The following is a 225,534-nucleotide window of genomic DNA, read 5'->3' as shown; positions in this document are numbered from 1 at the left end:
ACGGATAGAGATGCGGGTTGCGGTAGCCAAGGCCCACCACGAAGCCGAGCGCCACCTGCCCGTTCGCCTGATGATAGAGGAAGCCGCCGCCATAGGCGTCCGTCAGCGGCCATCCCTGCGTATGGATGACGAGACCGGGCTGGTGCTTCTCGGGATCAATATCCCACAATTCCTTCATGCCAAGGCCGTAGACCTGCGGCTCGCTATTGGCGTCGAGCGCGAACTGGCGCTTGAGGATCTTGGTCAGATGCCCGCGCGCGCCTTCCGCGAAGAAAGTATATTTCGCGTGCAGCTCCAGCCCCGGCTGATAGTCGGGCTTGCGGTTGCCCTCGCGGTCGATGCCCATGTCGCCGGTGGCGACGCCCTTCACGCTGCCATCCTCATGATAGAGGATTTCCGCCGCCGCAAAGCCGGGGAAGATTTCGACGCCCAGCCCCTCGGCCTGTTCGGCCAGCCAGCGGCAGAGATTGCCCAGCGATCCGGTATAGGTGCCCTTGTTGTGCATCCAGCCCGGCGTCATCAGGTGCGGCATGCTCATCTTGCCGCTCTTGGTCAGGAACCAGTGGCGATTATCCGTGACCGGCACTTCGGCCAGCGGGCACCCGCCGGTCCGCCACTCAGGCAGCAGTTCGTCCAGCGCCCTGGGATCGACCACCGCCCCCGACAGGATATGCGCGCCGATTTCCGACCCTTTTTCCAGCACGCAGACGGCCAGTTCCTGCCCTACCTCGTTCGCAAGCTGCTTGGCCCTGATCGCCGCCGACAGCCCCGCCGGTCCCCCGCCGACAATGACGATGTCATAGGGCATCGATTCCCGTTCGCTCATTCGTCCCTCCGTTTGGGCATCGGCGGGCTGCACCCCGTTGCTTCCGATCGCCGCATTCAGCCAACCATTTACCAGCCAAGGCGATGAAGCAGCTTGACCCCCTCGTCAACCTCTGGCCCAAGGGAAAGACGATGCGGGGTTCAGGGCAGGACAATGCGGCGCTGGTCGCCGACGCCTATCTGGCGTGGTGGCAGCTTGCGGGCGTGGAATGCGCCGTCGCGGAAGCGCCGGTCGACTGGCTGCGCCCCGCGCCATCGGAAGCGCCGCCGAAAACCGCATCCCACTCCACTGCTCCGGCAGTGTCCATACCGCGCGACCTGCCGTCCTTTCTTGCGTGGCTGAAACAGGATGCGGGCCATGTCGAACGGCGCTGGCCATCGCGCCCGGTCTATCCCTCCGCGCTTGTCGATGCGCCGCTCATGGTCGTGACCGACATGCCCGATCCTGCGGACGCCGACGCCGGAACGCTTCTGGCCGACAAGGCAGGCGCGCTGTTCGACGCCATGCTACGGGCCATCGGGACGGAACGGTCCATCACCAACATCGCCTCCCTCTTCTTCGCCCGGCCGCCCGGCGGGATGGTGGAGGCTGCCGATCTGGAAAAGGCTGCGGCGCGCATGCGGGCGCATGTGGCCGCCGCCCGGCCCCGGCGGCTGTTGATCCTTGGCGACAGGACGGCCCGTGCGCTTCTGCCGACGAACGGTGACGACGCGCCCAATAGTTTACGCGGCTTTAACCATGAGGGCGGCACTGTTCCCGCGATCGCCACATTCCATCCGCGCCTGCTGCTGGGACAGCCCGCGGCGAAGGCGGAATGCTGGCGCGCCCTGCAATGCCTGATCGAGGATGTGAACCCGTGAACCGCGCCGCCCTTTACCTGACCAGCCTTGCTCTGGCCGCCGGTCTTGCGGCCTCCACCCCTGCGCGGGCCGAAACCGTCGCGGCGCTCCCGGACATTGCCTCGGCCGATGCCTCGCCGCTGCAACTCGCTGATGGCGACAAGACCCGCTACCGCGCCATTTTCTCCGCGCTTCAGGCGCAGCAGTGGACAGACGCAAAGGCGATGATCGCCGCGCTCGATCCGCAGGACGCGCTGCGCCCCGTGGCGCTCTCGGAACTCTATCTTGCCAAGGGGTCGCCCCGCGTCGAGCTGTTCGACCTGCTGGACCTCATCAACAAGGCGCCATGGCTGCCCAAGGCGGACCAGCTTTCGCGGCTGGCGCAGAAACGCGGCGCCACCCTGCTGCCTGACCTGCCGCAGATCCAGAAGCTCGTCTGGCTCGGTTCCGCCCCGCGCCGCCAATATGTCGCCGCGACGAAGAGCGACCTGCTGGCGCAGACGCTGGCGGGCCAGATCCAGACCTTCGTCAAGAATGACGATCCGGTCGGTGCCGAAGGGCTGCTGGCCGCCGGGGAAGCGGGCCTGACGCCCGAAGGCCTCACCGAGGTGCGCCAGCGCGTCGCATGGGCCTATTATATCGAAAATGACGATCTCAACGCCCGCCGCATGGCCGCCCGCGCGCTCGAAGCGCGCACGGCTGGCGACTGGACGGTGCAGGCGCACTGGACCACCGGCCTTGCCGCGTGGCGGCAGAATGACTGCCGCGCTGCCGCCCCCGCCTTCGCCAATGTGGCGGCGCTCGCGGGTGACGCCGATATGCGCGCGGCGGGCGCCTATTGGGCGTCGCGCGCCTATATGGTCTGCGGTCAGGCGGAAAAGGTGCAGGCCTATCTCCGGCAGGCGGCACGTGCCGACGAAACCTTCTACGGCCTGCTCGCGCGGGAATCGCTGGGCATACCGCTCGGCGCTGCGCCCGCCGGTCCGCGCTTCGGCGCGCTGGAGTGGCAGAAGCTCAAGGAAAGCCCCAACGCCCGCGCCGCCGTCGCCCTGTCGGCCATTGGCGAGAATGGCCGCGCCGACGAACTTCTCCGCTATCAGGCGAAGATCGGCGGCACTTCGCAATATGACGCGCTGCTGCGCCTCGCCAACGCGCTGAACCTGCCCGCGACCCAGCTTTATCTGGCGCATAACGGCCCGGCAGGGATGCAGCCGGGCAGCTTCGCCCGCTTCCCCGCGCCTGCATGGACCCCGGACGGCGGCTGGCGCGTCGATCCCTCGCTCGTTTTCGCGCACACGCTTCAGGAATCGGGCTTCCGCACCGATGTCGTCAGCAGCGCGGGCGCGCGCGGCCTGATGCAGGTGCGGCCCGGCACGGCGGGAGACGTGGGACTTTCCGATCCGGCCCGCCTGTTCGTGCCATCGACCAACATGGAATATGGCCAGCGCTACCTTGAAGCGCTACGCGACATGGGCGCGACCGGCGGCCTGCTCCCCAAGGTGATGGCCGCCTATAATGCCGGACCGCTGCCGGTGGAGCGCTGGAACACGCAGGTCCATGACAAGGGCGATCCGCTGCTCTTCATGGAATCCCTGCCCTATTACGAAACGCGCGCCTATGTGAACATCGTGATGCGCAACTACTGGATGTATCAGATTCAGGCGAAGGGCCGCGCCGATTGCCTGACCGGCATGGCGCAGGGGCTTTGGCCGACGTTCCCCACCGCCAAGGGCATGAAGCTGGTGCGCCTCAGCAAGGCCGACGGCCGCATGTCCCCGGTCGCGAGCGCGGGCGGCGGATCGGACTGATGCCGATCGACGAAAGCCGCGCCTTCCTCCCCGTCCGCATCGCCGTCCTTACCGTGTCGGACACACGCGGGCTGGCCGAGGACCGCTCAGGCGACACGATGGTCGAACGGCTGGAAAGCGCCGGGCACATCCTCGCCGCACGGCACATCGAAAAGGACGATAAATCCGCCATCGTCGCGCGCCTCCACGCATGGATCGACGATCCCGACATCGACGTGATCCTCACCACCGGCGGCACCGGCGTCACCGGGCGCGACGTGACCCCCGAAGCGCTGCGTCAGGTGCAGGACAAGGAAATTCCCGGTTTCGGCGAACTCTTCCGCTGGCTCAGCTACCAGAGCATCGGCACCTCCACCATCCAGTCCCGCGCCACCGCCTGCGTCGCACGCGGCACCTATATCTTCGCGCTGCCCGGATCGACCGGTGCCGTGAAGGACGCATGGGACGGCATATTGGCGAGCCAGCTCGACAGCCGCTTTCGCCCCTGCAACTTCGTCGAACTCATGCCCCGCCTGACCGAGCGCTGACCCGCCTCGATTGACTTTTTGTTCTTTCTATGTTCCTGTCCGCCATGGCAGCGGAAAAGGGCAGAGGCGCAACGCTCAACGGCGAAAGCCGCCGCTTCAATCTGGCGGAGCGGCAGGCGGACGGAGACTGGCTCGACGCTATCGAGGCGCTCGACGGCCCGGCTCCCCGCCGCCGCACCGAAGTCACGGTCGAACACCCCCGCACTATCCTCACCCGCAACGCCAGCCCCGACATCAGCTTCGACCAGTCGATCAACGCCTATCGCGGTTGTGAGCATGGCTGCATCTACTGCTTCGCGCGGCCGAGCCATGCCTATCACGACCTGTCCCCCGGCCTCGACTTCGAAACCAGACTCTTTGCCAAGCCCGATGCGGCGAAGCTGCTGCGCGTCGAACTGTCGAAGAAGAGCTACCACGTCGCCACCATCGCGATGGGCACCAACACCGATCCCTATCAGCCCATCGAGAAGGACTGGCGCATCACGCGGTCCATCCTCGAACTGCTGGTGGAAACGCGGCACCCGACCTTCATCACCACCAAATCCGACCGCATCCTCCGCGACATCGACCTGATCGCCGACCTCGCCCGTGACAGGCTGGCGGCGGTGATGCTCTCCGTCACCAGCCTCGATCCGGCGGTCGCCCGCACGCTGGAGCCGCGCGCGCCGCATCCGATGCGGCGGCTCGACGCCATTCGCCGCCTGTCGGACGCGGGCATCCCCGTAACCGCGAGCATCTCGCCCGTCATCCCGGCGATCACCGATCATGAGATGGAGGCGCTCATCGCCCGCGTCGCGGAAGCGGGTGCGCGCGAAGTCACCTACATCCCCATCCGCCTGCCCCACGAGGTCGCACCGCTCTTCCGCGCGTGGCTCGCCGAACATTATCCCGACCGCGCGGCCAAGGTGATGGCCATCGTCAACGATCTGCGCGGCGGGCGGGACAATGATCCGGGCTTCGGAACCCGCATGAAAGGTCAGGGCGTATGGGCCGACCTGCTGCGCACCCGCTTCCTCAAGGCGCGCAAAAAGGCCGGGTTCTCGGGCGAAAAGCTGGTCCTGCGCACCGACCTCTTCCGCCCGCCCGAAGGCGCGCAGATGCGGTTATTCTAGCTGACGAGCCGCAGCGGCGTACGCCGTGTGCGCGTGCGGTATCCGTCCGCCTTCACGTCCATCCGCTCGAAGCGATGGATGGCAAGGCCCGCTATCGTCGCAATCGCGTCGACCTGATCCGCGCCCAGGCTGTAGCTGTCCCCCAGGAACAGCCGCGCCGCCTGCGCATCGCCCAGCGGTGCGCGCAGGAACACCTCGCTCCGCCCGCCGCCAGCCTTCGCCAGCAGCGCCGCCAGCGCCTCCACCGCCGCCACCGTCTCGCAGTCCACCACCAGCTCCATGCGCGACGCGCTGGCGATGGTGCGGAACGGTTCAACCCCGCGCACGGTCACGCGCGGCGTTTCCTCGCCGGGAAGCCGGTCCAGCTCCACGATCAGCAGCGCGCAATCCCCGTCGCCCGCCAGTTCCTCGATGGCCTTGCACGCCGGTTCGTCGAAGCAGCTCGCCTGAAACTGCCCGCTCTGGTCGGAAAATGTCGCGCTGGCGTAGCGCGCGCCGCGTTTCGTTTCGCGCCAGCGCACATCCTCGACCATCGCCGCCATGATCGTCATCGACCGGCCTTCCGCATTGGGCGCGGGCATGGGCGACTGACAGATCAGGCCATAGCTTTTCGCCCCGCGCGCGTCGGCCAGATGCCGGTAGCGGTCGACCGGATGCGCCGAGAAATAGAAGCCGAACGCCTCCTTCTCCTGCGCCATGCGGTCCGCCACGGTCCAGGCCTGATGCGGCGGAATGCGCACATCGGCGTGCGGCGTCTCGACATCGCCGAACAGGCCGCCCTGCCCGCTCTCCCGCGCCTGCGCATTGCTCGAAGCGACCGACAGGATCGTCTCCGCCGCTGCATGAACGCCGCCCCGGTCCGCATGCACGCCATCGAATGCGCCCGCCGCCGCAAGGCTTTCGAGCTGCCGCCGGTTGAGCAGCCGCGGCTCGATCCGGTCGGCGAAATCGTCGAGGCTCTTGAACGGCCCACCCTTGTCGCGCTCCTCGACAAGCTGCTCCATCGCCTTTTCGCCCACGCCCTTGAGACCGCCGAGCGCATAGCGCACCGCAAAGCCCAGCCGGGGGTCTTCGCCCTCATGCGGCACCGCCTCGACCGAGAAATCCGCAAGGCTGCGATTGATGTCGGGCGGCAGGCAGGTGAGTCCCATGCGCCGCATATCGTCCACGAACACCGTCAGCTTGTCGGTCAGATGGATGTCGAACGCCATCGACCCGGCGTAGAACTCGGCCGGATAATGCGCCTTCAGCCATGCCGTCTGATAGGCGAGCAGGGCGTATGCCGCCGCGTGGCTCTTGTTGAAGCCATAGCCCGCGAACTTGTCGATCAAGTCGAACAGCTCGTTCGCCTTCGCCGCCGGTATGGCGCTCTTCTCCACGCAGCCCTCCACGAAGCGGGACCGCTGCGCGTCCATCTCCGCCTTGACCTTCTTGCCCATCGCGCGGCGCAGCAGGTCCGCGTCTCCGAGGCTGTAGCCCGCAAGGATCTGCGCGGCCTGCATCACCTGTTCCTGATAGACGAAGATGCCATAGGTCTCTTCGAGGATCGGTTTCAGGAGAATATGAGGATATTCAATCTCTTCCTGCCCGTTCTTGCGACGCCCGAACATCGGAATATTGTCCATCGGACCGGGGCGGTAGAGCGACACAAGCGCGATGATGTCGCCGAAATTGGTCGGCCGCACGGCGGCCAGCGTCTTGCGCATCCCTTCGGATTCGAGCTGGAACACGCCCACCGTATCGCCGCGCTGGAGCAGCTCGTAGACCGCCGGATCGTCCCATGCCAGCGTATCGAGATCGACATGCACGCCGCGCCCGGCGAGCAACTGCACCGCCTTCTGCAACACTGATAGCGTCTTGAGGCCCAGAAAGTCGAACTTCACGAGGCCCGCGCCCTCGACATATTTCATGTCGAACTGCGTCACCGGCATGTCGGATCGCGGATCGCGGTAGAGCGGCACAAGCTGCGACAGGGGCCGATCACCGATGACCACGCCCGCCGCGTGCGTGGACGAGTGGCGCGGAAAGCCCTCCAGCTTCATCGCATAGTCGATCAGGCGGCGGACCTGATTGTCATTGTCATATTCCGCGCGGAACTCGCTGACGCCGTTCAGCGACCGCTCCAGCGTCCACGGATCGGTCGGGTGATTGGGCACCAGCTTCGCCAGCCGGTCCACCTGCCCATAGCTCATCTGGAGCACGCGCCCCGTATCCTTGAGCACGGCGCGCGCCTTGAGCTTACCGAAGGTGATGATCTGGGCCACATGGTCGGCCCCATATTTCTGCTGGACGTAGCGGATCACCTCGCCGCGCCGCGTTTCGCAGAAGTCGATGTCGAAGTCGGGCATCGACACGCGCTCGGGATTGAGGAATCGTTCGAACAGCAGCCCGAGTTGCAGCGGGTCGAGATCGGTGATGGTCAGCGCCCACGCGACCAGCGACCCCGCGCCCGATCCACGCCCCGGCCCCACCGGAATGCCATTGTCCTTCGCCCATTTGATGAAGTCGGCAACGATCAGGAAGTAGCCGGGGAAACCCATCTGGATGATGATGTCGGTTTCGAAGGTCAGCCGGTCATAATAGGGCTGGCGCGCCTCCGCCCCGACGATACCCGCTTTCTCCAGCCGTGCTTCAAGGCCAGCCGCCGCCTGCTCACGCAGCATCCTCGCCTCGCCCTCGATGTCGCCCGCAAGGCTCGGGAGAATGGGTTTGCGCTTGGGCGCGGCGACCGCGCAGCGCTGCGCCACCACCAGCGTGTTGGCAAGCGCTTCGGGCAGATCGTCGAACAGCCGTTTCATCTCGCCCGCGGGCTTCATCCATGCATCGGGCGAACTGGTGCGGCGGTCGGGCGTCTCGACATAGGCGCTGTCGGCGATGCACAGCATCACGTCATGCGCCTCGTGGAAATGCGGCTCGGCAAAGCAGGTCGGGTTGGTCGCCACCAGCGGCAGGTCGCGCGCATAGGCGAGGTCGAGCAGCGCAGCCTCCGCCTTGCCCTCGACAGGATCGAAGCGGCGGCAGATTTCGATATAGAGCCGGTCGGGGAACAGCGCCTCCAGCCGCTGCGCATAGGCCAGCGCCGCCTCGGGCTGATCCTCCGCGAACAGTCGCGCCAGCGCGCCCTCACCCCCCGCCGTCAGCGCGATCAGGCCGTCCGTGCGCCCTGCCAGCGTTTCGATGCTGACATGGGGCACTTCTTCGACCGGCCGGTCCAGATGCGCCATCGAAACCAGCGCGCACAGATTGTCATATCCCGCCGCATCCTGCGCATAAAGCGCCAGCCAGTCGTGCACCGGAGCGGCGTTTGCGGGGCGGCCGGGGCGCAGCACGCCCAGCATCGCCCCGATGACCGGCTGCACCCCCTCATCCCTGCACGCATCGGAAAAGGCCATGGACCCGTAGAGGCCGTTGCGGTCGGTAATGGCGGCGGCGGGAAAGCCCAGTGCCCTTGCCTGTTTCGCGATCTTCTTGGGGTCGATCGCGCCTTCCAGCATGGTGAAGGAGGAAAAGACGCGAAGCGGGACGAAGGCGGCGTGAGGCATGGCGCAGTCTAGCCGGATCGCCCGATTCGACGCCAGCCCCCGCAGCGCGAAATCTGTGGGTAAACGCTCGGTCGCTTGCGCTTAACAAATTGCCAACCAGTCAGCCTTATTCATCGTGAAATCATGCGCTTGTCGACGATCACCAACTGGGCCTACGGCGCCACCGTCATCCTCACCCTCGCTTCAGGGGCGACCATGCTCATGGCGTCGGGAGCGGAAGAGCGGGAACGCGCGGCGGTCGCCCAACGCACGGTTTTCGATCAGCTTACCGCCACGCTGGAAGAGGATGTCTACCGCCTCACCGAACAGGCGCGCGGCTACGCCATCACCCGCGATCCGAGCCACCTCATCGCCTATCGCCGCGAGTTGCAGGACGAACGGTCGGTCGAACAGCGGGTCTCGCATCTCAAGGATGCCGGCGCGAACGAGACCGAACTCGCCGCCCTGCGTCAGGCGCTGCACTGGGCGGACGCGCTGACCGACGAGCAGCAGGCGGCCATCGACGCCGCGAGCAAAGGCAACGACGCCACCGCCCGCACCATCCTGTTCGGCGACGAATATGGCCGGGAACTGGACAGGGTCGCGGCGCAGGTCGGCAAGTTCCAGTATATGCTCGATCAGCGGACGAGCCATGCCGTCGAACGCGCGACGGACAGCGCGCGGCAATGGCGCAGCATGTCGGAAGTCATGCTGGGGATTACTGCCCTCCTCTTCCTGTGCGTCCTCTATTTCGTGCTCAAACAGCGCATCCTGCGCCCGGTCGTCCGCCTCAGCGATGTGGTCACCCGCCTCGCCGCGCAGGATTTCGCGGCGGTCCCGCCCGACTTCTCGCAGGTGGACGAGATCGGCGACATGGCGCAGGCCATCCGCATCTTCCGCGAAAACGGTCTGGAGCGGCAGCGGCTGGAGCATGAACGCGACGCCGACCGCACCATGCGCGACCTCCTGTCCCGCCTGACCCAGCGGTTGCAGGGATGCGCGACCGCCGGCGATCTGGTCGATGTCGTGCGCCGCTTCGCGCCGGAAATCGCGCCCGACTATCCCGGCCGCCTCTATATTCTCGACCAGCGCCGCAACGCGATGGTGCAGGCGTGCGAATGGCTTTCCCCCGCGCAGTCACAGGTCGAATTCGCGCCACTGGCCTGCTGGGCGCTGCGCCGGACGCAGACGCACCGGCCCAATGGCGAGATGATCGACATCCCCTGCGACCATCTGGCTGGCGCGACGGGGCTGTCCACCATCTGCATTCCGCTGGCGGCGCAAGGCGAGAATATCGGCCTTCTCTATTATGAGGAACCCGCGGTTTCGACCGACGAGCGGCGCGAGCGCACGGGCAAATATCTGGAGATGCTGGCTGAAAATATCGGCCTTGCCCTCGCCAACCTGCGCCTGCGCGACGCTTTGCGCGATATGGCGATGGCGGACGCGCTGACGGGCCTGCCCAACCGGCGCCAGTTCGACATTCTCTACCAGACGCTCGCCACCCAGTCACGCGTCGAGGGGCTGCCGCTCGCCTGCCTGATGGTCGATATCGACCATTTCAAGCGGTTCAACGACAGCCATGGCCATGACGCGGGCGACGCGGTGCTGCGGGCGGTGGGATCGGCGCTGGGCGATTCGTTGCGCGATGCTGGCCACGCCTTCCGCCTGGGCGGCGAGGAGTTCGTGCTGCTGATGCCGGGCTTCACTCTCGATCAGGCGCTGGAGCGCGCGAACCAGATCCGGCACCACCTCCAGAACCTGCGCGTCGAGCATCGCGGCGGCGAACTGGAGCCGGTGACGGCCAGCTTCGGCCTTGCCGCCTTCCCCGACCATGGCGCGCCCGAAAAGCTGCTCCAGACCGCCGACGCCGCCCTGCTCCGCGCCAAGGCGGAAGGGCGCGACCGCATCATGGTCGCGACCCGCCGGGAATCCTCAGCGGTCGCCTGACGCCGTTTCCAGCACGCCTTCGTGCAGCCGCACCACGCGGTCCATCTTGGTCGCCAGCCGCTCATTATGCGTCGCCACCAGCGCCGCCGACCCTTCCTGCCGCACCAGCCGCAGAAATTCGGCCAGCACAACGTCCGCCGTCCGCTCGTCCAGATTGCCGGTCGGCTCGTCGGCCAGCACCAGCGCCGGGCGGTTCGCCAGTGCGCGCGCCACGGCGACGCGCTGCTGCTCGCCGCCCGAAAGCTGGCTCGGCCGGTGATCGAGCCGATGCCCAAGCCCCAGCGCGGTCAGCAGCGTTTCCGCCCGCGTCCGCGCCGCGCCCGGCTCCACGTCGCGGATCACCTGCGGCAGCACGACATTTTCCGTCGCGTTGAAATCGGGCAGCAGGTGATGGAACTGGTAGACGAACCCCAGCGCATCGCGCCGCAACCGGGTGCGCCCGTCATTGTCCAGCCGCGCCGCTTCCTCGCCCGCGATCATGATCGACCCGTCGAACCCGCCCTCCAGCAGGCCGACCGCCTGAAGCAGCGTCGACTTGCCCGATCCCGACGGCCCCAGTAGCGCCACGATCTCGCCCGGCCCGACCGAAAGATCGACGCCGCGCAGCACGTCGATGGTGACTCCACCCTGCGTGAAGCTGCGGGCGAGGCCCGTGACCTTCAATATGTCACTCATAACGCAGCACCTGCACGGGATCGGTATTGGCGGCCTTGAACGCCGGGTAGAGCGTCGCGAGGAAACTGAACAGCAATGCCATCACGCAGATGACGCCGATCTCCACCGGATCGGGCTTGGCGGGCAGTTCGGTCAGGAAACGGATCGACGGGTCCCACAGATTCTGCCCCGTCACAAACTGGATCGCATTGACCACGCTCTGCCGGAAGAAGAGGAAGGTGAAGCCCAGCACCATTCCCGCCGCCATGCCCAGCGCGCCGATGGTGACGCCCACGGTCATGAAAATCTTGACGAGGCCGCCCCGGCTCGCCCCCATCGTCCGTAATATCGCGATGTCGCGCGTCTTGGCGCGCACCAGCATGATGAGCGAGGAAAGGATGTTGAACACCGCGACCAGCACGATGATGGACAGCACCACGAACATGGCGACCCGCTCGACCGCCAGCGCTTCGAACAGGGTCGCGTTCATCTGCCGCCAGTCGGTGATGACCGCCCGCCCGGCGACCTTGCCTGCAAGCGGCGCCAGTATCTCGCCCACTTTGTCGGGATTGACCGTCTCCACCTCGATCATGCTGACGACATCGTTCAGCAGCAGCAGCGTCTGCGCATCCTCGATCGGCATGACGACGAACGCCTTGTCATAATCATAGACGCCCACTTCGAAGATCGCCGCGACCTGATAGCTGATCTGGCGCGGCACGGTCCCGAAGGGTGTGGAGCGCCCGGCGGGGTTGATGATCGTCAGGCTGTCGCCAAGGCGAATGCCTAGATTTTCCGCCAGCCGCGACCCGATCCCGATCTTCCCGGCATTGGGCGTCAGGTCGTTGAGATTGCCCGAGAGCACCTTCCCCTTGAGCGTCTTGTTGGCGCGGATGTCGGCCACGGTCATGCCGCGCACCAGCACCGCCTCGACCCGCCCCTGAAATGTCGCGAGCAGCGGCTGTTCGATCAGCGGCGTCGCGCTGGTGACGCCGGGCGTCGCCTTCGCCTCCTTCAGCACCGACTGCCAGTCGGGCAGGCGCCCGCCATAGCCCTGCACCACGGCATGCCCGTTCAGGCCCACGATCTTGTCGAACAGCTCGGCGCGAAAGCCGTTCATCACGCTCATCACGATGATGAGCGCCGCGACCCCCAGCATGACCGCGACCAGGCTGATCCCGGCGACGAGAAAGATAAACCCCTCGCCCTTGCCCGGCAGCAGGTAGCGCTTGGCGATCATGCGTTCGTAACGGGACAGAATCATGCGGCGCGACCGGCCTTTGCGGATGAAATGGCGATGCGCCCGTCTAGAAGGCGCAGGTCATAACGGCAAGCATTGCGGAATTGTTGCATCGCCGCCACAGGGCCGGAGGCAAAATCACAGCGCCCCGATTTTGCCCGTGACAGCGGCCCGCGCCAGACATAGCAAGATCAGCGAAGCACAGGTAAAAGGCCGTGGTTCAGGGATACTGCATCCCGCTTCGAGCTTAGGGGGCTGAGAAGCGGTTGAGGCAGGCCAAGGGGGAGACGAGCAATCGTCCATTAAGCGCCCGGATCGTGAAAGCACGGTCCGGGCGCTTTTTTGCGCCCTGTCCTACAGCCGCTGCATCTGCCACCTTATGCGCGGGGCTGTTCGTCCACCCCAAAGCCCGCGCAACTTTATGTCAAAACTTGCGGGAAATATGCGAAGCTAAGGGGTAAGGGCGACACGCGACCGCCCCTCTTGAAACGAAAAAGCGTCCAACCATATCATCATCGTCCTGCCGCCAATCGGGGCCGGGCATCGTATCGCCGGACGCCAATCATGGGTCCGGCATGGATCATTTTGCTCTTTTTGGAGATGATGACATGCGTGCATTTGACCTGACCCCCTATCGCCGCTCGACCGTGGGCTTCGATCGTCTGTTCGACCTGATCGAAAACAACGCCCGCCTGCAGCAGAGCGACAATTATCCGCCCTTCAACATCGAACGCCTGTCGGAGGACCGCTATCGCGTGACTCTCGCCGTCGCGGGCTTCCGCCCCGATGAGATCGACATCACCGCGCAGCAGAACCTGCTTCAGGTCGTCGGCCGCAAGGACGATTCGTCCGCCGACCGTTCGAAGTTCCTGCACGTCGGCATCGCCAACCGCAGCTTCGAGCGCCGGTTCGAGCTGGCCGATTTCGTCCGGGTCGAAAAGGCGGATCTCGCCGATGGCCTGCTCGTGATCGAACTGGTGCGCGAGGTTCCCGAGGCGATGAAGCCGAAAAAGATCGCCATCAACGGCGGTCAACTGGTCGACATCACCGCCCAGGACCGCAGCGCCGCCTGATTGGCGAACGCAGGCTGAGGAACGGGGGCGCGACCTGAAAAGGGTCGCGCCCCTTTTGCTGCCGGGCGTTCAGGCGCACCCCTCGACATAGCCGAGCGCTGGCATCAGCCCGACATGGATCAGGGCCACCTTCCCGTCCTGCCCGATCTCCAGCCGGAGGGCCGACGATCCGTTCGGCGCATTGGGCGCGGTCAGATATTTGGCGGGCGCCGCTTCATATTTATGCGGTTCGGACCGGAAACCGGCGAACCATTTGCGCGCCTCCGCCTCGCTCGCCCCCACACCGATGCCTTCCGCCAGCCTGACGTCCAACCGCTGGCCGACCGTGATGCGCTGCACCTTGTCCCGCTCAACGATGGCGTAGACGCCGGGGTAGCGCGGCGAGGTAACGGTGCGGCATTCCCCGCCCGTCTGGCCGCCACGCTCCGCCCAGTCGCTGCCTTCGGGCACCGCTTCCCCGATACGCAGGTCGCCCAGCCCTTCCAGGCCGATCACTGTGGGCGAGGCGGATGCCACCGGAGACGCCACGGGCGCGCCATTGCTCGCCGGGGTAGCGTTGAGGCTCTCATTCACCACCTGATTCTCCGCATCGTTGGCGGCGGGCGAGCGTTCGGACGAACAGGCACAGAGCATCAGGACCGCCACGACCGGAGACAGGGCGGCGACGTTGCGAACACGGCTCATGGGAATCCCTTCCGTCAGATTTCGACCTGGCTACCCAGCTCGACCACGCGATTGGTGGGCAAACGGAAAAACTCCATCGCGCTTTCCGCGTTCCGCAGCATCCACGCGAAGATCTTCTCGCGCCACAGCGGCATCCCCGGCTTGTCCGACGCCAGCAGAGTCTGGCGGGCGAGGAAGAAGCTCGTGTCCATCATCCGGAACGCCTGCCCGCAATTGGTCACATTCTTGAGCGCGCCGGGCACGTCCGGCTCCTGCATGAAGCCATAATGCAGGACGAGGCGGAAGAAACCGCGCCCCAGATCCTCCATCTTCACCCGCCCCTCGTCCTCGACCACGGGCACATCCTTGATCTTGACGGTCAGCAGGATCACCCGCTCATGCAACACCTTGTTGTGCTTGAGGTTGTGCAGAAGGGCATGCGGCACGCCATCGGGCGTGGACGTCATGAACACCGCCGTGCCCGGCACCCGCACCGCGCTGTTGGCGGCGGATGCCACGAACACCGGGATGGGCATCGCCGCCTCCCGCAGCCGGTCCTGCACCAGCCGCCGCCCGCGCGACCATGTCGTGAGCAGGGTAAACACGATGAAACCGATCAGCAGCGGGAACCAGCCGCCGTCGGGCACCTTGGTGAGGTTCGCCGCCAGATAGGCACCATCGACGATGTAGAAGACCGCCAGCAGCGGCGCGGCATAATACCATTTCCAGTGCCACAGCCGGAACAGCACGACCGTCAGCAGCACATTGTCGATGAACATCGCGCCGGTGACGGCGATGCCATAAGCGGCCGTCAGGTTGGACGATGTGCGGAACACCAGCACCAGCAGCACGACCATGATCATCAGACCCCAGTTGATGAGGGGGATATAGATCTGGCCCGCCGTGGACGCGCTGGTATGCGATATGCGCAGGCGCGGCATGAAACCGAGCTGGATCGCCTGCTGCGTGACGGAAAAAGCGCCCGAAATGACCGCCTGCGACGCAATGATCGCGGCCAGCGTCGCCAGCACGACGAGGGGCAACTGCCCCCATTGCGGCGCGAGATTGTAGAAGGGACTGTGCAGCGCCGCCGCGCCCTCGCGGTAAAGAAGCGCACCCTGCCCCATATAGTTGAGCATCAGCGCGGGCAGGACGAAGACCATCCACGACACCCGGATAGGACTGCGCCCGAAATGCCCCATGTCGGCATAGAGCGCTTCGGCCCCCGTCACCGCCAGCACCACAGACCCCAGTGCCAGAAAGGCGGGCAACGGGTCGGTCACGAAGAACATGAACGCCCAATAGGGATTGAAGGCGAACAGGATGCCGGGCGTCCTGACGATCGAAATGACGCCCAGCGCAGCGATCGTGACGAAATAGAGCAGCATCACCGGGCCGAAAAGCGCCGCCACCCGGTTGGTCCCCAGTCCCTGTATCCAGAAAAGGCCCAGCAGGATCAGGATCGCCACCGGCAGAATCGCGGGCGCGAATTCGCTGTTGTAGACCGCCAGCCCCTCGACCGCCGAAAGCACGGACACGGCTGGCGTAATCATCGAGTCGCCGTAGAAGAGCGCGGTGGCGAACACGCCCAGCAGCACGATACCGCGCGACCAGCGCTGGGTGCGCGTCTGCCCGTTGATGAGCGCCAGCAGGGCAAGGCTGCCGCCCTCCCCCTTGTTATCGGCGCGCATGATGATGCTGACATATTTCAGCGTCACCACCAGCATCATCGACCAGAACATCAGGCTGATGACGCCGAGGATATGATCGGGATCGAGGTCGAGATGATGATGCCCGGCAAAGGTTTCGCGGAACGCGTAGAGCGGGCTGGTGCCGATGTCGCCGAACACGATGCCGATGGCGCCGACGACCAGTTTCAGCGTCGCCTTCTGCCGCGCATGGCCATGCCCGCCGGACTCGTCGTCCGGATCGGAGGGGGCTGTGTTGGGAAGGAGATCAGCCACGAATGGCAGGCCGAACGATCATGAAGCACCAGGCTGAAACGGGTATCATCCCCTGCATGCGCGGCCCCCTATCATGGCTCCCGATGCCGCGCAATCGCGGGCGCGGGTGCGCGTCATTGCGGGACAGCGGCCCCGCTGCGCAGGATGGCGTCGATACGCGCGATGGCGCTTTCCAGTTCCGCCCGGATCACGCTGTCCCTGGGCGCTCTCGCGACGAGCGGCGCCCATAGGTCGCGCGCTTCCTGCAATTGCCCGCTCCGCGCCAGCGCCAGACCGTAGAAGTAGCGGGGCGCGGCGCCCTCCGGGTCGATTGCCAGCGCGCGGCGATAGGCGAAGGCGGCGGCGGGCGACACGACTCCATCGCCATGCGCGACCAGCGCGTTGCCGAGGCCGAGCCAGAGGCTGGGGTCTTCCGGCGACGCACGAAGGCCGGACAGCAGGACATTGGCCGCCTCCTTCGTCTTTCCCTGCCGCGCCAGCCCGTCAGACAGCATCAGCCATTGCCCGGCGGGACCGAAGCGTTCGGCAAGGCCGCGCCTGCGCTCCGCCAGCTTCTCGTCAAAGCCCTCCCCCTTGGTCTCCAGCGGCTTCCTGGGCGCGCCCGGCAGATCCGCGCGCCCCTGCCACGCATAACCAGCCATGCCCAGCAGCAGCGCCGCCGCCGTCACTTCCCGCGCTGAACGGGGGATACGCCCCGCGAGCAGCAGCGCCACGAAGGCCAGCACGGCAAGACCCAGCGCGATCAGCCAGCCCGTCATGACCGCTTCCTCCCGCCGATCCGCCGCCGCACCAGAAACAGTCCCACCGCCAGCAGCAACAGCGGCGCGGCCCAGAGCGGCCACAGGATCGGCGCTGCCGTCGGTTCATAGCTCACCCAGTCGCCATAGCGCTGGACCAGCCAGTCACGGATCGCCTCGGGCTGCTCGCCCGCGATGATCCGCTCCCGGATCTGCGATCGCATGTCGCCCGCCATGCTGGCGTTCGAATCGGCGATGGACTGGCTCTGGCAGGTGAGGCAGCGGATGGTTTCCATCAACGCCTTGGCCTTGGCCTCCTTGGCGGCGTCCGGAATCTGCCGATTGGCCCACGGCGCGGGCGGCAGCGCCGACTGCGCCGCCAGCGATGGCGAGAAGGCCAGCAGGAGAAGGGCGATCAGAAGCCTCATTGCGCCGCCTTCAGTCGGTCGAGGATCATCGGCACATCGTCGGCCCGAATGTCCCCGATATGCTGGTAGGCGATGCGCCCCTTCGAATCGATGACGAAGCTCTCCGGCACACCCGACGAACCGAGCGCGATCTGCACCGCGCTGCGGGCGTCGAGACCGATGCGGGCATAGGGATTGCCATATCGCGCCAGAAAGCGGTCGACATCGGGCCGGGCGTCGCGGATCGCGATGGCGTCGATCTCCACCCCCGCCTGTCTGAGCGCCATCAGTTGAGGCGCTTCCGCCGCGCAGGGTACGCACCAGCTTGCGAAGATGTTGAGCAGGCGCGGCTTGCCCGTCGCGACCTGCGCGCTCGTCAGGCCGGGGCGGTCGCTGGCGGCGGGCGGCAGGGCGAAGGCGGGCAGGTTCTGCCCCACCAGCCGCGAATGGATGACATGGTCGTCAGGCTTGAACAGCCCGCTCGCGAAGAGGCCGACGAAGGCGAGGAACAGGACGAAGGGCGTCCAGATGAGCCATCCCCTCATACCTCAGCCCTCCGCGCCCGCCACTTGCCGATCCAGCCACGCTTTTCCCGGCCGATCAGCGCCAGCGCACCGCCCAGCGCGATCAGGCCGCCACCCAGCCAGATCAGCGTGACGAACGGCTTCCACCAGACCCGCAATTGCCAGCGCCCGCCCTCCACTTCCTCGCCCAGCACAACATAGAGCTGGCCGTTCCAGCGGGTGAGCAGCGCCGCCTCGGTCGTGGTGGTGGGGGGCGAGGCGAAGAAGCGCGATTGCGGATGGATCAGCACGGGCGCGCCGCCGCGATCGACCTGCATGTCGGCCTGAAGCGCGGTCCAGTTATCGCCCGCGACCGGCGTGATGCTGACGAAGCGCAGCGTCCAGCCAGCGGTCCGGATCGTGTCGCCGGGCCTTGCCGCGATCAGCTTTTCGGTGGTGAAGGCCGAATCGCTCGCCATGCCCGCCAGGCTGACGGCGCAGCCCAGATGCGCGATCACCATCCCCCAGGTGAAAAGCGGCGTGCGCCAGAGCTTGCGCCGCCAGAGGGGAAGAAGGCTCGCGACGCCCACGCTCCCCGCCACCACAAGGCCCAGGAAGGGCAGCAGCCCGATGCGCCCGGCGGCGAAAACAGACATGGCGACGACCAGCAGCACCGCGATGAGCACTGGCAGCGCAACCCGCCGCCCGACCAGCCGAAGTTCGTCCCGCCGCCAGCGCATCAGCGGCCCGACCGCCATCGCGACCATCAGCGCCAGCGCCAGAGGCCCGGCAACCCGGTCGAAATAGGGCGCGCCCACCGAAACCTTGTGCCCGAAGGCCTCGGTCATCAACGGATAGAGCGTGCCGATCAGGACGATACCGAGGATCACCGACAGCAGCAGATTGTTGACCACCAGCATCGACTCGCGGCTCGCCAACTGAAACAGCGCGCCTTCCTTCACCGATCCGATGCGCCAGCCAAACAGCGCCAGCGCGCCGCCGATATAGAGGGCGAGCAGCGCAAGGATGAAGCTGCCTCTTTCAGGATCGACGGCGAAAGCATGGACGCTCGTCAGGATGCCCGAGCGGACGAGGAATGTGCCCACCATCGACATGGAAAAAGCGACCACCGCCAGCATGATCGTCCAGGCGCGCAGCGAATCGCGGGTGGCCAGCACCGTGACGCTGTGCAGCAGGGCGGTCGCCGCAAGCCATGGCATCAGCGACGCATTCTCCACCGGGTCCCAGAACCACCAGCCGCCCCAGCCCAGCTCATAATAGGCCCAGTAGCTTCCAGCCGTAATGCCCAGCGTCAGCAGCACCCATGCCGCCAGCACCCATGGCCGCATCGCGCGGGCGAAGGCAGCATCGACCCGGCGCGTCAGCAGCGCACCGACCGCGAAGGAGAAGGCGACCGACAGCCCGACATAGCCGAGGTAAAGCGTGGGCGGGTGGAAGGCGAGACCGGGGTCCTGCAACAGCGGGTTGAGACCCTGCCCGTCCGGCGGCGGTGGGTCGATCCGCGCGAACGGGTTGGAGGAAAAGAGCAGGAACGCATAGAAGCCAAGGCTGATGGCGGCCTGCGCGCCCAGCGTCGCCATGTGCGTCGCGCGATCCAGCGCCCGCTCGAACAGCGCGACCGCTGCCCCCGCGACGCCCATCACCGTCACCCACAGCAGCATCGACCCTTCGTGATTGCCCCACGTTCCCGCGAATTTGTAGAGCCACGGCTTCATCGAATGGCTGTTCGTGGCGACCAGCAGCACCGACATGTCGGACCGCAGGAACAGGGTAATGAGCGCTCCGAAAGCGAAGGCGGTCAGCAGCCCCTGCGCCACGGCGGTGGGCCGCACCGCGCCCAGCAGCTCGTCCTTGCCCCCCTTCGTGCCCGAAAAAGCGAGGAAGAGCTGAAGCAGCGCCAGCGCGGCGGCGAGCCACAGCGCGGCAAGACCGGCCTCCGCGATCATCGCGCCATCCTCACCGTTCCGCCTTCATCTGGTGCGTCTTCTCGTCATAGCGCATGCCTTCCAGCTCGCGCGGCATGTAACGCTCGTCATGCTTGGCAAGCAGGTTGGTCGCGATGAAGCGCCCGTTCCGGTCCATCGCCCCTTCCGCAACCACGCCGCTCCCCTCACGGAAAAGGTCGGGCGCGATGCCATTGAAGGTGGCCGGGACCGTCGCTTTCCCGTCCGTCACGTCGAAGCGCAGCGTCACGCCATCGGGCGCGCGCTTGAGGCTCCCCTTCACCACCATGCCGCCCAGCCGGATCGCCTTGCCCGGCTCGACGCCCTTCGTCCGGATGTCGTCCGGCGTGTAGAAATAGGCGGCCTCGTCCTTCAGCGCCGACGCCGCGAGCAGCCCCGCCGCAACGATCGCGACCAGCGCCGCAAGCGCGAGGATCAGCCGTTGATGCTTGGCTTTCACCGCCCGCCCCTCATAAGTCGTCCCGCCGGTCATCGAGGGTCTTTTCCCCGCGGCGCATCGCGCGCCAGCTCCAGAGGCTGAGCCACAGGACGCAGGCGCCGGTCAGGGCATAGGCTGCAATGACGAAAGGCCAGGGGTTCATGGCTTAGCCCCGCGCCAGCCGCGCAAGCCGGGCCTCGGCCTTGTTACGGGCGAGGATGGCGCGCATGCGCATCAGGACGATTGCGCCGAACCAGAGCGTGAAGCCCGCCAGCGTCAGGCCCAGCGGCCACAGCAGCGCGCTGTCGATGCTCGACCCGCGCAATGTGATGCTCGGCCCCTGATGCAGGCTGTTCCACCAGACGACCGAGCGATTGATGATGGGGATGTTGACCGCCCCCACCAGCGCGAAGATCGCCGTCACGGTCGATATGCCGCCCTGCCCCGCCGCCTTTCCATCCCGCGCGCTGGCATCGGCAAGAGCGATATAGCCGAGATAAAGGAAGAACAACACGAGCATGGACGTCATGCGACCGTCCCATTCCCACCATGTGCCCCATGTCGGACGACCCCAGATCGACCCGGTGACAAGGCAGAGCGCGGTGAACAGCGCGCCCGGCACGGCAATCGCGCGACCCGCCACCGCTGCAAGCGGATGGCGCCAGACAAGCTGCATGAGGGCCGCGATGGCGATCCCCGTCCACCCGCCCATGCCGAGCCAGGCGGCAGGCACATGAATATAGAATATCCGCACCGTCTGCCCCTGAAGATAGTCGGCAGGCGTCACGAACAGGCCGCATATCGCCCCCGCGAGGATCAGCCCCAGCCCCGGCCAGAACAGCCAGCCGGTCAGCGGTCGCGCGATCTTCAGAAAACGGGCGGGGTTGGCGAAACGATGCATGAGGGCTGCGTGTGTAGCGATGCCCGCGCAGCAACGCCAGTGGGCCATTCGCCTATGGCCGTGCCGCGAAACACAATGTTGCGAACCGCGTTCCGCCTTTTTTGTGACAGGGAGGCGACAAAGCGGCCCCGAGTGACTATATGCGCGGCGACAGGCCACCTTGGGGTGCGCCATGAGAACGGCAACGGAACCGGTTCGCACCCATGATTACGACCAATCCTTTCGACGATGACAAGTTGCGCGAGGAATGCGGCATTTTCGGCGTCTCCCGCGGGGAAACGGCGTCCGCTATCGTCGCGCTCGGCCTTCATGCGCTTCAGCATCGGGGGCAGGAAGCCGCCGGCATCACGAGCTGGGACGGGCATGATTTCCATACCCACCGGGCGATGGGGCATGTCGCGGGCAATTTCGACCGGGACGAGGTGATTCGCGGGCTGCCGGGCGAAAGCGCCTGCGGCCATGTGCGCTATTCGACGACCGGCGAAACATCGCTGCGCAACGTCCAGCCGCTCTATGCCGAACTGAACAGCGGCGGCTTCGCGGTCGCGCATAACGGCAATATCTCCAACGCCATGAAGCTCCGCCGCGAACTGATTCGCCGCGGTTCGATCTTCCAGTCGACCTCCGACACCGAAGTCATCATCCATCTGGTCGCGACCTCCAGTTACCGGACGCTGCTCGACAAGTTCATCGACGCCCTCAAGCAGATCGAGGGCGCCTATTCGCTGATCGTCATGACGCCCGAAGGCATGATCGCCTGCCGCGACCCGCTCGGCATCCGTCCGCTGGTGATGGGCACGCTGGGCGATGCGACGATCTTCGCGTCGGAGACAGTGGCGCTCGATGTTGTGGGCGCAGACTATGTCCGCTCGGTCGAACCGGGCGAACTGGTGATCGTCACCAACAATGGCGAAATCCGCTCGCACCGCCCCTTCGGTGAGAATCATCCGCGCCCCTGCATCTTCGAGCATGTCTATTTCAGCCGCCCCGACTCGATCGTCGATGGCTCCAGCGTCTATTCGGTGCGCAAGGCCATCGGCGCGCAGCTCGCGGTCGAAAATCCGGTCGAGGCGGACTATGTCATTCCCGTGCCCGACAGCGGCGTTCCCGCCGCCATCGGCTATGCGCAGGAATCGGGCATCCCATTCGAACTCGGCATTATCCGGTCGCACTATATCGGCCGCACCTTCATCCAGCCGGGCGACAAGGTCCGGCATCTGGGCGTGAAGCTGAAGCACAACGCCAACCGCGCGCTCATCGAGGGCAAGCGGATCGTCCTCATCGACGATTCGATCGTGCGCGGGACCACGTCGCTCAAGATTGTGCAGATGATGCGCGAAGCGGGGGCCGCGGAAGTCCATATGCGCATCGCCTCCCCCCCGACTAGGCATAGCTGCTTCTACGGCGTCGATACGCCCGAGCGCACCAAGCTGCTGGCGCACAAGCTGGACATTGGCGGGATGCAGGATTTCATCCACGCCGACAGCCTCGCCTTCGTCTCCATCGACGGCCTCTACAAGGCGCTGGGCGAAGCGAAGCGCGCGGACATCCGGCCGCAATATTGCGACGCCTGCTTCACCGGCGATTATCCGACCACGCTCACCGATCAGGATGAAGCCGTAGTGCAGAACCAGTTCGAACTGCTCGCCGAACGCGTCGTCTGAACCCTGGCGGGCGGCCACCGTGCCGCCCTTCCTCCTCCGCCAATCAAGCGCCCGAGTGTCGTCGGGCTGACGGGAGCTTCATGTCCGACCTTCCCCTTTCCGGCAAACTGGCCCTCGTAACGGGCGCGAGCCGTGGCATCGGCGCTGCGACGGCGCAGGCTCTGGCGGCGGCAGGTGCGCATGTGGTGCTGACCGCGCGGACCAGCGGCGGGCTGGAAGAGGTGGAGGACAGCATCCATCAGGCAGGCGGCAGCGCGACCATCGCGCCGCTTGACCTCACCGACGGAGAAAGCATCGGACGGCTGGCGCAGGCCATCGGCGGGCGCTGGAATGCGCTCGACATCCTTGTGCTCAACGCGGCGACGCTGGGATCGCTGGCGGCGGTGCAGGCCATCGACGCCAAGGAATTTGCCCGCCTCCTGACACTGAATATCGGCGCGCCGCAGGCCTTGATCGCCGCGTTCGACGGGATGCTGAGAGCGAGCGCCGATGCACGGGTCGTTGCGCTGACATCCTCGGTCGTCGCTCCGCGCGCCTATTGGGGCGCCTATGGCGCTTCCAAGGCGGCGCTGGAGACGCTGGTCGGCGCTTATGGCGAAGAAGTGAAGAACATCTCCGCCATCCGCACCCATATCGTCGATCCCGGCGCGACACGGACCGCGATGCGCGCGCGCGCCTTCCCCGGCGAAGACCCTGCCACGCTCAAGGGACCGGAAGCGGTGGCGGACGCCATCGTCGGACTGGTGACATCCGATACCCCGACCGGCCACCGGATGCGCGTCGCGGGCTAGGCCGTCAGGCGGGCTTGACCAGCGTCACCTGCGCGACGTCGATCCCGCCGCCCAGAAAACCGCCTTCGCAATACATGAGATAATAGCGCCACAAGCCCACGAAATGCTGGTCGAATTCGGCGGGCAGAAGGCCGCTCTCGATAGCGCGGTCGAACCGGAGCCGCCACCGCCGCAGCGTTTCGGCATAGTGAAGCCCAAACCGCATCTCGTCCCGCCATTCCAGCCCCTGCGCCTCCGCCAACGTGCGGAACCGGCTTTGCGACATCAGCATGCCGCCAGGGAAGATATAGGTCTGGATGAAGTCGGCCGCGCGGGCGTAACGGTCGAAGATCGCATCGTCGATCAGGATATACTGGATCGCCGCGCGACCGCCGGGTTTCAGCAGCCGGTGGATGGCCGCAAGATAGTCGGGCCAGTAACGCTGGCCGACCGCCTCCACCATCTCGACGCTTGCGAGCGCGTCATAGCTGCCGGTGGCATCCCTGTAATCCTCAAGCAAGATGTTGGCGCCGGTGCCCAGCCGGTCGCGGGCATATTCGGCCTGCTCTGTCGACAGGGTAAGCCCCGTATAGCGGATCGCGTGGCGCTCCATCGCCTGCTCGGCAAGGCCACCCCAGCCGCAACCGATTTCCAGCAGCGAACCGCCATCCTTCAGGTTCAGCCGGTCGAGGATCGCATCGACCTTGCGCCGCTGCGCCTGTTCCAGACTCTCGATCCGGTCGGCGGGGTCTCGGAACAGCGCGCTGGAATAATGCATCTGCGCATCCAGCCAGAGCGCGTAGAAATCATTCCCCAGATCATAATGATAGGCGATGTTGTGTCGCGCGCCCGCCGGATTGTTGCGCCGCGCCCAGTGCCACAGCCGCCCCGCCCATCGCGCCGGACCATTTGCTCGCGCAGAGCGCCCCAATGCTGCGGCGTTGCGCATGAAAAGAGCAAACAGCGGAACCGGGTCGGGGCTGGACCATTCCCCTGCCGCCCACGCCCGATACCAGCCTGCCGATCCGCCGCTCGCCAGACGCACCAGCGCGCGCCAGCGATGCAGGTTGACGACGCACGCCGGTCCGTCCAGCCGTCCGCCCAGCAACCGACGCGTTCCATCCGGCAGATGCGCCTCAAGCGTGCCCTCCTCCAGTCCGGCGTCGATCCGGTCGAGCAGGCGATGAAAGAGAGGGGCGGCCCGTCGCGCCAGCCATGTCGGGCTTCCGCTCACCGGCGGGCGGCGAATGGACAGGGCGCGGCGGCCGCGACGCGGATCGGAAGCGTTCATGACGTCATTCCTGCCGCAACCGCCGCCCGGCTGCAATCACCGCTTCATATGGCGGTAGGCGGAAAGCGCTCGCTCACGGCCTTCCCGATGACCGATGATCTTGGCGGGATAGTCATCGGGCCGCGCGCCCCGCGCTTCGGGGTCATGAATCACGTCGTCGGACAGGCCAGCCAGTTCGGGCACCCATTGCCGGATATAGCCGGCGGCGTCGAACTTCTCCGACTGGGTCAGCGGAGCCATGATGCGCGTGAAGAGATTGGCGTCCACCCCGCTGCCCGCCACCCACTGCCAGTTGACGCTGTTGTTGGCGTAGTCCGCATCGACCAGCGTCTCCCAGAACCACTGCGCGCCGTGCCGCCAGTCGATCAGCAGATGCTTGATGAGGAAACTGGCGGCGATCATGCGCACGCGGTTGTGCATCCAGCCTGTCGTCCAGAGCTGCCGCATGCCTGCATCGACGATGGGATAGCCGGTCCGCCCTGTCTTCCACGCTATGAAATCGCTTCGCCCCTCGCGCAGGTCGCGCCATGGCAATGTGCCGAACTCGGCGCGGGCGTTGCGGGAGCCATAAGCGGGAAATTCGCAGATCTGGGTATGCGCGTAATCGCGCCAGATCAGTTCCTTGAGGTAGACGTCCGCCTTCTGCCCCGACGCGCAGATACGCGACCAGACATAGGCGGGGGACACCTCCCCATAATGAAGATGGGGCGACAGCCGCGACGTTCCTTCGAGCGACGGCAGGTTGCGCGCCTCGGCATAGTCACCCGCTTCGTCGAGGAAATCCGCCACATTGCGGCGCGCGCCCTCCTCGCCCGGCGTCCAGTCGTCAGCGAATGCCGATGCCCAGTCGGGTTTCGAAGGAAGGAGCGCCCATTCCTTCAGCGACTCGCTGGACGGCCACGCCGATGGCGCGCCGATCAACCGCGGCGCGGGTCTCGGGGCGGCGGGCGGCATCTGCTCCATCACGGCGCGCGAGAAGGGCGTGTAGATGCGATAAATCCCGCCCGATCCCGTCCGCACCGCGCCGGGCGGCAGCAATAGCCCTCCGTCGTGCAGGCAGAGGTCCAGCGATTTCGCCACCGCCTTTTCCGCGTTGCGCCACCATGGCTCGTAATGACGAAGGGCATGAACCCGGCGCGCGTCGACCTCCTTCGCGAGCTTCTCCAGCGCGTCGGCGCTTCTGCCCCGCCGGAGGATGAGCCGCGATCCCTTCGCGCGCAGGCTTCGGTCCAGCGCATCGAGGCTGTGATGCAGCCACCAGCGCGACGCCCCGCCAATGGCCCAGTCGCGGGGACTTTCATCGTCCAGCACATAGACCGGAATGACCGGCCCTTCCTTCACCGCGGCGAGCAACGCGGCCTGATCCGACAAACGGAGGTCCTGACGAAACCAGAGGAGGACGGGTGCTGTCATCATGGATCAATGCAGCCCCGCCCGCCCGGTTCCAACCCGCCCGTGGGGCCATATTGCCCGTCATCATCCGTCCCAAAATCGATTCGCGCGATGGACGGGAACTGCGACGCTCACTATCTGACCGGAAGCGGCAGGATCGCCGAGCGATGAACATGGGGACATGATGGCTGCCACGCCGAACGAACAGGAACTTGCATACCGGCCGTGCGTCGGCATCATGCTGGTCAACATGGATGGCAGGGTCTTCGTCGGCCAGCGGCTCGATAATGTCGTCGAGGCGTGGCAGATGCCGCAGGGTGGCATCGACGAGGGTGAGGATGCACGGGCAGCCGCTTTTCGCGAACTGGGCGAGGAAACGGGCATCGCTAGCGATCTGGTGGACATTATCGCGACGACGAAAGAGCAGCATTTTTACGATCTGCCGCCCGAATTGATGGGGAAGCTGTGGGGCGGCAAATATCGCGGCCAGCGGCAGATATGGTTCCTCGCCCGCTTTCTCGGCACCGACGAAGACGTCAATATCCAGACCCCCCATCCCGAATTTCGCGCATGGCGCTGGGCCGATCCCGACTCGCTGCCGGACCTGATCGTCCCGTTCAAGCGCAAGCTCTACCGCGACATTCTGCAGGAATTCAGGGCTTTGATCTGAGGGAATACGCCCATTTAGGGGCTTAAATTATCCGGTCACAACGGTATGACAGGCGCATGCGCATCATGCTGATACCGTTCCCATTGCTGATCGCCGCCCTGCCCTCGGCCGCGAGAGCCGACGACGCACTGTTGCCCCCGGCGGTGCGGGAGATGATGGAAGCGGCGATTGCCAACGGCAACGAAACCGACATCGCGACCGTTGCGAAGATCGCCAAACAGACCAATCCTGCGTCCGCCGACGAAATCCAGCAGATGGTCAATCGCTGGAAGGAGCGCACGAAGGAAACGCGCAACATGGTGATCCGCGAAGCGGCGTTCACGGACCTCTGGACCGGCCGCATAGAGGCGGGCGGCTTCCGGTCGACCGGATCGACGAGCGAGCTGGGCATCACGGCTGCGGCCACGGCCACGCGCACCGGCATTCAGTGGACGCACAAACTGAGCGCCACCGCCGACTATCGCCGGGCCAATGGCGTAACGTCGCGCGAACGCTACACGGCGGGCTACGAACCGCGATATGAATTCGATCCGCGGGGCTTCGCCTACGGTCTTGCACAGTTCGAGCGGGACACGTCGATTGGCTATGACGAGCGCTACACGCTTTCGGCGGGTGTGGGTTACAAGCTCATTCTGTCCAAACCCGTCGACCTGTCCGCCGACATCGGGCCTTCGGTACGTCATGCGAAATATGTGATCGGCCCGCGCGAGACCAAGCTGGGCGTGCGCGGCTCCATGGCGCTTGCATGGCGTGCTGCCCCCGCCGTGACCGTGAAACAGACGGCCTCGGCCTATGCCGAAAGCGATGTCGTAACCTTCAACACGCTGACCTCGCTAGAAACGAAGGTCACGTCGCGATGGTCCACCGCGCTGTCCTATAATGTCCAGTATGAATCGGAGACTTTGCTGTCCGACAGGAACCTCAACACGCTCAGTCGCCTCACGCTGACATATGATTTCTGAACCGCGCAATTTTCGTGCGGGGTTGAAGGGGCGCGTCCGCGTCTGATAGATCGGGTGGATGACGGATCTGCATCCCGCCGAACGACAATTGCTCGATGATGCCGCATGCGCGCCCATGCTGGCGCAGGTCGAGCGATGGTCCGCCATCAACAGCGGATCGCGCAACCTTGCCGGGCTTGCGCGCATGGCGGACGAACTCTCGGACGCTTTTTCCATATTGCCGGGAGAATTAAAGCTGCTCGATGGCGACAAGGTGGAGGTGGTCCAGCCGGACGGCGCAGTCACCTCCGTCGCGCATGGCCGGCATCTCCATCTGTCGGTTCGACCTGATGCGCCTGTCCGCATTCTGCTGACGGGGCATATGGATACGGTTTTCCCGCAGGATCATGTCTTCCAGCATCTCCGCTGGATCGAGCCGGGCGTCCTCAACGGGCCAGGCACTGCGGACATGAAGGGCGGTCTCGCCGTGATGCTGGCGGCACTGCACGCCATCGAGCGATCGGATGCGGTCACACGGATCGGCTATGAGGTCGTCATCAACAGCGACGAGGAAGTGGGTAGCCCCTCCTCCGCCGCCTTGCTGCGGCAGGCGGCGGAGGGAAAGGTCGCCGCCTTTACCTATGAGCCTGCACTGCAGGACGGAACGCTGGCGGGCGCGCGGGCGGGAAGCGGCAATTTCTCCATCGTCGTGACGGGACGCAGCGCCCATGCAGGGCGCAATCCAGAGGAAGGACGCAACGCGCTGCTGGCGGCGGCCGATCTTGCGCTGCGGCTGAAGGCGGGTAGCGGCGGCGGTTTCTCCTGCAATCCGGCGAAGATCGACGGCGGCAGTCCCAACAATGTGGTGCCCGACCATGCCGTGCTGCGCGTCAATTTCCGTCCGCGCACGCCGCAGGACGAGGCCGCCGCCCGCGCGCTGATAGAGCGAAGCATGGAGGATGTGGCGCGGGCGCATGACGTGACGCTGCATCTCCATGGCGGCTTCGGCCGCCCGCCCAAGCCCATGGACGCGAAGGCCGAACGCCTGTTCGGCCTCGTGCGCCAGTGTGGCGCGGATCTTGGCCTGTCGATTGGATGGCGCGACACGGGAGGCGTGTGCGACGGTAACAACATCGCGGCCTGCGGCGTCCCGGTCGTCGATACCATGGGCGTGCGCGGCGGAGATATCCACAGCGACGCCGAATTTCTGCTGACCGACAGCCTGCCTGAACGCGCGCAACTGTCGGCGCTGGCAATCTGGCGCGTCGCGCACGGGCAATTCCGATGATAAAGAAGAGAGGGTCAGGGTTTTGAGCTTCATCATGCGCATAGCGCGCTCGGACGACTTGCAGACGCTCTATGAGATGGCGAAACTGACCGGCGGCGGCTTTACCAACCTGCCGCCGGACCGAACCTCGCTCGCCGCAAAGCTTGAACGGACAGAGCAGGCTGTCGCGCGCACCGAAGATGCCATCGCCGATGACCTGATCGTCATGGTGCTGGAAAATACCGAGACAGGGCAGGTCCGCGGGACGTGTCAGATTTTCTCGACCGTGGGGCAAAGCTGGCCCTTTTATTCCTATCGGCTTGGTGTCCTGACCCAGCATAGCCGTGAACTGGGCCGCACCTTTCGCGCACAGATGCTGTCGCTGACCACCGATCTGGAAGGCTCGGTGGAAGTAGGCGGCCTTTTCCTCCATCCGCGCGAGCGGGCGGAGGGGTTGGGGCTGCTGCTGGCGCGCAGCCGTTATCTTTACATCCGCAACCATCGCGCGCGTTTCGGCGACAGGGTGATCGCGGAACTGCGCGGCGTCATAGACGAAGCGGGCGCATCCCCCTTCTGGGACGGTCTTGCCGGGCGCTTTTTCGGCATGAGCTTTCAGGAAGCAGATGAGTTCAACGCCGTAAACGGCAACCAGTTCATCGCCGACCTGATGCCCAAGACGCCGATCTATACCGCAATGCTGACGGACAGCGCGCGCGCCGTCATCGGCCTGCCCCACCCCAATGGCCGCGCGGCGATGCGGATGCTGGAAACCGAGGGCTTCGAGAATGCGGGCTATATCGACATTTTCGACGGCGGCCCGACGATGGTTGGACAGATCAACCAGTTGAGGACCATCGCCGCCGCACGCGACGTCACCCTGGCGGCGACGCACCAGAGCGGAGGCGACAGGATGCTGATCACTACCGGACAGCTTGCGGATTATCGCTGCACCTGGGGCTTCGTTCAGGAAAGCGACGACGGCGACTGTTCTCTCGACGCCGCCAGCGCTGCGCGGCTGGGGCTGCAACCGGGCGACAGCTTCACCATGGCGGGGCGGGCATGAGCGTCCGGGAAATCAACTTCGATGGCATCATCGGGCCGAGCCATAACTATGCCGGGCTGAGCCTTGGCAATCTGGCCTCGGCACGCAATGCAGGGGCGGTGTCCTATCCCCGCGCGGCGGCGCTTCAGGGACTGGAGAAAATGCGCGGCAATGTGCGGCTCGGCCTCGCCCAAGGTATTTTTCTGCCTCAATGGCGTCCCGATAGTGCGTGGCTGGCGCGGCTCGGCACGGATGTCGGGTCGGCGGAACCGCATATCCGCGCCGCCGCGATGTCGGCGTCGTCGATGTGGGCGGCCAATGCAGCGACCGTGTCCCCCGCCAGCGACACGGCGGACGGGCGCACGCATCTGACCGTTGCCAATCTCGTCACCATGCCGCACCGCAGCCATGAATGGCCACAGACGCTGGCGCAGTTGCGCATCGCCTTTTCCGATCCCCGCGCCTTCGCGGTGCACGATCCGGTGCCCGCACCTTTCGGCGACGAAGGCGCGGCCAATCATATGCGGCTCACGAAACGGCACGACCTGCCGGGCGTGGAAGTGTTCGTCTATGGCCGCTCGGGCGGTGCCTTCCCGGCGCGCCAGCATCTCGAAGCCAGCAAGGCGGTCGCACGCCTTCACGGGCTGGACCCCGCCCGGACGCTGTTCGCGCAACAGTCCGAGGAGGCGATCGCCGCCGGAGCATTTCATAACGATGTCGTGGCGGTCGCGAACGAGAATCTGCTCTTCACGCATGAACTGGCCTTTGCCGACAAGGATCGGTTCTACGCCGATCTGCGGGCGGCACTCCCCTCGGTTGAGATCGTCGAAGTGCCTGCGAGCGCCGTGAGCCTTGCCGATGCGATCTCCAGCTATCTTTTCAACGCCCAGCTCGTGACGCTGCCCGATGGCGGCGGCATGGCTCTGATCCTCCCGACCGAGGCTCAGGAAACGCCTGCGGTGTGGCGATGGCTGGAACAGATGGTCGAAGGAAACGGTCCCATCCGCCGACTGGTGCCGGTCGATGTGAGGCAGTCGATGGCGAATGGCGGCGGACCGGCCTGCCTCAGGCTGCGCGTCGTGGCCGACCCGGCCAATGTCGACCCACGCTTTCTGGTGGACGAGGCGCGCCTTGACGCCATCGCTGCGATTGTCGCTGCCTATTGGCCCGAACGTATCGCGCCGGGCGACCTCTGCGACACTCGCCTGATCGCGCAGATCGAACAATCGTGGTTAACGCTTGTTGACCATCTGCAGCTTTCAGGCGACCTCAAGCCCTAGCTTCGGACAGGGACGCCGGATGAGTCGCCATGAAACGGATCAAGAATCTTTTCATCATCAAGACGAAGTTCGAGGCCTTTCTCGTTATTTACGCGCTGGCCCTCGGCGCGACGGAGCGCGGCATTGTCTATATGGGCCAATATCCGGGGACGGGCGGCAAGCTGCTGGCAGCAGCCTGTTGCGGCGCGGTGTTCATGGCGGGCGGCAAGATTCTCGATGCTCTGGATTATCAGCGCGGAATGTAATCGTGAAATCGGTCCGAACCGGACCTGATAAGCCCATCCGACGGCCGGGCGATTCGGGCCGCAATGCGCTATTCCGGCTCCTGTGACGGTCGAGCGCCGCGATATATAGCGAGCAGAACGGACTATCGGCCAAACCAAGCCTTGACCAAGAGCGGCTTAGGGTCGCCCCATGGTCAGGATTTGTCGGATCACAACGGATAGCGCTTCCCTTCGTCCGCTGGGCACGGCGGGCGCGGATCAGCGTGGCAGCGTCCTCGTGGAAGCCGCCTTCGCCGTTCCGCTCCTCGTCCTGCTGCTGACCGGCATATTGGGCTATGGCTGCTGGTTCATGACCGCGCATAGCCTGCAGCAGGCCGCCAACGATGCCGCGCGGTCGGCCGTGGCGGGACTGGACGCAGGCGAGCGCCGCACATTGGTGGACCAGAGCGTCATCGCCGCCCGCAGCGCATTTCCGGTGCAGGGTGCGCAGACCATCGCCGTTACGACCAGCGAAAGTGGCGGCTATTACAAGGTCACGCTGCGCTTTCACCTCGCCAATGCGCCGATCTTTGCCGCGTTGCCGGTAGCCCTGCCGGGAGGCGAGCTTGAGCGCAGCGCCGTGGTTCGGATAACGGCCTCATGAACCGGGGTCGCCCTTCCTTGCGGTCCGACCGACGGGGCGGGATCAGCGTGCTGTTGGCAGGCTCCCTCTTCATGCTGGCGGGCGCGGCAACGGTCGCGGTCGATCTTGGATCGGTCTATCTCGCGCGGCGGCAGTTGCAGGGGGTAGCCGATGCAGCAGCGCTGGCGGGCGCGCAAAGCGGGGCGGAAGCCGCCGCACAGTTGGTCGCGCAGAGCGGCGTGGCAAACGTGCGCATGGTGTCGCTGGACAAGGGGAGCTACACAGCGGACGCCGCAATCGCCGTTGCGGAGCGCTTCCGGCCCGACCCTTTTGCTTCCAGCGCGGCAAAGGTCACGGTGACGCGCCGGGTGCCTTTATTCTTCGGGAGGCTGCTTGTCGGTCGCGACGGCGTGGATCTGACCGCGCGCGCCACCGCCGCCCGCAACGATCTCGCGGCGTTTTCGCTAGGCACCGGTCTGGCTTCCCTGAACGGCGGGTTGCCCAATATGCTGCTCTCAAATCTCGCTGGAACCGAACTCAGCCTGTCGGTGCTGGACAGCAACGGACTGCTGGCGGCCAATCTTGACCTGCTGCATGTCGCGGACGCGCTGCGGGTCCGTCTGGGTCGCGACGGGGAAGCCTATGGCGCCCTCTTCGACCGGGAAATTCCCTTGTCCGACGTGCTTGGCGCCATGGCGGACGCATCTGGGGGATCGCCGGCCGCCACCGCATTGCTGGCACTGGCAGGACGGATGCCGGGCCGGACGGTTCGGCTGAGCGACATCGTCGATCTGGGACCGGCCCGCAGCGCGACGGGCGCAGCGGGCCAGCCTTCCATCCTGCTCGACGCCTTTTCGATGCTGCGCATGATGCTGTCGCCGCCATCGGGAACGAGCGTGCCAATGGACCTCACCGTCAACGTGCCGGGCCTTTCGTCCACGCGACTGATGGTCATTCGCGGGGAGGGACAGGCACGGTCGCCTGCCCTCACCATTACGGCCAGCCGTGACGTGGTGCTTCGCACCGGGCAGATGCGGCTCTATCTCGACAGTAGCGTATCGGCGCTGCTGCCGGGCATCGCGTCAGTGCGGATACCGGTCTATCTCGAACTGGCGGCGGCGGAAGCGCGGCTGTCACAGGTGGACTGCGGATCGCCCGGCGGCGTGACACTGGCCGTCACGCCGTCACTCGGCTCCGCTGCTCTGGGCGACATCGACACCGGCGCGCTGCTGAATTTCAGCGTCGCCCCCAATCTACGGACGGCGACTTTGGCGCAGGCGGCGGGAACGCGCGTGACAGGCTCCAGCCAAATCATGCTGGGCGGCACGCAGGCCCAGAATGTGACATTCTCCACCGCCGACATAGAAGCCCGGCGGTCCAAGACCGTCAGTACGGGAGACCTGACCGGAGGCATTGCCGCCAGTCTAATGCAGCGTGCGCAACTGCGCGTCACGCTGTTGGGGATGACGGTCGATGCAAGCCCGCTGGCGAGCCTGATCGGCGGCGTGTTGGGAACCGCAGCGCCGCTGCTGGACGGCATCATCAATAATGTTACCGCGACGCTGGGTATCCGGCTAGGAACGGCGGACGTCCGGGTTCATCAGCGGCGGTGCGGTGTTGCGACGCTCGTCGCGTGAGCGAAGCACGCCGTCACGGCCGAATGCGACGATCCCGATTTTGCCGAGATGTCAGGCACCCAGCCCGTTCATCGCGGCATAGGGATCGTCCGCCGGATTGTCATACCACCGATATTCGGCCCGATTGGCGACCCAGGTTGCGGTTTCCTTGCCGAACCGCTTTGCGATCAGGAACAGCGCCATGTCCATACCTGCCGAAACGCCGGAGGATGACGTGACTTTGCCGTCCTCGACCCAGCGCGCCTTGGGCACCCACAAAACTTTGGCACTCTGGGCCGTGACCCATTTCCACGCCATCTTGTTGCTGGTCGCCCTCTTCCCATCGAGCCAGCCCGTCTTTGCAAGGACAGCCGCCCCTGTGCAAACCGTGGCGACCTGAGGCGTCACTTCGGCGAGGTGACGGATTGCGCTCAGAAACTGGGCATTGTTCACCTCGCGCCGCGTTCCCATTCCGCCGGGAATGATGACGAGATCGAGTTGGGGCGCATCCGCGAAAGCGACGTCGGCGACGAACGACAGCCCGCTGGCCGTGGTGATCGTGCCCGCCTTTTCGGCAATCGTGGTAATCTGCACACGATCCTTCAGCGCGCCAAACATCGACAGCGGCCCGTAAACATCGAGCACTTCGAAATCATCGAACAGGACCATGCCGAGCCGCAGTTTCGGACCAGCCGGAACGGTTGGCGGCGACGCGGAGATTTGCGCGGCAGCGGGTCGGGCGGCAACCATAAGCGAAAGTCCTGCGGCAGTGACGAGCAGATCTCGCCGATTCGATTTGGGAGGTTCCGAACTCATGACATGCCTCGCTCTGCATCGGGTTTACTGAAAAGCGGATTTCTGCACGGCTGCTTCAAGTCTTCGACCGACAGCCGAATCCTATGCTTCGCATGCCTCAAACGGCACATCAATTGAATGACAATAATACCTCATTTCCTGACAGGGCGCGGCACTCACATTTGCACCGGCATTCAGTCAAGGCCTTTTTCAGGTTCAGGCAACGCCCGTTCGAAACTTTCGATTTTGGCGGGATCACCTTTTCCCTTGTATCTCGGATAGGCAGGGTAGGGATAAACCGGTCGCGAAAAGGTCGCGGGCCGTGCTCCGTCGCCGGAATTCGCCCCTTCGCCGACATGCGACGCTATCATCATGTCGGGAGGGGACGCCTTTTCCACCCAATTTTCGAGGTAAGCTATGTAGTCGACCTGATCGGCGCCGGGACCGCCAGAACAATGATCGACACCGGGTAACAGGAACAGCCTCGCAAATTCGCCGGCCTTGTCCGCTCCGCCGGCCAGCCGCTGCACCTTCCTGTAATAATCAATGACTGTCTCGGGCATGGAGACGTCGCCCAATCCCATATAGATTATCATCTTGCCGCCCGCTTCCGCAAAGCGCGTCAGGTCTGGATTGCTGCTGTCGTAAAGCGACTGCATCACGTCCAGTCTCTTATAGTCTTCAGCGAAATTGAACTGCTGGACTGTCCAGTTAGCGGGGCGCGGCGGATCGGAAAAAAGATCGCCCAGCCCGTTGCGCGTAAGGGGAAACATATATGGAAGCTGCCCCTTGGCGTCGTCGAGATAATATTTCGCCCAGAGCCGCTCCGCTCCCGGCAAAGCTCCGCCCCCTGAAATTGAGCGACCCGCGGCATCGACCGGCCCGGAATAGATTTTCTCGGCTGCCTGCACCTGCGCTGCGCTGAGACAGCCAGACACCTGCCCCGCCCGGCAGGCGAGTTTGGATGGCCTGAACCTGCATTGTTGCGGTCGGGAGACCAGCCCATCCCGTATCCCGTCGTCCAGATCGCATTCGGCGAGCGACGCCCGGTTGAGCAGGTCGAGGTCCGCTCGCCGCAATATCATGCGGCCCTCCGCATCCCGATTGGCCAGCGCGCTCCAGGCGAACATCACATAGAGGTCGGAAAGCCGGATCGGAGGCGCGCCCGCGATGATCCCGTTATAGTCCCACGGAAATTTCTGCGCTTCCTGAAGAGCCTGCCGCCCTCCGGTCGAACAGCCCGAGAAATAGGCTTTCGTCGGCCCCCGACCATAATAGGCCGCGACGATGGCTTTGGCGGAAACGGTCACGACGTGCGTCGCGCGATAGCCCCAGTTGATGAGAGCCTGCGGGTTGCCACGCGCCCATTGCGAATCCAGTCCAGCGCCCTTGTGGCCCATGTCGGTGATGAGGCACGCATAGCCTCTCGCGATCGCTGGCGCGCAGGCTTCATCGTTCATGAATCCGGCGTGCCCTCCGGAACCCATCTGGATGAATTTTTCATTCCAGCCAGTCTCCGGCAGGAAAAGCCGGAAACCGACCTGAGGCGCGGCATAGCCCTCCACCACACAGAGATTCCCTGCCCCCTTCGCTGGACTGTTTCGACGAGCGTCCAGAATTTGCGAAGGCGCGTCGTCGAGCGTCGAAAGGTCGAGCTGTTTCAGAGCGGCGCATTGCTCCGCTCCGCGCGTTTCGACAACGGGGTGGAGCGAAGTTTGTGCGTCGGGCTTCGCCGACGCTGCCAACGGGATCGCCATCAGGGCAATCGCGAATTGCGTGTGCAACAGCCTCTTCATCGTCACATCACTCTCCCCGACCCATAAGCGGTCCCGCTGGCCCCTGCCCGGCGCTGCCCTAAAAGTGCGTCGTGATTCCGGACACGACATTATATGCGTCATCGACGACCAGCATCGAAGTCCATCTGTCGAACGTCGTGCAGGGATGCGAAATGCCGAGCGCCACCATGTCGCCTATCGCAAGGCTGACTTCAGCCGGAAAAGCCAGATGCGCGTGCTGGTCGTTGATGGACACGATCTCGCAGGACACGGGCATCTCCTGCATGCTGGAAGCAGACCCTGGTCTGAACGACTTCAGCGCCCTTGGCGGGCCTGCGTCATGCCCGAAGTCGCGCCTTCCCGCTCCCAATATCGCGCGTCCGGCTTCGGGCAGCGATATGACATAGGCCCAGACTTCGATCGCGGAATCCAGCGCCGGCCCGCATTGATGGTTGATCTGCTGCCGGGTCAGTCTTGCTGGCTGATGCCGTTCATAAATACCCGAGTCATGCGTGATGTAGCAGCCGCTTCTGATGATCGTGCGGCTTGGCTTTGACAGCGCCAGAGATCGAAAGGAGTCGGCAACGATGTCGAAAAGCGCCGAACCGCCGGCGGTCAGAATGATTTCTTCACCGCCAAAAAGTCCGCGACCGTCGACGGCCTGAACCACGGATGCGATATAATTCAGAAACTGGTCGGTCAGGAGTTGCGCCTCTTCCGCAGGAAGATACTGGCGAAGGCCTTCAAATCCCGCGATCCCGCTCAGCCGCAATTGAGGATATTCGCCGATCGCCGATGCAGTAGCGAGCGCATCTTCGATAGTGCGGCAACCGGCTCGGCCTCCGGCATAGCCGACTTCCAGAAGCAGGTTGATAGGGCGGAGCAATTTGCCTCTCGCGGCCGCGTCCGCCCATCGCTCGACATGCGTGGGGGAATCGACAAAGCAGTAGAAATCGACATCTTCGTTGTCCGTCAGGAACTTCACGACGAAATCCAGGTCGCGAGGCCCGACCAGTTCATTAGCCAGAAGGAACCTTGTCACGCCAGCAGCATGACCCACCCGCAACTGATGCACCGTGGAAAGCGTAATTCCCCACACCCCGTCATCGAGCTGCATCGCGAATATCTCGGGGCTGAGCGTGGTCTTCCCATGGGGGGCAAGTTCAACGCCCGCTTCCCGCACATAATCCATCATGGCCTGCCGGTTACGGTCGATCGCAGATTTCCGGATGATGGCGACGGGTAAAGGCACATCTTCACGAAGGATGTTCCAGCCCTGCTTCGACAGTTGAGCCACTTCGATCGGCTCGGACAGATGCGGCAAACCCTTGGTGATCGCGTCGAGTTTTCTGGATGAGAGGGTGGACATTATTTTCTCCATGTATGTCCCGCTCACCATATGGTATTTGTTCCTAATTGGCAACTAATGTTCCATATCAGAACATTTGTGCCGGGTAGCGATGTGAGCGATCTTCCCACAGTAAAGGCGATACACCAAACGGCCCTTGCCTTTCGCTGGATCGCTCCGCCAGGCATGCGGGCTGTCTTCATCCCGAGCGTGAATAATGTCCGCGAATAAACTGATTTGGCCATTCCGCCGCTGCGACGATATTGACTGAATAGACCATATCCCTCATTTGCAGACAATGACCAAAGTCGTCGGCATCGTCCTTTACGATCATTTCCAGCTTCTCGATGCGTCCGGCCCTATCGCGGCGTTTGAAATTGCGAACGAGATGGTGCCTGGAGCTTATCGCCTGATCACCATTTCGATCCATGGCGGGCGCGTCGGAAGCTCGTCAGGGCTTGGGGTCGACAGCATCAGTTTCGATGAAGTGGACCGGCTCGACACGGTGCTTGTCGTCGGAGGCAGTGGCGGGCCGGAAGTAGAAAAATGCCCTGAGAGCATGGCCTTCCTGCGAAAATGCGCAGCGCAGGCCCACCATCTCTGCAGCGTGTGTTCGGGCGCGTTCCTGCTCGCGGCGGCGGGCGTGCTGGAGGGCCGGCGTGTCACGACGCACTGGCGTCTGGCCGACGAACTTCAAAAACGTTACCCCCAACTCAAGGTCGAAGTAGACCGCATCTATGTGCGCGACGGCTCCATCTGGACGTCCGGTGGTGTCAGCGCCGGTATAGACCTCGCGCTTGCACTGATTGCGGACGATCTTGGCGAACAGGTCGCGCGGCAGGTGGCGCAGGACATGGTGGTCTATTATCGCCGCCCTGGAGGCCAGTCGCAATTTTCGGCCTTGGCCGAACTGAGTGGCGAGGAGTCCATATTTTCATCGCTGCTCGAATGGATACGCAGCCATTTGTCCGAACGGCTGACCGTCGAACAAATGGCCGATCATGTCGCCATGAGTCCGCGGAATTTTTCCCGAGCGTTCGCACGCGCCATCGGCGTCAGCCCTGCCAAGGCTGTTGAGCGGCTTCGACTGGAGGCTGCCCGCGAACGCGTAGAGAATTCCCGGGAACCCATCGAACAGGTCGCCGCCGCGACAGGATTTAGCGATCCCGAACGGATGCGCCGCGCGTTCATCCGTGCCTTCGGGCAGCCACCGCAGGGTCTCCGGCGCGCGCGGCATCGGGAACAGACCGACGCCTGACCGCGCAAATCCGGTCAGCCTCCCTGGCCTCGCCATTGCAGGCCCGGTTCAGCAATTCGTGCAGAGAATTGCCGCGCTGGACCTGCAATGGCAAGCTGGTGAACCGGTTCAGAAGCGCGCCTTGAGCATGACATAGCCCGAACGGGGCTGGATGGGCGCTACGACCGGAGAGAGATATTCATATGTATCGAAGCCGCGCTTTCCGCCCAGATTCATGCCGGACACCGTGATGGTATACCGACCGAAATCATAGGATGCCTGAGCATCAATGACGGCATAGCCCGGCACCGTTCCGCCGCCAGCCGCGACTGTCGGCAGCCATGTCTCGCGGCTGCTGAACGCGGTTACGCCGGCGCCGAAGGACAGACCGTGCAGCGGCCCGTTCAACACACGGTAATGCGCTGCGATACGCCCGCTATGCTTGGGCACCCGCGCCAGCCTGTTCCCTACGAGCGGCGATACCGTCAACGGCGGCGACGGAGGCACATCCTTTGTGACTTCGGCGTCGGTGTAGGCATAGTTGGCAAGGATCGACAGAGCGCGGATCGGTTCCCACGTGATGTCAGCTTCGAACCCGCGCGAGCGCTGCTCACCCACCTGAACCGCCGCGAGGAATCCCTGCTCAGGATCGGGCACGGCGACATTCTGACGCGTCAGCTTATACGCTGCTATGGTCCCCCACAGCCCTGCCTTGGGAAGCGCCAGCTTCAGGCCGCCTTCCAGGCTGGTCGATGTTTCGGGCTTTGGCTTATCCGCGCCGAAGAATGAAAACGCGCCACGGAACCCTGTTGCGTAGCCCGCGAACAGCGCCACGCCGGGCTTGATGTCGAATGTCGCGCCGACGCGGGGATTGAAATGATTGTAGGTGGCATCAATCGCCCCCACCCGCCGCCATTTCAGATGCGTGTATCGCAGCGAACCCGACAGATGCAGCGGACCATAGGTTGCCTGGTCCTGCACATAGGCTGCTGTCGTTTCGAACTTGTCCGTCTGCCCCTGAAGGAAAGCTGGGGTCGGCCCGAAAGCGTTATTGTAGACGGGGTTCGCGAGGTCGATCTCCCCTATCGGCACAAAGGTGCCCAAAGGCGAGAAGTTGAAATACATGGCGATAGTGTTGCGCGTGTGATCGTAGTTCGCGCCCACGAGCAGTTCATGCTGACCACCCAACATTTCCTTGTTGACCAGCAGGTTGGCGTCGGCCGTGGCTTCCTTGACCCGGTTCGGCAGGAATATGGGGAAGATATAATAGGTAGTCGGCTGACCGACAGGATCGGGCTGACCATAATCGGGCGACACGAAGCTGCCATACTCGTCGTAATTGTTATAAAAATAGCGGCCCGTGACCGTCAATCGCACATCGTCGCTGAACTCGTGCCGGAATTCGCCCGAGACCAGTTTGTTGACGATCGTGCTGCGCGGCTGGCCGACGGGCGCGCCCGGAAAGGCATAGCGATCAATCTGTCCGCTCTGCGCCTGCGCCGCCGGCAGACCCGAATATTCGAGCTGGGAGCGGCGATCATATCGTCCCTGCAACAGCAACTGGGTCTGGTCCCCCAGCTTGAATGACAGGCTCGGCTGGATCGACCAGCGATAGCCCTTCGCCTTGTCTATCCAGCTTTCGTTATGCTGATATTCCGCGGTAACACGCGCCGCGATATTGTCGCTCAGCGGCACATTGATGTCGGCATAGGGGTTATAGGTTGACCAGCTTCCGCCACGGATAGCGACATAACCCGCGAATTTATCCTGCGGTCGCACCGATACGACGTTGATAAGGCCGCCCAAAGGCGCGCCCGCCCCGCCGCCATAAACCGTGGAGGTCGGCCCTTTGACAACCTCAACCCGCTCCACGCCGATAAGGCTCGTGGGGTCCGCCATCGCATTGATGGTGTATGCAGGCAGGCCATCCTGGAAAATTTCCGCCGCGAACCCCCGGATAAGCGGCTGGGCCAGTGCGGATTCCTCCGGCTTGGTGGGAACGACGCCGGACACGTTCACGAGCGCATCGGCCAGAGAGCGGCGGTCCTGATCGCGGATCAGCGAACTGTTCAGAACCTGAACCGACTGGGGAACGTTGATCAATGGCGTGTTGGTGCGGGTCGCCGATCCGCCCTCATGCGATGTGTAGCCATCGCGCCGTCCAGTGACCACGATTGTCCCCGCACCCCAGCTATTGGCGTTCTCGTCCTTGTCGGCCTGCGCCTGAGCGTAACCCGCATGGGTGAGGAAGGTCGTTCCGAGCGCCAGAGCGAGGCTCAATCGAACCCCGTTCCGTGCAGAAAAGAATCTCGGCCGAAGATCTTCGTAGCGATATGACATTTGCGTTCCCCTCGTTAACTGGCCCCATTCATTCATTGCGGCTGAAACGGGCAGAGACTGCCGCGTTACCGCTACTCAAATCGCACGGAGTCCTGCCGCCCTCTCTGGAGCGTCACCAACTCCGCCGCCGACACATTTCCAATATAGTCATACGGTTGCTCACCAGGACGGCAGGTCATCCGCCCGGCAATGCAACCGCCATCATTTCCGCCCTTGTCGAGCTGTCTCCTGCACGCCGCTGACGAAATCGGACAGCATTTCGCGTGCAATCCCGAGCACCTCGGCGGGCGCCTCATCGGGCGTCCCGCTGTGCAACGGCGGGTTTGGCGCATATTCGGCAAAAAGCTGCGCTGCCTGCGCGGCGGCCAGCGGACGGAGCCGCATGACCAGCGCCAGAGCGAAATCGAGGCCCGCCGACACGCCCGCACCCGTCACCCGATTGCGATCGAAAACGACGCGCTCATCCACTTCTGTCGCGCCGAACTCCTTGAGCAGAGGCCGCCCGATCCAATGCGATGTCGCCCGATAGCCGCGCAGCAGCCCCGCGTGCCCCAGCAGGAGCGACCCCGTGCACACGCTCGTCACCCATTTCGCGCGGGAGCCACGGTCTGCCAGAAAGGCAATCAGCCTGTCGTCCCGCATCGCCGCCAGCGTGCCGCTGCTGCCGCCGCCGACGAGCAATATGTCCAGATCCCTGGGACAGGTTTCAAACGTGGCGGTCGGCAGGATCGCCAGCCCGTTTCCGCATTGCACCGGATCAAGATTGTGCGAGACGAACTGGATGTCCGCTCCAAGAAGCTTGGAGAGGAAATAATGCGGCCCGATAACATCGAGCGCCGTCATATGATCATATATGACGATGCCGATTTTCTCCGAGCCTTTCCAGTCGGGCGGGATGATGTCCATTTTCGTCTCCGGCTTGCCTTGTCCGCCTGCTGAAATCGGTGCTGCTCTTGCCGCCCCTCCGGCCAGAACCGGTGCGAGAAGGGCAAGCAGCGTTGCGGTGCGGCGATCGATGTTAATCATGTGATCCTGCGTGGCTGAATGATGAGCCGGGACGCTCATCTTCTGAAATCCCGGCTCTCATTTTGCTTTCATTTCTCGGAGTCGACGGCCTTGAAGCTCGACGCACTGTTCGGATCGCCCGACCCCTTATACTGCGCCCGCAGGGGGAAGGGATAAACCGGGCGCGTGAACTTCGCCTTGGTCATATCCAACGGCTGTGAGAACATCGGGTCCATCGGATTGTCGGAGAAGAAAGCGCCGATCATCACGTCGGGAGCCTTCCCCTGATCGACCCACTTGTCGAGATGCTCGAGATAATCCACCGACCATGCACCGACGCCGCCGAAGCAGTGGTCCGCGCCCGGCACCATGAAGAGCCGGAGGAAATCCTGCGTATTGGCACGCCCGCCCATCGTTTTCTCGACAGTCTGGTAATAGTCGATCGTGGTGAGGGGCGACGGCCCGCCGTCGGACCATCCGTGATAGAAGATCATCTTTCCGCCCGCCGCCTTGAACGCGCGCAGGTCGGGATTATCGGCCTGCATCAGGGACTGGATCAGACCCATCCGCTTGTAATCGGAGTTGACGTCGAAATCCGCGAACTTCCAGGTCGGGCCGGGATTGGGGACGAAGGCCATATACTTGAAGAATTCCTCGAAGAAGGTCTTCTTCATCAAGGGGTTGTCGGCCATGCCCAGCAGACTTACTTCCGATCCCGGCAGGTGGGCGCGGTCGCCGACGCGATCTCCGGATGCGGATTTACGCTCGGAATAGAACGCCACCGCCGCTTCGGCCTGCTCGGACGTGAGGCAGCCGGTCGTCGCGTTGGACTTGCACACATAGTCGCGCGGATTGAACTTGCACTGCCGCGCGTCGCCGATGAGGCCATCCTTGACGCCATCGTTCATGTCGCATTTGGCAATCACGGCGTTGCTGAGGAACTCGATGCCTTTCGCGTCGAACAGCGCCTTGCCGCTGGCGCTATAGAGATACTGCGACCTGAAGGCGAAGTTCAGCACGATGTCGGGATAGCTGATGCCGGGAGCGCCAGCGATGATCCCGTCGAAATCCCACGGAAAGCGCTCGGCCTCAACCATGGCCTGACGCCCGCCGCACGAACAGCCGTGAAAATAGGATCTGTCGGGCTTGCGGCCATAATAGGCGTTCACGATCGCCTTGCCGGCGAGCGCGGTGACATGCGTGGACCGATAAGCAAAGTCGATAACCGCCTGCGGATTGTTATAGGCCCATTCGGCGCCCTCGCCTTCCTGACCCTTGTGCCCCATATCGGTGGTTATGCACGCATAACCCTTCCGGAGGGGGTCTTCGCACAGCACGATGAAAGCCGTCGTGCCGCAAAAGCCGCCGCACCCGATCTCCAGGAACTTGCCGTTCCAGTGTTCGGCCGGCAACCACATCAAGATGCCGACCTGCGGCGCTATGTTGCCCGCGACTTCACAATATTGCGGCTTGTTCGACGACGCGTCGATCAATTTTGCCGACAGAATATGGGTGGGAGCATCCGGAACCTGCGACAGGTCCGTATCTTTCAACCCTTCGCATTTGATCCCCAGCGGCGTCGTTGCCTTCTGCACGGACATGTCGTGCGCTGCCCTGGCATCGCCGGGATTCAATGCGAGGGAAGCGAGGCAGATCATCGCAAAGGCGAAGAATTGCCCCATTTTCCAAATGAAACTTCTCATCAAAATTTCTTTCCTCTGCTCCGTTGTCAACGGCCGAAATCGCAGGCGCCCTGAAAAGATTATACGGCGCCTATTGCTACATCATGCGCCACTAACGCCCGCGCAAAAATGACATAGATCCCTCATTTTCGGACGCGCCAAGGCGCACGCCAGATGTCAGAACCACGTCCGTATTCCGATCACGAATTTGGCGCGATTTGCGTCTTCTCCGCCCGCGCGGGCCAAACGGGCAGTCCGGCCGACAAGTCCTTCATATTCAAAGCCAAAATAGGGCGCGAACTCGGGCACAAATTCATATCGCAGCCGCAACCCTGCTTCTACTGAGGAGAGACCGGCGCCGACATCGACCGACCGCACATCCTGCGCGGCCAAATTGACCTCAACACTCGGTTGCAGAATCAGCCGGTTGGTAATGCGCTGGTCATATTCAGCCTCGACCCGCGCGGTCAGGTCGCCGCGATCGGACAGGAACAGGGCGGCATTGACGTCAAACAAATAAGGGGCGAGACCCTCGATGCCTACCGCAAGATGCGCGCGGTCCGGCTTTGGCCGAATGTCGTAGCGGACGCCTGCCTGAATATTGAACCAGGGGTCCAGCGCACGGCTCCATAGCGCCTGCACTTCAGCGGACTCTATCGCCTTGCCTGCAGCCCCTTCCCCGCGAAATTTGGTCCAGAGCCGGTTATAGTCGCCGCCATACCAAGCGTCTCCTTCCCAGGAATATCCGTCCCGCCCCTTCTGAGCGGCATATTCCAGCCGGTCGATCAGGATCTTGCCTGTGTTCATGAAGCCGTGCTCGGCGTAGACCGAGCGACGCGCCGGCTCCATGGCTCCGGCGCCCCAAACTGCATCGGCGGCATATTCGGGACCGCTCAAAGCCGCGGCTGAAGGACCGGCGTGCGGCGGCGTCACCGCTTCTGCCTGCGGAGTGCAATGCCCCATCGCGGCATGCTCGGGCGGGCACTGTGCGTCGCCTTCTGTCATCGGCATCGACATGGCGTGATCGGCGTGCGGGCTGGAATCGGTCATGGCCTGCTGCGCGCTAACCGGGGCCGATGCGAAGAGCGCGGACAACAGGATAAACTTGCGCATCACGCCGCCTCCCCGTCATCCATCGGCCGCACCTTCACGACATTCATCATGCCTGCATGCATATGGTAGAGCAGGTGGCAGTGGAGCGGCCAGTCTCCGGGTGCATCGGCGGTGAGATCGAAGCTGGCGATGCCGCCCGGCATCACATTGACCGTGTGCTTGATCGGATGGCCATGATCCTGTCCGGTGACCAGTTCGAAGAAGTGGCCATGGATATGAATCGGATGATTCATCATGGTATCGTTGATGAGGTTCACCCTGACGCGCTCGTCGCGCTCAAGGCGGATAGGCTCGGCGCCCTCGTTCATCTTCCGACCGTCGAAAGACCACATGAAACGGCCCATATTCCCGGTCAGGTGGATGTCGATGGTTCGGGTGGGCGGTCGCTTGTCATGAAAAGGCACGAGCGGCGCCAGATCATGATAGGTCAGCACCCGGTGCGGCTCTTTTTCCAGCCCGAGGGGACGGTCGCCGGTCCGGTCGACCGGCATCGCGGAAACCATATCGACGCCGACGCCAACTTTGACAGTGGGCGGCATCAGTGATTTTTCGCGCATGCCATGGTGCATGGGCGCCGCCGGCTGGCCCGGCTTGCAATGCCCCATCGCGGCGTGTTCGGGCGGACAGGCCGCGCCGCCCATGGCGGGTGCGCCGGTCCCGCCCATGTCCATTCCGGACATATCCATGCCCCCCATGCCCATATCGCGCATCGACAGGGTGGGACGCTTACGCAAGGGCGGGATCGCGGCGGTCATTCCGACCCGCGGCGCGAGCGTCGCCCGCCCCATGCCCGAACGGTCGATCGCTTCGGCAATCAGGCTGTAGGCTTGATCCGATGTCGGTTCGACGATGACGTCGTAGGTCTCGGCGACCGAAATCTGGAATTCGTCCGTCTCGACCGGACGCACGGGCTGGCCGTCCGCCAGAACGACCGTCATCGGCAGGCCGGGAATGCGCACATTGAAGATCGTCATCGCCGACGCATTGATGAAGCGTAGCCGCACCCGCTCTCCCGGCCGGAACAGGCCCGTCCAGTTCTCATTCGGCCCATGACCGTTGATGAGGAAGCTGTAGGTGGAACCGTTGACGTCCGAAATATCGGCCGGGTCCATCCGCATCTTGCTCCAGCTAATGCGTTCGGCCACGCTCATTTCGCCGGTCGTCGCCGTCTGCTTCTGGCGATTGAAATAAGCGTCCTTCTGCTTGAGCTTCGTTATCACCTGGTGGGGATGCAGAAAGGTCCAGTCCGACAGGACGATCACATGCTCGCGGTCATAGGCCGCCGGCTCCGCGCCCGCGGGGTCGATGACGAGGGGACCGTAATGCCCCACCTGTTCCTGCAGGCCCGAATGGGAATGATACCAGTAGGTGCCTGACTGTCTGATGGGGAATTCATAGGTGAATGTCGTGCCCGGCCTGATGCCGGGAAAGCTGATTCCGGGCACGCCGTCCATCTGGAATGGCACGATCAGTCCGTGCCAGTGGATTGACGTATCCTCGTCCAGGGTGTTCTCGACATGAAGCCGCACGGTCTGCCCTTCGCGCAGACGAATGAGCGGTGCGGGCAGCACGCCGTTGATCGTGATCGCGTGCCCCGTGCGGCCGCCCACGCTGAACCGGTCATGGGCAACGCGCAGCCTTATATCCTCGCCCGCAAGCGTTGGCATGTCGGCGCGCAGGCCCGCCGACCCGGTCGTGGCCCAGGCGGGAAATTTCATATCGAACCCCAGGCCGGCGAGGCCCAAGGCTCCGGCGCGCAGCAGGCTGCGTCGCCCCAAAGTCGTGTCGTTCATGATAAATCCTGTCTTGCGACACGCGCAGCCGCCAAAGCCACGCTTGCCGTACCAATCGCGACCATTCACACGGTCGCTGCTCGGCTTCGATCAGGACAGGCGCGGAGGCGGCGTTTCGCGCTCGAGCAGGGCGTCGCCCAGCGAGGAAGCCTCCGGAACAGGCGTGACCGCAACGGATAATTTGATCCGCGCCGCAAGCTGCGGTTTGGCGACATCTTCGGCGGCGCAGGCGCCCACGCAGTGACATTGTTTGGGCGTTACGTGCTGGCTATCGTGCTTCCCCTCGCAGGGGCTGGTCATCTGGCTGGAGTTGGTCGAAGCCGCGCAGCCAGCCGCCATCGCCATGGGCGCAAAAAGCATGCCGCACGCCAGCGCAAGGCCCAGCAGCCATTGCGATAAACCGGCTCGCCTCCCGGCGATTCCGTGCCGGTTACGGCGCATAGTGCTTGTGGCGGGCTTCATCCCCATGATCTTCCGATATATCACCATAAAATTGTAGCATTCAAGCCGATATACCATCGGACCGACGCGGATGACTGGCCTGCGCATTGTTCGTCTCGCTCCATCCACGCCTTCCACCCCAAGAACCCCGGCCACGGCTCAAATTATCAGAGAACCGCGCTTTCCCGCACTTCCGCATGCCTTAGAACCCGTCCGGGGCGAGCGGCTGTCAGAGCGCCTTTGTCAAGGACGGCTTCGCCATTGACGAAAACCGCCTGAATGCCGTCCGCAGGCGCGGTCGGGTCGTCGAAGGTCGCACGGTCGATGATCTTTTCCGGATCGAGCAGGACGAGGTCGGCAAAAGCGCCCTCGCTGATCGTGCCCCGCCCTTCCAGATGGAACTTCCGGGCCGTAAGACCCGTCATGCGATGGATCGCCATTTCCAGCGAAAAGAGACCCCGGTCCCGCGCATAATGCCCGAGGACACGCGGGAACGTGCCCCAGAGCCGCGGATGCGGAAAATGGTCATGCGGCATGCCATCCGATCCGATCATCGCCAGATCATGTTTGAGCACACGATCCACATCGGCCTGATCCATCATGTAATAGACCGCGCCGCCGGGACTTAAGCGCTGCATCGCTTCATGCTCTGTCACGCCCCATTCCGCCGCGACATCCGCCAGTTCCCGGCCGACCATTTCAGGATGGGGTTTTGAACGGGTCAGCCGCACACGATATGACTTGTCGGCAAGATCCTGCAAAAGCACCGTTGAACCCGCCTCATAAGGATAGACGTCGAAGCTGACGTCCTGCTCCTGGGCGGCGCGTTCGATCCGTTTGAGCGTTTCGGTGGTGCGTCCGAAATTGCGCTTGCCCATGCATTTGTGGTGCGAAATGATGAGCGGCACATTGGCCTGCCGCGCTGTTTCAAAACTTTCTTCCAGCGATGCGTCTATCTCGTCCGCCTCATCGCGCATATGCGTGGTGTAGACCGCTTGCGACCCTTCCAGAGCCTGAAGCACCGCAACCACCTCTTCCGCCGGCGCAGCCCGGCTGGAGGGGTAGAAAAGACCCGTGCTGAAGCCGACCGCTCCGGCCTCGATGGCTTCCCGCAGCAGGCGACGCATCTCGGCGATTTCGCCTGCGGTCGCGGGCCGATCAATATCCGTCATGGCCGCGATGCGCAGCGTCGAATGCCCCACCATCGGTGCGGTGTTCACGGCGGCGGGCTTTTCTTCCAGCGCGGTCATATAGTCGGCAAAAGTTTCATACCGGAACGCGAGAGGATCGTCGGCGGCGATCAGATCGAGCGGGGACGGCGGACTTTTCGATACCAGCGGCGCCAGACTGATGCCGCAATTTCCGGTCACGACGGTGGTCACGCCCTGCGTGACTTTCGGAGCCATGCCCGGATCGCGGAGAAGCGCATTGTCATCATGGGAATGCGCGTCGATAAACCCTGGGCACAGAACGAGACCTTCGGCGTCGCGCTGCTCGATCCCCGCATATTCGCTTCGGTCCGCCAGATTGCCGATCGCGCCAATGCGGTCGCCGACGATAAGGATATCGGCGCGATAGCGATCCTTGCCGGAACCGTCGATGATGGAGGCGTTGCGAATGATCATCTGGTGCATATGGATACCCTGAAGAGTCGTCGTGATATGGGCGGAATGGACCGCCCGTTCCGTAGATTGGGGTCGATGGCTGCCACGCCCTACCGGATGCGGCTGGCTGTGATGCCGCTGGCCACGAGCAGACCGACGACGAGATAGAGCACGAGGGAAAAGTTCTGATTGGAGGCATCGAGCACTGCCCCGATCAGCAGCGGTGAAACGAAGCCGGCGATCTGGGCGCCTGTGTTGATGACCCCGAACGACCTGCCGACCGCCGTCACCGGGACGAGCAACAGGGGTAAACTGAAAAGGTTGCTCAGGCCCATGCTCAGCATCAGAAATGTTACGGTCATGAACGCCACGGCGATGCCGCCGTTCGATGCGACCGCTGCAGCATATGTGCTCGCGGCAGAGGTGATGAAGCAAAGCAGGACGAGAATATTGCGCCGGCCAACGAACAGTCGGTCGCCGGCGTAGCCGCCCAGAAGATAACCGAGCGCACCCGCCGCATAGGGCACCGATGCAAACATGCCCATTTCGGCAATGCCAAACCCGCGTGCCTTGAGCAGATAGGTCGGCAGCCAGTTCTGCAAGCCCCAGTTGACGCAGCTTGCGATGAACGTCGTCGCCAGGCACCAGCGCATCTGCGAGGAGCCAAGCACGGTTTTCCACGCGGATTCCCCGCTGCCGCCAATATCTTTCCGCTCGGCCTGATGTTTCGCCGGGGCCAATTCGGGGGACCGGCCCAGCACCCTGTAAACGGCCAGCGCCAGCAGAAAGCCGGGTGCGAGCAGGCTCAAAAATGCTCCGCGCCATCCCCAGTGCAGGACAATCGTCGTGACGAACGCCGGGGCGGCGGCGCTGCCGAGCAGCGTCGCGGAAAGAACGACCCCATTCGTTCTCCCGATCTGCTCGCGGGGAAAAACTGAGGCAATCGTCTTGGACACACCGGCAGGCGCCGGTCCCTCGCTCAGGCCGAAAAGCACCCGGACCACGATCATCGCCGCCAGCGAATGCACAAGCCCCGTCATGCCCGTGAAGATGGTCCACAGAATGACCGCGGTCAGGAGCAGACGGGCCGGACCAAATCTGTCGGCCAGAATGCCCGCTGGAATTTGCATCAGGGCGTAGCCGAAGAAAAAGGCGCTGAGCACCGATCCCGCAGCGACCGATGACAGGCCGAATTCAGCACTGATGAAGGGAATGGCCGTGGCCATGACCGCCCGGTCGAGATAGGTCAGAAAATGAGAGGCGAACAGGAGCGAGATCACGAACCCCTTGTTGAGGTTCGAGGGCGCACTGGCCGCGCTCGCTGGGCTGGATGGAGCTGCGTTGCTCATTCGGAATCAAGCTTTCCCTTGGGAATGATCGGCAGCACGATGTAGGATGGATAGCGCGGCCCGTGATGAATGGTCTGCGTGGCGATTACTGCATCGGCAGCATTGACGAGGCCGATATTGTCGGCTCCGTTATTCAGATTGCGCAGATAATAGGGATAGTAGCTGCTCTGGACGTCAATCCGGATGCGATGCCCCTTCCTGAAAACGCTTCCGGTCACGCGCCAGAAGTCGATCATATATTCATAGACTTGATCCGGAACGATCTCGCTGAGCCGGGCGGCGTTGAAAGCCCCTCCCTTTTCCGGGTCACGGTTGCGGGCGCGCATCACCCCTTCGGCAAGAAGAGCGGCATGGCCATCGGGATCGACATCGACCAGATGCACGATCCAGTCGGTGTCCCTGGCTGAGGTAGAAGCGAAGAACCGGAACTTGATCGGTCCGACGACCGCAGTATCCCGGTCGAGCGGCGGCGTCGTGTAGGCCAGCACGCTCTTGTCCGCCTCGGCCTCCCGCACATCGAGCGCCCCGTCCTCGATATTCCCACCCTTGTAAGGCGACAAGGTGGGATGGGCGGGATCGTAAATATAGCTGTCGGACCCGCCCTTACGGGGTGGCGATTTCGCCAGCACGCCGTCGCCGGACGCCGTATTCGCGCTGCCGCCGCTCGTCAGGTAGAATTTCTTCCATTGCGTGCCGGGCAGCGGCCAATCATTTGCGCTGAGCCATTTGTTGAGGCCCATGACGAACACGGAGACGGACGGCTCACGATCTATGCCGTTGTCGACACCCTTCAGATAATGGTCGAACCAGCGCAACATATAGGCGTCGAGGTCCAGAGCCGCTTGAGGACCGTAATCGACATTTCCGACTTTGCTGACCGATGTGGTCGCATGCGGCCAAGGACCGATAATCAGCTTGGGCGATTTCGCCTCCGGCGTCGCGCCATAGCGCTTCATGCCGATATAGTTCATCGCGGCACCCGGCTGATCCTCGTCGAACCAGCCCGCGACATTCAGCGATGGAACCGTGATTTTAGACCAGCTCTCCGCGCCGGTATAGCCGATGGCTTTGAAATACGCGCTGGATGAAAGGTTGCTGCGGATGACTTTCTCGAACCATGGGGCATCCAGCATGCCTCGTTGACGGTTGATTTCGAGATAGGGCGTGTGCAGGAAATCCTGCGACCGCCTTGGCCTGAATCCGCAATAAGGCTCGGACCCGATGATCTGCATCACGCGGCCCGACAGGCACGCCGACACGTCGAGAAAGACGCCTTTGAGCAGTCCTTGCTGATAGGGCAGATTGTCCATCGGATCTGGCGGCGACATGATAGGGGCGATCGCCTTGAGTGCAGGATGAGCCTGCGACGCGGTCCACCATTGCGTCCATCCTACATAGGATACGCCAATCATGCCGACGCGCGCGTTCGTCCATCCCTGCTTCGATATCCAGTCGACCAGATCGTAGCCGTCGCTTTTGTGCTTCGGGTCGAACGGGTCCCACTGCCCGTCTGAATCATAACGACCGCGCATGTCCGCAAGGATCACGGCATAGCCGCGCGCCGCATACCACCGCGCCTGCTTGATGCGCTCGGCGTCTCCCTTGGCATAGGGAATGATCGACAGCAGTGCGGGGACCGCCACATCGACGTTCGGCCGATAAATGTCCACGGAAAGCGCGACGCCGTCGCGCATCGGCACCTTCTGGCCGCGCAATTCGACAAGATGCTGAGCGTTCTCCCCGGCAATGGGCGCAGACATTTGCGCCAGCGCCGGAGACACGCCCGCGCATGCAAGAAGAAGGGGGAGGCAAATAGTGATCTTCGATAGTCGCATTTTACCTCCTCCCTTCATCTTTTCGCTTTTGCCTAGAAGCTCTTCTCTACGGAAAAGCCGATCTGCCGCGGGCGGGCCTGAGGACGGATGCCCGAGAACTGAGGCGCCAGAATCCCGAGTTCGTCGGCGAGGTTTTTGCCGAATATCGAAATGCGATATCCGTTGAACTCCGCCCCTAGGCTGGCGTCGATCCAGGTGTGCTTCGGACCGATGTTGATGACATAGCCTACGCCGCTGTCGCGGTTGGTGTTCTGCTGACGGCCCTTCCAGGTTCCGTTGATGCTGAAGAAGCCATCGACGTCGGGCGCCCATTTGAAGTCATATTCGGCGTTCGCCATCAGCTCATATTTGGGCACGAAGTCGATCGGATCGCCGGGCAACAACGGAGAACTGGGAGACGTCTTCGTGAACTTGGTCCGGGGGACGTTTCCGCTGAAGCCCAACCGCAGATCGCGGACAGGAACGACATTGAGCGCCCATTCGACACCCTTGATGTTCGCGTCCCCGGCGTTCGCATAATAGCCATAACCATGGCCGGCGTTGTCAAACCGGAAGACCGATTGCACATTGCCGATATATTTGCCGGTATAATAGGCGAGGTCGAACGTAACCCTGCCATTCAGGAACGAGGATTTGAGACCCGCTTCATAGAAGCGTGCGCTTTCCGGGGCATAGGTGGGCGGCGCGCCGAAGGCAATCGAGGCCGGGATGTTGAAACCGCCACTGCGGAAGCCCGTTGCCGTGTTGGCGTAAAGGTTGATTTCCTTGGTCAGCTTATATTTCGCAAACGCCCGGTAGGTCGTCTTTTTGAACGTGCCCTTTACGTCGCCCGTTACTGCTCCGAAGCGATCGACATCCAGCCGGCTGCGGTCCTCGGTGAAGTAACGCAGGCCGCCGCCGATCTCCAGCTTGTCGAAGAACTCGTAGGATGCATCGCCGAATACAGCCTTGGCCTTCGACGGAATGCTGGCGTGATAACCGCCATAATTTTCGGTTACGAGGGGGACCGAAGGGTCGTCCGAAATCTTGAAATAGGTCGCGATCGGATTGTTCGAATGATATTTGGTCCTCGTGTCTTTGTAGTTGACGCCGATCACCCATTTGAACGGTCCGTTGCCGTTCGACGTCAACCGGAACTCCTGCGAGAAGCTGGTCTGCTTGCCGGGGTTTGGCGGGATCAGAACTTCCCAGCCACCGCCGGCGACGGTCGGATCGCCCTTGCCGGGAATGATCTGGGAAATCCAGCCGAACGAGTTGAACACGCGCAGGTTGAAATATGACGTTGAGCTCATCAGGCTCGCAAAGCCGAAGTCGTAACTCGCCGTCAGGTTATACAGTTCGAAATCGTTATACCCGTCGGTCGGATAATCGGGGAATACCGACTGCTGAAACAGGCTCTTGTCATATGGCTGAACGGACAGAAGATTTTGCCCGTCATAGTTCAGCCTGTGGATGTTGACCAGGCCGGTAAGCGTGAACTTATCCGATGGCTTATACAAGATCTTGATCCGTGCCTCACCCAGTTCATCGCTGTTGTAGTTGTCGACGCCCGTGCTGATGTTGTCGATCCAGCCGCCGTGCTTCTGATAGGTCGCCGCCGCCCGGACACCCAGGACATCGCTCACGATCGGGATATTCAGCATACCGGAGACTTCGCCGCTTTCCGCGCCGTGGCGGGTGGCGAAATAGGTGCCCTTGATGTTACCGCTGAAGGCGCTCAATTCCGGGTTTGCCGTGATATAACGAACCACGCCGCCGATCGACCCTTCGCCGAACAGAGTGCCCTGCGGACCCTTGAGGACTTCGACGCGGGCCAGATCGAGTGCCTGAACGGCAAGACCGGCGCCATCGCCGATACGAATGCCGCCCGAAAGGGGAGCTTCGTCAAGATAGGTGCCGACCAGCGCACTGTCGCCACGGAAGGTGCTGATCCCGCGGATGGACAGCAGGTTCTGACCCGGACTTACCGGATAGACGCTGAGAGACGGAACGGCGTTCGCTAGTTCCACAATATCCTTGATCCCGCGCTTCTCGAGATATTCGCCCGACACGGCGGAGATGCTCAGCGGAATGTCCCTGAGCTTTTCCTCGCGCTTCTGGGCGGTAACGACGATCTCCGCCGTCCCTTCGACCGCAGGCGTGGAAGCGTCCGCCGCCAATGCGGGCGAAGCGCAAAGAGCCGCAACGCTGACGCAGGCCAGCGCGAGGCTTTTGAATGCAAATCCGGAACGATCCAGCAAATATTCCTCAGTCGCTCCTGACGATGAACTACCCCTGATATTCAACATCTTCCTTCCCCTTCCGACTAAAAATCAATTTAATTCAAATTGTTATTATTTGACGACGAGCAGGCGCCACCGATCTCCCGTGTTCAAAACACTCCCCGTCCGGCGGCGTCCTCAATGGTCGCATGCATGCCCCGTTCGTAAATCTGCTCCAGCCACTCGCCGACCGCCGTCACCAGCTGCGGGTGTTTTCCCAAAGTACCGAAGAGAGCATCGACCGACAGGATGGGAGCTGGGTCGCCCCTCCCTTCCTGCGCCTTGCACGCCAGCAGACCGGCCAGAGGATGCATGACCTTGATGGGCGCGCCGCTCTCGTCATGCCCGGCCACGCGCCGGCACCAAGCAGCCAGACCGAGCGCCAGCAGGTCGATCGGCCGACCGAGGCTGAGGAGATCCCGGATCGGCTCCAGCAGATAATTGACCGGCGCATCGGTATTAACGCGCTGCGTCGTGTCCCTGATGGCCGGATTGGAAAACCGGTCGATGACCGTGCGCTTGTAGAGCGGAAGGTCCACGCCCGGCACCGGCATCAGGGTCGGTCCGGTCTCACGGTCCATGAGCGCCACCATGTAGCGGCGGATCAGCGGATCGCCGACAGCATCGCCGATCAGTTCATACCCACATAATTGACCGATGGCCGCGATGGCGAGGTGGCTGGTGTTCAACAGCCTCAGCTTCATCAGCTCATAGGGCGTGACGTCATCGACGAACTGGACGCCGACCTTCTCCCAAGCCGGACGCCCCGCAACAAAGTCATCCTCGACAACCCATTGGCGGAATATCTCGGCATGAAGCACCGCCCGATCGTTCAGCCCCGTCTCGGCGCAGAAGGCGGCGATTTCATCCTGGGTCGGAACCGGCGTGATCCGATCCACCATGGAATTGGGAAAGCTGGCATGATCCTCGATCCATCGGGCCAGATCGGGGTCCACGCGATTGGCGAATGCGAGCACCAGAGATTTCAGAACGTCGCCATTATGCTGGATGTTGTCGCAGCAAAGCGTCGTGAACGCGGGCAGCCCCAGCCGCCGCCGCCGCCGATACGCCTCAACCAATATCGCAGGCGCAGTCCGCGGGTGCCCGGAATCAACAAGGTCGGCGCGGACGGCGGGGCTTTCGAAATTCAGGGCTTTGGTAGCGGGATCGAGATGATAGCCATTCTCCGTCACCGTCAGGCTGACGATCCGGGTTTCTGGCGCGTCAATCGCCGCAAGCAATTCTGCAGTCGATTCCGAAGCGTCAATCACCTCGACGATCGAACCGATCACGACGCGATTTTCTCGCGCGCCCTCGCGCTCGACGAGAGTGTATAGCCCATCCTGTCCTGCCAGCGCATCCAGCAGAACCCTGTCGGAAGCACGCAGGCCCGCGCCCTTGATACCACATTGCAGCGCCGCATCATCGACGCCCATCAGATCGTGCGTGTAGCGGGCCATATGGGCACGGTGAAAGCCACCCAGACCGATGTGCACGATGCCATGAGAAACCCGGCGACAGTCAAAAGACGGAGCCGCGAAACCCACGGGCAGGGGCGGAAAATCGGCGCGGGACAGCGTAACCGGGCGCATGCAGATTCCTAGTTGCCGACCTTGCGATGACCACAAGATCACACATGCCCAGGTTCGCGGCGACGAACATTCTCGCTGCCCTCCCCTCCGGCGTGGTCAACGATTATTGCGCGGGACTGACAATAGCCTGACGCCATTCGGAGATAAGTCGATTGCGTCTGGCGTGATCCTGAAGGCTCAGCAAAAGCGGCGTCACCCACGCCTTGTCGAGCAGGGCGTTTGCATGCGCCATCGCTATCGCGCGCGACTGGCCCGGTTGCACGAGGCCGTCGCGAGCCAGAGCGCGAGCCTCGTCTGACACCAGAAATGCCGCCAGCTTGGTCGCCGTTCCCGGCGTGCGCGCGCCGACCGGAACCATGAACGACAATGTCTGAAGCGCCTGATAATCCCGCGGAACCACAACCTCTATGCGGCTGCCCGCGCGTTGCGCCGCATAGGCGTAAGAAAGCTGCACATTATATGCGAAGCGAATTTCGCCCCGCGCCACAGCGTCCACCATGACGTTGGAACAGCAATAGAGCCGGATGTCCGATCGGCCCAGCCCTTCCAGCACGCGCCCGTACAGGGCCGCCTGACGCGAATCCGACGCGGCGAAATTATAGCCGTCGGCCGATTCGACGATGTCATATGTGCCGATGCGGTCGCTACCGGGCGGCAGTTTCCTCAGCCAGTCGAGCAGCGCGATGTGACTTGTGGGAACCCTACCCGATGCGTTGGCGGTCGATTTGGAAAAGACGAAGGCGGCCGGCTCCACGGCAAACGCCACCACCTCGTTGCGCCATTGCGCCTGTCCGGGCGCGGAGGCGCCGATGGCGGCGGGCAGAGATTGCGCGCAATTCTCATTTGCGAGCCGCATCAACTGGTCGGTGGATGCTGACAGATAGATATCAGCGGCCATCTGATTGAGATGGCAGCTATCCAGAGCCTGTTTCAGGAATTTTCCGCTGCGCGACTGGATGTAGACGATGGAAACCGCAGGATTGTGGCGCTGAAAGGCAAGAAGAAACGGCCGCATGAACCCGGCATCGACTGTCGCCGATATGACGAGCGGCATGCCCGCCTCCTTCGGCGCCGAAAAATAGGTCACATAGACATCGTCAGGCGGCGTAAAATAGCGCGTCTGGGGCGCGTTGTCGCGTGCGACAATCACGACGCTCGCGACGAAAAGCGTGACGAGAACCGCACTTAGGGCGAACAGGCCTTTCACGCCGCCTCCCCCTCATCCGGCAGGAGCGGAACGGTGAAACCGATCGAAAAAAGCCCCTTCTCGTCGCGGCCGAACATGAGTTCTCCGCCATGCGCACGCGCGATATCGGCGACGATTGCAAGCCCGAGACCGACCCCCTCGCCCTCCTCCCGCACCGCATGAAATGGCTGGACGACGCTCGGCCACAATTGTGCGGGAATACCGGGACCGTCATCCAGAACGGCTATAGCCGCATGTTTTTCTTCCGCCGTCAGCCGCACGCTCAGCAGGGATGCCGCCCCATGGAGAACCGCATTGCTGACAAGGTTCACCAAAGCCTCACGCAGGCTGATGGCGTCCCCTTCGACATAGAGTTCCTTCTCGATTGGCGCGAAATCAATGGAGATGTCGCGGTCGAGGGATTCCGGCACCGCATCCCGCAAAACCTGATGAATGAGGGATACGAGTTCCACCTTCTCGTGCGGCACCCTCTCGCTACGGTAACTGACCATCGCGTGACCGAGCAGTTGATTGGTGAGGCGGCTCAGGGTAGCGATATGCTTTCTGAGCCTTTCGACTCTCTTCGCGCGCGCGGCTGACGTCCTGTCGGTCAGGAGAAGTTCGGTCTGCGCGCCGAGCGCGGACAGCGGCGTGCGGATCTGATGAGCCGCGATGCCCGCGAAGCGCTGCAACTTGTTCATCCTGTCATGCAGCCGCCGCAACGCCTCGTTGATCGCGCCCACCAGCGCCTGTATCTCGCGGGGACTTTCGATGACGAGCGGCGCTGTATCCTGCGGGCGCCGCTCGGCCAGCGCGTCACCGATGCGGTCGAACGGCACCAGCGCCCGTCCGATCGCATAAAGCGACGCTATGAAACCCAGAGTGCCGACGAACAATATCGTCGCACCGATCTTCAGCATCAGGCGCACGACCAGACGGTGCCGTGCGTCGAGCGTCTGCGCCACGACGACACTGCACCACCCGTTGCCCGACGGGGAAGCGATGAGGCGATGTATCGTGACCGTGCGCATGGATGCGCCGGCGAAATTCCGGGTATTGAACACCGCCGCCTCGTTGCCAGGAGCCGAACTCGCCACCTTGAGGTCGGGGTAGCCATCGAGCACGCGGCCATCGGGTGCGCGCACGGCGAAAAAGAAGCGGTCGCCGGTGGATTGGGACAGCGTTTCGAAGACGGAATCGGGCGGCAGCGCGGTTATCCGCCCCTGCTCCACGCCGATTGCATCGCTCAGCTGGGTGGCGGCGCTCAACAGCAGCCTGTCATAGGCGTCCGCCGCCGCCGCCGCCGAAAATGTCCAGGCCGCCATCGTGGCGATGAAGGCGCCGACGGAGAAAACCGCCACCAGCAGCAGACGCAATCGCCCGAATATGGAATCCGGCATCAGGGTCGTGAATGAACCCGCCGCCGTCACGATTCGACTATGCGATAGCCGACGCCCCGCTGGGTCGTGATCTCCACATCGGTCCCCGCCAGTTTGCGGCGCAGGCGGGCGATCAATACCTCGATATTATTCTCGGTCGGTTCCGAATTATATCCGAATAGCTGATCCAGCAATTGCGCCTTGCTGAAAACCTGGGTCTTCCGCGCGAGAAATATTTCAAGGAGCGACAGCTCCCGGCGGGACAGGGCGAGAATCCGGTCATCGACTTTCGCCAGCCGGGCAACGCGGTCATAGACCAGCCGGCCACATCGGAGATTATTGGACCGTTCGCCTGTATGACGGCGGAGAAGCGATCTGACGCGCGCCTGAAGCTCGCGGAAATCGAAGGGTTTGACCAGATAGTCGTCCGCGCCCAGATCCAGCATGTCGATCCGGTCGTCGGTCCCGGCCCGCGCGGACAGGATCAGCACCGGCACGTCGCTGCGCCTTTCTCTCAGCCGCCGGAGCAGCTTCATACCGTCCATTCCGGGGAGCATGATGTCGAGCAGGACGAGTTGATAACTGTTTGAAACCAGCCACTCGTCGCCGACGTCGCCGCTCCGCGCCCAATCAATGCTGTGGCCCATCCTCTCGACGCTTTCGACGATTCCCTCGCCGACATCGCAGTTATCTTCTATGAGCAGGATGCGCATCGTCCTCTTCCCCCAGATCCCTTTATATCGCAATCACTCGCTCCGGAAATCCTTTACGGCACTCCTGCCGGTATGCCGCTGACGCACAGTTCCCGAACGGGTATCCGCAGGCACCCTCTCCAAACGCGCGGCGGCGCCTAGTGCAGAACCGCGTTAAACCGCGCAGCTTTATTCCATAATAAGTTCAGAACTCCGGTCCTTATCGTTCCCATCCCAATGACGCGCACAGGCCGCTATTCTGCGCCTCTATATTTATTCGCAAATGAAGCTGACCATAGCCTGTCAGCCCTTCTGTCAGGATGATGAAAGGTTTATTTTCCAGAGTCCGGACAGGTAGCGAGCCGCACGCCGAAATCTATGGAGCAGGATGTTTACTATGAAGGGGGCGAGGTGGCCGGCATTACTATCCATGGCGCTGGCGTCATGCGGAACCGGCGGCGACAAAACCACCCTCACCATCGCAATGGTGAACGATGGCGACATGGCGCGCCTGAAGAGTTTTTCGAAGGATTTCGAGGCCACTCATCCTTCCATTCGCCTGAAATGGGTCATTCTGCCGGAAAGCACCCTGCGCCAGCGCGTCACGACGGATGTGGCCATTCGCGGCGGACAATATGACGTCTTCACCATCGGTCCCTACGAGGTTCCGGTCTGGGCCAAACGGAACTGGCTGACGCCTCTCAACGATCTGGGCCGCGAATATAATGCGGACGACCTGATCGGACCGATACGGTCGGCGCTGACATATAATGGCGCGCTGTATGCAGCCCCTTTCAACGGGGAAAGCGCGATCACCATGTATCGCAAGGATCTGTTTCAGAAGGCGGGCATCACCATGCCGGCCACTCCGTCGTGGACATTCCTGATTCAGGCGGCAGCGAAAATCCACCGGCCAGAGCAGGGCGTTTACGGCCTGTGCCTGCGGGGCAAGGCCGGCTGGGGCGAAAACATGGCGCTGATCGTGTCCATGGCCAATTCCTTCGGCGCCCGCCTTTTCGACAAGCACTGGCAGCCGCAGTTCAACACCCCGGAATGGCGCAACGCCGTCACGACATATGTCGATGCGCTGCGGAAATACGGCCCCTCGGGCGCAGCAGCCAACGGATTTAACGACAATATCGCGCTGTTCGCTCAGGGCAAATGCGGCATATGGTTCGATGCCACTGTGGCCGCGCCCTTCCTGAGCGATCCCAAGACCTCGACCGTTTCGTCCAAGGTGGGCTTCGCCCCGCCGCCGGATCAGGGGCTTGGGCGGCACTCCGGCTGGCTTTGGACATGGGCGTTCGCAATCCCCGCCACGTCCCGCAAGACCGCCGCCGCCAAGGAGTTCATCCGCTGGGCGGCAGGCCCGCCCTATATCAATCTCGTCGCTCATCGGCTGGGGTGGCTTGCCGTGCCGCCGGGCACCCGCAAATCGCTCTACACCAACCCGGATTATCGCCGGGTGGCGCCCTTCGCGGACATATCCCTCAACGCGATCAAGTCCGTCGACACATCGTCGCCCACCGTCAAGCCGGTGCCCTATGTCGGCGCTCAATATGCGGCGATTCCCGAATTTCCGGGCATCGGAACGGAAGTAGGTCAACAATTTTCCGCGGCGGTGGCGGGCCAGATTTCGCCCGACGAAGCGCTGGCGGAAGCTCAGGCGGCAGCGAAACGCCAGATGGCCGCAGCAGGATATTATAAATGACCGCCTCCACCGTTTCGGGCAGCCCCGGCCGCTCCCACCTGCGGCTGTCAGGCCGCCTGCTCGTCGCACCGGCGCTCATCATGCTGCTGGTGACGTCGATCCTGCCATTCATCGTCACTGTCCGGTTTTCGCTCATCGACTACAGGCTGTTGGGACCGAAGGAGCATGTCTTCATCGGGCTTACCAACTATACGAGGCTGCTGACGGACCCCGCTTTTCTTCCGGCGCTCGGCAACAGCCTGCTGCTGATCGCTCAGGTTCTGGCGATCAGCATCGGTCTTGGCCTTGGCATCGCCCTGTTGCTTGAGCGCGTCGTGGTCGGGCGCGGGTTGCTGCGCATTCTTGTGGTTTCGCCATTTTTCGTTATGCCCCCGGTTGCCGCGCTGTTGTGGAAAAATCTGCTGATGGCGCCCGTTTCGGGATTTTTCGCCTGGATCGCATCCCTCTTTGGCCTGCAAGCCTTCGACTGGTTCGCGCGCGCGCCGCTCAGTTCCATCGCGCTGATCGTCGCGTGGCAGTGGCTGCCATTCGCCTGCCTGATCCTGCTGACGTCCCTGCAATCCTTCGACCGGGAGCAGCGCGAGGCAGCAGAACTCGACGGGGCGTCGCCCTTTGCCATTTTCCGTTATCTCGTCCTTCCCTATCTGGCCCGGCCCATCGCCATCGTCGTGATGATGGAAACGATATTCCTGCTGAGCGTGTTCGCCGAAATATTCGTGACGACCGGCGGCGGACGGGCAAGCAGCAACCTCGCGTTTCTCGTCTATTCGCAGGTCATGTTCCAATATGACATTGGCGCGGCGTCCGCCGCCGGTCTGGTGGCCGTGCTCTTCGCCAATATCCTCGCCTATTTCCTCGTAAGGGCGGTCGGCCGCTCACTGGATGCCTGATGCGCCGTCCCCGCTCTACCATAGCCTTCACAATTCTCGCCTGGTGCTGCGCGCTCGCGATCGCGTTCCCGCTGCTCTGGACGCTGTTGACCAGCTTCAAGTCGGAGCTGGAAGCCATCAGCTTCCCGCCGAAATTCCTCCATTTTTCTTGGACGCTGGCGAATTATCGCGATGTCCTGAGCGAGGGCGACTATCCCACCGCCCTCTATAACTCTCTGGCGATATCCATCGGGTCGTCCGCTTTCGCACTGATGCTGGCGGTTCCGGCGGCATGGGCCATGGCGTTCGCGCCGTCCCGGCACACGCGCTTTCTCATGCTGTGGATGCTGTCGACGAAGATGCTGCCGCCCGTGGGCGCGCTGATCCCCATTTTCCTTTTCTATCGGGACTGGGGTCTGCTCGACACGCAGCTTGGCGTCATCGTCCTTCTCACCGTCGGAAATCTTCCGATCGCGGTGTGGATGCTCTATTCGAACTTCAAGGAAGTGCCGGTCGAAATATTGGAGGCGGGCCGCATGGACGGCGCGTCGCTCTGGCAGGAAATCCTCGTCATTCTGACCCCGCTGGCGTTGCCCGGCCTTGCCTCCACTTTCTTCCTGATCTTCACCCTTGCGTGGAATGAGTCCTTCTGGACATTGAACGTCACCAGCACGGAAGCAGCGCCGCTCACGGCGTTCATCTCTTCCTTTTCCAGTCCGCAGGGACTTTTTTGGGCCAAACTTTCCGCGGCTTCGATGCTGTCGATCGCACCGGTCGTCGTCATCGGCTGGCTGTGCCAGCGCCAGCTCGTTCGCGGCCTCACCTTTGGAGCAGTCAAATAATGACCGGGAATTTCTGTCGATGAGCACCATCGTCCTGGAAGGCGTCAGCAAGCGCTTCGGGGATTATCTCGCCACCGGCGATATTGACCTCGTCATACCCAGCGGCCAGTTCACGGTTTTCGTGGGACCGTCCGGATGCGGCAAGACGACGCTGCTTCGGCTGATCGCCGGGCTGGAGGATATGGATGAGGGCCGCCTCCTGATCGACGGGACGGACATGGCGCGCACACCGCCTTCGGGCCGCGGTCTCGCCATGGTGTTCCAGTCCTACGCGCTCTATCCGCATATGACCGTGCGGGGGAATCTCGGCTTCGCGTTGAAGATCGCGCGGCAACCGGCTGGCGAAATCGCCAGCCAGGTCGAGTCTGTCGCCAGGATGCTGAATCTCGACGCGTTGCTCGACCGCAAGCCTGCCGAACTATCCGGCGGGCAGCGGCAGCGCGTGGCGATCGGGCGGGCGCTGGTTCGCCAGCCCAAGGCGTTTCTCTTCGACGAACCCCTCTCCAACCTCGACGCCGCGCTTCGGGGCCAGATGCGGTTCGAGATCCGGCGTCTGCAGCAGGAACTCGGCATCACCGCCATCTATGTGACGCACGATCAGGCCGAGGCCATGACGATGGCGGATCAGATCGTCGTTTTCCGGAACGGCCGGATCGAGCAGAAGGGCACGCCGCTGGAGATCTATCGTCGCCCCGCCAACAAATTCGTCGCAGGCTTCATCGGGTCGCCGCAGATGAATTTCCTGAACGGGATGTATGCCGATCACTATCATGCGACCACCATCGGCATCCGTCCGGAGCATCTGAAGCTCGATCCGGACGGGAGCCTGAAAGGCGCGGTGCGCACCGTCGAACATCTGGGGAATGAGGCGCTTCTGCATGTCCAGTTGCAGGACGGATCAATGCTGACCGCGCGGTGTTCCGAGGATGTCGCGGTCCCGGCGGACGGCGACATCGCATTCGCCACGGATCGTTCGTCGGTCTATCGCTTCGATCCTGACGGACGGACGCTTCCCGAAGCGGCCTGACCGGATGGAGTGCGACCGCGTCGGCTCCCGCGAATTGCGTGTGCGGGACGGTGACATCGGCGTCAATCCGTCGACGGCATGAAATGGGCGATAGGTGATGGAATCAGGGACAGAACTGTTCGGCGGCATAGAGGCGGGCGGGACCAAATTCGTCTGCGGCGTGGCGGACGCAGACGGGACAATGCTGCAACAGGTCAGGATTCCGACGACATCTCCGGAAGAAACGCTGCAGGCCGCGGCGGACTTCTTTACGGACGCCACCCGCGACCGTCCGCTGGCGGCTCTCTCTATCGGCAGCTTCGGCCCGCTGTCGCTTAAACGCGAAGCCTCTGATTTCGGGCACATCACCAACACGCCCAAGCCCGGATGGAGCGATGTCGATCTCGTCGGATATTTCCGTCGCTTCGGGGTTCCCATCGCCATTGATACGGACGTCAACGCGGCTGCCGTCGGCGAACGGCTTTTCGGCAACGGGCGCGGGCTGGACACATTCTGCTATGTGACGATCGGCACTGGGGTCGGCGTGGGCATGATTGTGGGCGGCTCGCCCCATGGCGGCGCCAATCACCCGGAGGCCGGTCATATCCTCGTGCCCGGAGCGCCGGGTGACGATGATTTCAGGGGCATATGCCCGTTCCACGGCAATTGCCTTGAGGGCGTGGCGAGCGGGCCTGCCATCCGGGCGCGCTGGGGGGTCGATGGGGCCGAACTCCCCGACGCGCATCAGGCATGGACAGTTGAGGCGGACTATATCGCATCCCTCTGCGTGAACCTCACCTATATCATGCGGCCGGACCGGATCATATTGGGCGGAGGGGTCATGCAGCGGCCTCACCTCTATGATCTCGTCCGCGAAGCGCTGGCGCAGAAGCTCGCAGGATATGATGCGAGCGTGCAGCGGCTCGACTTCGAAACCTATATCGCGCCTCCCGGCGCCGGACCGTCCGCAGGCCTCTGGGGCGCGACCGCGACATCCTATCGGCTGATCACCGGGGAATGGCCGTCCGGCTGGTCCGCGAACGACACCGATGCCGGCAATCCCCGGCGAACAGCGCTTTGAGCGAGGCCATGATGAAGAGTTCAGATGGCGGCGATACGCCTCCGGCAGCGGGCTATACCGACGAAATGCGAAAGGCGCTGGACCATCTGGCGACGCTGGGGCCGGAACCCTACGACTTCACTTACCCGCCCGATGACGACATACGCCGGGTCGATGCCGAACGGGTGTCGATCTGGAATATGGACCTGCCCGAAGTGGCCTCCATCCGCCATCTGATATTGCCGGGCGACGCCGCGATAGGCGCGGCCGATTGCGAAGCGGCTGTCTACACGCCGGAAGATGCGGGCGAAGGGCTGATATTTTTCGTCCATGGCGGCGGATGGGCATTTCAGAACCTCCAGACTTATGACCGGTTCATGCGCGTCCTGTGCAATGAAGCCCGGACCGTAGTCGTCGGCGTTCACTATCGGCTCGCTCCCGAACATCCCTATCCCGCAGCGCTTCATGACGTTGTATCGGCGTTTCGATATGTGCTGGGCCATCGTGACGGGCTGGGCCTTCCCGGTGGGCCGGTCGTCATTGCCGGAGACTCTGCGGGTGGCAATCTGGCGTTGGCCACGCTGCTCCATGAGCAGGCCGCGGGACGGGAAATGCCGGTCGGCGGGCTGTTGATCTACGGCGTGTTCGGCGCTGATTTCGAGACGCCGAGCTATCGCGAGCATGCGGACGGGCATGGCCTGACCAGATTTCATATGCAGCAATTCTGGGACTGGTATGTCCCGAATGTCGCAGACCGCAGCAATCCGGTTGCAGCGCCCCTTCAGGCGACGGACGCGCAGTTGCGCATATTGCCGCCACTGTTTCTGGTGGTTGCGGAATATGATCCGCTGGCTTCCGACACGCTTCACCTGAAGCAGCGCCTCGACGGGCTTGGCCGTTCGGACATATTGTGGAGCGAGCGGGGCGTGATCCACGGCTTCGTTCAGATGACGGCGATGCTCGAATCCGCACGGCGCGTGATGCGGGAGGCTGCAGAGGCTGCCCGGCGTTTTATGGCAGGACAATAGCGGCACGGCGTCGCCGGGCGCGGAACGACCGGGACGGGCCGTATAAGGCGCATATGAGCCGAAACCGGCTTTGGACGGAATGGCGCCCCGCGCCGGATAAACATAACGAATACGTATCGCCGTTTATACTACCATAACGCCGTCCGAAGACGCCGGGAGCCGCCTTTCGCCGAAGTCAAAGACACCAAGCGCTACCCGACGACCTGGCTGCGCAGGCCCGGTCGGCCGACTGCTAACTAAATGGGCAGGAGAGTGAGCAGCCTCTTGGAGCGGTTAGCGGCAACCGCGAACAGTGCTGCAGCGCCTGGTACGCTCGAAGAAACTGGCAGCCGCATCGTTAAGTTGGCGATACGGATGCGCGCGGCAATAGGCCAATAGATCAAGTGCGATCCCTTCTGGCCCAGAAAACGGACGATGGTACGCATTCGTCGCGGCCGTGCGACCAGTGAGATAGCCCAACACCCATTGGAGAGACGCTGGGTCGGACAGGCCATCTGGGCCAGCCTGCCGGACAAAGGCGGCGCATGTTCCTGCACCCGCGCCGGTCACATGCGGCTGCGCGATTAGACCGTTGGTCGACAGGGTCGCTGGCGAGGCACCTATTGCGAGCACCATGACTAAGTATCTCATTTTCTGCCCTTTCCAGCCGCACGACTGCGATTTTCAACGACTTCATAGCGATTTCGCTTTCTATTGACAAATATTTTGTCATTATAGTGCCGTCGAGTCGCTTCGGGATTCGGGGAGGTCAGGAATGTCATTCAACAAACCAGACGCGTATGCGGTTGACCGCAGAGAGGCTGCCTTGCCTCAGGCGCCGCCGCAGCGCCTGCGCCGGTTCAGTCGGGTGGCGACCTTGGCGCTAGCCCTTTGCATAGCTGGCGTCGGCACGACGGTTGCGCTGGCCAATCCCTCGCTGGGGGAGGCTGTCGCCGCTGCGCAGACAGGCGACGCCCGCGCGCAGTACATGGCGGGCATGATGTATCTATTCGGCCAGGGGACGCGCCGGGATATTCCCGAGGGCGCGCGCTGGTTGCAGAAAAGCGGGGAGGCTGGCCTGCCGCAGGCGATGGTGTCCCTCGCCGGTCTATATGATGTCGGTGTGGGCGTGCCCTTCGACCCAGCGCGCGCCGTTCAGTTGCGACAGCAAGCGGCACGGGCCGGCTATGCCATGGCGCGTAGCCAATTGGACGTCGATGCCCGATTGCCTGGAACGCGCGACTATCGGCGGGCCAGCGTCCTGACGGATCTCAAGCTCTATGCCGCGGCGGTGCCCTATGCGCGCCGGTCGGCAGCAGCTGGCAGTCTCGAAGGCCAAGAATTGCTGGGGCGCGCCTATCATCTTGGCCTGGGGGTCGGCATCGACAAGGTGGCCGCGTTCAAACTGTATGAACAGGCCGCTACCGGAGGCCTTGTCCAGGCCATGCGGGACGTCGCATTCATGTACCAGTTCGGCGAGGGCGTGCGCCCCGACCGCGCCAGGGCGCTTGCCTATTATGACAAAGCGGCCGCGAAAGGCAGCACAATCGCGCGGTGGGAAGCGGCCAACCTGCGCGCTGGCGGCAACGGAACGCAGCGAGGCGGCAGCGGTGGTTCAGGCGATCCTTATGCCGCTGCGCAGAGCCAAAGATGCGATGGTGCAGGCGGTCGCTGGCAAAATGGCCAATGCGTCGTCGACGGCAACGGCAACACGATCAATCCATAGGCGTCGAGCCACGCAGCAGGAGGAGGGGATCATGCAATATCGTTTTGGGACGCTGCTGTTACTGGCTGCGCTACTCGGTGGAACATCTTCGGCAATGGCGCAGACGGCCGACGAGGCCCGTGCCATAGCCGAAAAAATCAAGGCCATGGCCGCCGCGCCGGCATCACCCAATGGCCAACCGATGGAAGCCGTCTGGGACCGCGCGCCGGACGCTCCTGACGCAGGTGCCGATGCAAGACCCTATTTCGTCTCGCGTTGGGGCGGCATCGTCATACGCGGCAGGCCCAATGGCGGATTGGTCGACAGAGCCCTCACCGCGCGACATTGCGGGGCGAGCGACAATCCGGCGACCGACATCATATTCATCGGCGAGGCCCCGCCCAATATCTGCGAGGGCGTGACCGTGGTTGCGGCCAATAAAACTATTTCGCTGGAGTCGCCGGTCACGATCAAGGGGCACGAAAGCCAATATGTAAAATTGGGCACGCCCAGCGGATGGTTTGTGCTTGAATTCTTGCAGAAAATTGACGGTGTCACTCATTCCGGACTGCCCCCCGCAAGTGGTGACGCAGCCTCGGAATGGGGAACATCCTCATTGGGCGCATTTTACCGCAATGAAGATGGCAAGCACATCTTCTATGCCCCCGGCGAGACCGTGAAACTGGTCGAGGACTACAGTTTCGTTGTCGAACCGATCATGGATGTCGACGAAATATCAGCCAAGGCGGGAGCCGCGGTCATGGACAAGATCGCGAACAATATGCCTACCGATCCAACGCTTGCCAGTATCGGACAGCCAAAGCCCAAAACACCATGGGACTGGGCTTTTCTGCTGGTTTTCGGCCTGCCGCTTGCCATCATCGCCGGGCTGATATTTCGCATTCGGCGGTTCCGACGCCGTCGAGCGATTGCGGTGCCCGCAACGGGCGGTCTGCCGCCCACCATGGTTGTTGAACCCGCCGATATTCCCATCGGGATGAACTATGCCGACACGGTTGCCAAAGCCGGTCCCGCTTCGGGCGCAACACCGACAGATGGTCGTCCCAGGCAACCCGCCGGCCAGCCGCCAGACCACCTGCAAGCCTGGCGCGCCCTGCCCCCTGGCCAGCGCAAGAGCATTATCGGTGGTGCTGTGGTGCTGGCGCTGTTCGCGCTGTTCGTGATCCTGCGCCCCACCAACTTCGGCGGAGCCACCGAAACGGAAACCTTGCGCCGTGCGGTAACCGATGGCGCATGGGCACTGCACGAGGAATCGCTGGATGGCCAGCCCCAGAAACCGGACGAGGACGCCCGCATCACCTCGCCCGCGTGGAATCACCTCACCCGTTTCACGAGCGATCGGCCGGGCAGGGTGAAGGTTTTCCTCGACACATTCGTGGCCCCGACCGACGCGACCAATGCGCTGGACGGCATGCACGATGGCAAACCCGCTCAACAACTGCTGATCCCGCCGGACAGCGGGACCGCGACACCGTTTGCCGAGCCGATGGCCATGCCCGGCATACCGGCGCGCGATTTCGAATGTCGGAGGACCGCCGCCTATCTGTCATGCATGACGCAGGTTCCGCAGACCACCATCCTGCTGTCGGTGCGCGTGCCCATCACCGGGTATTCCGATCCGTCCGGCGCCGATCCCTACAAGGCGCAGGTGGTGGCAGAAGCCCAAGGCGCGATCACGCAACTCAAAGATCTAGGGATCGGCGGCGAACAAACGGGCGGCGACAAGAAATGATGGGAAGACTGACATCTGCTGCCGGCAAGCTGCTGCTAACAGCCTATCTGGCGATGGCCTTGCTCGTTGGCATCGAAAAGCATCGGGCCGATGGCACCCCCGGCTATGGCGCGGTCACCACCATGGTCGAAGGGGCAGCATGGCCGATCACTCTGCTTGTCATGTGGATACGCAAAGAATGAAGCTCAGCTTGCGCAACAATGTCGTCGGCCTTTCGGTTGAAACGCCCGAGGAACAGGCGATCTGCGCCTTGCTGGGCGCGGCAGATGGCCATGTCTTCCAACTCCACGCCGCGAGCGATCGGGGCATGGCGTTCAGCGAAATCGGCCCGGAAGATGATGCCCGGCGCGCGCCGCTCAATATCGTGCACAGCATTGAGTCGCGTTTCGCGCCGATCTCCAATCTCGCGCATACGCCCTTTGAGTTTGGGGGTGAGCGCTATGCTAGCATTGAAGGCTTCTGGCAGGGATTGAAGCAGCCTGGCCCCGCAGAACGCCGGACCATGGCCAAGTTGTGGGGCGCCGAGGCCAAGAGGCGTGGCGGCGCCATCGATCAGCCGGCCGAGTTCGCCTATGACGGAGCAACCATCGCGGCCGGTTGCCCTGAGCATTGGGCGCTGATGCGCGCGGCCTGCGAGGCCAAGTTCACCCAGCATGACGAGGCACGCATTGCGCTGCTGGCAACGGGAGAACGCTGGCTCACGCACAAGGTGCGCCGGGACAGCCGCACGATCCCCGGCGCGATCTTGGCCGACATTTGGATGCGCATCCGTGCCCGCCTCAGGGAACCGGCATCGGCGCCGCGATGACCGGTCTCAAATTCGATGATCTGGTCGCCGTCACCGGGACCACGCCGCGACAGATCCGCTATCTGATCGCCGAAGGATTCGTGCCGCCGCCAACCGGTGGGCGAACCTATGCAACCTACAGTGATGTCCATGTCACCGCGATCCGCCGCTATGACCGGCTGCGCGGTCTTGGCTTTCCGCCTGCCGCTATCCGCCTGCTGCTTCAGGCGCGTGAAGGCATTCCCGTGCCGGTCGCAAATGGTGTCACGCTGGTGATCGCGCCTGACCTGATCGGTGCGGGTGGAGATGTTGCCAAGATTGCTGCCAAAGCCGCCGCGAAGATCGAGGAACTCTTGGCGAAGGAGGCGCCCGATGAGTGCAAGCACGCTGCTGGTTGATCCGCTCGCCGCACTCTTTCGAAACGGACTGGTCGGGTTGCCGCCGCTGGTACTGGATGAGACGAAGATCGAGATTCAGATGGTGGTGCCGCTGGCGCATATCTCGACCGTCCGTCGATTTATAAATTCGAGCGACGGATTGGTTGAAGCGGTCCTGACATTGCCTCCACTTGCACCGCACGAAATCCTCCATCGCCTTATCGTCCGCATCAATGGCGCCGAATATCACGCCGCTCCGCAACCTGCCCGGCGCGCACGACGAGCACATGATGCGGCTGTCGCCGAGGGTCGGCGTGCAATTCTCTATGAGCTGCTGGAGCATGACGTTCCCATGATTTCGATTGCGGGGATCGAATCAGGCGCGCAGGTCGAGATTCTGACCTGGAGCATAAGGCCGCTCGCCCGACCCGAAGAAAATAGAGCGACATTGCTCATCCACCTCAGCGCCGCATCACAAGCCGCGCTGTTTCGCCTCGCCGACGCCGACGCTGCCGTCACCACACCGGAACGCCATTCCGCGAGTCTGATTGTCAGCGCGGAAGCGCTGCGTGTTACGATTTCCGGGCAGCTCTATCCGGATCGGGAACTCACCGCGAACGAGCTGATCGGCGTCGAATGCTCGACACCGATCTTCCTGGAAATCACTGCGCTCGAAGGTGGCTCGCTCGATCATAGCGAATGGCAAGTCGGCCAGCCCGGCGGCTGGGAAGTAACGTCGCAACGCGGCATCGAAACCTTCCGGCACCCAGGCAATCCCGAAGGCAGCGTGATCAGCGGCCGCAATGACTGGATTTTCGGCATCACGCAGACATCCGCTGGCGAAATTCGCGTAACGGCGCCGCTACCGAGCGATGGGACAGTTGCGCCGGGTCACCACGGCATGTGGGGGATCGCTCCCAATGCCCGAGGGATGCGCGCTTTCGCCGCCGCTGGATTTGTCGAAGCGGCTACGCCTCAAACGCCGGCCGCCGTTCTGCTGGCCGCCAATGTTCTGAGCCGCCACACCAGTCTGGCGTTCATCGGACCGGAAGGCGAGCTTCCCGACGAAATCTCGACGTTGCGGAAGCTGGCTCTCGCCGGGATGGAGGCAGTCGACTTCGGGAGCGAGCCGCTGAGTCCAGTTGCGCTCGAGCCGTTCCCTGATGTGAGCCCTGCGCGAAATGCTCCCACGCTTCCCTCCAAGGACGAGTATATTAAACCCGGCGCTAGGCCGCCGCGCGGCTGGCTGAAGTGGGTTCCGGCGGTCCTGACCCTTCTGGGGATAGTCGCCGCATTTCAGTTTATCGACGTCCCGCTACCGCCAAAGCTCATAGCCTTTGTCGGTTTGATGCTGTTGGGTGCGATACCTTTCCTGCCCCGCGAGGGATCGCTCGCCTGGCGACGGCTGCCGTTTCTGCTCGTGCTGCCATTGCCATGGATCGCCGCAATCGTCGCCGGGCCGCTCGGAGACGACCTCACTTACGGCTTTATGCCAATCCCGAACTGGATGATCCCCGTGCAAGGTGGCTTGCTCGCAGCGTCGGCGGTCTTGCCGTTTCTTCTGATGCCCATCATGCGCGATGCGCGCCGTTTCACTGCGGTCCTCGGTGTTCTCAACTTCGCGCTGACTTTCTTCGTGACATCGGCTGGCATCCTTCTTCTCACTCCGGGATCGTAGAGAGATGGTGTGCACCATGCTCCTTAGCTCGTCCCCGTAATGTCGTTCGACATTCGGCAGCTTCGCTATGCTATCGCGGCTGCGGATCACGGCAGCTTCTACCGTGCAGCCCGCGCGCTCGACATCGAGCAATCCACGCTCAGCCGTGTCATCAAGAAACTGGAGCGCTCGATCGGGATGCCGATCTTCGAGCGTTCGCGCGCAGGCGTCACGATGACACTCGCCGGCAATGCCTTCGTTCGCGGCGCAAAGCCGATGGTAGCGACGGCTGACAAGCTCGTGGTGATGATGCGCGCGGCCGGCGAGGGCCGTGCGGGCGGCCTCATACTCGGACACAATAGCTCGGTCTCGGCCGGTAATCTCCGAGCGACGACGATGGGCTGGCGCGACGCGCATCCCGACGTTGAAGTCGGGTGCGTGGAAGCTGACCGCAGCGTCCTGCTCGCCGGGCTGGACACCGGCGAGATCGACATCGCGATCTTGATGGGCGCGACCAGCCATGACGGCTTCCGGTGCGAGCCGCTGTGGAGCGAGCGGATGCTCGCGGCGCTGCCGGAGACGCACCCGCTGGCGGAACGGGACGTCGTTCATTGGACCGATTTGCGCGGAGAGCGCTTCTACCTGCCCGCCGCCGATCCGGGCGCGGAGATGCGAGACATGCTGCTGGGGCGACTGGCCGTGTCCGGCGCCACCCCGGACATACAGATGCACCGGTGCAGTCGCGAGACGATCCTGAGCATTCTCGGCGGCGGCTCGGCGGTCAGCATCGTTTGCGAAGGCTCCACCGGGGCGCGCTACCCGGATCTCGTCTATCGCCCGATTCACGGTGAGCAAGGTCCGGCGCTTGCCGGTTATGCAGGATATTGGCGAGACAAAAATCGCAACCCGGCCCTCCGACGATTTCTCGGTTTCATCAAGACACGCTACGCGCTCTCTTTTGATTTCGCACCACGATTCCAGTAGAATAACACTATAATTCTCGGAGTTATCCGCCATGTTTCGGGGAAAGACACTCATCATCGTGCTAGTGACTTTGGTCGTCGGCTTCATGGGCGGATTTATCCTTCGCCCGGTCATCATGCCGTCGCCGAACACGACTGTCGCTGTCAACCCGACGCCTACGCCGGCCTCGGCGACTCAGGCGCGAGGCACCCAGTATTTCGAGGCGAACATCGAAGAAGCCCGTGAGGTCGTCGCAGGATGTCGCGACGGCTCAGTGCGCGGCGGTGAATGCGCGAACGCCAACGAAGCGCTAATCAAGGTCGATGCCGCGGAGCGTCGCAAGCGTTTCCTCGGGAACTGAGCGCGCCTGCGCAGTCAATCCTTCGCGCCGCGCCGCCCACGCACAAACCCCCGATCGCTCGCCATGAATCGGCTGAGCATCGGCGCGACCAGCTTCTCCGGCGATACGGCTTCACCGCCCGTCTCCGCCGCCAGCGCAGCCGAGTAAGCGGCAAGATCGCGGTGGACGGCGGCGGGCAACTCCACCGTCAGCTTGACAGGCCGGTCGTCGGCCAGCGGCCCCAGCTTCAATTTCGTCATCGCGTCGATCCGATTGGTTCGAGCACCAAGTCGCGCGTTATGACCACGCGAAGAGGATGCCCCGGCCGGATTGTAAGCGTCGGCTGCACGTTGAGCTGCCGACGCACGATCTGCTGGCCGGTCTGGTTGATGGTGTCCTGCGATCCCCGGCGCAGCGCGCGGGTCAAGTCGTCCTCGGTGTCGGCGCCCAACTCGGCGCCGACACCGAGCAGGGTCGAAACGGCCGCTGCCTTGAGCAGATTGCCCCAATGCTGATTCACGCGGTCCTGTAGCCCCGCGAACCCTGCGCCATCTGCGCCGGGCTGGTGCTCGAGAACGATCGAGCGGCCGTCCGGCAATATCAGCCGATCCCACGCGAGCAAAACACGGGTCTGCCCGGCCGCGATCTCGCTGTCATATTCGCCGATCAGCCGCGCACCTTGCGGGATGAGCAGGATGCGCCCGGTGGGGCTGTCATAGACGTTGGCGGTCACCTGGGCGGTGATCTGGCCGGGCAAGTCCGAACGGACGCCGGTGATGAGCGCAGCCGGGATGATGCTGCCGGCCTGCACGATGTTAGGCGATGCCGGCCCCGCCAGCCGCTCGACGCTGACCGTGCGCTGGTTGGCGGCCTGCGCCATGAAGGCGCGCTTGCCGGCCTGATCCCCTTGCGCTGATTGCTGCGCGGGCTCCTGCCCGGGCGGCGCTGGCAAGCCCGGCACTGAGGCAGGCTCCGCGCCCGCACGCGCGCCGCCGCTGCCGAGGAAGACCGAGCTGCTGCGGGCCGCCTCGCGCTCCTGAGCAGCACGCTGCCGGGCCGCCTCCGCAGCCTGAGCGCGCGGATCGGGCGGGCCTGGCTGCGCGCCGATCGGCGGCGCGGTGACATCCTCGCCGCGCTGCTGTGCCGACACGATCGGACGGCCGAGGTCGCCGGGAAGCGGTGGGCCGAGCCGGGGCGCTTGAGCGTAGTCGCGTGGCCCGGACGTGATCGCGTCGGAGGTGGCGCGGCTATCGGTGTTGTAGAGTTCCTGCGCTGCCCTCTCGCCCGCTGGCCGCAGCGCATAGATCAGCGAACCGCCGATGCCGAGTCCGGCGACGACGCCGACGACGGCGAGCGCCTTACGGGAGAGCCGCATGACGCGGGGCGTATCGCCGCGAAGCTGGAACGCGGCCGGATCAGGGCGAGCCGACTGCGGGGCGGGCCGCTCCTCTGCGGGCGAGTCGTGGCTGCCGGTCACGGCCGCGCCCTCCGTCCGTCATCGCGCACGATGCGGACGCCCTGTTCGCTGCGACGGTCGCCCAGGCGCAGCTCGGCGGCGGCGAACAGGCGATCGACCACCATGTAGCGGCCTTGGACACGGTAGTTGACCAGCTCGGCGTCGCCGGCCGCGCCGGTCACGAACAGCGGCGGCATCTCGCCCTGCGAGATCCCGGTCGGAAACTCGATGAATACCTGTCGGCCATCGTCGAACGCGCGAACAGGCTTCCACGCCGCGCGACCGCCTTCGATCCGGTAGCGGAAATTGAGCGCGGACACGTCCACGCCTCTCGCGATCGGCGCGGCGGCGGCTGCTGCGGCATTGCCGCCGCGCAGCGCGATGAGCTGGTCTTGCGGATAGGTCCACGACACTGACGCCATATAGGTCGAGGCCGTCGCCCGCAGCTCCACATGGTAGGTGCGGCGGTCGGTGTTTATGACGAGGTTCGTGGCGAGGTCGGGCCGGGTGGGCTTCACCAGGATATGGACGCGCACCGTAGGGCCGCTGCCGCTGATGGTGTCGCCGATGATCCAGCGCACCGTGTCGCCGGCCGCGACCGGCCCCGGCCCCACGAGCTGTTCGCCCTCTTGCAACGAGATGTCCGTTACCTGACCGGGAGCGGCATAGACCTGATAGAGCGCGCCGTCTGTCCACGGATATTGCTGAATGGCGTTGAGGAAGCCGTCGCGCACGGGCTGGATGCGCGCGGCGTTGTTGGCAGCGCCGACACTGCGGCGCGGATCGGCAGGCTCCGGCGGTCGCGGGCTCTCCGTCACCGGCTTCAACTGGCCGGGCAGCGGCAACGGCTCGGGAATCGTCACGATCTCGACAGCGCGCGGCGGTTCTGCCGCTGGCGTCGCGACGATCACCGGCGGCGGATCGTCCAAAGCGATTGCGGGCGGCCGGGCCGATGTGGTGGCGCAGCCGGCGAGCGCGGAAGCAGAAATGAACAGCGCGGCCGTGGCGGCGCGGCGGATGGGTATGCCGGTCATTGCGACAGCTCCTTCGACCAGTTGAGGGCGTTGACGAAGACGCCGAGTGGATTCTTGCGCAGCGCGTCGGGCGTGCGCGGCGGCTGGACGACGATGGTGAGGATCGCCGACCAGCGTTCGGTGGCAGCAAGGCTGCCGTCCTGATAGCGGCGCTCGATCCAGGCGACGCGGAAGCTGTCGGGTGATGCCCGGATGACGCTCGACACTTCCACCGCGACCTGCACCCGCCCGACGTCGGCGAACGGATCGTTGGCCCGCGCATAGTCGTTGAGCGCGAGCGCGCCGCGATCCGTCGTGAAGTCGTAGGCCCTGAGCCAGTTCTGACGGACGATCACCGGATCGGCCGGGATCGCGCGGACCTGCTCGATGAAGCGGGCGAGATGGAACGCGACCTGCGGGTCGGTGGGACGGTAGCCGGCCTCGGCCGGCGCGACCGCTTGGGCTTCACCGAGCCGATCGATCTGCACGACCCAGGGGACGATATGGCCGCGCGTCGATTGCCAGACCAGGCCGCCAGCCAGACCGCCCGAGAGGGCCAGCGTGCCGAAGAAGGCGAGCCGCCAGTTCTTCGCCTGCACACGCGCCGAGCCGATGCGGTCGTCCCACGCCTGCGCCGCGCGCTGATAGGGTGTGGCCGGCTCGGGCGTCTGGCCGTAGCGGATGCTCGGTCGCTTGAACATGGATCAATCCTTCTGGCTGGTGTCGACGGACGCGCCGCTGCCGCCGCCATCGCCGGAGCGCAGCGTGTGGGCGGCGATGGTCGCGCCGTGGGTCATGGTCTGTCGGTTCTTCATCGCGGACGCCCAGGCGGGGGCGCCGGCCGGTGCGTCCGGCGACGGCGTGGAGCTGCCGCCCGAAATGGTCCCGCCGGTCGCGGTGACGGCGGCACGTCCGCCGGAACGGTAGCTATCCTTGAGCGAAGCTACTGCCTTGCGGAGCGGCGACATGGCTGCGCCGACGACGGCTTGGCCGACGCCGCCAGCGCCTCCAGCGACTGCGGCCGCGCCGGACTTGCCGGCCGAACCAAGCGCATAGGCGCTATTGGCGGCGCCCGAGGTGAAAGCGGCGCCTCGCGCGGCGCCGCCGACCGCGCCCGCCGCCGCGCCGACGCCGAGGCGGGCCGCAGCGGCGCCACCGGCCAGCGCGCCACCAGCTGCGAGCACGGTTCCCGCTGCGGCCCCTGCGCCAAGCGCCGGGCCGCCGGAGACGATGCCATTGGCGATCGACGGGCCGAAGATGCCGAGGCCGAGCAGGCAGAGCGAGGCAAGCGCGACCGCCATCGCGTCCTCGATGCTCGGCTGCGCGCCGCCGAATCCGGCGCGGAACTCGTCGAACAAGGTCGAGCCGATGCCGACGATGACGGCGAGCACCAGCACCTTGATTCCCGACGAGATCACCAGGCCAAGCACGCGCTCGGCCATGAAGGCGGTCTTGCCAAACAGGCCGAACGGAATCAGCACGAAGCCGCACAGCGTCGCCAGCTTGAACTCGATCAGCGTCACGAAAAGCTGGATCGCCAGAATGAAGAAGGCGAGGATGACCAGCAGCCAGGCAATCAGCAGCACCGCGATCTGGATGAAGTTCTCGAAGAACGCGACCCAGCCCATAAGGTCGGAGATCGACTGGAGGATGGGTTCGCCGGCCTCCAGCCCGACTTGCGCGACGCGGCCCGGCTGGAGCAGCTCGGCGGCGGTGAAGCCCGTGCCGGACGCTTTCAGTCCGAGCCCGGCGAAGCTCTCGAAGACGATGCGCGCCAGGCTGTTCCAGTTGCCGATGATGTAGGCGAAGACGCCGACGAACAGGGTCTTCTTGACGAGGCGCGCAATGATGTCGTCGCCTTCACCCCACGTCCAGAACAGCGCGGCCAGGGTCACGTCGATGACGATCAGGGTGGTGGCGATGAACGCCACCTCGCCGCCGAGCAGGCCAAACCCGCTGTCGATGTAGCGGGTGAAGACGTCCAGAAAGCGATCGACGACGCCGGTGCCGCCCATGTCAGTTCTCCTGTGCCGACGTATCGTCGGCGATGCGGGCAGCGGGTCGCGCGCCGGGCGCGAGGAACCGGCGACGGTTCTCGGCCCAGGCGCGCAGGCAATCGGGGTCGCTTGCCCCGGCCGCGCCGATCGACTGGCAGCGGCGCAGCTCGATCAGCAGCGGGTCCGTCGCCGAGGTGTCGGCGACGGCCGCCGACTCCGCGCGCGGGGGCTCGGGCGCACGGCTCATCTCGATCGCCGTCATTGTGATAGCGATGGCGACGAAGATGACCGCGCCGATGCGCGCGAGGAGCTTGCTGTCCATGACGATCAGTCGTGGAACATGCGGGCGTTGCCCGGCTGGTAGCCGGTGGACCGCGTCAGGAAGCGGCGGAGCCGTTCGCGGCTTTCGGCTTCGACGGCCGCGTTGCGCGCCGAGTCCAGCGCCTGCGCCCGGCCCTGCGCGGCAAGCAGCGCCGTCAGGTCCGCGAGCTGCTGCGATTGCAGCGCGAGAAGCTGGTTGCCCGCCTGCGCGGCCTGGAGCGCGCCCGTCGCCGACTGGCTCGACGTGACCAGGCCGTCCATCGTAGTGCGCGCGCCGTCGATATTGCCGACGACGCCGGCCTGAACGCGAAGCGCGTCCTCGAACGCGCCGACGCTATCCTCCCAACGCGCATTGGCGTTGGCGACCATTTGCGCGTGGGTGCCGGTGAGCGCCGCGCCCTTGTAGCGGCCGTTGAAGACCTGCTGGACGCTCTGCACATCGTAGGCGATGCGCTGCGCCTCGCCGAGAAGCTGCTGGGTGCGCTGCACTTGCTGCTGCAACTGCTGGAGCGAGTTGAACGGCAGCGACGCCAGATTGCGCGCCTCGTTGATGAGGCTGGTCGCCTGCTGCTGGATTTGCTGGATCTGGTTGTTGATCTGCTGGAGTGACCGAGCGGCCGTCAGCACGTTCTGCGCGTAATTGGTCGGGTCATAGACGATCCCGCCGAACTGAGCGTGCGCCGGCGTGGCGGCGGTGATGCCGATCATGCTCGACGTGGCGATGGCGCCAGCCAGCATGGCGCGGCGGAGGGTATTGGGTTTCATGGGGCCATGTCCTTCAAGGCAAGGGGGAGCTGGCCGGCATCTTCCCGGCGACCGGCCAGCGGATCGGGTTGGGGTTCGGGAAGAAGTTCGACCGCCCAGGCCAGGCCACGATGGCGCAGCCACTCGGCGGCGAAGCGCTCGCGGCCGTGGGTCTCGACCAGCTCGGCGATGCGGAGCTGATCGGTCTTGGAAGACGCGGCGGCGAAGGCCAGCGCGACCTCGCCCAGCCCCAGCTCGAACAGCCGGTTGCCGCGCCTCGACTGGCAGTAATAATCGCGCTTCGGCGTCGCCCGGCTCAGTATCTCGATTTGGCGGGCGTTGAGGCCGAACCGTTCGTAGATGGTCGCGATCTGCGGCTCGGCCGCGCGTTCGTTGGGAAGGAAGATGCGCGTCGGGCAGGACTCAATGATGGCCGGCGCGATGTCGCTGGTCTCGATGTCCGCGAGGCTCTGCGTGGCGAACACGACGCTTGCGTTCTTCTTGCGCAGCGTTTTCAGCCATTCGCGGAGTTGCGCGGCGAAGTCCGGGCTGTCGAGAACCAGCCAGCCCTCGTCGATGATGATGAGCGTTGGCGACCCGTCCAACCGGCCTTCGATCCGGTGGAACAGATAGGACAGGACAGCGGCGGCCGATCCGGCGCCGACCAAGCCCTCGGTCTCGAACGCCTGGACCGACGCCTCGCCGAGACGCTCGGCCTCTGCGTCAAGCAGCCGGCCCCACGGGCCGCCGAGGCAATAGGAGGCGAGCGCCTGCTTGAGCTGGTGGCTCTGGAGCAGCACCGAGAGCCCTGTCAGCGTGCGTTCCGGCACGGGCGCACTGGCAAGGGAGCCGAGCGCCGACCACAGATGCTCCTTGGCCTGCGGATCGACCGCGACGCCCTCGGACGCGAGGATCGCCGCCAGCCATTCGGCCGCCCAGGCGCGCTCGGCCGGATCGTCGATCCGTGCCAGCGGCTGGAGCTGCACGCCTTCGCCGGCCTCGTCGGCGAGCATCCCGCCGAGATCCTGCCAGTCACCGCCCATACCGATCGCCGCAGCGCGAATGCTACCGCCGAAGTCGAAGGCGAATACCTGGCCATTCTCGTAGCGGCGGAACTGCATCGCCATGAGGGCGAGTAGCACCGATTTGCCGGCGCCGGTCGGGCCGACGATCAGCGTGTGGCCGACGTCGCCGACGTGAAGGGAAAACCGGAACGGGGTCGAGCCTTCGGTCTTGCCGTAGAGCAAGGGGGGCGCACCGAAATGCTCGTCCCGTTCCGGCCCCGCCCATACTGCTGACAGGGGGATCAGGTGGGCGAGATTGATCGTGGAAATCGGGGGTTGGCGGACATTGGCGTAGGTGTGGCCGGGAAGACTCCCCAGCCATGCCTCAATGGCGTTCATGCCCTCGGGGATGACGGTGAAATCGCGGCCCTGGATAACCTTCTCGACCAGCCGCAGCTTCTCGGCTGCGATGGCGGGATCGCGGTCCCACACCGTCACCGTGGCGGTGACGTAGGCCATGCCGGCATAGTCGGCGCCTAGCTCCTGCAGGGCGGTGTCGGCGTCGGCGGCCTTGTTCGATGCGTCGCCGTCCATCAGGACCGACGTCTCGTTGGTCATCACCTCTTTCAGGATCGCCATGACGCTCTTGCGCTTGGCGAACCACTGGCGGCGGATGCGGCTCAGCAGCTTGGTCGCGTCGGTCTTGTCGAGCATGATCGCCCGCGTCGCCCAGCGATATTCAAAGGCAAGCCGGTTCAGCTCGTCGAGCAGGCCGGGAAAGGTCGCGCTCGGAAAGCCGATGATGGTGAGCGTGCGCAGATGATGGTCGCCCAACTTCGGTTCGAGCCCGCCGGTCAGCGGCTCGTCGGCAAGCAGCGCGTCCAAGTGCATCGGCGTTTCCGGCACGCGCACGCGCTGGCGGCGGGTCGAGACCGTGCTGTGCAGGTAGGTCAGCGTCTCGGCGTCATCGAGCCAGCGGACCTCGGGCACGAAGCCCTCGACCAGATTGAGCACGCGGTCGCTGCGATCGGTAAAGCCCTTGAGCAGTTCCCACGGATCGACGCCGGTCGTGGCCCGGCCCTCGTAGAGCCAACTTTCGGCGCGCGCGGCTTCCTCGGCCGGTGGCATCCACAACAGCGTCAGGAAGTAGCGGCTCTCGAAGTGCGCGCCTTCCTCACGGAACTGTTCGCGCCGCTCCAATTCAACTAGCGACGAGACCGGATCGGGGAAGTCGGAATCCGGATAGTCGAGCGCGGGCGTGCGCTGCGCCTCGACGAAGATCGCCCAGCCGGAGCCGAGCCGACGCAGCGAACTGTTCAACCGCGCGGTCGTCGCCACCAGCTCGGCCGGCGGCGCGCTGTCGAGATCGGGACCACGGAACCGGGCGGTGCGCTGGAACGACCCGTCCTTGTTGAGAACGACGCCTTCGCTGACCAAAGCCGCCCAAGGCAGGAAGTCGGGCAGGTTCGCAGCTTTGCTGCGATATTCGCGCAAGCTCATCATGGCTGCATCCATGTCGGGTAGCGGAGATGGCGCCGTGCCACGTCCACGAATTGCGGGTCGCGGCGTGCGGCCCAGACGGACAGCCCGTGGCCGATCGCCCAGATCACCAGGCCGGCGATCCACAGGCGCAGGCCGAGGCCGATCGCGCCCGCCAGCGTCCCGTTGACGATGGCGAGCGAGCGCGGGGCGCCGCCGAGCAAGATCTGCTCGGTCAGCGCCCGGTGAACAGGGGCGAGATAGCCCGCGATCGGGTCGCTATGATCGGCCGCGCCATTCATCCGATCAGCGCCCCGCCGCCGAACGAGAAGAAGCTGAGGAAGAACGAGCTGGCCGCGAATGCGATCGACAGGCCGAACACAATCTGGATCAGCCGGCGCGAGCCGCCCGACGTGTCGCCGAATGCCAGCGTCAGGCCGGTCACGATAATGATGATGACGGCGATGATTTTCGCGACCGGCCCCTCGATGCTTTCGAGGATCGACTGAAGCGGCGCTTCCCACGGCATCGACGAGCCGCCGGCGTAGGCCGGGGCGGCGAAGGTCAGCGCGATCACGCTGGCGGTGGCAGTAAGCATGGCGCGGCGTGCGCCATGCCGAAGGGCATGGATCATGGCAGGTCTCCGGCTTGGTGGTTGGTGAGGGGTGCGAGGCGATAGTCGCCGGTGGCAGGGTCGAGCCCTTCGACGCGGGCCAGCTCGGTCAGGCGGCGTCCGTGCGTGTCGCGGACCAGCACGGCGATCAGGTCGATCGTCTCGGCGATCAGCGCGCGCGGGACCGTGACGACCGCCTCATGGATGAGCTGCTCCATGCGGCGGAGCGCCCCGAGCGCGGTGCCGGCGTGGATCGTGCCGACCCCGCCGGGATGGCCGGTGCCCCAGGCTTTGATGAGATCGAGCGCCTCGGCGCCGCGCACCTCGCCGATGGGGATGCGGTCGGGGCGCAGGCGCAGCGATGAGCGGACCAGCTCGGCGAGGGACACCACGCCGTCCTTGGTCCGCATGGCGACGAGGTTAGGCGCGGCGCATTGCAGCTCGCGCGTGTCTTCGATCAGGACGATGCGATCGGTGGTCTTCGCCACCTCGGCGAGCAGCGCGTTGACCAGCGTGGTTTTGCCCGCGCCGGTGCCGCCCGCGACGAGGATGTTGGCGCGGCTCTCGACGCCGTGGCGCAACGCCTCGGCCTCGACTGCCGACATGATGCCCGCCGCCGCATAGTCGTCGAGCGTGAACACGGCGACGGCGGGCTTGCGGATCGCGAAGGCGGGCGCCGCGACGACGGGTGGCAGCAATCCCTCGAACCGTTCGCCGCCTTCCGGCAACTCGGCAGAGACGCGGGGGCTGCGAGCATGAACCTCGACACCGACATGGTGCGCGACCAACCGGACGATGCGTTCGCCGTCAGCGGCGGACAGCATCTCGCCGGTATCGCTAATCCCCTCGCCGAGCCGATCGAGCCAAAGCCGGCCGTCCGGGTTGAGCATGACTTCAATGACGGCAGGGTCGTCGAGCCAGGCTGCGATCGACGGCCCGAGCGCGGTGCGCAGCATCCTTGCGCCGCGTGATTTAGCCTCGGATCGGATCGGATGAACGGTCAACAACTGGCCCCTCGATTGGGCCGGGCGAACCGCCGCCCGGCGTCAGGGGCACATCAAGAGACGCAGCAATGCTCGCGTCGCAACAGCTAGTTATCGGCGTAGTAGAGGGGGCGGTAGATACGGTGCCGGGGGCGAAGTGGCTTGCAGACCACATCAAGGTCGGCGCGCTTCTGCTACTCCGACTCGGACGATGTTGACCGCGGCCAGACATCCTCCGGTATCTCGTCCATGAGGGTCTTGCCGCTGGCGAAGCGGCGGCCAAGCGTCTCGACGAAACCCTCGTAGCGCTTACGACCTTTCACCTGCGCCGCTGCCTGATCTTCGTCGGGCAGCGGCGGGGTCACGGACAGCCAGAACCGGACGAACAGGCTCAGTGCCTCGGTGCTCAGTCCCGTGTTGCGCTCCAACCGCTGCACCTGTCGCGACAGGCGATCGAGCCTACGCGCGAACGCGGCCTCCATCCGGTCAGCGCCGTCCGGCGACAGGTAGGACGCTACAGCGGCCTCCACGATCGCCGAGCGTGATATGCGCCGCCGGATCGCCAGCTCATCAACTTGCTTGGCGAGCGCGGGCGGGAAGTAGACGTTGAGCCGGGTCCGCATGGCGACCTCCTACAATTCGATGCCGTCGCCGGGATCGAGCGACACCCGACGCGCAATGCCCTGCATCCGGCGACGCACGGCCGCCTGCCGGGCCGCGTCGTCCTGTTCGTCGTCGACGATCGCAAACTCCTGGGCTGGCGGTGCTGCCGTTTCGGGCGCGATGGCGACATGCTCGGGAAGTTCGGGCTCTCGGCGCAGACCGCCATTGGCCGCGTCTTCCGCATCGCGGACAATCCGCGCGACCTGCTTTGGATCGGCGGCTGCCTGCCGCCCGGTCCAATCGTCGGGACGGATCGTGGCGGCCGCGGTCGCCGGCGCCGCCATGATCCGCCCGGACAGGCGCCCGTCCTGAAAGTAGCGCGCCTTCTTCGCGCGGATCGGATGGATGCCCGCCACCATCACGATCTCATCGTCGGGCGGGAGCTGCATCACTTCGCCGGGGGTGAGAAGCTGGCGGGCGGTCTCGGAGCGCGATACCATCAAATGCCCCAGCCACGGCGACAGGCGATGCCCAGCATAGTTCTTCATCGCGCGCATCTCGGTCGCCGTGCCGAGCGCATCGGACACCCGCTTGGCGGTCCGCTCGTCGTTGGTGGCGAAGCTCACGCGGACATGGCAGTTGTCGAGGATCGCGTTGTTCGGTCCGTAAGCCTTCTCGATCTGGTTGAGCGACTGCGCGATCAGGAACGCCTTGAGCCCGTAGCCTGCCATGAACGCCAAAGCGGACTCGAAGAAGTCGAGCCGACCGAGCGCGGGGAACTCATCGAGCATCAACAGCACGCGATGGCGGTTTCCCTTCGGGGTCAGTTCCTCGGTCAGCCGGCGCCCGATCTGGTTGAGAATGAGGCGGATCAGCGGCTTGGTGCGCGAGATGTCCGATGGAGGCACGACGAGGTAGAGCGTCGCCGGTCGATCGCCCTCGACCAGATCCGATATGCGCCAATGACAAGCGCGCGTAACCTGCGCGACGACGGGATCGCGATACAGACCGAGAAACGACATGGCGGTGCTGAGCACGCCCGATCGCTCATTGTCAGACTTGTTCAGCAACTCGCGAGCGGCGCTGGCGACGACAGGATGCACGCCGGCTTCGCCGAGGTGTGGCGTCGCCATCATTGCGGCCAGTGTCTGCTCGATCGTGCGCGCCGGGTCTGAGAGGAAACCGGCAACTCCGGCCAAGGTCTTGTCCGCTTCGGCATAGAGGACGTGGAGGATCGCGCCGACCAGCAAGCTGTGGCTCGTCTTCTCCCAGTGGTTCCGGCGCTCCAATGAACCTTCGGGATCGACCAGCACGTCGGCGACATTCTGCACGTCGCGCACCTCCCATTGGCCGCGCCGCACCTCCAGTAGCGGGTTGTAGGCGGCCGACGCCGCGTTGGTCGGATCGAACAACAGGACGCGGCCATGCCGCGCGCGGAAGCCGGCGGTCAGTGTCCAGTTCTCGCCCTTGATGTCGTGGACGATCGCCGAGGCCGGCCAAGTCAGCAGCGATGGCACCACCAAACCGACGCCCTTGCCGCTGCGGGTCGGGGCGAAGCACAGCACATGCTCGGGGCCGTCGTGACGGAGATAATTGCGGGCGAACTTGCCGAGCAACACGCCGTTCGGTCCAAGTAGCCCGGCCGCGCGCACCTCCCGCTCGCTCGCCCAGCGCGCCGAACCGTAGGTCTCGGCATTCTTCAACTCGCGTGCGCGCCAAACCGACATGCCGATGGCGACGGCGATCGACACGAACCCGCCCGACGCAGCGATGAACGCGCCGGTCTTAAAGATGTCGGGCGCATAGGCGTCGAACGAGAACCACCACCAGAAAAATGCCGGGGGCGGATAGATGCGCCAGCCGAAAGTCACGAACCAGGGCGGCCCCAGCTCAGGCTGGTAGGCCAGAGCGGCGGCGGTCCACTGCGTCGCGCCCCATATGCCGGCGAGCACGATCAGGAACACGATGATGATCTGGCCCCATAAAATCTTGGTCGCAGACATACCTTCTCTCCTAAGTCAGATGCCGAGGCCGCGCTTGCGGCCAAGCGTCCAGTCGATCCCGCCGCCGGCGCGGACGATGCCGGACACCTGACGGCCGAGCTGCTGTTCGAGGGTGCTGGCCCAAGGGACGAGGCGGAACCCGAGGCCATCGTCGATCATGGCGAAACGGCCGGACGCGAGCGCGAGGCGCTGGCGCACGACGCCGGCCACCTTTTCGCCGGACGAGGCGGGGCGATAGGCAAGCCCGGTCTCGCCCGCGATCTTCGCGCCGACGGAATCCAGCTCGCGCTTGCGCAGCGTGTCGATCAATCCGCGCTCGAACACCGTGCGCTCGCCGTAGCGACGGGCCAGTCCCTCGCGGACGAGATGGTCGGTGCGGGCGTCCATCGCCCGGCGCACCTCCGCGCCGAATCCGCCGTCCGCGACACCAGCGCCGCGCTCGATCAGGCGATGGTCGAGCCAGGTCGCGCCGGGCGCCTTGATCTGTGCGGCAAGGTCGAAGTCGGAGCGCGTGGCGAGCACCAGCGTCGGTTTCTCCTCGCCAACCCGCCCGATCGCGCGCAGCTCGACGATCCCGCCGAGCTTGGGGCTATGTTCCAGCGCCTCGATGCCGGGCAGCCGGACATGATGGGTGCGGCCATCCGTGCCGTCGATCACGGCATAGGCCGTGCCGGTCAGCTCGTCGTGCAATCCCTTGTCGATCAGCCTACCGGCGATCGGCTTCTCGGGCGCGCCGCTGATGACGGCGTAGCTGTCGAGCGGCCGGTCCTGACCGCGCTCACGGAGCGCCGCGCCGATCGTGCGGATGATGTCGCCGCGCGCGCCCAGCTCGCGCAGCTTGACCGCCGCGCCCTCCGCCACCGCCCATTGGCCGGTATCGCCTTCGGCCGCGAGCCCCATCGTTTCCAGATGCTGCAACCGCCCGACCATCAACCGGCGAAGGCGCGGGTCGTCCGGGCCGAGCCGCTCGGGCCGCAGGTCGATAACGCCCAGCTCATCGGCAGCGCGCTGGATCTCGGTATCGAGCCGGGTCCAGCGCTCCGCCGTTACCTCGCGGTCGAGCACACGCTGGACTTCATGGTCGGGTTTCGGTCCAAGCTCGGCGAAAGCCAGGTCTTGCGCGCGCGAGCGGAGATTGTGGCTGATGTAGTCGCGGGAGATAACGAGATCGGCACCCTGATCGGTAACGCCGCGCACGAGCAGATGGACGTGCGGATTGTCGGTGTTCCAGTGATCAACCGCGACCCAATCGAGCCGCGTGCCCAGGTCGGCTTCCATCTGTCGCATGAGGTCGCGCGTGTATTCGCGCAGGTCGGTCAGGTCGGCGGCGTCCTCGGGCGACACGATGACCCGGAAATGGTGCCGGTCATCCTTGCACCGCTCGGTGAAACCGCGTTCGTCGGCGTTGTCGCCGGCCGCATCGAACATGCGCGTCGGCGAGCCGTCGCGAGTGACGCCCTCGCGCTTCAAATAAGCGACGTGCGCGGACAGCGGCGCCGAGCGCCGGCCGCCCCGGCTGCGCGTGGTCACGGGCAGCATCTTGACCATGACGCGCCGGCCCGAGCCGAACAGGCGGCTGCAGGCAAAGGCGGTGCGTCCCCGGCCGAAGGTCGATTGCGCTCCCCGACGCGCGCCGCTGGCGCCGCCGCGCCGGCCGCCGCTGTGGATCGCGGCGACGCGGAGCACCTCGGCGACCAGGCCGCGCGCATTGCGCCCCTGCGCCTTGCTGCGCTTGGCCTTGCCGGGCCGGACGCGGAACTCGCTGTCCTCGCTCACGGCCGGCTCGCTTTCGGCCGAAAACCGCCTGCGGTGCCATTCGAGGCGTTGAATCTGTTGACTTTTCCCTTCCGCGCGGCACGCGCGCCGACCGACGCCCCCGCGTGAAGCCACGGAAAAGCCTGGGTTTTTCGGCTGAACGGGGCGCTGCTTATATCTTGCCCTCGTCTATCCCTGCCGTTTTCTCCCTCCCCAGCCACTTTCCTGCTCGGGACGGATGATGGGGATAGCGCGCAAATCATTGCGGTCGGCCCGCGCGGGCGCGGGGCACGAACAGCGTGTCCCCCGGCTCGTTCGAAGGCGAAGCTGCGGAGCGAACGTCACCGGATGTCGGCCCATCGGCTAGCAGCTCCGACGCGGGCTCCTCGCCATCTGACTGCACGGAAACGGCTTCGGACGGGTTGCTCGCGGTGCGGACGAACAGCGCGGCGCGGCGCCAGGCGAACGGATCAGGCGGTGCGCTCCCCGCCACCTCCGCAGCGCCCGATGTGCCGACAACGGCGCTGAGCTGAGCTAGGTAGCCGACCGTCTCGGGCGGCAGCGGACGGCCGCACGACAGGTAATCGTCGTAGCGGCCCGGCCCGGCATTATAGGCCGCCAGCATCGCGCTCGCGTTGCCGTAGCGGTCGTGCATCGCGCGCAGATAGGCCGCGCCCGCCATGATGTTGTCGCGCACGTCGAACGGGTCAGCGCCGAGGCCATATCGCGCGCGAAGATCGGCCCAGGTCGCGGGCATGATCTGCATCAATCCCATCGCACCCGCGCGCGAGACGGCGCGCGCGTTGCCGCCGCTCTCGACGCGCATCACCGCCCATATCCATGCCTCGGGGATGCCGAACCGCCGCGCGGCGTCGGCGACAGGACCGGCATAGGGATGAGCCGCCGCCGATCGCGCGGCCGGTAAATCCTGCGCCGTCGCCGCGACCGGCGCAGCGCCGCCGGACAGCAGCGCGACGGCCAACGCCACTGCCGATCCGACTCCACTCCGCCGCCAGCCTGCCAGCGTGCTCGCTACGCTCAAGGGTGCGCGCGCTGCGCCGGCGTGCGGCCGCCCTTGACCTTCGCTGCGCGCCCCGGCCGGCCTGCGACCGAGCGGGACGGAGGGATGAGACGGCTTTCCCGCGAACAAAGGGATGATGGAGAAGCGCACCGGATCAGTCCTGCTCGCGCGACTTCGGCTGGCGGTTCCAGCGCAGCGACCAGGCCGACTTGTCGGCCGTGTTTTGGAACAGCGCGGCGCGGAGCGGTCGCGCGAAGGCGGGATCGTCGATGCGCAGCGAGACGTAATCCCCGGCGCGTTCGCCGGTCTCGTTCCAGCCCGCACCGATCTCCGGGCCTTCGCCGTCGTCGCCGCGATGAACGCGCCAGTCCGGCGCCTTGTCGGCGTCGCTCGGCTCAGCCGGGACGATCGAGATGCGGATGTCGAGCGTCGCCGTCTCGATGATGCCTTCATAGCCGTTGGGGGTGCGGAAGAAGCTGCCGATCTGCATGGGACTCTCCTTTGGGTTGGCAGGGACAAGCGGGTTCAGCGCCACGCGAGCGGCGCGTTCGGGGTGTCGCGGGTGAGGATCGGGACGGCGCGGCCGAGCACGGTCGAGGCCGGCAGCGGTCCGAAATAGCGGCCGTCCATGCTGTCGGCATGATCGGGGTTGAGCATCAGCAGCTCGCCGGCGCGCAGCGTGCGGCAGCCCTGCCAGACCGGCAGCAGACGGCCCCTGCCGTCACGCTGGCGGGCGACGACAACGGGCCGTCCATCGACACTCACCACGGCGCCGATCCGGCACACAAGCTGACCCGCTCCGGCGGCGACATGCTTCAACAGCGGCATGCGCTCGCCGAGATAACCGCGCTCGGCCAGCCACCGCGCAAGCGGTGCGGGCGGCGTCACGGCGACCAGCGCGCCGTGCGGCGGGTCGGGCAACGGTTCGATCCGGTAGAGACCGAGCGGCGCGCTGGCGCTGGCGTTCCAGATGACGCGCGGCAGCGGGTCGAATACCGCGACGGCGGTGAACGACACGGCAAACAGCGACGCGGCGGAAGCCGTCGTGATGGTCCATCCACGGCGCGTCATCCTTCGATCTCCCGGCGTTTGAGCCAGGCGCGATGACGCTCCAGCGTATAGGGGCGCGGCTGATGTCCGGCGGCGATGCGGTTGGCGACGTGTCGCCAATGATCGGGCGCGGCGTCGCAGGGATCGACGCCCCCGGCCTCAGCCGCGTCGATTGCGGCGAGCACTTGGCTGACCTTGGGCCAACCCTCGATCTTGAGCAGGATGTCCCCGCCCGGCCGCACGAACGGCAGTGTCGTGAACGGCTCGGCCGGGCCAACGGCGCGCACCACGTCGATGCGCGAGCTGACCGTGCCGTAGTCGTTCGCCGCCCAGCGGACGAACGCGAAGATGGCGCCGGGGCGGAAGCGGACGATGCGGCGGCGGCGGTCGACGATCTCATCGACGGCGACACGGCCGAACCTGATCCAGTGTTCGATCCGCTTCTCGATCCACGTCAGTTCGACGCGGGTCATGCCATCGTCGGACGGCTGGCGGTGGCGCATGGGAGACGGCGGCACGGTCATCGCCGGCTCCGGGCGATGGCCGAGTCCGCGCGCGGCATGAGGTCGTTCTGACCCGGATCGGAGGTCGAATGCTTGATGCCGATGTCGGCCCAGGCGCGCAGGTCATCGACCGAATAGACCACCCGCCCGCCGATCCGGCGGTAGGCCGGGCCGGTCCCGAAATAGCGGTGCTTCTCCAAGGTGCGCCCGGAGAGGCCGAGGAAGCGGGCGGCTTCCGGCGTGCGTAGGAAGCGGGGCGGCAGGTTGGTGGGCGTATCGGACAAGTGACGGCTCCTGCGGGTGGTGGCGGCAGGAGGCGTAATTGTCAGAATGGAGGCGGCCGGGTGGGGTATGAAGATGTGCGGCCTCACGGATGCGACCACCCCCTACAGGGTGGCGCCAGAAGGGGCTCGGATCAGCGGATGCGAAGAAGTTTGCGGTAGTCGCCGTTCATCATCGCGAGGCCGTCGCGGACCAGCCGCACGACGAACGAGCGCGAGGCCGACATCTTCCAGTCGCTCGCGGATAGCTTGATCGCGTCCGCGCGTCCCAGCTCGGCCGCGATCTGACGATAGGTTGCGCCGCGGTGGCGCAGATCGAGTGCGCGGAGCATCAGGTCGAGGCGTGCCAGCCGGTAGGCCGTCAACGGCCAGCCGCGCGGCAGCGGGCCGGCGGCGCGGCCGAGCAGACGCCGATGGAAACGCAACATACTGACGACTCGCGTGATGAAATCCTTGTCTAACGGGATGATCGCGGCGAGCGGCTGGTCGGGCTGCGGATCGCGCAGCCAAAGCCGATGCTCGCCGGCCGCGTCGGCGACGATGACGTGGCGTCCGTCGATGCCCGCTTCGTCGGCGAGCAGCGCGCCGAGCGCGCGCGGATCGACCGGGGCGGCAGTCTCGAATCCTTCCGGCGCGGCGTCGAGAATGACCGTGACGGCGGTCAGTTCCGGGCGCCAGATTACCGGGTCTGAAAGGTCATCCGGCGCCGTGGCGAAAGGATAACCCCCAGCGCCGCGCGAACGCCGTCTCGGCGGCGTTCTTTGCGACGGCGCCGTTCGCGATGCGTTGCTGCATCTGCGCATGTTCAGCGCGATAAGTGCGGTTTCGCCGTAGGAACTCGGCGGCTAAATCGGCGCGCCCGAGCGCGTCGGCTAATGCACCGGCGCCTCGCTGGCGACGCGCTGGCGGCGTCGGCATCGCATCCTCCCAACCGCGCTCTTGCGCGGATTTCAAAAGGCGAGGATCGACGGACTGCCTCACTCAAGATAGCGCTAAGGTTGCGCTCAACCATGCCGAGTAAGCTCCAGCGACGGCGGCGGAATGAACCCAAAACGAATTGAAACTTAACGCTTTAGGGGACGCTCAGAGCCGAGAAGATGTGCGTAGCCTACTTCCGTCATCCATCTCGCTCGGGCGAGATGGCTATCGTGCATCTCTTTCGCGCGCTGCGGCTCGACCGCGGCGTCCACGCCGAGAATTTCGGCGGTTGTCTCGCGCCAATCGGCGCCGCCATCGTCGGCGTCGAGCAGCCGCAAATAGTCGACGAGATGGCTTTCGTCATATGCGGTCAGTTGCGATACGTCGGGCGCGCGATCTGCAAATTCATCGGTGCTCATGGCGCCCCCGTCATGTTGCCCGTTAACCAGTTTAGCGCAAACTGCTGAACCGGATACGCGCAAGTCCTGCATCGTTAGATGCACCTTCCGCGCGGACGAATGGCGCACTCCAGCCGATACAACTGATATGGGATAAACCGGATGAGGTGTATCGTCCAGTTTGCCGCGCATGGATATGCGCCGTCTCGTGGGATTGAACTTCGCCAAGCTGAGAAAGGATAAGGGCTTTACCCAGGAGCGCTTCGCCGAGACGTCAGGCTTTACCCAACAATATGTCAGCGATCTGGAGCGTGGCCGGCGTAATCCAACGGTCGTCACCTTGTTTCATTTGGCCTCGGCGCTTGGCGTCACTCCTGCCGATCTTGTCGCCGAAATCGATCCATCCGAGGCCCAATAGCTTCGCAAAACTTGAGCGCGAGCTGCGCGTCAGCGCAGCGAGCGCGATTGCGGCCGCACGGACCTTGGGACGCGCGGCCGCCGCCGATCCGGCGCAGCGGATCGGCGCGAAAACGGCGAAGCCGCAGGGCCGGAGCTCCGGCCCTGCGGCGACGACGGTCATGCCGCTTTGAGGCGCTGCATCCCCTCGGCGAGTGTCCAGAGTGCGCGGTTGAGCGTCACATTCTGATCGATGCCGTTGATCGCTCGGGTCTGCGCCCGGCGGATACGGCCCTCGGCGTTGCGCTTGCGGCCTTGTAATCCACCCCGAACGACATTCTCCTGAATGACGTTGAACGTGGTCCATAGGCTGCGGTCTACATCCTCGCGGCGACGCGGCTCGATGATCTGTTCGGGTCGCACCGGGCTCTCGTCCTCGCCGTAGCGGGCGACTAGACTCACCTCGCCGAGCAACCGCCGCTCGTCCTCGGAAAGCTGGATCGCCTTCATCGACTCGCTGGCGTCGATCAACCGGGGGAAGTCCTCGGCGACAGTATAAACGCCCTCGATAATGTCGTGCTCGATGTTGCCCTTATGCGGCACGCGAACCTCCTCGAACCGCTCGCCCGCAATCATGCTGTTGGTGCAGACGAAACGCAGCATCCCGGCGAACATCTGATACGCGCTGGTCCCGTCATGGCTGTTGACGATGATAACTTCGGCGGCCTCGGGCTTGCCGATGCCGTCATCCCGGCGAAGGCGCAGCATGTGCTTGGCGTGGCCGTGGCGGCTGCCGTCGCGCGGCACCGACTGGACGGCGAAGAACGGAAACCACCCCTCCCGGCGCAGCCCCTCCACAATGTCGATGGTGGGCACATAAACATACCGCTCCGAACGGCTGTCATGCGCCTCACGGGCGAAGATTGACGGGACGTTCCGATACAGCGCCTCGTTGTCGAGCGGCTCCCGGCCGCTGATCTGATGGGCGTTCCGGCCGAACCGAGTTGCAAGCTGATAGTGCATTTTGGGCCTCCTTGGGCTTGGGTTTCCGCGCAGCGGAGCGCCGCGCTGAAACCCTGCCCGTCGGCGAGACCGGGGGTGCAAACGGAAAGCGGCTTCGCGGGGAACCGGCTGCACGGAGCGCGCTTGCGCGTGGAGGAAGCTGGGCGGAAGCCGCTTGGAGTGCGCCAGGGGCAGCGCCCCAAGCACCGCGCCGCCGTGCGGTGCCAGCAAACACCCCTTGCCTTTTGTTCCTGTTTTGATCCAAACCAGCGGCAAGGAGTCGGTATGAGCGTCACGATCACGGGACGGCCCGGCCAGCGCATCGCGGTCGCGGTCGCGGGCGACATCACCAAGACACTGCGGGTTCCCTATGACGAGGTGGAGGAACGCTTCCTGCTGGCGGCAAGCGACGGTTCGCTGATCGAAGGCCGCCTTGAAGCCGAGGAAGATCGCTTCGATTTCCGGGTCGTGGTGGACGGCGCGGGGATATCACGCGTCGGTCACGGCGAGCTGACGCTGGACTGGCGTGTCGAATGGCTGACGATCGCAACCTATGACGCCGGCGCGCTGCCGGAGGGCGGCCCAACACCGCTGCCCCTGTTCGATTTGCTGATCGGTTAGTCGCCCATTCAACGCGAGAGGCGCCCCCGCTCGGTGGAGCGGGGGCGCCGCTTGGGTCAGCGGGACCAAATGAGCGCGTATTCGCCGGCGGTCTCGGTTTCGACCAGGGTGGCGTAGATCGGCGCCGGGAAGGTCGGGTCGTCGAACTTGACCGAGATGTAATCACGGTTCTCGCGGCTGGTCTTCTTCCATCCCGCGCCGCATTCGACCGTGCCAACCGTGAGCCGGTAGTCGGGCGCCTTGTCGCCGTCCATGTCGATCGACTTGAGGGTCGCCTTGAGCTTGAGAGTTGCGGTGGTGATGGTGCCGTTGAAGTTGCCGTTGTCGGCTTGGGTGAAGGTGCCGATGGTCGCCATGTCGAAGTTCCTTTCGCTTTCGAGCCACGACCGCCGCGGCCTCGATGGCGATCGGTGAACCGGGGACGATCGGACGCGCACCGCTTGCGGCCGGAGCGCAGCGGAGGATGGCGACGCGCGGCTTTTTTGCTTCGCGATGCAAAGACGAAGGCGGCGGAAAAAAGCCGCGCGGCGGCGTTGCGCCAGGTCGAGCGAGGCGAAGCCGGCCCCGGTTAGATCAAGCCAATCGGGAGGCCCCGCGCGTCGTTCCGATGCCGAAGAGAACGCTATGGCTGACCGTGCCACCAATGTGATTGCGGCGGCGGCTTTGCGTGCCTCAGAGACCGGATTCTTAAACCGCCAGCGCCTGCGATCTTGATCGACCGACTTACCCGATGCCGTGACGCTGGCTTGACAATTGCCTCGGCCCGGATCATGGGGAACGTACCGCGACGCAGATATGCGAGCTGTTCACCTTCGTCGATTCGGCGAAGGGCGGCCACGTGGGACCAATCGGTTAGCCCGGTTGTCTCATACGTCTTGGAACTGTTCTCAAGCTCTGCTGCCGCCTTCGGTGACGCTGGAATTTGCCAGTAAGCAGGAGGAGGATGCGCAATGGAGCATTTCTCTCCTTGGCACCTCGGTTCCGTCAACCATGTGTTGCGGTCGATCGAGGCTGCGTGCCGTCGGCCGCCTGCTGAGGAGTAGTACCTTGTCTGCAAGCAGTCAGATGAAGGAAGTCCGGCGCGATCTTGAGCGCCAGGGCTTCACGGCCACCAAGACCCGTGGCGGTCATTGGCGGTTCGACCATCCCGAAATGGACGGCCCGGTTTTCGCGCCGGATACGCCGTCCGATCATCGCGGGCTGAAGAACCTGCACGCCATGCTGCGTCGGAAGATGCGCACGGCGACCGTCCACTAACGGCCGGCTCCGGGGCCGCCGCGTGCGGCCCCGGCTTTTCATTTTTCATATCGGCGATGCACCGCTGTGCGGGCTCGCCGGGGAGATTTCACCATGACTGAGAATAATCACGACACCCACATCCTTCCGCGTCCGGTCGAGCGCCTGCCCGAATATGCGCACGCAAAGGCTCGCCAGACCTTGGCCGAGCGGCTTAAGGACGCTTTCAAGCTCTCCGAAGCCTCGGCATCAGCCATCGCCAACGCCGTCGTCGATCCGTCCGACGTTCGCGCGTCGATTGGCGCGGCCGACGACCCTGACGTCGAGCGCATCCCGGTGCCCGGCGGCACCCTGCTCGGGATCAGGACCAGCGTCTGGGCGCGGCGGACCATGCCCGATCCGCGCAATCCGCGCACCTTGCCGTCACGGCGTCACCCCTTTGCCGTTGAGCCAGGGACCGGAGGCGAGGATTCCAAGTTTCGTCCGGTGCCGGAGCCCCGGCCGCTCGATCCCGATCGTCCGCAGTCGGCCGAACTGGCGGTGGACATTGAGAACAGCCATCACTTGGCCTGGGCCTCCCAGCAGGCAGCGCGGTTCGTGCTGGCCGAAAACGATTGGCGCACGTCCATCGAGTCTCAGGGGGTGATGGAAGCGGTGTGGCTCGTCGCCACCACCTACCAGCATGGCGACGGCTCCGAGCCGGTGACGACCCTGACCACGGTCGAGGGTTCGTCCCGCGATACTGCGGTCCATAATCTGCTGGGCATTCGCTCAGCCGATGTTCCCTATGACGATCAGGATGCCAAGTTCCGCGCGCATATCCGGCGGCTGAACGACGCTTTCGAGCGCGGCGAGCGGGATAAGCAGACGGTTGTCGCGCTGCGCTGCGAGCGTATCCCTGCGCTCATCCTCGTCGGCTTCCGGCCGCATGCGTCGGGAACGACCGGCTTTCCTACCGCCGTGAAGTCCTTTGTCGCGCTGCGTCACGTCGATCCCCCCAAGCCCTGGGGCGAAGGCCCGGAGAACGAATCGCTGGCGGACGAGGTTCTGGACGAACTGTATCGCCGCGATCTCATCACGGGTACGCAGCGCGACTACTATGCTGGCGCCTGCACGCGTGCCGAGGCTAAGGCTGCCCATCTGCCCGTCGATCCGGTCCAGCGGGCAGCACAGATCGTTCGGCTGTTCACCAGCCCGGACGATGGCGTCGAAGAGGCGATCCGGGTTGCCGTAACCAGCCAGTCAACGCGCAAGCGGATCACGTCGAAGTTGATGAATGAGCTTGCCACGGCCCTGATTCTGCGGGCGGTGGCGGATGATCCGGCCAAGATCGATCAGATCCGTCGCTATCTGAGGCATGCGTTCGGCAAGGCCGTGCATCGCTCGGACTGGGTGGCGACGGGCCGCACGACCGATCAGCTCGTCGAAGCTGCGCTTGACGAGGTCCGGGAAGCGATCGGCAAGGGCTCAACCGACGAACCCGGTCCTGCTTCGATGGAGCTGGCAATCCGGGCATCTTATCCGTTGGTGGTGACGGGACGGCTCAACGCCGATCGCGGCTCCTCGGGCAATGCCCAGCCCGATCGTCGCACGCCAGGGGAGATTCTCGACACCATGCGTCGGTCGCTTCACGGCGTTCATCAGCTCGGCCAGGCGTTGCGCGACTTCGATGATGGTCCGCTTCTTCGCGCCGTTGACGAACAGGGTCAGGTCAAGCGTCTGGCCGATGACTCAGCGGATCAGGTGGTGAGCGATATTTATCTGCGCCATGAGTTTCCCCCGCCCGGAAAGGCGAAGGCAGCGCGGGCCGGCGATACGCCGATGGATCGGTATCACAACGCTCTGGGCGCACTTGGTGCGGCACTGCTGGAGGTGGATCATGCCTTCGCAGGCTTGACCGCCGTCGAAGGTGATGATGGCCAGCCCCTCGTTGACTCGCAGGGAGTCGAGCCAAGACTGACTGATTCCTGGCGTGAATTGGTGAGTAGGCTGGATGAGGAAATGGTCGTCTGGGCTCGGACGTTCCGGAAGGCTTATGGAACCAAGCGCACCGCCCCGGCCAATGGTGACATTGACGAAGACGAACAGGAAGATGTCGATCCTTACGCCGATACGGATGAGGAACTGACGGAAGACTGAGTTCACTTCGATCCGACGTCCATAAAAGTAGCGGCCGCGCCCCAACGGGCGCGGCCGCGATTTTTCGCCGGTCGAAATGGAAGGCCGGGACCGCTCGCGCGGCCCCGCCCGGTGCCACTACTCGGCGGCCACGGCATAGGACGCATGACCGTCCTGCGCTTCGGCATCGGGGGCCTCCGCTTCGGACGGCTGCTCCAACGTCCCGGTATCCACAGCCTCGACCGGCGCGGTCTGCTCGGCCTCCAACTGGGGCGTCCGCAGCACGGCGGGAAGCCAGCCGGTCCCGGCGAGAAGCTGCTCGGCAGTTTGCGCTGTAAATAGGCGTCGAACCGGGACCCCATATCGGCGTCGAAGAGGGACCCCCTTTGGTGATGTCGGGCGGTTGTCCCGGTAGTCCATAGGAGGGACCCACGGCCGACGCCGCGCGCCTCCCCAAGCGCTGGCGGTGGCGGCCGTGGGAGGTTCCTGTGGACCCACCGGGTCAACCGCCGGGTGGGGGGTCCGGGGGGAGGGTTTTAGCTGCGGTTCCTGAGCCGCCAGCTATCGTTGCCGGTCTCGACGATGTCGCAGTGATGGGTGATGCGGTCGAGCAGCGCGGCCGTCATCTTCGGGTCGCCGAACACGGTTGGCCATTCGCCGAACGCCAGGTTGGTGGTGATGATCACCGAGGTGCGCTCGTAGAGCTTGCTAACAAGGTGGAACAGCAGTTGGCCGCCGGAGCGTGCGAACGGCAGATAGCCGAGCTCATCGAGCACGACGAGGTCGAGACGCGAGAGCTGGGCCGCGAGTGCGCCGGCCTTGCCGAGACGGCTCTCCTCCTCGAGCCGGTTCACCAGATCGACGGTGTTGAAGTAGCGGCCGCGGGCACCGGCACGCACCACGCTGGCGGTGATGGCAACCGCAAGATGGGTCTTGCCGGTCCCGGTGCCGCCGACCAGGACGATGTTGCGCTGGCCGGGCAGGAACGCGCCAGCATGGAGCGAGCGCACCAGCTCCTCGTTGATGGGCGTGCCTTCGAACACGAACGCGTCGAGGTCCTTCACCACCGGCAGCTTGGCCGCACTCATGCGATAGCGGATCGATGCCGCGTGGCGGTGAGCTGCCTCGGCACGCAGCAGATCGGTCAGGATCTCCATGGCGGTGCGCTTGCGCTGCACGCCGGTGGTGACCGCCTCATCGAACGCGCTGGCCATGCCCTTAAGACCGAGGCCGCTCATCGCGGCGATCATCTCATGCCGCTGCACGGGCGCCTCGCAGCAGGTCGTAGCGGGCGCAGTCGGCGGTCGGTGGGTGGCTGAGCGCGAGTGCGTCGGACGTGGTGATCGTCCTCGGCCGGGGCGGCTCACGCCGCCGCGCCAGGATGTTGAGGATCACATCGTCGCTGGCAGCGCCGGCAGCAAGCGCTTCGCGGATCGCAGCCTCGACCGCCTCAAGGCCGTCGGTGAGCACGGCGGACAACACGCGCACGAAGCGCCGGTCGGCTTCATCGCCAGTCCCGAGCTTGCGCCTGAGCCGTGCAAGCGCTGGCGGCAACTCCCAGCCCTGGAACGGTGCCCCGTTCCTGAGTGCGCCCGGCTTCTTGGCCAGCACTGGCAGGTAGTGCCAAGGATCGAGGATCATCCGATCCCGGCCGAAGAAGCGGGGATGCTCGGCCACGACCTCGTCGTCCAGGCGGACCACGATCCGGTCGGCGTAAGCGCGCACCTGCACCGCCCGCCGTGCCGCCTTGGCCATGACCGAGTAGCGGTTGCGGTCGAAGTTTATGAGGCAGGTGCCGGTCACCGCGTGCGGCGTCTCGTGGAAGCCGTCGAACGGCGCCAACATCGCCTGGAGCGCCGGACGTTCGGCGTCCCATGCCTGGGCGATGGTCAGCTCCTTCTGATCGGGGTGCTGGTGCAGCGCCGCCCACCGGCGGCACTCCGCCTCCAGCCACCCGTTCAGCTCCTCCAAGCTGGCGAAGCGTAGCCGGGGCTGGAAGAACCGCCCGCGCATCGTCTGCACCTGATGCTCAACCTGGCCCTTCTCCCAACCTGCTGCCGGCGAGCAGGCGGTGGGCTCGACCATGTAGTGGTCGGCCATGATCAGGAAGCGCCGGTTGAAGACCCGCTCCTTGCCAGTGAACACGGTCGTCACCGCGGTCTTCATGTTGTCGTAGATCCCGCGCGTCGGCACGCCGCCGAAGAACGCGAACGCCCGCGCATGGGCATCGAACACCATCTCCTGCGTCTCACGGGGATAGGCTCTCACGTACACAGCCCGCGACGCGCACAGCCGCATATGTGCGACCTTCACGCGCATCGGCTTGCCGGCGATCTCCACATCCTCGTGGCTCCAGTCGAACTGGTATGCCTCGCCGGGCCGGAACATCAGCGGGATGAACGCCGCAGCGCCGTCACCTGCATCCTTGCGCCGCTCGTCCAGCCAGCGCTTCGCATAACGCCGGACAGCATCGTAGGAGACCGTCAAACGCTCTCCTGAGCTTGTCGGTAGGCCCTCGCGCACCAGCAGATCGTGGATCCGCGTCATCCGCAGCCGTTCGCGCCGGGGCCGCACCTCGTTCTCGGCCAGCAGAGCGTCCAAGCGCTCCTGGAAAGGGCCGATCCGGGGAAGTGGCTGCACCGAGCGCCGATACGCGAAGCCCGCCTCAGGAGCGCGGATCGCCTTCCTCACCACTTTGCGCGACAACCGCAGATCCCGCGCGATCGCCTTGATCGACTTGCCATCGGCGTGCTCGCGCCGGATCCTTACTACCGTCTCCAAAATCAACATCCCGATCCCGCCGTCTGGTCATCACCAAACGGACGCACCTAAACCATCGAGATGGGGGTCCCTTTTAGACGCCGATCACCCCCATAACGGGGTCCTTCTTGCACGCCGATCCACAAGTTTGCGCCATGTCCGGCTTCTTCATGTCCGCGATCCGGCGGGCTGCATCCTCCGACACACCCTCCGCCACAGCCTCTACGATATGCGCCTTGGTGACGCGGCCAAGGTAGCTGTCCACGGTCGGCGTCCAGTCCTTCGCCATATCCAGCGCCAGCGCACTTGCCAGCCTGTCCGCTGTTTGCTGTGAACGGGGCTTTCGGTCCCACGGCAACCGCAGGGCATTGACGGTGCGGGACACGCAATGCGCCAGCAGCGCAGTCCGCATCTGCTCCGTCAGCCCGACAACGAAGCCCCACAGATCGGCCACGTCGCGCGGCATCCGTTCGGCCCATGCCTCGTGCTGCTCGCTCGCCCGCGCCGCCAAGGGTGTGTCCTCGATGCCGTCCGCATGGCTCCCCAAGGGGGTCAGTGTCGGGCGGACCTCAAGGCAACCAGCCTCCGCATAGCTGTAGAACAGTTGCGCGGTGAGCGTGTGGGTCAGCGCGATCAACGCCGTATCCGGCTGGTCGGCCAACGCTACGCGAAGCGCCAGCGTCCGGTGGGCGGACAGGTCGCGGGTGAGGCTGTCGGAAATCGGCTTGCCCGGTTCCTCGTCCTCCTCGATCTCCTGCACGTCCTCGTCGGTATCCTCGTCCTCCAAGTCCTCTCTCGCCTCCGGGGCTGTTGCATCGCCTTCGGCTTCCTGCTCGGGCTGCGGGTCGGCAAGCGCTTCGTCCTCGGTACGGACGAAGCCACGCTCGATCCTGACCGTGCCGTCATGGTGAAGCACCACAAATGCGCCGCCATGCGCGATCACGTTGGCGTCATAGGCCGAACGCTTCGCCGAAATGGCGTCGATCTCGTGGGACACGGCCTCCAGCCTTTCGGCCACATCCTCGGGCAACTCGTCATAGGATGAATAGCCTTCGGCAAGGTCATCATGCTCGGTGGACAGCACCTCAAGCCGCGCCTCGTCCTCGTCGGACAGGGGAATGGCCTGCGGATAGAAGCGCCGCATCCCGTGGGCGTGGGGATAGTCGATGTGCGCTTCGGCCCATTTCCAGCCCTCGGCCTCGACCTCGCCTGCGATCTCGCGCAGCTTCTCGGCAGCGAGCATATCGAGCAAGCCCGCATCCTCGAAGAACCCGCCCCGATCCTCGCTGAACAGGTCGCGGATGATGGTGCCGCCCGCCTCGATATAGGCATCGGCCCCGACGAACACCGCGCGGCGATCATCGGCAGGCACGTTGGTCGCGGTCATGTCGCGCCGGATGATCCACGGTTCACGATTATGGTGCAGATTCTCGAATACCTGCTCCTGCCGGGCATGATCCTCGGTGATGGCGAAGGCCATAAGCTGGTCCAGCGTAAGCCCGTCCTCACGATAGACCTGCAACAGCTTGGGGCTGACAGCGCCAAGGCGAAGCCGCTGCTTCACCACATTGGCCGACACGCCGAACCGCGCGCCGATTTCCTGCGCCCCCCAACCCTTGTCGTTGGAAAGCTCCGCGAACCGCTCGAACTGGTCGGCGGGGTGCATGGGGGTCCGGGTGACGTTTTCATCAAGGCTGATCTCGGCGGGATCGTTCACCGTATCCAGCCAGCAGCGCACCGGATGGCTCTTCCTTATCTGCTTGCGCTTGGCGGATAGCAGCATCGCCTGCCTGCGGCCTTCGCCAGCGGTAACGAGGTAATAGCCGGTCGGCGTCCCGTCTTCCCTGACTTCGGGTTCCACGACAAGGTTCTGGATCAGCCCCTTATGCTGGATCGACGCGGCCAGCGCCTCGATAGCGGCTTCCCCATGCGGCACCTTGCGGGCATTGCGCGGTGACTTCTTGAGCTTGGCGAGCGGCACGAAAATCTCGATGCCAGACACAGGCTCGGCGGCTGCGGTTTCGGTAACAGCGTTCATCACACTTCTCCTTAAAACCACACTCACCCCGGAATGGGGTGGGCGGCGAAGAAGCGACCGGCAGGCCCGCCGGCGGAGCCGGGCAGCACCCGAAGGGCCGGAACGCAGAGGAGGTAAGCGCGGCACGCGCGTTGCGGCCCGGCGCGGCGGGCCTAAAGGGAAGCGTCGCCCACCCCACAGACGGAGTGAGCAACGACAGACGCGATCGGGCCGGCGCAGCCCTGGCCCGATCTCCGCAGCATGGGAAAGGCCCAAATCCGCCGGGGCGGATTTACGGTTCGGCGTGAACACGCCGAGCGGGGCGTTGCGGGGCGTCCCCGCTAGAAGGGGTCTGGCGAGACCCGCCTGGGGCTCGCCAGCAGGGGAAAGCTTTCCCCCTCAAACCGGAAAATGATAGCAGCAAAAAGACACCATCCGCACACTGAAGCGAGGTGGATTAGAATAGAGCGGGCAGCATCGGATTGCGCCCGGGTCAGGGCTATTAGCTTGGGGAAAGTCTATGGACTGGTCACAATTAACCGGAGCACTGATCGGCCTCGTGGGTGTTCCTCTGGGCGTCATCTTGGGAGAGTTATTGAGACGACGGCAAAGAGCAGAACAATTCGCAGCGGCGATCTTCGGCAAGCGCCTCGAAGCCTACGACTCGCTTATAAATATCCTGTTTGAGAGCCACCGGATCGCGAACGAAGTGATCGACAATACGAAACTGTCGGCGGCCGAGCGGCACGAGCTGATCTCCGCAGCCATCATGCCGATCGCGGAACATACAACGCGCAACGTGCTCTATATAGACGAGGAACTGGGCGCCCATTGCACCGCGCTTTTCATGGGTGTGGAAGACCTGCGCGACCTGCCCGAAAGCGAACGTCAAGCGCGTCTCGCGCAGTTCCAACGGGATTGGAGAGAAGCTCGCCGGATGATCCTTGAGGACTCTGGTGTCATCAAGGTCAATCGGCTGTTCCGCGACATCAATCGCCCCACGATCAGCTCACCCGTTATCGAGCGTATTAGAGAATTGCGGCGCGAGCAGGACAACGAAATCTGAGACGACCTCTACCCAGCCAGCGCGATAGCGCTTCGATCCTGCGGGTGGCGTCTATGCTTGTTCTACAAGCAGGCTTTTGAGATTCCGCATTATCGTGGCGGACATATCAGCGGGTGGCGTTCCGTGCAGACGCGCCATACCTTCGACAGCGATCCAGACATCGCTCGGCGTGGTCGGGCGGGCGTCGGTCTGAGTGAATGGCCCATCTGTCTCCGTCAGAACGCGATCCAACGGGAGCGCCTTGGTTATCGCCGCGCGCTTCTCATTCGCGAGCATCTCCGCGTTCACCGAAAAATAGCAGCCGAGATCGACTGCTCTCTTGGCCTCTGCTGCGGTGCCAGTGAACCAATGAAGCACCACGCGGCCACGCGGGGGGGGCATGTATTGCTCGATCATATCGAGGACGGCCTTGGTCGCGCGGACGCTATGCGTCGTGACGATCTTGTTCCCCGCCGCCGCACACAGCGTCAGCACGCGAGCGAAAATCTCCTTCTGCGTCTCGAACGACCTGTAAAACCGCGGGCCGGCGTCCAGCCCAACCTCGCCGACATAGCGGGTGCGCGGCAGCAATTCCTCCCATAGACCGATCTCATGAGCGCGGTCGGCGACCAACTGAGGATGCAGGCCGAGAGCTGCCCGAACATGACGCGTGGCGGACGCCAGTTCGTGGTTTCGCGACCAAGCCTTGGGCGTGGTGGTTACGGTGAGGGTAAATACGCCATCGCGCTCGCAACGCTCCACCGCGGCGGCGTGGTCCGGGTAGAGATCGAGGTGACAGTGAAAATCGACGAGACCCGATCGCATGGAGCCTCTTACGACGGTGCGGCGCGAACGCCAGTCAGCAAGCGCCCAACCTCCTCCAATCCGCGGCGATAGACATCGGCCAGGCCATCGTGGCGGGTGGGATCATCATAGAGCGGCCCCGGCTTGTGGATGAGGGCCTTGGCGAGTTCCGGACGCTTCGATAGCCGCGCGATCGCGATCTGGAAGGATCGGACCTGCTGACCTTCGGCCTGCCTGGTGTCCAATGTGGCAGTCTTCAGGTCGGGCACGCCGTAAACTGTTGAATCCCTGCCTCGCAGAGAGGCCCGCCGAATGAGACATGGTAGGCAGTATCCGCAATGTCCCTGCGGCTTCTTGGTCCAGCGCCCCTTCGTCGGTGATGAACATGATAGCGACAGAGGGGCGAGCTGCTTTAACAAGGCCGGATTGGCGCATTGGGCGACCATCTCCCCCTTGGTCTTGTCCCAATAGGGATTCTCGACCTTCCCTCCGACACCGAGTGCGCCGAGCAATTCGTTCCACCGGGCCATATAGAAAGGATGTGTCGTCCGGGTGCTGAGCGCACCGAGCCGGAGTCGATCGAGCGGCACGTTGAGCGCGATCAGGCCGTTCTCGGGAACTTTGAGCACGAAGGCGCGGCCGAGCGCGGTGCCGGCGGCGACACCCAGCGAGAAGAACAGGAAGGATCGACCGCGTGTGGTGTCCTCCGATCCGACGTCCTCGACCAACCCGCTATCGAAGCTCATCCACACCCGCAGCCGATCGAAGGCGGATGCTTTATAAGCGGCTTTCAAACCGTCGAAGCACTGCTCCTGCGACTTGCTCACCAGTCCTTCGCCGGCATGGCTGACCAGAAGCGGCGTCTCGCTGGCATTCAGGCTGTCGATCGCACCGATCAAACTGTCCAAACCGCCGGAGAACAGGCTCACGCCATCGAACGGGGCGGGAATGAGGGTGGGCGCGGCAGGAGCAACCAGCTTCGCGTAACCCTTCGTCCGCTTGCGGAATCCGACATCCCATCTGTCGCCGGTCAGGAAGTTCAGGGCGCGGACCAGGATGGGCGCGGCGGCGGTCCATCGCACGGGATCGCTCACGGGGACGACCAACCGAATCTCGCGCGTCCAGGCATCCTGCGATTCCGTCGAGCGGGAGATTCGGGTGTCCGCTGCATGAACATGGGCCGCGACCACGAGCATGTCCGCACCGATCTCGCTCGGGGTCAGGTGCAGCGCCTTGAGGTCGGCCAAGGCTCGGCCGATCCCATGATCGAGACGCTTGCCCGCCACTAACTGCAAGGTCGATGCAATCTCGTCGCGCGCCTTGGGGACGCGGGTCTTATCGTCCTCGCCGAAACGGCCGATGATGACATGGCGCCTCATTTCGCTGCCTCCCCATCGCCCATCGTCTGCAACACCTCGAAAGCGGATTGATAGACGTTGGTCACGAAGCCCATCACCGCGTCAGGGGTCAGCGACTGTATGTTGACGCCCGCAGCGTTTATGGCGTCGCTGACACCGCGCTGGATGAAATCACGCAGTTGCGACTGAACCCTCTCGGCCGCGCGCGGGTCGGCAGGTAAGGTCACGACCTTGGTGCCGATGTCGTTGCAGATGCGAGCCTCGATCGCGTGCGTCGCATATAGTTCGAAGACGGTCTGGATTTGGCCCGGCGTCAGCGCGTCGATGTCGGTAATGCCCGCACCGGCGAGATCGGCGATGGTCTCGACGAAGGCGTCCCGCGCGATGCCCTCGTCGATCGACCCGCCTTCGGGACAGATATAGTCGGCGAGGCCGGCGAACACTTCCTCGATCGGCCGCCCGGCGAGGCTTTCCAGATTGAGCGTTCGCAACGCTTCGCGAACGCCATTCGCGCTGGCGTCGTTGAGGAACCTGACCAGTCCGGCGCCCGCGCCCCGCGATGCGCCCATGCGCTGCGCGGCCTGGCGTGAGCCGCCCGCCGATTTGGACACATATTGCGAGACCGCGCGGCCGAGGCTCCTGCGGTCGCTTCCGCCCGAGCTTGCGAAGCGAGTGAAATTGTTCCGGGCCGATGTGAAGCGATCCGTTGCCCCCGCCGGCGCGGTTGGCCGAGGTGCCGGCGCTGGAGGAACTGCTGGGGGAGATCCATCAGGTGACGGGGGTTGTGCCCCGTCGCCATCACCGGCACCCGCGCCGGCCCCGCCATCACCGTCGCCCTGCAACCAACTCGGGATCAGCGGCGTGCCGCCACCTGCACCCCCATAAGCGTTCGACGTTCCCATCAGCGCCCGCCTTTTCGAGTGCGAATCGCGGCGCTGGCCGTCGTCTTCAGGAAGGAAGATTGGGACGTGGACCATCCCTGGAGTAGCTTCTCGAAGCGCGCCACGGCGTCAGAGTCCTTGATGATTCCCTCCCAACCTGACGCGGGCCACGGCCCGCACCGATCGGCTGGCACGGCTTCGAGCAAGTCGAGAAGATTGGCTTGCAATGTCGGATGGGCGCGAACCAGTACGGCGAGCCCATCAATGCCGGGCGGCGCCGTATCGAAGGCGTCGCCACCCATGACGCGCCCGCGCAGCTCCTCGAAGACCTGTGCGGCCTCGGCCGGAACGAGCTGCTTGAGTTCGCCTTCAAACGCCTGGACGGCAAGTTTCGGGCCGAGCAGCTTCTCGACCACAGCGGCGAGGCGGCCGAGGACGGAGGCCGCGCCGAAATAGTCCTTTCGATCCTTGGTCACGAACAGATAGGGACGCAGATCGACTTCGGCCAAGGCCGGTGACAGCCGCGCCCAGGCCCGTATCGCGTCGGCCGCCTTCCATTCCGTCAGGATGGCGCTGTCCTTAGAGTCCGGCACGGCAGTCGGCTTGGCATCATCGGTGGAACTGATCTTCGGCCCGGTTCTCTTCGCCTTGGGGGCTGGCTTCTCCTCCGATGCGGCGGCTTCAAGCGCCGTCAAATCTAGGCAGCGGCCATCCGGATCGCGGGCAGCGGCGCTGGCGATCTGGTCGAACAATCTGGAGAGGAATCGTTCGGCCAGCATGAGCTTCGCCAGGACGGGCAGCTTCACCTCTTCTCCGAAGCCGCGAGCGAGCGCGGTTTGATGGCGCAGCAGCAGGGTATTCAGGAAGCGCTTGATCTGCCGCGGATTGCCCTGAGTGCCGCTGGCCAGGATCGGACCGATCTGATCGCTCAAGGTGAGCGCGTTCTGGACCTTGCCGGCTTTGTCGCCCAAGGCGGTCTTGACCGTCTGCGCGTCGAGCCCGGCCGTTTGCCAAGGCCGTTTGAGCAATTCACGCGCGACGGTGATGAGCGCCGAATAAGCGGAATCGTCCTCGCCCAGCTCGGCGCCGATGAGCAACAGGGTGACGTAAATGCGGGTTTCGGTCTCGCCCAAAGCCGGAATCCGGAACGGTATCTGGATCAGCTTTTCGAGATAGTTGCGCGCATAGTCGCGGGGGCCGGTTGTGTCCGGCAGCTCGGGGAAATGCTTGCGCACCGAATATTCGATCATCGCCTCGTCGGCCGCGACGATGAACGCGGTGCGGGCGGTGAAAACGAACAGGCGAACGGCTTCGAGGGTCTCAATCGCGGTGTCCGGCAGGCAGCGGTCGAGATCGTCGATGAGCACGATCAGTTGCTTGACGCCCGCCTGCTTTAGCAGGTCGTCAAAAGCTTTTCGGAATGCCTCGATCTCTTCGGGGACATTCTTCGACTCCCCCGGCTTCAGCAGACCCTGCACTCCGTCGATGGCCTTGTCGTAATTCTCCTGCGTGGCGAGTTTCGAAGGGTCGGCAAAGATGCCCTTCAAGGTGCCGACCACCGCGCCGACCTGATCGGCCGTGGGGATGCCGGTGAAGGCGGTAAAAGCGAGACCGCCCCCGTGGCGCGCGATCTTGAGCCAATCGATCCGCCGGAAGATGTCTTTGACGGCTATGCCCGCTTGGGTGAGCAACGGGCGTTTTTCGATAAGCCCGGTGACGATGCCCTCGATCAACGCGATCTTGGCGTCTTCGAATCCTTGAAAGCGCCATCCGTTGAATTTGATGCAGAGCACGTCCGCATCAGAACTGAGGCCGTTCTCGATCATCTCCAAGATGCTGGATTTGCCGGCGCCCCAGTCGCCGTGAACGCCGATCGTCACGGCGCGCTCGGGCTTCTCGCGGAGCAGCTCGATGATGGTCTTGGCGATCGCCTCATTGTTGAGGAGATCGACCTTTGTCTCATTGTCAGTGAGAATCATCCCGCCCCCGCTTCCGCCCCACGACTCGCGGCGGTTGTAATAGTGAAGCCCCGCACGCAACATTGCCGGAAGAAGACAGGCTCCGCCATATGTTCTGCTGGACCTCCGGCAAGTCCAACGGGGAGCAATCAAGCAGTTTTTTCCTCTATCGGACTGAACACCGGGGATGGGCCGCCAAGGATGTAAGGCCGGCGGAAGGCCCCGCCTTGACAAGGTAAGGTATTTTCCTTACATTCTGTGGGCAGAGGAGACCTAGCCATGCCGGCGTTGCTCGAAGAAGTCAGCACCATCACCGCCAAGGGCCAGACGACGATACCGAAGTCCGTCCGCCAAGCGCTCGGCGTCGATTACGGTGGCAAGATCGCATTTCGCGTCGATGAGCATGGGGTGTCGGTGCATCGCGCCGATGCCGAGCATGACGATCCAGCGATCGACAGCTTTCTGGCGTTTCTGGCCGAGGACATCAAACGCCGGCCCGAGGCGTTGACCGCGCTGTCCCCCGCGCTCGCCGAACGCATCGCTGCGCTGACCGAGGGCGTTAAGGTCGATCTCGATGCGCCGATCGACGGCGATGTCGATCTCTAATGACGGTCGTCAACGGGTGGCAGCTCATTGCCCACCCCCTGTTTCTCGACCAAATCGAGAAGCTGGGGACGGCCGTCGAGCGTCTGCGAGAAAAAGACCCGCGCGGCTGGCACAAGTCGGCCAATGCGAAGCTGCTGGCGGCGATGCGCCAGCTCGTCTTCGAGACCATTCCGCAAGACCCGACGCGACCCGAATACCGCCAGGGCGGCACGTTGGGCGACGACCGCAAGCACTGGTTTCGGGCGAAGTTCGGCGGCGGCCGGTTCCGGCTGTTCTTCCGCTACAGCACCAGCGCCAAAGTTATCGTGTTCGCCTGGGTGAACGACGAGAACACACTGCGCACCTACGGATCAAAGTCGGATGCCTATGCGGTGTTCCGCAAAATGCTCGACAAGGGCAATCCGCCCGACGATTGGGCGGCTCTGTTGGCGGCTGCGAGCGAGTCGGACACACAAGAGCGCCTGGCGACGGCTTCGCCGGAGCCGCCATGAGCCCCTATTTGCGCTACGCCCGCCCGAATTGTTTGCACCCAGCGCAGGCGGGCATCAGCGTTGGCGCATGGCCCTGTCTCGCAAACGTCGTCGTCGCGCGCCGCGCGGCTGGTCGGACGGTCTCGACGACCTGCACGATTATATGCAGGCGCCAGCGAAGCGCGCCTCGTCCCGCCCGCGCGCCGTCAAGGATGGCGGTTCGATCACGGTCACGGACGATTGGCCCGAGCGGGTTCCGATCGGCGACGCCGAGTTGCGCGTCATCGAAGGCCATCTGCGCAAGGAGCTGGACGACCTGTTCGGACCCTTGCCGTGAGATAAGGAGGATCATGCCATGACCGACGCCGCCCTTCGCGTCGAGGACACCCCGCCGGTCATGGCGACGGCCCGTGCCGCGCTCTATCTGCGCGTCTCCACCGGCCGTCAGGCCGAGAGCGACCTGTCCATCCCCGACCAGCGCCGCCAGATCGAAGGCTATTGCCTGTCGCGCGGCTGGGAGGTTGCGGCCGAGTTCGTCGAGCCGGGCAACACCGCGACCGACGATCGCCGGCCGGCGTTTCAGGCAATGATCGACGCGGCGATGCAGAAGCCGTCGCCGTTTAACGTCATTCTCGTCCACAGCTTCTCGCGCTTCTTCCGCGACCAGTTCCAGTTCGAGTTCTACGTCCGCAAGCTGGCGAAGAACGGCGTGCGACTGATCTCGATCACGCAGGATTTGGGCGATGATCCGATGAGCGTGATGATGCGCCAGATCATGACGCTGTTCGACGAATATCAGTCGAAGGAGAACGGCAAGCACACGCTGCGGTCGATGAAGGAGAACGCGCGGCAAGGCTTCTGGAACGGCGCGCGGCCACCCATCGGCTATCGGATCGTCGAGGCCGGGCACCGCGGCGCGAAGGTCAAGAAGAAGCTGGAGATCGACCCGATCCAGGCCGAGACTGTGCGGCGCGTCTACCGTATGGCGCTGAATGGCGTCGATGATAACGGCCCGATGGGCCTCAAGGCCATCGCGACGTGGCTCAACGACAACAACATCCGCACCCGCGACGGCGGGCGCTGGGGCATCGCGGGAGTGCATCAGGTGCTCACCCGCACGACCTATATTGGCCGGCACAAGTTCAACTATCGGGACTATCGCACCAAGGCGCCCAAGCCCGAGAGCGAGCACGCCATCATGGAAGTGCCCGCCATTATCTCTGAGGCTGAGTTCGAGGCCGTGCAGCGGTCGCTCAAGGCACGCAGCCCGAAGATGATGCCGCCGATGGCTGTGGGCGGCCCGACGCTGCTCACCGGCATCTGCTTTTGCGCATGCTGCGGCGGAGCCATGACGCTGCGCACCGGCACCAGCAGCGTCGGCCGCGAGTATCGCTATTACACCTGTTCCACGAAGGCGCGGCAGGGCGCGAAGGGCTGCCCCGGCATCACGGTCCCGATGGATCGGCTGAACGAAGCCGTCGTCGGGCATCTGGAGTGGCGCCTGCTCGATCCGAAGCGGCTTGAGGAGATGATGGATCAGATCCTCGAACGCCGCGACGAATGGGTGGATCAGCGGCGCCTTCATGTCGCCGATCTGGAGCGCCGCGCGACCGAGGCCGAAGCCAAGCTCAAGCGTCTCTATGATGCGATCGAAAATGGCGTCATCGATGTGAGCGATCCTTCGCTCAAGGATCGAATCGCCGAACTGACGGCAACACGCGACCAGGCCAGGGGCGACGCCGAACGGGCGGTAGCCCATATTGAGAAGATCGGCCCGACCATCACGCCCGAGAGCCTGCGCGCCTTCGCAATGGCGGCGCGCAGAAAGCTCCGGCGGGGCGATGGCTCATTCGCGCGCGATCACGTCCGCGCGGTCGCCCAGCGTGTCGAAGTGGTCAGTAAGACGGAGGTTCGGATTCGCGGCTTGCGCAGTGAGTTACTCCGAACGCTTACCGCCGCCTCTGGCGTAGAGGCGGCGGTGCTAGGCGTTCGTGCCTTTGATCCAAAATGGCGCACCCGGAACGATTCGAACGTCCGACCCTCAGATTCGTAGTCTGATGCTCTATCCAGCTGAGCTACGGGTGCATTGGAGACGCGCAGATAGAAGCGCGCGGCAGATTGGGCAACCCCCTTTTTGCACTTTGCGCTCCGAAAAGGCGTCGGCAACTTTTCCACCCTTCCCTCGTTCCTGTGCGCGAAGGAGAGTGCCATGATGAGCTTCACGATGAACGACCTGGCGCTGCTGGCGATTGCGCTCGTGATCGGCTGGATACTGGGCCTGATGACGAGCGGACGCGGACGGTTCAAGCGGCTGTGGCAGGACGAGAAGGTCGCTCATCGCACGGCGCTCAAGGACAGGGAGGCCCGTCTTGAAGCGTCGGAGGCGCGCGTGCGGGAACTGGAGCGCCACGCGGCGCCGGTCAGCGCTGGAGGCGCCAGCGCGGCGACAGTGGCGGCCGCTGCCCCTGGCCGCGACGATCTGAGCCGGATCAGCGGCATCAGCCAGCGTGAGGAGGTTGCGCTCAATGAGGCCGGCTATCAGCGTTATGGCCAGATCGCGGCGCTCAATGCCGAACAGGAGGCGACGCTGGAGGCGCGGCTGGGGCTTTCCCCCGGCACCATTTCTCGCGACGACTGGAGAGGTCAGGCTGTCGCGCTGGAACGCGGCGAGGGAAAGCCGGGTCTGCTGGGTCGACTGACCGGCGCGCGGTAACGCCGCCTGAGCATTGGAATATGGAAAGGGCGGGAAGATCGCTTCCCGCCCTTCTTTGTTACCTGCTGGCGAGCGCGGCCTGCGCCGCCGCGAGCCGGGCAATCGGAACGCGGTAGGGCGACGCCGAAACATAATCGAGGCCAGTCTTTTCGCAGAAGGCGATGGAGGCCGGATCGCCGCCATGCTCGCCGCAAATGCCGAGCTTGATGTCGGGGCGGGTCGCGCGGCCCCGTTCGGCAGCGAGTTCGATGAGCTGGCCCACGCCCTCCACGTCGATGCTGACGAAGGGATCGCGGGCGAAGATGCCCTTGTCCACATATTGCGTCAGGAAGCGGCCCGCGTCGTCGCGGCTGATGCCGATGGTCGTCTGCGTGAGGTCATTGGTGCCGAAGGAGAAGAATTCGCCCACCTCGGCGATCTCTCCGGCTTTAAGGGCAGCGCGCGGCAGCTCGATCATGGTGCCGACCAGATAGTCGACCGAAGCGCCCTGCTCGGCGAACACATCCTTCGCCACCTGATCGACGATCGCCTTCATCAGTTCCAGCTCCTTGCGGGTCGCGACGAGCGGGATCATGACTTCGGGGATCGGCGCTTCACCGCTGCGCTGCTTTACCAGCAGTGCAGCTTCGAAGATGGCGCGGGCCTGCATCTCGTAGATTTCGGGGTAGGTGACGCCGAGGCGGCAGCCGCGATGGCCGAGCATCGGGTTGAACTCGTGCAGTTCGGCGGCGCGGCGCTTGAGCGCTTCCACGCCGACGCCCGCAGCCTTCGCCACTTCCTCGAACTCCGCTTCGCCATGGGGCAGGAATTCGTGCAGCGGCGGATCGAGCAGGCGGATGGTGACGGGCAGGCCCGCCATCACCATGAAGATCTGCGCGAAGTCGTCGCGCTGTTCGGGCAGCAGCTTGTCGAGCGCGGCGCGGCGGCCCTTCTCGCTGTCGGCCAGGATCATCTCGCGCACGGCGGTGATGCGCGCGGCGTCGAAGAACATATGTTCGGTGCGGCAGAGGCCCACGCCTTCCGCGCCGAATTCGCGAGCGACCTGGCAATCCTGCGGCGTTTCCGCGTTGGCACGGACCTTCAGGCGGCGCACCTTGTCCGCCCATTCCATCAGCGTGCCGAAATCGCCCGCCAGTTCTGGCTGCACGGTCGGCACTTCGCCCGCCATGACTTCGCCGGTCGCGCCGTCGATGGTGAGGATGTCGCCTTCCTTCAGCTCGCGTCCGGCGATGCGCAGAATCCGGTTGGCGTTGTCGATGGAGAGGCTGCCCGCGCCGGACACGCAGGGACGGCCCATGCCGCGCGCCACCACGGCGGCGTGGCTGGTCATGCCACCGCGCGCGGTCAGGATGCCCTTGGCCGCGTGCATGCCGTGGATGTCTTCGGGAGAGGTTTCCACGCGGACGAGGATGACGGCATCGCCCAGTTCGTTGCGACGCTCGGCAGTGTCGGCGTCGAACACGATCGCGCCGGATGCCGCGCCCGGCGAAGCGGGCAGCCCCTTCGTCAGCACGTCGCGCGGCGCCTTGGGATCGAGCGTGGGATGCAGAAGCTGGTCGAGCGCGGCGGGATCGACGCGGGCGACGGCTTCCTCTTCGGAGATCAGCCCTTCGTTCGCCATGTCGACCGCGATCTTGAGCGCGGCCTTGGCGGTGCGCTTGCCCGAGCGGGTCTGGAGCATCCAGAGCTTGCCCTGCTGGACCGTGAATTCGATGTCCTGCATGTCGCGATAATGGGTTTCGAGGATCTGGAACACCCGCGCCAGTTCGGCATAGGTTTCCGGCATCGCCTCTTCCATCGAGAGGGGCTTGGCCCCTGCCCGCTCGCGCGCGGCGAGGGTCAGATATTGCGGCGTGCGGATGCCCGCCACCACGTCCTCGCCCTGCGCGTTGATGAGATATTCGCCATAATAGGCGTTCTCGCCGGTCGCGGGATCGCGGGTGAAGGCGACGCCGGTGGCGGACGTGTCGCCCATATTGCCGAACACCATCGCCTGCACGTTGACCGCCGTGCCCCAGTCGCCGGGGATCGAGTTCAGACGGCGATAGACTTTCGCGCGGTCCGCCTGCCACGATCCGAACACGGCGCTGATCGCGCCCCAGAGCTGGTCGTGCACATCCTGCGGGAAGGGCTTGTTCCAGAGCTTCTGGACGAGGGACTTATACTCGCCGACCAGCGCCTTCCAGTCGTCGGCGGTCATTTCGGTGTCGAGGGTGTAGCCCTGATCTTCCTTGGCGATCTCCAGCGCTTCCTCGAACGCGCCATGGTCGAGTTCCAGCACCACGTCCGAATACATCTGGATAAAGCGGCGGTAGCTGTCCCATGCAAAACGTTCGTCGCCCGATGCGGCGGCGAGGCCTTCCACCGTCGCGTCGTTGAGGCCGAGGTTGAGGACCGTGTCCATCATGCCGGGCATCGAAATGCGCGCGCCCGAACGGACCGAGACGAGCAGCGGGTCGGAAGCGTCGCCGAAGCGCTTTCCGGTCACGCCTTCGATATGCGCGATGCCGTCCGCCACCTGCCCTTTCAGGCTTTCGGGATAGACGCCGCCGTCCTGATAGTAACGGGTGCACATTTCGGTCGTGATGGTGAAGCCAGGAGGCACCGGCAGGCCGATGGCGGCCATGCCGTCGAGGTTGGCGCCCTTGCCGCCCAGAAGGTTCTTGTCGCCCTTCCCCCCATCGTTAACCCCGCCCCCGAAGCGATAGACATAGCGGGTGGCGGTGTCGTTCATGCTGGCCTCTTCCGTCTTGATCATGGTCCGGCTCTCCCTGCACTGATTGCCGAGTTTGTGCGATGCAACAATCTAGCCGCATTAGCGAGATATTGCGAGATGCGATAGGATTTAGCTGCCTTAACTTCGCATAGTTCCCGCAAGTTTTGTCATTTCGTTGCTCTATCCCGAAATTTTCGAAAAGTCAGCAACCTGATGCACCGCGTCACGAACACGCGCCAGAAGGGCGAGACGAGTCGCGCGCTTTTCCGGGTCGGCGTCGTTGACCGTGACGCTATCGAAGAAGGCGTCGATAGGCGACCGGAGCGTCGCCAGCGCGGCCATCGCATCGGCGAACCGCTCGTCCGCGACCGCCTGCCGCGCAAGCGGCTCGGCGGCGTCGAGCGCGGCGATGAGGGCGGCTTCGGCGGGTTCGGGGGTGTAGAGGGACACGGGATTATTGTCACCCCGGACCTGATCCGGGGTCCCGCTGCCTTCCGCTTCGTCAGAGAAGCGGGACCCCGGCTCAAGGCCGGGGTGACGGGTGGAAGAGAGGTCGGGCGCGTCCTTCCTGAGGATGTTCGCGGCGCGCTTGTAGCCTGCGAGCAGGTTCGTGCCGTCGTCGGTCGCGACGAAGGACTGGAGCGCATGGACGCGGGCGAGCAGGCGGACGAGGTCGTCCTCGCCTCCGAGCGCGAACACCGCGTCGATCAGGTCGTGACGGACGCCTGCTTCCTTTTGCTGGACCTTGAGGCGGTCGGCGAAGAAGTCGATCACCTCCTCTGCCGGAAACAGGCCGGTGACATGCAATTGCTCGGCCGACGCTATCGTCGTGGCATCGGACAGATCGAGCTTTAAGCGATTTTCCAGAACAATGGCGATGACACCGAGCGCGGCGCGCCTGAGAGCGAACGGATCTTTCGACCCACTCGGCTTCATATCATGCTGGAAAAACTTGACGATAGTATCCAACTTATCCGCCAGACTCACCGCCACCGTCACCGGCGCGGTGGGGACTTCGTCGCCCTGCCCGACCGGCTTATAATGGTCGCGGATGGCGTCGGCCACGGCGTCGGTTAGGCGTTCGGCGCGCGCGTAGTAGCCGCCCATGACGCCCTGAAGCTCCGGGAATTCGCCGACCATTTCGGTGACGAGGTCGGCTTTGGCGAGACGGGCCGCCTGCTCGGTCTGGTCGGGGTCCGCGCCCTTGACGATCCCCTCTTCCACCAGCCAGCGGGCGAGTTTCGCGACGCGCTCCACCTTGTCGGCGACGGTGCCGAGTTTTTCGTGGAAGGTGATGCGCTCCAGCTTCTTGCCGTGGTCCGCGAGACGCGTCTTGCGGTCCTGTTCCCAGAAGAAGCGGGCGTCGGAAAGGCGCGCGGCGAGCACCTTGCGGTTGCCCGCGATAATCGCCGCGCCGCCGTCCTTCGCCTCGATATTGGCGGTGCAGATGAAGGCGGGGGCAAGCTTGCCTGTCGCGTCCTTTAGCACGAAATATTTCTGGTTTATCCTGAGGGTTAGCTGAATGACTTCAGGCGGAACCTCAAGGAAGGCCGGATCGAAATCGCCGAGCAGCGGCACCGGCCATTCGGTGAGGCCCGCATTCTCCGCGACCAGCCCCTTGTCCTCGATGACGCTGTAGCCATGCGCGGCGGCGGCCTCCGCAGACTTCGCCTCGATGATCGCCTGCCGATCCTGATGGGAAACGATCACATGGCAGGCGCGCAGCTTTTCCGCATAGTCGTGCGCGCCGCCGATGGTGATCTCGCCCGGATGGTGGAAACGGTGGCCGAGCGTCGCGAAGCCGGACCTGATCCCCTCGACCTCGATGTCCACCAGTTCCTCGCCGAGGATCGCGACGATGCCCTGCAGCGGGCGGACCCAGCGCAGGCTTTCGGTGGTCTGACTGGCCGCGCCCCAGCGCATCGACTTGGGCCAGGGGAAGGCGCGGATGACGGCGGGGACCGCTTCGGCCAAAATCTCAGAGGCGGTTTTCGGAGTAGAAACGCTTTTTGCGAACCAGACGTGGCCCTTAGAAGTTTCCTTCAGTTCCACTATCTCATTCTCTGCGAGAGACCGCATGAACCCTTCAATGGCGACCTGCGGGGCATCTCCCCTCGGCCCTTTCCGCTCTACGATCCGAGCTTCCCATTGCGAGTTAGTATCTGGCAAATCGCGCGCGATGACCGCGAGGCGGCGGGGCGTGACGAAGCTGTCGATGGCGGCGGGCGTCAGGCCGGACTTCGCCAGTTCCTCCGCAAAGAGGCGGGCGAGGTCTTCGGACGCCTTCACCTGCATCCGCGCCGGGATTTCCTCGCAGCGCAGTTCGAGGAGGAAGTCGCTCATGCAGCCCACCCGTTGCTCTTCATCCACGCTTCGCAACTGCCCTTCGCCATGTCGCGGACCTGACCCATATAGCTGGCGCGTTCCTGCACGGAGATGACGCCCCGCGCCTGGAGCAGGTTGAAGGTGTGGGACGCCTTGATCGCCTGTTCGAAGGCGGCGAGCGGGACGCCGTTTTCGATGCACTGGTCATATTCCGCGCGGCAGTCCCGGAACCACTGGAACAGCTTGTCGGTGTTCGCGACCTCGAAATTCCATTTCGACATCTGCTTCTCATTTTCGAGAAACACGTCGCCATAGGTCACGCCCGCATCGTTGAATTTCAGGTCATAGACGCTGTCGACGCCCTGAATATACATGGCGAGCCGTTCGAGACCGTAGGTCAGCTCGCCCGCGACGGGCTTGCAGTCGAAGCCGCCCATCTGCTGAAAATAGGTGAACTGCGTGACTTCCATGCCGTCGCACCAGACTTCCCAGCCCAGCCCCCACGCGCCCAGCGTCGGGCTTTCCCAGTCATCCTCGACGAAGCGGATGTCATGGACCAGCGGGTCGATGCCGATTTCCGCGAGGCTCCCCAGATAGAGTTCCTGAAGGTTGGCCGGGGACGGCTTCATGATGACCTGATATTGGTAATAATGCTGGAGCCGGTTGGGATTTTCGCCATAGCGGCCGTCGGTCGGGCGGCGACTGGGCTGGACATAGGCGGCGTTCCAAGCGTCAGGGCCGAGCGCGCGCAAGGTCGTCGCGGGATGGAAGGTGCCCGCGCCCACTTCCATGTCATAGGGCTGTAGGATGACGCAGCCCTGCCGCCCCCAATAGGCGTGCAGGGTCAGGATCAGATCCTGAAAGGAAAGCGCTTTGCCTTCGGCCACGAACGGTCCTTCTTGAATAAGCTCTCTGGCGGAAACTCGGCCCTGCGCCTTGGCGCAACGCCGCCAAAGGGTCAAGGGCGCGGCGGGGCAAAGAGGGTAAACCCGCTTGCCCTTGCGCGCATGGATGCGCATCTGTTTCCCATGAAGATGCTATCCGCCCTCCTCCGCACCCTGTCTGCCGCCCTGCTGATGATCGGGGGCGCGGCGCAGGCCCGCGACGCGATCGCCGCTTCGCCCGCCCTTTGGCAGGTCAAGGACGCCGACACGACCATCTACCTGTTCGGCACGGTCCATGTGATGAAGCCGGGGATCGACTGGTTCGATGGCAAGGTGAAGCGCGCGTTCGACGCATCGGACGAACTGGTGCTGGAGATCGTCGAGCCGGACGATCCGCGAGCGATCGCCACGACCATGGGGCGGCTGGCGCTGGCGAGCGACGGGGTCAAGATGTCGGACCGGCTGAGCGAGGAAGCGCGCGGCAAATATCAGGCGGCGATGAGCGCCAACGGGTTGCCGTGGCAGACGTTCGAGATCTTCAATCCGTGGATGAGCGGGATGCTGCTGTCCGTCGCGCCGCTGGAGAAGATGGGATACAAGGCCGATCTGGGCGCGGAAAAGACGCTGCGCGCGGCGGCGCAGGCGGCGGGCAAGAAGGTCGATGCGCTGGAGACGGTCGAGCAGCAGGTCGGCTTCTTCGCAAACCTGCCGATGGACCAGCAGGTGCAGTTCCTCAATGCCACGGTGGACGGCCTGCCCGACATGGAGAAGGAATTCGGATCGCTGCTGCGCACCTGGGAGAAGGGGCAGCCCGACCGGCTGGCGAAGATGATGAACGAGTCGCTGGAGGCGACGCCGGAGCTTGCCAAAGTGCTGCTGACCGGGCGCAACGCCAACTGGGCGAAGTGGATCAGGGGTCGGCTGGCGCAACCGGGCACGGTGTTCGTGGCTGTGGGTGCTGGCCATCTGGCGGGCAAGGGCAGCGTGCAGGACCAGCTCAGGGCGCTGGGTGTAGACTCGACCCGCGTGGTGCGGTGACGTCATGCTGACCCGGCTGCTCGCGCTCTTCGCGCTTCTGCTCGTCCCCGCCTGTGACAAGGCTCCTGCTCCGCAACCGCAGACGGGCGGCGGTCCCGCGCTGTGGCAGGTGGAGCGCGGCGGCATGAAAGGCTGGCTGTTCGGCACCATCCATGTGCTGCCCAAGGGGATCGCGTGGGAGACGCCCGCGATCCGCGACGCGATGGCGCAGGCTGACCGGCTGGTGCTGGAAGCCGCGGACCTTCAGGATGAGCAGAAGACGCTGGCGCTGTTCGAGAAGATGGGCCGCAGCCCCGACCTGCCGCCGCTGGAGAAGCGCGTGCCGCCCGGCGAAGTCGCCGCGCTCGGCAAGGCGATGGCGGACGGGGGCACGAACACGCAGCTTCTGTCAGGCTATGAAAGCTGGGCGGCGGCGATGCTGCTGTCGGCGGCGAGCCAGCAGTCGCTGGGCGTCAGCCAGAGTGACGGGGTGGAGCCGGTGCTGATCGCCGCATTCCGCAAGGCGGGCAAGCCCATCGGCGGGCTGGAGACGGTGGAGCGGCAGTTTGGCGCGTTCGATACGCTGCCCGAAGCGGCGCAGCAGAGGCTGCTCGTCCAGACGATCCATGAGGCGAAGGGGATGAAGGCGCTCTACGACCGTATCCTCAACGCCTGGGTCAAGGGCGACATGGCGGCGATCGCGCGGGAGGACGAGATCGGCGAACAGCCCGACCCGGTGGTCGAGGACGCGATCCTGACGGCGCGCAACCGCGACTGGGTGAAGGCCATCGAGCCGATGGCGGGACGCCCCTTCATCGCGGTCGGTGCGGGGCACCTGACGGGCGAAGGCAATCTGATCGACATGCTGAAGGCCAAAGGCTTTGCTGTGACGCGGGTTCAGTAGGGTTAGTGCCTGAAGAACAGCGTCACCGACGCCACATGGTTGATGCGGGTGTTGCCGCCGCGCTGGTTGACGATCTGGTTGAGATAGCCGATTTCGAGCGTCGAAGCGCCGGGCAGGCCGAGTTCCGCGCCCGCGAAGCTGCGCAACTGGTCGAAGCCCGCGCGGGCGCCCCAGTCAGTGTCGTTGAGCGCGGCGAACCCTTCCGCATAGACGAGCGCGTTGATGGCGTCGCTGCCGGGCCGCAGCGGCTTTTCATAACGGATCATCTCGCGTAGCCGCCAGCCCATATCGTCGCCGTCCGAACGCCAGCGCTGTTCCAGCCGGGTGCGGGACGACAGTTCGCCGCCCCATGGCTTGCCAAGCGTCCAGCTTAGCTGCTGGAAGCTGCGCTCTTCGTTCACGTCCCTGCCGCCTTCGATCGGCACGACGACATGGGCGAAGCCCTGATAGAGCGTCACGGAGGGCGAGAATTTCCAGCCGACGGCGCCGCGAAACAGCGCCTGATCCACGCGGGAGACGCCGTCGCCGATGCGCGGCTGGATTTCGGCGAAGTAGACGAGTTCGTCCTTCACCGATCCCATAGCGGTCAGGTTGAGCCAGAACTGCTCGTCCTGCGATGTCGCCGCCCGCGCTGGTGTGGACAGGAGGAGCGAACCGGCGAGCAATAGTGGCGTCAGGCGGGGCATGGCGATCCGTCAGGGAGGGAGGGCCGGAGTGGCCGCCCTGCCCCCTATCAGAGCGATGTTTCCGCCCCGTTTCCCGGCTGTGAATTTGTGTCCGGGGCGGTCAGGTGATGACGCTGGGACGGTCCATGCCGGTAAAGCCCGCGATGTCGGCCACCTCCTGCGCGGCGGCGATCAGGGGAGCGAGCGCGTCGCCCGTCGCCATAGCGAGGTCGCCCTCCGGTCCGACATAGCGTTCGATATAGACGCGAAGAGTCGCGCCTTCCGTGCCGGTGCCGGAGAGGCGGAAGACGACGCGCGACCCGTCGACGAACAGGATGCGCACGCCCTGATGGCTGCTGACCGAGCCGTCCGTGGGGTCGGTATAGGCGAAATCGTCCGCGCTTTGCACTGTCCCGCCGCTGTTGGCCGTGCCGGGCAGCGTGCCGAGCTTGCCCCGCAGCGCCGCCATCAGGGCGTCGGCCCTGTCCTTGGCGATGGCCTCATAGTCGTGGCGGGCATAATAATTGCGACCATAGGTCGCCCAGTGACCAGCCATGATGTCGGCGACGCCCTGTTTTCGCGCGGCGATGATGTTGAGCCAGAGCAGCACCGCCCAGATGCCGTCCTTCTCGCGCACATGATCGGAGCCGGTGCCCGCGCTCTCCTCGCCGCAGATGGTCGCCATGCCCGCGTCCAGCAGATTGCCGAAGAATTTCCAGCCGGTCGGCGTTTCGTAGAGCGGCACGCCCAGCTTTTCCGCCACGCGGTCCGCTGCGCCGCTGGTGGGCATCGAGCGGGCTATGCCCTTGAGGCCCGCTGCATAACCCGGCGCGAGATGGGCGTTGGCGGCCAGCACGGCGAGCGAATCGGACGGAGTGACATAGCAATGGCGGCCGATGATGAGGTTGCGGTCCCCGTCTCCGTCCGACGCCGCGCCGAAATCGGGGGCGTCCGCCGCCATCATCCGGTCATAAAGCACTTTGGCATGGACCAGATTGGGGTCGGGATGGTGGTGGCCGAAATCCGGCAGGGGCGTGCCGTTCATGACGGTGCCGGCGGGGGCGCCCAGCCGCCGCTCGAAAATCTCCGTCGCGTAGGGGCCGGTGACGGCGCTCATCGAATCGAAAGCGAGCGTGAAGCCGCCCGCGATCATCGCGCGGATCGCGGCGAAATCGAACAGGCTTTCCATCAGGTCGGCATAGGCCGCGACCGGGTCCACCACTTCGACCGCCATGTCGCCCAGATGCGTGACACCGATGGCGTCGAGGTCGACATCGGCGGCATCGAGGATGCGATAGCTGTCGATGGAGAGGCTGCGTGCGTGGATCGCGTCCGTCACCTTTTCCGGCGCGGGGCCGCCATTGCCGATATTATATTTGATGCCGAAATCCTCATCCGGCCCGCCGGGATTGTGGCTGGCGGACAGGATCAGACCGCCAAAGGCGCCCGACCGGCGGATGAGATGCGACGCGGCGGGCGTCGAAAGGATGCCCCCCTGCCCCACCAGCACGCGGCCAAAGCCGTTGGCCGCCGCCATCCTGATGACGATCTGGATCACTTCGCGATTGAGGTAGCGGCCATCGCCGCCTACCACGAGCGTCTGCCCCGCAAATCCGTCGAGACTGTCGAACACCGACTGGACGAAATTTTCGGCATAATGCGGCTGCTGGAACACGCGCACTTTCTTGCGCAGGCCCGATGTGCCGGGCTTCTGGTCAGGGAAAGGCCGGGTGGCGACAGTCTGGATCGTCACGGATGATCTCCGAAGCGGAAGGGATGCGCCGTTATGATCGGCGCGGAAACCTTTCGCAATCGCGATATGGGTGTTTTACCCGGCGTGCCGCTGTTTCTGGAGGTGGGGATTATATCTGCCGCCCATCAGGTCGGCATGGAGGCGGACCCAGTCCGGGAAAGGCCAGTGCGCCGGCTCTTCCCGCCCGACGACCTGATCGCCGTTCAGGCCGCCGGCGATCGACACGTCCTCTGCGGCGAGAAACTCACGCGCGCGGGCGTCGAAGAAGGCGCGGGCGGTGGCGCGCGACGCACGTCGGCCGTTGGGCAGAACGATGGCAAGGCGGTTGGAGCGCAGGCGCACCAGCAGCCCCGGCGGGAAGATTCCGAGGCTCTGCATGAAGGTGAAGAGAAGGTCAGGGTCGCAATGCCCCTGCCAGCTGGCCATGCGGGTGATGGCCTCGGCAGGGGTCCACGCGTCCTTGTAGCAGCGGTCGGAGGTCAGCGCGTCGTAGATGTCGCAGATCGCGCCCATACGCGCGGCGACACTGATGTCCGCGCCCTTGAGACCGAAGGGATAGCCCGCCCCGTCCACCCGCTCATGATGATGAAGCGCCACGTCCAGCGCGACGGGCGGCACATCCCCGCAATCCGTCAGCAGTTCCTTGCCCGCCATCGGGTGACGTTGCATTGCAGCAAATTCATGCGGCGTGAGCCGGTCCGCCTTGTTGAGGATTTCGGGCGGCATCGCCATCTTGCCGACGTCGTGCAGAAGCCCCGCGACCCCCATTTCATGCGCCTGCGCTTCAGGCATCTGCAGATGGCGGGCGAAGTTGATCATGAGCGCGCACACGGCGACCGAATGGAGATAGGTATATTCGTCGCGCGATTTGAGCCGGGCCATGTTGATGAGCGTGAGCTGGCTCCGTTCCACCGAGCGCGCAATTTCGGAGACCAGCAGGAATATGTCGCCGGTGACGGCGAGTTTGCCCAGCCGGGCGTCGTTGAACAGACCCTTCACCAGCGCCTTGCCTTGCCGCAGGATGGAGCGGGCGCGCTCGACCTCAAGGTCGATTCCGGCCCGCCGGTCGGGGGGCGGAAAGTCGATTACGCCCGGATCCTTCCCGCTCGACCGTTCGGTTGCGACATCCGCGGCGGGGGATATTCCGCGATCCGTGTCGATGACGACGGCGCGTATGTCGCTCGAGCGGATTCTGCCGAGCGTTTCCTCGTCCCTGATCAGGAAGCCCGCGCGCCAGAAGGGATGCCGGAACCACGACCCCTCGAACGCTGTCACATACATGCCGATCTCTGCCTGCGCAGGGGCGATATGCAACAGTGGAGCCGACGAAGTCATTTCGGTTGTATATCGAAACAAATATTTACATCTGGTTTCGCGCAGCCGTCGCGAACAATCGCAGCTAATGACTTTGCCGCAGCGAGATTTCGTTCATGAACCGCGCGTCATCATTGCGCGCCAGCCATTCGGCTTCGGAACCGATGGCGCCCAGCATTTCGGCCAGCGCGTCCATCTCGCTTTTGGCATAGTTGCCAAGCACATAGCCATGCACCCGGTCCTTGTGGCCCGGATGGCCGATGCCGATGCGCACGCGCCGGAAATCGGGGCCGATATGCGCGTCGGTGGAACGCAGGCCATTGTGCCCCGCATTGCCGCCGCCGCGCTTCACCTTGACCTTCATGGGCGCGAGGTCGAGTTCGTCGTGGAAGACGGTCACGTCCTGCGGGGTCAGTTTGTAGAAGCGCATCGCCTCTCCCACCGAACGGCCGCTTTCATTCATGAAAGTGGCGGGTTTCAGCAGAACGATCTTTTCCAACCCGATGCGCCCTTCCTGTGTCCAGCCCTGAAACTGTTTTTTGGGCGGAGAGAAACGGTGCATGTCGGCGATGAGATCGACGGCCATGAAGCCGACATTATGCCGGTGCATCGCATATTGCGTGCCCGGATTGCCCAGCCCGGCCCAGATCTGCATCTTGTTTCCTCCACCATAGCAAAACCCCGTCCGGGACCGGCCCGAACGGGGTTGAGCAAAAACCTGTCGGCAGGAAAAGGCTTATTCGCCTTCGCCCTCACCTTCGGCCGGGGTTTCGTTGTCGCCTTCGGCGCTCTTGAGAGCGGACGGGGCAACGATGGTGGCGATGGTGAAATCGCGGTCGTCGATCGCGGTCTTCGCGCCCTTGGGCAGCTTGACCGTGCTGATGTGGATCGAATCGCCGACTTCGAAGCCGGTGAGGTCGACGACGACATCTTCGGGGATGTGCGCGGCGTCGACGACCAGTTCGATGTCATGACGCACGACGTTCAGCACGCCGCCCTTCTTGAGGCCGGGCGCGGCGTCTTCATTCTCGAAGCGCACGGGCACGTTGACGCTGACGGTGGCATGTTCGGAAACGCGCAGGAAGTCGGCGTGCAGCGGACGGTCGGAGACGGGGTGGAACGCCACGTCCTTGGCGAGCGTGCGGACAGATTTGCCGCCGACTTCGACCATGATGACCGAGTTGAAGAAATGGCCGGTGCCCAGCAGCTTGTTGAGGAGCTTTTCCTCGACATGGATGGACTGCGGGTCTTGATTATTGCCATAAATGACGGCGGGAACGCGGCCCTCGCGGCGGAGAGCGCGGGAGGCTCCCTTGCCTGCCCGATCGCGTGCCTCTGCCGACAGCGTAAGCTGCTCGCTCATTGCGTGTCTCCAAAAGCTAATGATGTCCTTACCCGCCACGCCTCCAGGGATGACCATCGCGGGAAGGCGCGCCATTAGCAGAATGGGCGGGAAAGGCAAGGGCCGGTCTGAATTGCGCCGGAGACGCTTTCCACCGTCGCGTTCAGGCGGTAGGCGCGTGGGCGATGGCGGGCAAGCATCACCTTTACGTCCTGGCGCTGGGATCGAACCGGGCTGTTTCGGCGCGGCTGACTCCGGCGCGCCTGCTGCGGGAGGCGGCGGGCCTGCTTGGGGCGCAGGCGGAGGTGGTCGCCATGTCGCCGATCATTCAGACGCCGCCGCTCGGCCCATCGATACGCCTCTACGCCAACGCCGCCATCGTCGTGCGCAGCGCCCTGTCTCCGCCGGAGATGCTGTGCTTTGCCCGGTCGGTCGAAACGGCCCTTGGCCGCCGTCGCTACCGCCGCTGGGGGGCACGGAGCATGGACATCGACATCATCCTCTGGTCCGGCGGCAGATGGCGGTCGCGGGCGCTTACGATCCCGCATCCGGCATGGCGCGAACGGGACTTCGTGCTGCGTCCGGTAGAAGCCGTGGCCCCACGCTGGCGCGACCCGTGGAGCGGCCGCACGGTGCGGCAATGCAGAGCGGTTCTGCGCAAGCCCAAAGGCGCGACAAGAGGTTGACCATCCGCCTCCCCGCCTCTAGGGCGTCGTCCACTCCCTGCGGGGGCCCTTAGCTCAGTCGGTAGAGCAACTGACTTTTAATCAGTAGGTCGCTGGTTCGAATCCAGCAGGGCTCACCATCATCCTCCCCTTCAGCCTGCATCGTCAGTCGGCATCGGTTTTCAGCCGGTAGCCGATGCCCAGTTCGTTGCCGATGATCCGCGGCTGCTGCGGATCGGTTTCCAGCTTCTGCCGCAAGGTGCGGATCAGGACGCGGAGATATTCGACGTGATGGTCATGCTCGTTGGGCCAGACATGGTTCATGATCTGGGCATGGGTAATCACGCGGCCGGGGAATTTCGCGAGTTGGGACAATACGCCATATTCCTTTGGCGTCAGATGCACTTCTTGCCCCGCCTTGCGCACGAGGCGCGCGAGAAGGTCGATCTCCACATCCCCGGCCCGGACGGACGCCGCTCCGCCGTCCCGCGTCGCGCGATTGCGCAGCGCCACGCGGACGCGCGCCAGAAGCTCGTCGGTGTCGAACGGCTTGGTGAGATAGTCGTCAGCCCCGAGATCGAGCGCGGCGACCTTCTCGTCGGTGGCGTCGCGGGCCGACACCACGATGAGCGTCGTGTCGCTGTGCTGCTTGAACAGAGGCACGAGTTCCAGCCCGTCCCGATCGGGAAGACCAAGATCGAGCAGGCTGATGTCAGGACGCTCCTGTTTGAGGAGGTCGAGCGCTTCCCGCGCGGTGGCCGCTTCGAGCGTGACATAGTCCGCCCGAGCCAGCGCAGCGTGGATGAGCTTGCGGATATGCGGTTCATCATCGACGATCAGAACCTTGTGGCGCATCTTCATGGAATGTCCTCTGCACGCAGATCGGCAAGGATCAGCGCCTGCGGGATGGTGATGGTGAAACAGGCGCCGGGCGGGTCGGCATTGTTGGCGGCCGACACGGTCAGGCCCATCGCTTCGGCGAATCCCTTGACGATCGCAAGGCCAAGGCCCGTGCCATGTTTGGCGCGGTCCGATCCTTCGAAGCGGGTGAAGGTGTCGAAGACGCGGGTTTCGAGACCCGGCTGGATTCCCGGCCCCTGATCCATCACCGATAGAGCGATGGCATCGGGAAGGCGGCGGCCGCGAACGATGACGGGCGTGCCGGGGTCGGCATAGCGCCCGGCATTGTCGAGCAGGTTGATGAGGCAGTGGTGAAGCAGCGCCGGATCGACGCGCACGAGCGGAATGTCAGGCAGGATGTCGACCTGCACCGCATGTCCGGAAAGCGACTGTCGCGTATCGTGGACGGCACTGGCTACGGCATCGAACAGGTCGGTCGGCTCAACCTTCAGCGGCAGGGCGCCAGCCTCCACCCGCGCCATGTCGAGCAGGTTGGCGACGAAGCGGTTGAGGCGCCCTGCTTCGGTCTCGACGGTGTCGATCAGTTCGGGAGTCGGCGCGCGGCGCAATTCATGGGCGGCCGACATGATCGTGGTGAGCGGCGTGCGCAGGTCATGGCTGACGGACGACAGCAGCGCCGAGCGGAGCCGGTCCCGATCGCGCACCTGCCGCGCGTCCAGCATCTCTTCCTCCAGCGCCATGCGATCGAAGGCGATGGACGCCTGATCGAGCAGGCTCATGAGGAGCGGCCGCTGGTCGGACCGCAGCGGTTCGCCCGCATCCTCCCGCGCGACACCCAGAGCGCCGAGCACGCCCCGCGTCGTGCGAAGGGGATTGAACAGCCAGTCGGACGCGGTCAGTGTGGAGGAACCGCGCCCGGCGGGCTGTTCATTGTCCATGGCCCATTGCGCCGCCGCCTTCTCGATCTGGTCCAGCCGGTCTTCGGGCGGAAAGGCGGCGCGAAGCTGGGGGCCGTCGCGCGACGGCAGCAGCAGCACGGTGCGGACGGACAGCAGGCGCGATACTTCGGCGCAGATCGCCTGCATCAGTTCCTCGCGCGTCGCGGCGGCGGTAAGCTGGCGCGAAAAGCTCGCCAGCGCGGCGTTCTGGCGTGCGCTCGATTGCGCGAGGTCGGCCTGCGCACGGACGCGGGCGGCGAACTGGCTGGTGACGATGGCGACGCCCAGCAGCACGAGGATGCTGATGACATTTTCGGGATTGTTGACCGTCAGCGTGCCGGTGGGCGGCAGGAAGAAGAAATTATAGGCAAGGCTGGAGAGCAGGCCGGACACGAGGCCGGTGCGCAGGCCATAGCTTGCGGCGGCGAACATGACGGGGATCAGGAACAGCAGCGAGATGTTGCTGAGGTCGATGGTTTCAATGAGCAGGCGGCCGATGACGGTCGTGGCCGCGATCAGGAGGATCGCCCGGACATAGTCGGCCGGACGGCCCCACCCCGCCCCGCCCAGCCTGACCGGCGGACGCGGATGCCGCTCCGCTCCGTCGCCGGGCAGCACATGTACCGCGACGTCGCCGATGTCGCGCACCAGCCGGTCCACCACCGATCCGTGGCGCAGTTCGAACCACCACGGACGGGCCGACTTGCCGATGACGATCTGGGTCGCGCGCGCATCCTCGACGGCGTGGCGCAGCCCTTCCACCACCGATGCGGCGGGAATGGTGGCGGTGGCAGCACCAAGGCGCGAGGCAAGCGCCATGGTGTCGGCCAGTTGATCGCGCTCGGCCTGCGTAAGGTGCAGGCTGCGCTGCGTCTCGATGTGGACAGCCGACCATGGCGCCTTGAGCGCGTCGGCAAGGCGCTTGGCGGCGCGGACGAGTCCCTGCGCGCCCGGCACTTCGCTGATGGCGACCAGCACCCGCTCGCCCGCGGCGAAGCTGCCCGCAAGCGCATGGGCGCGGACATAGTCCAGCATCTGCGCATCGACCGCCTGCGCGGCGCGGCGTAGCGCCATTTCACGCAGGGCGGTGAGGTTGGACTTGGAAAAGAAATGGTGGAGAGCGCGGCTGGCTTCGGCGGGGATATAGACCTTCCCTTCCTTCAGCCGCTCGATCAGTTCGTCGGGCGGGATGTCTACAACCTCGATCTCCGCCATTTCGAGAATGGAGTCAGGGACCGTTTCCCTCACCCGCACGCGGGTGAAAGACGCGACGACATCGTTCAGGCTTTCGATATGCTGGATATTGACGGTGGAATAGACGTCGATGCCCGCGTCCAGCAGTTCCTCGACGTCCTGATAGCGTTTGGGATGGCGGCTGCCCGGCGCGTTGGTGTGCGCGAGTTCATCCACGAGCGCGAGTTGCGGCCGCCGGGCGAGCACCGCGTCCAGATCCATTTCGCGGAGGCGATGGCCGACATGCCCGACTTCATGGCGCGGGATCACCTCATGACCCGTCAGCAGCGCTTCGGTCTCGCGGCGGCCATGGGTTTCGACCACCCCGACGACCACGTCGATCCCGGCCCGAAGCCGCTGCATGCCGTCGGTCAGCATCTCGTAGGTCTTGCCGACGCCCGGCGCCGCGCCGAGGAAGATTTTCAGCCGCCCGCGCCCTTCCTGCGCCGCCTGACGCAGGAAGGCTTCCGGATCGCGACGGCCTGGATCGTTCATCGTTTCTCGTTAGCGCCGATGCCATCCAGCCGTCGATTGATTTCGAGCACATTGACGCGCGGTTCGCCGAGCAGGCCCAGCCATGGCCGCTCGATGCTGGCATCGACCAGCGCCCGCACCTTGGCAGGATCGAGGTTGCGGGCGCGCGCCACCCGCTGCACCTGATAAAAGGCCGCATCGGGGCTGATATGCGGGTCCAGCCCCGATGCGGAGGCAGTCACCAGATCGGACGGAACTTGTTGACCGGGTGATGTCCTGTTGGAAGCGAGGTCGCCCTTTACGCGGTCGATGAGCGCGCGGGATGTCGGGCCGAGATTGGAGCCGGACGAAGCCATGGCGTCATAGCCCTTGCCCGCAGCGGACGGGCGGCCATGGAAATAGCGGCCGGTGACGAAGGACTGGCCGATCAGCGTGGAGCCGACAGGCTTGCCGTCTCGCTCGATCAGGCTGCCATTGGCCTGCGCCGGAAAGAGCGCCTGTCCGATGCCCGTCAGCGCCAGCGGATAGGCGATGCCCAGCAGCGCCGCGAACAGCAAGGTCATGACGAGCGCGGGGCGCAGGGAGGTGAGGATGTCGTTCTTCATGGCTATGTCCTTCAGGCGAGGCCCAGTCCGTTGACAGCGATGTCGATGAGCTTGATGCCCGCAAACGGTGCGATGAGGCCGCCAAGGCCGTAAATGGCGAGGTTGCGCGCCAGCAGCGGGCCTGCGCCCATGGGCCGATAGGTCACGCCCCGCAGCGCCAGCGGAACGAGCAGCGGAATGATGAGGGCGTTGAAGATGATCGCCGAGAGGATCGCGCTCCGAGGCGTGCCGAGGCCCATGACGTTCAGGACGCCGAGGCCGGGATAGAGCACCACGAACATCGCCGGGATGATCGCGAAATATTTGGCGACATCGTTGGCGACGGAGAAGGTCGTAAGCGCGCCGCGTGTCATCAGCAACTGCTTGCCGAGGCCGACGACCTCGATCAGCTTGGTGGGGTCGCTGTCGAGATCGACCATGTTGCCCGCCTCGCGCGCGGCCTGCGTGCCGGTGTTCATGGCGACGCCGACATCGGCCTGCGCCAGCGCGGGCGCGTCATTGGTGCCATCTCCGCACATCGCGACGAGGCGACCGCCCTGCTGTTCCTTGCGGATGAGGGCCAGCTTGTCCTCCGGCGTCGCCTGCGCAAGGAAGTCGTCGACGCCCGCCTCCGCCGCGATGGACGCGGCGGTCAGGGGGTTGTCGCCGGTAATCATGACGGTGCGGATGCCCATCTGGCGCAGTTCGCCGAACCGTTCGCGAATGCCCGCCTTTACGATGTCCTTGAGGAAGATCGCGCCGAGCAGTTCGCCGTCTTTGGCAACGGCAAGCGGCGTGCCCCCGGCGCGGGCGATTTCGTCGGTGATCCGGCGCAGTTCTTCGGCGACGGGAGTCCCCGCCGCATCGGGATGGGCGCGCAGGATCGAGTCCACCGCGCCTTTCTGAACGGTCGTGTCGCCGATCCGAACGCCCGAGAGGCGGGTCTGGGCGGTGAAGGGGATGATCTCCGCGTCTTTGGGCAGTGCCTGCGCGGTCAGACCGAACTTTTCGCGCGCGAGGACGACGATGGAGCGGCCCTCCGGCGTTTCGTCGGCGAGGCTGGCAAGGAGCGCCGCCTCCGCGAGCGTGGCGGTCGTGGTAACGCCGACCGGACGGAACTCGGTCGCCTGACGGTCGCCCACGGTGATGGTCCCGGTCTTGTCGAGCAGCAGCACGTCGATGTCGCCCGCCGCCTCCACCGCGCGGCCCGACTTCGCCAGCACGTTGAAACGCACCAGCCGGTCCATGCCTGCGATGCCGATGGCCGACAGCAGCGCCGCGATGGTCGTGGGGATGAGCGTGATGAGCAGCGCCGCGAGGATCGACACCGGGATCGAGCCGCCCGCATAGCTGGCAAAGCCCGGTATGGTGCCGACCGCAATCAGGAAGATGATGGTGAGGCCGACGAGCAGCAGCGTCAGGGCGATCTCGTTCGGCGTCTTCTGCCGCTCCGCCCCTTCGACCAGCGCGATCATCCGGTCGAGGAAGCCCTGCCCCGGATTGACCGTGACGCGCACCCGGATTTCGTCCGAGATGACGCGCGTGCCCGCCGTGACGGCCGAGCGATCGCCGCCCGCTTCGCGGATGACGGGCGCGGACTCGCCGGTGATGGCGGCTTCGTTGACGGATGCGACGCCGGACACGACTTCACCGTCGGAAGGGATAAGGTCGCCGGTTTCGACAAGCACGATGTCACCGCGCTTCAGCGCACTGGCGGGGATGGCATCAAACTCCCGCCCGTCCCCCTTCAGACGCTTTGCGGTCAAGTCCGCTTTCGTCGCGCGGAGCGAGGCGGCCTGCGCCTTGCCGCGCCCTTCGGCAAGCGCTTCGGCGAAGGTGCCGAAGAGGACCGTCAGCCAGAGCCAGATGACGAGCTGGACCTTGAAGCCGGTGGCGAGGCCATCATGGCCGACGAACAGCAGCAGCGTCAGCAGCGCCGCGACCACGGCGGTGGTGAACATCACCGGATTGCGTATCAACTCCCTTGGGTTGAGCTTGCGGAAGGCGTCACTGATCGCGGGCAGGATCAGGTCGGCGGTGAAGAGCGATGCGGACGCGGGGCGTGCCATGATGATGCTCCGTTCAGAAAAGCTGGCCGCGGATCATCGCGAGATGATCGGCAATGGGGCCAAGGGCGAGGCCGGGAAGAAAGGTGAGGCCACCCAGGATGAGGACGATCCCGACGAGCAGGCCGGTCCACAGCGGGCCGGTCGTAGGGAAGCTGCCTGCGGTTTCAGGGACATATTTCTTCGCCGCGAGACCCCCGGCAATCGCCAGCATCGGCACGATGATGAAGAAGCGGCCGATCCACATCGCAACGCCCAGCAGGCCGTTGTAGAAAGGGGTGTTGGCGGTGAGACCTGCAAAGGCCGACCCGTTATTCCCGACGCCCGAGGTAAAGGCGTAGAGGATTTCGGAGAAGCCGTGCGGCCCCCTGTTGAGCGGCCCGGCCAGTCCGGCGGGCAGAACCGAGGCGAGCGCGGTAAAACCCAGGATCACGAGCGGAAGCACCGCAATGGCCAGCACGGCGAGCTTCACCTCTCGGCTCTCGATCTTCTTGCCCACATATTCTGGCGTGCGCCCGACCATCAGACCCGCGACGAACACGGCGAGGATGGCGAAGAGGAGGAAGCCGTAGATGCCCGCGCCCACGCCGCCGACGACCACTTCGCCGAGCTGGATGTTGAGGAGCGGGATCATGCCGCCCAGCGCGGTGAAGCTGTCGTGCATGGCATTCACCGCGCCGCAGCTTGCCGCAGTCGTGATGACGGAGAAGAGAGATGAAGCTGCGATGCCGAAGCGGACTTCCTTCCCCTCCATATTCCCGCCGGGAACGCCGAGGGCATGAAGGATCGGATTGCCCGCCGCTTCCTGCCAGTAGGTAACGGTGACGCCGATCAGGAAGATGGTCAGCATCGCCGCAAGGATCGCCCAGCCCTGCCGGACGTTGCCGACCGCCTTGCCGAACGTGTAGGTGAGGCCCGTGCCGATCACGAAGATCGAGAGCATCTGGACGAGATTGGTTAGTGCGGACGGGTTCTCGAACGGGTGGGCGGAATTGGCGTTGAAAAAGCCGCCGCCGTTGGTGCCCAGCATCTTGATCGCTTCCTGGCTCGCGACCGGGCCGAGGGCGATGGTCTGGCGCACGCCTTCCAGCGTGGTGACGTTCACCGATGCGGCCAGCGTCTGGGGAACGCCGCCCGCGATGTAGAAGATCGCAAGAAGGACGCAGGCGGGCAGCAGCAGGTAAAGCGTGACGCGCGTCACATCCGCCCAGAAATTGCCGATGCTGCCGGTCTCCCGCCGCGCAAAGCCCCGGAACAGGGCAAAAGCGAGCGCGATGCCGGTCGCGGCCGACAGGAAATTATGCAGCGTCAGCGCGAGCATCTGACTGAGCGGGGACATGGTGGATTCGCCCGCATAACTCTGCCAGTTGGTGTTGGTCGTGAAGCTGACCGCCGTGTTGAAGGCGAGATCGGCGCTGTTGCCCCCAATTCCCAGCGGGTTGAGCGGCAGCGCGCCCTGCAGCCGCAGCATGGCATAGGTGAAGAACAGGCCGACCGCGTTGAAGATCAGCATGTGGACAGCGTAGCGCCGCCAGCCCTGCTCCTGCGCCGGGTCGATACCGGATAGCCGGTAGAAACCGCGTTCCACCGGTCCGAGCACGCGATGCAGCGGGGTTCTGCGCCCCTCATAGAGCGCGAACAGCCACAGCCCCATCGGTCGGGTCATGGCGAGCAGCAGGACGACGAAGGCGGCAATGAGCGCCCATCCCTGAAATGTCATGGATTGCCTCCGCGATCAGAAGCGTTCGGGGCGGGCAAGCACCGCCACGAGATAGCAGAGAAGGCCAAGCGCGGTGACCGCCGCCAGCCAGAGGTCGGGTGTCATGATGGCTCCCTCCCGTCAGCCATTGTCGCACAGCGCGGCATAGCCGAGCGTTGCGCCCAGCAAGGCGAGGGTGAGGCCGATCCAGAGGATGTCCTGCATAGTCTGTCTCCCGCACGGCGTCGGGCCACGGGACGTGCGGCGCCGATTCGTCTGCGGTTCTTCAGGTAGGAGAGCGGGGCGTTGGAAATCGAGACACAGGACCGCCGCCGCCCATAGTATTTGCGTATGATTGGCGATCAACCGCCCTTGCTGATCGACATTTCGACGGCGAACTGCCCTTCCCTGCGCGCGAAACGGAGCGCGCCGTCATGGATGCCCGCCACCGCCGAGACCAGCGACAGGCCAAGGCCCGCGCCCGCTATGCCCCGTGCCGGATCGAGCCGGCCGAAGCGGCGCAGGGCGTCCGCCTCCCGTTCCGCAGGGATGCCGGGACCGCTGTCGGCGACGCCGACGCGCCATGCGTCGGGCGCTTGGTCGAGATAGAGAGTCATCGCGCCTTCGCCATATTTGAGCGCGTTGTCGATGAGGTTGGACAGAGCCTGCCCCAGCAGTTCGCGATGCGCAGGCGCTATGGCGGGGCCGGTCGCTTCGATATGCAGCGCCCTTCCCTGTTCTTCGCATAATGGTTCGTAGAGTTCACCGATGTCGGCGAGCAGCAGCGCGAGATCGGTAGGCGACAGGCGCTCCCGCCCGATGCCCGCCTCCATGCGGCTGACCTCCAGCGCGGTCGCCAGCATCGCCAGCAGGGCGTCGGCTTCACGGCTGATGCCGTCCACCGCCTCGCGCAGGGCGGCGGGATCGTCCGTGAGCATCGCGCGGTCGATGCGCGCACGCAGGCGGGTGAGTGGCGAGCGCAGATCATGCGCGATGCTGTCGGTCACGGTGCGCAGTTCCGCCAGCAGCCCGACGATGCGGTCGAGCATGTCGTTGATCGTGCCGCCGAGCATGTCGAAACTGTCGCCCGACCCGTCGAGCGCGACGCGGTGGTCGATGCGCCCTGCGCCGACCTGCGCCGCCGTTTCGGCGATATGGACGATGCGGCGGTCGATGATGTGCACGACGAGCCATGCGGCGACCGCTGCCAGCGGCAGCGCGGTCAGCAGCGCGGTCAGCAGCGCGCCGCCGATGGTCGAGCGGATCTGGTCGCTGTCGTCGGTGCTTTCGCCCACCAGCAGGCGGCTGCCGTCGACGGTCGGCGCGGCGGTGATGATGAACGGGCCGGGCTGGCTGTCGCCGAGGCGATAGAGTCTGGCCCGGATACCTTCGGTGCGGCCGGGGATGTTGGGCGGCCAGCCTGAAAGATTGCCCGCGACGATCCGGCCATCGGGGCCGATCAGCAGGATGACGGCGTCCTTCTCGTCGCGTGCCTGCTCCGCGACGGCGCTCGCCAGCGCCTTGCCTCCCTCGTCCCGGCCGATCGCCAGCAATGCATCGCGCATGTCGATCGCGGTCGCAATGTCGGCTTCATCCAGATTGCTGCGGACGAGCTGCGTGACCGACAGCAGCAGCGCCGCGCCGAAGATGAGTTCGAGCAGCAGGATGAGGCCGATGAAACGGGCATGGGACGAGCGCAGCCAGCGTGTCATGGCGCGGGATACGGATCAGCCAAGGCGATAACCCGCGCCGCGAACCGTGAGGATGAGGGGCGTGTCCCCTTCGCCGTCCACCTTGCGGCGCAGGCGGCTGATATGCACGTCGATGACATTGGTGCCGGGATCGAAATGATAGTCCCAGACGCCCTCTAGCAGCATGGTGCGCGTTACCACCTGCCCTGCGTGGCGGAGGAGATATTCGAGCAGGCGGAACTCACGGGGCTGAAGGTCGATGGGCCGGTCGCCGCGCCGCACCTCGCGCTTCAGCAGGTCCATGGTCAGCGTGCCGCAGGCCAGTGTCGTTTCGACCGTGGTGCCAGCGCCCCGCCTGCGCATCAACAGTTCAAGCCGCGCCAGCAATTCGGCGAAGGCGAAGGGCTTGACCATATAGTCGTCCGATCCGGCGGTCAGCCCGGTGACGCGATCGTCGACCGATCCCAGAGCCGACAGGAACAGCACCGGCGTTTCGATTCCTGCGGCACGCAGCGCGCCCAGCACCGCCAGGCCGTCCATGCCAGGGATCATGCGATCCAGAATGACCGCATCGTAGCTGCCGTCCGTCGCCATGAAGAGGCCGTCGCGGCCATTGTCGGCATGGTCGGCGACATGGCCATGTTCGGCCAGTCCTTTGAGGATGAATTCGGCGGTGGTCCGGTCATCCTCGACCAGCAATATCTTTCGTCCCATCCCCCTTGCGCTCCTGTCCTGCGGCGACGTGTCGGCTTCTCCCCTCGCCGGGTGTCCTGCATTGCCAAATTCGCGCTTCATAGGGAATGGGTCCGTGATGGAGGTGGAGCGTTTCGCCGCACGGCAGGCGGTTCTGGATCAGGCGCTGTGCTTCGATCAGGCCCGAAACCCGCCGGGAAGCGACCGCATCGAGCAGGTCGCCGACCCTGATCCCGCTTCGGTCGGCGGGGCCGCGGCTGCGCAGGCTGGTCACGACGACCCGCCGCCCCGCATATTCTCCCAGCGTAAGCCCCATCGCATCGCTGACGACGACGGCCGCTGCAGGGGAGCGCGGGTAACGCATGGACAGGATGAGCGGGATCGCCGCCAACAGCATGGCCGCTGCGAAAATATATCGGGGAGACCACGCCATGCGCCGAATCTCTAGAGAATGAGGCGTGTCACGGGACTGACAGGGACATGACATAAAGTTCATGCGAGGGTCAGCGCGCCGATGGCGCAGCCATGTCACATCGCCCGCTGTTCAAAGGACAATGCCGGAGGAGAAGGCGGGTGCAGATGAAGGCGGGCAGGAGGGGGATGGCGGCAGTCGCTTTGCTGGCCGCGCTGCTGCTGGCCGCATTCGCCTGGCTCGGTTATATCGGCGGAAGCGTCTTTACCGCCATCGTCCCCGGCCATTATCGCCCCCGCCCCGGCGAGCCGGTCGCTATCCTCTGGTCGGGCGACATGGGCTTTCGTCTGGGGATGGGTCCGATGATCGCCGATCATCTGGTGAAGGACGGCATTCCCGTGATCGGCGTCAATTCGCTCGCCTATTTCAATGTCCGGCGCACGCCGCAGGAGGCCGAAGCGCTGCTCGACCGGTCGATCCGGCAGGCGTGGAAGATCAACCGTCAGGCGCGGCTCCTGCTGGTCGGGCAGTCCTATGGCGCGGACATGCTTCAGGTGGCGCTGGCGGGACTGCCACCCGCGACGAGAAAAGCGGTGGGGCAGATCATTCTTGTCGTGCCGGGCGCCACAGTCGCGTTTCGCGCCTCGCCAACGGAGATATTCACCTTCGCGATGCATGAAGAGCCTGCGCTGCCGACTGCACGCGGCCTTGGCTGGGCGCCGACACTGTGCATCGGCGGGCGCGAGGAGGCATCGGGCCTGTGTCGGCTGCTCCATCAGCGCGGCGTCCGCACCGTCCTCCTGCCCGGCGGCCATCCGCTGCGCCGGGACGATGATGCTGTCTATGCGGTCATGCGCCGGGCGATGGCTTCATCCGGCGTAGCGGGAGGGCGGTGACGTGACGCGAGTCCTTATCGCGATATGGGCGGCATGGATGCTGGCGCTGCCGGGGATGGCACAGGGAGAGCCGTCTCTTGCGGGAGAATGGATCAACCCGCGCGGCAGCGTCATCGTGGCCACCGCCCCCTGTCAGGGCGGGCTTTGCGGATGGGTGCGCTGGGCCAATGGCGAAGCGCTGGCCGACGCGCAGGATGCCGGTGTCGCGCATCTCGTCGGGACGCAATTGTTGCAGGATTACAAGGCGGACGGTCGCGGCAGATGGAGCGGGCGCGTCTATGTGCCCGACATCGGGCGGACTTTTTCCTCGACGATCCGATCCGTAGACCCCACACATGTCCGGATTTCGGGATGCCTCGTCGGCTCGTGGATCTGCAAGAGCCAGATCTGGTCGCGGCCAAGGGTGGATTGAGCGGATGCCCCAGTCTTTGAGAAAATGGACGGCTCGGCTCCCGAAACGCCACCGCACCGCGATATCGGTGGGGGTCGTGCTGATGCTGGCGGCACTGGGCCTGATCGCGCTGACCCATATGCTGCGCGAGGTGCGGCTGAACGATGTGCGGGATGCATGGCACCTGATGCCCGCGCGCGCCCTGCTGGCGGCGGCGGTGCTGACGACGATCAGCTATGGGACGCTCACCCTGTATGACGTGATGGCGCTGCGGAGCATCGGGCGGCCATTGCCCTATCGCACGGCGGCGCTGGCGTCCTTCACCAGCTATACGCTGAGCCACAATCTCGGGCTGGCGCTGCTGACCGGCGGGTCGGCGCGGTTTCGCATCTACAATGCGGCGGGCCTGAGTGCAGGAGAGATCGCCCGCGTCGTCGTGGCCGCCAGCGCGACATTCTGGGGCGGCATCCTCGTGCTCGCTAGTGCGATGCTGGCCGTTCGCCCGGAAGTGGCGGTCCGGATTTTTCCCGATTCGCCATCGGCGCTGCGCCTGTTCGGCATTGCGGCGCTGCTGCTGGTGGCGGGGCTGCTGGTCTGGGCGGGGCGCAACGGGCGGACACTGTCACTGCGGGGCATGCAGATGCCCCTTCCCCCAGCGCCCGCCCTGCTGGCGCAGATCGGCATCGGTATGGCGGACCTGCTGGCGGCCAGCGCAGCCCTGTTCGTGCTGGTGCCCGGCGCGGACGCCGCGGCATGGCCGGCCTTCTTCGTCGGCTATACGCTGGCGATCATCGCCGTGCTGGTGACGCATGTGCCCGGCGGGGTCGGCGTGTTCGAGGCGGTGATGATCGCGGCGCTTCCGGGCACGGGCCAGCCCGAACTGCTGGCCGCGCTGCTCGCCTATCGGCTGATCTACTATATTGCCCCGCTGCTCGTCGCCATCGCGATCATACTGGTTCAGGAAGGATGGCGGCGGCGCGAACCCATCGCGCGGACCATCGACGGCGTCCGCTCCGTGGTCTCCGGCCTTGCGCCCGTCATGTCCGCAGCGCTGGTTTTCTTCGGCGGTTGCGTCCTGCTGGTGTCCGGATCTCTGCCGACCGTGCCGCGCCGCGCCAACCTGCTGTCCGGTTTCGTGCCGTTACCCGTTACGGAGATTTCGCATCTTGCGGGAAGTCTGGCGGGCGCGGCTCTGCTGGTCCTGTCCGCCGGGCTTTATCGCAGGCTCGACGGAGCCTTCTGGCTGACGCGGCTGCTGCTTCTGGCGGGAGCGGTCTTCTCCCTGCTCAAGGGTCTCGATTATGAGGAAGCGGTGGTGCTGGTCCTGATCGCGGCTGCGCTGCAATGGACACGGGCGGCCTTCTATCGTCGCACGCACTTTTTGGCCGAGGCGTTCACGCCGGGCTGGCTGGCGACGGTCGGCGTGGTGCTGGGGCTGTCGGTCTGGATCGGCTTCTTCGCCTATAAACATATCGAATATCAGAATGACCTCTGGTGGCAGTTCGCCGTCCGGGGCGATGCCTCGCGGTTCCTGCGCGCCAATCTGGGAGTCGCCGTCCTGCTCGGCATCGTCGCCTTCTGGCGTCTGTTTCGTCCCGCCCGACCCTATCGCGGCCTGACGGGCGATGGCGTAGCGGTGCCTGCGGAGGCGGTCGCGCTGGCCCGGCGCGCCGACGTCAATCTTGCGCTGGTGGGTGACAAGCGATTTCTGGTGGCCGAAAGCGGGCGCGCTTTTCTGATGTATCAGGTGCGCGGACATAGCTGGATCGTGATGGGCGACCCGGTCGGCGACGAAAGCGAGTGGGGCGACCTGCTCTGGACACTGCGCGAGCGGGTTGACGCGGCGCAGGGCCGCCTGCTGCTCTATCAGATCAGCGTCGACACTCTGCCGCTGGCCATCGAACTGGGCCTGCAGGTCACGAAATATGGCGAGGAGGCTCTGGTCGATCTGGCGCACTTCACGCTGGACGGCCCCGCCGCCAAATCCCTGCGCCACGCCGAACGCCGCGCCACGCGCGAAGGCGCAACCTTCGACATCATCCCGGCGGGCGCAACGGACGCTGCGATGGCGGAGCTGGCACAAATATCGGAGCAGTGGCTGGCCAGCAAGCGCCAGCGGGAAAAGGGCTTCAGCGTCGGGCGGTTCGATCCGGCCTACATCGCGGCGTTCGACTGTGCGGTCGTGCGGCAGGACGGCCGCATCATCGCCTTCGCCAACATATGGAAGACCGCCGACCGCAGCGAATTGTCGGTCGACCTGATGCGCCACGCCGACGCCATGCCCTATGGCACGATGGATTTTCTGTTCATCCGGCTGATGCAATGGGGCAAGGCGCAGGGCTATGCGCGCTTCAACCTCGGCATGGCACCGCTGGCTGGGCTGGAGGCGCGGCGGCTGGCGTCGATCTGGTCACGGCTGGGCGCGCTGATCTACCATCATGGCAACGCCTTTTACGGGTTCGAGGGGCTGCGCGCCTATAAGGAGAAATTCGCGCCGCAATGGGTGGGCCGTTACGTTGCGGGGCCGCAGGGGCTGGCCTTTGCGCGGACGCTGATGGACCTCCAGTCGCTGATCGGCGACGCGCCGTCCTTACCCGCGCGCGGTCAGGACGGGTTGCCCAGCCTGTTCCACGCTTCCTGGCCCGCGAACAGCGGGGCGACCGTCGCCGCCGCCTCGCGCAATTCCTGAACGTCCTTGATCCGCATCCGCGCGCGCGACCGTTCGACGAGGCCCGTTTCGTCGAGGCGGCGCAGCGTGCGATTGACGTGCACGGTGGTCAGTCCCAACAGTTCGCCCAGATGCTGCTGCGTCAGGGGAAATTCAAAACTGCCGTCCTTCACCAGATTGGCGGCGACCAACCGGTCGTGGAGATCGAGCAGAAACGCGATCAGCCGTTCGAGCGCCGAGGTGGCTCCCACCCAGGCGAGCTGCTGCATCAGCGCGACACGTTCCTTCTGGGTGCTGAGGAAGAGACCGGCCGCCAGCCGCGGATTTTCGGCGAGAATCTTGCCGACCACTCCGGGGGGCAGCGGGCAAACCACGGCGTCGGTCAGCGCCTCAAGCGTTTCCCCCGCACTCGCCAGCGCGAGGCTTGGGAAGCCCAGCAGGTCGCCGGGCAGATGCACCTTGACGATCTGCCGCCGTCCATCGCGCAGCATGAGCGACGATCCCACCCATCCTTCCATCAGGAAATAGACGGCCGCCACCGGCTCCCCTTCCCGGCGTATCGCCCGATAGCGTTTCACCTCACGTCTGTTCGCCGCCCAACCCTTCACGATTTCGGCTTCATCCGCCGACAGGGTCACAAATTCTTCCAGGCGATGATAGGGTGGCTGCATGCTCTTCTCCGGTAAAACGGGGCACGCATCAGACAGTTGGTAACTTGGCGCATTCACAAATATCAGTCTGCCCTATTTTATCGAGCGACTTTTGTGCCGGGACCGGTCGGGCGCGCTCAACGCGGCTGGCTGGTCGCGCTTTCGGGCGGATATTCCATGTAGAGATAGTCGGGATCGAACTGGCCGCGTTCGATCAGCCGGCGCATATCGAGGATTTCGACCAGCGAGGAGCGGAAGATGCAGAGCCGGTCTTCACGGAGCTGGCGCATCACCCGGTTCACATGCACGCTGGTGAGACCGCATATTTCCGCCAGATCGACCTGCGTGATGCCAAGGGAAAAGCGCTTGCCGTCGCTCAGGCCCGCAGAAGCGAGGCGCGCGTTCATCTCGCACAGGAAGTGCGCGACGCGGCCCGCCGCATCCAGCCGTCCCATCCGGAAGAGCCATGCCCGGTGGACCGCTGCGTCGAGCAGCGTCGAAAACCAGAGCTTGCGCGTCAGGCCGGGATCGTCGCGGAGGATCGCGTCGAGGTTGCGATGCGGAACGACGGCGACCTTCGCAGCGGTCATCGTGCCGATGTCATGATCGAGCGTTCGCAGCGGATAGCCGTGCAGGTCGACGAAGTCGCCGGGCACGTGGACGGCAACCAACTGCCGCAGGCCGTTGCGGTCGTCGATGTAGCGGGAAAGTATGCCTTCGATCAGCAATGTGCTCTGGTGGAGCGTATCGCCCGCACGGACGATCGTCGTGCGCGGGCCGAAGCTGCGCACTTCGGCGACCGCTCCCTCCAGCCGGGCGCGTTCCTCGTCGGTCAGCGTTGCGCCCCGTTTGTCGCGAAGAAAATGTTCCGTGTAAATCGGCCTGATCCCGCGCTTTCATGAACCCAGACGGCCAAACGCATCAGACGCGATAGGGGTTCATCGGCGGTTTGCTGACTAGCTGCCGGGCTGGACATTCACTGGCGGGGCGAGAGGATTGATCTTCTCCGGCGGCAGATTGGCGTCGCTCTCATCCTGCTGCTCATGCTCGTCCGATTGCGGGGAATTGGCACCCGGCGGGGGCGTTCCCCTGTCGCCTTCGGCGGGTTCGTCGGCGGACGATATGGTGCTGTCAGTCATGTTGTTATCCTCTGTACGGTATGTGCCTTGCCGGCAGGCACGGCGGCTCAATGGAGCATGTGCCGCAGCGCTGACAGAAGCTTCTCGCCAATGTCGGGTTTCAGAATGAAGAGCGCCTGCGGATGTGCCTCGACCATCGGATGTTCGCCAGCCCCGGAGCAAAGGACATAGGGGATCGCATAACTATCGAGATCATCTGCCAGAAGATCGACGTCGCTTCCCCGCAGATGAATGTCCAGCACGGCGCCGGACGGCATATGGTCAGCGAGCGCAGCGACCCCCTCAGACAAGGTGGCATAGGGGCCATCGACTTCGTAGCTGGCGTCCTCCAGCATGTCGGCGATGAGGGAGGCGACGGCAAGATCGTCCTCCACCAGCAGAATGCGGTTTCCCTGTGCCATCATGCCAGCCCGAAATGCGCGCGATACCGGTCGAAGCAGCGTTCGCCGCAATGGAGGCGGATGAGCGCGCCTTCGGCCATGGCAGTGGCTCGCCGGGGGTCTTCGGCGACCAGCGGACGGATCGCTTCGTCATTCCAGTCGCGGCTATGCTTGACGTCCAGCACCGCATGAAGATCGAAATAGCGGCGCTCGGCGTTGCTCAGTCCTATCCGTTTCAAAGCCTGTGCGGTGTGCGCGGATCGGTCCGGCGCGGTCAGTTCGATGACGCCGAGCGCGCCCACACTGTGCCACGCATAATGACGCGCCGACGCCATCGCCGTCATCGCGTTGGCGAGTGCCAGACTTTCCCAGACGGTGTTTTCGATCCGGGTGTCGAGGTCGAGTATCTGAACCAGTTGGCCCAGCATGGGACCATGCATGCCTCTGGCGTTGCCGCGCCCCATTTCGTCCCAATAGTTGCGCGCCAGTTCCAGCTTGGCCCGGTCGGGCAGCTTGACCTGCGTCATAGCGACGAGGTCGTCGAAACCGGCCTCCCCCGCTGCTTCCTGCGACAGGAACCAGCGGATCTGATCGCGGTCGGCCTGTTCGGCCAGCCACGGGAACAGCCGGTCGTGCTGGCCGGGGCCATGGTGTTTCAGCGCTTCGAACCATGCGACGAACCCGTCCGGGTCGGTAGGCGCGGATGCGGCCGCCTGCCGCACTTGCGCGCGCAGTTCCTCGATGAAGGCATGTTCAAGACGCAGCATCGCCCGGTCGTCATCGAACCGGGCCGCGGAGAAATCATCGGGGAACGCAGGCGCAAGGCGCTGACGGTTCCATCGGGTCAGGCTTTCCTGAAAGGATTGCTGGAGAAATTGCGATTGTTCGATCGTGAGTTGCGTAGCCACAGGCATGGGCCTCCTTCTATGCCTCTCTCAATCCCGAGAGGCAGGAAGCCGTTCCCGCAAATCACATTAACAAAGATCAGCCTAACCCTGCGCGTGGCCGAAGTCCGACGTCTGGTGCGACCGCTCGTTGCGCCCTCCCCGGCGAATCGCCGCCTGCACGCGGGCGACCAGTTCGTTTCTGCGATAGGGCTTGCCCAACACGTCCAGCGCCTCGGGCTGCGGCCCCTGCAACGCCATCTCATCATTATATCCGGTGGTCAGCAGAACCGGCACTTCGGGCGCAATGCGGCGGATCTCCTGCGCCAGCGCCAGTCCGTTGCGGCTGCCGGGCATCAGGACGTCGGAAAAGACGAGCGCGACGCCGCCTGCCGCCATCAGTTCGTGAAATGCCTCCAGCCCCTGCTCATAATCATGCGCAACCCGCACATGATAGCCTGCTTCGGTCAGGGTCGTTTCGGCCAGTTCGGCGATGACGACCTCATCCTCGACGATCAGCACGGTCTTGGAGCTTTGCCGGTCCACTTCCTCGGGACGGAAGCCATTGCTGTCGGGTTCCAGCGCGAGGGGGCGTTCGTCATCGACCGGTATGGGGAAAAAGAACTGGACCGAAGTGCCCTCGCCCACATTGCTGTCGATGCGCAGCGCGCCGCGCGACTGAAGAGCGAACCCGTGGGCCGTGGCAAGGCCAAGGCCCGTGCCTGCGCCCTTCGCTTTGGTGGTGAAGAAAGGTTCGACCGCGCGCTGAAGCGTATGCGGCGTCATGCCCGTGCCGTCATCCTCCACCTTCATCACGATATATTGGCCATCGGGCAGCCCGGCGACGGGATTGTCCGCGTCTACCGTTTCCTGCCCTGTCGAAATGATGATCGTTCCGCCGTTCGAAACGGCGTCGCGCGCATTCACCACCACGTTGATGAGCGCCATTTCGAGGTGATTGGGATCGGCCTCGATCTCCGGCAGGCGACGGCGGAGATTGAGCTGGAGCAGCGCGCGCGACCCCACGGTAGAATCCAGCAGCTCCGCGATGGAGTTGACGAGGCCCGACAGCTCGATCCGTCGAGGCTCCAGCCGGCTTCGCCGGGCGAAGGACAGGAGCTGCGCCGTCAGTTTCGTGCCGCGCTCCGTCGCCTGCGTGGCGGCCAGATGGTAGCGTTTGAAGGCCTTTTCATCCTCCCGGCGGTGCGCCATCATGTCGAGGCTGCCGCTCAGCACCTGAAGCAGGTTGTTGAAATCGTGAGCGAGGCCCGCCGTCAGTTGGCCGACCGATTCCATCTTCTGCGACTGGAACCGGGTCGCTTCGGCTTCCTTGCGCGCGGTGACGTCGAGCTGGCTGGCGAAGAAATAGAGGAGAGCGCCGTCTTCGCCATAGACCGGCCCGATGAAGACGCCGTTCCAGAAGGGCTGGCCGTTCTTCCGGTAATTCAGAATTTCCAAACTGATCGCCCGGCGCGCCGCTATGCTGTCACGCAACTGGGCAACAGCGTCCCGGTCGGTCTGCGCACCCTGAAGGAAGCGGCAGTTATGGCCGATAATCTCTTCCAGATCATAGCCGGTAAGATCCAGAAACGCGTTGTTGGCGAAAACGATCGGATTGTCGTCCTTGTTGGGATCGGTCAGGATCATCGGCATCCGCGTCATTTCGAGCGCGGCGAAGAATACGCTCCCGCGCTCGTCCAGCGACGGATCGGTGATCCGGCTCTGCTTCCAGTGATGCTGGCCGCCGGTCGGCCCCAATATGTCGTCGTTGGGCGAGTCCATCTCGCCTGCCGACGGGACGCCGGTCGCTTCCTTGTCGTTCGCCATCAGTCCGTTCCGTCCGCCATGGGATCGCCCGGTCCGTTAGCGGGAACAGGACCTTCGCTCAACGGGGCGATGGGGGCGGAGAAGATCACCCGCAAGCCGGGCTGATTATCGTCATCCTCGATCGTTCCCGACAGCCGTTTCACCATGGCGTTCAGCATACGCGATCCAAATCCCTGACGGTTTCCGTTCCTTCCCTTGCCACGATCGGCCACGATGAGCCGAAAGCGTGCACGATGCTGTTCCAGAACGACCGAAACCGGCCCCGGTGCCCCGGCATAGGCATATTTCTGCGCATTGATGACGAGTTCGACAAGGATCAGGCCGACATTGACCGCGTTATCGGCGGCAATCATCACCGGCGCGAGGTCCGCAGTGAGAAGGTCCGACCATTCCGGCCCCATGGAGAGCCGGAGGTCGTCCAGCAGTTCATACAGGTAGCGCGACAGATTTATGCTTTCGACATTGTCATCGGCATAGAGGCGGCGATGGACGAGCGCGACGGCGCTCAGCCGCCGCTGCGCTTCCTCCAGACTGGTCTTGACCGTGGCGTCGCTCGCGTCCCGCGCCTGGAGCGCGAGGAAGGCGATCACAAGCTGGATGCTGTTCTGGACGCGGTGGTTCACTTCCTTGATGAGCGTGTCCTTCTGCTCCAGCAGGCGGTCCTTGTCGGCCGCGGCGACGGTCAGGCTTTCGGCGAGATCGCGGATACGGCGGTTCTGCCGGATGTCGTAGAGCTTCGCGATCAGGCGATGCGCGCCCTCCACTTCCGCGGCGGACCATGGACGCGCCTTGCCGCGCAGGATTTCCCGCCACGCGACGAAAGACGCGCGCGGCGTCAGCGCCTCGCCGGGGGCCAGCCCTTCCGCCTTGTGCGGGTTTCCCGCCCATTCGACGATCTGCTGTTCTTCTGCCCGGAACCACAGGAGCACGGTCGGTATGCGCGTGGAGAGGGTGATGGACAGCAACCCGCTCGCCCGTTCGGCGGCCGCCGCCACGGCGGGAAAAGCCTTGGGCAGTTCATGGGTCTGATAGGGCGCGGGGCCGCGCATTCTGGCCCAGTCGGCGATTTCGCGCACTATGGCCTCTTCGGGGCACAGGTCCGTGCAAAAGAGCTGCGATCCGTGAATCACCGCGAAGGAATCCGCGTCGAACATCCGGCGCAGACTATCCGATGAAGCGACCAGCAGCGGGAAGAGCGCCTTGTCGCCGGTGAGGCGGCTGTAGAGCGTATCTTCCTCCGCATGGACACGGATGCGGTCGCGGTATCGCTCTGCTTCCTCCTTGGCCGCGACCTGCCGCGCGAGGCCACCTGCGAGCAACTGCGCCGAGCGGCGCTGCGTCATGCCAAGCGCGCGCGGCGTCCGGTTGTGGCAGGCGACCAGCCCCCAGAGCAGCCCGTCGCGGACGATCGACACCGATGCGGACGCGCCGACGCCCATATTCTTGAGATACTGGATATGGATGGGGGACACGCTGCGCAGTTCGACATCGGACAGGTCGATGCCGCGCAGCGCGGCGGGCTGGATCGGCTGCGGCTCGTAATGCACGTCGGCGATCACGCGCACGCGATTGCGGACATAGAGGGCGCGGGCCTGCTGCGGTATGTCGGACGCCGGAAAATGATGGTTGCGAAAGCCCTCGCCCCCGCCCCGGACCGTTTCCGCCACCACAACGCCGGAATCGTCGTCGAGGAAGCGATAGATCATCACCCGGTCGTAGCCGGTCAGGGCGCTGAACGCGTCAGCGGCGCGCTGGCAGAGTTCTGCAAGGCCGCCCGCTTTCTCGAACTGCGTGCCCACTTCGTCCATCCAGCCGAGCACGTCGAGCGCGGGCTGCGGCCCGTCGGACCGCTCGAACTGCACCAGCCAGTAGTCACCCGCCCGCACTGCCATGACATCGCAGGCGAGTTGCGCCTCATGGCCGATCTGAAGACGCCCGCCCGACGCACCGGCGATCGCATCGGCCACATCCTGCCCGGCCAGATCGCCCAAGGCCTGACCGTCATGCCAACTCCGGCCGAGAAGCGCCGGAACGTCACCCGCCGCCCCGGCGACGGTCAGGCTGTCGGGCCTGACGATTAGCAGACACCCGTCAGGCTGGATCGCGCCTGACAGGTGAATAGGTTCCCGATCGCATTCGGTAATATTCAATGGCCGCTCTCCGGTCCGGCGCGGCGGCTCGACCGTTCAAACGGCTCACGCGGAAACCGTTTAGCAATTGAGATAGACAAAAGGAAGATGGCGAATGAAAGGGCTTATCTTGATCCAAATCAAGATTTGCCACTTACTTGGCCTTTGCTGCCTCCGCCGCCGCCAGAACGCGCAGGACATTGCCAGACCAGATCTTTGCGATGTCAGATTCGCTATAGCCTGCCTTGAGCAGCGCATCGGTGATTTTGGGTAGCGCCAGAATGTCTTCCATTCCGGCGACGCCACCGCCGCCGTCCCAGTCCAGACCGATGCCGACATGATCCGGGCCGACGACCTTCAGCGCATGGAGCATGTGCGTCATGAAATCGTCGAACGTGGCACGATCGGTTTCAGGATAGAGCCGGTCGATCTCCTGCCTTTTTGCCAGCAGTTCGGCTCGTTTCTCCGCCGTCAGCTTTGCGTCCTCGCGCATTTCCGCGAACAACGCGCCGAGCGCCTTCTGACGTTCGGGATTGGGCTTTATCGCCTTCAGATAATTGCCATAGGCGTTCATCTGGATCACGCCGCCCTTCGCCGCGAGCGCCTTGAGATGATCGTCGTCGATGTTGCGCGGATGATCGTAGATCGCCTTGCAGCCCGAATGGGTCAGCAGCACCGGCGTGGTCGACAGCGCCAGCAGGTCGTCCAGCACCTGATCGCTGCTGTGCGAGGCGTCGGGCACGACGCCAAGGCGGTTCATCTCCCTGAGCAGTTCCTTGCCCAGCGGCGACAGGCCGCCGTAGCGCGGCTTCTTCGAAGGGTCGGTCGAGCTGTCCGCGAACTGGTTGTGCGCGAAATGCGCAAAGCCGGCCACGCGCACGCCCATGTCGTAGAAGGTCTTGAGCAGCGATACGTCCTCGCCCAGCGGATAGGCGTTTTCGATCGACATATAGACGACCCGCTTGCCCGCCACCGCGATGGGGGCGGCGTCGCTGGCCCGCGTCGCGAGGACGAAGTTTGCGGGGTCGGCGGCCACCATCGAGCGGATCGACATGCCGCGCAGCAGCGCGAAATCGCGCGCCTTGCGGAAGCCGTCGATGGTGAGCGGCCCCTGTGGCGTGTAGATCGCCCAGAAGCCGCCATCCAGCCCGCCCTTCTTCATGCGGGGCAGATCGACCTGCGTATAGTCGGTATGGACGCCGTGCTCATCCTCGATCGACCAGCCGGGAAGATCGAGCGAGGCAGGCGTGTCGAGATGGCTGTCGAGCGTCAGCAGTTTCTGGTGGAACTGGTAGACTTTCTTGGGAACGTCCTGCGCCACCGCCGTGACCGGCAGCAGCGCCATCAGCGCCGCTGCGGTCATCATCGCCTTTCGCATCAAATCTCCCCCGTGATCGTGAACTGGAAGGTTCGTGGAGACAGCGGACGGAAGAAGCCGTCGCCAGTCACGGACGTAGAGATATAGGAAAGCGTGTCCTTGTCGAAGAGATTGTCGACGTTGAAGCGCGCCTTGACGCTCTTCACCGGACCGAAGGTCCAGCCGTCACCGATGTCGACATAAGCGCTGAACACGGTGAAGCCGGGCACGCTGGAGCCGGTCGCGTTGGTGAAGGTCGACCAGCGCTTCGAGGTATATTTGCCCGAGATGTTCGCCACCAGCCAGCTCGCCGGTTCCACCGTCACGCCGCCGCTCAATATCCATTTGGCGCTGTCGGGGATATATTTGCCCGCGATCAGGATCGGTGTAGCTGCCGGGATGTCATCCTTGAACTTGGCATTGTTGTAGGTGACGTTGAGGTTGCCATAGGCAAGGCCGTTCAGGAAGGACGGCTTGTAGGTTCCGGCAAATTCGACGCCGTAGGAACGGACCCGGCCGACATTCTGGAAGAAGGTTTCGGTCGCTGCGCCTCCGCTACCCGGCAGAATGGTCGTTATCGACTGGATGCGGTTTTTGAACTTCGTGTAAAAGCCCGCCAGCGAGGCGTAGACCTGCCCCTGATTGGTGCGGATACCGACTTCCATGTTGGTGGAGCGTTCCGGCGCGGGTTGCGGCACCAGCGCCCCGCCGGGGCGGATCACCGAGTAGATGTCATCCATCCCCTTGGGCAGCGCCATATTCTCCGCATAGGAAGCGAAGACCTGCGTGCGGCCGTCGATCTTGTAGAGGAGGCCCGCCATCGGCAGGAAGAAGTCCTTGTAGCTGGCATTATTGTAGCTGACGCCATAACCGGCGCGGGGGACGCCGCCCACGACGCGATAATAATCGTCGAAGTCGCGATAGCCACGATAGCTATAGTCAAGCATCAGCCCCTTGAACCCGAAGTCGAGCAACAGCCGCTCGTCAGCCAGTTTGAGCGTATCCTTGACGAAAGTCTGCAAAGTATCGCGCTTCGAACGATAGTCGCGGCGCAGGTAAACGAGTTCGGCGAGGTTGGGCGCGCTGTCGGGCGCACCATCCACGGTGTTGTAGCGCGCCTGAGTGCGGTGATATTTGTCGACTTCGGCCCAGAGACCCGCCTCGATCGTGTTGATGCCCATTTCCCAATGGAGCTTGGTGGTGATGCCGTAGCGGTCGCCGCCGACGCCCGAGCGGCCGAACTCGATGCCCTTGGGCGCTGTCACCGGCAGGCCGACCGCGACCTGTCCGTTGTATCGGCTGAGCGAGTTTGCGTAGGTGTCAGGCGAGACGCCGTAGCCGCCCTTATCCTCCCAGTAGAGCGTCGATTCAGCCCAGACGCCTTCCGCGATCCCCGCATGGAAGGTCGCGCCGTAGAGCTTGTCCTTCCGCACGTTGATGGCAAGATTGTAGACCTGCGCATAATTGGCGTTGGAATAATAGACGCCCGGCGTAGTGGGCGCGAAGCCCGGCGTGGTGTTGGGGACATTTTCGATATAGGCGAAGTCGCGCCCGCACGCACCGGCAACGCTGCGCACGGTGCAATTATATTGCGCCCGGCTGATCGTCGGGGAGTCATAATCGAAGAAGTCGTTCGAGACGAACTTGAAGCGCGCCCAGCTATCGCCGCCCAGGTCGGCATGGACCTGCGCTTCCCAATGCTCGCGGTCGACCGAACCAGGGCCGCGCCACAGGTCGGTGTCGAGCTTGGTGCGGCTGACATAGGCGCGGAACGGCCCTACCTGCCCGGTGCTGGCGCGGATGAAGGTGCGCCTCATGTTGAAATCGCCGAAGCTCTGCGACACGAAGAGGCCCATATCCTGCTGCGGGGCGATGCTGTTATATTGCACCACCGGGCCGAGTGTGGAGTAGCTGGGGAGCGACACGTCGCCCGCGCCGATGGCCGCTTCGACCACGCCCAGATTTTCATTGTCGACATAGCGGAACACCGGGCTGCCGCCGAAGGCGTCGCTGCGTCCGGTGGGGATGCCATCGACGACGAAGCCGATCTGGTCGAGGTTGAAGGCGCGGGTCTGGACGCTGTTGCCAAATTCGTAGAGGCCCAGTGCGCCGTCAGTCTGCACGTTGAAGCCGGGAAGCTGCTCCAGCATCTTGAGGCCCGAAATGCCAGACGGCGCTGACAGCAATGCTTCGCGCGTGACCGCGACCACGTTGCTCACCTTGTCCTCGCCGATCGCTTCGGACGACTGAGAAATCCGGCGACCGGTCACGGTAATGGTCTGGCCTTCGTCGCCCTCCACCGGCTCCTGCGCCAAGGCGGGACTGAGAGCGCCGGCGGCGCAGGCAAGGAAAAGCGCGGCGCGGCTGCTCAGGCGAACGGTCGAATGGATCATATGCGGAATAGCCCCTTTTTTTTACAACGAGCCTTCCAGCGGCGCGGCGCGCCGGCATCCCCTGCCGCAACAGCATTTTGGCCGCCCGACCTGCGTGGGTCAGCGACTTGTCAGTTGTGTTGTGAAACGAAAGTGACGGCGCGATCCGCTATCGGCTATCGAGAATTTCTTGATGCAGGTTCAGAGATGCTGATGATCGCGCCCGTCAGCGGGCCATGTGCATGAAGTCGCGGTCGTAGCTTTTGAGGTGGGCGCCGCCATCGACATACAGCGTCTGGCCGGTCGTCGCAGTCGCCTGCGTCAGATACAGGACCGCCTGCGCGATCTGTTCGGCCTGCGGGAGCGAGGCGAGCGGCGTCATGGCGGCCAGACGCTCCATCTGCGCGCCGTCATAGTCGGACGTAGCGATGGTGAGGCCGGGTGCGACGGCGTTCACACGGACCGCTGGCGCAAGGCTGTGCGCCGTGGTGCGGGTGAGGCCCGCGAGCGCCAGCTTCGACAGGGTATAGGCGAACTGGTCGCCATGGGGATGGTCGATGCGCTGGTCGAGGATGTTGACGATGCAGCGGTCGCCCGGCCCCGCAGGCACGGTCGCGAAGGCCTTGGTCAGCATCGCGGGCGCGGCGCAGTTGACCGCATAATGGCGCATCAGATCGTCCGCCGTCACATCCTCCAGCCGGTCCTGCCCAAAGATCGCCGCGCTGTTGACGAGGATGTCGGGCGGACGGCCGAAGCGGGCGGCGACCATGCCGACCAGTTCTTCCGCGCCTTCGGGATCGGAGAAATCGACGACGAAGCCCTCCCATTCCGTCGCCTCCTCCTCGAAGGTCAGCGCAAGATGGGAATCGAGGCGCGTGTCATGGCTGCCATGAATGGCGAGCGAATGCCCCGCCCGCGCCAGCGCCGCCGCGATGATGCCGCCCAGCCGCCTGTGCCCGCCCGTCACCAGCGCGAGCCGTTTCTGCGCAAGAGGTGCGCCCACCGGCTCCGCCGGAGCGCCGGCGCGGCCCAGCGGGCGATAGGGCGGTTCGTCGTCCTGCGTCATGAGGCGATGAGTTTCAGCACTTCCTCCCGCGATTTTTCGTCGTCGCGGAATACCCCCAGCATGCGGCTGGTCTTCATGATGACGTTCGGCGTGCGCACGCCGCGCCCGGTCATGCAGCCATGCGTCGCTTCGATCACCACGGCGACGCCCTGGGGCTTGAGATGCTCCCAAATGCAGTTGGCGACTTCCGAAGTGAGCCGCTCCTGCACCTGAAGCCGGTTCGCGAAGGCATGAAGCACCCGCGCCAGCTTGGAGATGCCGACGACATATTCGCCGGGCAGATAGGCGATGTGCGCCTTGCCCACGATGGGCGCCATATGATGTTCGCAGTGCGACTGGAACGGGATGTCCTTCAGAAGCACCACATCGTCATAGCCGCCGACCTCGTGGAAGATGCGCGACAGATGGTAGGCCGGATCGTCGGCATAGCCGCGGCAATATTCCCGCCAGGCGCGCGCGACCCGCTCGGGCGTCTCGAACAGTCCCTCGCGCTCGGGCGCATCGCCTGCCCAGCGGATCAGCGTGCGGATCGCCTCGCTCACCTCGGCCGGAACCGGCTCCTTGCCCTCGCCCACCGTCTCCGCATCGGCATCGCATGCCATAAGCGCCGTTCCTTCCTCTTGCCTCTGGCGCATATGGCGGCTGAGCGCGGGGAAGGCCAGCCCCCTTATAGGGCTTCTGGACAGAGCCGTATCGGGGTGGCAAAGCATCTGGTCGGGGACGCCAAGATGACATACCGCCTGAACTTTCATGCGCACTGAACGCATCGCCGCTATTCTGCTCGCGGCCGGAACCTCGTCGCGCTTCGGCGAGGAGGACAAGCTGATGGCGCCGCTGCGCGGCAAGCCGCTGGCGGCTCATGCACTGGAAACGGTCGCGTCCATGGCGTTTCAGGAGCTTGTCGCGGTGGTCCGCCCGCTGGAGCAGGCGCCGGTGATCCATCGCAAGCTGGAGCGGCGGGGCTATACGCTGATCGTCAACGACCGGCCCGAGGACGGCATTTCAGGCAGTATCGTGCGGGCCATCGAATATCTGATGCCCAGACGGCGGGTTCGCGGTGCGCTCATCTGCCTTGCCGACATGCCCGATATTCCGCCGACACATTATAACCGCATCTGCATGGCGGCTGAGGACATAAGGTCGGTCGTCGCCAGCACCGACGGCTTTTCCCCCTCGCCGCCCGCCTTCATCGGGCGCAAGCATTTTCCCGAACTGCTGGCGCTCAAGGGCGATCAGGGCGCGCGTGCGCTGCTGAGCCACGGTATCCAGATCGAAACATCCGGCGCGGTGCTGCACGATGTCGACACGCCGGAAGATTTGCTGAATGGGCGGACGGTCACGCCGACCTGATTACATTTCCGGCACGCCCTGACCGATTTCCCGCGCATCGGGCGCACGGCCGATCGGTAATGATCCGGTCTGCCGTTCGATCCGGCGATGCACGACCGGCGGGTGGGGACTGTCGTGGAGAGCCAGAACCGCTTCGCTGTTGGCGATGTCGGCGACGGTGCGCCGCTGGTTATGGCGGACATAGTCGAGCCAGGTCGAGACATGATAGCGCTCGACCCAGAGGTCAGGCTCCCCAAGGTCGCGGAGCAACTGCCAGCCATGCGCGCCGTCCCGCCTCCGGATGCGGCGGCGTTCGCTCATGGCGGTGAGGAACGGCACGACCGATCCTGCGGGGATGCGATATTCGATGGTGACGACGATAGGGCCGCTTCGCGGTTCGACCGCAACGGCGGTGGCGGGTTCATGCCAGTCGCCGCGCGGATCGAGATTGTCGTCGCCGATCTGGGGCAGCGGCCTCAACAGCCCCAGCATCGCCGCAATGAACTGTGCGGCGGCAGCGGCGTGGAGACCGGCCACCACGCCCTGATGCTCCGCAACCCAGCCGAACAGCCACGCGCCCGCCGCCATCCCGCCAAATGCGACCATCTGATAGAGCGCGACCGCGCGGGCCACGACCCAGCGCGGCGCGGACATCTGAACCGACACGTTGAAGGTCGAGAGCGCCAGCACCCACCCTGCCCCGGCAATCGTATACCCGAACATCGCGAGCGCGATCCAGCCGCTGCTGCCCGTGATGGCCGTTCCGACCGCCATCGCCAGCGCAGCGGAGCGCACGATGGCTTCGTTGCTGGCCCGCGCACGCAGGCGGCGGCTGGCCAGCGCGCCTGCCACCGCGCCAAGGCCGAACGCGCCGCTGGTGATGCCGAAGGTCAGGGCGCCGCCGCCCAGCAGATCGCGCGCCACCAGCGGCATCAGCGCCGACACCGCGCTGGCGCCAAGGCCGAAGGCGCCCGCCCGCATCAGCACCAGCTTGATATTCGGCGACGCCGCCGCGTAACCGATGCCTGAGAGCATGGCGACGCCGAGCCGTTCGCGCGGGAGCAGCTTGGGCGGCAGATCGGGACGCCAGCGCGCGAGGACCGCGAGCAGACCGATATAGCTGACCGCATTGGCGAGGAAGGCGGCAGCCGCGCCTGCCGCCGCGACGATGATGCCGCCGATTGCCGGACCGAGGCTGCGCGCGAGGTTGAAGCCCATGGAGTTCAATGCGACGGCGCTCGGCAGGGCGGCGCGCGGCACCATATCGCCGACCGAAGCCTGCCACGCCGGGCCGTTCACCGCCGTCGCGCAGCCGATGAGGAAGGTGAAGGTCAGCAACAGCCACGGCGTCATCAGCCCCGCCCAGGCGGTTGCGGCGAGCGCGGCGGACGTGACGAGCATCGCGCACTGGCAGGCGATCATGACCCTGCGCCGGTCGAGATTGTCGGCCACGGCGCCCGCCCAGAGCGAAAGGAGCATGATCGGCAGCGTCGTCGCAGCCGGAACCAGCGCGATCAGCAGCGGCGAGGCGGAGAGCGACGTCATCATCCACGCCGCACCTACCGACTGGATCAGGCCGCCGAAATTGGACGCGAGGCTCGCGATCCAGATGGAGCGGAATGTCGGGATCGAAAAGGGCGACGGCGGCTGGGGCGACTGGGCTTGGGTGACGGCGTCCATGCGCTGGATATAGGCCAAGGCGGGCAACAGGCAACGCCCTCTTGCCAGCGAGGCGGCGTCCGGCGCGTAATGTGACTCGGCAGCGCTATCGAGACAGCGATGTAGACAGCTAAACGCATATTTGCGGCGAGAGGCGGAGAGGTGACCCTACGGCCCGGCCGGCCTGCACTATCCACTTGCACTTTACGTAAACGTAAATACATTCAGATCCACATCCCAGCCGCCGCGCGGCTCCACGGAGAGGGACTGAAACGAAATGGAAGCCTATATCTACGACGCTGTTCGCACGCCCCGCGGGCGCGGCAAGGCGGACGGGTCGCTGCACGAGATCACGCCGATCCAGCTTGCGACGCAGGTGCTGGAGGCGGTGCGCGACCGCAACGCCATTGATACGGCCGATGTGGACGACGTGATCCTCGGCTGTGTCAGCCCGGTGGGCGAACAGGGCGCGGACATCGCGCGCGTGGCCGTGCTGAACGCCGATTATGCGCAGACGGTGCCGGGCGTGCAGATCAACCGCTTCTGCGCTTCAGGGCTGGAAGCCGTCAATATGGCCGCGGCGAAGGTCTATTCGGGCGAAGCGATGTTCGCCATCGGCGGCGGTGTCGAATCGATGAGCCGCGTGCCCATGGCATCGGACGGCGGCGCATGGGCCATGGACCCGGCAGTCGCCTACAAGACCTATTTCGCCCCGCAGGGCATCGGCGCGGACGTGATCGCGACCAAATTCGGCATCAGCCGCGACGATGTCGACGCCTACGCCGTGGAGAGCCAGAAGCGCGCAAAGCAGGCGTGGGATGAGAACAGGTTCGCCCGGTCCATCGTTCCCGTAAAGGATGTGATCGGCCGCGTGGTCCTCGACCATGATGAGCATATGCGGCCCGATGCGACGATGCAGTCTCTGGGCGCATTGAAGCCGAGCTTCACCGCTCTGGGCGAGGATATGCCGGGCTTCGATACCGTGGCGCTGCTGCGCTACCCGGAGCTGGAGAAAGTCAACCATGTTCACCACGCCGGCAACAGCAGCGGCATCGTGGACGGCGCGGCGGCGGTGCTGGTCGGCAACAGGGATATGGGCGAGAAATACGGCCTCAAGCCGCGCGCGAAGATCAGGGCGATGGCATCCATCGGGTCCGAACCGCTCATCATGCTGACCGGGCCGGAGTTCGTCGCGGGCAAGCTGCTGGCGCGGGCAGGCATGACGCAGAGCGACATCGACCTTTGGGAACTGAACGAAGCCTTCGCATCGGTCGTGCTGCGCTACATGCAGGCGATGGATCTGGACCATTCGAAGATCAATGTGAACGGCGGCGCAATCGCGATGGGCCATCCGCTCGGCGCGACGGGCGCGATGGTGCTGGGCACCGCGCTCGACGAGCTGGAACGCTCGGGCAAGGGCACGGCGCTCGTCAACCTGTGCGTGGGTGCGGGCATGGGCACCGGCATCATCATCGAGCGCGTGTAAGCAGCGGATTAGGAGAGACTGATATGAAAACCATCCGCTTCGACATCGACGCCGACGGCATCGCCACCCTCGTCATCGACGTTCCCGGCCAGTCGATGAACGTCATCGGCCCCGACCTGCTCGCCGACCTGGATACCGCGATCACGCGTATCGGCTCGGAAGATAGCATCAAGGGCGCGGTCATCGCATCGGGTAAGGACAGCGGCTTCATGGCCGGCATGGACCTTAAATATTTCGGGTCGATGCTGGCGACGGGCAACGGTGAACGCCCTGCCCCCGCCGATATTTTTGACAGGGTGTTCGTGCTGAACCGGTTGCTGCGCCGCCTCGAAACCTGCGGCAAGCCGGTCGCATGCGCCATCGAGGGCACATGCGTAGGCGGCGGGTTCGAGCTGGCGCTTGCCTGCCACCGCCGGTTCGTCGGCGACAGCAGCAAGACGCAGCTCGGGCTGCCGGAAATCCTGATCGGCCTTTTCCCCGGCGGCGGCGGGTCGCAGCGGCTGCCGCGCGTCATGGGCGTGCAGGCGGCGCTGATGTACATGCTACAGGGCAAACTGTTCCGCCCGGCGGAAGCGGCGATGCTGAAGGTCGTGGACGCGGTCGTCCCGCAGGGCACGGCGCTCGACGCCGCACGCGAATGGGTGAAGGCGAACCCTACCGCCAGCACCCAGCCATGGGACGTCAAGGGCTTCAAGGTGCCGGGCGGCGCGGGTGGCTTCAACCCTGCGTTCGTGCAGACGATGGCGGGGGCGCTGCCGATGACATTGAAGCAGACGCAGCGGAATATGAACGCGCCCATCGCCCTGCTGTCCGCCGTCTATGAAGGCATCACTCTGCCCATGGATCGCGCGATCCAGATCGAGAGCAAATATTTCGCGAAGGTCGCCGCCGATCCGCAGGCGTCGAACATGATCCGCACCCTCTTCGTCAACAAGCAGGCCGCCGAGCGCGGGGCGCGGCGTCCGAAGGACGAGGCGAAGGCTCCGACGCGGAAGCTCGCCATGCTGGGCGCGGGCATGATGGGTGCGGGCATCGCTACCGTCGCCGCGCAGGCGGGGATGGAGGTCGTGCTGTTTGACCGCGACCTCGCCTATGCTGAAAAGGGCAAGGCGCATGTCGAGGAAGTTCTCAAGAAACGTCTGGGCAAGAGCATGACGCCCGAGAAGATGGCGGAAACGCTCGCCCGCGTGACGCCGACCACCGACTATGCGGCGCTCGCAGGCAGCGACTTCGTGATCGAGGCCGTGTTCGAGGATGTGGCGATCAAGGCGGAGGTCACGAAACAGGTGGAGGCGGTGCTGGGCGCCGACACCATCTTCGGGTCGAACACTTCCACCCTGCCGATCACGAAACTGGCGCAGGCGTGGAGCAGGCCGGAAAATTTCATCGGCATCCACTTTTTCTCTCCGGTCGAGAAGATGCCGCTTGTGGAGATCATCCTAGGCGAAAAGACCGGCCCCGCCGCCATCGCCAAGGCGCTGGATTTCGTGGCGCAGATCAGGAAAACGCCCATCGTCGTGCATGACAGCCGCGGCTTCTACACCTCGCGCAGCTTCGGCACCTATGTGCAGGAAGGCGCGGAAATGGTGGGCGAAGGGATCAACCCCGCGCTCATCGAGAATGCTGGCAAGCAGTTGGGTATGCCGACCGGCCCTCTGGCGGTCAGCGATGAGGTGTCCATCGAGCTGGGCGTCAAGATCATGACGGCGGCGAAGAAGGAACTGGGCGACGCCTATGTGCCGCAGGCGTCCGACGATGTCGCGTTGAAGATGGTCGAGGCCGGGCGGCTGGGCCGCAAGAACGGCAAGGGCTGGTATGACTATCCAGAGGGCGGGAAGAAGCACCTGTCTCCGCAAATCGGCGAGATGTTTCCGCGCGCGCTGCACCAGCCCGATGTCGAGGCGGTGAAGGAAAGGCTGCTCTATCGCCAGTTGATCGAATGCGCCCGCTGCTTTGCGGAAGGCGTTCTGGAGACGCCCGAGGATGGCGACATCGGCGCGATCTTCGGCTGGGGCTTTGCGCCATACACGGGCGGGCCTTTCAGCCATATGGACACGGTCGGCATCGCGCAGGTTGTCGAGACGCTCGACCGGCTGGCGCGCGAACATGGGCCGCGCTTCGCGCCCACACAGCAACTGCGCGATATGGCGGCGAGCGGCGCCACCTTTTACGGCAAGGTCAGCGCCAGGGCCGCATGATCGCCCTGTAAATCGTCATCCGACTGGGCTAGGTCTCCCCGGCGACACGCAGGGGAGACCTAATCTTTATGAGCGACAAGCCCACGGTTCTGGTGACGGGCGGAGCCGGCTATATCGGCAGCCATGCGGTGCTGGCGCTGAAGGACGCCGGTTATGGCGTCGTGGTGATCGACAATCTGGTCACCGGGTTCGACTGGGCGGTGCCGCAGGGGGTGCCGCTGGTGCGCGGCGACGTCGCCGACCAGCCGCTGGTGGAAGCGACGCTGCGCGAGCATGACGTAAAAGCGATCATGCATTTCGCGGGATCGGTCGTGGTGCCGGAATCGGTCGAGAACCCGCTCAAATATTATCACAACAACAGCGCCAAGACCCGCGACCTGATCGAAAGCGCGGTGCGTGTGGGCGTGCCGCATTTCATCTTTTCCTCGACCGCCGCGACCTACGGCATTCCCGAGGAAAGCCCGGTCAGGGAAACGACGCCGCAGCGGCCGATCAATCCCTATGGCATGTCGAAGCTGATGACCGAATATATGCTGCGCGATGTGGCGGCGGCGCATCCGATGAACTTCTGTGCGCTGCGCTACTTCAACGTCGCGGGCGCCGATCCGCAGGGGCGCAGCGGCCAGTCGACGGCTGGGGCAACACATCTCATCAAGGTTGCGGTCGAAGCCGCACTGGGCAAACGCAGCCATGTCGGCGTCTTCGGCACCGATTTCGATACGCCGGACGGCACGGGCGTGCGCGACTATATCCATGTGACGGACCTTGCCGCCGCGCATGTGCTGGCGCTGGAGGCGCTGATGGCGAAGCCGGAGCAGAATTATATGCTCAATTGCGGCTATGGCCGGGGCTTTTCCGTGCTGGAAGTGCTGGACGCCGTGGATCGCGTGACCAACATGACGATCGAGCGCAGGCTGGAGGGCCGCCGCGCGGGCGATCCGGACTCGCTCATCTCCGACAATCGCGCGATCATGGCGGAATTTCCGTGGCAACCGCGCCACGCCGACCTGACGCAGATCTTGACGCACGCGCTCGCATGGGAACGCAAGCTCGGCGAGCGGCAGGGCGGATGAGCGAGACGAGCGTCCGCGCCTTCTTCGCGGAACATGCGCCCGATGTGGCGATCATCGACCAGGGCGTGAGCACCGCGACCGTGATGGACGCCGCCGCCGCGCTGGGGGTCGAACCTGCCCGGATCGCCAAGACGCTTTCCCTGCGCGTGGGCGAGCGGGTGGTGCTGGTCTGCGCGCGCGGCGACGCCCGGCTGAGCAACGGCAAGGCGAAAGCGGCGCTGGGCGCGAAACCGCGAATGCTGGGGACGGAGGAGGTCGAGGCGATCACCGGGCATCCGGTGGGAGGCGTGTGCCCCTTTGGCCTTCCCGCGCCGCTGCCTGTCTATTGCGACATTTCCCTGAAGGCATTTCCGACTGTCTTTCCCGCTGCAGGATCGCGCACCGCCTCGGTCGAACTGACGCCCGAGCGGCTGGCCGCCTTGACCGGGGCGGCATGGGTGGACATCTGCACCCTGCCCGACGCGACGGAGTGACCATGCCGACCGAACATATTTTCCCGACCGGAGCGGAAGCCGCGGCCGATCTGGCCGGGCGGATCGCGCGCATCCTGTCCGACGCCATCGCGGCGCGCGGGATCGCAACCATCGCGGTTTCGGGCGGCCGTTCGCCCCGCCCGGTGCTGGAAGCGCTGGCGAAGGCGCCGCTCGACTGGACGAAGCTGATCGTCACGCTGGTCGACGAGCGCTGGGTCGAACCGTCGAGCGCAGACAGCAACGAACGGCTGGTGCGGGAAACCCTGTTACAGGGACCGGCGGCGGAAGCGCGGTTCGTGCCGATGAAGAACGCAGCGGCCGACGCCTATGCGGGGCAGGTGGCGGCGGAACCGGATTTTGCCGCCCTGCCCTGGCCACTGGACATCGTCCTGCTGGGCATGGGCGATGACGGCCATACCGCCTCGCTTTTTCCGGGAGCGGCGGAACTGCCCAACGGGCTGTCCTCCCCTGCCCGCACCATGGCGGTGACGCCGCCAGCCGCGCCGCACCAGCGGCTGTCGCTGACGGCGAGCGCGATCCTCGACAGCCGGCACATCTTCCTTCAGATCGGCGGCACGGAGAAGCGGGCGGTCTATGCGCGGGCGCTGGCGGGCGGAGCGGTGGAGGAACTGCCGATCCGGCTGGCGCTCTGTCAGGATGAAGTGCCGGTCGAGGTGTGGATCGCGGAAGGCTAACCTTCTGGTGCGTGCTTCGAGACAAGGTAGCGCCAGACGCCCGTCGCGTTGATGAAAAGCAGCGCGACATTCTGCCAGCCGATGCCCTCGCTGTCTTCGCTGAGGAATCCCCATCCGATCAGCGCCAGCGACGATGTGACGAACAGGACGAAGGCCCAGCCGGTCACGCGCCGCCCCAGGTTGAGCGAGACGACCAGCGCCGCCAATGTGGCAGCGCCTGCGCCATAATATTGAAGGGCGGTGAGCAGGGAGGCGTTCATCTGCATCGTCAACCCGCGCCCGCCGCTTCGGTTGCGAGCGGGATAACATGCGTTTAGGCAGCGGGCATGATTTCGCAGATCGACCCCTTCCACGCCATCGCCATCAGCCGGGAAGCGCACCGCCTTGAAGCGGAGGGGCGCTTCATATTGCACATGGAGTTCGGGCAGCCTTCGACCGGCGCGCCCGCCAACGCCATCGCGGTCGCGCATGAGGTGCTGGACACGGACCCCATGGGCTATTGGGAAAGCCAGAAGCTCAAGGAACGGATCGCGGGTCTTTATGCGGACCGGCATGGCGTTGCCGTCGATGCCGAGCAGGTGCTGCTAACCTGCGGCGCTTCGCCAGGACTGGTGCTGGCGCTGACCTGCCTGTTCGCGCCGGGCGCGCGCGTGGCGACGGCTCGGCCGGGCTATGTCGCCTACCGCAATACGCTGAAGGCGCTCTATCTGGAGCCGGTGGAGGTCGCGTGCGGCCCGGCGGAACGTTACCAGATCAGCGCGGATGCCATCGCGCGGCTCGATCCGGCGCCTGCCGGGCTAATCGTCGCCAGCCCCGCCAATCCCACCGGCACCATCATCCCGCCTGCCGAACTGCGCGCCATCGCGCAGGTTTGCGCCGAGCGCGGAATCGCCATAGTGTCGGACGAAATCTACCATGGCCTGAGCTTTGGCGAACCGGCGCATTCGATGCTGGAATTTTCGCCGGACGCCGTGATCGTCAACAGCTTCTCCAAATATTTCAGCATGGCCGGGTGGCGGCTGGGCTGGGTCGTCGTGCCGCCGCACCTGATCGACGCGGCGCGGGCGCGGATGGGCAACCTGTTCCTGACGCCGCCCGTGCTGGCGCAGCGCGCGGGGCTGGCGGCATTCGACGGGGTTGCCGAACTGGATGCGCATGTCGAAACCTATCGCCGCAATCGGGAATTGCTGCTCGACGCACTGCCTGCGATGGGGCTGGCGCGGATCGCCCCGCCGGACGGTGCCTTCTACATCTATGCCGACATCAGCCATCTGACGAACGACAGTCTGGATTTCTGCCAGCGGCTGCTGCGCGAGACGGGCGTAGCGACCGCGCCGGGCATCGACTTCGATCCGGTGGACGGCCATCGCTTCATCCGCTTCAGCTTCGCGGTGTCGAGCGACCGGGTGGAGGACGCCATCGCTCGGATGGTGCCCTGGTTCCAGCAGCAGGGATCGCAGCGATAGGCGCAACCGGCGCTTGAGGCTCAAGAAAAGTGGTGCGGGTGGTCGGGCTCGAACCGACACTCCTTGCGGAACCGGATTTTGAGTCCGGCGCGTCTACCAATTTCACCACACCCGCGTGGCCGGTGAGCGCAGATGGCAAAATCACGGCGCTGCGTCCAGCCGAAAATCGGGCGGCGCCGCTCAATCGTCGCGGTGCGTGGGCGGCGCGAAGCTGACCTGCGACAGCCGCCACGCTTCATCGGGCCTGCCCGGCCAGAGCGCGTCGATGTCGAGCGCATCCTGCGGACCGACATGGCCGTGCACCTCGGCGCGGATCAGGCGGCCGGTTTCGCGCAGACGGACGGTGGAACCGGAATAGCGGGCTTCGAGCCGCTCCTTCAGCGCCTGCGCGTCGTCGGACAGTTTCGGGCTGGAGAGGCCACGCGGCGCGCCGTCGACCAGCTCGGCGGTGGAGGAGCGCAGCGCCTTGATGCCGTCACTGACGATGCCGAACGAAATGAAGGCCGCCGCCACCGAGTCCGCCCACCAGAGGCCGAGGCCCAACCCAAGCACGCCCGCAATCCCGGCCGCGCCGGTCATCCAGTTCGCCTTGTTCATGAGCGCATCGGTGTGCAGCAGCTTGTCCGACAGTTTTTCCGCCAGCGGCAGTTCCTTGCTCCCGATGATGAGCGGCGGCACCAGCGCGTAGACCTGTGCCGCCAGCATCAGCCAGCCGAGCCAGATGTCGCGGCCGAGCAGCCGCACCGACCCCACCGTGGCATGATCGCCATGGACCAGCGTCATCGCCGAATCCCACAGCATCAGCCCGCCCGTCGCTGCGAGCGCCACAGCGGCGAGGAAGAAGCCAAGGCCATTCACGCGGTGAAAGCCGAAAGGATAACGCGGCGACACCTGCCCCCTGCGCTCCATGCGCGCGGCGACGAGGAAGGCGATGGGCGGCACGAGGCCCAGCGTATCCTCGACCCAGGCGGTCTTCATCGTCTGGCTCTGCCCCATGACGAGGCCCATCGACACGATGATCGAGATCGTCCAGCCGATGTTCCAATATTCCAGCCGCTCCGCCTGTCGGAGCGTCCGGACGATGTCGTCGGGCAGTTCGTCCGCCCCGGTCATGTGTCCGCTCCCGGATCGGCGCTGGCGCGGCTGGCCTTTTCCACCGTCATGATCCAGCGGTTCTCACCATTGCGCATGACGGCATGATATTGGACGCGCCGCTCGCCAGTCCCCTTGTCGGCCAGCGGCGGGCCGGGAGTCACGCGCGTCACCCAGGGACTGTCCGGGTCCAGAGGCGTGAGAACGAGGTCGAGTTCACCGCGCTCAAGCTGCTGGAGCAGGGTTTCGGTCGAGCCGGAAACGAAGACGGGCCGCGCGGTCGTCGCCGCGGTCAGTGATTTGAGGAAGCGTGTCCGCGCGGCGGCGGCAAAGCGGGTGTCGCCGGGCACCAGCCCGATCCGGACGCTCCGGGATGCTGCGATATGCTCGCTTGTGCGATCCGGGTCGCGCGGCAGGTCGGCGCAGCCGGCGAGCAGAGCGACAAGAAGGGAGACGAACGCGGCTTTCATTACGAGGCGGAAACGGCTGACCCTGCCGCGAAGTTCCTGACGCGCGCCCGCCGCCTTGCCTCTGTCCGGCGATATTCCCGCCCCGCATTGCCGCAGCGGAAGAGGCGCGTTAGCGTGGGTTGCGTAACGATCCTGCCCCGTTATAAGGGCGGCCTCGTGCAGACATTGATATGACCCAAACGGAGAAGGACCATCCTTTGACCGACCCGTCTGCTACGTTCCTGCTGTTCGGCGCGACCGGCGATCTTGCCCGCCGGATGATCTTTCCCTCGCTCTACAATCTGCTGTCCGACGGCCTGTTGCCCGACGATTTCCTGATCGTCGCGTCCGGCCGTTCGGCGATGGACGACGCCGCGTTCCGAAAGGAAGTAGACGCGGCGCTCAAGGAGTTTCTGGCGGCGGACCGCTATGACGCGGAACGGGCGAAGAGCTTTGTCGGGATGATCCGGTATCAGCCGGTGGAGGCTGGCAATGCGGATCAGTTCAGGGCGCTGGCAGACCGTATCGACGGGCGGGCCGACCGGGGACTTTCCGTTTACCTCTCCACCCCGCCTTCCCTGTTCGCGCCGACCGCGCAGGGGCTGGCGGAAGCGGGCCTCATCACGCCCAAGACGCGCATCGCGATGGAAAAGCCCATCGGCAAGGATCTGGCCTCCTCGAAAGAGGTCAATGACGGTATCGGCGCGCTGTTCGACGAGAGCCAGATTTTCCGCGTCGATCATTATCTGGGCAAGGAAACGGTGCAGAACCTGCTCGCCCTGCGTTTCGGCAATGTGATGTTCGAGCCGCTGTGGAACGCGACTGCCATCGACCATGTGCAGATTACCGTAGGCGAGACGGTGGGGCTGGAAGGCCGTGTGTCCTATTATGACGGCGTGGGCGCGCTGCGTGACATGGTGCAGAACCATGTGCTCCAGATCCTGTCGATCATCGCGATGGAACCGCCCGCGCGCATGGACCCGACCGCCGTGCGCGACGAGAAGGTGAAGGCGCTGCGGTCGCTGCGGCCAATGACCGACGAAACGGTGAAGACGCACAGCGTGCGCGGGCAATATACACCGGGCGCGGTCAAGGGGCAGATCGTCACAGGCTATGCCGACGAACTGGGCAAGCCGTCCGACACCGAAACCTTCGTGGCGCTCAAGGCCTATATCGACAACTGGCGCTGGCAGGGGGTGCCTTTCTACCTGCGCACGGGCAAGCGGATGCCCGACCGGCAGTCTGAAATCGTCATCCAGTTCAAGCCGGTGCGGCACAGCATCTTCGGACGGAACGGCCATGGGTCGGGTCTTGAACCCAATACGATGGTCATCCGCCTCCAGCCGGAGGAATATATCCGCCTCCAGATCATGTCGAAGCGGCCGGGCCTCGAACGGCAGGTGCAACTGGAGGAGGTGACGCTGGACGTGTCGCTGACCGCCGCCTTCGCCGGGCAGCGGCGCCGCATTGCCTATGAACGGCTGATCCTCGACCTTCTCGCCGGCGACCAGACCTTGTTCGTGCGCCGCGACGAGGTGGAGGCGCAGTGGACCTGGATCGACAGCATCATCGACGGGTGGAAGGACGCCAATGTGAAGCCGTCCCCCTATAGTTCGGGGAACTGGGGGCCATCGTCGGCCATTGCCCTGATCGAACGCGACGGAGCAAGCTGGCATGACTGATCTTCACCCCACCATCGCCAAGGTGACGGAACGCATCGTAGAGCGCAGCCGTCCGAGACGGCGGCAATATCTCGACCTGATCGAGCGCGGGCGCGACGCGGGCACCAACCGCGCGCAACTGTCCTGCGGCAACCTCGCCCACGGCTTTGCCGCGAGCGGGGAGGACAAGCCGGTGATCCGCACCGGGCAGGCGATGAACATCTGTATCGTCACCGCCTATAACGACATGCTGTCGGCGCATCAGCCCTATGGCCGCTATCCCGAACAGATCAAGATCGCCGCGCGCGAAGTCGGCGCGACGGCGCAGGTGGCGGGCGGCGTTCCGGCGATGTGCGACGGCGTGACGCAGGGGCAGGCGGGGATGGACCTGTCGCTGTTCAGCCGCGACACGATCGCGATGGGGACGGCGGTGGCGCTGAGCCATGCGATGTTCGAAGGCGCGCTGCTGCTCGGTATCTGCGACAAGATCGTGCCGGGGCTGCTGATCGGCGCGCTGCGGTTCGGGCATCTGCCGACGATCCTGATCCCTGCCGGGCCGATGCCTTCGGGTCTCGCCAACAAGGAAAAGGTGCGCATCCGCCAGCTTTATGCCGAGGGCAAGGTCGGGCGCGAGGAACTGCTGGAGTCCGAAAGCGCCTCTTATCATGGGGCTGGCACCTGCACCTTCTACGGCACGGCCAACAGCAACCAGATGATGATGGAGATGATGGGGCTGCACATGCCCGCCGCCTCCTTCGTCAATCCGGGCACGAAGTTGCGGAGCGAACTGACCCGTGCTGCGGTGCATCGGGTGGCGAGCATCGGCTGGGACGGCGACGATTATCGGCCGCTGGGCCACTGCGTCGATGAAAAGGCCATCGTCAACGCGATGATCGGCCTCATGGCGACGGGCGGATCGACCAACCATGCGATCCACCTGCCCGCCATCGCACGGGCGGCGGGGATCAGCATCGACTGGACCGATCTGGCCGAGATTTCCGATGTCGTGCCGCTGCTGGCGCGGGTCTATCCCAATGGCTCCGGCGATGTGAACCACTTCCACGCGGCAGGCGGGATCAGCTATGTGATCCGCGAACTGCTGGACGCCGGGCTGCTCCATCGCGACATCCTGACCGTCGCGCGCGCGGACCTCACCGATTATGGCAAGGAGCCGGTGCTGGAGAATGAGGCGCTGGTGTGGAAGGACGTGGACGCTTCGCGCGACGAGAATATGCTGCGTCCGGCGTCGAACCCCTTCCAGCCCGATGGCGGCATGAAGCTGCTCCAGGGCAATCTGGGCCGTTGCGTCATGAAAGTGAGCGCGGTGGATCGCGAACGCTGGACCATCGAAGCGCCCGCCGCCGTCTTCCACGATCAGGACGATGTGCTGCGCGCGTTCAAGGCGGGCGAGTTGGAGCGCGACGTGGTGGTCGTGGTGCGCTTTCAGGGCCCGCGCGCCAACGGGATGCCGGAACTGCACAAGCTGACTCCGGCGCTGGGCGTGCTTCAGGATCGCGGGTTCAAGGTCGCGCTGCTGACCGACGGGCGCATGTCGGGCGCGAGCGGCAAGGTGCCCGCCGCGATTCACCTGTCGCCCGAAGCGCTGGGCGGCGGCCCCATCGGCAAGCTGCGCGATGGCGACCGGGTGCGCGTCTGCGCCGAGCGGGGCGTGGTCGAGGTGCTGGTGGGCGCGTCCGAATGGGCCGCGCGCGACCAGCCCCCCGCTCCCCCGCCGCCCTACGACACCGGGCGCGAGCTTTTCGCGCTGTTCCGCCACCATAGCGACCTTGCCGAACAGGGCGCGTCCGCCATGCTGGCGGCGATGGAAAGCGAGCTCTAAATTTCACCGTCAAGCCAGCGCAGGCTGGCATCTCCGACGAGAGGACAAAGCGCCCCTCCAGAGATCCCAGCCTTCGCCGGGATGACGATCATATGAATGGGATGCCGACATGACCGACATCATCGCCGCCGACATCGGCGGGACCAACGCCCGCTTCGCCCGCGCTTCGCTCGACGCGCGGGGCGTGCCGACGCTGGGGACCGTGCGCAAATATAAGGTCGCGGATTATCCGAGCCTGACCGCCTGCTGGGCCGCCTTTGCCGAGGATGAGGCCAAGGACGGCGCGGGCGATCTGCCCGATGCGGCCTCCATCGCCTTTGCGACCGCCATCGGGCGCGAGGTCATCAAGCTGACCAACAGTAGCTGGGTGATCCGCGCCGATACGCTGGCGGACGACCTTGACGTGCGCACCGTGCGGCTGGTGAATGATTTCGAGGCGGTCGCGCATGCGGTATCGCGCCTGCCGGACGAGAATCTGCCGCTGCTGTTCGGTGAGGATCGCCCCTTTCCGCGCGACGGCGGCGTGACCGTGATGGGACCGGGCACCGGCCTTGGCGTCGCGATGATCGCCTATGACGATGGCGATCCGCATGTGATCGCGACCGAGGGCGGGCATCTGGATTTCGCGCCGCTCGACCATATCGAGGAGCGCATCCTCACCTATCTGCGCGACAAGTTCCTGCGCGTGTCGACCGAGCGGATCGTGTCGGGACCGGGCCTCAACTATATCTACAAGGCGATGGCGACCATCGGGCATGAGCGCGTCATGCTGATGGAAGACCCGGAACTGTGGCAGGCGGCGCTCGACGGGACGGACGATTTCGCGCGGCGGGCGCTGGAGCGCTTCTGCCTGTGCTACGGATCGGTCGCGGGCGATCTGGCGCTGGCGCATGGCCCGCATGCCGTGGTGCTGGCAGGCGGCCTCACCCAGCGAATGAAGGATTTTCTGCAACAGAGCGGGTTCCACACCCGGTTCAAGGCCAAGGGCCGGTTCGAAAGCCTGATGGCAACCGTTCCGATCCGCTGCGCCATTCACGAGGAAATCGGCCTGTTCGGGGCCGCCGCCGCATTTCGGGAGAAAAAAGCATGACCCTTTCGGTCGAACAGGTGATGGAACTGGCGCCGGTCATCCCGGTGCTGGTGGTCGAGCGGGTCGAGGACGCGCTGCCCATTGCGCAGGCGCTGGTGGCGGGCGGGCTTCCGGCGCTGGAGGTGACGCTGCGCACCCCGGCCGCGCTGGAGGTGATCCGCGAGATGGCAAAGGTGGAAGGTGCGGTCGTGGGCGCGGGCACCGTGCTGAACCCGCAGCAGCTCGACGCGGCAATGGAGGCGGGCGCGCGCTTCATCGTCAGTCCGGGCCTGACCGAACCGCTCGGCAAGGCGGCGATTGCCGCAGGCATCGCCTTCCTGCCCGGCACCGCGACGGCGGGCGACATCATGCGCGGCATGGACATGGGGCTGTCGCACTTCAAATTCTTTCCGGCGGAAACATCGGGCGGTCTTCCCGCGCTGAAGGCGCTGGCGGCTCCCCTGCACGGCGCGCGCTTCTGCCCCACCGGCGGCATCACGGCGCAGAGCGCGCCCGAATGGCTGGCGCAGCCCTTCATCAAATGCGTCGGCGGAAGCTGGGTCGTGCCCAAGGGGCCGGTCGATCCGGCAAAGATCGAGGCGCTGGCGCGGGAAGCGGCGGCTTTGCCCCGTCACGGCACGGCGCGCTGATCCGGTTGCGCGCCGCCCTGCCCCGCCCTAGATGCAGGACATGACTCCGCGCCGCATCCTGACCGCCTTCGCCCTGTTCCTGTCGGGATGCGCGGGCGCGCCGCAATCCTACCCCTCGCTCGCCAAGCGACCGATTGAAAGCGCGCCGATGGCCGATGTCGCGCCGCCGCCAGCGCCTGCCGCCGCCGACCCGGCGCTGGCCGGGGAAATCGCCCGCTACACGGCGCAGGCGGACAAGGGCGCGGCGGCTTTCGACACGGCCTACGCCAAGGCCGATCAGGCAGTGAGCGCGGCGAACAGCGCGGGCGTTTCCAGCGACGCATGGGTCGCGGCGCAGGTGTCGATCAGCGCGCTGGAGGCTTCACGCAACGACAGCGTATCGGCGCTCGCCAGCCTCGATACGCTCTACGTCCAGACCAGCAACGCCGTTGCGGACGGGAAAGCCAGAGGCGGCATCGCGGAAGTGGACGCGGCGCGCGCCGCGGCGCTGGCGCAGGTAGACCGGCAGAACGACCGGATCGACGCGCTGAAAGCACGCCTGCCCCAGCCCTGACTGGTCATTCCAGAGCCTTCACCCCAGAGCCTTCACCGCGCCTTTGTGCGCCTTGGCATTGTGGACATAGTGGTCGATACCCTCTCGCATGTCGATGATCGCGGCGTCGGGCAGGTCACGCATGAATTTCGCCGGGCGTCCGGCCCAGAGCTGGCGGTGCGCCACCGTCTTGCCAGAGGTCAGCATCGCACCCGCCGCCAGCATCGCGTCGCTTTCCACGGTGCAGCCGCTCATGACGATGGCCCCCAGCCCTACGAAGGCCCGGTCGTGCAGCACGCAGCCGTGGATCATCGCCATGTGGCCGATCAGCACATCCTCGCCGATGATCGTCGGCCAGCCGTCGAGCGGGCGGCCATCGTCGCGCTCGCCCGCGCTGTCGCAGTGGATGACCGTGCCGTCCTGCACATTGGTGCGGGCGCCGATGCGGATGCGGTTCACATCGGCGCGGATCACGCAATTATACCAGATGCTCGCATCCTCGCCGATTTCCACGTCGCCGATGATGCGGCATCCCGGTGCGATGAAGGCGCTGGGGTGGATGACCGGCGTCTTTCCGCCAAAGGGGATGATGCTGACATCGGGATGCGCGGCGGTCATGGGGCGGCTTTCCTTCAGGGTCTGATCTTGAGCGTGGGCAGGATGCTGGCGTGGTCGTCGGTCCAGGTCGCGAAGCCCGGACGTTGGGCAAGCGGCTGCCAGAGGGGGCGTCCCGTGCCGTCCACCAGCCGGTCGAGCTTTGCAGGATCGCGGGACAGGGCAACCCAGATCGAAGCGGCATAATGATGCGCGTCGTCGCGGACGGAGGGGCGGTAATGGCGCAGGCGGGCGTGCCAGCCCTCCGCCCTTGCCGCCGCCGCGATCACGGGCCGCAGATCGAGGAAGCGGTTGGAGATATGGATGAGCAGCAGCCCGTCCGGGGTCAGGCGGCGGCCATAGATCGCCATCGCCTCCCGCGTCAGCAGGTGGACGGGGATGGAATCCGACGAAAAGGCGTCGATGACGAGGATGTTCGCGCCGCCCGCCGGTTGCCGCGCCAGCGTCATGCGGGCGTCGCCGATGACGATGTCCGCATCCGGCAGGCAGCGGGACAGGAAGGTGAAGCGGGCGGGATCACGGGCGATCTTCGCCATGGCGGCGTCAATCTCGTAGAAGCGCCAGTGCTCGCCGGGGCGTGCATAGCAGGCGAGCGTGCCTGCCCCCAGACCCACGATGTCGATCCCGGCCTTCGGCCCGTAGAGCGCCTGCGCATTGGCGAGCGCCAGCCCTACGCCGGATTTTGGCGCGTAGTAGCTGGTCGGCTCCCGCTCCATGCCCGGCGTCAGGTTCTGGATGCCGTGCAGCGTCGTGCCGTGGAACAGGACGCGCTGGTCCGCCCCCTTGTCCACCACGCCATAGACGCCGAAATAGCTGCGGGTCAGCATGCCTGACGCCGATTGCGACAACTTTTCCCAGCCGCTGAGGCACAGCATGAGGTAGAGCAGCATGCCCGCCGTCAGGATGCGGTGGCCGAGCGCCATCACCGCCATGGCGATGATCGTGACGAAGCCGATCGTCCTGACGATGGGCGGCTGCGGACCGAGCAGTCCCCCGCCCAGCATTGAGAGGAGAAGCCCCGCGACCAGCATCAGCGCCGCGAGCCAGTGGCGGCGGTCGGGATTCTCCCAGAGCAGGCGCGGCAGGCGCAGGATCGCCCGGTGCGGCGGCAGGAGCAGCACGGCGGCGACCAGCAGGATCGGATATTCATAGGTCCAGTCGAAGATCAGCGGGGCGAGCAGCGCGCAGAACAGGCCGCCCAGCATCCCGCCCGCCGACAGGACCAGATAGAAGCGCGTCAGATGCTCCGGCGCCGGGCGCTGATCGTAGAGGCGGCCGTGCAGGGCCACGGCGACGACGAACAGCACGGCAAGGATGCCGATCGCGATGAACACCGGGAAATGCACGCCGCCGGTAAAGGCGATGCACGCGCCGATCAGCAGGACGAGCGGCGCGATCTGGCCGAAGAGGCGCGCCGCGTCCCGCCGTTCGGCAAAGGCGATGGAGTAGCTGAGCAGATAGAGGCCGAGCGGCAGCACCCAGAGCAGCGGCATCGCGACGATGTCGGTCGTGAGATAGAGCGTCGTCGCCAGCATCAGGCCCGAAGGCACCGCTGCCAGCGCCGTCCAGCCGAGCATCGTTCGGGTGTCGGGCTTTGGACCTGTGGCCGCCGCCTCCGCCTGCGGATCGACCGGGGGCAGCCGCCTTGCGCTCATATAGACGAGGAAGAAGAGCGCAGCGTAACCGAGCGACCAGAGAAGGCTCTGCGCCCTGAGCGTCAGCAGCGGCTCGACCAGCAGCGGATAGCTGATGAGGCCGGCGAAACTGCCGATATTGGACGCGGCATAGAGCGGATAGGGATCGCCCTCCCCCGTCAGCGCATACCAGCGCTGGAGCAGGGGCGCCTGCGCCGCGACGACGAAGAAGAGCGGGCCGATGGACGCGCCGAGCAGCCAGAGCACCCACAGGCCCGGCTCGATCCCCAGCGGCGGCTGCCAGGCGGCAAGGCCGATGGGGAGGAAGATGGCGCTGGCGAGGAACAGACCGAGGTGGATGAGCGCCTGCCGCCGCGCGGCGAAGCGCCCCAGCCAGTGCGCATAGGCATAGCCGCCCAGCAGCAGCGCCTGATAGACCAGCATCGCGCTGTTCCACACCGCCGGCGACCCGCCCAGACGCGGCAGCGCCATGCGGGCGATCATCGGCTGGACGAGGAACAGCAGGAACGAACCGGCGCAGATCGTGAGGACGAAGCGCTGGCGCGTTCCCACGATCGTCATGCGCCCAGCAGCCGCGCGGCGTGGAGCGCGTGGTAGGTGAGCACGCCCGAGCAGCCCGCCCGCTTGAACGCCATCAGCGTTTCGAGGATCAGCCCGTCGCGGTCGCCCGTGCCCGCCGCGGCGGCATGTTCGATCATCGCATATTCGCCCGACACCTGATAGGCGAAGACCGGCACGGCGAAGCGGTCACGCACCCGCGCCACGATGTCGAGATAGGGCAGGCCCGGCTTCACCATCACGCTGTCGGCCCCTTCGGCAAGGTCGAGCGCGACTTCGCGCAGCGCTTCCTCTCCATTGGCGGGGTCCATCTGGTAATTCTTCTTGTCGCCCTTCAGCAGTCCGCGCGATCCCACCGCGTCGCGGAACGGGCTGTAGAAGGCGCTCGCATATTTGGCGGCATAGGCCATGATCTGCACATTGGCGTGGCCTTCCTCCTCCAGCGCCTCGCGGATCGCGCCGACGCGGCCGTCCATCATGTCGCTGGGCGCGATGATGTCCGCGCCCGCCGCCGCCTGATTGAGCGACTGGCCGATCAGCACGTCGATGGTCGCATCGTTGACGACATAGCCGGTCGGATCGAGCAGCCCGTCCTGACCGTGGACCGTATAGGGATCGAGCGCCACGTCGGTGAGCACGCCGATGTCGGGCACCGCATCCTTGATCGCACGGATCGCCCGGCACATGAGATTATCGGGGTTGAGCGCTTCGGCCCCGTCGTCGCTGCGCCGCTCGATGGGCGTGTTGGGGAAGAGGCCGAGGCAGGGAATGCCCGCGTCGCGCGCTTCCCGCGCGCGGTCGACGATGCGGTCCACCGACCAGCGCGACACGCCGGGGAGCGCGCCGATCGGCTCCTCGACGCCATCCCCTTCGGTCACGAACAGGGGCCAGATGAAGTCGGCGGGCGACAGGCGGTTTTCGGCATGGAGCGCCCGGCTCCAGGCCGTTGCGCGCGGACGGCGCAAACGCAGCGCCGGATAGGAAGCATGGGTCATGGGGTGCGGGTGTAGGCGCGCGGGCGCGGCGGATCAAGGCGGACGCGACACCGACGCGACACTGAAAGCGGAGCCGAAGTTCACACCGTCGGTGGGACGCGCGAATGGCGGATTTCGGGGCGGATTCCGGGCGCAAGGCGACTGCGACGCGGCGGTGAGGCGGCGGGGAAGCGACAGCGAGGCGACAGGGACGCGCCAGTGAGGCGACAGGGACGCGACGGGCGCGCGACGGTGCGGCCGGGGGACGTGGCGGTGGAGGAGTGGCGCGGGCATGACGGGAGTGGATCATGACGCGGGGGGTGTAGGACAGGGGGGGAGAGATGGCTTAGATTGGCCGATTGGCGTGTTCAAACCAGCGTCAGACAAAGCATCTCCCTACCCCACACGCTGAAGCTTGAGCAGATAGTAGAGGTCACTTCGACGCACCGTCTGTGACTTGTCACCCTTGGCTTCGACCTCCGTGAAAAACATAGGCGCAGCGGCAGCAAGCATCGCACCGAACGCCTTCTCCTTGTCCGCCATCATACAGGCACCTGCCAACGCAGCAGCCATTTTTATCCCATCAACCGCGCGCTTATACCAAGGCCGTGCAGGGTCACTGGCAAGCTGGCGAAGTTCATCGAGCGCAGGTACGATTTCGGTTTGCACGAGGAATGCGGTTTCGCGCACTACCTCCTCAGGCGGTAGCTCCTTGAGCTTGTCACGCCACTCCCCAGCATAGCGCAACATCGCGCGACGGAATGCTCGCAACGCCTGAGAGTTTGCATTCCTGAATTCCATAATGTCGTCCGGCGCGAGGAGCGGCACACCGTCTAGCGCAACGCGCATGGTTTGTAGTGCAAGGAACCCCGACAATGCCTTCGCGTCACCCGTCATGTCGCCTGCAGCGCCCGGTACAGGAAGGCCCGGCATGTCGCTAACGAGTGGAGCGCCAAGCTCTCCTGACTTCCGGAGGGCGGCAGCTTGGTAGTAGTAGTCGCCGGGGTACGTTAGGTGCTCGTCACTGCCCGGTACTCCCTTGTGATGCCAAGGCGCGAAGGTTGGGATGAAATTCTTCGACGGGGGTCCCCACATTTCCGCATACATCCGTTCGACCATCTCGCTGTCGCCGTTATTCTTGTCCAGTGGATCGTCCTTTGTACGGTCGAAGGCAAAGAAGCCGGGCATTCTTTCGGATAGTTCGGCAAATTTCATCAATGTGACTAGTGCGCGCGGGTCATTAAATCTGCTTGGAGGCAGCGCAGCAATTCGGTCGATTTCTGCTTTCCATGCATCGCGATCGTAGTCGCCCTGTGGCACGTAGACCCCCGGGAAATGAACCCGGTCGAACACGAGGCCCAGCGCAACGATGCTCGCCAAGGAGCGCGGAGCAGGTGCGCTGTAGTAGACAGCCTCAAGCTGGAGAGATTTGTCCAATTCAGCCACGCTCGTTCTTCCTCCCGACTTTTCCATCTGACGATAGATGGGCGGCTCACGCCACGCAAAGATGTAACCATCATAAAGTTAAGTGAACGGCTGCTTTTAGGGATAGCCGGTTACTGGCGGAATGTCCGACAATGGCGCAACCCAGCCATGAAACGCACTCCTCCCCGCCCTTCCCCTTACCCCCGCCTTCCCCTACCCTTCCCGCCATGCTCTCCGTCCATCACATAGCGATCATCTGTTCGGACTATGCGAGGTCGCGGGCTTTCTATCGGGATGTTCTTCGCCTGCCCGTGATCCGGGAGGTGTATCGGGCGGAGCGGGAGTCATGGAAGTGCGATCTCGATGCGGGGAATGCGCAGATCGAGCTGTTTTCCTTTCCCGCGCCGCCGCCCCGGCCCAGCCGCCCCGAAGCGCGGGGGCTGCGGCATCTGGCGTTCAATGTGGACGATCTGGACGCGGAGGTGGCGCGGCTCGCGGCGGCGGGGGTGGTGTGCGAGCCGGTGCGGGTGGACGAATATAGCGGGCAGCGCTTCACCTTCTTCGCCGACCCCGACGGACTGCCGCTGGAGCTTTACGAGCGGGTCATTTCGCAAAGCGCCTGAAGAAGCTGTCGGCGTTCCATGTCGGGCGCGCGGGCGCGTTGGCGACGCGCAGGGTGACGGCGGTCACATAGTCGTTCAGCTTCGCGCTTTCCGCCGGCATCACCGGCTGATCGAGATCGTCGAAGGGCGAATGATAGAGGTTGGCGCGCCACGCTTTTTCGGTTTCGGCTTCGGGCGTCCCGGCCCTGAACCCATATTTGAAGAAGAGCGCGGGGATGCCTTCGCGAATGAAGGCATATTGGTCGGAACGGATGAAGACGTTGCGGTCGGGGAAGGGATCGGGGACGATGGGCAGGTTCATCGCCCTGCTGACCGCCGCCGCATCCTGCCCCAGACTGCTCTGGTCGTAGCCGACCGGCGTCACGCTGGTGAGCGGGAAGATGGGGAGCGCCATGTCGAAATTGAGGTCGGCGACGATGCTCTTCTGCGGCACGGTGGGCCGCCGCGCGAAATAGCGGGAGCCGAGCAGCCCCTTTTCCTCCGCCGTGACGATGGCGAAGAGGATCGAGCGTTTGGGTTTCGCCTTGCCGGCTTTGAGCAGGCGGGCGATTTCCAGCAGGCTGGCGACGCCCGACGCATTGTCGAACGCGCCGTTGTAGATCGCGTCGCCCCTGACCGGCGTGCCGATGCCGTAACCGTCCAGATGCGCGGAGAGGACGACATATTCGCTGGCGAGTTTGGGATCGCTGCCGGGCATGACCGCGATGAGGTTGGGCGAGGACAGGGTGCGGCGGGTCGCGGCGACCTGCGCCTTGAGCCGCTGGGCGAGCGGGAAACCCCTGATCGGGGCGGAGGCGTCCGCGGCGGCGGCGATGGCGGCGAAATCCTGTCCTGATCCTTCGAACAGAAGCGCGGACTTTGCGGGATCGAGCTGCGCGCCGAGGAATGGCGCCTGCGTGTCACGCAGGGAGGCGTCGGCATAATAGAGCGCGGGTGCGCCCGCCAGCGCGATGCGGCGCGGCCAGGGAATTTCGACCTGCCCCGGCGTCACGAGCTGGATGAGGCCGACCGCGCCCTGCCTGGCGAGCCACTGCGCGCGTTCCGACCGGGCGTGGGACTTGAGCGCGCCGGACATGGCGGACGGACCGCCGGAGATGACGACGACGATCTTCCCCTTGAGGTCGAGGCCCGCGAAATCGTCATGCCCCGCTTCGGGGAGGTGGAGGCCGTAGCCCGCGAACACCAGCGGCGCGTCGATGCTCTCCACCACCGGGCCGCCGCCGCCCGAGAAGATGAGGTCGCCGGGAACCGACAGCGTCGTTTCGCCCTGCGCGCCGACCAGCGTGGCGCTGCTGCGGCTGGAGTCGACGATCTGCTCGACAAAGGCGACGGGCTGTTTGAAGCCGTCGACGCCCATGGGCTTGAGGCCGAGCGCCTTGAGCTGACCGATCACATAGTCGGCGGCGCGGTCATAGCCCGGCGTGCCGGTGCCGCGCCCCTCCATCCCGTCGTTGGCGATGGCCTGCACATGGCTCCACCAGCGCGCGCCGTCGCTGCGCGGGGCGGCGGAACCGGCAGCGGCCGGGGCGGCAAGACCGAGCGCGAGCAGAGGAAAGGCGTGGAAAAACATGCGCATCGGCGGGCGGGCCTCTTGTGGGTTCAGCATGCTATCATGCTTCTTTCCGGGCAACGAACAAGGGGGGTTGGAACCGCCATGGAGATAGCGTATTAGTCAGGCAATACAGTTACAGGAGATGCCGATGCGCCCGACCGCCCCTGCCCTCATTCCCGTCCTCATGGTCTCCGCGATGGCGATGGTGCCCGCCGCCTGCTCGCGCGAGAGCGGGTCCGGAAGGCATGAAGATTCGGGCCCGCCCGCCGATCCTGCGGCCTGGGCGAGCCTGAAGGGCTTTACCGCAATCGAGGCGACCGGGCCGGACAATGTGATCGTGACGCGCGGCGATTTTTCGGTGCGGGCGGAAGGGGAGCAGAAAGTCCTCGACCGGCTGGATATCCGGGTCGACGGCGACAGGCTGGAGATCGGGCGCAGGAAGCGGATGGGCATGAGCTGGAGCGACGACCGGGGCGCGACGATCCGCGTCTCCCTCCCCGCAATCCGCAGCGTCGAGGCGACCGGGTCGGGCGATGTCGAGGTCGACCGCGCGGATGGCGAGGGCTTCACGGCGGAACTGACCGGGTCGGGCAACGTCAAGGTGGCGGCGATGCAGGTGCGGTCGCTCAAGGCCGAAATCACGGGGTCGGGCGACATGAGCGTCGCGGGCGCGGCGGAGAGCGTGGACGTGTCCGTCACCGGCTCCGGCAATTTCTCGGGCGAGAGCCTCAAGGCCGGGCGCGGCGAGGCGTCCATCCTGGGTTCAGGCGATGTGGGCTTTGCCTCGGACGGGCCGGTCGATATCAGCATCATGGGATCGGGCAACGTCACGGTGAAGGGCAAGGCGCAGTGCAAACAGAGCATCATGGGATCGGGCGAGGCGCGCTGCGCGCCCTGATCGGCGGCGGGCTGCTGATCGCCGCGCCCGCGCAGGCAGCGACGCGCGGCTTCACCATCACCAGCTTCGACGCGATCCGGGTGGACGCGCCGGTGAACGTGGTGCTGACCACGGGTGCGGGGGCTTCGGCGCGGGCGGAGGGCGACCAGAATGCGCTGGACCGGCTGAAGGTCGACGTGTCGGGACGGCTGCTGGTGGTGACGATGGAGCGCCCCCGCCCCGGCGAGAAGAGCGGCGGCGCGGCGACGGTGCGGCTGTCCACCGGGATGCTGCAACGCGTGGTGCTGACGGGCGGCGGATCGGTCGCGATCAACCGGATCAAGGGGCTTTCGGCGCAGATCGTGCTCGGCGGTAATGGCGATGTGAGCGTGGGCGATGTGCAGCTCGACCGGCTGGAGGTGGCGCTGGCGGGCGGCGGGCGCTTGTCGCTGGCGGGGAAAGCGGGCGTCGCGAATATCCGCGTCAACGGCCCCGGTTCGGTCGCGGCGGAACCGCTGCGCGTCCAGCAGGCGAGCATCGTCAACGAAGGACCGGGCAGCGTCGTGCTGACGGCGGACGGCAGCGCTAGGATCGTGACCAGCGGATCGGGCGACATCAGCGTCGCGGGCAAGGCCGCCTGCTCGGTGGAGAACAAGGGCACCGGGCGGCTGATCTGCGGGGGCGAGGCGTATTGAGAGGTTGCGGAGACGGCAAGTGGCCCGCTTCACATGCGATCAATTGCCCCATCGGTCGTCTTTTGGGGGAAGCGACTGGAGGCGACCGACGCGGCTGGCCTTTTCAGCCAGAAGCCGTAGGCCGGCTCCTCTTGCAACAGAGCCGCCAAAAGTCGAGAAACTCCAACGTCCTTTTACGATGCCCTGCCCTTCCCAGGGGACCAGAATCAACCGATCGAAACTGTGCCCCACCTTTAATGGTGGTGGACGGTGATCGCATGGCAATGAAATATTGGGCCGGTTCGATCCCTGACCATAGTCGCGTTCGGAACGGTAGATGATGAAATCGCGCGGCGACCCTTCGCCCACATAAATTTGATGAGCCCGGATTATCTCCGGCTGGTGTTTCGCGGCGTCGAAGGCCTGTATGTTGATTTCCACTGAGAGTTGACCCGGGATTTTCATCGAGAAGTGACCCGGTTGGAAGGTATGTCCCGCTATGCGGGTGGTGGGTCAAGCGGGTTATTTTTCCTTTCGTGATTTGGGGTCCGCGGCGCTGGCCCTGAACCGAAAGCTGTCATTGCCGGTCTCGAGGATGTGACAGTGGTGGGTGAGCCGGTCCAGCAGAGCCGTTGTCATCTTGGCATCACCGAACACGCCAGCCCATTCGCTGAAGCTGAGGTTGGTGGTGATGACGACGCTGGTGCGCTCGTAAAGCTTGCTCAGCAGGTGGAACAGCAGCGCGCCGCCTGACGGGCTGAACGGCAAGTATCCGAGCTCGTCGAGGATGACGAGGTCGAGGCGCAGGAGCCGTTCGGACAGTTGGCCTGCCTTGTTCATGGCCTTTTCCTGTTCCAGCGCGTTGACCAGGTCGACGGTGGCGAAGAAGCGGACCTTCTTGCGGTGATGCTCGACCGCCTGGACGCCAAGTGCGGTGGCGACGTGCGTCTTGCCGGTGCCGGGGCCACCGATCAGGACGACGTTATGGGCGCCATCGATAAACTCGCCGCGATGCAACTGGCGGACCATGGCTTCGTTGACCTCGCTGGAAGCGAAGTCGAAGCCGGCCAGGTCCTTGTAGGCCGGGAACCGGGCCGCCTTGATCTGGTAGGCGATGGACCGAACCTCGCGCTCGGCCATCTCGGCCTTGAGCAACTGGGAGAGGATGGGGATGGCCGCATCGAAGGCGGGTGCCCCCTGCTCGATGAGGTCAGCGACGGCCTGGGCCATGCCGTACATCTTGAGGGAGCGCAGCATGACCATGACGGCGGCGCTGGCGGGATCATGACGCATGACGCAGATCCTTCCCGCGCAGCGTATCATAGCGCGCGACATTGGCCTTCGGCTCCCGGCGCAGGCTCAACGCCTGTGGGGTATCGATGGCGGCGATGCTGGTTGGCTTGCCGTCGAGCAGCCGGTGGAGGATGTTGAGGATATGGGTCTTGGTCGGCACGCCAGCTTCCAGCGCCAGTTCGACGGAACAGAGCACCGCCTGCTCATCATGTTGCAGGACCAGCGCGAGGATCTCCACCATCTCCCGGTCACCGCCGGGGCGCTTGAGCAGGAAGCCCTGCAACTGCCGGAAGGCCTCGGGCATCTCGGCAAAGGGCGCGCCGTTGCGCAGGGCGCCAGGCTTGCGCTGGATCACCGCCAGGTAATGCCGCCAGTCATAGATGGTCCGCCCTGGCTGGTCATGGGACCGCTCGATGATCCGGCCATGCTCGCACAGGACCTGGCCCTCGGCGGCGATGACGAGCCGGTCAGGGTAGACCCGCAGGCTCACCGGCCGGTTGGCGAAAGAGGCTGGCACGCTGTAGCGATTGCGCTCGAAGGAGACCAGGCAGGTCGGCGATACCCGCTTGGTGTGCTCGACGAAGCCATCGAAGGGCCGGCCCAGCGGCATCAGACTGGCGACCTCTTCGGCATGCACATCGGCGATGGTGCCGGGCAGGACGCCATGCTGGATCTGACCCCATTGCGCGATGCACTGCTCCTCGAGCCAGACGTTGAGCGCATCGATGTCGGGGAAGCTGGGCATGGGTTGCCACAGCCGGCGCCGTGCATCCTGCACGTTCTTCTCGACCTGTCCCTTCTCCCAACCGGAAGCCGGGTTACAGAACTCGGGCTCGAACAGGTAATGACTGGCCATCGCGGCAAAGCGCGCGTTGACCTGCCGAGCCTTGCCCGTGCCGATCCGATCAACCGCGGTCTTCATGTTGTCGAAAATCCCGCGCTGCGGCACGCCGCCCAGCACCCGGAAGGCCTGGGTCAGAGCGTCGAACAGCATCTCGTGAGTCTGGAGCAGATAAGCTCGGACGGTGAAGGCGCGGCTGTGTGACAGCTTGGTGTGCGCCACCTGCAGCTTGGTCTGCTTGCCGCCCAGCAAGGCCCAGTCCTCGCTCCAGTCGAACTGGAACGCCTCGCCCGGCGCAAAGACCAGCGGCACGAACGTGCCGCGACCACTGGTCTGCTGCTCGCGCTGACGATCGGCCTTCCAGGTCCGCACGAAGGCCGCAACGCGCCCGTATGAGCCGTTATAGCCCAGGACCACGAGATCGGCGTGCATCTGCTTCGCCGTGCGCCGCTGCTTGCGCGACTTGCCAGCCTCGATCCGCAGCCAGCCTGACAGCTTCTCCGCATACGGGTCCAGCTTGCTCGGCCGCTCGGGAACCTTGAACTGCGGCTCTACCGTGTCCGCCCGCAGGTACTTGCGGATCGTGTTGCGCGACAAACCAGTGCGCCGCTCGATCTCCCGGATCGGAACCTGCTGCCGGAAATGCCAGCGCCGGATTACACTCAATAACGCCATGTCGATCACTCCTGAATCCTCCGACCAATCAGCCAGAGGGAAGTCAAAACATGGGTCACTTCTCAGTGGAAACTTATGCCCCTCCCGGGTCAACTCTCAGTGGAAATCAACAGCCTGTATCAAGGTTCCCCGGATCATCACGCCTCTCGCCGCTATATCGGCTGCAATCTGTTCGGCGGGCGGAGGGGCGATGGAACACGCCCCTGCGGGCGCGGCACTTCCAAACAAGATCGATAGCCCAAAGAGCCAAGAACGAGCCATGAGTGGCCTCCCATGTTCAAGCGGAGACTAGCAGGCCCGGCCACTTCCGCAATGTCTGCAGATGGCCGCACATAATATATGCTCTTTTGCCGGAGAGACGGTATGCGGCAAATGCGGTCAGCCGCCTCGCCTTGAAGGGGCGCATGGTTGCAGCTTATCGAAAACTTTACCGCGCCGGGGTAGCAAGGTGCAAACCCACCAACGCTGGATAGCATGACCGTCGCCGTCGCCATTTTCGCGCATCAGGAAGAAAGGCGGATCGGCGCGTGCCTTGCTTCGCTGCCGCTCGACCGGGCGGATACGGTCTTTCATGTGCTGGTGAACGGGACGACCGACGCGACTGCCGAGCGCGCGCGGGCTGCGGCGGGCGGACGCGGCAATGTCATCGTCCATGACATAGCGCAGGGCGGCAAGTCGCGGACATGGAATCATATGGTGCATGGCCTGCTGACCGGCGGGGAAGAAGCGGTCGTCTTCATGGACGGCGACGCGCAGATCGTGGCGGGGTCCATCGACGCACTGGTGGCTGATCTTGGCGCGCATCCGCAGGCCAATGCAGCGGCCGGACTGCCGATGAACGGGCGGATGGCGGCGGCCTATCAGGCGGGGCTGCGGGCAGAGGGCGGCATGTTCGGCGATCTCTATGCGCTGTCGGGCGGTTTTGTGCGCGACATCCGGACGCGGGGGCTGCGGTTGCCGGACGATCTGATCGGCGATGACGGGCTGGTGGCGGCATGGGCGCATACGGGGCTGCGCGACGACAGCCACTGGGTGCATGAGCGCGTCATCGCCTGCGAGCGGGCGGGGTTCCTGTGCGAGCAGGTCAGCATCGCGCGCCCGTCGACATGGGCGATGCAATATAAGCGGCTGGTCAGCTATTCGGTGCGCTTTTTCCAGAACCGCATCCTGTCCGACATCATGACGCGCGAGGGACCGGATGGCCTCCCCGCGCGCCTGTCGAGCCTCTATGGGCAGTGGCTGCCGCGCTTTCGCCCGCGCCCCGGCCTTACCGGCTGGTTCGACCGCAGGGCGCTGGCGCGGATGCGCAAGGCGGCGGGCTAGCGATCCCTGCCCGCCAGTTCCTTGTTGACGTAGAGCGCGACCATCGTCGCGACTGCGCCGGACAGGAGGTAGACGCCCGACGCGACAAGGCCGAACTTCACCGCGAGGAGCAGCGCGACCAGCGGCGCGAAGCCCGCGCCGACCAGCCAGGCGAGGTCGGACGTGAGCGCCGAACCCGTATAGCGCGCGTCGGTCGAGAAGTTCGACGCGACGACGCCGGACGACTGGCCGAAAGAGAGGCCGAGCAGCATGAAGCCGAGGATCATGAAGGCAACTTCGCCCAGATCCCCGCCGTTCAGCAGCAGCGGCGCCATGACCGAGAAGATCGCGATCCCTCCGGCGGACCAGCCGAGCAGCGAGCGGCGGCCGATCTGGTCGGCGATGAAGCCCGACACGACAATGGCGAGCAAACCGACCGATGCGCCGATCATCTCGATGATGAGGAAGCGTTCGATCGGCTGGCTGGTGTAAAGAGCCACCCATGAGAGCGGGAACACCGTCACCATGTGGAACAGCGCGAAGCTGGCCAGCGGAGCGAAGGCGCCGATGATGATGTTGCGCCCTTCCTTCCTCACGGTCGGCAGCACCGGCGAGGGCACAAGGTCGCGCTGTTCGAACAGGCGGGCGAACTCATGCGTCACGACGATGCGCAGCCGGGCGAACAGCGCCACCACGTTGATCGCGAAGGCGACGAAGAAGGGATAGCGCCAGCCCCAGTCGAGGAAATCCTGATGCGACATGTTGAGGAGGAAGAAGGCGAACAGCCCGCTCGCCACCAGCAGCGCCAGCGGCGCACCGAGCTGCGGCACCATCGCATACCAGCCGCGCTGATGCTGCGGCGCGTTCAGCGACAGGAGCGAGGCAAGGCCGTCCCATGTTCCGCCGAGCGCAATGCCCTGCGCCGCGCGCAGCATCACCAGCACTAACGCAGCGTAGTGGCCGATCGTCTCGTAACCGGGTAGAAAGGCGATGGCGACGGTCGAGGTGCCGAGCAGGAACAGCGCGCCGGTCAGCTTTGTTCCGCGCCCGTAGCGGCGGTCGATGGTCATGAAGATGAGCGAGCCGAAGGGCCGCGCGATGAACGCGACGGAAAAGATCGCGAAGGAATAGAGCGTCCCCGTCAGCGCATCGACATAGGGGAAGACCAGATTCGGAAACACGATGACCGACGCGATGGCGTAGACGAAGAAGTCGAAAAACTCGGAGGTGCGGCCGATGATGACGCCGATAGATATGTCCCCCGGCGCGACGGCGTGGTCGCGCGCGTTGATCTTGCGCGCGTCATCCTCAAGTGGGGTGGAGGTAAAGGCAATGGCCCCTGAACTCATGAACATCCGCTCCTTGGCTGGGCCACCGGTGCGGTTTGCGCGTCTGCCAGCGGCCAGGAATAGGCAACATAGCAGAAAACCGTCAGAATCTAAGCGGTATCCTGCGCCAGCGAATTTTATTGCAGGTGCGCGGCATGGGACAAATTGCCCAGTGGCCGCCCCCGGCGCGAACGGGTAGGCGCGCGCCATGTTCCAGTCCTGTCTACGCCCTGCGAACCGGCTTTTCCGCTGGTCCGCGCCGATCCTTGCAGCGCCGCTGGCGGGCTGCAACTGGGTCGTCATGAACCCGTCAGGCGATGTCGCGCTGCAACAGCGCGACCTGATCCTGATTTCGACCGGCCTCATGCTGCTGATCGTGCTGCCGGTGATGGCCATGGTCGTGTGGTTCGCGGTCCGTTATCGCGCGAGCAATGCGGCGAGCGAGAAGGACTATGATCCCGACTGGGATCACAGCACCAAGCTGGAGCTGCTGATCTGGTCCGCGCCGCTGATGATCATCATCGCGCTGGGCGCGCTGACATGGGTGAGCACGCACAAGCTCGACCCCTATCGCCCGCTCGACCGACTGGAGGCGGGCAAGGCTATCGACCCGGCGGTGAAACCGCTGACGGTGCAGGTGGTGGCGCTCGACTGGAAGTGGCTGTTCATCTACCCGGAGCTTGGCATCGCGACGGTCAACGAACTGGCGCTGCCGACCGACGTGCCGGTGCGGTTCGACATCACAGCATCGACGGTGATGAACAGCTTCTACGTGCCGGAACTCGCCGGGCAGATCTACGCGATGCCGGGCATGAAGACGCAGTTGCACGCGGTCGCCAACCGGGCGGTGACGGGCAAGGGGCTGTCGGCCAATTATTCGGGCGCGGGTTTCAGCCACATGCGCTTCAACTATCGGGCGATGGATCAGGCGGGCTTCGACCGCTGGGTCGCAGGGGTGAAGAGCAGCCGGGTGGGCCTGACCCGCCCTGTCTACCTGACGCTGGCAAAGCCGAGCGAGAAGGCGCCGGTCGCCTATTTCACGACCGCCGACCCGAAGCTGTTCGACGCGGTGGTCAACCTCTGCCCCCGTCCCGGCCAGCGCTGCATGAGCGAGATCATGCATGGGGACATGATGGGCGGGTCCGGCAAGGAATCGGCGCGTGACATTCGCGGCCTGCAATATGACTTCCCCGGCAGCCATGTGGTCGACCAGCGCGAACGCAACGAGGGCAAGGAAACCGCCCCCGACGCGCCCGGAGCCGAACATTCGCCCGCGATGGATCACACTTCTCACGGCGGCGCTGACGCGCACGCCCAGCATCGGTAAGACAGATGACAACGACACAGATGATCTTCGGTCGCCTGACCTGGGACGCGTTTCCGTGGCATGAACCGATCGTCGTTGCGACATTCGGCGCGGTGGTGCTGGGCGGCGCGGCGCTGGTCGCGGCGCTGACCTATTTCAAGCTCTGGGGCTATCTCTGGAAAGAGTGGTTCACCAGCGTCGATCACAAGAAGATCGGCATCATGTATATGGTGCTGGGCCTCGTCATGTTCCTGCGCGGCTTTGCCGACGCGATCATGATGCGTCTTCAGCAGGCGGTGGCGTTCAACGGGTCGGAGGGATATCTCAACGCCCATCATTACGACCAGATCTTCACGGCGCACGGCGTCATCATGATCTTCTTCGTAGCGATGCCGTTCATCACCGGCCTCATGAACTATATCGTCCCGCTCCAGATCGGGGCGCGCGACGTGAGCTTCCCCTTCCTCAACAATTTCTCCTTCTGGATGACGACCGGCGGCGCGATCCTGGTGATGTGCTCGCTGTTCGTGGGCGAGTTCGCGCAGACCGGATGGCTGGCCTATCCGCCGCTGTCGGGGATCGACTATAGCCCCGCGACCGGCGTGGATTATTATATCTGGGCGTTGCAGGTGGCGGGCGTGGGCACGACGCTGTCGGGCATCAACCTGATCGCGACCATCATCAAGATGCGCGCGCCGGGCATGTCCCTCATGAAGATGCCGGTTTTCACCTGGACGTCGCTGTGCGCCAACGTGCTGATCGTCGCGTCCTTCCCGATCCTGACCGCGACGCTGGTCCTGCTGTCGCTCGACCGTTATGCGGGCACCAATTTCTTCACGAACGACTTCGGCGGCAACCCGATGATGTATGTGAACCTCATCTGGATCTGGGGCCATCCGGAGGTTTATATCCTCATCCTGCCGCTGTTCGGCGTCTTTTCCGAAGTCACCTCGACCTTCTCGAACAAGCGGCTCTTCGGCTATACGTCGATGGTCTATGCGACCTGCTGCATCATGGTGCTGTCCTACCTTGTGTGGCTGCACCACTTCTTCACCATGGGGTCGGGCGCCAGCGTCAACAGCTTCTTCGGCATCACGACGATGATCATCTCGATCCCGACGGGGGCGAAGCTCTTCAACTGGCTGTTCACCATGTATCGCGGCCGGGTGCGGTTCGAGCTGCCGATGATGTGGACCGTCGCCTTCATGCTGACCTTCACGGTCGGCGGCATGACCGGCGTGCTGCTGGCGGTGCCGCCCGCCGACTTCGTGCTGCACAATTCGCTGTTCCTGATCGCGCATTTCCACAATGTCATCATCGGCGGCGTGCTGTTCGGCCTGTTCGCGGCGATCAACTACTGGTGGCCCAAGGCGTTCGGGTTCCGGCTGAACCAGTTCTGGGGGCATGTCAGCTTCTGGTGCTGGAACATCGGTTTCTGGCTGGCCTTCGGACCGCTCTACGCCATGGGCCTGATGGGCGTGACGCGCCGGATGCGGGTGTTCGACGATCCGTCCCTGCAGCCCTTCTTCATCGTGGCCGCCATCGGCGCGGCGATCATCGCAGCGGGGATCGGCGCGATGCTGGTGCAGTTCGCGGTATCCATCTGGAAGCGCGACGAACTGCGCGACGGGACGGGCGATCCCTGGAACGGCCGCACGCTCGAATGGGCGACCAGTTCGCCGCCGCCGGAATATAATTTCGCCTTCGCGCCGGTCGTCTATGACGGCGACACCTGGGCGGACATGAAGAAGAACGGCTATCAGCGGCCCGTCAGCGGCTTCCAGCCGATCCACATGCCGAGCAGCACGGGCGCAGGCGTGATCCTCGCCGCCCTCGCCACGCTCTGCGGCTTCAGCCTCATCTGGTATATCTGGTGGCTGGCGGCGCTGAGCTTCGGCGGGATCGTCGCGGTCGCCATCGGCCACACCTTCAACTACAAGCGCGACTTCTACATCCCCGAAGATGTGGTGACGCGCACCGAGGAAGCGCGCACGCGCGCCCTCGCGGCGGGAGCCTGACTGATATGAGCAGCGTGACTGCACCGGCGGAACCCAGGGCCTATCACCTGCCCGAGGAGCCGCACCTCCACGAAGGCCACAGCACCATGCTGGGCTTCTGGATGTACCTGATGAGCGACTGCCTCATCTTCGCCATCCTGTTCGCCACCTATGCGGTGCTGGGCGGCAATTATGCGGGCGGCCCCGGCCCCAAAGACCTGTTCGACCTGCCGCTGGTCGCGGTGAACACGGCGATGCTGCTGTTTTCGTCCATCACCTACGGCTTTGCCATGCTGGCCATGGAGAAGAACCGGGTCGGCGCGACGCAGGGCTGGCTGTTCGTCACCCTGCTGTTCGGCGGGGCATTCCTGTCCATCGAACTGTATGAGTTCGCGCATCTGATCCATGAGGGCGCGGGGCCGCAGCGCAGCGCCTTCCTGTCCGCCTTCTTCACGCTGGTGGGGACGCACGGGCTGCACGTCACATTCGGGTCGATCTGGCTCGTGACGCTGATGGTGCAGGTCGCGCGCAAGGGACTGATCGCGGCCAACAGGCGCCGCCTCATGTGCCTCAGCATGTTCTGGCACTTCCTCGACGTCATCTGGATCGGCGTTTTCACCTTTGTCTATCTGATGGGAGTCCTGCGGTGAGCGATGCAGTCCACAGCTACGGTCACGGGCATGGCCACCATGACGAGCATCATGACGAAGGCGCGCACGGGACCATGGGCAGTTACATGATCGGGTTCGGCCTGTCGGTGATCCTGACGGCCATCCCCTTCTGGCTGGTGATGGCGAATGTGCTGGAAAATCCGCGCCTCACCGGCTTTGTCATCATGGCCTTCGCCGCGGTGCAGGTGGTGGTGCACATGATCTACTTCCTGCACATGAACACGCGGGTGGAGGGCGGCTGGTCCTTCATGGCGATGATGCTGACCATCGTGCTGGTGGTCATCACCCTGTCCGGCTCCATGTGGGTCATGTATCACCTCAATGCCAACATGATGCCCCATGCGGACATGGACATGGGTGCGACGCAGGAAATGCGCACCATGCAGGATAGGGGCGAGATGCCGTGACAGCCGGGGAAGCCGGAGGGCGCCGGCGGCGCTCTGCCGCCTTCCTGATCGGCATCACGTCCATCGCGCTGCTGCTGGTCGCGGGCTTTTCGGCGCTCGGGGTCTGGCAGGTCCAGCGCCTTCGCTGGAAGCGCGACCTCATCGCCCGCGTCGAAAGCCGGGTCCATGCCGCTCCCCTCCCCGCGCCCGTCAGCGCAACTGCGGACGACGAATATCGACGGGTCGCGGTGTCGGGCGCGTTCCTGCACGACAGGGCCGCGCTGGTGCAGGCGTCCACGGTGCGCGGCGCGGGCTATTGGGTGCTGACGCCGCTGCGGCGGGACGATGGCGGCATCCTCTTCGTCAACCGGGGCTTCGTGCCCGGCCGCAAGGCGGACTATGCGCGGCCAACCGGGCATGTGCGGATCGTCGGGCTGCTGCGCCTCAACGAACCGGGCGGCGGCTTCCTGCGCGGCAACGACCCCGCCGCCGACCGCTGGTATTCCCGCGATGTCGACGCGATCGCGCGGTCGCGCAGGATCGCGGCGGCCAATTATTTCGTCGATGCGGAGGCCGGCCCCTCCCCCGACGCGCTGCCCGTGGGCGGCCTGACCGTGCTGCGCTTCGCGAACAATCATCTGCAATATGCGATCACATGGTTCGCGCTGGCCGTCATGAGCCTGTTCGCCTACATTCTGGCGATGCGCCTGCCGGAAAAAGATCGCGAGCCATGAGCAAGCCGCACAGGCGCGTTCGATGGCTGCCGAGCCAGTGGCCTGCGGACGCCGCGGGGCGGCGCAACATGGCGCTGCTGGTGCAGTTGCGCTGGATCGCGGTCGCCGGGCAGGTCGCGACCATCCTCATCACCCATTTCCTCATGGGCATCCGCCTGCCGCTGGGCACGATGCTGGTGGTGCCGAGCATCGCCATCTTCATGAATATCGGCAGCCTGATGATCCTGCGGCGGCGGACCGACATCGCCCATGCCGAACTGTTCCTGGCGCTGCTGTTCGACGTGCTGGCGCTGACGACGCAGCTTTATCTCAGCGGCGGGGCGACCAATCCCTTCATCTCGCTCTATCTGGTGCAGGTCGCGCTGGGCGCGGTGCTGCTGCATCGCTGGAGCGTGTGGGGCATCGTCGCGGTGTCGAGCGCGTGCGCGGCGATGCTGGCCTTCGTCCATCGCCCGCTGGTGGTGAGCGGCGCGCTGGAAGGGCATCTGTTCGACCTGCACATCGTGGGCACATGGATATGCCTGACCATGATCGCGGTGCTGCTGGTGCTGTTCGTGACGCCGGTCAGCCGCAACATCCAGGAACGCGAATCGCACCTTGCCCGGCTGCGGCAGCAGGCGGCGGAGGAGGAGCATATCGTGCGCATGGGGCTGCTGGCGTCGGGCGCGGCGCATGAGCTGGGCACGCCCCTGGCGCAGGTCGCGGTGCTGCTGGGCGACTGGCGGCACATGCCGCAGATCCGCAGGGACGCCGCGCTGCTGGAGGAAGTCGAGGAGATGGAAGCGGCGGTGATGCGCTGCAAGGCAATCCTGTCCGGCGTGCTCCTGTCGGCGGGCGAGGCACGCGGGGAAGCGCCGCAGGTGACGCCGGTGCGCGACTTCATCGAAGCGATCGCCGAGCGGTGGCGCGCGGCCAATCCCGGCGCGGGGCTGCGCTGCGACTTCGGGCCGCACGACTATCCCCGCATCGTCGCCGACCCGGTGATCCGGCAGGCGCTGACCAACCTGCTCGACAATGCGCGCGAGGCCGGCGCCACCTGCATCAACATGATGGTGGGCCGGGACCGGGAATGGCTGCACATCGCGGTGCGCGACAACGGGCCGGGCTTCAGCCCCGACATGCTGGCCGATGTCGGCAAGCCATACCGGTCCAGCAAGGGGCGGCAGGGCGGCGGCCTTGGCCTCTTCCTCGTGTTCAACGTCGCGCGCAAGCTGGGCGGGCGGATCGACGCGAGCAACGGCGCGGACGGCGGCGCGATGGTCCAGTTGCGCCTGCCGCTGTCGAAGGTCGCGCTGGAGGATGAGGAAGGGGACGGCGATGTCGGCTGACAGGCAATTGCTGATCGTCGAGGATGACGAAGGTTTCTCGCGGACGCTCAGGCGCTCCTTCGAGCGGCGCGGATATGAAGTGCTGCTCGCCGACAGCCTCGAAAGCGTGAATGCGGTGATCGCCGGTCATCGGCCCGGCTTCGCCGTGGTCGACCTGAAGCTGGGGCCGCAATCGGGCCTTGCCTGCGTGGCGGCGCTGCATGCGCATGATCCCGCGATGCTGATCGTGGTGCTGACCGGCTTCGCCAGCATCGCGACGGCGGTCGAGGCGATCAAGCTGGGCGCGACCAACTATCTTGCCAAGCCGTCCAACACCGACGACATCGAAGCCGCTTTCGCCCGGTCCGGCGGCGATCCCGCGACGCCGCTCGCGCCCCGCCCCACGTCGATCAAGACGCTGGAATGGGAGCATATCCACGAAGTGCTGAAAGACAGCGACTTCAACATATCGGAAGCCGCGCGCAGGCTGGGGATGCATCGCCGCACACTGGCGCGCAAGCTCGCCAAGCGACAGGTTGGTTAGCGGCGGCCTGCTGGAGCGGGTGAGGGGAATCGAACCCCCGTCGTCAGCTTGGGAAGCTGCTGCTCTACCATTGAGCTACACCCGCCTACGCCAGTCTCTATACCTAGTAATCTAGCCGTTTTTCCCGCCCTCCACAACTGCAAAAGCTGGCTGGGCTGCGGTAAACTTGCGGTAGGCACCCGGCGCGAGCGCTTCGATCTCATCTATGATGGCCTCAGTCGCGTCAAGCGCCAAACCCAGATTCGCAGGGTCAGGAACCGCGTAGAGATCGCTGATCGACGCCTTCACATGCCCAAGCATGATCTCGCCCTGTCGCCAGTTCGCCTCCCCGATGCGCGCCCGGGCAAGCGTTGCCATGGATCGGCGGATCAGCTTCTCACCGGCCTGCCCTTTCCCCGGCAGCTTCAATTCGCGGCGCATGTTGTCCCATCCATGCCTGATGCTGGAGACGGGAAGCCATTGCCCGTCCAGTTCGTCCAGCCATGGTGCAAGCTGCTTTGGCACCGGCACCATTGGGCGATACTTCTTCGTCTGCCGCCTGCCTTTCGGGTTCAGGTTCAGCACCCGGGCAGCGCTGTGCCACTGGTAGGACGTAACTTCATAGATCGCATCTGGCCTTGCCCATGTCGCCACGGCCATGCGGAGATAGGCCAGCAAGTTACCGCGCGTTGCCGCAATCATGGCGCGCTCCTTATCGGAACGTCCGCCCTTGGGTCGCAGGCAGTAATTAAACATGGCAGCTATCATCGGAATGTCGGCGCGGAAGGTCGGGCTGTTGGCGACCGCCTTCATCTGCTCAGCCTTGAACGGCGCTTTCTCCCCGGGCGTGGCATTGATGGCCGCCGAGATCTGGAGAACGCAGCCCTCGATATGGGACAGCGAGCGCTTGGAGCCGTCAGGGTTCGGCTTGTCAGCCATCCACTTACGGAAGCCGTCGATCCAGCGCTGATCTACCGCCGCTGTCTTGATCGCGTCATTGGTCGCCAGCACATAGTCGATGGCATGGCCTATGCGGTTCTTCGTGCCCCTGAACCCGGGCTTATGCTCGGACAGGATGAGGTAATCAGATAGCGCCGTCAGCAGGAGGGGCGAACCGGAATGATCCCATGGCCTATGGCATGTCGGACAAACGCGATGCTCTGTGTCGGCCAGATATAGCCGGTCTAGTGCTGTGCGCCCTTCCCCGACAATCGCAGTGCCCGCGCTCTTGCTTCGCTCACGCTTTCGCTGTTCGTCATACCAGACGATTTCGAGGTTATCCCGGTCGGCCCTGCGATAGAGGGCGTATCTGCCCCGCTGATAGAGCGGTTTCGGGCGCTTCGTGCTCGGCATTGTTCCCTCTGGAATTTCTGGACTGCGGCGCGGAACGTGTCGATTGCGCCGGTAGATACGAGAAGATCAAGGTCTTCGGCTGTCAGATTGATCGCCTTGCCGGTTTCGATCTTCCGGGAAAGACGCCGGTCAAGGTCAGGCAAGCTCCCCATCCCTACTCCTCCCTCGCCGCAGCGATCATGGCGGACCAGATGTTTGCCATAGCCGCTTTGTCGAACCGCGAACTTGTCGTCAGTCCAGCCTCCACCATCCCCTCTGTCGGCACTTCAAGGGCGCGGAGGGCGGCTTGGGCGTTCGGCTCATAATAGCGCCAGCGCGGGCCATCGTTGGACATGATGGTGTCGGGGTCGTAGCCAGCTTCCAAGCACATCTGCCTGCTGATCTTCTCCACCATCTTCATCGCGCGGGTTCCTTGTTGAGGAGGGCGGCAACATCGGCGGCCCAACTATGCAGGACTTCCTTGTCCATCGTCGGGCGGTATTCGCGCGCCAGTTTCCGCAACGCCTCCACCTCAGCAGAGAGGGCGCGGGTTGCTTCAAGCGCGGCGATCTCTTTGCGGTGCGTGCGGGCTTCGCTGAAGTGGTCGGCATAGAGGCGGGCGACATAGGTGTCATGGCCTGCGCGCGTCTCAAATAGCTCCCATTCGGGCGTGAGAAGCTCAAGCGTCCGTTCGCAGGACGCGAGCCACTTCCGACGCTTGTCGAGCATGCCTTGGATCGTCGCGTCTGTATCGACGGCGGTTAGCGTCACCTCGCTCATTCTTCCCGTCCTATCTCAGGGGTGGTGCGGATATGATCTATCTTCATGCGATCGCTGCGCTTGCAGGCCACGCTTTCGAGATATTCCAAGATCCGCTCCCGTTCGTCGGCGCGGATTGCGGCAATGACAGCGTGAAGAGCGCCGGGACGGATGCCGCGCATCGGATTGCCTTGCAGAAGCACTTCGCCATAGTCGGGTGACAGGCCATATTCCGCCAGCAGGATCAGCACAGCAGCGGCCATTTCGGAATCAGGCATCGTCACCCTCCCCGCCCGGATTTGACGCGAGGTCGCGCACCTGAATTTTCTTGCACCGCAGACAATGGCGGGCTTGGGTGCGTCCGAGCGGAAACCACCAGTCCCAGATGCCCCATCTGTGGATGCCCATATTGCACCGGACGCTCACGACCGCCCCTCCCCACCGTTGCCGGTTGCAAGTGCTGCGTCGATCCTCGCGATTACCGCAGGCGTTGTGCCTGACGGGGACCGCTCATCAATATATTCGAGTTGCCGCTTCGCCTCTTCCAGCGCCTCCCTCATCCCCACAGGCTCGGCAGCGGGCAAAGCGCCCTTATCGTCTAGGAATCGCTTCGCCTCCCGCAAAATCGGGTTTGCGCAGTCGGGATCGGTCATGACGATTTCCTGATCGACCCAGCGCCGGATTATGGACGAAGCTTTGGCCAAGCGTCGCGCCAGATGCTTATCCAGACTTGAAGGCTCGGCAGCGGGCGGTTGTGCGAGGGCTGCACGAATGGCCTTGTGATTGTCGGCCAGCCAAGCAACCGCCTCGTTGTTACGGTCGGCCCAATCCCTGTCGCTCTCGTCATACGGCAACGGAGTTGTCGAATAAGGCAGGCACCCGAAGCCCTCCCGATCATCCGTCTCTGGCATGGGAGGCAATCCCCCCTCCCCAGCAGCATCGGGAACAGGCGGGTGTGCGTAGAGGGGCGTTTCCGTCCAATGCCCTTGCGGCTCGCCGCGAAATTCGTGCCGCGTCAAACTGACGTAGGAGCGTATTTTCTGGTCTTTCAACTTGCCTAGCGGGCTATACATCCAAGCAACAGGGGCGATCAGCCGTGCCACGCGCTCGCGCGCATCCCCAGCAGCATCGGGAACAGGCGGGTGCCTGTAAAGCGGGAACGGCCCCTCCTCCACATATTCGGATCGCGGGTAATGGATCGTCGGCAGATAGCCATACGCCATTTTCTTGCCGCCGTTCTCATACCAGCCATAGCCCCAAGGCTCAGCAACAGGGGCAGCATCGGTTGATGCGCGGAGAGCTTCATAGGCGTCGGCCGCACGAACGAAATCGTCTGTGTAGAGGTCGCCCACCTTATAGCCGCCGACTTGCGTGACGTAGAAGTCATCGCGACCGCATTGCAGGTCGGATGCAGACTCTTTCACATCGTCCACCATTTCAGCGAACGGACGCAAGGCCTCCAGCGCCGCCTTCAAGCTATCTGTGTCGGTCACAGCTCTATCTCCTTGGGTTCCCGGCTGCTTGCGTCCACGTCACCGGTGAAGGACGCAGGGGCGCGATTGTCGTTGGCGTAGCCGTGCTTGGCCTCGCAGGAAGCGCAGACGCCGGAAGGGTTCGGCTCGGTTGACCGGCACTCAAGGCAGGCCTGGAACCAGTTGGTGCGCTGGGTCATGGGCAGGCCTTGCCTTCAATGGCGCGGGCGTTATCAGACAGCACCTTTGCGCCGTTCAGATAGATGCGGACGCCGTTAAAAATCTGCTTTGCGAGCATGGAGCGCGCGACAGCATCGTTGACGCTGATCTCCCCTGCCCGCAGTTGGTCAAGGTCAGAAACAAGCCCTGCGATGACCGAATGAATGCCAAGCTGCTCCGAGACAGGCGCGCTTTCATAATCACGCTGCATGGCAGTTGCTCCATTGCTGATGGCGCGCCTCGGTATGCAGCGCCTCTGCCAGCGCCAGCCCGCGCGTCACATTTCGGCGATCCATGAAAGAGCCGCCCAACGGCTTGCCGATGCCGCGCGCCCATTCTGTCTCGCAGCCAAGACATACAGGCGCGATTTGTCGGTCCCGACCGTTGCGGAGATGATTCCACATGTCGCCGATCGACCTCTGGCAGATGGCGCAATCAAAGCGTTCGCTCATAACACCCCCTGGATCCGCGCCAGCTCCAGACGCAGCCTGCGCTTGTGGTTTGCTATCGCCGCGTCCGTGAACGGCTTGTGGGCCACAAGCGGCGCTATCGTCTTGCGATGGCTGGTCGCGGGGAGTGGGCGGGTCATGCTGGCACCTGTGCGAGCCAAGCTTTTTGCGCTGCCTCGTCCTCAAATTTCGGCACGCTCGCCGCGTTGCGCGTGGCGGCAAACATTTCGGGAGCAACAAAGGTGTGCTGCCATTTGGCGCACCACGCGTTTAGCAATTCCTGCAATTCGGCGTCTGCCTTGGCGATTTCTTCCTTATCACCCTTGCGGTCGGGATCACCGCCCTCACCGCTGAAATAGTCGTCGTCTTCAAAATATTGCACATCAATTAGTTGGTCTGCGCTGAACCTCACGTCTTGCTTGATGGCTTCAATGATGTAGCCACCATAACCGTCCAGCACTTCGACCGCATGTTCGCGGCATTCAAATGGTCCGTTGGTGTAAAACTCATCGTTAGAGCCTGACCACCATTGCCATGCCTGGTCTGCCATCTAAAATCTCCTGCGATCCGCCTTTGCCATCGGGGGATCGCTGTTTCGCCATGGTCCGCTGGGGGAGCGGGTGGAGGCGGCTGGGGTTAGTCGGATGCCCGCATTGACATGGTCTTGGACTGACGCCTTTGCGTCGCGCCTTCACGGTCGCGGATCAGCTTCGCGCGGTATTTCAGGGCGTCGGGCAGAAGTCCGTCACGGTCTTTGCGAACCTCTTCAAGGCGTTGCCCAGCCTCTTTCATGAGCGCACCCCACCGGGCGGTATCTATGGCGTGCTGGCGAGCCTTCTCACCAACAATCCTCTCATGCTCCGCCAGCGATATGACCGGCTCCTTGCGCTTGAATATGTTCAGCATGTGGGTTTCTCCCTTTAGGCGGCTATGTCGCGCTTGAATTGCTCAAGGATGATTGCCTTCGCTTCAGCAGCGGTGGCTTTTTTGCTGGCAACCAAACGGCGATATTCGTCGCGATATGCGCCGGGGATGTCCCGCATCCGGGTTGCCGAAAGCGTGGCGGCTCGCTTTTCCCGAGTCTCGGGCGCTAGCGTCTTTTCAACGACATCCGGACGTGTCAGCACGTTCGCGTGTAGCCAGCGCCCATGCTCACGGCGCTTTTCCATCAGCGCCGGATCGGCCTTGACCTTCTCCATAACCTTGCGCATCCGCTCGCGGTATTCCAGCTTTACACCGGGCTTCGCATGGTGGCGGGCAATGCCCTCACGGCGCCTGCGCTGAATTTCCGGATCGGTCGCCATGAACTTGGCGGAGCAAGACTTGCACCTTTTCGCGCCTTTGCTCTTCGGATGTGGGCAGTCCATTACTTCGCCCCCAACTCAGTCCGGCGCACACCGGCATGATCCAGAAGCGCGTCCCGGTCCTCGTCGCCAAGATGCTCAGCCAGCGCCGCAACGCGGTTGTTCACGTCGATCACCGTCTGGCATCGGTCGATCTCCGCCATGGCTGTTGATTGCTGCTGAGAAGTGACCCGGGGAAGCCAGTAATTTTCACTGAGAAGTGACCCATGTTTGAACACGTCCCTGGCTTTGAGCGGGGGACCATGGAGTGTTGGACATGGCATTATTGAGCGTCATCCGGCGCTGGCATTACCGCGATCATCTGTCGATCCGGGAGATAGCCAAGCGTACCGGTCTATCCCGCAACACGGTCCGTAAATATCTGCGGTCAGACACAGTCGAGCCGCAGTTCAAAGTGCCCGAGCGGCCGAGCAAGCTGGATCCGTTCGTCGATCGGCTGACGGTCTGGCTCAGGCGAGAGATGGGCCGATCGCGCAAGCAGAAGCGCACGATCAAGCAGTTGCATGCCGATCTGGTGAGCCTGGGCTTTGACGGGTCCTATGGCCGTGTCGCGGCCTTTGCTCGTGCCTGGCGCGATGATTATCGCCGCCAGCAGCAGATGAGCGGCAAGGGCACCTTCGTGCCGTTGTCGTTCGCACCGGGTGAAGCATTCCAGTTTGACTGGAGCGAGGACTGGGCGATCATCGATGGTGTCCGCACCAAGCTGCAGGTTGCACACTTCAAGCTCAGCTACAGCCGGGCCTTCTTCGTTCGAGCCTATCTGCTCCAGACCCACGAGATGCTGTTCGACGCCCATAATCACGCGTTCCGCGTGCTGGGCGGGGTGCCGCGCCGCGGCATCTATGACAACATGCGCACTGCCGTCGACAAGGTCGGGCGCGGCAAGGATCGGACCGTCAACGCCCGCTTCCTCACGATGGTGAGCCATTATCTGTTCGAGGCAGAGTTCTGTAATCCGGCAGCGGGTTGGGAGAAGGGGCAGGTCGAGAAGAACGTCCAGGATGCGCGGCATCGCCTGTGGCAGCCCGTTCCCCAGACCGAGACGCTCGACGCCCTGAACAGCTGGCTGGAGGATCGCTGCAAGGCGCTGTGGCAGGATATCCCGCACGGGATCGAACCGGGCTCTGTCGCTGATGCCTGGGCCGAGGAGGTGGCAAGCCTGATGCCGATGGGCAGGCCGTTCGACGGCTTTGTCGAATATGGCAAGCGGGTCTCACCGACCTGCCTCGTCCATCTGGAGCGCAACCGCTACAGCGTGCCGGCATCCTTTGCCAACCGCCCTGTCAGCGTGCGGCTCTATCCCGACCGCTTCCTCGTGGTGGCCGAGGGGCAGTTGCTGTGCGAACACCAGCGCATCATCGAACGATCCCATGATGGGCCAGGACGCACTGTTTATGACTGGCGCCATTATCTGGCAGTGGTCCAGCGCAAGCCTGGCGCCCTGCGCAATGGCGCGCCGTTCCTAGAGATGCCCGATGCCTTCCAGCGGTTACAGCGCCATCTGTTGCGCGCTCCCGGCGGCGACAGAGAGATGGTCGAGATCCTTGCCCTGGTGCTGCATCATGACGAGCAGGTCGTACTGCGCGCGGTTACCATGGCGCTGGAGTCCGGTGTTCCGACCAAAACCCATATCCTCAACTTGCTGCACCGGCTGATCGACGGCAAGCCGCTGACGACACCGCCGATCACGGCGCCCCAGGCGCTGAGGCTGGTCAGCGAGCCCCTTGCCAATGTGGAACGCTATGATGCGCTGCGCGGGGAGAACCGCCATGCGTCATGATCCCGCCAGCGGCGCCATCATCGTCATGCTGCGCAGCCTCAAGATGCATGGCATGGCGCAGGCCGTCACCGATCTCATGGAGCAAGGCGCGCCCGCGTTCGACGCGGCCGTCCCGATCCTGTCCCAGCTTTTGAAGGCGGAGACTGCCGAACGGGAAGTGCGGTCGGTATCCTATCAGCTCAAGATCGCACGGTTCCCGGCCTATCGCGATCTGGCGAGCTTCGACTTTGCCAGCAGCGAGGTCAACGAGGCGCTGGTCCGCCAGCTTCACCGCTGCGAGTTTATGGACGTGGCCGACAATATCGTGCTGGTCGGCGGACCCGGAACCGGCAAGACCCACATCGCCACCGCCCTAGGCGTCCAGGCCATCGAGCATCATCGCAAGCGCGTGCGGTTCTTCTCCACGGTCGAGCTGGTCAACGCGCTGGAACAGGAGAAGGCGCAGGGCAAGGCAGGGCAGATCGCCGGAAGGCTTGCCCACTCCGATCTCGTGATCCTCGACGAGCTTGGTTATCTGCCGTTCAGCGCCTCAGGCGGCGCCCTGCTGTTCCATCTGCTGAGCAAGCTTTACGAGCGCACCAGCGTCATCATCACCACCAACCTCAGCTTCAGCGAATGGGCCACCGTGTTCGGAGATGCCAAGATGACCACCGCGCTCCTCGATCGGCTCACCCATCACTGCCACATCCTCGAGACCGGCAACGACAGCTTCAGGTTCAAGAACAGCTCCGCTCAGCAGCCCAAAACCCGGAAGGAGAAAACCCCATCTTGACCCACCCCTGACATCCGAAACATAATCGCAAGGTGGGTCACTTCTCGATGAAAACCCCGGGTCACTTCTCAGCAGCAATCAACACTCGCCCTGCTGGTCGACCTGCTGGACCGCGCGCCGGTGGCGATCGTCGGGCATTCGCTCGGCGGCTCGATCACCTTGCGCTATGCCGGGCTGTTTCCCGACAGGGTGCGCCGGGTCGTGGCGATCGAGGGGCTGGGCATGTCGCCCGCGTCCATGCGGGAGAAGACTGCAAAACCGGCCACCGAACGCTGGCTGGAATGGATCGCGGAGCGGCGCGCCAAGGCCGGACGCGTCCTGCGGCGCTATCCCACCATCGAGGCGGCGGTCGGACGGATGCAGCAGCGCAACGAACATCTTTCGCTGGAGCAGGCGCTTCACCTCACCAGCCATGGCGTCAACCGCAACGAGGACGGCAGCTATAGCTGGAAGTTCGACCCCTCCCTCAGCGTCATACCGCCGCAGGAGCAGATCGACGACCGTCTGCCTGAATTCTGGTCACGGGTCTCCTGCCCCACCCTGCTGTGCCTCGGCAACGACAGTTGGGCGTCCAACCCGGCCAAGGACGGACGCATGGCGCATTTTCAGGATGCGAGGCTGGTCGAGTTCGCCGACGCGGGCCATTGGCTGCACCACGACCAGTTCGACCGCTTCATCGCGACGCTAGGCGACTTCCTGCGCGGCGAGCCCGGCGATGGCCGCGCGATAGCCGGCCTTTAGCCCGGCGATGAAATCGGCGGCGGGCTGCACCCGGTCGATGGCGCCGATGCCCTGACCGCAGCCCCACACGTCGCGCCACGCCTTCTTGTCGCCGCCGGTCATGCTGGCGAAATCCATCGCATTGGCTTCCGGCAGCGCATCGGGGTCCAGCCCCGCCGCGACGATGCTGGGGCGCAGATAATTGCCGTGCACGCCGGTGAAGACATCGGAATAGACGATGTCGTCGGCATGGCTGTCGACGATCATCTGCTTGTAGGCAGCGTCTGCATTGGCCTCGGCGGTGGCGATGAAGGGCGACCCCATATAGGCGAGGTCCGCGCCCATCATCTGCGCGGCGGCGATGGCGCGGCCGGTGGCGATGGAGCCGGACAGCGCCAGCGGACCGTCGAACCACTGGCGGATTTCCTGCACCAGCGCGAAGGGGGACAGTGTGCCCGCATGGCCCCCTGCCCCCGCCGCGACGGCGATCAGCCCGTCCGCGCCCTTTTCGACCGCCTTGCGTGCGAAACGGTCGTTGATGACATCGTGGAGGACGATGCCGCCATAGCTGTGCACCGCTTCGTTCACATCCTCCCGCGCCCCGAGCGAGGTGATGATGACCGGCACCCTATAGCGGACGCAGAGGTCCAGATCCTCCTCCAGCCGGGCGTTGGAGCGGTGGACGATGAGGTTGACGGCGAAGGGCGCGTCGGCATCGGTCAGTTCCGCCTCCAGCCGTTGCAGCCATTGTTCGAACACGCCCGAAGGCCGCGCGTTGAGCGAAGGAAAGGCGCCGACCACGCCCGCGCGGCACTGCGCGATCACGAGGTCGGGCTGCGAGATGATGAACATCGGCGAGCCGATGAGCGGCAGGGCGAGACGGTCCTTCAGCAAGGGCGGCAGCGACATGACGATCTTTCCTCTCCTGTTCACGCCCGGCGCTAACACCGGCCAAAGGCGCGGAGAAGGCTAAAATAGACTGTATTGATATAGCAATACACCACTGCTATGCTCCGGCGATCAAAAAGTCCGGGGAGGAGGACGAATGTATAGCGAAAGCGACTTGCAGGATGCCGTAGCGGCGGGAGCGATCCCGGCGCAGGCGGCACAGGCCTTGCGCGATCATGTGGCGCGCACGCGCGCAAGCCCGGTGGTGGATGAGGAACATTTCCGCCTGCTGACCGGCTTCAACGATATTTTCGTATCCATCGCCGGAATCATCCTGCTGGTGGCGCTGGGATGGCTGGGCAACAGCATGCGATTCGGCATCGCCGGTCACCAGCCCGCCTTCATGTCGGGCGGGCTGGTCGCGGCGGCGAGCTGGGGTCTGGCCGAATATTTCACGCGCAAGCGGCGGATGGCGTTGCCGTCGATCCTGCTGCTGGCGGGTTTCGTGGGCGGCGTGGCGCTGGCGCTGGTGGCCATCGTCGCGCAACTCTTCCCCGACGCGGACGACAGGACGGCTTCGCTGATCGCGTCGGCGGTTGCGGCATGCTGCGCGCTGGCGGCGTGGCTGCACTGGCGGCGGTTCATGGTGCCGATCACTGTCGCGGCGGGATCGGCCGCTGCGGCGGGCGTCATCGGCGGCCTCGTCATGGCGGCGGTTCCGCGCTTCGATCAACTGCCCTTCATCCTGATGCTGGGAGCAGGCCTTGCCCTGTTCGCGCTGGCGATGTGGTGGGACATGAGCGACCGCGCGCGCACCACGCGGCGGTCCGATGTCGCTTTCTGGCTGCACCTCACCGCCGCGCCGATGATCGCGCATTCGCTGTTTCACATGCTGGGCGTGCTGAACGGCGGGGAGATCGGCGGCGGGCGGGCGCTGCTGGTGATCGCGCTCTATGTCGCGTTCGGCATCGTGGCTCTGGCCATCGACCGGCGCGCGCTGCTGGTGTCGAGCCTGGCTTACGTGCTCTACGCGCTCTATGCCCTCTTCCGGCAGGCGGGCGCGGTGGAACTGTCCTGGGCGCTGACGGCGCTGGTGATCGGGTCGGCGCTGCTGCTGCTGTCGGCGCTGTGGCACAATGCGCGGGCAATGGTGGTGCGCGGGCTGCCCGAAGGCCTGTCGGCGCGGCTGCCCTATCTGGACCGTGCGGTCGCCTGATCGCGAAGCTGCTGCGCGTCAGTCCTCGACGATGCGCAGCAGCTTGCGTTCGACAGGCGCGAGCACGCCCTGAAGTTCCTGCCCGCGCTTCAATATCTGGCCGCTTTCGCCGACCAGCGCCCACATGCCCTGCCGGTGGCGCAGCGCCGGGCGTTTTTCGATGCGATATTCGGGGCGCTCGGCGGTGCGACGAAAGGCGCTGAAAATCGCCGCTTCCCGCCCCATGTCCATCGCATAGTCACGCCAGTGGCCGGCCGCCACCATGCGCCCATACAGATCCAGAATCCGCTGCAGTTCCGACCGATCGAACCCCACCTGACCGGCGCCATGCTGCGGGAACGGGGTGATATTGGTCATCAGCGCAGGCCATGCTCCCTGAGCGGCGGCAGGTCGGCGCCGGACACAGCTTCACCCCGCCGTTCCGCCATCAGTTCCGACAGTCGCGCCTGCAAGCGCTCAACCTCGCACTGGAGCAGTTCGAGCTTCTGCCTGTCCGGATCGAAACTGTCCGAACAGGGCGTTCCGTAAGGCATGAAGTCCCGCTGATAGGCAGTCACGTCGACCAGCATCGGGCGGGCGGGAATGCCCACCATCGTCGCGCCTTCCGCAACATCTTTCGTGACGACGGCGTTCGCCCCGACGCGCGCGCGCGCGCCGACCTCGATCGGCCCCAGCACCTGCGCGCCCGACCCCACGATCACACCGTCGCGCAGGGTCGGGTGACGCTTGCCCGCGATGCCGTTGGCGGGATCGGTGCCGCCCAGCGTCACATTCTGGTAAAGCGTGACATCGTCGCCGATCTCCGCCGTTTCGCCGATTACGGTAAAGCCATGGTCGATGAAGAAGCGCCGGCCGATCTGCGCGCCGGGATGAATGTCGTTGCCGGTCAGGAAGCGGGAGAAATGGTTGACCGCCCGCGCAAGGAAGAAGAGCCGCGCCCGATAGAGGCGGTGCGCCACGCGATGAAAGGCCAGCGACCACACGCCCGGATATAAAAGCACCTCCGCACGGGAACGCGGAGCGGGATCGCGGCTTTTGACCGAGTCCAGATAGGCAATGAGGTTGCGGACCATCCCTGAAATTCCGACCGTTTCTAGACCATTTATGAGCAATCCATATAAGGGAGACGCGCCGCATATTCCAGACAGCGCGAAATCCGCGCTTTTCGCCCGGAAATACAGGGTTGCCTGTCCCGGACGCCATTCCCTATGAATATGGTAGAGAAAATGATGAAGGATGCTGAATGATCGACCTGTTCCTGGAGAATTTCGACGATCTGTGGCCCTTCGTTCTGATCGGATTTGGCGCTCAGGTGATCGACGGGGCGCTGGGCATGGCGTTCGGCGTGATTTCCAGCACGCTGCTTTTGACCATGGGTCTGCAACCGAACCGCGTGTCGGCCAGCGTGCATCTTGCCGAAACCTTCACCACCGGTGTTTCCGCGATCAGCCACATCCTGCACCGCAATGTCGACTGGAAGCTGTTCGCGCGGCTCATCATCCCCGGCGTGATAGGCGGTGTGACGGGCGCCTATGTGCTGTCCAACATCGACGGGTCGATCATCAAGCCGTTCATCCTCATCTATCTGACGGCAATCGGTCTCTATCTTGTCTGGCGCGGCTTTCACCTGCCGCCCAGGCAGCGCGATCCCCGGCTCGTCGCGCCGCTGGGCGTGATCGGCGGATTTCTGGATGCGACAGGCGGCGGCGGCTGGGGTCCGATCGTCACGTCCAACCTGCTGCTTCAGGGGTCCAGCCCGCGGCATACGATCGGCACGGTCAACACGGTCGAGTTTTTCCTGACGACTTCGATCAGCGTCGCCTTCCTGCTGGAGCTGGGGCTGAAGAGCTTTACGGTTTACACGGTCGGCCTGCTGATCGGCGGCGTGATCGCAGCGCCTTTTGGAGCGATGCTGGCGCGCCATGTCGCGCCGCGCGTGCTGTTCACGGCGGTCGGGTTGATCCTGACGGCGACGTCGCTGTTCGGCGTGGTCAAATGGCTTGGATAAATCGAGCACGACGCTTATATCCGCCTCGGTAATCGAGGAAGCCGATAAATGTCCAGTTACCTGCCGACGCTCAAGCAACTGCAATATCTGGTGGCGCTGAAGGAACAGGGGCATTTCGGCAGGGCCGCCGATAGCTGCTTCGTCACGCAATCCACCCTGTCGGCGGGCATCCGCGAGCTGGAATCGCTGATCGGGGTCACGCTGGTCGAGCGCACGCGGCGGGTGGTGCGCTTCACGGCGCTGGGTGACCGGATCGTGGCGAAGGCGCATCGGGTGCTGCGCGAGGCGGAGGAGCTGGCCGCCATCGCGCAGGCGTCGGGCAAGCCGCTGACGGGCGAACTGCGCATGAGCGTCATCCCCACCATCGCGCCCTTCCTGCTGCCGCGCCTGCTGCCCCGGCTGCGCGCCGAACGGCCGGAACTCAAACTCTATCTGCGCGAGGAAGTGACGCAGGCGGCGATCGAATCCCTGCGGCACGGCAATGTCGACTGCGTGCTGCTGGCGCTGCCCTTCCCCACCGGGGAACTGGACAGTGAGATCCTGTTTCAGGACCGGCTCTACGTCGCCTTCCCGCATGACGAACCCGCCGATCCGCCCGACTGGATCGGCCCCGACATGATCGACGAAAGCAAGCTGCTGCTGCTGGAGGACGGGCATTGCCTGAAGGATCATGCGCTCGCGGCCTGCAATCGGCCGGACCTGCGCGCTAGCGCAACGATGATGGGCACGTCGCTCCATACGCTGATCCAGATGGTCGATAATGGCCTTGGCGTCACGATGATCCCGGAAATGGCGATTGCGGGCGGCATCCTGGAGCATACGCGGATCGCCGCCCGCCCGCTCCAGTCGGAGCGTTCATGGCGGGACATCGCGCTGGTGTGGCGCAGGAACAGTCCGCGCGAAAAGGAATTCAGGCTGCTGGCCGAACTGCTGCGCGCCGCCGCTAGCGAAAGCCGCCTGCCCGAAGCAGCCTAGGCGCCCCAGCCGAGCGCCTTGGCGTCGTCCTCGACGCGGGCCGCGACCCATGAGGTCGCGCCGCCTTCGAAATGCTCCTTTTTCCAGAAGGGCGCATGGCTTTTGAGCCAGTCGATGAGGAAGGCGCAGCTTTCGAGCGCCGCGGCGCGATGACGGGAGGCGGTGCCGACGAAAACGATCCGGGCGCCCGGCTCCAGCCGCCCGAAGCGGTGGATCACGCTGACGCCGAGCAAGGGCCAGCGCGCCATGGCGTCTTCGACGATGCGCTCCACCTGCCCCTGCGTCATCGCGGGATAATGTTCGAGTTCGAGGGCGACGAGACCGCCTTCGCCGCGCACCACGCCGGTAAAGCTCGCCACGCCGCCGCCGCCCAGCGCTTCGAGCGCCGCAAATTCTGCCGCGAGGTCGAAATCCTGCGGCTGGATCGCGATCCGCTTCATCCTCCCGTGACCGGGGGGAAAAGCGCGAGTTCCCGCGCGTCGCCGACCGGCACGTCCATGCCGACGAAGCGCTGGTCGAGCGCCGCGCGCAGTTTTGCGGGATCGGCGAAGGCTTCGGCATGGCCGCCGCCCCGCGCGGCCAGCAGCGCCACCACATCGGCCACGGTGGAACCCGGCGCAGGCCGGTCTATCCGTTCCTCGTCCAGCCCCACGGCTTCGCGCACCCAGGCGAAATAGACGATGGTGAGCATCGCGCTCAATCCATGTGCCGGATGCCGACGCGCAGATAGTCCCAGCCGGTGACGAGCGTCAGGATCGCCGCCGCCCAGAGCGCGACGATGCCGACCATCTGGACGAAAGCGAACTGCGGCACCGCGCCCGCGAGGATCAGCGCGCCCAGCGCGACGATCTGGAAGGTCGTTTTCCACTTGGCGAGGCGGGAAACCGGCACCGAGACCTGAAGCCCGGCGAGAAATTCGCGGAGACCCGACACGGCGATCTCGCGCAGGAGGATAATCATCGCGGCGATCAGGTGAACGCCCGCTATGTCGCGCGTCGCCGCCAGCATCAGGATGACCGCTCCCACCATGATCTTGTCCGCGATGGGATCGAGGAAGACGCCGAGTTTCGAGACGGTGCCCTGCGCACGCGCCAGATAGCCGTCGAAATAGTCGGTGACGCCCATGAGGCAGTAGAGACCGAAAGCGAGCGCATAGCCGGTGGTCCAGCGCGCGCCCTGCCCGACCCCGGCCACCTCGTCCGGCCAGAGCAGCGCGACCAGCAGCGGCACGGTAAGGATGCGCGAAAGCGTCAGCAGATTGGGCAGCGTCAGCATCGCCGCCGACTGCCACAGTCCGGCGCATCGCACAAGCGCCCGCCAATCCGGCGCCTGCCGCTTCGCATTGGACACAGATGCCCCCACCGGCTAGACCCCGCCCCGGTCGCCAACGGAAAAGAAGCCCCCATATTCCATGCAAGCCTCCCTCAGGCTCCTGAACAAGCGCCGTTTCCTGCCCTTGTTCGTCACCCAGTTGCTGGGCGCGTTCAACGACAATCTGTTCAAGAACGCGATGGTGCTGTTCGTCGTCTATCAGGTCTATAATGACGAAAAGTCCGAGACATGGTTTTCGGCGCTGGCGACCGGGCTTTTCATCCTGCCCTTCTTCCTGCTGTCGGCGCTGTCGGGCCAGCTTGCCGACCAGCGCGACAAGGCGACGATCATCCGATGGGTGAAGGCCGCCGAAATCCTCATCATGGCGGTAGGCGCCTGCGGCCTCGCGCTGATCTGGAGCGGCATTGCGGTACATACGCTGGCGATCCCGCTGCTGCTGGCGGCGCTCTTTGCCATGGGCATCCATTCGACCTTCTTCGGGCCGATCAAATATGCGATCCTGCCCCAGCATCTGCATGACGAGGAAGTGCTGGGCGGCACCGGCCTCGTCGAGGCGGGCACCTATATCGCGATCCTCGCGGGCACCATCCTGGCCGGGATCATCCCGGTGGAGGCGGCGGCGGTCGGCATCGTCATCACGGCGGCCATCGGCTATATCGCCGGGCGGCAGGTGCCGTCCGCGCCGTCGCTGCTGGAAGCGCAGCCCATCGACTTTCACATCATCCGTTCGTCCATCGCGCTGGTGAAGGGGACGATGCACATCCGTCGCCTGTTCCTGGCGATCATGTCGATCAGCCTGTTCTGGGCGGTGGGGTCGATCCTGTTCATCCAGTTCCCGCCGCTGGTGAAGAATGTGCTGACCGCCGACAAGCCCGTCGCCAGCCTGTTCCTCGCCATCTTCTCCATCGGCATCGCCATCGGGTCGATCGCGATCAACCGGCTGCTGCAGGGGCATGTATCGGCCAAATATGCACCCGCATCGGTCATCGGCATGGGGCTGTGCATCGTCGCCTTCCATATCGTGTGCGACCTTTGGACGCCGGCGGCTGACGGACAGATGCTGTCGCTGTCGGGCTTCATCGCGCATCCGCTGGCGGTGCCGCTGTCGCTCTGCCTGCTGGGCGTGGCGACCTTTGGCGGCATGTTCGTGGTGCCGCTCTACGCCTTCCTGACGACGACGGTCGAAAAATGCGAGGCGGCGCGGACGGTGGCAGCGAACAACATCGTCAACTCGGGCGCCATGGTGGCCGGGTCGCTCTGCGCCATCGGCCTCAGCATTGCGGGCATGTCAGTGGTGATGCAGCTTCTGCTGGTGGCGTTCCTGTCGCTGCCCTGCGCCGCGATGGCCTGGAAGCTGCACAAGGCGTGCGACGGCCCGCTGTGCCACGAACCAATGGCTTAAGAGATGAAGCTGTAGAAAGCTGTGAAGAAAGCGCAGAAGCTGAGCGCGAACAGCTTCCAGTCCTGGTCGTCGTCCACGGGCTTTTTCGCAGGCGTGGCTTCGCTCAGGCGCAGGACATGGGCGGGCAGCCGCTGGCGAAAGGGGTGGCGGGCCGATTCGGTGGTCAGGACGAGCGGTCTGGTTCGCATGGCGAAAGCGTTAACGCATTATTTACCATTCGGCCCACTCGAAATGTTGGTTAATATCCCGCTGTCCCGGCGCGGGACATGCTTGACTGTGTGATGTGAGTAATACAGCATGACGGAGCCTATGGCCGACTCGCATCCTGCCGACCCGATCATCCCGCCACGCGCCTTTGGCGAAGGGCCGCCCAGCGCCTTCGCGCCGCCGACGCCGTGGCGAAAAAGGCTGCGGATCGTAGGGTGGATCGTCGCTGTAATGCTGGCGCTGCTGATGGTCGCGATCGCGTGGCTCGCCGTCACCGCGCCGCTTTCCCGCTCGCTGAAGCCCATCGCGCCGCCGAGCATCTCGCTCATGTCGGCGGACGGACATCTGATCGCGCGACGCGGCGCGGTGATCGACCGGCCCGTGACGGTGGCGGAACTGCCCGCTCATGTGCCGCAGGCGTTCATGGCGATCGAGGACCGCCGTTTCCAGAGCCACTGGGGCGTCGATCCGCGCGGAATCGCGCGGGCGATGTGGCATAATCTCTGGTCCGACGGCGCGTCGCAGGGCGGCAGCACGATCACGCAGCAGCTCGCCAAGGGGGTGTTCCTGTCGAGCGACCGCACCTTCGGCCGAAAGGCGCGCGAGGCAATGATCGCGGTCTGGCTGGAGGTCTGGCTGACCAAGGATCAGATCATGGAGAGATACCTCTCCAACGTCTATTTCGGCGACAATGTTTACGGCCTGCGGGCAGCCGCGCGCCATTATTTCAACCGCTCGCCCGACCGGCTGACCATTCCGCAGGCGGCGATGCTGGCGGGGCTGCTGAAAGCGCCTTCGCGGCTTGCGCCCACGACGAACCTCAAGGGCGCACGGGCACGCGCCGCGCTGGTGACGCGGGCGATGGTGGAGGCGGGTTATATCAGTCAGGCGGAACGTAACGCGCTGCCCCCCGCCCGGCTCGACGTGCATGAGGAAGCCGATCCGACGAGCGGCACCTATTTCGCCGACTGGGTGCTGCCGCAGGCGCGCGACCGGGCGGGCGCGGTCTATGGCGAGCAGGAGATCGCGACCACGCTCGACTGGCGTATCCAGCGCCTCGCCGAAGCCGCCATCCGCCGCGCGCCGCTGGGCGAAGCACAGGCGGCACTGGTCGCGATGAAACCCGATGGCAGCGTCGTGGCGCTGGTGGGCGGAAAGAATTACGCGAAGAGCAGCTTCAACCGCGCGGTGCAGGCAAGACGCCAGCCCGGCTCCACCTTCAAGCTGTTCGTCTACCTCGCTGCCTTCCGCGCGGGCATGACGCCCGACGACCGGATCGACGACACGCCGATCACCACCGGCACCTATCGCCCGGCCAATCATGGCGGCAAATATCGCGGGCGCATCACCCTGCGACAGGCATTCGCCGCATCGAGCAACGTCGCTGCCGTGCGCCTGACGCAGAAGGTCGGCGTCGACAACGTCATCAAGGTCGCGCGCGATCTGGGCGTCACGGCGCCGCTTACGGAAGACCTCAGTCTGGCGCTGGGGACTTCTGAAATCCCGCTGATCGAACTGGCGGAAGCCTATGCGGCGGTCGCGGCGGGATCTTATCCTGTCCTCGCGCACGGCCTGCCGCCCGAGGAACAGGGCTGGTTCGAGAAGCTGATGCAGCGGCAGCGCCGTTTCAGCGAGGATCAACTGGCGATGATCCGCGATCTCCTGTCCTCCGCCGCCAATCGCGGGACGGGAAGCGCGGCGGCGCTCCGCACCCGCACCTTCGGCAAGACAGGCACGACGCAGGACAGCCGGGACGCGATCTTCGTGGGCTATGCGGGCGGGCTGGTGACGGCGGTGTGGATCGGCAATGACGACAACAGCCCGCTGCCCGGCGGCGCGGCGGGCGGCGGCGTGCCCGCGCGCATCTGGCGCAACTTCATGGCGGGCGCGATCAACGAGCCTGTCGACGACACGTCCGAAGCGGAGCAGAACCCCGATCTGGTCAATGCCATCGCCAATGTGGCGGTGGAGACCGGCATCGGCAACATCGGGCTGGGCGTGGATGAAGATGGCATGACCGTCAACATCGGCCCGAATCGCATCAGGCTGCCCGTCGATCCGGCGGAACCGGATAATCCGGCTCCCGTCGCGCCGCCACGGGGCGCACCGGCGGCCCCGGAACCGGGGTCGCCCCCGCCCCAGGGACGGCCAGCCGCGACCCCGCCTGGTTAACGCGCGATTAGACCAATTTCCCGTTCATGCGGATCAATCTGGACAGAAGGCAAATTTACCTCGAAGTAATTTCAATGCTATAACAGCGACATCCCGCCACTTCGCAGAGGTCGCGCAATGAATCAGAAAATCCGAGGAGATTATGGATCGGAGCACCGGGCGCTGGCCGCACGGTGGGGCCAGGCAGCCGAAGCGATGGAAGCGCTCGCCGGTGCGCGCTCGCTCGACGCGGTCACGTCCGTCCTCAGAGCCTTCACGCGCCGCGCGGTGGGAGCGGACGGCATTGCTGTCGTGCTGCGCGACGAGGACAGGTGCCATTATGTCGCGGAAGATTCGATGGAGCCGCTCTGGGCGGGCCAGCAGTTTCCGATGCAGCGCTGCGTTTCGGGCTGGGCGATGTCGCATCAGCAGACGGTGGTCATTCCCGATGTGCTGACGGACCCCCGCGTTCCCGTCGACGCCTATCGCCGGACCTTCGTCCGCAGCATGATCATGGTGCCGATCGGACGGCCCGAGCCAATCGCGGCAGTGGGGGCATACTGGTCTGAACCCGGCCCGCCGACCGACAACCAGATCGCCCTGCTGGAGGCGCTGGGCCGCGCGGCATCGACCGCGCTCGAAAACGGGCGGCTCTTCGCATCGCTGGAGGCGCTCAATACACAGCTTGACGAGCGCGTGCGCGAACGCACCAGCGAATTGCAGCGGTCGCAGGACACGCTGCGCCAGATCCAGAAGATGGAAGTGCTGGGCCAGCTCACGGGCCATGTCGCGCATGATTTCAACAATCTGCTGACGCCGATCATGGGAGGACTGGACCTGATCCTGTCGGGTCGCAGCCCTGAATCCACGCTCAAGACGGCGGGCATGGCGATGCAGGCGGCCGAAGCGGCGCAGACGCTGGTGCAGCGGCTGCTCGCCTTCGCGCGGCGGCAACCGCTCCAGCCGACCGCCGTCGACCTGCGCGCTCTGCTCAAGGGCATGGAGAGCCTGCTCGTCAGCACGCTCGGGCACCGCGTCTCCCTTCGCATCGACCTGCCCGAAGACCTGCCGCCGGTTCATGCCGACGCGCATCAACTGGAACTGGCGATCCTCAATCTGGCGGTGAACAGCCGCGACGCCATGGCCGAGGGCGGCAAGCTGACGGTTTCGGCAGAGGTGCGGACATCCAACCTGCCCGCCGGCCTCGTCCGTCGCCGCTATGTGCGCATGACCATCGCGGACACCGGCGCGGGCATGAGCGCGAAAGTGAGAGCCGCGGCGATGGAGCCTTTCTTCACCACCAAACCGGCGGGGCAAGGCACCGGCCTTGGCCTGTCGATGGCGCACGGCCTTGTCGGTCAGCTTGGCGGCGCGCTGGAAATAGATAGCGAGATCGGACGGGGAACGCAGGTGCAGATGTGGCTTCCGGTCGAACAGAGAAAAACCCATACGGCGGACGAGGACGTTCCCCCCGCCACCGAACGCAGGGCGCAGGGCAAGGTGCTGCTGGTCGACGACAATGCGCTGGTGCGCCACGCCACGCGCGAGATGCTGACCGACATCGGTTATGAAGTCGTCGATGTCGATCAGGCGGAACTGGCGCTCGGCATGATGGAAGCCGGGTTCAGGCCCGACATTCTCGTCACCGATCATGTCATGCCGGGGATGAGCGGGGTCGAACTCGCGCTGCGTGTGCGGGTGGATCATCCGCATGTCGCCCTGCTCATCATCTCGGGCTATCAGGGGATCGACCTCATCGCGCCGGACATCGTCCGCCTCTCCAAGCCCTTCCGCTGCGGCCATTTGCAGGCGAGCATCGCGGCGGCGCGGGCGCAGGTCCAGTAGGCGTCAGATCGCCTGTCCTGCCGCCCAGCCGCTGGACCATGCCCACTGGAAATTATAGCCGCCCAGCCACCCGGTGACGTCCACCGCTTCCCCGATGGCGTAAAGACCGGGCGCTTTCGTCGCTTCCATCGTGCGGGAGGACAGGTTGGCGGTGGCGATGCCGCCGACCGTCACTTCGGCCTTGGCATAGCCTTCGGTACCCGAGGGATGGAACGCCCAGTCGGAAAGCTGCGCGCCCGCGTGCCGCAGCGCCCTGTCGCCGAGCGCGCCGAGGTCGCCCTGCATCGCCAGCCGGTCGAGCAGCGCGTCGGCGAGCCGTTCCGGCAGGGCTTCACCGAGCACGCGCCTGAGCGTCGCGCGGGGACGGGCGCGCTTTTCGTCGATCAGCCATTCGCCCTTCCGGTCCGGCAGGAAATCGACGTGGATGGGCGTCCGGTGCTGCCAGTAGGAACTGATCTGAAGCATCGCCGGGCCGGAGAGACCGCGATGCGTGAACAGCGCCGCCTCGCGGAAACGGGTCCGGTTCCAGCGCACCTCGACCGGCGTGGAAACGCCCGACAGCGACTGGAAAAGCTGCTCTTCGGGACCGAGCGTCAGCGGAACGAGAGCAGGGCGCGGCTGAACGATGGACAGGCCGAAGCGACGCGCCACATCATAGGCGAAGCCCGTCGCGCCGAGCTTGGGAATGGAAGGGCCGCCGGTCGCCAGCACCAGAGCGGGCGCGCGATGCTCACTGTCGCCGATTTTGACGCGGTAGAGGCCATCGGCATGGTCGATCGCGCTGACCCCCTGCCCCAGCGCCATGGCGACGCCGCCTCTGGCGCATTCCTCCTCCAGCATCGCCACGATCTGACGCGCCGAGCTGTCGCAGAAAAGCTGGCCCAGCGTCTTTTCATGCCAGGCGATGCCATATCGGTCGACCAGCGCGCTGAAATCGGCGGCGGTGTAGCGGCCGAGGGCAGACTTGGCGAAGTGCGGATTGGCCGAAAGATAGCGGTCGGGGGCGGTATGGATGTTGGTGAAGTTGCACCGGCCGCCGCCCGAAATCAGGATCTTTTTGCCCGGTGCATCGGCGTGATCGACCAGCAGCACGCGCCTGCCTCGCTGCCCGGCGACCGCCGCGCACATCATGCCCGCAGCGCCTGCGCCAAGGACGATGGCGTCATGGTCCGTCATCAGCGGCCCCGCTTGAGGCGCACCAGCGCTTCGTCCAGCGCCGAGAGGAAGCGGGAGCGGTCCGCTTTCGAGAAAGGAGCCGGGCCGCCCACCGGATCGCCCACCGCGCCCGCGCGCAGGTCGGCCATAATGGCGCGGGTAGCCACCGCCGCGCCGATGGAACTGGTGGTGAAGGGCTTTCCGTTGGGCGCCAGAACGGCCGCCCTTGCCTTGAGGCAGCGGTCGGCGAGCAGGATGTCCGCGGTGACGCAGACGCTGAGCGGGTCGGCACGCTCGGCGATCCAGTCGTCCGCCGCGTCGAACCCGTCGCTCACCACCACGCGCTCGATCAGCGGGTGCGCTGGTACGCGGATCGGGCTGTTGCTGACGATGGTGACGGGCACCTCGTGCCGCCACGCGACCTTGTAAATTTCCTCCTTCACCGGGCAGGCGTCGGCATCGACCAGTATCTTCATGCCCGCGCGATAGGCCGCTGCCCGCGGCGAAACAAGGACAGGACGGCTTATTTCGCGCCTCATCCGTTCAGCGCCTTCACCCCGCCCGCTTCGTGGCCTACATGGGTCGCATGAACGCGCCCCTTTACAACAAAGACATATTGCGGCTGGCCGCGAGCATCCCCCACCACCAACGCCTCGCGAACGCGCAGGCGAGCGTCGAGAAGCGGTCGCCGACCTGCGGATCACGGGTGACGGCGGATGTCCGCATGGCAGACGGGCGGATTGCGGAAATGGGGCTGGACGTGAAGGCCTGCGCATTGGGGCAGGCATCGGCGGCGCTGATGGCGGCGCAGGCAATCGGCATGAGCGCCGCGGAAATGGAGCAGGCGCGCGACCGGCTTACGGCCTATCTGGCAGGGACGAGCGAGGATCTGGATTTCTGGCCGGGCCTTGCGGTGCTGGCCCCGGCGCGAGGTTATCCCGCCCGGCACGCGTCGATCCGGCTGGGGTTCGAGGCCATCGCAGAAGCGGCCCGGATGGCGGACGCCTGATGGCGGCGGCGGAAACAGCCAGCGCGACGGAAATTCTGCTGTCGGAAGGCGTCATCCTGCTGGGCGCGGCGGTGGCGTTCGTCATGCTTTTCCGGCGCTTCGGGCTGGGCGCGGTGCTGGGCTATCTGGTCGCCGGGGCGCTGGTCGGGCCGCAGGGTCTTCATCTGGTGGGCGGGGCAGAATCCAAGCTCGCCATCGCCGAGATCGGCATCGTCCTGCTGCTGTTTCTCGTCGGGCTGGAACTGCATCCCGCCCGACTCTGGCGGCTGAAGCGCGACATTTTCGCCCTGGGCATGGCGCAGGTGGTGCTGTGCGGATGTATATTGGCGGCGATCATCTTCCTCTTCACCGGTTTCAGTTGGGGCGCGGCCATCGCGCTGGGCCTGCCGCTCGCCCTGTCTTCGACCGCGCAGGTGCTGCCGGGCCTCAAGTCCAGCGGCCGCATCAACTCGCCCTTCGGCGAGAAGGTGTTCTCCATCCTGCTGTTTCAGGATCTGTCGATCGTCCCGCTCATCACCATCGTCGCGGCGCTTTCGCGCAATCCCGCCGACGCCGCCGGGCCTCCGGGATGGATGATGGCGGGCTATACCGTGGCGGCCATCGGCGGACTCGTCCTTGCCGGGCGCTTCATCCTGCGTCCCGCGCTGGCGCTGGTGGGGCGCATGGGCGAGCGGGAACTGTTCGTGGCGGTGGGCCTCTTCACCGTGCTGGCCGCCGCCGCACTGATGCATGCGCTTCACCTGTCGACCGCGCTGGGAGCATTCGTCGCGGGCGTGATGCTGGCCGATTCGCCCTATCGGCATGAGATCGAGGCGGATGTGGAGCCGTTCCGCTCCATCCTGCTCGGCCTTTTCTTCCTTGCCGTCGGCATGGTGCTGGACCTGCATGCGGTCGCGGCCAATCCCCTGTTCGTGCTGTCCATGGCGGCCGTGCTCGTCGCCACCAAGGCCGCGCTGATTACCGGGCTTGCCCGCCTGTTCGGCATGGGCTGGCAGGCCGCCTTCGGTGCGGGGCTGCTGCTCAGTCAGGGCGGCGAGTTCGGTTTCGTGCTCTTCGCGCAGGCGCAGAACGCGCAGCTCATCGCGCCGCAGGCGGCCAGCCTGTTCAGCGCGATCGTCACTTTTTCCATGGCGACGACGCCCTTCCTCATGCTCTTCGCCCGCCGCTTCGAATTTGCGCGTCCCAAGGATGAGGCGGACCTGCCCGGCCCGGAGGATGCGGAGCGCGGCAGCGCCATCATCGTAGGCTATGGCCGCTTCGGCCAGACCGTCGCGCAGATGCTGATGGGCCATGGGTTCGGCGTCGTGCTGATCGACAAGAAGCCTTCGCAGATCGAACTGTCGGGGCGGTTCGACATGAAGGTCTATTATGGCGACGGCACGCGCATCGACCTGTTGCGGCGGGCGGGAGCGGACGAGGCGCGGCTCATCGCCTTCTGCATCGACGATCCCTCGCTCGACAGCAAGACGCTGGAGCCGGTGGCCGAAGCCTTCCCGCAGGCCGCGCTCATGGTCCGCGCCTTCGACCGGCGGCAGGTCATGGCCCTCCAGAGCCTCGATCTGGCGGGCGTGGTGCGCGAAGTCTATGAATCGGCGATCTGCATGGGCGCGCAGGCGATGCAGGCGCTGGGCGTGCCCGATGCCGAGATCGAGGAAGTCGAACGGCAATATCGCACCAATGACGATCAGCGCATGGCCGTGCAGATCGAACATGGCACGCTGATGGCGGCGAAGGACATGATGTATCGGCCGGGGCGGCGGATGCGCCTTGCCAGCCGGGGCGAAGGAGCGGAACAATGATCGCGGTGCTGGCCTGCCTGTCTGCGGCGCTCGCCATCGGCGCGGGTGCGTTCGGCGCGCATGGCGTCGCCGATCCGAAGGCGGCCGAATGGCTGCGCACCGGCGGCCTCTACCAGATGGTTCATGCGGTCGCGGCGCTCGCGATCATGGGCGTGGCGCGGGGCGCGGCGGCGTTGATGCTGGCGGGCGCCGCGATCTTCGCCGCGACGCTCTACGCCATGGCGCTGGGCGCGCCGCGCTGGCTGGGCGCGGTGACGCCTGTCGGCGGCGCGATGATGATCGCGGGCTGGCTGTGGGCGGCGTGGCAATATTCCCGGTCGTGACGCGCCCTTGCCGGATGGCGATGGCCAGCATAGATTAACCCGCATGGCCACCCACGCCCATCATCACCATCAGGAACCCACCGGCGAAAAGCTGGCGGACGCCGCGCGCGCGACACTGGAAGCGCGCAGCGAGCAGTGGACGCCCATGCGCGCCGCGATTTTCGACGCGCTGGCGGCCGAGGAGAAGCCGGTGTCGGCCTATGACATCGCCGACACCGTATCGAAGGCGCGCGGCAAGCGGGTCGCGCCCAACAGCGTCTACCGCATTCTCGACCTGTTCGTGGCGAACAACATCGCCATGCGGGTCGAAAGCGCCAACGCCTATATCGCCAACGCCCATCCGGGATGCCAGCATGACTGCATCTTCCTCGTCTGCGACCTGTGCGGGCAGGTGACGCATATCGACGACGATCCCATCACGTCGGCCCTGCGCACGGCTGCCCGAAAGGCCGGCTTTTCCCCTGCCCGCGCCGTGATAGAAATGCGCGGAACCTGCGACGCGCACTGAGCGCGGCACAGGTCGCTCCGGCGTCCCGATCGCAAGCTAGGGTTCGACTTGGAGCAGGAAAGCGAGTAGGCCCATCACCATGTCAAATCCGCAAACGCCCCTGCTCGACACCGTCCGGACGCCCGATGACCTGCGCAAGCTGAAACCCGAACAACTGCGCCAACTGGCCGACGAACTGCGGGCCGAAACCATCGCGGCGGTGGGCGTGACGGGCGGCCATCTGGGATCGGGCCTCGGCGTCGTGGAACTGACCACGGCGATCCATTATGTGTTCGACACGCCGCACGACAAGCTGATCTGGGACGTGGGGCATCAATGCTATCCGCACAAGATCCTGACCGGGCGGCGCGACCGGATTCGCACGCTGCGGCAGGGCGGCGGCCTTTCGGGCTTCACGAAGCGGGCCGAGAGCGAATATGACCCCTTTGGCGCGGCGCACAGTTCGACCTCGATCAGCGCGGCGCTGGGCTTCGCCGTCGCCAACAAGGTGCAGGACAAGCCGGGCAAGGCGATTGCGGTCATCGGCGACGGCGCGATGTCGGCGGGCATGGCCTATGAAGCGATGAACAACGCGCGCGAGGCAGGCAACCGGCTGGTCGTCATCCTGAACGACAACGACATGTCGATCGCGCCGCCGGTCGGCGGCCTGTCCGCCTATCTCGCCCGCCTCGTTTCGAGCCGCGAGTTCCTGAGCCTGCGCGATCTGGCCAAGCGGCTGGCGCGCAAACTGCCCCGCCCGCTGCACAAGGCGGCGAAGAAGACCGACGAATATGCCCGCGGCATGGCGACCGGCGGGACATTGTTCGAGGAACTGGGCTTCTATTATGTCGGCCCCATCGACGGCCATAATCTCGACCATCTGATCCCGGTGCTGGAAAATGTCCGCGATGCGGCCGAAGGCCCGTGCCTGATCCATGTCGTGACGCAGAAGGGCAAGGGCTATGCCCCGGCCGAGGCGGCGGCCGACAAATATCATGGCGTGCAGAAATTCGACGTCATCACCGGCACACAGGCGAAGGCGCCCCCCGGACCGCCGAGCTACACCAATGTGTTCGCGCAGGCGCTGATCGCCGAAGCGGAGCGCGATCCGAAGGTCTGCGCCATTACCGCCGCGATGCCGTCCGGCACCGGCCTCGACAGGTTCGCGCAGGCCTTTCCGCGCCGGACGTTCGACGTGGGCATCGCCGAACAGCATGCCGTCACCTTCGCGGCTGGCCTAGCGGCGCAGGGGATGCGCCCCTTCTGCGCCATCTATTCGACCTTCCTCCAGCGCGCTTACGATCAGGTGGTGCATGACGTGGCGATCCAGAATCTGCCCGTGCGCTTCGCCATCGACCGGGCTGGCCTCGTCGGCGCGGACGGATCGACCCATGCGGGCAGCTTCGACGTCACCTACCTCGCCAGCCTGCCGAACTTCGTCGTAATGGCGGCGGCGGACGAAGCGGAACTGGTGCATATGGTCCACACCTGCGCCGTTCATGACAGCAGCCCCATCGCGGTGCGCTATCCGCGCGGCAACGGCACCGGCGTCGCCATGCCCGCCGTTCCGGAAGCGCTGGAAATCGGCAGGGGCCGCGTGGTGCGCGAAGGGCGGCAGGTCGCCATCCTGTCGCTCGGCACCCGGCTGGAGGAGGCGATGAAGGCCGCCGAAGCGCTGGAAGCCAAGGGGTTATCCACCACCGTTGCCGATCTGCGCTTCGCCAAGCCGCTCGACGAAGCGCTGATCCGCCGCCTGCTGACGAGCCATGAAGTCGCCGTCACTATCGAAGAAGGCGCGATCGGCGGCATGGGCGCGCATGTACTGACGATGGCGAGCGACCTGGGCCTGATCGACAACGGCCTCAAGCTGCGCACCATGCGCCTGCCCGATGTGTTTCAGGATCAGGACAAGCCCGAAAAACAATATGCCGATGCGCGGCTGGACGCGGACGCCATTGTCGATACCGTGCTGACGGCGTTACGGCACAACAGCGTCGGCGCAGAAGCGCGGGCCTGACGCGCGGCGCGAGGGGCGACGCCCCTCGCCTCACTCGACCTTATTGCTGGGGAACGGCGGCGCGGGCGTTCTGCCCGTCGCCTTCCGGCGCGGCGATGATGTCGCGCGTGGTCGCGCCCTTGTCCACAACCTGCGTGCCCGGATCGCCCGCCTGCGAGCGGATGCCCGCAGCGGCGTTGGCGCGACCGGCGGCGCTCAGCGTCGCGGATTCCGCAGCGCTGCGCTGGGCCGGGCCGCCGAACATCGCCTGCATCGCTTCCGTGCGCGAATCGACCGAGGCGGCAGCGGGCGTGCCCGGTGCGGGGGGCACGAGCGCGAAATCGGGCGGGATCACCAGCGGCGCCGCGCGCGAGACGGCGAATTCGTCGGGGCGGTCACGGTTGAACAGCCCGCCGCCGCCACCGCAGGCCGACAGAGATGCAACAAGGCCGGCGGCAAGGATCAGATTACGCTTCACTTCAAAGTCTCCGTCTTTGCGCCCTTGTCGCGCAGCAGCAGCGCCCGTGCAAGCAGGATCAGCACGCCGATGGTGATGGCGGCGTCCGCCAGGTTGAAAATGAGGAAAGGCCGCCATTCGCCGAAATGCAGGTCGGCATAGTCGATGACATAGCCGAGCCGCATCCGGTCGATGATGTTGCCGATGGCGCCACCCAGCACGAGGCCGAGCGCGGCGACATCCTGCCGCGCGCGTTCCCGCCACATCCACACGGCGACGAACCCGGCGATCAGCACGGTCATGCCGACCAGCGCCCAGCGCATCACATCGGTGTCGGCGTGGAAGAAGCCCATCGACACGCCCCGGTTTTCCAGCCAGCGCAGGCGGAAGATGGGCAGGATGTCGATCCCCTCATCCCCCCGGCTTTGCAGCGCGAGCGGATAGGTGACGGTGTATTTGACAAGTTGGTCGAGCGCCAGCGTCACGATGGAGACGGTGAGGCCAAGCGGGCGGTGATTGATCGGGGCGGCCATCGGATCAGCCCTTCAGCACGCTGTCGCACCGGTCGCACAGCGCGCCGTCCTGCGTGATTTCGGGCAGCAGGCGCCAGCAGCGGCCGCATTTGTGCCAGTCGCTCGGTTTGACGACGATACCGTCGCCGACGCCCATTTCGACCCGCGCCACGATGGCGACTTCGGCGAAGTTCACACCGTCGCTGGGCAGCAATTCGCCCATGGTGACGTCGGCTTCCAGGCTGGATCGGATCAGCTTTTCGCGGCGGTAGGGCTCGATCGCTTCATTCACCTGCTCGCGCTGATAGCGGAGTTCGGTCCATTTGTCGTCGAGATGGGTGTCGATCCAGCGGGGGTCGACTTCGGGCCATTCGAGGAAATGGACGCTATCTTCGCTATTTGGGAATCGGCTTTGCCACACTTCCTCAGCGGTGAAGGGAATGATCGGCGCGACGTAGCGGACAAGCGCGTGGAACAGCGTGTCGAGCAGCGTGCGATAGGCGCGGCGCTTGGGATCGCTCTTCGCGTCGCAGTAGAGGCAATCCTTGCGGATGTCGAAGAAGAAGGCGCTGAGGTCGCTGTTGGCGAAATCGAAGATCGCGCGGGTATAGCGGCTGAATTCCAGCCAGCTTTCGCTGCCCTTCTCCTTGTCCACCACGGCGCGCAGTTCCGCGTCGAGCTGCGCAAGGCGGTGGAGCATGTAGCGCTCCAGCTCGGGCATCTCCGCGTAGGAGACCGCTTCGACCTCTTCATCATAGTCGGAAAGAGCACCCAGCATATATCGGAAAGTATTGCGCAATTTCCGGTAGGCGTCGGACGATCCGGCGAGCACTTCCTTGCCGATGCGCACATCGTCGAAATAGTCGGTGCTGGCGACCCAGACGCGCAAAATGTCCGCGCCGCTTTCGCCCATGATCTTGAGCGGATCGACCACATTGCCAAGGCTCTTGGACATTTTCTTGCCCGATCCGTCGAGCGCGAAGCCGTGGGTCAGGACGGCCTTGTAGGGCGCCTGGCCCCGCGTGCCGCAGCTTTCGAGCAGCGAGGACTGGAACCAGCCGCGATGCTGGTCCGACCCTTCGATATAGAGGTCCGCGCGGGTGCCTTCGCCATAGCGCCCCTCGACCACGAAGCTGTGGGTCGAGCCGGAATCGAACCAGACGTCGAGAATGTCGTTGACGACTTCATAGTCGGCAAGGTCGTAATCGGGGCCGAGCAGGCTTGCATGATCCGCGCCGAACCATGCGTCAGCGCCGCCCGCCCTGAACGCCTCGACGATGCGGGCATTGACAGCAGGATCAACGAGATAGTCGCCGCTCTTGCGATGGACATAGAGCGCGATCGGGACGCCCCATGCGCGCTGGCGGGAGATCACCCAGTCCGGGCGGCCCTCCACCATCGAGCGGATGCGGTTGGTCGAACGCTCCGGCACCCAGCGGGTGTGGGCGATGGCGTCGAGCGCGACTTCGCGCAGGGTAGGACCGTTGGAGGCGATGAGGGGCGTGGGCATGACGCCGCCGTCCATATCGGTAATGGCTCCCTGCTGCGGTTGATCCATGGGGATGAACCATTGCGGGGTGCAGCGGTAGATGATCTTCGCCTTCGACCGCCAGCTATGCGGATAGCTGTGCTTGAAATCGTCCGACGCGGCGAGCAGCGCGCCCGCTTCGCGAAGGTCGGTGCAGATCGGGCCGTCCTTGCTGACGAACTTCGGGTTGATGACGCTCCCCTGCCCGCCCAGCCACGCCCAGTCGGCGCGATATTTGCCGTCGCCCTCGACCGCGAAGACGGGGTTGATGCCGTTCGCCTTGCACAGCGCGAAGTCGTCCTCACCATGGTCGGGCGCCATGTGGACGAGGCCGGTGCCCGCATCGGTCGTGACAAAATCGCCGGGGAGGAAGGGGCGTGGCTTGGCGAAGAAGGCGAGTTGGCGCTCCCGGTCGTCACCCCGGACTTGATCCGGGGTCTCGCTGCCTTGGACGGGGTCGGAAGAAGAAGCGGGATCCCGGCTTTCGCCGGGATGACGGAGGAGGTTGAAGATCGGGTGGCGGGCTACGGCTCCAGCGAGTTGATGGCCTTTGACTACCTCCCACTCGCTCTCATGGAGCGACAGAAGGCCCGGATTTTCTCTCTCACAGCGCTTTAAAAACTCATCGGCCAACGGCTTAGCCACGAGATAGGTCTCTACCGTACCGCCATTTGGAATCAGGACGTAATCAATGTCCGGCCCGTAGGCCAGCGCTTGGTTGACTGGGATGGTCCACGGCGTCGTAGTCCAGATTACTGCATATGTTTTAAGATGACTCTGCTTCAGCAGAGTCTGAAGTGCAGGCGCGTTCGGGGCTTCCACGATCTCGAACGCCACGTCGATCTGGGTTGAGGTCACATCCTCATACTCGACTTCCGCCTCGGCCAGTGCCGTCTTCTCCACCGGCGACCACATGACGGGCTTCGCCCCGCGATAGAGCTGGCCGCTTTCCGCGAATTTCAGCAGTTCGCCGACGATGGTCGCCTCGGCATCGAACTTCATGGTGAGATAGGGGTCTTCCCAGTCGCCCATGATGCCGAGCCGCTTGAACTGCTCGCGCTGCACATCGACCCACTTGTCGGCATAGGCGCGGCATTGCGCGCGGAACTCGGACGGGGGCACCTCGTCCTTGTTCAGCTTCTTCTTGCGATATTCCTCCTCGATCTTCCATTCGATCGGCAGGCCGTGACAGTCCCAGCCGGGCACATAGGGCGCGTCCTTGCCGAGCAGGGATTGCGAGCGGACGATGATGTCCTTCAGCACCTTGTTCATCGCATGGCCCATATGGATGTCGCCATTGGCGTAGGGCGGGCCGTCATGCAGGATGAAGCGTTCGCGCCCCGCGCGCTTCTCGCGCAGCTTGCCGTAAAGATCCATCGCCTCCCACTGCGCGGCGATTGCCGGCTCCTTCTGCGCGAGGCCCGCCTTCATCGGAAAGTCGGTCTGGGGCAGGAAGACGGTGGACTTATAGTCTTCGGTTTTCTGGCTGGGCTGATCGGTCATAAGGCTCGCGCGGTTTCGCTTTGTGCGGAATATCGCGCGGCATTAGGCGACGAAGGGCGTTCCCGCAAGGATTTGCCGTGCCTCCACGCAGTCGCGCTCGATGCCCGCCATCAGCGCGTCGAGGCCGTCATATTTCAGCTCGGCATGAAGATAGCGGATGATCTGCACTTCGACCGCCACGTCGTAAAGGCTTTCGGAGAAGTCGAAGAAATGCGGCTCCAGCAGTTCCTTGGGCGGATCGAAGCTGGGGCGGATGCCGAGATTGGCCGCACCGTCGAGCACGCGCCCGTCAGGCAGCAGGCCGCGCACCGCATAGATGCCGTAGGCGGGCCGGAGATACGGTCCCATGTCGATATTGGCGGTCGGGAAACCGATGGTGCGGCCCAGCTTGTCGCCATGCTGGACCGTGCCCGCGATGGTGAAGGGCCGCGTCAGCAGCCGGGCGGCGGTGTCGCAGTCGCCTGCCTTGAGCGCGTCGCGGATGCGGCTGGACGATATGACGCCTTCGCTGTCGCACACGGGCGCGACGGGTTCGGCGGGCAGTCCAAGCGCCGCGAAGCTGTCGACCGTGCCGCTACGCCCGCGTCCGAAGGTGAAGTCCTCCCCCGACACTACGGCCGCCACGCCCAGATGATCGCGCAGCATGGCGACATATTGGGCGGGGTCCAGCGCGGCGAGTTCGGCGGTGAAGTCGAACACCAGCATCGCGTCGGCTCCGGCGGCAGCGAAGAGCGCCTGCCGCTGGTCGAGCGAAGTGAGGCGGAAGGGCGCGGCGTCGGGCCGGAACAGGCGCATGGGGTGTGGGTCGAACGTCGCGACGATGGCGGGGCGCCCTTCCGCACGGGCGCGCGCGATGGCCCGGCCTACGACCGCCTGATGCCCGGCGTGAAAGCCGTCGAAATTGCCGAGCGCCATCACGCTCCCGCGCAGGGCAGCGGGCATCGGGGCGCTGCTGGAAAGCCGCTCCATGGCGCGGCCTATAGGAGGCACGGTGAAGCGTGGCAATTCACGCTTTGCGCTCCAGCGTCACGAAGCTGTAGGCGGGGCGGCCGTCCTGCGCGGGATGATCGGCGCGGGCGGTTTCGCGCCACTGCGACGGATCGGGACGGGCGATGGCGGCGTCTCCGTCCGCATCGACATGCACTTCGGTCAGTTCGATGCGGTGGGCGAGCGGCAGGAACAGGCGATAGATTTCCGCGCCGCCGATCACCATCACAGGCGACGCATCGGCGATACGCAGGGCGTCTTCGAGGGTGTGCGCCACCTCCGCCCCCTCGCCGCGCCAGCCCTTGTCGCGGGTCAGGACGATGTGGCGGCGCCCGGGCAGGAGTCCGGGCAGGCTGTCGAAGGTCTTGCGGCCCATGACCATGGGATGCCCCGCCGTCACCGCCTTGAAATGTTTGAGATCCGCGGGCAGTCGCCACGGAAGATCGCCGTCCCTGCCGATCACGCCATTGTCGGCGCGCGCGAGGACGAGGACGATCTCGATCACAGGCCGAGGCGGGTCACATGCCCCATCTTGCGGCCGGGGCGCGCTTCATGCTTGCCGTAGAGGTGGAGATGGTTGGCCGGGTCGGCGAGGATCGCGGGCCACTCGCCTGCCTGATCGCCGATCAGGTTCCGCATGTAAACGCGCGGCGCGGCGAGGCCGGTGTCGCCCAGCGGCAGGCCGCAGATCGCGCGAACGTGATTTTCGAACTGGTTCGTCACCGCGCCTTCGATGGTCCAGTGGCCGCTATTATGGACGCGCGGGGCCATTTCGTTGAAGATCGGGCCTTCGGCGCTGGCGAAGAATTCGCAGGTAAGGACGCCGACATAGCCGAGCGCGTCAGCGACCTTCCGGGCCAGCGCCCGCGCCTGTTTGACCTGCGCCGCAATCGCCGGGCCGGCGGGGATAGTGGAAGTCGACAGGATGCCATCGACATGGACGTTGGCGGAGGAATCCCAGAAGCGCACTTCGCCATCCGCACCACGCGCGAGGATCACGGAAAACTCTTCGGCGAAGGTGACGAAGCCTTCGAGGATGGCGCTCTGCCGACCGATGGCGTTCCATGCGCCGACCGCGTCGCCCGGCTCGGACAGGCGGGCCTGCCCCTTGCCGTCATAGCCCATGCGGTTGGTCTTGAGGATCGCGCGGCTGCCGATGGCGTCGATCGCGTTTTCGAGATCGTCGAGGCTTTCGACCGGCGCGAAGGGCGCGGTCAGGCCGCCCAGATCGCAAACGAAGCGCTTCTCGGCAAGCCGGTCCTGCGCGACGCGCAACGCCTGCGCGCCGGGGCGGACGAGACCGTGATGCGCCAGCGTCTCGACGGCGGAAGGGTCGATATTCTCAAATTCGTAGGTGACGACATCGACGCTGTCCGCGAAGGCCGCGAGCGCCGCTGCGTCCTCATAGGCGGCGCGAGTCCAGCGCGGCGACACATCGGCGGCGGGGCCGCTTTCTTCCGGCGCGAAGATATGGGTGCGATAGCCCAGTTGCGCCGCCGCCATGGCGATCATCCGGCCAAGCTGGCCGCCGCCGAGAATGCCGATGGTCGAACCGGGCGGGATCTTCGTCATGCGTGCTTCTCAGTCCTCGACCGTCTCAGCGACGGCGTCGGTCTGGCGCGCGCGCCATGCGTCGAGCCGGTCCGCCAGCGCAAGGTCGTTCGTCGCAAGGATCGCCGCGGCCATCAGGCCCGCGTTGATCGCGCCGGGCTTGCCGATGGCGAGCGTGCCGACCGGAATGCCGCCCGGCATCTGGACGATGGACAGGAGCGAATCCATGCCGCTGAGCGCTTTCGATTCCACGGGAACGCCCAGCACCGGCAGGCGCGTCATGGATGCGGTCATGCCGGGGAGATGCGCCGCGCCGCCAGCGCCCGCGATGATGACCTTGAGACCCCGCGCCGCCGCGCCGGTCGCATAATCGTAGAGGCGCTGGGGCGTGCGGTGCGCGGACACGACCCTGCACTCATGCGGCACGCCCAGCGCTTCGAGCGTTTCGGCGGCGTGGCGCATCGTTTCCCAGTCGGACCGGGACCCCATGATGATGCCGACCGTGACTGCCTCGCTCATGCCTTTTCCCCTGTCAGGCGGCCCAGAAAGCCAAGCCCCTTAGCGGCGGGACCGCCGGGGAGCAATGTGCTTTGCGGGGCAGCCGTTGCCGTTCCTCAGCGCTCCGACAGATAATAGCGGTCCTTGGCCGACAGGTCGTCCGCCAGATCGTAGACGATGGGCTGGCCGGTCGGGATCTCCAGTTCGGTGATCTCGTCGTCCGGGATGTTAGACAGATGCTTGACCAGCGCGCGGAGCGAGTTGCCATGCGCGGAAATGACGACGCGCTTGCCTGCCTTCAGATCCGGCGCGATCTT

The 225,534-nt window shown here is 64.9% G+C and carries 215 protein-coding genes, 4 tRNA genes and 1 pseudogene (2 of these 220 cut by a window edge); 84 read left to right on the top strand and 136 right to left on the bottom strand.

What is annotated here, in order from left to right; all coding sequences use genetic code 11:
- Positions 1-826, bottom strand: partial view of an electron transfer flavoprotein-ubiquinone oxidoreductase gene (locus tag SAMIE_RS04245; protein ID WP_066698518.1) — the 5' end (the start) only. It extends 827 nt beyond the left edge of the window; only the first 826 of its 1,653 coding nucleotides appear in the window; it begins with the start codon at positions 824-826; the stop codon falls past the left edge of the window.
- A gap of 83 nt (positions 827-909) precedes the next feature.
- Between SAMIE_RS04245 and SAMIE_RS04240 the strand changes: the two genes are divergently transcribed.
- Genes SAMIE_RS04240 through SAMIE_RS04225 form a run of 4 tightly spaced genes read left to right on the top strand, consistent with a single transcriptional unit; the run spans position 910 to position 5,112 of the window.
- On the top strand, positions 910-1,686 hold the full coding sequence (locus SAMIE_RS04240; protein WP_066698521.1) for a uracil-DNA glycosylase family protein: 777 nt from the start codon (positions 910-912) through the stop codon (positions 1,684-1,686).
- Positions 1,683-3,473: a lytic transglycosylase domain-containing protein gene (locus SAMIE_RS04235; protein WP_066698528.1), complete on the top strand. Its 1,791-nt coding sequence runs from the start codon at positions 1,683-1,685 to the stop codon at positions 3,471-3,473. The genes SAMIE_RS04240 and SAMIE_RS04235 overlap by 4 nt, the downstream gene beginning before the upstream one ends.
- Positions 3,473-4,000: a molybdenum cofactor biosynthesis protein B gene (gene moaB, locus SAMIE_RS04230; RefSeq protein ID WP_066698531.1), complete on the top strand. Its 528-nt coding sequence runs from the start codon at positions 3,473-3,475 to the stop codon at positions 3,998-4,000. The genes SAMIE_RS04235 and moaB overlap by 1 nt, the downstream gene beginning before the upstream one ends.
- A 44-nt stretch (positions 4,001-4,044) precedes the next feature.
- A complete protein-coding gene (locus SAMIE_RS04225; protein WP_066698998.1) occupies positions 4,045-5,112 on the top strand; it encodes a PA0069 family radical SAM protein in 1,068 nt (355 codons plus the stop codon).
- Here the strand turns inward: SAMIE_RS04225 and dnaE are convergent.
- Positions 5,109-8,654 carry a DNA polymerase III subunit alpha gene (dnaE, locus tag SAMIE_RS04220; RefSeq protein WP_066698535.1) on the bottom strand — a complete coding sequence of 1,182 codons (3,546 nt, stop codon included), beginning with the start codon at positions 8,652-8,654 and terminating at the stop codon, positions 5,109-5,111. The genes SAMIE_RS04225 and dnaE overlap by 4 nt on opposite strands.
- A 123-nt stretch (positions 8,655-8,777) precedes the next feature.
- On the opposite strand from dnaE, the gene SAMIE_RS04215 reads away from it, so the two are divergent.
- Positions 8,778-10,583: a diguanylate cyclase gene (locus tag SAMIE_RS04215; RefSeq protein WP_066698537.1), complete on the top strand. Its 1,806-nt coding sequence runs from the start codon at positions 8,778-8,780 to the stop codon at positions 10,581-10,583.
- On the opposite strand, the gene SAMIE_RS04210 is transcribed toward SAMIE_RS04215, so the two are convergent.
- Positions 10,569-11,258 (bottom strand): ABC transporter ATP-binding protein, encoded by a 690-nt coding sequence (locus SAMIE_RS04210; protein WP_066698540.1) that lies wholly within the window; start codon positions 11,256-11,258, stop codon positions 10,569-10,571. The genes SAMIE_RS04215 and SAMIE_RS04210 overlap by 15 nt on opposite strands.
- Complete coding sequence (locus SAMIE_RS04205; RefSeq protein WP_066698542.1) at positions 11,251-12,501, bottom strand: lipoprotein-releasing ABC transporter permease subunit; 1,251 nt, start codon at positions 12,499-12,501, stop codon at positions 11,251-11,253. The genes SAMIE_RS04210 and SAMIE_RS04205 overlap by 8 nt, the downstream gene beginning before the upstream one ends.
- Before the next feature lie 584 nt (positions 12,502-13,085).
- On the opposite strand from SAMIE_RS04205, the gene SAMIE_RS04200 reads away from it, so the two are divergent.
- On the top strand, positions 13,086-13,550 hold the full coding sequence (locus SAMIE_RS04200) for an Hsp20 family protein (protein ID WP_066699001.1): 465 nt from the start codon (positions 13,086-13,088) through the stop codon (positions 13,548-13,550).
- Positions 13,551-13,619: 69 nt separating this feature from the next.
- On the opposite strand, the gene SAMIE_RS04195 is transcribed toward SAMIE_RS04200, so the two are convergent.
- The 9 genes from SAMIE_RS04195 to ccmC all read right to left on the bottom strand — a co-directional run bounded on the left by SAMIE_RS04195 (position 13,620) and on the right by ccmC (position 21,128).
- The gene (locus tag SAMIE_RS04195) at positions 13,620-14,234 is read right to left on the bottom strand and encodes a hypothetical protein (RefSeq protein ID WP_066698544.1); all 615 of its coding nucleotides are present in this window, start codon (positions 14,232-14,234) and stop codon (positions 13,620-13,622) included.
- 14 nt (positions 14,235-14,248) lie between these two features.
- Positions 14,249-16,177 (bottom strand): potassium transporter Kup, encoded by a 1,929-nt coding sequence (locus tag SAMIE_RS04190; protein ID WP_066698546.1) that lies wholly within the window; start codon positions 16,175-16,177, stop codon positions 14,249-14,251.
- Positions 16,178-16,290: 113 nt separating this feature from the next.
- Positions 16,291-16,935: a tetratricopeptide repeat protein gene (locus tag SAMIE_RS04185; RefSeq protein ID WP_066698557.1), complete on the bottom strand. Its 645-nt coding sequence runs from the start codon at positions 16,933-16,935 to the stop codon at positions 16,291-16,293.
- A complete protein-coding gene (locus SAMIE_RS04180) occupies positions 16,932-17,342 on the bottom strand; it encodes a cytochrome c-type biogenesis protein (RefSeq protein WP_066698560.1) in 411 nt (136 codons plus the stop codon). The genes SAMIE_RS04185 and SAMIE_RS04180 overlap by 4 nt, the downstream gene beginning before the upstream one ends.
- Positions 17,339-17,866, bottom strand: a complete 528-nt coding sequence (locus SAMIE_RS04175; protein ID WP_066698563.1) for a redoxin family protein — start codon at positions 17,864-17,866, stop codon at positions 17,339-17,341. Before SAMIE_RS04175 ends, SAMIE_RS04180 begins: the two co-directional genes overlap by 4 nt.
- Positions 17,863-19,791 carry a heme lyase CcmF/NrfE family subunit gene (locus tag SAMIE_RS04170; RefSeq protein ID WP_066698566.1) on the bottom strand — a complete coding sequence of 643 codons (1,929 nt, stop codon included), beginning with the start codon at positions 19,789-19,791 and terminating at the stop codon, positions 17,863-17,865. Before SAMIE_RS04170 ends, SAMIE_RS04175 begins: the two co-directional genes overlap by 4 nt.
- Positions 19,792-19,801: 10 nt before the next feature.
- Positions 19,802-20,248 (bottom strand): cytochrome c maturation protein CcmE, encoded by a 447-nt coding sequence (gene ccmE / locus SAMIE_RS04165; RefSeq protein ID WP_066699003.1) that lies wholly within the window; start codon positions 20,246-20,248, stop codon positions 19,802-19,804.
- Between the two features lie 10 nt (positions 20,249-20,258).
- A complete protein-coding gene (gene ccmD, locus SAMIE_RS04160) occupies positions 20,259-20,390 on the bottom strand; it encodes a heme exporter protein CcmD (protein ID WP_083952410.1) in 132 nt (43 codons plus the stop codon).
- Between the two features lie 3 nt (positions 20,391-20,393).
- Positions 20,394-21,128 carry a heme ABC transporter permease CcmC gene (gene ccmC, locus SAMIE_RS04155; RefSeq protein ID WP_066698576.1) on the bottom strand — a complete coding sequence of 245 codons (735 nt, stop codon included), beginning with the start codon at positions 21,126-21,128 and terminating at the stop codon, positions 20,394-20,396.
- 203 nt (positions 21,129-21,331) lie between these two features.
- Here ccmC and purF point away from each other — a divergent pair, with 203 nt between their 5' ends.
- Entirely contained in the window at positions 21,332-22,792 is a 1,461-nt protein-coding gene (gene purF / locus SAMIE_RS04150) for an amidophosphoribosyltransferase (RefSeq protein ID WP_066698578.1), read from the top strand.
- A gap of 80 nt (positions 22,793-22,872) precedes the next feature.
- On the top strand, positions 22,873-23,583 hold the full coding sequence (locus SAMIE_RS04145) for an SDR family NAD(P)-dependent oxidoreductase (protein WP_066698580.1): 711 nt from the start codon (positions 22,873-22,875) through the stop codon (positions 23,581-23,583).
- 4 nt (positions 23,584-23,587) lie between these two features.
- On the opposite strand, the gene SAMIE_RS04140 is transcribed toward SAMIE_RS04145, so the two are convergent.
- Entirely contained in the window at positions 23,588-24,853 is a 1,266-nt protein-coding gene (locus SAMIE_RS04140) for an SAM-dependent methyltransferase (RefSeq protein ID WP_066698582.1), read from the bottom strand.
- A gap of 36 nt (positions 24,854-24,889) precedes the next feature.
- Positions 24,890-26,266 carry a cryptochrome/photolyase family protein gene (locus SAMIE_RS04135; RefSeq protein ID WP_066699005.1) on the bottom strand — a complete coding sequence of 459 codons (1,377 nt, stop codon included), beginning with the start codon at positions 26,264-26,266 and terminating at the stop codon, positions 24,890-24,892.
- Between the two features lie 163 nt (positions 26,267-26,429).
- Here SAMIE_RS04135 and SAMIE_RS04130 point away from each other — a divergent pair, with 163 nt between their 5' ends.
- From SAMIE_RS04130 to SAMIE_RS04095, 8 genes are all read left to right on the top strand, one after another.
- Complete coding sequence (locus SAMIE_RS04130) at positions 26,430-26,915, top strand: RNA pyrophosphohydrolase (protein ID WP_066699007.1); 486 nt, start codon at positions 26,430-26,432, stop codon at positions 26,913-26,915.
- A 56-nt stretch (positions 26,916-26,971) separates the two neighbouring features.
- Entirely contained in the window at positions 26,972-27,877 is a 906-nt protein-coding gene (locus tag SAMIE_RS04125) for a DUF481 domain-containing protein (RefSeq protein WP_066698584.1), read from the top strand.
- A 58-nt stretch (positions 27,878-27,935) separates the two neighbouring features.
- Positions 27,936-29,144 carry a hydrolase gene (locus tag SAMIE_RS04120; RefSeq protein ID WP_066698587.1) on the top strand — a complete coding sequence of 403 codons (1,209 nt, stop codon included), beginning with the start codon at positions 27,936-27,938 and terminating at the stop codon, positions 29,142-29,144.
- A 22-nt stretch (positions 29,145-29,166) separates the two neighbouring features.
- On the top strand, positions 29,167-30,186 hold the full coding sequence (locus SAMIE_RS04115; RefSeq protein WP_066698590.1) for an arginine N-succinyltransferase: 1,020 nt from the start codon (positions 29,167-29,169) through the stop codon (positions 30,184-30,186).
- A complete protein-coding gene (locus tag SAMIE_RS04110) occupies positions 30,183-31,445 on the top strand; it encodes an N-succinylarginine dihydrolase (protein WP_066698593.1) in 1,263 nt (420 codons plus the stop codon). The genes SAMIE_RS04115 and SAMIE_RS04110 overlap by 4 nt, the downstream gene beginning before the upstream one ends.
- A gap of 29 nt (positions 31,446-31,474) precedes the next feature.
- Positions 31,475-31,690: a hypothetical protein gene (locus SAMIE_RS04105; protein ID WP_066698596.1), complete on the top strand. Its 216-nt coding sequence runs from the start codon at positions 31,475-31,477 to the stop codon at positions 31,688-31,690.
- Positions 31,691-31,859: 169 nt separating this feature from the next.
- Positions 31,860-32,312 (top strand): TadE/TadG family type IV pilus assembly protein, encoded by a 453-nt coding sequence (locus SAMIE_RS04100; RefSeq protein ID WP_083952411.1) that lies wholly within the window; start codon positions 31,860-31,862, stop codon positions 32,310-32,312.
- Positions 32,309-33,928 (top strand): pilus assembly protein TadG-related protein, encoded by a 1,620-nt coding sequence (locus SAMIE_RS04095; RefSeq protein ID WP_066698607.1) that lies wholly within the window; start codon positions 32,309-32,311, stop codon positions 33,926-33,928. The genes SAMIE_RS04100 and SAMIE_RS04095 overlap by 4 nt, the downstream gene beginning before the upstream one ends.
- Before the next feature lie 51 nt (positions 33,929-33,979).
- On the opposite strand, the gene SAMIE_RS04090 is transcribed toward SAMIE_RS04095, so the two are convergent.
- The 3 genes from SAMIE_RS04090 to SAMIE_RS04080 form a co-directional block, all read right to left on the bottom strand.
- Entirely contained in the window at positions 33,980-34,657 is a 678-nt protein-coding gene (locus SAMIE_RS04090) for a DJ-1/PfpI family protein (RefSeq protein ID WP_232037368.1), read from the bottom strand.
- A 239-nt stretch (positions 34,658-34,896) separates the two neighbouring features.
- Positions 34,897-36,498, bottom strand: coding sequence for a tannase/feruloyl esterase family alpha/beta hydrolase (locus SAMIE_RS04085; protein WP_066698612.1), 1,602 nt, complete (start codon positions 36,496-36,498; stop codon positions 34,897-34,899).
- A gap of 58 nt (positions 36,499-36,556) precedes the next feature.
- A complete protein-coding gene (locus tag SAMIE_RS04080; protein ID WP_066698614.1) occupies positions 36,557-37,846 on the bottom strand; it encodes an amino acid deaminase in 1,290 nt (429 codons plus the stop codon).
- A 277-nt stretch (positions 37,847-38,123) separates the two neighbouring features.
- Here SAMIE_RS04080 and SAMIE_RS04075 point away from each other — a divergent pair, with 277 nt between their 5' ends.
- Positions 38,124-39,083: a GlxA family transcriptional regulator gene (locus SAMIE_RS04075; RefSeq protein ID WP_066698622.1), complete on the top strand. Its 960-nt coding sequence runs from the start codon at positions 38,124-38,126 to the stop codon at positions 39,081-39,083.
- A 108-nt stretch (positions 39,084-39,191) separates the two neighbouring features.
- On the opposite strand, the gene SAMIE_RS04070 is transcribed toward SAMIE_RS04075, so the two are convergent.
- The 14 genes from SAMIE_RS04070 to SAMIE_RS04005 form a co-directional block, all read right to left on the bottom strand.
- Complete coding sequence (locus tag SAMIE_RS04070) at positions 39,192-41,342, bottom strand: TonB-dependent siderophore receptor (RefSeq protein WP_066698624.1); 2,151 nt, start codon at positions 41,340-41,342, stop codon at positions 39,192-39,194.
- 261 nt (positions 41,343-41,603) lie between these two features.
- Positions 41,604-42,428, bottom strand: coding sequence for a DJ-1/PfpI family protein (locus SAMIE_RS04065; RefSeq protein WP_066699012.1), 825 nt, complete (start codon positions 42,426-42,428; stop codon positions 41,604-41,606).
- 68 nt (positions 42,429-42,496) lie between these two features.
- Positions 42,497-44,110, bottom strand: coding sequence for a tannase/feruloyl esterase family alpha/beta hydrolase (locus SAMIE_RS04060; protein ID WP_083952415.1), 1,614 nt, complete (start codon positions 44,108-44,110; stop codon positions 42,497-42,499).
- A 156-nt stretch (positions 44,111-44,266) separates the two neighbouring features.
- On the bottom strand, positions 44,267-45,202 hold the full coding sequence (locus tag SAMIE_RS04055; protein ID WP_126516737.1) for a copper resistance protein B: 936 nt from the start codon (positions 45,200-45,202) through the stop codon (positions 44,267-44,269).
- Positions 45,202-46,995 carry a copper resistance system multicopper oxidase gene (locus SAMIE_RS04050; protein ID WP_066698631.1) on the bottom strand — a complete coding sequence of 598 codons (1,794 nt, stop codon included), beginning with the start codon at positions 46,993-46,995 and terminating at the stop codon, positions 45,202-45,204. Before SAMIE_RS04050 ends, SAMIE_RS04055 begins: the two co-directional genes overlap by 1 nt.
- Positions 46,996-47,085: 90 nt before the next feature.
- On the bottom strand, positions 47,086-47,355 hold the full coding sequence (locus tag SAMIE_RS04045; protein ID WP_126516736.1) for a hypothetical protein: 270 nt from the start codon (positions 47,353-47,355) through the stop codon (positions 47,086-47,088).
- Between the two features lie 248 nt (positions 47,356-47,603).
- Positions 47,604-49,070, bottom strand: a complete 1,467-nt coding sequence (locus SAMIE_RS04040) for an N-acyl-D-amino-acid deacylase family protein (RefSeq protein WP_066698640.1) — start codon at positions 49,068-49,070, stop codon at positions 47,604-47,606.
- A gap of 80 nt (positions 49,071-49,150) precedes the next feature.
- Positions 49,151-50,389: an MFS transporter gene (locus tag SAMIE_RS04035; RefSeq protein WP_066698643.1), complete on the bottom strand. Its 1,239-nt coding sequence runs from the start codon at positions 50,387-50,389 to the stop codon at positions 49,151-49,153.
- A complete protein-coding gene (locus SAMIE_RS04030; protein ID WP_066698646.1) occupies positions 50,386-52,149 on the bottom strand; it encodes a CocE/NonD family hydrolase in 1,764 nt (587 codons plus the stop codon). The genes SAMIE_RS04035 and SAMIE_RS04030 overlap by 4 nt, the downstream gene beginning before the upstream one ends.
- Before the next feature lie 107 nt (positions 52,150-52,256).
- Positions 52,257-54,464, bottom strand: coding sequence for a TonB-dependent receptor (locus SAMIE_RS04025; protein WP_066698654.1), 2,208 nt, complete (start codon positions 54,462-54,464; stop codon positions 52,257-52,259).
- A gap of 131 nt (positions 54,465-54,595) precedes the next feature.
- On the bottom strand, positions 54,596-55,981 hold the full coding sequence (locus SAMIE_RS04020) for a mannitol dehydrogenase family protein (protein ID WP_232037367.1): 1,386 nt from the start codon (positions 55,979-55,981) through the stop codon (positions 54,596-54,598).
- Between the two features lie 199 nt (positions 55,982-56,180).
- Positions 56,181-57,284 carry an ABC transporter substrate-binding protein gene (locus SAMIE_RS04015; protein WP_066698666.1) on the bottom strand — a complete coding sequence of 368 codons (1,104 nt, stop codon included), beginning with the start codon at positions 57,282-57,284 and terminating at the stop codon, positions 56,181-56,183.
- On the bottom strand, positions 57,281-58,663 hold the full coding sequence (locus SAMIE_RS04010) for a sensor histidine kinase (protein WP_126516735.1): 1,383 nt from the start codon (positions 58,661-58,663) through the stop codon (positions 57,281-57,283). Before SAMIE_RS04010 ends, SAMIE_RS04015 begins: the two co-directional genes overlap by 4 nt.
- Positions 58,664-58,689: 26 nt before the next feature.
- A complete protein-coding gene (locus SAMIE_RS04005) occupies positions 58,690-59,355 on the bottom strand; it encodes a response regulator transcription factor (protein WP_066698670.1) in 666 nt (221 codons plus the stop codon).
- A gap of 376 nt (positions 59,356-59,731) precedes the next feature.
- Here SAMIE_RS04005 and SAMIE_RS04000 point away from each other — a divergent pair, with 376 nt between their 5' ends.
- From SAMIE_RS04000 to SAMIE_RS03935, 14 genes are all read left to right on the top strand, one after another.
- A complete protein-coding gene (locus tag SAMIE_RS04000; RefSeq protein WP_197724665.1) occupies positions 59,732-61,045 on the top strand; it encodes an ABC transporter substrate-binding protein in 1,314 nt (437 codons plus the stop codon).
- A complete protein-coding gene (locus SAMIE_RS03995; RefSeq protein ID WP_066698674.1) occupies positions 61,042-61,935 on the top strand; it encodes a carbohydrate ABC transporter permease in 894 nt (297 codons plus the stop codon). The genes SAMIE_RS04000 and SAMIE_RS03995 overlap by 4 nt, the downstream gene beginning before the upstream one ends.
- A complete protein-coding gene (locus SAMIE_RS03990) occupies positions 61,935-62,756 on the top strand; it encodes a carbohydrate ABC transporter permease (RefSeq protein WP_066698676.1) in 822 nt (273 codons plus the stop codon). The genes SAMIE_RS03995 and SAMIE_RS03990 overlap by 1 nt, the downstream gene beginning before the upstream one ends.
- Before the next feature lie 19 nt (positions 62,757-62,775).
- Positions 62,776-63,783 (top strand): ABC transporter ATP-binding protein, encoded by a 1,008-nt coding sequence (locus SAMIE_RS03985; protein WP_066698678.1) that lies wholly within the window; start codon positions 62,776-62,778, stop codon positions 63,781-63,783.
- 97 nt (positions 63,784-63,880) lie between these two features.
- Positions 63,881-64,843, top strand: coding sequence for an ROK family protein (locus SAMIE_RS03980; protein WP_066698680.1), 963 nt, complete (start codon positions 63,881-63,883; stop codon positions 64,841-64,843).
- A gap of 8 nt (positions 64,844-64,851) precedes the next feature.
- Positions 64,852-65,850, top strand: coding sequence for an alpha/beta hydrolase (locus SAMIE_RS03975; protein ID WP_162849027.1), 999 nt, complete (start codon positions 64,852-64,854; stop codon positions 65,848-65,850).
- An 856-nt stretch (positions 65,851-66,706) separates the two neighbouring features.
- Entirely contained in the window at positions 66,707-67,555 is an 849-nt protein-coding gene (locus SAMIE_RS03970; protein WP_162849026.1) for a tetratricopeptide repeat protein, read from the top strand.
- Positions 67,440-69,287, top strand: a complete 1,848-nt coding sequence (locus tag SAMIE_RS03965) for a hypothetical protein (protein WP_232037366.1) — start codon at positions 67,440-67,442, stop codon at positions 69,285-69,287. Before SAMIE_RS03970 ends, SAMIE_RS03965 begins: the two co-directional genes overlap by 116 nt.
- Positions 69,284-69,469, top strand: coding sequence for a hypothetical protein (locus tag SAMIE_RS03960; protein ID WP_126516733.1), 186 nt, complete (start codon positions 69,284-69,286; stop codon positions 69,467-69,469). The genes SAMIE_RS03965 and SAMIE_RS03960 overlap by 4 nt, the downstream gene beginning before the upstream one ends.
- On the top strand, positions 69,466-70,095 hold the full coding sequence (locus SAMIE_RS03955) for an NADAR family protein (protein WP_066698700.1): 630 nt from the start codon (positions 69,466-69,468) through the stop codon (positions 70,093-70,095). Before SAMIE_RS03960 ends, SAMIE_RS03955 begins: the two co-directional genes overlap by 4 nt.
- On the top strand, positions 70,092-70,472 hold the full coding sequence (locus tag SAMIE_RS03950) for a helix-turn-helix domain-containing protein (protein ID WP_066698702.1): 381 nt from the start codon (positions 70,092-70,094) through the stop codon (positions 70,470-70,472). Before SAMIE_RS03955 ends, SAMIE_RS03950 begins: the two co-directional genes overlap by 4 nt.
- A complete protein-coding gene (locus SAMIE_RS03945; protein ID WP_066698704.1) occupies positions 70,447-72,129 on the top strand; it encodes a VIT domain-containing protein in 1,683 nt (560 codons plus the stop codon). The genes SAMIE_RS03950 and SAMIE_RS03945 overlap by 26 nt, the downstream gene beginning before the upstream one ends.
- A 39-nt stretch (positions 72,130-72,168) precedes the next feature.
- On the top strand, positions 72,169-73,092 hold the full coding sequence (locus SAMIE_RS03940) for a LysR family transcriptional regulator (protein WP_083952422.1): 924 nt from the start codon (positions 72,169-72,171) through the stop codon (positions 73,090-73,092).
- A gap of 31 nt (positions 73,093-73,123) precedes the next feature.
- Complete coding sequence (locus SAMIE_RS03935; RefSeq protein WP_066698714.1) at positions 73,124-73,432, top strand: hypothetical protein; 309 nt, start codon at positions 73,124-73,126, stop codon at positions 73,430-73,432.
- Between the two features lie 14 nt (positions 73,433-73,446).
- Here SAMIE_RS03935 and SAMIE_RS03930 read toward each other — a convergent pair whose 3' ends face one another.
- From SAMIE_RS03930 to SAMIE_RS24200, 22 genes are all read right to left on the bottom strand, one after another.
- Entirely contained in the window at positions 73,447-73,671 is a 225-nt protein-coding gene (locus SAMIE_RS03930; protein WP_066698716.1) for a DUF2274 domain-containing protein, read from the bottom strand.
- The gene (locus tag SAMIE_RS03925; RefSeq protein WP_066698719.1) at positions 73,668-74,888 is read right to left on the bottom strand and encodes a TrbI/VirB10 family protein; all 1,221 of its coding nucleotides are present in this window, start codon (positions 74,886-74,888) and stop codon (positions 73,668-73,670) included. Before SAMIE_RS03925 ends, SAMIE_RS03930 begins: the two co-directional genes overlap by 4 nt.
- Complete coding sequence (trbG, locus tag SAMIE_RS03920; protein ID WP_066698722.1) at positions 74,885-75,901, bottom strand: P-type conjugative transfer protein TrbG; 1,017 nt, start codon at positions 75,899-75,901, stop codon at positions 74,885-74,887. The genes SAMIE_RS03925 and trbG overlap by 4 nt, the downstream gene beginning before the upstream one ends.
- Positions 75,898-76,581, bottom strand: coding sequence for a conjugal transfer protein TrbF (gene trbF, locus SAMIE_RS03915; RefSeq protein ID WP_066698724.1), 684 nt, complete (start codon positions 76,579-76,581; stop codon positions 75,898-75,900). Before trbF ends, trbG begins: the two co-directional genes overlap by 4 nt.
- 3 nt (positions 76,582-76,584) lie before the next feature.
- Positions 76,585-77,895 (bottom strand): P-type conjugative transfer protein TrbL, encoded by a 1,311-nt coding sequence (gene trbL, locus SAMIE_RS03910; protein WP_066698726.1) that lies wholly within the window; start codon positions 77,893-77,895, stop codon positions 76,585-76,587.
- A gap of 1 nt (position 77,896) precedes the next feature.
- A complete protein-coding gene (trbK-alt, locus tag SAMIE_RS03905) occupies positions 77,897-78,199 on the bottom strand; it encodes a putative entry exclusion protein TrbK-alt (protein WP_066698728.1) in 303 nt (100 codons plus the stop codon).
- A 5-nt stretch (positions 78,200-78,204) separates the two neighbouring features.
- Positions 78,205-78,963, bottom strand: coding sequence for a P-type conjugative transfer protein TrbJ (gene trbJ / locus SAMIE_RS03900; protein WP_066698734.1), 759 nt, complete (start codon positions 78,961-78,963; stop codon positions 78,205-78,207).
- Positions 78,960-81,449 (bottom strand): conjugal transfer protein TrbE, encoded by a 2,490-nt coding sequence (gene trbE, locus SAMIE_RS03895; RefSeq protein ID WP_066698745.1) that lies wholly within the window; start codon positions 81,447-81,449, stop codon positions 78,960-78,962. Before trbE ends, trbJ begins: the two co-directional genes overlap by 4 nt.
- Positions 81,446-81,727 carry a VirB3 family type IV secretion system protein gene (locus tag SAMIE_RS03890; RefSeq protein WP_066698755.1) on the bottom strand — a complete coding sequence of 94 codons (282 nt, stop codon included), beginning with the start codon at positions 81,725-81,727 and terminating at the stop codon, positions 81,446-81,448. Before SAMIE_RS03890 ends, trbE begins: the two co-directional genes overlap by 4 nt.
- Complete coding sequence (locus tag SAMIE_RS03885; protein WP_066698757.1) at positions 81,724-82,059, bottom strand: TrbC/VirB2 family protein; 336 nt, start codon at positions 82,057-82,059, stop codon at positions 81,724-81,726. Before SAMIE_RS03885 ends, SAMIE_RS03890 begins: the two co-directional genes overlap by 4 nt.
- A complete protein-coding gene (gene trbB, locus SAMIE_RS03880) occupies positions 82,056-83,042 on the bottom strand; it encodes a P-type conjugative transfer ATPase TrbB (RefSeq protein ID WP_066699017.1) in 987 nt (328 codons plus the stop codon). The genes SAMIE_RS03885 and trbB overlap by 4 nt, the downstream gene beginning before the upstream one ends.
- A gap of 173 nt (positions 83,043-83,215) precedes the next feature.
- Positions 83,216-83,644, bottom strand: coding sequence for a ribbon-helix-helix domain-containing protein (locus SAMIE_RS03875; protein ID WP_066698760.1), 429 nt, complete (start codon positions 83,642-83,644; stop codon positions 83,216-83,218).
- 9 nt (positions 83,645-83,653) lie between these two features.
- The gene (locus SAMIE_RS03870; protein WP_066698762.1) at positions 83,654-85,627 is read right to left on the bottom strand and encodes a conjugal transfer protein TraG; all 1,974 of its coding nucleotides are present in this window, start codon (positions 85,625-85,627) and stop codon (positions 83,654-83,656) included.
- Positions 85,628-85,642: 15 nt separating this feature from the next.
- On the bottom strand, positions 85,643-87,403 hold the full coding sequence (locus SAMIE_RS03865) for a relaxase/mobilization nuclease domain-containing protein (protein WP_066698764.1): 1,761 nt from the start codon (positions 87,401-87,403) through the stop codon (positions 85,643-85,645).
- A gap of 238 nt (positions 87,404-87,641) precedes the next feature.
- On the bottom strand, positions 87,642-88,424 hold the full coding sequence (locus tag SAMIE_RS03860) for a lytic transglycosylase domain-containing protein (RefSeq protein ID WP_408641254.1): 783 nt from the start codon (positions 88,422-88,424) through the stop codon (positions 87,642-87,644).
- A 133-nt stretch (positions 88,425-88,557) separates the two neighbouring features.
- Positions 88,558-88,893 carry a DUF736 domain-containing protein gene (locus SAMIE_RS23600; RefSeq protein ID WP_066698770.1) on the bottom strand — a complete coding sequence of 112 codons (336 nt, stop codon included), beginning with the start codon at positions 88,891-88,893 and terminating at the stop codon, positions 88,558-88,560.
- Between the two features lie 35 nt (positions 88,894-88,928).
- On the bottom strand, positions 88,929-89,474 hold the full coding sequence (locus SAMIE_RS03850) for a S26 family signal peptidase (protein ID WP_066698773.1): 546 nt from the start codon (positions 89,472-89,474) through the stop codon (positions 88,929-88,931).
- Positions 89,471-89,977, bottom strand: coding sequence for a DUF2840 domain-containing protein (locus tag SAMIE_RS03845; RefSeq protein WP_066698776.1), 507 nt, complete (start codon positions 89,975-89,977; stop codon positions 89,471-89,473). The genes SAMIE_RS03850 and SAMIE_RS03845 overlap by 4 nt, the downstream gene beginning before the upstream one ends.
- The gene (locus SAMIE_RS03840) at positions 89,974-90,240 is read right to left on the bottom strand and encodes a helix-turn-helix transcriptional regulator (RefSeq protein ID WP_048578566.1); all 267 of its coding nucleotides are present in this window, start codon (positions 90,238-90,240) and stop codon (positions 89,974-89,976) included. Before SAMIE_RS03840 ends, SAMIE_RS03845 begins: the two co-directional genes overlap by 4 nt.
- A gap of 131 nt (positions 90,241-90,371) precedes the next feature.
- A complete protein-coding gene (locus SAMIE_RS23720) occupies positions 90,372-91,040 on the bottom strand; it encodes a DUF2285 domain-containing protein (RefSeq protein WP_232037365.1) in 669 nt (222 codons plus the stop codon).
- Complete coding sequence (locus tag SAMIE_RS23715; RefSeq protein WP_083952433.1) at positions 90,934-91,155, bottom strand: transcriptional regulator domain-containing protein; 222 nt, start codon at positions 91,153-91,155, stop codon at positions 90,934-90,936. Before SAMIE_RS23715 ends, SAMIE_RS23720 begins: the two co-directional genes overlap by 107 nt.
- A 146-nt stretch (positions 91,156-91,301) precedes the next feature.
- On the bottom strand, positions 91,302-91,745 hold the full coding sequence (locus SAMIE_RS24200; RefSeq protein WP_456299960.1) for a hypothetical protein: 444 nt from the start codon (positions 91,743-91,745) through the stop codon (positions 91,302-91,304).
- Here SAMIE_RS24200 and SAMIE_RS03820 point away from each other — a divergent pair.
- Positions 91,744-91,971, top strand: a complete 228-nt coding sequence (locus SAMIE_RS03820; protein ID WP_083952424.1) for a helix-turn-helix domain-containing protein — start codon at positions 91,744-91,746, stop codon at positions 91,969-91,971. The two genes, SAMIE_RS24200 and SAMIE_RS03820, sit on opposite strands and share 2 nt — an antisense overlap.
- A gap of 158 nt (positions 91,972-92,129) precedes the next feature.
- On the opposite strand, the gene SAMIE_RS03815 is transcribed toward SAMIE_RS03820, so the two are convergent.
- Positions 92,130-92,972 (bottom strand): DUF932 domain-containing protein, encoded by an 843-nt coding sequence (locus SAMIE_RS03815; protein WP_066698795.1) that lies wholly within the window; start codon positions 92,970-92,972, stop codon positions 92,130-92,132.
- A gap of 264 nt (positions 92,973-93,236) precedes the next feature.
- Between SAMIE_RS03815 and SAMIE_RS03810 the strand changes: the two genes are divergently transcribed.
- A complete protein-coding gene (locus tag SAMIE_RS03810; protein WP_066698803.1) occupies positions 93,237-93,572 on the top strand; it encodes a hypothetical protein in 336 nt (111 codons plus the stop codon).
- Positions 93,573-93,628: 56 nt separating this feature from the next.
- Here SAMIE_RS03810 and SAMIE_RS03805 read toward each other — a convergent pair whose 3' ends face one another.
- Positions 93,629-93,928, bottom strand: a complete 300-nt coding sequence (locus SAMIE_RS03805; protein ID WP_066698806.1) for a DUF736 domain-containing protein — start codon at positions 93,926-93,928, stop codon at positions 93,629-93,631.
- Between the two features lie 553 nt (positions 93,929-94,481).
- Between SAMIE_RS03805 and SAMIE_RS23710 the strand changes: the two genes are divergently transcribed.
- Both SAMIE_RS23710 and SAMIE_RS03795 read left to right on the top strand, forming a co-directional pair.
- A complete protein-coding gene (locus tag SAMIE_RS23710) occupies positions 94,482-94,829 on the top strand; it encodes a type II toxin-antitoxin system HicA family toxin (protein ID WP_232037364.1) in 348 nt (115 codons plus the stop codon).
- 93 nt (positions 94,830-94,922) lie between these two features.
- Positions 94,923-96,947, top strand: coding sequence for a hypothetical protein (locus SAMIE_RS03795; protein ID WP_066698816.1), 2,025 nt, complete (start codon positions 94,923-94,925; stop codon positions 96,945-96,947).
- 117 nt (positions 96,948-97,064) lie between these two features.
- Here the strand turns inward: SAMIE_RS03795 and SAMIE_RS23280 are convergent, their stop codons facing one another.
- The 4 genes from SAMIE_RS23280 to SAMIE_RS03780 form a co-directional block, all read right to left on the bottom strand.
- Positions 97,065-97,211 (bottom strand): hypothetical protein, encoded by a 147-nt coding sequence (locus tag SAMIE_RS23280; protein ID WP_157077756.1) that lies wholly within the window; start codon positions 97,209-97,211, stop codon positions 97,065-97,067.
- 251 nt (positions 97,212-97,462) lie between these two features.
- Positions 97,463-98,191, bottom strand: a complete 729-nt coding sequence (gene istB / locus SAMIE_RS03790) for an IS21-like element helper ATPase IstB (protein ID WP_066698823.1) — start codon at positions 98,189-98,191, stop codon at positions 97,463-97,465.
- Positions 98,178-99,716: an IS21 family transposase gene (gene istA / locus SAMIE_RS03785; protein WP_066698826.1), complete on the bottom strand. Its 1,539-nt coding sequence runs from the start codon at positions 99,714-99,716 to the stop codon at positions 98,178-98,180. Before istA (SAMIE_RS03785) ends, istB (SAMIE_RS03790) begins: the two co-directional genes overlap by 14 nt.
- Before the next feature lie 64 nt (positions 99,717-99,780).
- Positions 99,781-101,724: a ParB/RepB/Spo0J family partition protein gene (locus tag SAMIE_RS03780; protein ID WP_083952425.1), complete on the bottom strand. Its 1,944-nt coding sequence runs from the start codon at positions 101,722-101,724 to the stop codon at positions 99,781-99,783.
- A gap of 499 nt (positions 101,725-102,223) precedes the next feature.
- Here SAMIE_RS03780 and SAMIE_RS03775 point away from each other — a divergent pair, with 499 nt between their 5' ends.
- The gene (locus tag SAMIE_RS03775) at positions 102,224-102,769 is read left to right on the top strand and encodes a hypothetical protein (RefSeq protein ID WP_126516729.1); all 546 of its coding nucleotides are present in this window, start codon (positions 102,224-102,226) and stop codon (positions 102,767-102,769) included.
- A 51-nt stretch (positions 102,770-102,820) separates the two neighbouring features.
- On the opposite strand, the gene qatD is transcribed toward SAMIE_RS03775, so the two are convergent.
- The 4 genes from qatD to qatA form a co-directional block, all read right to left on the bottom strand.
- Positions 102,821-103,573, bottom strand: a complete 753-nt coding sequence (gene qatD, locus SAMIE_RS03770; protein WP_066698830.1) for a Qat anti-phage system TatD family nuclease QatD — start codon at positions 103,571-103,573, stop codon at positions 102,821-102,823.
- An 8-nt stretch (positions 103,574-103,581) separates the two neighbouring features.
- Positions 103,582-104,799 carry a Qat anti-phage system QueC-like protein QatC gene (qatC, locus tag SAMIE_RS03765; protein WP_232037363.1) on the bottom strand — a complete coding sequence of 406 codons (1,218 nt, stop codon included), beginning with the start codon at positions 104,797-104,799 and terminating at the stop codon, positions 103,582-103,584.
- A gap of 128 nt (positions 104,800-104,927) precedes the next feature.
- Positions 104,928-105,521 carry a Qat anti-phage system associated protein QatB gene (qatB, locus tag SAMIE_RS03760; protein ID WP_232037362.1) on the bottom strand — a complete coding sequence of 198 codons (594 nt, stop codon included), beginning with the start codon at positions 105,519-105,521 and terminating at the stop codon, positions 104,928-104,930.
- Between the two features lie 290 nt (positions 105,522-105,811).
- Positions 105,812-107,833: a Qat anti-phage system ATPase QatA gene (gene qatA, locus SAMIE_RS03755; RefSeq protein ID WP_232037361.1), complete on the bottom strand. Its 2,022-nt coding sequence runs from the start codon at positions 107,831-107,833 to the stop codon at positions 105,812-105,814.
- Positions 107,834-108,028: 195 nt separating this feature from the next.
- On the opposite strand from qatA, the gene SAMIE_RS03750 reads away from it, so the two are divergent.
- The 3 genes from SAMIE_RS03750 to SAMIE_RS03735 all read left to right on the top strand — a co-directional run bounded on the left by SAMIE_RS03750 (position 108,029) and on the right by SAMIE_RS03735 (position 110,878).
- Complete coding sequence (locus SAMIE_RS03750; protein ID WP_066698844.1) at positions 108,029-108,355, top strand: type II toxin-antitoxin system PrlF family antitoxin; 327 nt, start codon at positions 108,029-108,031, stop codon at positions 108,353-108,355.
- Positions 108,355-108,846 (top strand): type II toxin-antitoxin system YhaV family toxin, encoded by a 492-nt coding sequence (locus SAMIE_RS03745; protein ID WP_066698847.1) that lies wholly within the window; start codon positions 108,355-108,357, stop codon positions 108,844-108,846. Before SAMIE_RS03750 ends, SAMIE_RS03745 begins: the two co-directional genes overlap by 1 nt.
- A 334-nt stretch (positions 108,847-109,180) precedes the next feature.
- Positions 109,181-110,878 carry a recombinase family protein gene (locus SAMIE_RS03735; protein WP_083952434.1) on the top strand — a complete coding sequence of 566 codons (1,698 nt, stop codon included), beginning with the start codon at positions 109,181-109,183 and terminating at the stop codon, positions 110,876-110,878.
- On the opposite strand, the gene SAMIE_RS03730 is transcribed toward SAMIE_RS03735, so the two are convergent.
- Positions 110,834-110,910: transfer RNA gene (locus tag SAMIE_RS03730), tRNA-Arg, on the bottom strand. The two genes, SAMIE_RS03735 and SAMIE_RS03730, sit on opposite strands and share 45 nt — an antisense overlap.
- Before the next feature lie 127 nt (positions 110,911-111,037).
- Here SAMIE_RS03730 and SAMIE_RS03725 point away from each other — a divergent pair.
- Positions 111,038-111,538, top strand: a complete 501-nt coding sequence (locus SAMIE_RS03725) for a hypothetical protein (RefSeq protein ID WP_066699023.1) — start codon at positions 111,038-111,040, stop codon at positions 111,536-111,538.
- A gap of 58 nt (positions 111,539-111,596) precedes the next feature.
- Here SAMIE_RS03725 and ppdK read toward each other — a convergent pair whose 3' ends face one another.
- The 3 genes from ppdK to SAMIE_RS03710 all read right to left on the bottom strand — a co-directional run bounded on the left by ppdK (position 111,597) and on the right by SAMIE_RS03710 (position 117,466).
- Positions 111,597-114,296: a pyruvate, phosphate dikinase gene (ppdK, locus tag SAMIE_RS03720; protein ID WP_066698860.1), complete on the bottom strand. Its 2,700-nt coding sequence runs from the start codon at positions 114,294-114,296 to the stop codon at positions 111,597-111,599.
- A 138-nt stretch (positions 114,297-114,434) separates the two neighbouring features.
- Positions 114,435-116,597, bottom strand: a complete 2,163-nt coding sequence (gene glyS, locus SAMIE_RS03715) for a glycine--tRNA ligase subunit beta (protein WP_066698863.1) — start codon at positions 116,595-116,597, stop codon at positions 114,435-114,437.
- Positions 116,594-117,466: a glycine--tRNA ligase subunit alpha gene (locus SAMIE_RS03710; protein ID WP_066698866.1), complete on the bottom strand. Its 873-nt coding sequence runs from the start codon at positions 117,464-117,466 to the stop codon at positions 116,594-116,596. Before SAMIE_RS03710 ends, glyS begins: the two co-directional genes overlap by 4 nt.
- A gap of 141 nt (positions 117,467-117,607) precedes the next feature.
- Between SAMIE_RS03710 and SAMIE_RS03705 the strand changes: the two genes are divergently transcribed.
- Together SAMIE_RS03705 and SAMIE_RS03700 are read left to right on the top strand one after the other, a co-directional pair.
- On the top strand, positions 117,608-118,501 hold the full coding sequence (locus tag SAMIE_RS03705; protein ID WP_066699025.1) for a TraB/GumN family protein: 894 nt from the start codon (positions 117,608-117,610) through the stop codon (positions 118,499-118,501).
- 4 nt (positions 118,502-118,505) lie between these two features.
- Entirely contained in the window at positions 118,506-119,384 is an 879-nt protein-coding gene (locus SAMIE_RS03700) for a TraB/GumN family protein (protein WP_066698869.1), read from the top strand.
- Between the two features lie 2 nt (positions 119,385-119,386).
- Here SAMIE_RS03700 and SAMIE_RS03695 read toward each other — a convergent pair whose 3' ends face one another.
- From SAMIE_RS03695 to SAMIE_RS03675, 5 genes are all read right to left on the bottom strand, one after another.
- Positions 119,387-120,070 carry a DUF2490 domain-containing protein gene (locus SAMIE_RS03695; RefSeq protein WP_066698872.1) on the bottom strand — a complete coding sequence of 228 codons (684 nt, stop codon included), beginning with the start codon at positions 120,068-120,070 and terminating at the stop codon, positions 119,387-119,389.
- Between the two features lie 100 nt (positions 120,071-120,170).
- On the bottom strand, positions 120,171-121,802 hold the full coding sequence (locus SAMIE_RS03690) for an alpha-D-glucose phosphate-specific phosphoglucomutase (protein WP_066698875.1): 1,632 nt from the start codon (positions 121,800-121,802) through the stop codon (positions 120,171-120,173).
- A 75-nt stretch (positions 121,803-121,877) separates the two neighbouring features.
- On the bottom strand, positions 121,878-123,116 hold the full coding sequence (locus SAMIE_RS03685) for an HD-GYP domain-containing protein (protein ID WP_169800201.1): 1,239 nt from the start codon (positions 123,114-123,116) through the stop codon (positions 121,878-121,880).
- Between the two features lie 85 nt (positions 123,117-123,201).
- On the bottom strand, positions 123,202-123,771 hold the full coding sequence (gene pth, locus SAMIE_RS03680) for an aminoacyl-tRNA hydrolase (RefSeq protein WP_066698880.1): 570 nt from the start codon (positions 123,769-123,771) through the stop codon (positions 123,202-123,204).
- Between the two features lie 81 nt (positions 123,772-123,852).
- Entirely contained in the window at positions 123,853-124,479 is a 627-nt protein-coding gene (locus SAMIE_RS03675) for a 50S ribosomal protein L25/general stress protein Ctc (RefSeq protein ID WP_066698883.1), read from the bottom strand.
- Between the two features lie 164 nt (positions 124,480-124,643).
- Between SAMIE_RS03675 and folK the strand changes: the two genes are divergently transcribed.
- Both folK and SAMIE_RS03665 read left to right on the top strand, forming a co-directional pair.
- Complete coding sequence (gene folK / locus SAMIE_RS03670) at positions 124,644-125,144, top strand: 2-amino-4-hydroxy-6-hydroxymethyldihydropteridine diphosphokinase (RefSeq protein ID WP_066698886.1); 501 nt, start codon at positions 124,644-124,646, stop codon at positions 125,142-125,144.
- Between the two features lie 43 nt (positions 125,145-125,187).
- Positions 125,188-125,263, top strand: a tRNA-Lys gene (locus SAMIE_RS03665).
- A gap of 25 nt (positions 125,264-125,288) precedes the next feature.
- Here SAMIE_RS03665 and SAMIE_RS03660 read toward each other — a convergent pair.
- From SAMIE_RS03660 to SAMIE_RS03620, 9 genes are all read right to left on the bottom strand, one after another.
- Entirely contained in the window at positions 125,289-125,984 is a 696-nt protein-coding gene (locus SAMIE_RS03660; protein WP_066698888.1) for a response regulator, read from the bottom strand.
- Positions 125,981-128,650 carry a sensor histidine kinase gene (locus SAMIE_RS03655; protein ID WP_066698891.1) on the bottom strand — a complete coding sequence of 890 codons (2,670 nt, stop codon included), beginning with the start codon at positions 128,648-128,650 and terminating at the stop codon, positions 125,981-125,983. Before SAMIE_RS03655 ends, SAMIE_RS03660 begins: the two co-directional genes overlap by 4 nt.
- The gene (gene kdpC, locus SAMIE_RS03650; protein ID WP_066698895.1) at positions 128,647-129,234 is read right to left on the bottom strand and encodes a potassium-transporting ATPase subunit KdpC; all 588 of its coding nucleotides are present in this window, start codon (positions 129,232-129,234) and stop codon (positions 128,647-128,649) included. The genes SAMIE_RS03655 and kdpC overlap by 4 nt, the downstream gene beginning before the upstream one ends.
- Before the next feature lie 11 nt (positions 129,235-129,245).
- The gene (gene kdpB, locus SAMIE_RS03645) at positions 129,246-131,282 is read right to left on the bottom strand and encodes a potassium-transporting ATPase subunit KdpB (protein WP_066698896.1); all 2,037 of its coding nucleotides are present in this window, start codon (positions 131,280-131,282) and stop codon (positions 129,246-129,248) included.
- Positions 131,283-131,295: 13 nt separating this feature from the next.
- Positions 131,296-132,999, bottom strand: a complete 1,704-nt coding sequence (gene kdpA, locus SAMIE_RS03640; protein WP_066698898.1) for a potassium-transporting ATPase subunit KdpA — start codon at positions 132,997-132,999, stop codon at positions 131,296-131,298.
- Positions 133,000-133,014: 15 nt separating this feature from the next.
- Positions 133,015-133,104 (bottom strand): K(+)-transporting ATPase subunit F, encoded by a 90-nt coding sequence (gene kdpF / locus SAMIE_RS03635; protein WP_066698899.1) that lies wholly within the window; start codon positions 133,102-133,104, stop codon positions 133,015-133,017.
- Positions 133,105-133,340: 236 nt separating this feature from the next.
- Positions 133,341-134,690 carry a sensor histidine kinase gene (locus SAMIE_RS03630; protein WP_066698900.1) on the bottom strand — a complete coding sequence of 450 codons (1,350 nt, stop codon included), beginning with the start codon at positions 134,688-134,690 and terminating at the stop codon, positions 133,341-133,343.
- A 15-nt stretch (positions 134,691-134,705) separates the two neighbouring features.
- The gene (locus tag SAMIE_RS03625; RefSeq protein ID WP_066698902.1) at positions 134,706-135,383 is read right to left on the bottom strand and encodes a winged helix-turn-helix domain-containing protein; all 678 of its coding nucleotides are present in this window, start codon (positions 135,381-135,383) and stop codon (positions 134,706-134,708) included.
- Positions 135,352-135,795 carry a PDZ domain-containing protein gene (locus SAMIE_RS03620; RefSeq protein ID WP_126516727.1) on the bottom strand — a complete coding sequence of 148 codons (444 nt, stop codon included), beginning with the start codon at positions 135,793-135,795 and terminating at the stop codon, positions 135,352-135,354. Before SAMIE_RS03620 ends, SAMIE_RS03625 begins: the two co-directional genes overlap by 32 nt.
- 146 nt (positions 135,796-135,941) lie before the next feature.
- On the opposite strand from SAMIE_RS03620, the gene SAMIE_RS03615 reads away from it, so the two are divergent.
- From SAMIE_RS03615 to mprF, 3 genes are read left to right on the top strand one after another with little or no spacing between them, the layout of a single operon-like run.
- On the top strand, positions 135,942-136,670 hold the full coding sequence (locus SAMIE_RS03615) for an AcvB/VirJ family lysyl-phosphatidylglycerol hydrolase (RefSeq protein ID WP_126516915.1): 729 nt from the start codon (positions 135,942-135,944) through the stop codon (positions 136,668-136,670).
- Position 136,671: 1 nt separating this feature from the next.
- Positions 136,672-137,082: a DUF2147 domain-containing protein gene (locus SAMIE_RS03610; RefSeq protein WP_232037360.1), complete on the top strand. Its 411-nt coding sequence runs from the start codon at positions 136,672-136,674 to the stop codon at positions 137,080-137,082.
- A 4-nt stretch (positions 137,083-137,086) separates the two neighbouring features.
- Positions 137,087-139,750, top strand: a complete 2,664-nt coding sequence (gene mprF, locus SAMIE_RS03605) for a bifunctional lysylphosphatidylglycerol flippase/synthetase MprF (RefSeq protein WP_083952427.1) — start codon at positions 137,087-137,089, stop codon at positions 139,748-139,750.
- Here the strand turns inward: mprF and SAMIE_RS03600 are convergent.
- From SAMIE_RS03600 to folE, 11 genes are all read right to left on the bottom strand, one after another.
- Positions 139,666-140,400 (bottom strand): Crp/Fnr family transcriptional regulator, encoded by a 735-nt coding sequence (locus SAMIE_RS03600; protein ID WP_066698921.1) that lies wholly within the window; start codon positions 140,398-140,400, stop codon positions 139,666-139,668. The genes mprF and SAMIE_RS03600 overlap by 85 nt on opposite strands.
- A 116-nt stretch (positions 140,401-140,516) precedes the next feature.
- The gene (locus SAMIE_RS03595; protein ID WP_066698922.1) at positions 140,517-141,257 is read right to left on the bottom strand and encodes a Crp/Fnr family transcriptional regulator; all 741 of its coding nucleotides are present in this window, start codon (positions 141,255-141,257) and stop codon (positions 140,517-140,519) included.
- A gap of 78 nt (positions 141,258-141,335) precedes the next feature.
- Positions 141,336-141,518, bottom strand: coding sequence for a hypothetical protein (locus SAMIE_RS03590; RefSeq protein WP_066698923.1), 183 nt, complete (start codon positions 141,516-141,518; stop codon positions 141,336-141,338).
- Between the two features lie 47 nt (positions 141,519-141,565).
- On the bottom strand, positions 141,566-141,922 hold the full coding sequence (locus SAMIE_RS03585; protein WP_332004042.1) for a response regulator: 357 nt from the start codon (positions 141,920-141,922) through the stop codon (positions 141,566-141,568).
- A complete protein-coding gene (locus SAMIE_RS03580; protein WP_066698927.1) occupies positions 141,919-142,812 on the bottom strand; it encodes an iron-containing redox enzyme family protein in 894 nt (297 codons plus the stop codon). Before SAMIE_RS03580 ends, SAMIE_RS03585 begins: the two co-directional genes overlap by 4 nt.
- Before the next feature lie 75 nt (positions 142,813-142,887).
- Complete coding sequence (locus SAMIE_RS03575) at positions 142,888-144,609, bottom strand: PAS domain-containing protein (RefSeq protein ID WP_066698934.1); 1,722 nt, start codon at positions 144,607-144,609, stop codon at positions 142,888-142,890.
- Entirely contained in the window at positions 144,609-146,759 is a 2,151-nt protein-coding gene (locus tag SAMIE_RS03570; RefSeq protein ID WP_083952428.1) for a histidine kinase dimerization/phosphoacceptor domain -containing protein, read from the bottom strand. The genes SAMIE_RS03575 and SAMIE_RS03570 overlap by 1 nt, the downstream gene beginning before the upstream one ends.
- Before the next feature lie 133 nt (positions 146,760-146,892).
- Positions 146,893-148,116, bottom strand: a complete 1,224-nt coding sequence (locus SAMIE_RS03565) for a dipeptidase (protein ID WP_066698937.1) — start codon at positions 148,114-148,116, stop codon at positions 146,893-146,895.
- Complete coding sequence (locus SAMIE_RS03560; RefSeq protein WP_083952429.1) at positions 148,116-150,488, bottom strand: TonB-dependent receptor; 2,373 nt, start codon at positions 150,486-150,488, stop codon at positions 148,116-148,118. Before SAMIE_RS03560 ends, SAMIE_RS03565 begins: the two co-directional genes overlap by 1 nt.
- A 205-nt stretch (positions 150,489-150,693) precedes the next feature.
- Positions 150,694-151,533: an SDR family oxidoreductase gene (locus tag SAMIE_RS03555; protein WP_066698942.1), complete on the bottom strand. Its 840-nt coding sequence runs from the start codon at positions 151,531-151,533 to the stop codon at positions 150,694-150,696.
- Positions 151,530-152,135, bottom strand: a complete 606-nt coding sequence (folE, locus tag SAMIE_RS03550; protein WP_066698944.1) for a GTP cyclohydrolase I FolE — start codon at positions 152,133-152,135, stop codon at positions 151,530-151,532. The genes SAMIE_RS03555 and folE overlap by 4 nt, the downstream gene beginning before the upstream one ends.
- A 148-nt stretch (positions 152,136-152,283) precedes the next feature.
- On the opposite strand from folE, the gene SAMIE_RS03545 reads away from it, so the two are divergent.
- A complete protein-coding gene (locus tag SAMIE_RS03545) occupies positions 152,284-152,883 on the top strand; it encodes a nucleotidyltransferase family protein (RefSeq protein ID WP_066698946.1) in 600 nt (199 codons plus the stop codon).
- Here the strand turns inward: SAMIE_RS03545 and SAMIE_RS03540 are convergent, their stop codons facing one another.
- Positions 152,884-154,542 (bottom strand): MFS transporter, encoded by a 1,659-nt coding sequence (locus SAMIE_RS03540; RefSeq protein WP_066699030.1) that lies wholly within the window; start codon positions 154,540-154,542, stop codon positions 152,884-152,886.
- A gap of 256 nt (positions 154,543-154,798) precedes the next feature.
- On the opposite strand from SAMIE_RS03540, the gene SAMIE_RS03535 reads away from it, so the two are divergent.
- The 5 genes from SAMIE_RS03535 (at position 154,799) to pgl (ending at position 160,446) form a co-directional block, all read left to right on the top strand.
- A complete protein-coding gene (locus SAMIE_RS03535) occupies positions 154,799-156,007 on the top strand; it encodes an acetyl-CoA C-acetyltransferase (protein ID WP_066698948.1) in 1,209 nt (402 codons plus the stop codon).
- A 23-nt stretch (positions 156,008-156,030) separates the two neighbouring features.
- Positions 156,031-158,205 (top strand): 3-hydroxyacyl-CoA dehydrogenase NAD-binding domain-containing protein, encoded by a 2,175-nt coding sequence (locus SAMIE_RS03530; protein ID WP_066698950.1) that lies wholly within the window; start codon positions 156,031-156,033, stop codon positions 158,203-158,205.
- A gap of 68 nt (positions 158,206-158,273) precedes the next feature.
- Positions 158,274-159,278: a UDP-glucose 4-epimerase GalE gene (gene galE, locus SAMIE_RS03525; protein ID WP_066698953.1), complete on the top strand. Its 1,005-nt coding sequence runs from the start codon at positions 158,274-158,276 to the stop codon at positions 159,276-159,278.
- Positions 159,275-159,751, top strand: a complete 477-nt coding sequence (locus SAMIE_RS03520; RefSeq protein ID WP_066698955.1) for a YbaK/EbsC family protein — start codon at positions 159,275-159,277, stop codon at positions 159,749-159,751. The genes galE and SAMIE_RS03520 overlap by 4 nt, the downstream gene beginning before the upstream one ends.
- A 2-nt stretch (positions 159,752-159,753) precedes the next feature.
- Positions 159,754-160,446, top strand: coding sequence for a 6-phosphogluconolactonase (pgl, locus tag SAMIE_RS03515; protein ID WP_066698958.1), 693 nt, complete (start codon positions 159,754-159,756; stop codon positions 160,444-160,446).
- Here pgl and SAMIE_RS03510 read toward each other — a convergent pair.
- Entirely contained in the window at positions 160,443-160,706 is a 264-nt protein-coding gene (locus SAMIE_RS03510) for a hypothetical protein (RefSeq protein ID WP_066699033.1), read from the bottom strand. The genes pgl and SAMIE_RS03510 overlap by 4 nt on opposite strands.
- 66 nt (positions 160,707-160,772) lie before the next feature.
- Here SAMIE_RS03510 and SAMIE_RS03505 point away from each other — a divergent pair, with 66 nt between their 5' ends.
- Positions 160,773-161,912, top strand: coding sequence for a pyridoxal phosphate-dependent aminotransferase (locus tag SAMIE_RS03505; protein WP_066698960.1), 1,140 nt, complete (start codon positions 160,773-160,775; stop codon positions 161,910-161,912).
- Between the two features lie 30 nt (positions 161,913-161,942).
- Here SAMIE_RS03505 and SAMIE_RS03500 read toward each other — a convergent pair.
- The 3 genes from SAMIE_RS03500 to SAMIE_RS03490 all read right to left on the bottom strand — a co-directional run bounded on the left by SAMIE_RS03500 (position 161,943) and on the right by SAMIE_RS03490 (position 163,474).
- Positions 161,943-162,027 (bottom strand) — tRNA-Leu (locus SAMIE_RS03500).
- 65 nt (positions 162,028-162,092) lie between these two features.
- Positions 162,093-163,025, bottom strand: coding sequence for a cation transporter (locus SAMIE_RS03495; RefSeq protein ID WP_066698962.1), 933 nt, complete (start codon positions 163,023-163,025; stop codon positions 162,093-162,095).
- A complete protein-coding gene (locus tag SAMIE_RS03490; protein ID WP_066698964.1) occupies positions 163,022-163,474 on the bottom strand; it encodes a type 2 periplasmic-binding domain-containing protein in 453 nt (150 codons plus the stop codon). Before SAMIE_RS03490 ends, SAMIE_RS03495 begins: the two co-directional genes overlap by 4 nt.
- 197 nt (positions 163,475-163,671) lie before the next feature.
- On the opposite strand from SAMIE_RS03490, the gene zwf reads away from it, so the two are divergent.
- The 5 genes from zwf (at position 163,672) to SAMIE_RS03465 (ending at position 169,226) form a co-directional block, all read left to right on the top strand.
- The gene (zwf, locus tag SAMIE_RS03485) at positions 163,672-165,135 is read left to right on the top strand and encodes a glucose-6-phosphate dehydrogenase (RefSeq protein WP_066699035.1); all 1,464 of its coding nucleotides are present in this window, start codon (positions 163,672-163,674) and stop codon (positions 165,133-165,135) included.
- A complete protein-coding gene (gene edd, locus SAMIE_RS03480) occupies positions 165,128-166,954 on the top strand; it encodes a phosphogluconate dehydratase (protein WP_066698967.1) in 1,827 nt (608 codons plus the stop codon). The genes zwf and edd overlap by 8 nt, the downstream gene beginning before the upstream one ends.
- A 109-nt stretch (positions 166,955-167,063) precedes the next feature.
- Positions 167,064-168,044: a glucokinase gene (glk, locus tag SAMIE_RS03475; protein WP_066698970.1), complete on the top strand. Its 981-nt coding sequence runs from the start codon at positions 167,064-167,066 to the stop codon at positions 168,042-168,044.
- Positions 168,041-168,673, top strand: a complete 633-nt coding sequence (eda, locus tag SAMIE_RS03470; protein WP_066698977.1) for a bifunctional 4-hydroxy-2-oxoglutarate aldolase/2-dehydro-3-deoxy-phosphogluconate aldolase — start codon at positions 168,041-168,043, stop codon at positions 168,671-168,673. The genes glk and eda overlap by 4 nt, the downstream gene beginning before the upstream one ends.
- Before the next feature lie 40 nt (positions 168,674-168,713).
- Complete coding sequence (locus SAMIE_RS03465) at positions 168,714-169,226, top strand: hypothetical protein (protein WP_066698981.1); 513 nt, start codon at positions 168,714-168,716, stop codon at positions 169,224-169,226.
- Between the two features lie 18 nt (positions 169,227-169,244).
- Here SAMIE_RS03465 and SAMIE_RS03460 read toward each other — a convergent pair whose 3' ends face one another.
- The 4 genes from SAMIE_RS03460 to SAMIE_RS03445 all read right to left on the bottom strand — a co-directional run bounded on the left by SAMIE_RS03460 (position 169,245) and on the right by SAMIE_RS03445 (position 174,453).
- Positions 169,245-169,823 (bottom strand): gamma carbonic anhydrase family protein, encoded by a 579-nt coding sequence (locus SAMIE_RS03460; RefSeq protein WP_066698983.1) that lies wholly within the window; start codon positions 169,821-169,823, stop codon positions 169,245-169,247.
- A gap of 14 nt (positions 169,824-169,837) precedes the next feature.
- Complete coding sequence (locus SAMIE_RS03455; RefSeq protein WP_066698985.1) at positions 169,838-172,036, bottom strand: spermidine synthase; 2,199 nt, start codon at positions 172,034-172,036, stop codon at positions 169,838-169,840.
- The gene (gene hemB / locus SAMIE_RS03450) at positions 172,033-173,028 is read right to left on the bottom strand and encodes a porphobilinogen synthase (protein ID WP_066698988.1); all 996 of its coding nucleotides are present in this window, start codon (positions 173,026-173,028) and stop codon (positions 172,033-172,035) included. The genes SAMIE_RS03455 and hemB overlap by 4 nt, the downstream gene beginning before the upstream one ends.
- 375 nt (positions 173,029-173,403) lie before the next feature.
- A complete protein-coding gene (locus tag SAMIE_RS03445; RefSeq protein WP_126516726.1) occupies positions 173,404-174,453 on the bottom strand; it encodes a hypothetical protein in 1,050 nt (349 codons plus the stop codon).
- Between the two features lie 206 nt (positions 174,454-174,659).
- Between SAMIE_RS03445 and gloA2 the strand changes: the two genes are divergently transcribed.
- Entirely contained in the window at positions 174,660-175,055 is a 396-nt protein-coding gene (gene gloA2 / locus SAMIE_RS03440; RefSeq protein ID WP_066704253.1) for an SMU1112c/YaeR family gloxylase I-like metalloprotein, read from the top strand.
- Here the strand turns inward: gloA2 and SAMIE_RS03435 are convergent.
- Positions 175,036-176,631 carry a M28 family metallopeptidase gene (locus SAMIE_RS03435; protein ID WP_066704250.1) on the bottom strand — a complete coding sequence of 532 codons (1,596 nt, stop codon included), beginning with the start codon at positions 176,629-176,631 and terminating at the stop codon, positions 175,036-175,038. The genes gloA2 and SAMIE_RS03435 overlap by 20 nt on opposite strands.
- A gap of 124 nt (positions 176,632-176,755) precedes the next feature.
- Between SAMIE_RS03435 and SAMIE_RS03430 the strand changes: the two genes are divergently transcribed.
- Both SAMIE_RS03430 and SAMIE_RS03425 read left to right on the top strand, forming a co-directional pair.
- Positions 176,756-177,505 (top strand): head GIN domain-containing protein, encoded by a 750-nt coding sequence (locus SAMIE_RS03430; protein ID WP_066704247.1) that lies wholly within the window; start codon positions 176,756-176,758, stop codon positions 177,503-177,505.
- Positions 177,457-178,179, top strand: a complete 723-nt coding sequence (locus SAMIE_RS03425) for a head GIN domain-containing protein (RefSeq protein ID WP_066704246.1) — start codon at positions 177,457-177,459, stop codon at positions 178,177-178,179. The genes SAMIE_RS03430 and SAMIE_RS03425 overlap by 49 nt, the downstream gene beginning before the upstream one ends.
- A 39-nt stretch (positions 178,180-178,218) precedes the next feature.
- Here the strand turns inward: SAMIE_RS03425 and SAMIE_RS03420 are convergent, their stop codons facing one another.
- The 3 genes from SAMIE_RS03420 to istA (SAMIE_RS03410) are packed head-to-tail and all read right to left on the bottom strand — an operon-like array spanning position 178,219 to position 180,967.
- Positions 178,219-178,623: a hypothetical protein gene (locus SAMIE_RS03420; protein ID WP_126516724.1), complete on the bottom strand. Its 405-nt coding sequence runs from the start codon at positions 178,621-178,623 to the stop codon at positions 178,219-178,221.
- Positions 178,624-178,680: 57 nt separating this feature from the next.
- A complete protein-coding gene (gene istB, locus SAMIE_RS03415; protein WP_066704332.1) occupies positions 178,681-179,451 on the bottom strand; it encodes an IS21-like element helper ATPase IstB in 771 nt (256 codons plus the stop codon).
- A complete protein-coding gene (gene istA, locus SAMIE_RS03410; protein ID WP_066704330.1) occupies positions 179,441-180,967 on the bottom strand; it encodes an IS21 family transposase in 1,527 nt (508 codons plus the stop codon). The genes istB (SAMIE_RS03415) and istA (SAMIE_RS03410) overlap by 11 nt, the downstream gene beginning before the upstream one ends.
- Before the next feature lie 474 nt (positions 180,968-181,441).
- Here istA (SAMIE_RS03410) and SAMIE_RS03405 point away from each other — a divergent pair, with 474 nt between their 5' ends.
- A complete protein-coding gene (locus SAMIE_RS03405) occupies positions 181,442-182,290 on the top strand; it encodes a glycosyltransferase family 2 protein (RefSeq protein ID WP_066703857.1) in 849 nt (282 codons plus the stop codon).
- On the opposite strand, the gene SAMIE_RS03400 is transcribed toward SAMIE_RS03405, so the two are convergent.
- Positions 182,287-183,618 carry an MFS transporter gene (locus SAMIE_RS03400; RefSeq protein ID WP_066703910.1) on the bottom strand — a complete coding sequence of 444 codons (1,332 nt, stop codon included), beginning with the start codon at positions 183,616-183,618 and terminating at the stop codon, positions 182,287-182,289. The genes SAMIE_RS03405 and SAMIE_RS03400 overlap by 4 nt on opposite strands.
- Before the next feature lie 187 nt (positions 183,619-183,805).
- Between SAMIE_RS03400 and cyoA the strand changes: the two genes are divergently transcribed.
- Genes cyoA through SAMIE_RS03365 form a run of 7 tightly spaced genes read left to right on the top strand, consistent with a single transcriptional unit; the run spans position 183,806 to position 190,542 of the window.
- Positions 183,806-184,924: a ubiquinol oxidase subunit II gene (cyoA, locus tag SAMIE_RS03395; RefSeq protein ID WP_083952631.1), complete on the top strand. Its 1,119-nt coding sequence runs from the start codon at positions 183,806-183,808 to the stop codon at positions 184,922-184,924.
- A 20-nt stretch (positions 184,925-184,944) separates the two neighbouring features.
- On the top strand, positions 184,945-186,921 hold the full coding sequence (gene cyoB / locus SAMIE_RS03390) for a cytochrome o ubiquinol oxidase subunit I (RefSeq protein WP_066703860.1): 1,977 nt from the start codon (positions 184,945-184,947) through the stop codon (positions 186,919-186,921).
- Between the two features lie 5 nt (positions 186,922-186,926).
- Complete coding sequence (gene cyoC / locus SAMIE_RS03385) at positions 186,927-187,550, top strand: cytochrome o ubiquinol oxidase subunit III (protein ID WP_066703863.1); 624 nt, start codon at positions 186,927-186,929, stop codon at positions 187,548-187,550.
- Positions 187,547-187,978 carry a cytochrome o ubiquinol oxidase subunit IV gene (gene cyoD, locus SAMIE_RS03380; RefSeq protein ID WP_066703865.1) on the top strand — a complete coding sequence of 144 codons (432 nt, stop codon included), beginning with the start codon at positions 187,547-187,549 and terminating at the stop codon, positions 187,976-187,978. Before cyoC ends, cyoD begins: the two co-directional genes overlap by 4 nt.
- Positions 187,975-188,691: an SURF1 family protein gene (locus SAMIE_RS03375; protein ID WP_066703868.1), complete on the top strand. Its 717-nt coding sequence runs from the start codon at positions 187,975-187,977 to the stop codon at positions 188,689-188,691. The genes cyoD and SAMIE_RS03375 overlap by 4 nt, the downstream gene beginning before the upstream one ends.
- Positions 188,688-190,019, top strand: a complete 1,332-nt coding sequence (locus tag SAMIE_RS03370) for an ATP-binding protein (protein ID WP_066703870.1) — start codon at positions 188,688-188,690, stop codon at positions 190,017-190,019. The genes SAMIE_RS03375 and SAMIE_RS03370 overlap by 4 nt, the downstream gene beginning before the upstream one ends.
- Positions 190,009-190,542 (top strand): response regulator transcription factor, encoded by a 534-nt coding sequence (locus SAMIE_RS03365; protein WP_066703873.1) that lies wholly within the window; start codon positions 190,009-190,011, stop codon positions 190,540-190,542. The genes SAMIE_RS03370 and SAMIE_RS03365 overlap by 11 nt, the downstream gene beginning before the upstream one ends.
- A gap of 11 nt (positions 190,543-190,553) precedes the next feature.
- Here SAMIE_RS03365 and SAMIE_RS03360 read toward each other — a convergent pair.
- The 12 genes from SAMIE_RS03360 to SAMIE_RS23275 form a co-directional block, all read right to left on the bottom strand.
- Positions 190,554-190,627 (bottom strand) — tRNA-Gly (locus SAMIE_RS03360).
- Positions 190,628-190,653: 26 nt separating this feature from the next.
- The gene (locus SAMIE_RS03355; RefSeq protein ID WP_126516723.1) at positions 190,654-191,532 is read right to left on the bottom strand and encodes a hypothetical protein; all 879 of its coding nucleotides are present in this window, start codon (positions 191,530-191,532) and stop codon (positions 190,654-190,656) included.
- A 496-nt stretch (positions 191,533-192,028) separates the two neighbouring features.
- A complete protein-coding gene (locus SAMIE_RS03350; RefSeq protein WP_066703879.1) occupies positions 192,029-192,274 on the bottom strand; it encodes a hypothetical protein in 246 nt (81 codons plus the stop codon).
- Positions 192,271-192,633: a hypothetical protein gene (locus SAMIE_RS03345; RefSeq protein WP_066703881.1), complete on the bottom strand. Its 363-nt coding sequence runs from the start codon at positions 192,631-192,633 to the stop codon at positions 192,271-192,273. The genes SAMIE_RS03350 and SAMIE_RS03345 overlap by 4 nt, the downstream gene beginning before the upstream one ends.
- Positions 192,630-192,890 (bottom strand): hypothetical protein, encoded by a 261-nt coding sequence (locus SAMIE_RS03340; RefSeq protein ID WP_066703883.1) that lies wholly within the window; start codon positions 192,888-192,890, stop codon positions 192,630-192,632. Before SAMIE_RS03340 ends, SAMIE_RS03345 begins: the two co-directional genes overlap by 4 nt.
- Positions 192,891-193,034: 144 nt before the next feature.
- Positions 193,035-194,105: a hypothetical protein gene (locus SAMIE_RS03335; RefSeq protein WP_066703891.1), complete on the bottom strand. Its 1,071-nt coding sequence runs from the start codon at positions 194,103-194,105 to the stop codon at positions 193,035-193,037.
- Positions 194,102-194,284, bottom strand: a complete 183-nt coding sequence (locus SAMIE_RS03330) for a hypothetical protein (RefSeq protein ID WP_066703894.1) — start codon at positions 194,282-194,284, stop codon at positions 194,102-194,104. The genes SAMIE_RS03335 and SAMIE_RS03330 overlap by 4 nt, the downstream gene beginning before the upstream one ends.
- Positions 194,281-194,514 carry a hypothetical protein gene (locus SAMIE_RS03325; protein ID WP_066703897.1) on the bottom strand — a complete coding sequence of 78 codons (234 nt, stop codon included), beginning with the start codon at positions 194,512-194,514 and terminating at the stop codon, positions 194,281-194,283. Before SAMIE_RS03325 ends, SAMIE_RS03330 begins: the two co-directional genes overlap by 4 nt.
- 374 nt (positions 194,515-194,888) lie before the next feature.
- Positions 194,889-195,302, bottom strand: a complete 414-nt coding sequence (locus tag SAMIE_RS03320; RefSeq protein WP_066703902.1) for a hypothetical protein — start codon at positions 195,300-195,302, stop codon at positions 194,889-194,891.
- Positions 195,303-195,388: 86 nt separating this feature from the next.
- Positions 195,389-195,658, bottom strand: a complete 270-nt coding sequence (locus SAMIE_RS03315) for a hypothetical protein (RefSeq protein ID WP_126516722.1) — start codon at positions 195,656-195,658, stop codon at positions 195,389-195,391.
- Positions 195,659-195,672: 14 nt separating this feature from the next.
- Positions 195,673-196,056: a hypothetical protein gene (locus tag SAMIE_RS03310; protein ID WP_066703908.1), complete on the bottom strand. Its 384-nt coding sequence runs from the start codon at positions 196,054-196,056 to the stop codon at positions 195,673-195,675.
- Positions 196,057-196,118: 62 nt separating this feature from the next.
- Entirely contained in the window at positions 196,119-196,259 is a 141-nt protein-coding gene (locus SAMIE_RS23275) for a hypothetical protein (protein ID WP_157077787.1), read from the bottom strand.
- 113 nt (positions 196,260-196,372) lie between these two features.
- Between SAMIE_RS23275 and istA (SAMIE_RS03305) the strand changes: the two genes are divergently transcribed.
- The 3 genes and pseudogenes from istA (SAMIE_RS03305) to SAMIE_RS03295 all read left to right on the top strand — a co-directional run.
- Entirely contained in the window at positions 196,373-197,896 is a 1,524-nt protein-coding gene (istA, locus tag SAMIE_RS03305) for an IS21 family transposase (RefSeq protein WP_126516717.1), read from the top strand.
- The gene (istB, locus tag SAMIE_RS03300) at positions 197,886-198,668 is read left to right on the top strand and encodes an IS21-like element helper ATPase IstB (protein WP_126516718.1); all 783 of its coding nucleotides are present in this window, start codon (positions 197,886-197,888) and stop codon (positions 198,666-198,668) included. Before istA (SAMIE_RS03305) ends, istB (SAMIE_RS03300) begins: the two co-directional genes overlap by 11 nt.
- An 84-nt stretch (positions 198,669-198,752) precedes the next feature.
- Positions 198,753-199,409: pseudogene (locus SAMIE_RS03295) on the top strand (alpha/beta fold hydrolase); the annotation flags it as partial.
- Here the strand turns inward: SAMIE_RS03295 and SAMIE_RS03290 are convergent.
- Positions 199,353-200,297, bottom strand: a complete 945-nt coding sequence (locus SAMIE_RS03290; protein ID WP_066702789.1) for an NAD(P)H-dependent flavin oxidoreductase — start codon at positions 200,295-200,297, stop codon at positions 199,353-199,355. The pseudogene SAMIE_RS03295 and the gene SAMIE_RS03290 overlap by 57 nt on opposite strands.
- 136 nt (positions 200,298-200,433) lie before the next feature.
- Here SAMIE_RS03290 and SAMIE_RS03285 point away from each other — a divergent pair, with 136 nt between their 5' ends.
- Positions 200,434-201,492, top strand: a complete 1,059-nt coding sequence (locus tag SAMIE_RS03285) for a hypothetical protein (protein WP_066702791.1) — start codon at positions 200,434-200,436, stop codon at positions 201,490-201,492.
- Between the two features lie 18 nt (positions 201,493-201,510).
- On the opposite strand, the gene SAMIE_RS03280 is transcribed toward SAMIE_RS03285, so the two are convergent.
- Both SAMIE_RS03280 and epsC read right to left on the bottom strand, forming a co-directional pair.
- Positions 201,511-201,849, bottom strand: coding sequence for a DUF2794 domain-containing protein (locus SAMIE_RS03280; protein ID WP_066702805.1), 339 nt, complete (start codon positions 201,847-201,849; stop codon positions 201,511-201,513).
- Positions 201,849-202,565, bottom strand: a complete 717-nt coding sequence (epsC, locus tag SAMIE_RS03275) for a serine O-acetyltransferase EpsC (RefSeq protein WP_066702807.1) — start codon at positions 202,563-202,565, stop codon at positions 201,849-201,851. The genes SAMIE_RS03280 and epsC overlap by 1 nt, the downstream gene beginning before the upstream one ends.
- Positions 202,566-202,735: 170 nt before the next feature.
- Between epsC and SAMIE_RS03270 the strand changes: the two genes are divergently transcribed.
- Both SAMIE_RS03270 and SAMIE_RS03265 read left to right on the top strand, forming a co-directional pair.
- Positions 202,736-203,500 (top strand): sulfite exporter TauE/SafE family protein, encoded by a 765-nt coding sequence (locus SAMIE_RS03270; RefSeq protein WP_066702809.1) that lies wholly within the window; start codon positions 202,736-202,738, stop codon positions 203,498-203,500.
- 48 nt (positions 203,501-203,548) lie between these two features.
- Positions 203,549-204,475 (top strand): hydrogen peroxide-inducible genes activator, encoded by a 927-nt coding sequence (locus tag SAMIE_RS03265; RefSeq protein ID WP_066702818.1) that lies wholly within the window; start codon positions 203,549-203,551, stop codon positions 204,473-204,475.
- On the opposite strand, the gene SAMIE_RS03260 is transcribed toward SAMIE_RS03265, so the two are convergent.
- From SAMIE_RS03260 to pgsA, 3 genes are read right to left on the bottom strand one after another with little or no spacing between them, the layout of a single operon-like run.
- Positions 204,472-204,915: a molybdenum cofactor biosynthesis protein MoaE gene (locus SAMIE_RS03260; protein WP_066702821.1), complete on the bottom strand. Its 444-nt coding sequence runs from the start codon at positions 204,913-204,915 to the stop codon at positions 204,472-204,474. The genes SAMIE_RS03265 and SAMIE_RS03260 overlap by 4 nt on opposite strands.
- Positions 204,912-205,166, bottom strand: coding sequence for a molybdopterin converting factor subunit 1 (gene moaD, locus SAMIE_RS03255; RefSeq protein ID WP_066702822.1), 255 nt, complete (start codon positions 205,164-205,166; stop codon positions 204,912-204,914). The genes SAMIE_RS03260 and moaD overlap by 4 nt, the downstream gene beginning before the upstream one ends.
- Before the next feature lie 5 nt (positions 205,167-205,171).
- Positions 205,172-205,750, bottom strand: coding sequence for a CDP-diacylglycerol--glycerol-3-phosphate 3-phosphatidyltransferase (gene pgsA / locus SAMIE_RS03250; RefSeq protein ID WP_066702891.1), 579 nt, complete (start codon positions 205,748-205,750; stop codon positions 205,172-205,174).
- Between the two features lie 136 nt (positions 205,751-205,886).
- On the opposite strand from pgsA, the gene SAMIE_RS03245 reads away from it, so the two are divergent.
- A complete protein-coding gene (locus tag SAMIE_RS03245) occupies positions 205,887-207,209 on the top strand; it encodes an MFS transporter (RefSeq protein ID WP_066702824.1) in 1,323 nt (440 codons plus the stop codon).
- On the opposite strand, the gene SAMIE_RS03240 is transcribed toward SAMIE_RS03245, so the two are convergent.
- Positions 207,206-207,397 carry a hypothetical protein gene (locus SAMIE_RS03240; protein ID WP_066702826.1) on the bottom strand — a complete coding sequence of 64 codons (192 nt, stop codon included), beginning with the start codon at positions 207,395-207,397 and terminating at the stop codon, positions 207,206-207,208. The genes SAMIE_RS03245 and SAMIE_RS03240 overlap by 4 nt on opposite strands.
- Before the next feature lie 109 nt (positions 207,398-207,506).
- On the opposite strand from SAMIE_RS03240, the gene SAMIE_RS03235 reads away from it, so the two are divergent.
- On the top strand, positions 207,507-209,588 hold the full coding sequence (locus SAMIE_RS03235) for a transglycosylase domain-containing protein (RefSeq protein ID WP_066702827.1): 2,082 nt from the start codon (positions 207,507-207,509) through the stop codon (positions 209,586-209,588).
- 117 nt (positions 209,589-209,705) lie between these two features.
- Positions 209,706-211,412: an ATP-binding protein gene (locus tag SAMIE_RS03230; RefSeq protein WP_066702829.1), complete on the top strand. Its 1,707-nt coding sequence runs from the start codon at positions 209,706-209,708 to the stop codon at positions 211,410-211,412.
- Between the two features lie 3 nt (positions 211,413-211,415).
- On the opposite strand, the gene SAMIE_RS03225 is transcribed toward SAMIE_RS03230, so the two are convergent.
- Positions 211,416-212,588 carry a BaiN/RdsA family NAD(P)/FAD-dependent oxidoreductase gene (locus SAMIE_RS03225; protein WP_066702832.1) on the bottom strand — a complete coding sequence of 391 codons (1,173 nt, stop codon included), beginning with the start codon at positions 212,586-212,588 and terminating at the stop codon, positions 211,416-211,418.
- The gene (locus SAMIE_RS03220; protein WP_066702893.1) at positions 212,588-213,043 is read right to left on the bottom strand and encodes a YaiI/YqxD family protein; all 456 of its coding nucleotides are present in this window, start codon (positions 213,041-213,043) and stop codon (positions 212,588-212,590) included. The genes SAMIE_RS03225 and SAMIE_RS03220 overlap by 1 nt, the downstream gene beginning before the upstream one ends.
- Before the next feature lie 110 nt (positions 213,044-213,153).
- Between SAMIE_RS03220 and SAMIE_RS03215 the strand changes: the two genes are divergently transcribed.
- From SAMIE_RS03215 to dxs, 5 genes are all read left to right on the top strand, one after another.
- Positions 213,154-213,576, top strand: a complete 423-nt coding sequence (locus SAMIE_RS03215; RefSeq protein WP_066702834.1) for an iron-sulfur cluster assembly scaffold protein — start codon at positions 213,154-213,156, stop codon at positions 213,574-213,576.
- The gene (locus SAMIE_RS03210; RefSeq protein WP_066702836.1) at positions 213,576-215,375 is read left to right on the top strand and encodes a cation:proton antiporter domain-containing protein; all 1,800 of its coding nucleotides are present in this window, start codon (positions 213,576-213,578) and stop codon (positions 215,373-215,375) included. The genes SAMIE_RS03215 and SAMIE_RS03210 overlap by 1 nt, the downstream gene beginning before the upstream one ends.
- The gene (locus SAMIE_RS03205) at positions 215,372-215,698 is read left to right on the top strand and encodes a DUF423 domain-containing protein (protein ID WP_066702839.1); all 327 of its coding nucleotides are present in this window, start codon (positions 215,372-215,374) and stop codon (positions 215,696-215,698) included. Before SAMIE_RS03210 ends, SAMIE_RS03205 begins: the two co-directional genes overlap by 4 nt.
- Positions 215,699-215,741: 43 nt before the next feature.
- Complete coding sequence (locus SAMIE_RS03200) at positions 215,742-216,206, top strand: Fur family transcriptional regulator (RefSeq protein WP_066702842.1); 465 nt, start codon at positions 215,742-215,744, stop codon at positions 216,204-216,206.
- Between the two features lie 79 nt (positions 216,207-216,285).
- Complete coding sequence (gene dxs / locus SAMIE_RS03195) at positions 216,286-218,202, top strand: 1-deoxy-D-xylulose-5-phosphate synthase (protein ID WP_066702844.1); 1,917 nt, start codon at positions 216,286-216,288, stop codon at positions 218,200-218,202.
- 40 nt (positions 218,203-218,242) lie between these two features.
- Here dxs and SAMIE_RS03190 read toward each other — a convergent pair whose 3' ends face one another.
- From SAMIE_RS03190 to gpmA, 8 genes are all read right to left on the bottom strand, one after another.
- Positions 218,243-218,659: a DUF3035 domain-containing protein gene (locus SAMIE_RS03190; RefSeq protein ID WP_066702847.1), complete on the bottom strand. Its 417-nt coding sequence runs from the start codon at positions 218,657-218,659 to the stop codon at positions 218,243-218,245.
- A complete protein-coding gene (gene lspA / locus SAMIE_RS03185; RefSeq protein ID WP_066702848.1) occupies positions 218,656-219,171 on the bottom strand; it encodes a signal peptidase II in 516 nt (171 codons plus the stop codon). The genes SAMIE_RS03190 and lspA overlap by 4 nt, the downstream gene beginning before the upstream one ends.
- A gap of 4 nt (positions 219,172-219,175) precedes the next feature.
- Positions 219,176-222,181: an isoleucine--tRNA ligase gene (ileS, locus tag SAMIE_RS03180; protein WP_066702851.1), complete on the bottom strand. Its 3,006-nt coding sequence runs from the start codon at positions 222,179-222,181 to the stop codon at positions 219,176-219,178.
- Positions 222,182-222,223: 42 nt separating this feature from the next.
- Positions 222,224-223,150 carry a riboflavin biosynthesis protein RibF gene (ribF, locus tag SAMIE_RS03175; protein WP_066702853.1) on the bottom strand — a complete coding sequence of 309 codons (927 nt, stop codon included), beginning with the start codon at positions 223,148-223,150 and terminating at the stop codon, positions 222,224-222,226.
- A gap of 37 nt (positions 223,151-223,187) precedes the next feature.
- Positions 223,188-223,673, bottom strand: a complete 486-nt coding sequence (locus tag SAMIE_RS03170; protein WP_066702855.1) for a dihydrofolate reductase — start codon at positions 223,671-223,673, stop codon at positions 223,188-223,190.
- A complete protein-coding gene (locus SAMIE_RS03165) occupies positions 223,670-224,740 on the bottom strand; it encodes a 5-(carboxyamino)imidazole ribonucleotide synthase (RefSeq protein WP_066702857.1) in 1,071 nt (356 codons plus the stop codon). The genes SAMIE_RS03170 and SAMIE_RS03165 overlap by 4 nt, the downstream gene beginning before the upstream one ends.
- Positions 224,741-224,749: 9 nt before the next feature.
- The gene (purE, locus tag SAMIE_RS03160) at positions 224,750-225,238 is read right to left on the bottom strand and encodes a 5-(carboxyamino)imidazole ribonucleotide mutase (protein ID WP_066702860.1); all 489 of its coding nucleotides are present in this window, start codon (positions 225,236-225,238) and stop codon (positions 224,750-224,752) included.
- A 95-nt stretch (positions 225,239-225,333) separates the two neighbouring features.
- On the bottom strand, positions 225,334-225,534 hold the final stretch of the coding sequence (gpmA, locus tag SAMIE_RS03155) for a 2,3-diphosphoglycerate-dependent phosphoglycerate mutase (protein ID WP_066702900.1). The gene runs 486 nt beyond the window's last position; 201 of the gene's 687 nt are visible here — the last part of the coding sequence; the start codon falls outside the window, past its right edge; it ends in the stop codon at positions 225,334-225,336.

The organism is Sphingobium amiense (assembly GCF_003967075.1).
GTDB classification, from domain to species: domain Bacteria; phylum Pseudomonadota; class Alphaproteobacteria; order Sphingomonadales; family Sphingomonadaceae; genus Sphingobium; species Sphingobium amiense.
This window is presented reverse-complemented; position numbering and strand designations above follow the sequence as displayed.

What these genes read in the sequence shown, in the direction of transcription:
- SAMIE_RS03370 (WP_066703870.1), top strand. Translation starts at nt 188,688, where the DNA reads ATGAGCAAGCCGCACAGGCGCGTTCGATGGCTGCCGAGCCAGTGGCCT.
- epsC (WP_066702807.1), bottom strand. Translation starts at nt 202,565, where the DNA reads ATGGTCCGCAACCTCATTGCCTATCTGGACTCGGTCAAAAGCCGCGAT.
- SAMIE_RS03220 (WP_066702893.1), bottom strand. Translation starts at nt 213,043, where the DNA reads ATGAAGATACTGGTCGATGCCGACGCCTGCCCGGTGAAGGAGGAAATT.
- SAMIE_RS03620 (WP_126516727.1), bottom strand. Translation starts at nt 135,795, where the DNA reads ATGGCGTGGTCTCCCCGATATATTTTCGCAGCGGCCATGCTGTTGGCG.
- SAMIE_RS03990 (WP_066698676.1), top strand. Translation starts at nt 61,935, where the DNA reads ATGCGCCGTCCCCGCTCTACCATAGCCTTCACAATTCTCGCCTGGTGC.
- SAMIE_RS04215 (WP_066698537.1), top strand. Translation starts at nt 8,778, where the DNA reads ATGCGCTTGTCGACGATCACCAACTGGGCCTACGGCGCCACCGTCATC.
- SAMIE_RS04040 (WP_066698640.1), bottom strand. Translation starts at nt 49,070, where the DNA reads ATGCACCAGATGATCATTCGCAACGCCTCCATCATCGACGGTTCCGGC.
- SAMIE_RS03780 (WP_083952425.1), bottom strand. Translation starts at nt 101,724, where the DNA reads ATGAACGCTGTTACCGAAACCGCAGCCGCCGAGCCTGTGTCTGGCATC.
- SAMIE_RS03585 (WP_332004042.1), bottom strand. Translation starts at nt 141,922, where the DNA reads ATGATGGCACAGGGAAACCGCATTCTGCTGGTGGAGGACGATCTTGCC.
- glk (WP_066698970.1), top strand. Translation starts at nt 167,064, where the DNA reads ATGACCGACATCATCGCCGCCGACATCGGCGGGACCAACGCCCGCTTC.
- trbF (WP_066698724.1), bottom strand. Translation starts at nt 76,581, where the DNA reads ATGTTCAAGCGACCGAGCATCCGCTACGGCCAGACGCCCGAGCCGGCC.
- SAMIE_RS03535 (WP_066698948.1), top strand. Translation starts at nt 154,799, where the DNA reads ATGGAAGCCTATATCTACGACGCTGTTCGCACGCCCCGCGGGCGCGGC.
- SAMIE_RS03460 (WP_066698983.1), bottom strand. Translation starts at nt 169,823, where the DNA reads ATGACCGCCGCGCATCCCGATGTCAGCATCATCCCCTTTGGCGGAAAG.
- purF (WP_066698578.1), top strand. Translation starts at nt 21,332, where the DNA reads ATGATTACGACCAATCCTTTCGACGATGACAAGTTGCGCGAGGAATGC.
- hemB (WP_066698988.1), bottom strand. Translation starts at nt 173,028, where the DNA reads ATGACCCATGCTTCCTATCCGGCGCTGCGTTTGCGCCGTCCGCGCGCA.
- SAMIE_RS03325 (WP_066703897.1), bottom strand. Translation starts at nt 194,514, where the DNA reads ATGCAGCGTGATTATGAAAGCGCGCCTGTCTCGGAGCAGCTTGGCATT.
- SAMIE_RS04035 (WP_066698643.1), bottom strand. Translation starts at nt 50,389, where the DNA reads ATGAGCAACGCAGCTCCATCCAGCCCAGCGAGCGCGGCCAGTGCGCCC.
- ileS (WP_066702851.1), bottom strand. Translation starts at nt 222,181, where the DNA reads ATGACCGATCAGCCCAGCCAGAAAACCGAAGACTATAAGTCCACCGTC.
- mprF (WP_083952427.1), top strand. Translation starts at nt 137,087, where the DNA reads ATGCCCCAGTCTTTGAGAAAATGGACGGCTCGGCTCCCGAAACGCCAC.
- ccmD (WP_083952410.1), bottom strand. Translation starts at nt 20,390, where the DNA reads ATGAACCCCTGGCCTTTCGTCATTGCAGCCTATGCCCTGACCGGCGCC.
- SAMIE_RS03875 (WP_066698760.1), bottom strand. Translation starts at nt 83,644, where the DNA reads ATGCGGACCCGGCTCAACGTCTACTTCCCGCCCGCGCTCGCCAAGCAA.
- SAMIE_RS04095 (WP_066698607.1), top strand. Translation starts at nt 32,309, where the DNA reads ATGAACCGGGGTCGCCCTTCCTTGCGGTCCGACCGACGGGGCGGGATC.
- SAMIE_RS03625 (WP_066698902.1), bottom strand. Translation starts at nt 135,383, where the DNA reads ATGGGACGAAAGATATTGCTGGTCGAGGATGACCGGACCACCGCCGAA.
- SAMIE_RS03310 (WP_066703908.1), bottom strand. Translation starts at nt 196,056, where the DNA reads ATGGCGACCGATCCGGAAATTCAGCGCAGGCGCCGTGAGGGCATTGCC.
- SAMIE_RS03985 (WP_066698678.1), top strand. Translation starts at nt 62,776, where the DNA reads ATGAGCACCATCGTCCTGGAAGGCGTCAGCAAGCGCTTCGGGGATTAT.
- SAMIE_RS03530 (WP_066698950.1), top strand. Translation starts at nt 156,031, where the DNA reads ATGAAAACCATCCGCTTCGACATCGACGCCGACGGCATCGCCACCCTC.
- SAMIE_RS03560 (WP_083952429.1), bottom strand. Translation starts at nt 150,488, where the DNA reads ATGATCCATTCGACCGTTCGCCTGAGCAGCCGCGCCGCGCTTTTCCTT.
- kdpC (WP_066698895.1), bottom strand. Translation starts at nt 129,234, where the DNA reads ATGAAGAACGACATCCTCACCTCCCTGCGCCCCGCGCTCGTCATGACC.
- SAMIE_RS03210 (WP_066702836.1), top strand. Translation starts at nt 213,576, where the DNA reads ATGGCGGCGGCGGAAACAGCCAGCGCGACGGAAATTCTGCTGTCGGAA.
- SAMIE_RS04110 (WP_066698593.1), top strand. Translation starts at nt 30,183, where the DNA reads ATGAGCGTCCGGGAAATCAACTTCGATGGCATCATCGGGCCGAGCCAT.
- SAMIE_RS03940 (WP_083952422.1), top strand. Translation starts at nt 72,169, where the DNA reads ATGTCGTTCGACATTCGGCAGCTTCGCTATGCTATCGCGGCTGCGGAT.
- SAMIE_RS23715 (WP_083952433.1), bottom strand. Translation starts at nt 91,155, where the DNA reads ATGCCGACGCCGCCAGCGCGTCGCCAGCGAGGCGCCGGTGCATTAGCC.
- cyoB (WP_066703860.1), top strand. Translation starts at nt 184,945, where the DNA reads ATGATCTTCGGTCGCCTGACCTGGGACGCGTTTCCGTGGCATGAACCG.
- SAMIE_RS03660 (WP_066698888.1), bottom strand. Translation starts at nt 125,984, where the DNA reads ATGAAGATGCGCCACAAGGTTCTGATCGTCGATGATGAACCGCATATC.
- SAMIE_RS03330 (WP_066703894.1), bottom strand. Translation starts at nt 194,284, where the DNA reads ATGACCCAGCGCACCAACTGGTTCCAGGCCTGCCTTGAGTGCCGGTCA.
- SAMIE_RS04130 (WP_066699007.1), top strand. Translation starts at nt 26,430, where the DNA reads ATGGCTGCCACGCCGAACGAACAGGAACTTGCATACCGGCCGTGCGTC.
- SAMIE_RS03205 (WP_066702839.1), top strand. Translation starts at nt 215,372, where the DNA reads ATGATCGCGGTGCTGGCCTGCCTGTCTGCGGCGCTCGCCATCGGCGCG.
- SAMIE_RS03520 (WP_066698955.1), top strand. Translation starts at nt 159,275, where the DNA reads ATGAGCGAGACGAGCGTCCGCGCCTTCTTCGCGGAACATGCGCCCGAT.
- lspA (WP_066702848.1), bottom strand. Translation starts at nt 219,171, where the DNA reads ATGGCCGCCCCGATCAATCACCGCCCGCTTGGCCTCACCGTCTCCATC.
- SAMIE_RS04175 (WP_066698563.1), bottom strand. Translation starts at nt 17,866, where the DNA reads ATGAGGGGATGGCTCATCTGGACGCCCTTCGTCCTGTTCCTCGCCTTC.
- SAMIE_RS03240 (WP_066702826.1), bottom strand. Translation starts at nt 207,397, where the DNA reads ATGCGAACCAGACCGCTCGTCCTGACCACCGAATCGGCCCGCCACCCC.
- SAMIE_RS03465 (WP_066698981.1), top strand. Translation starts at nt 168,714, where the DNA reads ATGACTCCGCGCCGCATCCTGACCGCCTTCGCCCTGTTCCTGTCGGGA.
- SAMIE_RS04205 (WP_066698542.1), bottom strand. Translation starts at nt 12,501, where the DNA reads ATGATTCTGTCCCGTTACGAACGCATGATCGCCAAGCGCTACCTGCTG.
- istB (WP_126516718.1), top strand. Translation starts at nt 197,886, where the DNA reads ATGCGTCATGATCCCGCCAGCGGCGCCATCATCGTCATGCTGCGCAGC.
- SAMIE_RS03455 (WP_066698985.1), bottom strand. Translation starts at nt 172,036, where the DNA reads ATGACGATCGTGGGAACGCGCCAGCGCTTCGTCCTCACGATCTGCGCC.
- SAMIE_RS03700 (WP_066698869.1), top strand. Translation starts at nt 118,506, where the DNA reads ATGCTGACCCGGCTGCTCGCGCTCTTCGCGCTTCTGCTCGTCCCCGCC.
- SAMIE_RS03430 (WP_066704247.1), top strand. Translation starts at nt 176,756, where the DNA reads ATGCGCCCGACCGCCCCTGCCCTCATTCCCGTCCTCATGGTCTCCGCG.
- SAMIE_RS03350 (WP_066703879.1), bottom strand. Translation starts at nt 192,274, where the DNA reads ATGAAGATGGTGGAGAAGATCAGCAGGCAGATGTGCTTGGAAGCTGGC.
- SAMIE_RS03815 (WP_066698795.1), bottom strand. Translation starts at nt 92,972, where the DNA reads ATGCACTATCAGCTTGCAACTCGGTTCGGCCGGAACGCCCATCAGATC.
- SAMIE_RS03745 (WP_066698847.1), top strand. Translation starts at nt 108,355, where the DNA reads ATGACGGTCGTCAACGGGTGGCAGCTCATTGCCCACCCCCTGTTTCTC.
- SAMIE_RS03870 (WP_066698762.1), bottom strand. Translation starts at nt 85,627, where the DNA reads ATGTCTGCGACCAAGATTTTATGGGGCCAGATCATCATCGTGTTCCTG.
- SAMIE_RS04145 (WP_066698580.1), top strand. Translation starts at nt 22,873, where the DNA reads ATGTCCGACCTTCCCCTTTCCGGCAAACTGGCCCTCGTAACGGGCGCG.
- qatA (WP_232037361.1), bottom strand. Translation starts at nt 107,833, where the DNA reads ATGTTGCGTGCGGGGCTTCACTATTACAACCGCCGCGAGTCGTGGGGC.
- SAMIE_RS03775 (WP_126516729.1), top strand. Translation starts at nt 102,224, where the DNA reads ATGGACTGGTCACAATTAACCGGAGCACTGATCGGCCTCGTGGGTGTT.
- SAMIE_RS04010 (WP_126516735.1), bottom strand. Translation starts at nt 58,663, where the DNA reads ATGCCGGATTCCATATTCGGGCGATTGCGTCTGCTGCTGGTGGCGGTT.
- SAMIE_RS03270 (WP_066702809.1), top strand. Translation starts at nt 202,736, where the DNA reads ATGATCGACCTGTTCCTGGAGAATTTCGACGATCTGTGGCCCTTCGTT.
- SAMIE_RS23275 (WP_157077787.1), bottom strand. Translation starts at nt 196,259, where the DNA reads ATGGCGGAGATCGACCGATGCCAGACGGTGATCGACGTGAACAACCGC.
- SAMIE_RS04060 (WP_083952415.1), bottom strand. Translation starts at nt 44,110, where the DNA reads ATGAGAAGTTTCATTTGGAAAATGGGGCAATTCTTCGCCTTTGCGATG.
- moaD (WP_066702822.1), bottom strand. Translation starts at nt 205,166, where the DNA reads ATGCTCACCATCGTCTATTTCGCCTGGGTGCGCGAAGCCGTGGGGCTG.
- SAMIE_RS03265 (WP_066702818.1), top strand. Translation starts at nt 203,549, where the DNA reads ATGTCCAGTTACCTGCCGACGCTCAAGCAACTGCAATATCTGGTGGCG.
- moaB (WP_066698531.1), top strand. Translation starts at nt 3,473, where the DNA reads ATGCCGATCGACGAAAGCCGCGCCTTCCTCCCCGTCCGCATCGCCGTC.
- SAMIE_RS03510 (WP_066699033.1), bottom strand. Translation starts at nt 160,706, where the DNA reads ATGAACGCCTCCCTGCTCACCGCCCTTCAATATTATGGCGCAGGCGCT.
- istA (WP_066704330.1), bottom strand. Translation starts at nt 180,967, where the DNA reads ATGGCGTTATTGAGTGTAATCCGGCGCTGGCATTTCCGGCAGCAGGTT.
- SAMIE_RS04240 (WP_066698521.1), top strand. Translation starts at nt 910, where the DNA reads ATGAAGCAGCTTGACCCCCTCGTCAACCTCTGGCCCAAGGGAAAGACG.
- SAMIE_RS03885 (WP_066698757.1), bottom strand. Translation starts at nt 82,059, where the DNA reads ATGATCCATGCCCTTCGGCATGGCGCACGCCGCGCCATGCTTACTGCC.
- SAMIE_RS03315 (WP_126516722.1), bottom strand. Translation starts at nt 195,658, where the DNA reads ATGCTGAACATATTCAAGCGCAAGGAGCCGGTCATATCGCTGGCGGAG.
- SAMIE_RS04135 (WP_066699005.1), bottom strand. Translation starts at nt 26,266, where the DNA reads ATGACAGCACCCGTCCTCCTCTGGTTTCGTCAGGACCTCCGTTTGTCG.
- SAMIE_RS03820 (WP_083952424.1), top strand. Translation starts at nt 91,744, where the DNA reads ATGGATATGCGCCGTCTCGTGGGATTGAACTTCGCCAAGCTGAGAAAG.
- SAMIE_RS03950 (WP_066698702.1), top strand. Translation starts at nt 70,092, where the DNA reads ATGACCGGTCTCAAATTCGATGATCTGGTCGCCGTCACCGGGACCACG.
- SAMIE_RS03935 (WP_066698714.1), top strand. Translation starts at nt 73,124, where the DNA reads ATGTTTCGGGGAAAGACACTCATCATCGTGCTAGTGACTTTGGTCGTC.
- SAMIE_RS03590 (WP_066698923.1), bottom strand. Translation starts at nt 141,518, where the DNA reads ATGACTGACAGCACCATATCGTCCGCCGACGAACCCGCCGAAGGCGAC.
- SAMIE_RS04200 (WP_066699001.1), top strand. Translation starts at nt 13,086, where the DNA reads ATGCGTGCATTTGACCTGACCCCCTATCGCCGCTCGACCGTGGGCTTC.
- SAMIE_RS03805 (WP_066698806.1), bottom strand. Translation starts at nt 93,928, where the DNA reads ATGGCGACCATCGGCACCTTCACCCAAGCCGACAACGGCAACTTCAAC.
- SAMIE_RS04125 (WP_066698584.1), top strand. Translation starts at nt 26,972, where the DNA reads ATGCGCATCATGCTGATACCGTTCCCATTGCTGATCGCCGCCCTGCCC.
- ccmC (WP_066698576.1), bottom strand. Translation starts at nt 21,128, where the DNA reads ATGCATCGTTTCGCCAACCCCGCCCGTTTTCTGAAGATCGCGCGACCG.
- SAMIE_RS03290 (WP_066702789.1), bottom strand. Translation starts at nt 200,297, where the DNA reads ATGTCGCTGCCGCCCTTGCTGAAGGACCGTCTCGCCCTGCCGCTCATC.
- SAMIE_RS03540 (WP_066699030.1), bottom strand. Translation starts at nt 154,542, where the DNA reads ATGGACGCCGTCACCCAAGCCCAGTCGCCCCAGCCGCCGTCGCCCTTT.
- cyoA (WP_083952631.1), top strand. Translation starts at nt 183,806, where the DNA reads ATGTTCCAGTCCTGTCTACGCCCTGCGAACCGGCTTTTCCGCTGGTCC.
- SAMIE_RS03495 (WP_066698962.1), bottom strand. Translation starts at nt 163,025, where the DNA reads ATGACCGGGGCGGACGAACTGCCCGACGACATCGTCCGGACGCTCCGA.
- dxs (WP_066702844.1), top strand. Translation starts at nt 216,286, where the DNA reads ATGTCAAATCCGCAAACGCCCCTGCTCGACACCGTCCGGACGCCCGAT.
- SAMIE_RS03890 (WP_066698755.1), bottom strand. Translation starts at nt 81,727, where the DNA reads ATGAATGGCGCGGCCGATCATAGCGACCCGATCGCGGGCTATCTCGCC.
- qatD (WP_066698830.1), bottom strand. Translation starts at nt 103,573, where the DNA reads ATGCGATCGGGTCTCGTCGATTTTCACTGTCACCTCGATCTCTACCCG.
- SAMIE_RS03655 (WP_066698891.1), bottom strand. Translation starts at nt 128,650, where the DNA reads ATGAACGATCCAGGCCGTCGCGATCCGGAAGCCTTCCTGCGTCAGGCG.
- SAMIE_RS03280 (WP_066702805.1), bottom strand. Translation starts at nt 201,849, where the DNA reads ATGACCAATATCACCCCGTTCCCGCAGCATGGCGCCGGTCAGGTGGGG.
- SAMIE_RS03975 (WP_162849027.1), top strand. Translation starts at nt 64,852, where the DNA reads ATGATGAAGAGTTCAGATGGCGGCGATACGCCTCCGGCAGCGGGCTAT.
- SAMIE_RS04090 (WP_232037368.1), bottom strand. Translation starts at nt 34,657, where the DNA reads ATGGTTGCCGCCCGACCCGCTGCCGCGCAAATCTCCGCGTCGCCGCCA.
- SAMIE_RS03245 (WP_066702824.1), top strand. Translation starts at nt 205,887, where the DNA reads ATGCAAGCCTCCCTCAGGCTCCTGAACAAGCGCCGTTTCCTGCCCTTG.
- SAMIE_RS04080 (WP_066698614.1), bottom strand. Translation starts at nt 37,846, where the DNA reads ATGTCCACCCTCTCATCCAGAAAACTCGACGCGATCACCAAGGGTTTG.
- SAMIE_RS03400 (WP_066703910.1), bottom strand. Translation starts at nt 183,618, where the DNA reads ATGAGTTCAGGGGCCATTGCCTTTACCTCCACCCCACTTGAGGATGAC.
- kdpB (WP_066698896.1), bottom strand. Translation starts at nt 131,282, where the DNA reads ATGGCACGCCCCGCGTCCGCATCGCTCTTCACCGCCGACCTGATCCTG.
- dnaE (WP_066698535.1), bottom strand. Translation starts at nt 8,654, where the DNA reads ATGCCTCACGCCGCCTTCGTCCCGCTTCGCGTCTTTTCCTCCTTCACC.
- trbE (WP_066698745.1), bottom strand. Translation starts at nt 81,449, where the DNA reads ATGATGAGCTTGCGCGAATATCGCAGCAAAGCTGCGAACCTGCCCGAC.
- SAMIE_RS03695 (WP_066698872.1), bottom strand. Translation starts at nt 120,070, where the DNA reads ATGCCCCGCCTGACGCCACTATTGCTCGCCGGTTCGCTCCTCCTGTCC.
- SAMIE_RS04105 (WP_066698596.1), top strand. Translation starts at nt 31,475, where the DNA reads ATGAAACGGATCAAGAATCTTTTCATCATCAAGACGAAGTTCGAGGCC.
- SAMIE_RS03955 (WP_066698700.1), top strand. Translation starts at nt 69,466, where the DNA reads ATGAAGCTCAGCTTGCGCAACAATGTCGTCGGCCTTTCGGTTGAAACG.
- SAMIE_RS03235 (WP_066702827.1), top strand. Translation starts at nt 207,507, where the DNA reads ATGACGGAGCCTATGGCCGACTCGCATCCTGCCGACCCGATCATCCCG.
- SAMIE_RS04225 (WP_066698998.1), top strand. Translation starts at nt 4,045, where the DNA reads ATGGCAGCGGAAAAGGGCAGAGGCGCAACGCTCAACGGCGAAAGCCGC.
- SAMIE_RS03285 (WP_066702791.1), top strand. Translation starts at nt 200,434, where the DNA reads ATGTATAGCGAAAGCGACTTGCAGGATGCCGTAGCGGCGGGAGCGATC.
- SAMIE_RS03345 (WP_066703881.1), bottom strand. Translation starts at nt 192,633, where the DNA reads ATGAGCGAGGTGACGCTAACCGCCGTCGATACAGACGCGACGATCCAA.
- SAMIE_RS03365 (WP_066703873.1), top strand. Translation starts at nt 190,009, where the DNA reads ATGTCGGCTGACAGGCAATTGCTGATCGTCGAGGATGACGAAGGTTTC.
- SAMIE_RS04100 (WP_083952411.1), top strand. Translation starts at nt 31,860, where the DNA reads ATGGTCAGGATTTGTCGGATCACAACGGATAGCGCTTCCCTTCGTCCG.
- pth (WP_066698880.1), bottom strand. Translation starts at nt 123,771, where the DNA reads ATGCAGATCTGGGCCGGGCTGGGCAATCCGGGCACGCAATATGCGATG.
- kdpF (WP_066698899.1), bottom strand. Translation starts at nt 133,104, where the DNA reads ATGACACCCGACCTCTGGCTGGCGGCGGTCACCGCGCTTGGCCTTCTC.
- SAMIE_RS04050 (WP_066698631.1), bottom strand. Translation starts at nt 46,995, where the DNA reads ATGAACGACACGACTTTGGGGCGACGCAGCCTGCTGCGCGCCGGAGCC.
- edd (WP_066698967.1), top strand. Translation starts at nt 165,128, where the DNA reads ATGACTGATCTTCACCCCACCATCGCCAAGGTGACGGAACGCATCGTA.
- glyS (WP_066698863.1), bottom strand. Translation starts at nt 116,597, where the DNA reads ATGAGCGACTTCCTCCTCGAACTGCGCTGCGAGGAAATCCCGGCGCGG.
- SAMIE_RS03435 (WP_066704250.1), bottom strand. Translation starts at nt 176,631, where the DNA reads ATGCGCATGTTTTTCCACGCCTTTCCTCTGCTCGCGCTCGGTCTTGCC.
- SAMIE_RS04045 (WP_126516736.1), bottom strand. Translation starts at nt 47,355, where the DNA reads ATGCTTTTTGCGCCCATGGCGATGGCGGCTGGCTGCGCGGCTTCGACC.
- gloA2 (WP_066704253.1), top strand. Translation starts at nt 174,660, where the DNA reads ATGCTCTCCGTCCATCACATAGCGATCATCTGTTCGGACTATGCGAGG.
- SAMIE_RS03565 (WP_066698937.1), bottom strand. Translation starts at nt 148,116, where the DNA reads ATGCGAAAGGCGATGATGACCGCAGCGGCGCTGATGGCGCTGCTGCCG.
- SAMIE_RS03225 (WP_066702832.1), bottom strand. Translation starts at nt 212,588, where the DNA reads ATGACGGACCATGACGCCATCGTCCTTGGCGCAGGCGCTGCGGGCATG.
- SAMIE_RS04140 (WP_066698582.1), bottom strand. Translation starts at nt 24,853, where the DNA reads ATGAACGCTTCCGATCCGCGTCGCGGCCGCCGCGCCCTGTCCATTCGC.
- SAMIE_RS03215 (WP_066702834.1), top strand. Translation starts at nt 213,154, where the DNA reads ATGAACGCGCCCCTTTACAACAAAGACATATTGCGGCTGGCCGCGAGC.
- SAMIE_RS04030 (WP_066698646.1), bottom strand. Translation starts at nt 52,149, where the DNA reads ATGTCTGCGCCCATTGCCGGGGAGAACGCTCAGCATCTTGTCGAATTG.
- trbG (WP_066698722.1), bottom strand. Translation starts at nt 75,901, where the DNA reads ATGACCGGCATACCCATCCGCCGCGCCGCCACGGCCGCGCTGTTCATT.
- istA (WP_126516717.1), top strand. Translation starts at nt 196,373, where the DNA reads ATGGCATTATTGAGCGTCATCCGGCGCTGGCATTACCGCGATCATCTG.
- SAMIE_RS03810 (WP_066698803.1), top strand. Translation starts at nt 93,237, where the DNA reads ATGAGCGTCACGATCACGGGACGGCCCGGCCAGCGCATCGCGGTCGCG.
- SAMIE_RS03320 (WP_066703902.1), bottom strand. Translation starts at nt 195,302, where the DNA reads ATGGCAGACCAGGCATGGCAATGGTGGTCAGGCTCTAACGATGAGTTT.
- SAMIE_RS03260 (WP_066702821.1), bottom strand. Translation starts at nt 204,915, where the DNA reads ATGAAGCGGATCGCGATCCAGCCGCAGGATTTCGACCTCGCGGCAGAA.
- SAMIE_RS23600 (WP_066698770.1), bottom strand. Translation starts at nt 88,893, where the DNA reads ATGCAGATCGGCAGCTTCTTCCGCACCCCCAACGGCTATGAAGGCATC.
- SAMIE_RS03930 (WP_066698716.1), bottom strand. Translation starts at nt 73,671, where the DNA reads ATGACGAAATTGAAGCTGGGGCCGCTGGCCGACGACCGGCCTGTCAAG.
- SAMIE_RS04195 (WP_066698544.1), bottom strand. Translation starts at nt 14,234, where the DNA reads ATGAGCCGTGTTCGCAACGTCGCCGCCCTGTCTCCGGTCGTGGCGGTC.
- cyoC (WP_066703863.1), top strand. Translation starts at nt 186,927, where the DNA reads ATGAGCAGCGTGACTGCACCGGCGGAACCCAGGGCCTATCACCTGCCC.
- pgl (WP_066698958.1), top strand. Translation starts at nt 159,754, where the DNA reads ATGCCGACCGAACATATTTTCCCGACCGGAGCGGAAGCCGCGGCCGAT.
- purE (WP_066702860.1), bottom strand. Translation starts at nt 225,238, where the DNA reads ATGAGCGAGGCAGTCACGGTCGGCATCATCATGGGGTCCCGGTCCGAC.
- eda (WP_066698977.1), top strand. Translation starts at nt 168,041, where the DNA reads ATGACCCTTTCGGTCGAACAGGTGATGGAACTGGCGCCGGTCATCCCG.
- SAMIE_RS03705 (WP_066699025.1), top strand. Translation starts at nt 117,608, where the DNA reads ATGAAGATGCTATCCGCCCTCCTCCGCACCCTGTCTGCCGCCCTGCTG.
- istB (WP_066704332.1), bottom strand. Translation starts at nt 179,451, where the DNA reads ATGCGTCATGATCCCGCCAGCGCCGCCGTCATGGTCATGCTGCGCTCC.
- SAMIE_RS03675 (WP_066698883.1), bottom strand. Translation starts at nt 124,479, where the DNA reads ATGAGCGAGCAGCTTACGCTGTCGGCAGAGGCACGCGATCGGGCAGGC.
- SAMIE_RS03545 (WP_066698946.1), top strand. Translation starts at nt 152,284, where the DNA reads ATGCGCACTGAACGCATCGCCGCTATTCTGCTCGCGGCCGGAACCTCG.
- SAMIE_RS03630 (WP_066698900.1), bottom strand. Translation starts at nt 134,690, where the DNA reads ATGACACGCTGGCTGCGCTCGTCCCATGCCCGTTTCATCGGCCTCATC.
- SAMIE_RS04065 (WP_066699012.1), bottom strand. Translation starts at nt 42,428, where the DNA reads ATGATTAACATCGATCGCCGCACCGCAACGCTGCTTGCCCTTCTCGCA.
- galE (WP_066698953.1), top strand. Translation starts at nt 158,274, where the DNA reads ATGAGCGACAAGCCCACGGTTCTGGTGACGGGCGGAGCCGGCTATATC.
- SAMIE_RS03725 (WP_066699023.1), top strand. Translation starts at nt 111,038, where the DNA reads ATGAGCTTCACGATGAACGACCTGGCGCTGCTGGCGATTGCGCTCGTG.
- SAMIE_RS04120 (WP_066698587.1), top strand. Translation starts at nt 27,936, where the DNA reads ATGACGGATCTGCATCCCGCCGAACGACAATTGCTCGATGATGCCGCA.
- SAMIE_RS24200 (WP_456299960.1), bottom strand. Translation starts at nt 91,745, where the DNA reads ATGCGCGGCAAACTGGACGATACACCTCATCCGGTTTATCCCATATCA.
- SAMIE_RS03200 (WP_066702842.1), top strand. Translation starts at nt 215,742, where the DNA reads ATGGCCACCCACGCCCATCATCACCATCAGGAACCCACCGGCGAAAAG.
- SAMIE_RS03960 (WP_126516733.1), top strand. Translation starts at nt 69,284, where the DNA reads ATGATGGGAAGACTGACATCTGCTGCCGGCAAGCTGCTGCTAACAGCC.
- SAMIE_RS03995 (WP_066698674.1), top strand. Translation starts at nt 61,042, where the DNA reads ATGACCGCCTCCACCGTTTCGGGCAGCCCCGGCCGCTCCCACCTGCGG.
- trbK-alt (WP_066698728.1), bottom strand. Translation starts at nt 78,199, where the DNA reads ATGGACAGCAAGCTCCTCGCGCGCATCGGCGCGGTCATCTTCGTCGCC.
- SAMIE_RS03580 (WP_066698927.1), bottom strand. Translation starts at nt 142,812, where the DNA reads ATGCCTGTGGCTACGCAACTCACGATCGAACAATCGCAATTTCTCCAG.
- SAMIE_RS04085 (WP_066698612.1), bottom strand. Translation starts at nt 36,498, where the DNA reads ATGAAGAGGCTGTTGCACACGCAATTCGCGATTGCCCTGATGGCGATC.
- SAMIE_RS03575 (WP_066698934.1), bottom strand. Translation starts at nt 144,609, where the DNA reads ATGGCGAACGACAAGGAAGCGACCGGCGTCCCGTCGGCAGGCGAGATG.
- ppdK (WP_066698860.1), bottom strand. Translation starts at nt 114,296, where the DNA reads ATGATCAAGACGGAAGAGGCCAGCATGAACGACACCGCCACCCGCTAT.
- SAMIE_RS03165 (WP_066702857.1), bottom strand. Translation starts at nt 224,740, where the DNA reads ATGACGAAGATCCCGCCCGGTTCGACCATCGGCATTCTCGGCGGCGGC.
- SAMIE_RS04005 (WP_066698670.1), bottom strand. Translation starts at nt 59,355, where the DNA reads ATGCGCATCCTGCTCATAGAAGATAACTGCGATGTCGGCGAGGGAATC.
- SAMIE_RS03405 (WP_066703857.1), top strand. Translation starts at nt 181,442, where the DNA reads ATGACCGTCGCCGTCGCCATTTTCGCGCATCAGGAAGAAAGGCGGATC.
- trbJ (WP_066698734.1), bottom strand. Translation starts at nt 78,963, where the DNA reads ATGAAACCCAATACCCTCCGCCGCGCCATGCTGGCTGGCGCCATCGCC.
- SAMIE_RS03845 (WP_066698776.1), bottom strand. Translation starts at nt 89,977, where the DNA reads ATGACCGTGCCGCCGTCTCCCATGCGCCACCGCCAGCCGTCCGACGAT.
- SAMIE_RS04210 (WP_066698540.1), bottom strand. Translation starts at nt 11,258, where the DNA reads ATGAGTGACATATTGAAGGTCACGGGCCTCGCCCGCAGCTTCACGCAG.
- SAMIE_RS03980 (WP_066698680.1), top strand. Translation starts at nt 63,881, where the DNA reads ATGGAATCAGGGACAGAACTGTTCGGCGGCATAGAGGCGGGCGGGACC.
- SAMIE_RS03230 (WP_066702829.1), top strand. Translation starts at nt 209,706, where the DNA reads ATGAATCAGAAAATCCGAGGAGATTATGGATCGGAGCACCGGGCGCTG.
- SAMIE_RS04180 (WP_066698560.1), bottom strand. Translation starts at nt 17,342, where the DNA reads ATGAGGCTTCTGATCGCCCTTCTCCTGCTGGCCTTCTCGCCATCGCTG.
- ribF (WP_066702853.1), bottom strand. Translation starts at nt 223,150, where the DNA reads ATGGAGCGGCTTTCCAGCAGCGCCCCGATGCCCGCTGCCCTGCGCGGG.
- folK (WP_066698886.1), top strand. Translation starts at nt 124,644, where the DNA reads ATGGCGGGCAAGCATCACCTTTACGTCCTGGCGCTGGGATCGAACCGG.
- SAMIE_RS03795 (WP_066698816.1), top strand. Translation starts at nt 94,923, where the DNA reads ATGACTGAGAATAATCACGACACCCACATCCTTCCGCGTCCGGTCGAG.
- SAMIE_RS04000 (WP_197724665.1), top strand. Translation starts at nt 59,732, where the DNA reads ATGAAGGGGGCGAGGTGGCCGGCATTACTATCCATGGCGCTGGCGTCA.
- SAMIE_RS03615 (WP_126516915.1), top strand. Translation starts at nt 135,942, where the DNA reads ATGAAGGCGGGCAGGAGGGGGATGGCGGCAGTCGCTTTGCTGGCCGCG.
- SAMIE_RS03850 (WP_066698773.1), bottom strand. Translation starts at nt 89,474, where the DNA reads ATGACGCGCCGTGGATGGACCATCACGACGGCTTCCGCCGCGTCGCTG.
- SAMIE_RS03735 (WP_083952434.1), top strand. Translation starts at nt 109,181, where the DNA reads ATGACCGACGCCGCCCTTCGCGTCGAGGACACCCCGCCGGTCATGGCG.
- SAMIE_RS23720 (WP_232037365.1), bottom strand. Translation starts at nt 91,040, where the DNA reads ATGCGCAGATGCAGCAACGCATCGCGAACGGCGCCGTCGCAAAGAACG.
- SAMIE_RS03600 (WP_066698921.1), bottom strand. Translation starts at nt 140,400, where the DNA reads ATGCAGCCACCCTATCATCGCCTGGAAGAATTTGTGACCCTGTCGGCG.
- istA (WP_066698826.1), bottom strand. Translation starts at nt 99,716, where the DNA reads ATGTTGATTTTGGAGACGGTAGTAAGGATCCGGCGCGAGCACGCCGAT.
- SAMIE_RS03420 (WP_126516724.1), bottom strand. Translation starts at nt 178,623, where the DNA reads ATGAAAATCCCGGGTCAACTCTCAGTGGAAATCAACATACAGGCCTTC.
- SAMIE_RS03490 (WP_066698964.1), bottom strand. Translation starts at nt 163,474, where the DNA reads ATGAAAGCCGCGTTCGTCTCCCTTCTTGTCGCTCTGCTCGCCGGCTGC.
- folE (WP_066698944.1), bottom strand. Translation starts at nt 152,135, where the DNA reads ATGGCATGCGATGCCGATGCGGAGACGGTGGGCGAGGGCAAGGAGCCG.
- SAMIE_RS03505 (WP_066698960.1), top strand. Translation starts at nt 160,773, where the DNA reads ATGATTTCGCAGATCGACCCCTTCCACGCCATCGCCATCAGCCGGGAA.
- pgsA (WP_066702891.1), bottom strand. Translation starts at nt 205,750, where the DNA reads ATGCTGACGCTGCCCAATCTGCTGACGCTTTCGCGCATCCTTACCGTG.
- SAMIE_RS03750 (WP_066698844.1), top strand. Translation starts at nt 108,029, where the DNA reads ATGCCGGCGTTGCTCGAAGAAGTCAGCACCATCACCGCCAAGGGCCAG.
- SAMIE_RS04170 (WP_066698566.1), bottom strand. Translation starts at nt 19,791, where the DNA reads ATGATCGCGGAGGCCGGTCTTGCCGCGCTGTGGCTCGCCGCCGCGCTG.
- SAMIE_RS04075 (WP_066698622.1), top strand. Translation starts at nt 38,124, where the DNA reads ATGACCAAAGTCGTCGGCATCGTCCTTTACGATCATTTCCAGCTTCTC.
- SAMIE_RS04185 (WP_066698557.1), bottom strand. Translation starts at nt 16,935, where the DNA reads ATGACGGGCTGGCTGATCGCGCTGGGTCTTGCCGTGCTGGCCTTCGTG.
- trbL (WP_066698726.1), bottom strand. Translation starts at nt 77,895, where the DNA reads ATGGGCGGCACCGGCGTCGTCGATCGCTTTCTGGACGTCTTCACCCGC.
- kdpA (WP_066698898.1), bottom strand. Translation starts at nt 132,999, where the DNA reads ATGACATTTCAGGGATGGGCGCTCATTGCCGCCTTCGTCGTCCTGCTG.
- SAMIE_RS03340 (WP_066703883.1), bottom strand. Translation starts at nt 192,890, where the DNA reads ATGCCTGATTCCGAAATGGCCGCTGCTGTGCTGATCCTGCTGGCGGAA.
- SAMIE_RS03945 (WP_066698704.1), top strand. Translation starts at nt 70,447, where the DNA reads ATGAGTGCAAGCACGCTGCTGGTTGATCCGCTCGCCGCACTCTTTCGA.
- SAMIE_RS04055 (WP_126516737.1), bottom strand. Translation starts at nt 45,202, where the DNA reads ATGCGCAAGTTTATCCTGTTGTCCGCGCTCTTCGCATCGGCCCCGGTT.
- SAMIE_RS03555 (WP_066698942.1), bottom strand. Translation starts at nt 151,533, where the DNA reads ATGACGCAGGACGACGAACCGCCCTATCGCCCGCTGGGCCGCGCCGGC.